This is a genomic window from Cellulomonas sp. Root137 (genome assembly GCF_001426725.1).
Lineage (GTDB): Bacteria > Actinomycetota > Actinomycetes > Actinomycetales > Cellulomonadaceae > Cellulomonas.
In genome coordinates this window covers 1,181,069-1,406,571 of sequence record NZ_LMFG01000001.1, presented here as the reverse complement: position 1 = coordinate 1,406,571, position 225,503 = coordinate 1,181,069, and the positions used below count along the sequence as shown (strand labels likewise).

The 225,503-nt window shown below is 72.6% G+C and carries 210 protein-coding genes, 4 tRNA genes and 2 riboswitches (2 of these 216 running past the window's edge); of the genes, 89 read left to right on the top strand and 125 right to left on the bottom strand.

All coding sequences use genetic code 11. The features are described 5' to 3' along the window. The 7 genes in view from ASD18_RS06730 to ASD18_RS06700 are tightly spaced (at most 7 nt apart) and all read right to left on the bottom strand, a layout consistent with a single transcriptional unit that may run on beyond the window. On the bottom strand, positions 1-71 hold the 5' portion of the coding sequence (locus ASD18_RS06730; RefSeq protein WP_056088432.1) for a cell wall metabolism sensor histidine kinase WalK. 1,708 nt of this gene lie to the left of the window's left edge; only the first 71 of its 1,779 coding nucleotides appear in the window; it begins with the start codon at positions 69-71; its stop codon lies off the left edge, out of view. 7 nt (positions 72-78) lie between these two features. Further along, positions 79-429 carry a response regulator gene (locus ASD18_RS06725; protein WP_056088429.1) on the bottom strand — a complete coding sequence of 117 codons (351 nt, stop codon included), beginning with the start codon at positions 427-429 and terminating at the stop codon, positions 79-81. Beyond that, complete coding sequence (locus ASD18_RS06720) at positions 426-611, bottom strand: hypothetical protein (RefSeq protein WP_056088425.1); 186 nt, start codon at positions 609-611, stop codon at positions 426-428. The genes ASD18_RS06725 and ASD18_RS06720 overlap by 4 nt, the downstream gene beginning before the upstream one ends. Beyond that, a complete protein-coding gene (locus tag ASD18_RS06715) occupies positions 608-2,092 on the bottom strand; it encodes a glycosyltransferase family 2 protein (protein WP_056088421.1) in 1,485 nt (494 codons plus the stop codon). Before ASD18_RS06715 ends, ASD18_RS06720 begins: the two co-directional genes overlap by 4 nt. Beyond that, positions 2,089-2,802, bottom strand: a complete 714-nt coding sequence (locus ASD18_RS06710) for a PHP domain-containing protein (protein WP_056088418.1) — start codon at positions 2,800-2,802, stop codon at positions 2,089-2,091. Before ASD18_RS06710 ends, ASD18_RS06715 begins: the two co-directional genes overlap by 4 nt. Further along, positions 2,799-3,767: an ATP-grasp domain-containing protein gene (locus ASD18_RS06705; RefSeq protein WP_056088414.1), complete on the bottom strand. Its 969-nt coding sequence runs from the start codon at positions 3,765-3,767 to the stop codon at positions 2,799-2,801. The genes ASD18_RS06710 and ASD18_RS06705 overlap by 4 nt, the downstream gene beginning before the upstream one ends. Beyond that, the gene (locus tag ASD18_RS06700) at positions 3,764-4,846 is read right to left on the bottom strand and encodes a response regulator (RefSeq protein ID WP_056088411.1); all 1,083 of its coding nucleotides are present in this window, start codon (positions 4,844-4,846) and stop codon (positions 3,764-3,766) included. Before ASD18_RS06700 ends, ASD18_RS06705 begins: the two co-directional genes overlap by 4 nt. A 148-nt stretch (positions 4,847-4,994) precedes the next feature. On the opposite strand from ASD18_RS06700, the gene ASD18_RS06695 reads away from it, so the two are divergent. Further along, on the top strand, positions 4,995-6,149 hold the full coding sequence (locus tag ASD18_RS06695; RefSeq protein ID WP_056088408.1) for an LLM class flavin-dependent oxidoreductase: 1,155 nt from the start codon (positions 4,995-4,997) through the stop codon (positions 6,147-6,149). Between the two features lie 20 nt (positions 6,150-6,169). Then, entirely contained in the window at positions 6,170-6,790 is a 621-nt protein-coding gene (locus ASD18_RS06690; protein ID WP_056091714.1) for an FMN reductase, read from the top strand. A gap of 51 nt (positions 6,791-6,841) precedes the next feature. On the opposite strand, the gene ASD18_RS06685 is transcribed toward ASD18_RS06690, so the two are convergent. Then, positions 6,842-7,993, bottom strand: coding sequence for a ScyD/ScyE family protein (locus ASD18_RS06685; protein ID WP_056088404.1), 1,152 nt, complete (start codon positions 7,991-7,993; stop codon positions 6,842-6,844). A 234-nt stretch (positions 7,994-8,227) separates the two neighbouring features. Next, positions 8,228-8,503, bottom strand: a complete 276-nt coding sequence (locus ASD18_RS06680) for a hypothetical protein (RefSeq protein ID WP_056088401.1) — start codon at positions 8,501-8,503, stop codon at positions 8,228-8,230. A 187-nt stretch (positions 8,504-8,690) separates the two neighbouring features. On the opposite strand from ASD18_RS06680, the gene ASD18_RS06675 reads away from it, so the two are divergent. Further along, positions 8,691-9,080, top strand: a complete 390-nt coding sequence (locus ASD18_RS06675) for a nitroreductase family deazaflavin-dependent oxidoreductase (RefSeq protein ID WP_056088397.1) — start codon at positions 8,691-8,693, stop codon at positions 9,078-9,080. Positions 9,081-9,113: 33 nt separating this feature from the next. Continuing rightward, positions 9,114-9,494: an iron chaperone gene (locus ASD18_RS06670; RefSeq protein ID WP_056088395.1), complete on the top strand. Its 381-nt coding sequence runs from the start codon at positions 9,114-9,116 to the stop codon at positions 9,492-9,494. 6 nt (positions 9,495-9,500) lie between these two features. On the opposite strand, the gene ASD18_RS06665 is transcribed toward ASD18_RS06670, so the two are convergent. Both ASD18_RS06665 and ASD18_RS06660 read right to left on the bottom strand, forming a co-directional pair. After that, entirely contained in the window at positions 9,501-10,247 is a 747-nt protein-coding gene (locus ASD18_RS06665) for a M15 family metallopeptidase (protein WP_235522279.1), read from the bottom strand. A 97-nt stretch (positions 10,248-10,344) separates the two neighbouring features. Next, positions 10,345-10,626 carry a hypothetical protein gene (locus ASD18_RS06660; protein WP_056088391.1) on the bottom strand — a complete coding sequence of 94 codons (282 nt, stop codon included), beginning with the start codon at positions 10,624-10,626 and terminating at the stop codon, positions 10,345-10,347. Positions 10,627-10,766: 140 nt separating this feature from the next. Here ASD18_RS06660 and ASD18_RS06655 point away from each other — a divergent pair, with 140 nt between their 5' ends. From ASD18_RS06655 to ASD18_RS06645, 3 genes are all read left to right on the top strand, one after another. After that, positions 10,767-12,326 (top strand): HNH endonuclease signature motif containing protein, encoded by a 1,560-nt coding sequence (locus ASD18_RS06655; protein ID WP_056088387.1) that lies wholly within the window; start codon positions 10,767-10,769, stop codon positions 12,324-12,326. A gap of 175 nt (positions 12,327-12,501) precedes the next feature. Next, positions 12,502-12,852: an MmcQ/YjbR family DNA-binding protein gene (locus tag ASD18_RS06650; RefSeq protein ID WP_056088385.1), complete on the top strand. Its 351-nt coding sequence runs from the start codon at positions 12,502-12,504 to the stop codon at positions 12,850-12,852. A 73-nt stretch (positions 12,853-12,925) separates the two neighbouring features. Continuing rightward, positions 12,926-14,203, top strand: coding sequence for an alpha-amylase family glycosyl hydrolase (locus tag ASD18_RS06645; RefSeq protein ID WP_056088381.1), 1,278 nt, complete (start codon positions 12,926-12,928; stop codon positions 14,201-14,203). Between the two features lie 99 nt (positions 14,204-14,302). Here the strand turns inward: ASD18_RS06645 and ASD18_RS06640 are convergent, their stop codons facing one another. Then, positions 14,303-16,345: a glycosyl hydrolase family 28-related protein gene (locus ASD18_RS06640; protein ID WP_082573595.1), complete on the bottom strand. Its 2,043-nt coding sequence runs from the start codon at positions 16,343-16,345 to the stop codon at positions 14,303-14,305. Between the two features lie 238 nt (positions 16,346-16,583). Here ASD18_RS06640 and ASD18_RS06635 point away from each other — a divergent pair, with 238 nt between their 5' ends. Further along, positions 16,584-17,360, top strand: a complete 777-nt coding sequence (locus tag ASD18_RS06635; RefSeq protein ID WP_200938487.1) for an aldo/keto reductase — start codon at positions 16,584-16,586, stop codon at positions 17,358-17,360. Positions 17,361-17,363: 3 nt separating this feature from the next. Here ASD18_RS06635 and ASD18_RS06630 read toward each other — a convergent pair whose 3' ends face one another. Beyond that, the gene (locus tag ASD18_RS06630) at positions 17,364-18,893 is read right to left on the bottom strand and encodes a PQQ-binding-like beta-propeller repeat protein (protein ID WP_082573593.1); all 1,530 of its coding nucleotides are present in this window, start codon (positions 18,891-18,893) and stop codon (positions 17,364-17,366) included. A gap of 81 nt (positions 18,894-18,974) precedes the next feature. Here ASD18_RS06630 and aztD point away from each other — a divergent pair, with 81 nt between their 5' ends. Beyond that, positions 18,975-20,228: a zinc metallochaperone AztD gene (gene aztD / locus ASD18_RS06625; RefSeq protein WP_056088373.1), complete on the top strand. Its 1,254-nt coding sequence runs from the start codon at positions 18,975-18,977 to the stop codon at positions 20,226-20,228. A gap of 46 nt (positions 20,229-20,274) precedes the next feature. Here the strand turns inward: aztD and ASD18_RS06620 are convergent, their stop codons facing one another. The 4 genes from ASD18_RS06620 to ASD18_RS06605 all read right to left on the bottom strand — a co-directional run bounded on the left by ASD18_RS06620 (position 20,275) and on the right by ASD18_RS06605 (position 25,253). After that, positions 20,275-21,735 carry a PQQ-binding-like beta-propeller repeat protein gene (locus ASD18_RS06620; RefSeq protein ID WP_056088368.1) on the bottom strand — a complete coding sequence of 487 codons (1,461 nt, stop codon included), beginning with the start codon at positions 21,733-21,735 and terminating at the stop codon, positions 20,275-20,277. Positions 21,736-21,815: 80 nt separating this feature from the next. Continuing rightward, a complete protein-coding gene (locus tag ASD18_RS06615) occupies positions 21,816-22,355 on the bottom strand; it encodes a hypothetical protein (RefSeq protein WP_056088365.1) in 540 nt (179 codons plus the stop codon). Positions 22,356-22,452: 97 nt separating this feature from the next. Next, positions 22,453-23,508, bottom strand: coding sequence for a matrixin family metalloprotease (locus tag ASD18_RS06610; RefSeq protein ID WP_200938486.1), 1,056 nt, complete (start codon positions 23,506-23,508; stop codon positions 22,453-22,455). Between the two features lie 131 nt (positions 23,509-23,639). Next, positions 23,640-25,253 carry a glycosyl hydrolase family 18 protein gene (locus ASD18_RS06605; protein ID WP_056088358.1) on the bottom strand — a complete coding sequence of 538 codons (1,614 nt, stop codon included), beginning with the start codon at positions 25,251-25,253 and terminating at the stop codon, positions 23,640-23,642. A gap of 575 nt (positions 25,254-25,828) precedes the next feature. On the opposite strand from ASD18_RS06605, the gene ASD18_RS06600 reads away from it, so the two are divergent. Continuing rightward, positions 25,829-26,065 (top strand): hypothetical protein, encoded by a 237-nt coding sequence (locus ASD18_RS06600; protein ID WP_056088353.1) that lies wholly within the window; start codon positions 25,829-25,831, stop codon positions 26,063-26,065. Here the strand turns inward: ASD18_RS06600 and narI are convergent. The 15 genes from narI to ASD18_RS06525 all read right to left on the bottom strand — a co-directional run bounded on the left by narI (position 26,062) and on the right by ASD18_RS06525 (position 46,176). Then, positions 26,062-26,805, bottom strand: a complete 744-nt coding sequence (gene narI / locus ASD18_RS06595; RefSeq protein ID WP_056088350.1) for a respiratory nitrate reductase subunit gamma — start codon at positions 26,803-26,805, stop codon at positions 26,062-26,064. The genes ASD18_RS06600 and narI overlap by 4 nt on opposite strands. A 152-nt stretch (positions 26,806-26,957) precedes the next feature. Then, a complete protein-coding gene (narJ, locus tag ASD18_RS06590; RefSeq protein ID WP_056088347.1) occupies positions 26,958-27,566 on the bottom strand; it encodes a nitrate reductase molybdenum cofactor assembly chaperone in 609 nt (202 codons plus the stop codon). Then, the gene (narH, locus tag ASD18_RS06585) at positions 27,563-29,224 is read right to left on the bottom strand and encodes a nitrate reductase subunit beta (RefSeq protein ID WP_056088344.1); all 1,662 of its coding nucleotides are present in this window, start codon (positions 29,222-29,224) and stop codon (positions 27,563-27,565) included. The genes narJ and narH overlap by 4 nt, the downstream gene beginning before the upstream one ends. Further along, positions 29,224-32,907, bottom strand: coding sequence for a nitrate reductase subunit alpha (locus ASD18_RS06580; protein WP_056088341.1), 3,684 nt, complete (start codon positions 32,905-32,907; stop codon positions 29,224-29,226). The genes narH and ASD18_RS06580 overlap by 1 nt, the downstream gene beginning before the upstream one ends. A 10-nt stretch (positions 32,908-32,917) precedes the next feature. After that, positions 32,918-34,126 carry a nitrate/nitrite transporter gene (locus ASD18_RS06575; RefSeq protein ID WP_056088338.1) on the bottom strand — a complete coding sequence of 403 codons (1,209 nt, stop codon included), beginning with the start codon at positions 34,124-34,126 and terminating at the stop codon, positions 32,918-32,920. A gap of 99 nt (positions 34,127-34,225) precedes the next feature. Further along, complete coding sequence (locus ASD18_RS06570) at positions 34,226-34,963, bottom strand: FHA domain-containing protein (protein ID WP_056088334.1); 738 nt, start codon at positions 34,961-34,963, stop codon at positions 34,226-34,228. After that, positions 34,960-36,237: a VWA domain-containing protein gene (locus ASD18_RS06565; protein ID WP_056088331.1), complete on the bottom strand. Its 1,278-nt coding sequence runs from the start codon at positions 36,235-36,237 to the stop codon at positions 34,960-34,962. The genes ASD18_RS06570 and ASD18_RS06565 overlap by 4 nt, the downstream gene beginning before the upstream one ends. Before the next feature lie 9 nt (positions 36,238-36,246). After that, the gene (locus tag ASD18_RS06560) at positions 36,247-37,305 is read right to left on the bottom strand and encodes a PP2C family serine/threonine-protein phosphatase (protein ID WP_056088328.1); all 1,059 of its coding nucleotides are present in this window, start codon (positions 37,303-37,305) and stop codon (positions 36,247-36,249) included. Next, the gene (locus tag ASD18_RS06555) at positions 37,290-39,587 is read right to left on the bottom strand and encodes a serine/threonine-protein kinase (protein ID WP_056088325.1); all 2,298 of its coding nucleotides are present in this window, start codon (positions 39,585-39,587) and stop codon (positions 37,290-37,292) included. Before ASD18_RS06555 ends, ASD18_RS06560 begins: the two co-directional genes overlap by 16 nt. Beyond that, positions 39,584-40,696, bottom strand: coding sequence for a hypothetical protein (locus tag ASD18_RS06550; RefSeq protein WP_056088322.1), 1,113 nt, complete (start codon positions 40,694-40,696; stop codon positions 39,584-39,586). The genes ASD18_RS06555 and ASD18_RS06550 overlap by 4 nt, the downstream gene beginning before the upstream one ends. Next, a complete protein-coding gene (locus tag ASD18_RS06545) occupies positions 40,693-41,649 on the bottom strand; it encodes a glutamate ABC transporter substrate-binding protein (protein ID WP_056088317.1) in 957 nt (318 codons plus the stop codon). Before ASD18_RS06545 ends, ASD18_RS06550 begins: the two co-directional genes overlap by 4 nt. Continuing rightward, positions 41,646-42,923 carry a hypothetical protein gene (locus ASD18_RS06540; RefSeq protein WP_056088314.1) on the bottom strand — a complete coding sequence of 426 codons (1,278 nt, stop codon included), beginning with the start codon at positions 42,921-42,923 and terminating at the stop codon, positions 41,646-41,648. Before ASD18_RS06540 ends, ASD18_RS06545 begins: the two co-directional genes overlap by 4 nt. Beyond that, on the bottom strand, positions 42,920-44,431 hold the full coding sequence (locus tag ASD18_RS06535) for an AAA family ATPase (RefSeq protein ID WP_082573589.1): 1,512 nt from the start codon (positions 44,429-44,431) through the stop codon (positions 42,920-42,922). The genes ASD18_RS06540 and ASD18_RS06535 overlap by 4 nt, the downstream gene beginning before the upstream one ends. Further along, positions 44,428-44,952, bottom strand: a complete 525-nt coding sequence (locus tag ASD18_RS06530; protein ID WP_056088311.1) for a hypothetical protein — start codon at positions 44,950-44,952, stop codon at positions 44,428-44,430. Before ASD18_RS06530 ends, ASD18_RS06535 begins: the two co-directional genes overlap by 4 nt. A gap of 9 nt (positions 44,953-44,961) precedes the next feature. Beyond that, positions 44,962-46,176 (bottom strand): toxic anion resistance protein, encoded by a 1,215-nt coding sequence (locus ASD18_RS06525; protein WP_056088310.1) that lies wholly within the window; start codon positions 46,174-46,176, stop codon positions 44,962-44,964. A 234-nt stretch (positions 46,177-46,410) separates the two neighbouring features. Here ASD18_RS06525 and ASD18_RS06520 point away from each other — a divergent pair, with 234 nt between their 5' ends. Beyond that, on the top strand, positions 46,411-48,024 hold the full coding sequence (locus tag ASD18_RS06520; RefSeq protein ID WP_056088307.1) for a hypothetical protein: 1,614 nt from the start codon (positions 46,411-46,413) through the stop codon (positions 48,022-48,024). Positions 48,025-48,068: 44 nt separating this feature from the next. Further along, complete coding sequence (locus tag ASD18_RS06515) at positions 48,069-48,482, top strand: SHOCT domain-containing protein (RefSeq protein WP_056088304.1); 414 nt, start codon at positions 48,069-48,071, stop codon at positions 48,480-48,482. Here the strand turns inward: ASD18_RS06515 and ASD18_RS06510 are convergent. Next, positions 48,479-49,102: a TetR/AcrR family transcriptional regulator gene (locus ASD18_RS06510; protein ID WP_056088301.1), complete on the bottom strand. Its 624-nt coding sequence runs from the start codon at positions 49,100-49,102 to the stop codon at positions 48,479-48,481. The two genes, ASD18_RS06515 and ASD18_RS06510, sit on opposite strands and share 4 nt — an antisense overlap. 133 nt (positions 49,103-49,235) lie before the next feature. On the opposite strand from ASD18_RS06510, the gene ASD18_RS06505 reads away from it, so the two are divergent. Further along, a complete protein-coding gene (locus ASD18_RS06505; RefSeq protein ID WP_056088299.1) occupies positions 49,236-50,726 on the top strand; it encodes an MFS transporter in 1,491 nt (496 codons plus the stop codon). A gap of 4 nt (positions 50,727-50,730) precedes the next feature. Here the strand turns inward: ASD18_RS06505 and ASD18_RS06500 are convergent, their stop codons facing one another. The 4 genes from ASD18_RS06500 to ASD18_RS06485 are packed head-to-tail and all read right to left on the bottom strand — an operon-like array spanning position 50,731 to position 54,274. After that, entirely contained in the window at positions 50,731-51,717 is a 987-nt protein-coding gene (locus tag ASD18_RS06500) for an aldo/keto reductase (protein ID WP_056088296.1), read from the bottom strand. Positions 51,718-51,760: 43 nt separating this feature from the next. Then, positions 51,761-53,452, bottom strand: a complete 1,692-nt coding sequence (locus ASD18_RS06495; protein ID WP_056088293.1) for a SulP family inorganic anion transporter — start codon at positions 53,450-53,452, stop codon at positions 51,761-51,763. A 40-nt stretch (positions 53,453-53,492) separates the two neighbouring features. Further along, positions 53,493-53,813, bottom strand: a complete 321-nt coding sequence (locus tag ASD18_RS06490) for a helix-turn-helix transcriptional regulator (RefSeq protein ID WP_056088291.1) — start codon at positions 53,811-53,813, stop codon at positions 53,493-53,495. Then, the gene (locus ASD18_RS06485; protein ID WP_056088289.1) at positions 53,810-54,274 is read right to left on the bottom strand and encodes an SRPBCC family protein; all 465 of its coding nucleotides are present in this window, start codon (positions 54,272-54,274) and stop codon (positions 53,810-53,812) included. The genes ASD18_RS06490 and ASD18_RS06485 overlap by 4 nt, the downstream gene beginning before the upstream one ends. Positions 54,275-54,352: 78 nt before the next feature. Here ASD18_RS06485 and ASD18_RS06480 point away from each other — a divergent pair, with 78 nt between their 5' ends. Then, complete coding sequence (locus ASD18_RS06480; RefSeq protein ID WP_056088284.1) at positions 54,353-54,853, top strand: GNAT family N-acetyltransferase; 501 nt, start codon at positions 54,353-54,355, stop codon at positions 54,851-54,853. 9 nt (positions 54,854-54,862) lie between these two features. Then, positions 54,863-55,681 (top strand): VOC family protein, encoded by an 819-nt coding sequence (locus ASD18_RS06475; protein ID WP_056088281.1) that lies wholly within the window; start codon positions 54,863-54,865, stop codon positions 55,679-55,681. Positions 55,682-55,733: 52 nt separating this feature from the next. Here the strand turns inward: ASD18_RS06475 and ASD18_RS06470 are convergent, their stop codons facing one another. Then, positions 55,734-57,515, bottom strand: a complete 1,782-nt coding sequence (locus ASD18_RS06470; protein WP_056088278.1) for a bifunctional UDP-sugar hydrolase/5'-nucleotidase — start codon at positions 57,513-57,515, stop codon at positions 55,734-55,736. After that, positions 57,502-57,903 carry an HNH endonuclease gene (locus ASD18_RS06465; protein WP_056088274.1) on the bottom strand — a complete coding sequence of 134 codons (402 nt, stop codon included), beginning with the start codon at positions 57,901-57,903 and terminating at the stop codon, positions 57,502-57,504. Before ASD18_RS06465 ends, ASD18_RS06470 begins: the two co-directional genes overlap by 14 nt. A gap of 181 nt (positions 57,904-58,084) precedes the next feature. Between ASD18_RS06465 and ASD18_RS06460 the strand changes: the two genes are divergently transcribed. Further along, complete coding sequence (locus ASD18_RS06460) at positions 58,085-60,478, top strand: carboxypeptidase regulatory-like domain-containing protein (RefSeq protein ID WP_056088271.1); 2,394 nt, start codon at positions 58,085-58,087, stop codon at positions 60,476-60,478. Between the two features lie 48 nt (positions 60,479-60,526). On the opposite strand, the gene ASD18_RS06455 is transcribed toward ASD18_RS06460, so the two are convergent. The 5 genes from ASD18_RS06455 to ASD18_RS21840 form a co-directional block, all read right to left on the bottom strand. Then, on the bottom strand, positions 60,527-61,534 hold the full coding sequence (locus ASD18_RS06455; RefSeq protein WP_056088267.1) for a cyclic nucleotide-binding domain-containing protein: 1,008 nt from the start codon (positions 61,532-61,534) through the stop codon (positions 60,527-60,529). Beyond that, positions 61,531-62,862: an adenylate/guanylate cyclase domain-containing protein gene (locus tag ASD18_RS06450; RefSeq protein WP_056088263.1), complete on the bottom strand. Its 1,332-nt coding sequence runs from the start codon at positions 62,860-62,862 to the stop codon at positions 61,531-61,533. Before ASD18_RS06450 ends, ASD18_RS06455 begins: the two co-directional genes overlap by 4 nt. A gap of 128 nt (positions 62,863-62,990) precedes the next feature. Beyond that, positions 62,991-63,404, bottom strand: a complete 414-nt coding sequence (locus tag ASD18_RS06445; RefSeq protein ID WP_056088258.1) for a DUF2185 domain-containing protein — start codon at positions 63,402-63,404, stop codon at positions 62,991-62,993. A gap of 46 nt (positions 63,405-63,450) precedes the next feature. Continuing rightward, on the bottom strand, positions 63,451-64,026 hold the full coding sequence (locus ASD18_RS06440) for a hypothetical protein (protein WP_156387907.1): 576 nt from the start codon (positions 64,024-64,026) through the stop codon (positions 63,451-63,453). Positions 64,027-64,051: 25 nt separating this feature from the next. Beyond that, positions 64,052-64,438 (bottom strand): HNH/ENDO VII family nuclease, encoded by a 387-nt coding sequence (locus ASD18_RS21840; RefSeq protein WP_369817281.1) that lies wholly within the window; start codon positions 64,436-64,438, stop codon positions 64,052-64,054. Positions 64,439-66,563: 2,125 nt separating this feature from the next. Between ASD18_RS21840 and ASD18_RS06430 the strand changes: the two genes are divergently transcribed. Beyond that, positions 66,564-66,636: transfer RNA gene (locus ASD18_RS06430), tRNA-Lys, on the top strand. 62 nt (positions 66,637-66,698) lie between these two features. Here ASD18_RS06430 and ASD18_RS06425 read toward each other — a convergent pair. Beyond that, positions 66,699-67,898 carry a glycoside hydrolase family 76 protein gene (locus ASD18_RS06425; protein ID WP_056088250.1) on the bottom strand — a complete coding sequence of 400 codons (1,200 nt, stop codon included), beginning with the start codon at positions 67,896-67,898 and terminating at the stop codon, positions 66,699-66,701. Positions 67,899-68,037: 139 nt separating this feature from the next. Here ASD18_RS06425 and ASD18_RS06420 point away from each other — a divergent pair, with 139 nt between their 5' ends. From ASD18_RS06420 to ASD18_RS06410, 3 genes are all read left to right on the top strand, one after another. Beyond that, complete coding sequence (locus tag ASD18_RS06420; RefSeq protein WP_056088247.1) at positions 68,038-69,153, top strand: GntR family transcriptional regulator; 1,116 nt, start codon at positions 68,038-68,040, stop codon at positions 69,151-69,153. 103 nt (positions 69,154-69,256) lie between these two features. After that, complete coding sequence (locus ASD18_RS06415; RefSeq protein ID WP_056088243.1) at positions 69,257-71,965, top strand: S8 family serine peptidase; 2,709 nt, start codon at positions 69,257-69,259, stop codon at positions 71,963-71,965. 212 nt (positions 71,966-72,177) lie between these two features. Beyond that, positions 72,178-72,411: a hypothetical protein gene (locus tag ASD18_RS06410; protein ID WP_056088240.1), complete on the top strand. Its 234-nt coding sequence runs from the start codon at positions 72,178-72,180 to the stop codon at positions 72,409-72,411. Here ASD18_RS06410 and ASD18_RS06405 read toward each other — a convergent pair. After that, positions 72,408-73,307, bottom strand: coding sequence for an SDR family oxidoreductase (locus ASD18_RS06405; protein ID WP_056088237.1), 900 nt, complete (start codon positions 73,305-73,307; stop codon positions 72,408-72,410). The genes ASD18_RS06410 and ASD18_RS06405 overlap by 4 nt on opposite strands. 85 nt (positions 73,308-73,392) lie before the next feature. Here ASD18_RS06405 and ASD18_RS06400 point away from each other — a divergent pair, with 85 nt between their 5' ends. The 10 genes from ASD18_RS06400 (at position 73,393) to ASD18_RS06355 (ending at position 87,025) form a co-directional block, all read left to right on the top strand. Next, positions 73,393-73,956 carry a TetR family transcriptional regulator gene (locus tag ASD18_RS06400; RefSeq protein WP_056088235.1) on the top strand — a complete coding sequence of 188 codons (564 nt, stop codon included), beginning with the start codon at positions 73,393-73,395 and terminating at the stop codon, positions 73,954-73,956. Beyond that, positions 73,953-74,528 carry a GNAT family N-acetyltransferase gene (locus ASD18_RS06395; RefSeq protein ID WP_056088232.1) on the top strand — a complete coding sequence of 192 codons (576 nt, stop codon included), beginning with the start codon at positions 73,953-73,955 and terminating at the stop codon, positions 74,526-74,528. The genes ASD18_RS06400 and ASD18_RS06395 overlap by 4 nt, the downstream gene beginning before the upstream one ends. Positions 74,529-74,535: 7 nt before the next feature. Then, positions 74,536-75,099, top strand: a complete 564-nt coding sequence (locus ASD18_RS06390; protein ID WP_156387906.1) for a YqgE/AlgH family protein — start codon at positions 74,536-74,538, stop codon at positions 75,097-75,099. A gap of 67 nt (positions 75,100-75,166) precedes the next feature. Beyond that, the gene (locus tag ASD18_RS06385; RefSeq protein ID WP_056088226.1) at positions 75,167-76,114 is read left to right on the top strand and encodes a DUF808 domain-containing protein; all 948 of its coding nucleotides are present in this window, start codon (positions 75,167-75,169) and stop codon (positions 76,112-76,114) included. Between the two features lie 145 nt (positions 76,115-76,259). Further along, positions 76,260-80,636: an alpha-L-arabinofuranosidase C-terminal domain-containing protein gene (locus ASD18_RS21305; RefSeq protein ID WP_200938484.1), complete on the top strand. Its 4,377-nt coding sequence runs from the start codon at positions 76,260-76,262 to the stop codon at positions 80,634-80,636. A gap of 218 nt (positions 80,637-80,854) precedes the next feature. Further along, positions 80,855-82,504, top strand: a complete 1,650-nt coding sequence (locus tag ASD18_RS06375) for an ABC transporter substrate-binding protein (protein ID WP_056088223.1) — start codon at positions 80,855-80,857, stop codon at positions 82,502-82,504. A gap of 92 nt (positions 82,505-82,596) precedes the next feature. Further along, positions 82,597-83,697, top strand: a complete 1,101-nt coding sequence (locus ASD18_RS06370; protein WP_056088220.1) for an ABC transporter permease — start codon at positions 82,597-82,599, stop codon at positions 83,695-83,697. A 1-nt stretch (position 83,698) separates the two neighbouring features. Beyond that, complete coding sequence (locus ASD18_RS06365; RefSeq protein ID WP_082573587.1) at positions 83,699-84,808, top strand: ABC transporter permease; 1,110 nt, start codon at positions 83,699-83,701, stop codon at positions 84,806-84,808. Further along, positions 84,805-86,502, top strand: a complete 1,698-nt coding sequence (locus ASD18_RS06360; RefSeq protein ID WP_056088215.1) for an ABC transporter ATP-binding protein — start codon at positions 84,805-84,807, stop codon at positions 86,500-86,502. Before ASD18_RS06365 ends, ASD18_RS06360 begins: the two co-directional genes overlap by 4 nt. A gap of 52 nt (positions 86,503-86,554) precedes the next feature. Continuing rightward, positions 86,555-87,025, top strand: coding sequence for a hypothetical protein (locus ASD18_RS06355; RefSeq protein WP_056088212.1), 471 nt, complete (start codon positions 86,555-86,557; stop codon positions 87,023-87,025). Here the strand turns inward: ASD18_RS06355 and ASD18_RS06350 are convergent. Further along, entirely contained in the window at positions 87,015-88,091 is a 1,077-nt protein-coding gene (locus ASD18_RS06350; RefSeq protein WP_056088209.1) for a hypothetical protein, read from the bottom strand. The genes ASD18_RS06355 and ASD18_RS06350 overlap by 11 nt on opposite strands. A 63-nt stretch (positions 88,092-88,154) precedes the next feature. Between ASD18_RS06350 and ASD18_RS06345 the strand changes: the two genes are divergently transcribed. Further along, positions 88,155-89,015, top strand: coding sequence for a hypothetical protein (locus ASD18_RS06345; protein ID WP_056088206.1), 861 nt, complete (start codon positions 88,155-88,157; stop codon positions 89,013-89,015). Here the strand turns inward: ASD18_RS06345 and ASD18_RS06340 are convergent. From ASD18_RS06340 to ASD18_RS06315, 6 genes are read right to left on the bottom strand one after another with little or no spacing between them, the layout of a single operon-like run. Next, positions 88,996-89,868 (bottom strand): prenyltransferase, encoded by an 873-nt coding sequence (locus ASD18_RS06340; RefSeq protein WP_056088203.1) that lies wholly within the window; start codon positions 89,866-89,868, stop codon positions 88,996-88,998. The two genes, ASD18_RS06345 and ASD18_RS06340, sit on opposite strands and share 20 nt — an antisense overlap. Further along, positions 89,865-90,170, bottom strand: coding sequence for a lycopene cyclase domain-containing protein (locus tag ASD18_RS06335; protein ID WP_056088201.1), 306 nt, complete (start codon positions 90,168-90,170; stop codon positions 89,865-89,867). Before ASD18_RS06335 ends, ASD18_RS06340 begins: the two co-directional genes overlap by 4 nt. Next, positions 90,167-90,520: a lycopene cyclase domain-containing protein gene (locus ASD18_RS06330; RefSeq protein WP_056088198.1), complete on the bottom strand. Its 354-nt coding sequence runs from the start codon at positions 90,518-90,520 to the stop codon at positions 90,167-90,169. The genes ASD18_RS06335 and ASD18_RS06330 overlap by 4 nt, the downstream gene beginning before the upstream one ends. Next, positions 90,517-92,166, bottom strand: a complete 1,650-nt coding sequence (gene crtI, locus ASD18_RS06325) for a phytoene desaturase family protein (RefSeq protein ID WP_056088192.1) — start codon at positions 92,164-92,166, stop codon at positions 90,517-90,519. The genes ASD18_RS06330 and crtI overlap by 4 nt, the downstream gene beginning before the upstream one ends. After that, the gene (locus ASD18_RS06320; RefSeq protein WP_056091702.1) at positions 92,163-93,062 is read right to left on the bottom strand and encodes a squalene/phytoene synthase family protein; all 900 of its coding nucleotides are present in this window, start codon (positions 93,060-93,062) and stop codon (positions 92,163-92,165) included. Before ASD18_RS06320 ends, crtI begins: the two co-directional genes overlap by 4 nt. Positions 93,063-93,077: 15 nt before the next feature. Beyond that, on the bottom strand, positions 93,078-94,205 hold the full coding sequence (locus ASD18_RS06315; protein ID WP_056088189.1) for a polyprenyl synthetase family protein: 1,128 nt from the start codon (positions 94,203-94,205) through the stop codon (positions 93,078-93,080). Positions 94,206-94,412: 207 nt separating this feature from the next. On the opposite strand from ASD18_RS06315, the gene galE reads away from it, so the two are divergent. Further along, complete coding sequence (gene galE / locus ASD18_RS06310) at positions 94,413-95,372, top strand: UDP-glucose 4-epimerase GalE (RefSeq protein ID WP_056091700.1); 960 nt, start codon at positions 94,413-94,415, stop codon at positions 95,370-95,372. A 126-nt stretch (positions 95,373-95,498) separates the two neighbouring features. Here the strand turns inward: galE and ASD18_RS06305 are convergent, their stop codons facing one another. The 3 genes from ASD18_RS06305 to ASD18_RS06295 all read right to left on the bottom strand — a co-directional run bounded on the left by ASD18_RS06305 (position 95,499) and on the right by ASD18_RS06295 (position 97,762). Next, positions 95,499-96,410, bottom strand: coding sequence for an LLM class flavin-dependent oxidoreductase (locus ASD18_RS06305; RefSeq protein ID WP_056088186.1), 912 nt, complete (start codon positions 96,408-96,410; stop codon positions 95,499-95,501). An 82-nt stretch (positions 96,411-96,492) separates the two neighbouring features. Beyond that, positions 96,493-97,404 (bottom strand): cation diffusion facilitator family transporter, encoded by a 912-nt coding sequence (locus tag ASD18_RS06300; protein WP_056088183.1) that lies wholly within the window; start codon positions 97,402-97,404, stop codon positions 96,493-96,495. Positions 97,405-97,408: 4 nt separating this feature from the next. Then, a complete protein-coding gene (locus tag ASD18_RS06295) occupies positions 97,409-97,762 on the bottom strand; it encodes a metallopeptidase family protein (RefSeq protein ID WP_056088181.1) in 354 nt (117 codons plus the stop codon). 125 nt (positions 97,763-97,887) lie between these two features. Here ASD18_RS06295 and ASD18_RS06290 point away from each other — a divergent pair. The 6 genes from ASD18_RS06290 to ASD18_RS06265 all read left to right on the top strand — a co-directional run bounded on the left by ASD18_RS06290 (position 97,888) and on the right by ASD18_RS06265 (position 99,571). Then, a tRNA-Glu gene (locus ASD18_RS06290) sits at positions 97,888-97,960 on the top strand. A 38-nt stretch (positions 97,961-97,998) separates the two neighbouring features. Further along, positions 97,999-98,072: transfer RNA gene (locus ASD18_RS06285), tRNA-Asp, on the top strand. Between the two features lie 56 nt (positions 98,073-98,128). After that, positions 98,129-98,201 (top strand) — tRNA-Phe (locus tag ASD18_RS06280). A gap of 117 nt (positions 98,202-98,318) precedes the next feature. Continuing rightward, a complete protein-coding gene (locus ASD18_RS06275) occupies positions 98,319-98,759 on the top strand; it encodes a phage holin family protein (RefSeq protein ID WP_056088178.1) in 441 nt (146 codons plus the stop codon). Between the two features lie 96 nt (positions 98,760-98,855). After that, positions 98,856-99,266, top strand: a complete 411-nt coding sequence (locus ASD18_RS06270) for a phage holin family protein (protein ID WP_056088176.1) — start codon at positions 98,856-98,858, stop codon at positions 99,264-99,266. Then, positions 99,263-99,571, top strand: coding sequence for a DUF3618 domain-containing protein (locus ASD18_RS06265; protein WP_056088174.1), 309 nt, complete (start codon positions 99,263-99,265; stop codon positions 99,569-99,571). Before ASD18_RS06270 ends, ASD18_RS06265 begins: the two co-directional genes overlap by 4 nt. Positions 99,572-99,702: 131 nt before the next feature. Here ASD18_RS06265 and ASD18_RS06260 read toward each other — a convergent pair whose 3' ends face one another. After that, positions 99,703-99,912: a BldC family transcriptional regulator gene (locus tag ASD18_RS06260; protein WP_056088172.1), complete on the bottom strand. Its 210-nt coding sequence runs from the start codon at positions 99,910-99,912 to the stop codon at positions 99,703-99,705. A gap of 517 nt (positions 99,913-100,429) precedes the next feature. Between ASD18_RS06260 and ASD18_RS06255 the strand changes: the two genes are divergently transcribed. Then, a complete protein-coding gene (locus ASD18_RS06255) occupies positions 100,430-100,642 on the top strand; it encodes a DUF3073 domain-containing protein (RefSeq protein WP_056088169.1) in 213 nt (70 codons plus the stop codon). Positions 100,643-100,733: 91 nt separating this feature from the next. On the opposite strand, the gene purM is transcribed toward ASD18_RS06255, so the two are convergent. Genes purM through ASD18_RS06235 form a run of 4 tightly spaced genes read right to left on the bottom strand, consistent with a single transcriptional unit; the run spans position 100,734 to position 104,216 of the window. Beyond that, complete coding sequence (gene purM, locus ASD18_RS06250) at positions 100,734-101,855, bottom strand: phosphoribosylformylglycinamidine cyclo-ligase (RefSeq protein WP_056088166.1); 1,122 nt, start codon at positions 101,853-101,855, stop codon at positions 100,734-100,736. After that, entirely contained in the window at positions 101,852-103,399 is a 1,548-nt protein-coding gene (gene purF / locus ASD18_RS06245) for an amidophosphoribosyltransferase (protein WP_056088161.1), read from the bottom strand. The genes purM and purF overlap by 4 nt, the downstream gene beginning before the upstream one ends. Before the next feature lie 50 nt (positions 103,400-103,449). After that, positions 103,450-103,824 (bottom strand): hypothetical protein, encoded by a 375-nt coding sequence (locus ASD18_RS06240; RefSeq protein ID WP_056088158.1) that lies wholly within the window; start codon positions 103,822-103,824, stop codon positions 103,450-103,452. A 14-nt stretch (positions 103,825-103,838) separates the two neighbouring features. Next, complete coding sequence (locus tag ASD18_RS06235) at positions 103,839-104,216, bottom strand: sterol carrier family protein (protein ID WP_056088155.1); 378 nt, start codon at positions 104,214-104,216, stop codon at positions 103,839-103,841. Between the two features lie 135 nt (positions 104,217-104,351). Here ASD18_RS06235 and trpS point away from each other — a divergent pair, with 135 nt between their 5' ends. After that, positions 104,352-105,365: a tryptophan--tRNA ligase gene (trpS, locus tag ASD18_RS06230; RefSeq protein WP_235522278.1), complete on the top strand. Its 1,014-nt coding sequence runs from the start codon at positions 104,352-104,354 to the stop codon at positions 105,363-105,365. Positions 105,366-105,372: 7 nt separating this feature from the next. Here the strand turns inward: trpS and ASD18_RS06225 are convergent, their stop codons facing one another. From ASD18_RS06225 to purL, 3 genes are all read right to left on the bottom strand, one after another. Beyond that, positions 105,373-106,743: a glycoside hydrolase family 6 protein gene (locus ASD18_RS06225; RefSeq protein WP_056088148.1), complete on the bottom strand. Its 1,371-nt coding sequence runs from the start codon at positions 106,741-106,743 to the stop codon at positions 105,373-105,375. 183 nt (positions 106,744-106,926) lie between these two features. Continuing rightward, a complete protein-coding gene (rsgA, locus tag ASD18_RS06220) occupies positions 106,927-107,940 on the bottom strand; it encodes a ribosome small subunit-dependent GTPase A (protein WP_235522277.1) in 1,014 nt (337 codons plus the stop codon). 83 nt (positions 107,941-108,023) lie between these two features. Further along, positions 108,024-110,387: a phosphoribosylformylglycinamidine synthase subunit PurL gene (gene purL, locus ASD18_RS06215; RefSeq protein WP_056088141.1), complete on the bottom strand. Its 2,364-nt coding sequence runs from the start codon at positions 110,385-110,387 to the stop codon at positions 108,024-108,026. Positions 110,388-110,616: 229 nt separating this feature from the next. On the opposite strand from purL, the gene ASD18_RS06210 reads away from it, so the two are divergent. The 8 genes from ASD18_RS06210 to ASD18_RS21300 are packed head-to-tail and all read left to right on the top strand — an operon-like array spanning position 110,617 to position 120,372. After that, positions 110,617-111,597 carry a LacI family DNA-binding transcriptional regulator gene (locus ASD18_RS06210; RefSeq protein WP_056088137.1) on the top strand — a complete coding sequence of 327 codons (981 nt, stop codon included), beginning with the start codon at positions 110,617-110,619 and terminating at the stop codon, positions 111,595-111,597. 43 nt (positions 111,598-111,640) lie between these two features. Then, a complete protein-coding gene (locus tag ASD18_RS06205) occupies positions 111,641-112,912 on the top strand; it encodes a sugar ABC transporter substrate-binding protein (RefSeq protein ID WP_056088135.1) in 1,272 nt (423 codons plus the stop codon). Positions 112,913-112,916: 4 nt separating this feature from the next. Beyond that, positions 112,917-113,927, top strand: coding sequence for a carbohydrate ABC transporter permease (locus ASD18_RS06200; protein WP_056088133.1), 1,011 nt, complete (start codon positions 112,917-112,919; stop codon positions 113,925-113,927). Further along, positions 113,924-114,799, top strand: coding sequence for a carbohydrate ABC transporter permease (locus tag ASD18_RS06195; RefSeq protein WP_056088131.1), 876 nt, complete (start codon positions 113,924-113,926; stop codon positions 114,797-114,799). The genes ASD18_RS06200 and ASD18_RS06195 overlap by 4 nt, the downstream gene beginning before the upstream one ends. A 20-nt stretch (positions 114,800-114,819) precedes the next feature. Beyond that, complete coding sequence (locus ASD18_RS06190) at positions 114,820-116,373, top strand: glucoamylase family protein (RefSeq protein ID WP_056088129.1); 1,554 nt, start codon at positions 114,820-114,822, stop codon at positions 116,371-116,373. Further along, the gene (locus ASD18_RS06185) at positions 116,370-118,178 is read left to right on the top strand and encodes a xylan 1,4-beta-xylosidase (RefSeq protein WP_056088128.1); all 1,809 of its coding nucleotides are present in this window, start codon (positions 116,370-116,372) and stop codon (positions 118,176-118,178) included. Before ASD18_RS06190 ends, ASD18_RS06185 begins: the two co-directional genes overlap by 4 nt. Then, positions 118,175-119,653, top strand: coding sequence for an alpha-amylase family glycosyl hydrolase (locus tag ASD18_RS06180; RefSeq protein ID WP_056088125.1), 1,479 nt, complete (start codon positions 118,175-118,177; stop codon positions 119,651-119,653). Before ASD18_RS06185 ends, ASD18_RS06180 begins: the two co-directional genes overlap by 4 nt. Then, on the top strand, positions 119,650-120,372 hold the full coding sequence (locus tag ASD18_RS21300) for a DUF2599 domain-containing protein (RefSeq protein ID WP_200938482.1): 723 nt from the start codon (positions 119,650-119,652) through the stop codon (positions 120,370-120,372). Before ASD18_RS06180 ends, ASD18_RS21300 begins: the two co-directional genes overlap by 4 nt. A gap of 121 nt (positions 120,373-120,493) precedes the next feature. On the opposite strand, the gene ASD18_RS06170 is transcribed toward ASD18_RS21300, so the two are convergent. Beyond that, on the bottom strand, positions 120,494-122,566 hold the full coding sequence (locus ASD18_RS06170) for an acyl-CoA dehydrogenase (protein WP_056088118.1): 2,073 nt from the start codon (positions 122,564-122,566) through the stop codon (positions 120,494-120,496). Next, positions 122,563-123,414 (bottom strand): TetR/AcrR family transcriptional regulator, encoded by an 852-nt coding sequence (locus ASD18_RS06165; protein WP_082573585.1) that lies wholly within the window; start codon positions 123,412-123,414, stop codon positions 122,563-122,565. The genes ASD18_RS06170 and ASD18_RS06165 overlap by 4 nt, the downstream gene beginning before the upstream one ends. A 109-nt stretch (positions 123,415-123,523) precedes the next feature. Between ASD18_RS06165 and ASD18_RS06160 the strand changes: the two genes are divergently transcribed. The 3 genes from ASD18_RS06160 to ASD18_RS06150 are packed head-to-tail and all read left to right on the top strand — an operon-like array spanning position 123,524 to position 127,058. Then, positions 123,524-124,849, top strand: coding sequence for an acetyl-CoA C-acetyltransferase (locus tag ASD18_RS06160; protein ID WP_056091693.1), 1,326 nt, complete (start codon positions 123,524-123,526; stop codon positions 124,847-124,849). 2 nt (positions 124,850-124,851) lie between these two features. Then, on the top strand, positions 124,852-126,195 hold the full coding sequence (locus ASD18_RS06155) for a 3-oxoacyl-ACP reductase (RefSeq protein WP_056088115.1): 1,344 nt from the start codon (positions 124,852-124,854) through the stop codon (positions 126,193-126,195). Next, entirely contained in the window at positions 126,192-127,058 is an 867-nt protein-coding gene (locus tag ASD18_RS06150) for a MaoC/PaaZ C-terminal domain-containing protein (RefSeq protein ID WP_056088112.1), read from the top strand. Before ASD18_RS06155 ends, ASD18_RS06150 begins: the two co-directional genes overlap by 4 nt. Before the next feature lie 39 nt (positions 127,059-127,097). On the opposite strand, the gene ASD18_RS06145 is transcribed toward ASD18_RS06150, so the two are convergent. Further along, positions 127,098-127,739, bottom strand: a complete 642-nt coding sequence (locus ASD18_RS06145; protein ID WP_056088109.1) for a fasciclin domain-containing protein — start codon at positions 127,737-127,739, stop codon at positions 127,098-127,100. 231 nt (positions 127,740-127,970) lie between these two features. Further along, positions 127,971-129,359 (bottom strand): aminotransferase class V-fold PLP-dependent enzyme, encoded by a 1,389-nt coding sequence (locus tag ASD18_RS06140; RefSeq protein WP_056088106.1) that lies wholly within the window; start codon positions 129,357-129,359, stop codon positions 127,971-127,973. A gap of 48 nt (positions 129,360-129,407) precedes the next feature. After that, a riboswitch (SAM riboswitch) is annotated at positions 129,408-129,522 on the bottom strand. Positions 129,523-129,640: 118 nt separating this feature from the next. Then, positions 129,641-129,756: riboswitch (SAM riboswitch) on the top strand. Here ASD18_RS06140 and ASD18_RS06135 point away from each other — a divergent pair. The 3 genes from ASD18_RS06135 to ASD18_RS06125 all read left to right on the top strand — a co-directional run bounded on the left by ASD18_RS06135 (position 129,752) and on the right by ASD18_RS06125 (position 132,050). Next, positions 129,752-130,165 carry a rhodanese-like domain-containing protein gene (locus tag ASD18_RS06135; RefSeq protein ID WP_056088103.1) on the top strand — a complete coding sequence of 138 codons (414 nt, stop codon included), beginning with the start codon at positions 129,752-129,754 and terminating at the stop codon, positions 130,163-130,165. Its footprint overlaps the riboswitch before it by 5 nt. Positions 130,166-130,224: 59 nt before the next feature. Next, positions 130,225-131,421 carry an O-succinylhomoserine sulfhydrylase gene (locus tag ASD18_RS06130; RefSeq protein ID WP_369817280.1) on the top strand — a complete coding sequence of 399 codons (1,197 nt, stop codon included), beginning with the start codon at positions 130,225-130,227 and terminating at the stop codon, positions 131,419-131,421. A gap of 20 nt (positions 131,422-131,441) precedes the next feature. Beyond that, positions 131,442-132,050 (top strand): DUF1345 domain-containing protein, encoded by a 609-nt coding sequence (locus tag ASD18_RS06125; RefSeq protein ID WP_056088100.1) that lies wholly within the window; start codon positions 131,442-131,444, stop codon positions 132,048-132,050. Between the two features lie 4 nt (positions 132,051-132,054). On the opposite strand, the gene ASD18_RS06120 is transcribed toward ASD18_RS06125, so the two are convergent. Further along, positions 132,055-132,537 (bottom strand): pyridoxamine 5'-phosphate oxidase family protein, encoded by a 483-nt coding sequence (locus ASD18_RS06120; protein WP_056088097.1) that lies wholly within the window; start codon positions 132,535-132,537, stop codon positions 132,055-132,057. Between the two features lie 93 nt (positions 132,538-132,630). Here ASD18_RS06120 and ASD18_RS06115 point away from each other — a divergent pair, with 93 nt between their 5' ends. Continuing rightward, positions 132,631-133,011, top strand: coding sequence for a hypothetical protein (locus ASD18_RS06115; protein WP_056088094.1), 381 nt, complete (start codon positions 132,631-132,633; stop codon positions 133,009-133,011). On the opposite strand, the gene ASD18_RS06110 is transcribed toward ASD18_RS06115, so the two are convergent. The 6 genes from ASD18_RS06110 to ASD18_RS06085 all read right to left on the bottom strand — a co-directional run bounded on the left by ASD18_RS06110 (position 132,939) and on the right by ASD18_RS06085 (position 137,503). Then, positions 132,939-133,904, bottom strand: a complete 966-nt coding sequence (locus ASD18_RS06110) for a GNAT family N-acetyltransferase (protein ID WP_056088091.1) — start codon at positions 133,902-133,904, stop codon at positions 132,939-132,941. The genes ASD18_RS06115 and ASD18_RS06110 overlap by 73 nt on opposite strands. 3 nt (positions 133,905-133,907) lie before the next feature. Beyond that, a complete protein-coding gene (gene purQ, locus ASD18_RS06105) occupies positions 133,908-134,603 on the bottom strand; it encodes a phosphoribosylformylglycinamidine synthase subunit PurQ (protein WP_056088087.1) in 696 nt (231 codons plus the stop codon). Then, positions 134,600-134,854, bottom strand: coding sequence for a phosphoribosylformylglycinamidine synthase subunit PurS (purS, locus tag ASD18_RS06100; protein WP_056088082.1), 255 nt, complete (start codon positions 134,852-134,854; stop codon positions 134,600-134,602). The genes purQ and purS overlap by 4 nt, the downstream gene beginning before the upstream one ends. A gap of 80 nt (positions 134,855-134,934) precedes the next feature. Continuing rightward, positions 134,935-136,044, bottom strand: a complete 1,110-nt coding sequence (locus ASD18_RS06095) for a hypothetical protein (RefSeq protein WP_056088077.1) — start codon at positions 136,042-136,044, stop codon at positions 134,935-134,937. Continuing rightward, complete coding sequence (locus ASD18_RS06090; protein ID WP_056088072.1) at positions 136,041-137,162, bottom strand: hypothetical protein; 1,122 nt, start codon at positions 137,160-137,162, stop codon at positions 136,041-136,043. Before ASD18_RS06090 ends, ASD18_RS06095 begins: the two co-directional genes overlap by 4 nt. Continuing rightward, a complete protein-coding gene (locus tag ASD18_RS06085) occupies positions 137,162-137,503 on the bottom strand; it encodes a PadR family transcriptional regulator (RefSeq protein WP_200938480.1) in 342 nt (113 codons plus the stop codon). Before ASD18_RS06085 ends, ASD18_RS06090 begins: the two co-directional genes overlap by 1 nt. 67 nt (positions 137,504-137,570) lie before the next feature. Here ASD18_RS06085 and ASD18_RS06080 point away from each other — a divergent pair, with 67 nt between their 5' ends. After that, positions 137,571-138,536, top strand: coding sequence for a DMT family transporter (locus tag ASD18_RS06080; RefSeq protein ID WP_056088068.1), 966 nt, complete (start codon positions 137,571-137,573; stop codon positions 138,534-138,536). 2 nt (positions 138,537-138,538) lie between these two features. On the opposite strand, the gene ASD18_RS06075 is transcribed toward ASD18_RS06080, so the two are convergent. Both ASD18_RS06075 and ASD18_RS06070 read right to left on the bottom strand, forming a co-directional pair. Continuing rightward, positions 138,539-139,573 carry an alcohol dehydrogenase catalytic domain-containing protein gene (locus ASD18_RS06075; protein WP_056088065.1) on the bottom strand — a complete coding sequence of 345 codons (1,035 nt, stop codon included), beginning with the start codon at positions 139,571-139,573 and terminating at the stop codon, positions 138,539-138,541. Positions 139,574-139,603: 30 nt separating this feature from the next. Then, on the bottom strand, positions 139,604-141,058 hold the full coding sequence (locus tag ASD18_RS06070; protein ID WP_056088062.1) for an amidohydrolase: 1,455 nt from the start codon (positions 141,056-141,058) through the stop codon (positions 139,604-139,606). Here ASD18_RS06070 and ASD18_RS06065 point away from each other — a divergent pair, their 5' ends adjacent. Beyond that, positions 141,059-141,859, top strand: a complete 801-nt coding sequence (locus ASD18_RS06065; protein WP_056091686.1) for a DNA/RNA non-specific endonuclease — start codon at positions 141,059-141,061, stop codon at positions 141,857-141,859. Here ASD18_RS06065 and ASD18_RS06060 read toward each other — a convergent pair. From ASD18_RS06060 to ASD18_RS06020, 9 genes are all read right to left on the bottom strand, one after another. Next, positions 141,856-142,656, bottom strand: a complete 801-nt coding sequence (locus ASD18_RS06060) for an ABC transporter ATP-binding protein (protein WP_082573911.1) — start codon at positions 142,654-142,656, stop codon at positions 141,856-141,858. The genes ASD18_RS06065 and ASD18_RS06060 overlap by 4 nt on opposite strands. After that, entirely contained in the window at positions 142,653-143,681 is a 1,029-nt protein-coding gene (locus ASD18_RS06055; RefSeq protein ID WP_056088056.1) for an iron chelate uptake ABC transporter family permease subunit, read from the bottom strand. The genes ASD18_RS06060 and ASD18_RS06055 overlap by 4 nt, the downstream gene beginning before the upstream one ends. After that, positions 143,678-144,682: an iron ABC transporter permease gene (locus ASD18_RS06050; RefSeq protein ID WP_056088052.1), complete on the bottom strand. Its 1,005-nt coding sequence runs from the start codon at positions 144,680-144,682 to the stop codon at positions 143,678-143,680. Before ASD18_RS06050 ends, ASD18_RS06055 begins: the two co-directional genes overlap by 4 nt. A 19-nt stretch (positions 144,683-144,701) precedes the next feature. Continuing rightward, positions 144,702-145,739: an ABC transporter substrate-binding protein gene (locus ASD18_RS06045; RefSeq protein ID WP_056088049.1), complete on the bottom strand. Its 1,038-nt coding sequence runs from the start codon at positions 145,737-145,739 to the stop codon at positions 144,702-144,704. Between the two features lie 90 nt (positions 145,740-145,829). After that, on the bottom strand, positions 145,830-146,735 hold the full coding sequence (locus ASD18_RS06040; RefSeq protein ID WP_056088046.1) for a phosphoribosylaminoimidazolesuccinocarboxamide synthase: 906 nt from the start codon (positions 146,733-146,735) through the stop codon (positions 145,830-145,832). Between the two features lie 28 nt (positions 146,736-146,763). Beyond that, positions 146,764-147,174 carry a hypothetical protein gene (locus ASD18_RS06035; protein ID WP_056088043.1) on the bottom strand — a complete coding sequence of 137 codons (411 nt, stop codon included), beginning with the start codon at positions 147,172-147,174 and terminating at the stop codon, positions 146,764-146,766. Positions 147,175-147,183: 9 nt separating this feature from the next. Beyond that, positions 147,184-148,488, bottom strand: coding sequence for a phosphoribosylamine--glycine ligase (purD, locus tag ASD18_RS06030; protein ID WP_056088040.1), 1,305 nt, complete (start codon positions 148,486-148,488; stop codon positions 147,184-147,186). A gap of 11 nt (positions 148,489-148,499) precedes the next feature. Then, positions 148,500-150,389: a phosphoenolpyruvate carboxykinase (GTP) gene (locus ASD18_RS06025; protein WP_082573577.1), complete on the bottom strand. Its 1,890-nt coding sequence runs from the start codon at positions 150,387-150,389 to the stop codon at positions 148,500-148,502. 105 nt (positions 150,390-150,494) lie between these two features. Further along, positions 150,495-151,097, bottom strand: coding sequence for a helix-turn-helix domain-containing protein (locus ASD18_RS06020; RefSeq protein WP_056088038.1), 603 nt, complete (start codon positions 151,095-151,097; stop codon positions 150,495-150,497). Positions 151,098-151,172: 75 nt separating this feature from the next. Between ASD18_RS06020 and ASD18_RS06015 the strand changes: the two genes are divergently transcribed. Both ASD18_RS06015 and ASD18_RS06010 read left to right on the top strand, forming a co-directional pair. Continuing rightward, on the top strand, positions 151,173-152,450 hold the full coding sequence (locus tag ASD18_RS06015) for an MFS transporter (RefSeq protein ID WP_056088035.1): 1,278 nt from the start codon (positions 151,173-151,175) through the stop codon (positions 152,448-152,450). An 18-nt stretch (positions 152,451-152,468) separates the two neighbouring features. After that, positions 152,469-153,044 (top strand): GNAT family N-acetyltransferase, encoded by a 576-nt coding sequence (locus ASD18_RS06010; RefSeq protein WP_056088032.1) that lies wholly within the window; start codon positions 152,469-152,471, stop codon positions 153,042-153,044. Here ASD18_RS06010 and ASD18_RS06005 read toward each other — a convergent pair. Together ASD18_RS06005 and ASD18_RS06000 are read right to left on the bottom strand one after the other, a co-directional pair. Further along, positions 153,037-154,323, bottom strand: coding sequence for an adenylosuccinate synthase (locus ASD18_RS06005; protein ID WP_056088027.1), 1,287 nt, complete (start codon positions 154,321-154,323; stop codon positions 153,037-153,039). The two genes, ASD18_RS06010 and ASD18_RS06005, sit on opposite strands and share 8 nt — an antisense overlap. Before the next feature lie 113 nt (positions 154,324-154,436). Beyond that, on the bottom strand, positions 154,437-154,865 hold the full coding sequence (locus ASD18_RS06000) for a DUF3151 domain-containing protein (protein ID WP_056088024.1): 429 nt from the start codon (positions 154,863-154,865) through the stop codon (positions 154,437-154,439). 107 nt (positions 154,866-154,972) lie between these two features. Here ASD18_RS06000 and ASD18_RS05995 point away from each other — a divergent pair, with 107 nt between their 5' ends. Beyond that, on the top strand, positions 154,973-155,344 hold the full coding sequence (locus ASD18_RS05995) for an STAS domain-containing protein (protein WP_056088021.1): 372 nt from the start codon (positions 154,973-154,975) through the stop codon (positions 155,342-155,344). 7 nt (positions 155,345-155,351) lie between these two features. Here ASD18_RS05995 and ASD18_RS05990 read toward each other — a convergent pair whose 3' ends face one another. Continuing rightward, positions 155,352-157,424: a SpoIIE family protein phosphatase gene (locus tag ASD18_RS05990; protein ID WP_369817279.1), complete on the bottom strand. Its 2,073-nt coding sequence runs from the start codon at positions 157,422-157,424 to the stop codon at positions 155,352-155,354. Positions 157,425-157,559: 135 nt separating this feature from the next. On the opposite strand from ASD18_RS05990, the gene ASD18_RS05985 reads away from it, so the two are divergent. Further along, on the top strand, positions 157,560-157,979 hold the full coding sequence (locus tag ASD18_RS05985) for an STAS domain-containing protein (RefSeq protein ID WP_056088016.1): 420 nt from the start codon (positions 157,560-157,562) through the stop codon (positions 157,977-157,979). 44 nt (positions 157,980-158,023) lie between these two features. Here ASD18_RS05985 and fbaA read toward each other — a convergent pair whose 3' ends face one another. The 6 genes from fbaA to ASD18_RS05955 form a co-directional block, all read right to left on the bottom strand. Beyond that, positions 158,024-159,049: a class II fructose-bisphosphate aldolase gene (fbaA, locus tag ASD18_RS05980; RefSeq protein ID WP_056091679.1), complete on the bottom strand. Its 1,026-nt coding sequence runs from the start codon at positions 159,047-159,049 to the stop codon at positions 158,024-158,026. Between the two features lie 81 nt (positions 159,050-159,130). Continuing rightward, positions 159,131-159,757 carry a TrmH family RNA methyltransferase gene (locus ASD18_RS05975; RefSeq protein ID WP_235522274.1) on the bottom strand — a complete coding sequence of 209 codons (627 nt, stop codon included), beginning with the start codon at positions 159,755-159,757 and terminating at the stop codon, positions 159,131-159,133. 22 nt (positions 159,758-159,779) lie between these two features. Further along, complete coding sequence (locus ASD18_RS05970) at positions 159,780-161,315, bottom strand: alpha-N-arabinofuranosidase (protein WP_056088010.1); 1,536 nt, start codon at positions 161,313-161,315, stop codon at positions 159,780-159,782. Continuing rightward, entirely contained in the window at positions 161,315-162,244 is a 930-nt protein-coding gene (locus ASD18_RS05965; RefSeq protein ID WP_082573575.1) for a carbohydrate ABC transporter permease, read from the bottom strand. Before ASD18_RS05965 ends, ASD18_RS05970 begins: the two co-directional genes overlap by 1 nt. Then, positions 162,244-163,191 (bottom strand): carbohydrate ABC transporter permease, encoded by a 948-nt coding sequence (locus tag ASD18_RS05960; RefSeq protein WP_056088009.1) that lies wholly within the window; start codon positions 163,189-163,191, stop codon positions 162,244-162,246. Before ASD18_RS05960 ends, ASD18_RS05965 begins: the two co-directional genes overlap by 1 nt. Before the next feature lie 17 nt (positions 163,192-163,208). Beyond that, positions 163,209-164,576 carry an extracellular solute-binding protein gene (locus tag ASD18_RS05955; RefSeq protein ID WP_082573573.1) on the bottom strand — a complete coding sequence of 456 codons (1,368 nt, stop codon included), beginning with the start codon at positions 164,574-164,576 and terminating at the stop codon, positions 163,209-163,211. 197 nt (positions 164,577-164,773) lie between these two features. Here ASD18_RS05955 and ASD18_RS05950 point away from each other — a divergent pair, with 197 nt between their 5' ends. Both ASD18_RS05950 and ASD18_RS05945 read left to right on the top strand, forming a co-directional pair. After that, entirely contained in the window at positions 164,774-165,505 is a 732-nt protein-coding gene (locus ASD18_RS05950) for a VTT domain-containing protein (protein WP_056088007.1), read from the top strand. 41 nt (positions 165,506-165,546) lie between these two features. Beyond that, positions 165,547-166,287, top strand: a complete 741-nt coding sequence (locus ASD18_RS05945; protein ID WP_056091671.1) for an HAD-IIA family hydrolase — start codon at positions 165,547-165,549, stop codon at positions 166,285-166,287. On the opposite strand, the gene ASD18_RS05940 is transcribed toward ASD18_RS05945, so the two are convergent. The 4 genes from ASD18_RS05940 to ASD18_RS05925 are packed head-to-tail and all read right to left on the bottom strand — an operon-like array spanning position 166,288 to position 168,960. Continuing rightward, positions 166,288-166,857 (bottom strand): LemA family protein, encoded by a 570-nt coding sequence (locus ASD18_RS05940; RefSeq protein WP_056088003.1) that lies wholly within the window; start codon positions 166,855-166,857, stop codon positions 166,288-166,290. A 46-nt stretch (positions 166,858-166,903) separates the two neighbouring features. Beyond that, on the bottom strand, positions 166,904-167,581 hold the full coding sequence (locus ASD18_RS05935; protein WP_162251731.1) for a DUF3137 domain-containing protein: 678 nt from the start codon (positions 167,579-167,581) through the stop codon (positions 166,904-166,906). Between the two features lie 13 nt (positions 167,582-167,594). Beyond that, positions 167,595-168,164: an orotate phosphoribosyltransferase gene (gene pyrE, locus ASD18_RS05930; RefSeq protein WP_056087998.1), complete on the bottom strand. Its 570-nt coding sequence runs from the start codon at positions 168,162-168,164 to the stop codon at positions 167,595-167,597. Positions 168,165-168,174: 10 nt separating this feature from the next. Beyond that, on the bottom strand, positions 168,175-168,960 hold the full coding sequence (locus ASD18_RS05925) for an SDR family oxidoreductase (protein WP_056087995.1): 786 nt from the start codon (positions 168,958-168,960) through the stop codon (positions 168,175-168,177). Between the two features lie 114 nt (positions 168,961-169,074). On the opposite strand from ASD18_RS05925, the gene recQ reads away from it, so the two are divergent. Continuing rightward, positions 169,075-171,090, top strand: a complete 2,016-nt coding sequence (recQ, locus tag ASD18_RS05920; RefSeq protein ID WP_369817250.1) for a DNA helicase RecQ — start codon at positions 169,075-169,077, stop codon at positions 171,088-171,090. Between the two features lie 6 nt (positions 171,091-171,096). On the opposite strand, the gene ASD18_RS05915 is transcribed toward recQ, so the two are convergent. After that, positions 171,097-171,504, bottom strand: coding sequence for a YkvA family protein (locus ASD18_RS05915; protein ID WP_056091664.1), 408 nt, complete (start codon positions 171,502-171,504; stop codon positions 171,097-171,099). 62 nt (positions 171,505-171,566) lie between these two features. Here ASD18_RS05915 and ASD18_RS05910 point away from each other — a divergent pair, with 62 nt between their 5' ends. Further along, the gene (locus ASD18_RS05910; protein WP_156387904.1) at positions 171,567-172,385 is read left to right on the top strand and encodes a hypothetical protein; all 819 of its coding nucleotides are present in this window, start codon (positions 171,567-171,569) and stop codon (positions 172,383-172,385) included. Here ASD18_RS05910 and ASD18_RS05905 read toward each other — a convergent pair whose 3' ends face one another. From ASD18_RS05905 to ASD18_RS05895, 3 genes are all read right to left on the bottom strand, one after another. After that, on the bottom strand, positions 172,386-172,865 hold the full coding sequence (locus ASD18_RS05905) for a nucleoside deaminase (RefSeq protein ID WP_056087990.1): 480 nt from the start codon (positions 172,863-172,865) through the stop codon (positions 172,386-172,388). Next, complete coding sequence (locus ASD18_RS05900; RefSeq protein ID WP_056087989.1) at positions 172,862-173,839, bottom strand: phosphotransferase enzyme family protein; 978 nt, start codon at positions 173,837-173,839, stop codon at positions 172,862-172,864. Before ASD18_RS05900 ends, ASD18_RS05905 begins: the two co-directional genes overlap by 4 nt. Before the next feature lie 110 nt (positions 173,840-173,949). Next, complete coding sequence (locus ASD18_RS05895; RefSeq protein WP_056087988.1) at positions 173,950-175,719, bottom strand: Ig-like domain repeat protein; 1,770 nt, start codon at positions 175,717-175,719, stop codon at positions 173,950-173,952. 190 nt (positions 175,720-175,909) lie between these two features. Here ASD18_RS05895 and ASD18_RS05890 point away from each other — a divergent pair, with 190 nt between their 5' ends. Together ASD18_RS05890 and ASD18_RS05885 are read left to right on the top strand one after the other, a co-directional pair. Beyond that, positions 175,910-176,917, top strand: a complete 1,008-nt coding sequence (locus ASD18_RS05890; RefSeq protein WP_056087985.1) for an NADP-dependent oxidoreductase — start codon at positions 175,910-175,912, stop codon at positions 176,915-176,917. A gap of 189 nt (positions 176,918-177,106) precedes the next feature. Next, positions 177,107-178,183 carry a LacI family DNA-binding transcriptional regulator gene (locus tag ASD18_RS05885; RefSeq protein WP_056087983.1) on the top strand — a complete coding sequence of 359 codons (1,077 nt, stop codon included), beginning with the start codon at positions 177,107-177,109 and terminating at the stop codon, positions 178,181-178,183. A 10-nt stretch (positions 178,184-178,193) separates the two neighbouring features. Here the strand turns inward: ASD18_RS05885 and mgrA are convergent, their stop codons facing one another. Further along, positions 178,194-179,219: an L-glyceraldehyde 3-phosphate reductase gene (gene mgrA, locus ASD18_RS05880; protein ID WP_056087979.1), complete on the bottom strand. Its 1,026-nt coding sequence runs from the start codon at positions 179,217-179,219 to the stop codon at positions 178,194-178,196. Between the two features lie 28 nt (positions 179,220-179,247). Between mgrA and ASD18_RS05875 the strand changes: the two genes are divergently transcribed. Next, entirely contained in the window at positions 179,248-179,709 is a 462-nt protein-coding gene (locus tag ASD18_RS05875) for a tRNA (cytidine(34)-2'-O)-methyltransferase (RefSeq protein ID WP_056087975.1), read from the top strand. Positions 179,710-179,731: 22 nt separating this feature from the next. Here the strand turns inward: ASD18_RS05875 and ASD18_RS05870 are convergent, their stop codons facing one another. Together ASD18_RS05870 and ASD18_RS05865 are read right to left on the bottom strand one after the other, a co-directional pair. Further along, positions 179,732-181,333: a beta-1,3-glucanase family protein gene (locus ASD18_RS05870; RefSeq protein ID WP_056087973.1), complete on the bottom strand. Its 1,602-nt coding sequence runs from the start codon at positions 181,331-181,333 to the stop codon at positions 179,732-179,734. A gap of 151 nt (positions 181,334-181,484) precedes the next feature. After that, positions 181,485-183,590: a multicopper oxidase family protein gene (locus tag ASD18_RS05865; RefSeq protein ID WP_082573569.1), complete on the bottom strand. Its 2,106-nt coding sequence runs from the start codon at positions 183,588-183,590 to the stop codon at positions 181,485-181,487. Positions 183,591-183,754: 164 nt separating this feature from the next. Here ASD18_RS05865 and ASD18_RS05860 point away from each other — a divergent pair, with 164 nt between their 5' ends. From ASD18_RS05860 to ASD18_RS05850, 3 genes are all read left to right on the top strand, one after another. Next, positions 183,755-185,485: a gamma-glutamyltransferase family protein gene (locus tag ASD18_RS05860; RefSeq protein WP_200938577.1), complete on the top strand. Its 1,731-nt coding sequence runs from the start codon at positions 183,755-183,757 to the stop codon at positions 185,483-185,485. 97 nt (positions 185,486-185,582) lie between these two features. Beyond that, positions 185,583-186,452, top strand: a complete 870-nt coding sequence (locus ASD18_RS05855) for an amidohydrolase (RefSeq protein ID WP_056087967.1) — start codon at positions 185,583-185,585, stop codon at positions 186,450-186,452. A 25-nt stretch (positions 186,453-186,477) separates the two neighbouring features. Further along, on the top strand, positions 186,478-187,173 hold the full coding sequence (locus tag ASD18_RS05850; RefSeq protein ID WP_056087963.1) for a FadR/GntR family transcriptional regulator: 696 nt from the start codon (positions 186,478-186,480) through the stop codon (positions 187,171-187,173). On the opposite strand, the gene ASD18_RS05845 is transcribed toward ASD18_RS05850, so the two are convergent. Further along, positions 187,170-187,496: a hypothetical protein gene (locus ASD18_RS05845; RefSeq protein ID WP_056087960.1), complete on the bottom strand. Its 327-nt coding sequence runs from the start codon at positions 187,494-187,496 to the stop codon at positions 187,170-187,172. The two genes, ASD18_RS05850 and ASD18_RS05845, sit on opposite strands and share 4 nt — an antisense overlap. Before the next feature lie 9 nt (positions 187,497-187,505). Then, positions 187,506-188,528 carry a LacI family DNA-binding transcriptional regulator gene (locus ASD18_RS05840; protein WP_056087956.1) on the bottom strand — a complete coding sequence of 341 codons (1,023 nt, stop codon included), beginning with the start codon at positions 188,526-188,528 and terminating at the stop codon, positions 187,506-187,508. A gap of 89 nt (positions 188,529-188,617) precedes the next feature. On the opposite strand from ASD18_RS05840, the gene ASD18_RS05835 reads away from it, so the two are divergent. Then, positions 188,618-190,147: a UxaA family hydrolase gene (locus tag ASD18_RS05835; protein WP_056087952.1), complete on the top strand. Its 1,530-nt coding sequence runs from the start codon at positions 188,618-188,620 to the stop codon at positions 190,145-190,147. Between the two features lie 21 nt (positions 190,148-190,168). On the opposite strand, the gene ASD18_RS05830 is transcribed toward ASD18_RS05835, so the two are convergent. From ASD18_RS05830 to uxaC, 4 genes are all read right to left on the bottom strand, one after another. Continuing rightward, the gene (locus ASD18_RS05830; RefSeq protein WP_056087949.1) at positions 190,169-190,378 is read right to left on the bottom strand and encodes a hypothetical protein; all 210 of its coding nucleotides are present in this window, start codon (positions 190,376-190,378) and stop codon (positions 190,169-190,171) included. A 152-nt stretch (positions 190,379-190,530) separates the two neighbouring features. Then, entirely contained in the window at positions 190,531-191,634 is a 1,104-nt protein-coding gene (locus tag ASD18_RS05825) for a sugar kinase (RefSeq protein ID WP_056087946.1), read from the bottom strand. Between the two features lie 44 nt (positions 191,635-191,678). After that, complete coding sequence (eda, locus tag ASD18_RS05820; protein WP_056087941.1) at positions 191,679-192,308, bottom strand: bifunctional 4-hydroxy-2-oxoglutarate aldolase/2-dehydro-3-deoxy-phosphogluconate aldolase; 630 nt, start codon at positions 192,306-192,308, stop codon at positions 191,679-191,681. Beyond that, positions 192,305-193,792 carry a glucuronate isomerase gene (gene uxaC, locus ASD18_RS05815; protein WP_056087939.1) on the bottom strand — a complete coding sequence of 496 codons (1,488 nt, stop codon included), beginning with the start codon at positions 193,790-193,792 and terminating at the stop codon, positions 192,305-192,307. The genes eda and uxaC overlap by 4 nt, the downstream gene beginning before the upstream one ends. Before the next feature lie 198 nt (positions 193,793-193,990). On the opposite strand from uxaC, the gene ASD18_RS05810 reads away from it, so the two are divergent. The 5 genes from ASD18_RS05810 (at position 193,991) to ASD18_RS05790 (ending at position 199,532) form a co-directional block, all read left to right on the top strand. After that, on the top strand, positions 193,991-195,079 hold the full coding sequence (locus ASD18_RS05810; protein WP_082573567.1) for a LacI family DNA-binding transcriptional regulator: 1,089 nt from the start codon (positions 193,991-193,993) through the stop codon (positions 195,077-195,079). After that, positions 195,076-196,581 carry a mannitol dehydrogenase family protein gene (locus tag ASD18_RS05805; protein WP_056087935.1) on the top strand — a complete coding sequence of 502 codons (1,506 nt, stop codon included), beginning with the start codon at positions 195,076-195,078 and terminating at the stop codon, positions 196,579-196,581. The genes ASD18_RS05810 and ASD18_RS05805 overlap by 4 nt, the downstream gene beginning before the upstream one ends. Positions 196,582-197,070: 489 nt before the next feature. Continuing rightward, a complete protein-coding gene (locus ASD18_RS05800) occupies positions 197,071-198,234 on the top strand; it encodes a Gfo/Idh/MocA family protein (protein WP_056087932.1) in 1,164 nt (387 codons plus the stop codon). Next, on the top strand, positions 198,231-199,103 hold the full coding sequence (locus ASD18_RS05795; protein ID WP_056087931.1) for a sugar phosphate isomerase/epimerase: 873 nt from the start codon (positions 198,231-198,233) through the stop codon (positions 199,101-199,103). Before ASD18_RS05800 ends, ASD18_RS05795 begins: the two co-directional genes overlap by 4 nt. 99 nt (positions 199,104-199,202) lie before the next feature. Next, the gene (locus ASD18_RS05790) at positions 199,203-199,532 is read left to right on the top strand and encodes a hypothetical protein (RefSeq protein WP_056087927.1); all 330 of its coding nucleotides are present in this window, start codon (positions 199,203-199,205) and stop codon (positions 199,530-199,532) included. 24 nt (positions 199,533-199,556) lie between these two features. On the opposite strand, the gene ASD18_RS05785 is transcribed toward ASD18_RS05790, so the two are convergent. The 3 genes from ASD18_RS05785 to ASD18_RS05775 are packed head-to-tail and all read right to left on the bottom strand — an operon-like array spanning position 199,557 to position 203,481. Further along, positions 199,557-200,699, bottom strand: a complete 1,143-nt coding sequence (locus ASD18_RS05785; protein WP_056087925.1) for an SGNH/GDSL hydrolase family protein — start codon at positions 200,697-200,699, stop codon at positions 199,557-199,559. After that, complete coding sequence (locus ASD18_RS05780; RefSeq protein ID WP_056087921.1) at positions 200,699-202,717, bottom strand: FAD-binding protein; 2,019 nt, start codon at positions 202,715-202,717, stop codon at positions 200,699-200,701. The genes ASD18_RS05785 and ASD18_RS05780 overlap by 1 nt, the downstream gene beginning before the upstream one ends. Further along, on the bottom strand, positions 202,717-203,481 hold the full coding sequence (locus ASD18_RS05775; RefSeq protein ID WP_056087919.1) for a 3-ketoacyl-ACP reductase: 765 nt from the start codon (positions 203,479-203,481) through the stop codon (positions 202,717-202,719). The genes ASD18_RS05780 and ASD18_RS05775 overlap by 1 nt, the downstream gene beginning before the upstream one ends. Positions 203,482-203,619: 138 nt before the next feature. On the opposite strand from ASD18_RS05775, the gene ASD18_RS05770 reads away from it, so the two are divergent. Together ASD18_RS05770 and ASD18_RS05765 are read left to right on the top strand one after the other, a co-directional pair. Then, a complete protein-coding gene (locus tag ASD18_RS05770) occupies positions 203,620-203,856 on the top strand; it encodes a hypothetical protein (protein ID WP_056087916.1) in 237 nt (78 codons plus the stop codon). Between the two features lie 67 nt (positions 203,857-203,923). Further along, entirely contained in the window at positions 203,924-204,838 is a 915-nt protein-coding gene (locus ASD18_RS05765) for an AEC family transporter (RefSeq protein WP_056087912.1), read from the top strand. 3 nt (positions 204,839-204,841) lie between these two features. On the opposite strand, the gene ASD18_RS05760 is transcribed toward ASD18_RS05765, so the two are convergent. From ASD18_RS05760 to ASD18_RS05735, 6 genes are all read right to left on the bottom strand, one after another. Beyond that, positions 204,842-205,513, bottom strand: a complete 672-nt coding sequence (locus ASD18_RS05760) for a class II aldolase/adducin family protein (protein ID WP_056087909.1) — start codon at positions 205,511-205,513, stop codon at positions 204,842-204,844. Positions 205,514-205,679: 166 nt separating this feature from the next. Next, positions 205,680-206,453 (bottom strand): SDR family oxidoreductase, encoded by a 774-nt coding sequence (locus ASD18_RS05755; protein WP_056091654.1) that lies wholly within the window; start codon positions 206,451-206,453, stop codon positions 205,680-205,682. A gap of 78 nt (positions 206,454-206,531) precedes the next feature. Next, entirely contained in the window at positions 206,532-207,995 is a 1,464-nt protein-coding gene (locus tag ASD18_RS05750; protein WP_056087906.1) for a rhamnulokinase family protein, read from the bottom strand. Then, complete coding sequence (locus ASD18_RS05745; RefSeq protein WP_056091649.1) at positions 207,992-210,019, bottom strand: bifunctional rhamnulose-1-phosphate aldolase/short-chain dehydrogenase; 2,028 nt, start codon at positions 210,017-210,019, stop codon at positions 207,992-207,994. The genes ASD18_RS05750 and ASD18_RS05745 overlap by 4 nt, the downstream gene beginning before the upstream one ends. Then, positions 210,016-211,170, bottom strand: a complete 1,155-nt coding sequence (gene rhaI, locus ASD18_RS05740; RefSeq protein WP_056087904.1) for an L-rhamnose isomerase — start codon at positions 211,168-211,170, stop codon at positions 210,016-210,018. The genes ASD18_RS05745 and rhaI overlap by 4 nt, the downstream gene beginning before the upstream one ends. Beyond that, entirely contained in the window at positions 211,167-211,532 is a 366-nt protein-coding gene (locus tag ASD18_RS05735) for an L-rhamnose mutarotase (RefSeq protein ID WP_056087901.1), read from the bottom strand. Before ASD18_RS05735 ends, rhaI begins: the two co-directional genes overlap by 4 nt. Positions 211,533-211,848: 316 nt before the next feature. Here ASD18_RS05735 and ASD18_RS05730 point away from each other — a divergent pair, with 316 nt between their 5' ends. The 4 genes from ASD18_RS05730 to ASD18_RS05715 all read left to right on the top strand — a co-directional run bounded on the left by ASD18_RS05730 (position 211,849) and on the right by ASD18_RS05715 (position 217,225). Then, entirely contained in the window at positions 211,849-212,895 is a 1,047-nt protein-coding gene (locus ASD18_RS05730; RefSeq protein WP_056087898.1) for a LacI family DNA-binding transcriptional regulator, read from the top strand. 195 nt (positions 212,896-213,090) lie between these two features. Continuing rightward, the gene (locus tag ASD18_RS05725; RefSeq protein WP_082573565.1) at positions 213,091-214,203 is read left to right on the top strand and encodes a Gfo/Idh/MocA family protein; all 1,113 of its coding nucleotides are present in this window, start codon (positions 213,091-213,093) and stop codon (positions 214,201-214,203) included. Beyond that, a complete protein-coding gene (locus ASD18_RS05720) occupies positions 214,200-215,237 on the top strand; it encodes a hypothetical protein (RefSeq protein ID WP_235522273.1) in 1,038 nt (345 codons plus the stop codon). The genes ASD18_RS05725 and ASD18_RS05720 overlap by 4 nt, the downstream gene beginning before the upstream one ends. After that, a complete protein-coding gene (locus tag ASD18_RS05715) occupies positions 215,234-217,225 on the top strand; it encodes a beta-galactosidase (protein WP_082573563.1) in 1,992 nt (663 codons plus the stop codon). The genes ASD18_RS05720 and ASD18_RS05715 overlap by 4 nt, the downstream gene beginning before the upstream one ends. 24 nt (positions 217,226-217,249) lie before the next feature. On the opposite strand, the gene ASD18_RS05710 is transcribed toward ASD18_RS05715, so the two are convergent. Next, on the bottom strand, positions 217,250-217,615 hold the full coding sequence (locus ASD18_RS05710; RefSeq protein WP_056087895.1) for a DoxX family protein: 366 nt from the start codon (positions 217,613-217,615) through the stop codon (positions 217,250-217,252). 112 nt (positions 217,616-217,727) lie between these two features. Here ASD18_RS05710 and ASD18_RS05705 point away from each other — a divergent pair, with 112 nt between their 5' ends. Next, entirely contained in the window at positions 217,728-218,129 is a 402-nt protein-coding gene (locus ASD18_RS05705) for a helix-turn-helix domain-containing protein (protein ID WP_082573561.1), read from the top strand. Here the strand turns inward: ASD18_RS05705 and ASD18_RS05700 are convergent. After that, positions 218,126-219,229, bottom strand: a complete 1,104-nt coding sequence (locus ASD18_RS05700; protein ID WP_056087893.1) for a DNA glycosylase AlkZ-like family protein — start codon at positions 219,227-219,229, stop codon at positions 218,126-218,128. The genes ASD18_RS05705 and ASD18_RS05700 overlap by 4 nt on opposite strands. 70 nt (positions 219,230-219,299) lie before the next feature. On the opposite strand from ASD18_RS05700, the gene ASD18_RS05695 reads away from it, so the two are divergent. From ASD18_RS05695 to ASD18_RS05680, 4 genes are all read left to right on the top strand, one after another. Further along, positions 219,300-220,235, top strand: a complete 936-nt coding sequence (locus tag ASD18_RS05695) for an ABC transporter ATP-binding protein (RefSeq protein ID WP_056087890.1) — start codon at positions 219,300-219,302, stop codon at positions 220,233-220,235. Further along, positions 220,232-221,446 (top strand): ABC transporter permease, encoded by a 1,215-nt coding sequence (locus ASD18_RS05690; RefSeq protein ID WP_082573557.1) that lies wholly within the window; start codon positions 220,232-220,234, stop codon positions 221,444-221,446. The genes ASD18_RS05695 and ASD18_RS05690 overlap by 4 nt, the downstream gene beginning before the upstream one ends. Before the next feature lie 79 nt (positions 221,447-221,525). Next, positions 221,526-222,170, top strand: coding sequence for an N-acetyltransferase (locus tag ASD18_RS05685; RefSeq protein WP_235522272.1), 645 nt, complete (start codon positions 221,526-221,528; stop codon positions 222,168-222,170). A gap of 11 nt (positions 222,171-222,181) precedes the next feature. After that, positions 222,182-222,592, top strand: a complete 411-nt coding sequence (locus ASD18_RS05680; protein ID WP_056087885.1) for a DUF6157 family protein — start codon at positions 222,182-222,184, stop codon at positions 222,590-222,592. 12 nt (positions 222,593-222,604) lie between these two features. Here ASD18_RS05680 and ASD18_RS20695 read toward each other — a convergent pair whose 3' ends face one another. Continuing rightward, positions 222,605-223,750, bottom strand: a complete 1,146-nt coding sequence (locus ASD18_RS20695; RefSeq protein ID WP_082573555.1) for a YaaC family protein — start codon at positions 223,748-223,750, stop codon at positions 222,605-222,607. 103 nt (positions 223,751-223,853) lie between these two features. On the opposite strand from ASD18_RS20695, the gene ASD18_RS05670 reads away from it, so the two are divergent. Beyond that, the gene (locus ASD18_RS05670; protein WP_056087879.1) at positions 223,854-225,500 is read left to right on the top strand and encodes a bifunctional 3'-5' exonuclease/DNA polymerase; all 1,647 of its coding nucleotides are present in this window, start codon (positions 223,854-223,856) and stop codon (positions 225,498-225,500) included. Here ASD18_RS05670 and ASD18_RS05665 read toward each other — a convergent pair whose 3' ends face one another. Continuing rightward, positions 225,501-225,503, bottom strand: the final stretch of a protein-coding gene (locus ASD18_RS05665; protein ID WP_056087876.1) for a hypothetical protein. The gene runs 510 nt beyond the window's last position; 3 of the gene's 513 nt are visible here — the last part of the coding sequence; its start codon lies beyond the right edge, outside the window — the gene reads right to left on this strand; it ends in the stop codon at positions 225,501-225,503.

The window sequence follows — 225,503 nt, the reverse complement described above, 5'->3', positions numbered from 1 at the left end:
GCGAGGCGCCGCACGAAGCGCGAGCTCGTCGTGAGCAGGTCGGTGCGCTCGGTCGACCAGATCTCGCTCATGCGCCGGTCACGGTTCCGTCCCGAGCGCGCGGGCCAGCGCGGCCTGCACGCCCTCGCCGGTGAACGGCTTGGGCAGCCATGCCTCCACCTGCGGGTAGTCGTCGGGGTCGAGGACCGACGTGATGATCACCGGCAGGCCGGGGCGGCGCGCGTGCAGGACGTCCACCAGCTCCCACCCGCCCATGCCCGGCAGGCGCAGGTCGACGACAGCGACGTCGACCCCGAGGTTGTCCTCGTCGCCCAACGCCTCCTCGGCAGTCTTGACCGCCACGACGTCGTAGCCCAGGCGGCGCAGGTGCCGCTCGATGAGGGCGAGCTCGTCCGGCTCGTCGTCGACCACCAGCACGCGCGCGCTCACAGCACGCCCTCGTGCAGCAGGAGCACGACGACCGTGATCGCGGTGGCCACCAGCGCGACCACCAGCAGCAGCCGGCGCTCCGCGCGCGCGTTCGACCGGATCTCGTCCTCGAGGGCGTCGGGCGACAGCGTCGCCCACCAGCGGGCGTCGTCGCCCGTGGCCGCCCGGTGCGCGCCGGTCATCCCATCACCCGTCCTGTCTTCTCCGTCTTGTCCCACACCGCGGCGGCGCCGCGCCATTGCTTCACGTACGCGTCCAGCGTGATGGCGCAGAGCACCGGGCCGAAGCCCACCACGTAGAGCAGCGGGAGCGCGAGCCACCGCACCGGACGGACGCGCTCGAGGATCCGGATCACCCACGCCAGGAGCATCGCGAGCACCGACCAGGAGTAGAGGGTGAGCGTCCAGACCGCGCGGCCGGTCTCGGTCATCTCGAGCCCGAGAAGTGCCGGGATCCGCTCCTCCCAGAGGTTCGGGAACCAGGCGGCCGTCATGACGACGAGCGCGCCGAGCCCGGGGAACACGATGCCCTGGAACCAGGACCGCCGAGCCGTCTCGCGGTCCAGCAGGAGGGTGGTCACCGTGATGAACACGTAGGCGCTCACCGCCACCCACCAGAAGCCCTGGAACACCGCGGTCGCCGTCACGCTCGCCACGAAGTACAGGCCGACGAGCCCGACCGCGGCCAGCGTCATGGCCACCGGGAGCAGGTAGATGGCGAACCAGATGATCCCGAAGTCGAGGTTGCCCAGGTTGTGGACCCGGGAGGGCCGGAACCAGACGCGGGCGAAGGTGCGGGTGATCTGCACGTTCCCGCGGGCCCAGCGCACCCGCTGCTTCCACAGGGCGGTGACCGTGTCGGGCTCCTCCGCCAGCACCACCGCGGCCGGCTCGAACACCACCCGACGCCCGTTCAGCTGCGTGAGGAACGTGGTGTAGGTGTCCTCGGCCAGCGTCGAGGTGTCCACCTGCCCGCCCACCGCCTCGAGGTTCTCCCGCGAGTGCAGCTGCGCGCCGCCCGCGAGGCAGGCCATCGCGCCCATGACGTTCTGCGCGCGCCGGGCCGCCGCCTGCGCGGTCACGTACTCGTACCCGATGAACCGTGCGACGCTGCCCGGCCGCCCGCTGCCCTCGCGGATGAACGCCGTCACGGCACCGACGTTCTCGTCGGCCAGGTGCCGGGCCATCCGGCGCAGGGAGTCGGGGCGGTAGATCACGTCCGCGTCCATGATGAGCAGCGCCTGCATCCAGTCGTCGTCCAGCGCGTACCGGATGCCGTGGTTGAGCGTGTGGGCCTTGCCCTGACCGCCCTGCTCGCGGCGCAGGTGCACGATGCGGTCGTCGTACTGGGCGGCCTTCGCGCGGACGACGTCGGGGGTGTCGTCGGTGCTCGCGTCGTCGACGACGAACACCTTGAGCCGGTCCGGCGGGTACTGCAGGCTCATGAGCCGGTCCAGGGACGCCGCGAGCACGGCCCCCTCGTTCCACGCGGGGACGATGACGACGACCCGCGGCAGGTGCGGCGCGGAAGCGCGCAGGTGGTTGCGGAACGCGTGCACGGGGACCAGGAGGTACTGGTAGAGCCCGGCGAGCACGGGGATCACGCCGATGCCGACGAACGCGACGAAGACCGCGACGAGCGCGTCCTGCCCGGCACCCGTCATCCCTGCACCCAGCGGTAGACGCCGACGTCCGAGGCGACGTGCGCGTCGGTGGACGCGACCAGCTGGACGCCGGCCGCCCGCCAGCGCTCCGTCGCGCGCGGGCCGGGGCAGTGCCACTTCTCGTTGACCTCGACCGTGGTGCCCGTGGCGACCGCGGCGTCGGCCAGCGCGTCGAGGAGCTCGTCGGGGACGTCGTCCTCGGTGAGGCCGATCTTGGGCAGGATCGAGAACGGGTGCGCCAGCTGCGCACGGCCCACGGAGCGCATGGCGCGGATGGTGGCGGTGACCAGCAACTCGACCACGTCGGCCGGGGCCAGCCCGGCGTCGATCCGCTCCCGGGTGGCTCGGGGGCTCCACGGGCCGTCCGGTCCGGGCACCTGGTGGTCTGCCAGGAGCACCCGGTCCGCGCCGCCCGGCGAGCCCAGCGCGGCGAGCACCTCCGGCGGGGCGTCGACGGCGCCGGACGCGTCGAGGATCTTGGCCTCGACACCGGTCAGCACCGTGAGGCCCTCCAGCCGCGGCAGGGCGCGGACCACCGAGAGGAACTCCGGCACGTACGTCGTCGAGACGCGGACGTGGTCGACCATCCGGATCTCGCGCAGGCGGGCGACCTGCGCCGCCGCCAGGTTCTCCGCAGGCGTGCTGACGGCGTCGTCGGAGAACGTGGAGTGGACGTGGTGGTCGCCGTCGGTGGCAGGACCTGCGCTCATCGTGGCGGCAGGACGTCAGCGATCGGCAGGAAGACGTCCTCGAGGTAGCGCACGTTCGCGATCTCCTGGAAGTCGACGTGGTCCGGCACGGGCCGGCCGAGCACGGCGTCGAGCGTGAGGGACGGCATGTCGACGCCGGCGGCGATGGTCAGCGGCATCGCGCCGGGGAACCGCGGGTTGACCTCGAGCAGGGCCGGGCGGCCCTCGACGTCCCGCTTGAGCTGCACGTTCGCCACCGTGGTCAGGCCGATCGCGCGCGCGACCGCCGACGCGGTCTCGACGAGCTCGTCGTCGTGCACCGTGACCCCCGCGACCGCGACGCCCGAGTCCACCCGCAGGCGGGCGCGCGGCACGGCGGCGATCACGCGACCGTCGAGCCCCGCCAGCACGTCCACCGAGTACTCGTCCCCGGGCAGCAGCTCCTGGACCAGCAGGTCCTCCTCGGCGTCGTGCACCGCGTCGAGCTCCGCCTGCGTGCCGATCAGCCGGATCCCGCGCGAGCCTGCGCCACGGCGGGGCTTGACGATCACCGGGAAGTCCCAGCCGGAGACCGCCTGGGGCGTGCCGATCAGCTCGGTCCGGGGCACCCGGACGGTCCGCGCGCACGCGGCGGCGAGGGCCAGCTTGTCCAGGCAGGTCTCGAGCGTGCGCAGCGACGGGGACGCGAGGATCGTGCCGTCCGCGAGAAGCTCGTCCCGGGCCGCGGCGAGCTTGGGCAGCTCGACGTCCACCGTCGGGAAGAGCACGTCGACGCGCTCGTCGAGACAGAGCTTGCGCACCACGTCCACGAAGTCGGCGGCGCGGCCGGCCGGGACCAGGTGCCGCGACCCGGCGTCGACGAGGTACAGCGCGCTGGCCCACCGGTCCATGTCCGCCGCGATCACCTCGACGTCACCGCGACGCTGCAGCGAGCGGATCACCGCAACGCCCGCGGGTCCCCCTGCACCCGTGACCAGGACCCTCATGCGTGACCTCCGTGCCCGTCGACCTTCTCGGTGGCGGGGGCGGCGGCAACGCCGATCGCCCGCGCCTTGCTGCTCAGCATCGTGGCCGCCCGCACCATCTCCAGCGGCTCGGCGTACTGGCCGCCGCCGAAGCGGGACCAGTACCGCGCGGTGGCCCGGACCAGCTCGGGATCCATGTAGTCGCGGTGGGACTGCGACTCGAACGCCGCCAGCATCTGCAGCTTGGCGTCGAGGAAGCCGTCGACCGGCACGAACCGGGTGGGCCGGAAGTCGATCGTCGACGACGGGCTCTGGAAGCACGCGAGCGACGGGACGCGGCGGGCGGCGACGTCGACGGCCTGCCGGACCGCGCGGTGGTCCTGGTGCCGGTCGTGCTCGCTGTGCGTGTAGACGACCGACGGCTCGGTCTCGGCGATGAGCTCCTCGATCGTGGTGATCAGCCCGCCCGCGGGGTCGAGCCGGGTGTCCTCGAAGTCGTGCAGGTAGAGCCGCGCGCCGATGACGCCGGCTGACGCGAGCGCCTCGTGCCGGCGGGACTGCACGTCACCACCGATGGCGCCGCCGGACAGGGTGAGGATGACGACGGTGTCGCCGGCCGCGCGGTGCGAGGCGAGCGTCGCGCCCACACCGATCTCCACGTCGTCGGGGTGGGCGCCGACCGCCAGGACGACCTCGTTGCTGCCCATCGCCGCGCGCTTGGCACGCCCCTCGACCGCGAGCGCCGTGACCCGGTCGAGGAGGGTCGCGGCGGCCACGGGCTTGACCAGGAACTCGTCCGCGTCCCGCCGCAGCGCCTCGACGGCGTAGTCGACGCTCGCGAACGCGGTCATGACGGCCACCGGGGTGCCCGCCGCGCGGGAGCGCAGCTCGACCAGCAGCTCCAGGCCGCTCATGCCGGGCATCTGGATGTCGGTGAGCACCACGTCGAACTCGTGCGCCGCCACCTCGGCCAGGGCGGACATCGGTTCGTGCACCACGGTCACGGCCATCCCGCCGCGACGCTCCAGCACCGTGCGGACGTACTGCGCGGTGTCCGCGTCGTCCTCGACCACCAGGACCCTGATCTGCTCGTTCGTCACGCCGTGTAGCCCCTCGGTAGCCGACTGCTCCCCCCACGCTATAGACAGGCCCTCCACCCCGCCCCTCGGGGAATAGGACCGAGGACCCCCCTGTTGAGCGGCAAGTACATGCAAACGCATGGAACTCTTCACCAGAGCGAGGCGCGAGATGCAGTTCGGGATCTTCACCGTCGGCGACGTCACCACCGATCCGACCACCGGCCGGACGCCGGACGACACGGAGCGGGTGCGCAACATGCTCACCATCGCCCAGCACGCCGACCAGGCCGGCCTGGACGTCTTCGCGACCGGCGAGCACCACAACCCGCCGTTCGTGCCCTCGTCGCCCACCACGATGCTCGGCTACCTGGCGGGCACGACGAAGAACATCATCCTGTCGACCGCGACGACGCTGATCACCACCAACGACCCGGTCCGCCTGGCCGAGGAGTACGCGATGCTCCAGGTCATCTCCGACGGCCGGATGGACCTCATGATGGGCCGCGGCAACACCGGCCCCGTGTACCCGTGGTTCGGCCAGGACATCCGCCAGGGCATCCCGCTGGCCATCGAGAACTACGCGCTGCTGCGCCGCCTCTGGGAGGAGGAGGTCGTGGACTGGCAGGGCAAGTTCCGCACGCCCCTGCAGGGCTTCACCTCCACGCCGCGCCCGCTCGACGGGGTCCCGCCGTTCGTGTGGCACGGCTCGATCCGGAGCCCCGAGATCGCCGAGCAGGCCGCGTTCTACGGCGACGGCTTCCTGCACAACGCGATCTTCTGGCCGCTCGAGCACGCCGCGCAGATGGTGAAGTTCTACCGCGAGCGCTACGAGCACTACGGGCACGGGCAGGCCGACCAGGCGATCGTCGGGCTCGGCGGGCAGGTGTTCATGAACAAGAACTCGCAGGACGCGGTCAAGGAGTTCCGGCCGTACTTCGACAACGCGCCCGTCTACGGGCACGGTCCGGCGATGGAGGACTTCATGCGCGACACCCCGCTCACCGTGGGGAGCCCGCAGCAGGTCATCGACCGTTACGGGAAGTTCCGCGACCAGGTCGGGCACTACCAGCGCCAGATGTTCCTCATGGACCACGCCGGGCTGCCGCTCAAGACGGTGCTCGAGCAGATCGACATCCTCGCCACGGAGGTCGTCCCGGTGCTCCGCGCCGAGGCCGAGTCCGCGCGTCCCGCGCACGTGCCGGCGAACCCGCCGTCGCACGCGGACCGGGTGGCGGCCGCGCTGGCCGCGGGTACCGTCCATGAGCAGGTCGTCGCGCAGGACACCTACACCGGCCTGCGGGCCGAAGACTCCCTCTCCTCCTGATGCTCGCGAAAGGCACCACGATGAGCGACCGCTCGATCGTCGTCATCTCGGCCGGGCTGTCCCAGCCCTCGTCGACGCGTCTGCTGGCGGACCGCCTCGCCGACGCCACCGTCACCGAGCTCGCCGCCCGCGGCATCACCGCGCACGTCGAGACCGTGGAGCTGCGCGACGTCGCCCACGAGATCGTCAACATGACGCTCTCCGGCTTCGCCTCCGGCGCCCTCAAGGACGTCCTCGAGAAGGTCACCGCGGCAGACGGCGTCATCGCCGTCACGCCGATCTTCTCGGCCTCCTACTCCGGGCTGTTCAAGTCGTTCGTGGACATCCTCGACAAGGACGCCCTCGTCGGGCGGCCCGTGCTCGTGGGCGCGACCGGCGGCACCGGCCGGCACTCGCTGGCCCTGGAGTACGCGCTGCGCCCGCTGTTCGCCTACCTGCGGGCCGACGTCGCCGGCACGGCCGTGTTCGCGGCCACGGACGACTGGGCCGACGGCGGCGGCGACGACGTCAACCCGCTGCCGAACCGCATCCGCCGCGCCGGCCGCGAGCTGGCCGAGATGGTGGCCGACCGCGAGCCCTCCGCGCCCGTGGGGCTGTACGACGCGGTCCCGTCGTTCGAGCAGCTGCTCGGCGGCGCCTGATATGAGCATGACGACGGGCCCGACGCACACGCGTCGGGCCCGTCGTCGTGCTCACTTCACGCGCAGCGACACGATCTTCCCGTCGCCGAACACGTCGGTGGACACGTACAGCTTCCCGTTCGACCACTCGAGCCCGGCCGGCTGGTTCAGCGACACGAGAGGCGTCACCACCCCGCGCTTGGTCACGGACGAGACCTGGTTCACGTACAGCTCCGCGACGTAGACCGTGCCGCCGGAGCCGATGGCCAGGTTGGTCGCGCCGGAGAAGCCGGTGGCGAGCTGCTTCACCGCGCCGGTCCACGGGTTCACCCGGTACACCGATCCGAGCGGGCCGAGGCTGCCGTCCTCGGGGCCGCCGGGCAGCGAGGACACGTAGAGCCAGCCGTCGTGCCCCAGCTCGACGTCCGTCGGCACCGGCTCGAGGTTGTACTCGTGGCCGACGACGCAGTCGGGCAACCCGAGCGCCCCGGCGATCTCCGCGGTCACCTCGACCGGCACCGGGGGCAGGACGGCGACCGTGCTGACGCGCCCGCGGTGGTCCACCTTGAGCAGCGCGTTGGCGCCCGCGTCGGCGACGTACGTCACGCCGGGAAGGCTCAGGGAACCGTAGGCGTGGCTGTCGATCGCGCCCGTGTACGGGGCGAACGGCGGGACGAGGGTTGCGGCGCACGCGGGGTCCAGGTCGGTGAACGCGTACCCCTGGCTGCCGTCCGGGTTGGCCTGCTGCTCGTACGCCAGCAGGTCGGCGACGACGCGGATCTGCCCGTCGTGGCCGCGCCGCTTGAGCACGGAGGAGACGACCTCGAACTGGTCGCCCGCCCGCTCCGCCCAGGTGACCGACCCGAGCAGCGTCGAGACCGCCGCGACGTCGGTGCCGGACGACGGGGAGAGCTCCTGCGGGGCCTCACCCGGACGGATGCTCACGAGCGTGCCGGCGAACGCCTGCCCGACGTAGAGCGTGCCGCGCCGGTCGAGGTCGAACGTGAGCGGGGTCACGAGATGCTCGGCGACGGTCGTCGGCTCTCCCGCGGTCGGTGGCTTCGGGCCGTGCCCGTGGCCGGGATGCCAGCCGCGGGCCAGCTCCTGCGCGGTGGTGCCGTGATGACCGAAGCCGTCCCGGTCGGCGGCGGACGCCGGAAGGCCGGCGACGAGCAGACCGCCCGCGGCGAGCGCGGCGACGGCGATGGACCTGGTCCCCCTCATGCTTCCTCCTCGTCGAGAAAACATCGCCCGCGTCGTCAGCGACCGGCGGAGGTGTCGGTGGATGCGGACGAACCGCCCGAATCGGGCGCCGATCCACTATGAACCCGCTGTGAGTTGGCTGTCCAGGTCGTTCCGTGCACGCCGACGGCGGGGAGCCTCGAGGGGCTCCCCGCCGTCGACGGTCCTGCACCCACTGGCCGGCCGGTCGTGCCTCGGCGCGGGTGGGCGGCGGGTCTACTGCGGGCTGAGGGTGAACGTCGAGCCGGCCTCGGCGGGCTCCACGTCGAGGCGCAGGTCGGCCAGGGTGGCCGAGGCCCCGGGGTCGACGTAGACGCGGGTGGACCCGTCGGTCACCACGTCGTCGCCCGGGACGGGCTCGGGGACCAGGGCCAGCTCGAACCCGCCCGCCTCCTGCTGCGCGATGCGCAGGCCGCCCGTCTCGTCGGGGAGGCCGGCCTGGGTGGTGAGCGTGTGGACGGTGGACAGAGCGCTGTCGGTCAGGGTGAGCACGAAGGCTCTCCTCTCGGTTTGCCGGTGGGACCACCCTCGGGGGCGGCTCGTCGGACGCCTCCACCGTGGTCACGTCCGGTGTGCGGCTGCAACTCGGCGTCCGCTGGGCGAGACCCGAGCCTCCGACGGCGGCCCCAGGTCGCGAGGCCCGTGCGGTCCCCCTACCCTCCGCACTACGGTCGGTGGCATGCCGATCCCGCTCCGGGTCGCGCGGTTCAACCGCCGGGTGACCAACCCCCTGCTGGGGACGATCTCGGACTGGCTGCCGCCGTTCGCGACGCTGCACCACGTGGGCCGCACCAGCGGGCGCCGGTACCGGACCCCCGTGTTCGCGTTCTCGTCACCGCGCGGGGTGGTCATCGCCCTCACGTACGGTCCCGACGTCCAGTGGCTGCGCAACGTCGAGGCCGGCGGTGAGGCGCGCCTGGTCCGGCGGGGCCGCGTCCTGGCGCTGAACCATCCACGCCGGCTGCACGGGCAGGTCGGAGCCCGGCTGGTGCCCGGGGTGATCCGCGCCGGCCTGCGCCTAATGCGGGTCGACGACTTCGTCGAGCTCGCCAGCGACCCGCGCCCGTAAGAGTCGTCCGCAAGAGTCGTCCGAGGAGGAGCCATGCCCCGCGAGGGATACCCCGCCGCCACCGTCGAGGAGTACCTCGACGCGATCCCGCCGGAGCAGGGTGCCGCGCTGCGCGTGGTGCGCGACCGGCTGCTCGCCGTCGTTCCCGACGCCGAGCAGGTGATCTCCTACCAGGTGCCGACCATCCGCTACCGCGGTGCCGGGCTGGTCGCCCTGTCGGTGGCGAAGACCCACTGCAGCCTGCACCTGATGAGCCCGCCCGTGGCGCGGTCCCTCGCCGGCGTGCTGTCGGAGGGGAAGCTGTCCGGGGCGACCCTGCAGTTCGACGCCGGTTCCCCGCTGAGCGCGGAGACCGTCCGGCTGATCGCGGAGCGCCGCATGGCCGAGGTCGACGCGCGGCTCTCACCGGCCTGAGGGTGGTCAGCGGCCCGACGTCGAGAAGTGCTGGTAGTCGATCGGGGACTCCCAGTCGCCGCCCCACAGCCAGCCGACCGACGCGAACGCCCGGACCACCTCGTCCCCGTCGTGGATCACCCCCGGGCTGTCCGGGCGGTCGGCGAACGCGCGGCCCTCGGTGGGCGCCACCGACGACCCCCGGACGTAGGGGTTCTCCACCGGGTTGAGGTCGATCGCCCGGCCGTACGCGTGCTCGGACCACCCCGTGCCGCCGGTGATCGCGCGGCAGTTGAAGGCCGACGTGTTGTCGGCCGCCATCGACTCGTCGTCGCTCGCGCCGAAGTCGTCGACCAGCCGCATCGATCGCACCGGGTAGCCCGCCTCGAAGAGGGCTCCGAACACCGTGACCATGGCCTCGGCCGCGTCCGCGTGCACCACCAGCTCGCCCTGCCGGTCGACGCCGTCGAAGCCGCGGTGCGTGACCGTGACGTACCGGAGGTCCTCCAGGGGCACCGGGCAGCCCGGGCGCCAGGACGGCTCCATCCGGGCGGCCAGCTCGGGGGTGATCAGGGAGATCGCGGACGTGAACGCCGGCGGGAGGGCGACCACCGGATCGTCTGTGGCGCCCGGGGCGCTCGGGGCGGTGACCGGGGTGGGGGTGGTGGTCGGCGTGGCGGTGGGCCTGGGGGCGCGGCTCGCCTCCGACGACGCGCACCCCGACAGCAGCGCGACGACGATCATGATCACCACCGCGCGCACCCCTCGCCCCATGCGGACCAGTGTGGCGCGGGGACACCGCCCGGCGTCGAGACCTCGCCTCACACCCGCTGTCTTCTCCCGCGTCGGGGTGCAGCTCCGCCACCGGCGCTCAGACCACCCCGCGCCGGCTGCCGACGATGCCCGAGGACACGGTCGTGCCCGCCCACAGGTCCGGGTCCGTGCAGCCCTCCGCGCAGTGCATCCCGCAGGTGGGGCACACCCAGAGCGTGTGGTGCCGGTCCACCGTGCACCCGCACGTGACGAACCGCTCCGACGGCCGGCCCGGGCCGCTCGTGGTCCACCGGTGTCCCGCGGGGCAGCCCGGCGGCGGCACCCGCACCCAGCCGCGTGGCGTGCGCTGCCACTTCGACCAGTCGGTCTCGCGAACCATCGAACAAGTGTACGAGTGCCGTGTGATCTCCCACGTGTCCGCCTGTGGCGTTTGCGCAGGTCAGCGGCGAATGTCAGCGGCCGGTCGTACAGTTGTTCTATGCCCGGATCGGGTGAACTCTGCGGCGGGAGGTGGCGGCGATGACGGCGGTGCTCAACGCGGTCGGCCCGTGTGCCCACGGGCCACTCCCTGCCGTTCCGCCCGTCGTCGTGGACTCGTCGGCCGTCGACGGCCTCAGCAGTGACGCGCCGACCGCGCGCACCTCGACCGCGGCTGGGTTCGACCACGGTCCGCTGGTGTGGGCCGACTCGTCGCGTGGTGCGCGGCCGGGCGTGGTGCCTGCGGTCCGGCCCGGTGCTCGGGTGGTCGACCTGGGTTGCGTGGAGAGCTTTCCGTTGCCGGGCGTGGCCGTCGGGGAGCTGGCCTCCCTGCTCGCAGACGTGCCGCTCGCGGACGTCTCGGACACCGCCCTCGTGAACGCGGCGACGGCCTGGCAGCAGGTCATCGCGATGGCGCAGGCCAGCCAGGCGGCCGTGATCCGGGAGATCGAGGTCCGCACGCCCGACGCGTCGGCGCGCGTGCCCGACGAGCTGGCGTGTGCCCTGGTGTGCACCACTCGCGCGGCCCAGGACCTGTTCCTGCGCGCCTGGGGCGCCGGGCAGCACCCCGCCGTCGGCGACGCGTGGGCGTCGGGCGCGATCGAGGCGCGCAAGGTCGACGTGATCCTCGCCGAAGCCGGTCATGCGGCACCCGGCGCGGTGGAGGCGGTCGTCGCCGACGGGCTCGCGCGGGCCGGGGACCTGACCGCCCCGCAGCTGACGCGACATCTGCGCACCGCCGTGATCGCGACCGATCCGGCCACCACCGAGACGCGCCGCGTGGCCGAGCGGGCACGCCGCGGCGTGGAGCTGGTCCTCGCCCCGGACGCGATGGCTCGCCTGATCGCCTACCTGCCCGCCGAGCACGCGACCGCCGCGTTCACCGCGATCGACGCCCTCGCCGGGCACGCCGCCCTGGACGGCGACACCCGCACCGTCGACCAGCGCCGGGCGGACGCGTTCACCGACGTCTTCACCACGATCCTGGACAGGCAGGCCACCCCCGACGGCACCCCGTTGCCCACCCGGCACGGCCGACGCGCCGCGCTGCAGGTCACGGTCGCGGCCAGCACCCTGCTCGGTCTGGACGACCAGCCGGCGCACCTGGGCTCGTACGGGCCGATCCCCGCCCAGGTCGCCCGCGAGCTGGCGCAGGACGCCACCTGGCGGCGCCTGCTCACCGACTCCACCGGGCAGGTCTGCGCCGTGGGCACCGCGACCTACCGGCCCGGCGCCGACCTCACCCGGACCGTGCAGGCCCGGGACGTGACCTGCACCTTCCCCGGCTGCCGGCAACCGGCCACGCGCTGCGAGATCGACCACCGCGTCCCCTACGACCACTCCCGCCCACGCACCGAGCACGGCCACGACCCGCAGACCACGACCGACAACCTGCACGCCCTGTGCAAGCACCACCACCAGGCCAAGACCAAGGGCTGGTGGCGGGTCACCCATGACCGCCGCACCGGGGTCTCCACCTGGACCGACCGCCACGGCCTCACCTACGCCCGCCACCCCGCGCGCATCCTGGTCGCTCCCAGCGCGTTCGAGCACGGACCACCACCCCCACCATCCCGCGACTGGGGCGACCCACCCTTCTGACCTGCACTGAGCCGCTGTCGAGTGTGGAGCCCCGCCGCGTGTGCGTGGATCGATCGCGCCGGTCGATCCAGCCGCACCAGTCGCAAGAGCCGTGCAGCGACGACGCGGTCACCGGCGGCGAGCCGTGGACGACGCCCGTCACGCCGCTGTCGGTGGTCGACGCCAGGATGGGGCGATGGACATCGACGACGCCCGGCGGTCGGCGCTCGCGCTGCCCGAGGTCACCGAGCGCGAGAGCTGGGGGCAGCCCGCCTGGTTCCACCGCAACCTGGTGGGGCGGATGTGGGACGCCGACCGGCTCACGGTCCGGGTGGAGGACGACGGCGAACGGCTCGCCCTGGTGGAGCAGCTGCCGTCGCTGTACTCGACGACCGACCACCACGCCGGCAGCAACCTCGTGCTCATCGCGCTCGATGTCGTCGATGCCGAGACGCTGCAGGCGCACCTCGCCGAGTCGTGGTGGTGGGCCGCGCCGCCCGTGCTCCGCCGTCGCTACCCGCACCTGGGCCCGCCGGACGAGGGCTGAGCCGGGCGCACGGCCTAGGCTCGCCACGAACCCGAACCACGAACCAGGAACCAGACCAGGGACGAGGGAGCAGATGACCGAGCCCGACTGGGTCCGCCACGCGATCTGGTGGCACGTCTACCCGCTGGGCGCCGTCGGCGCGTACCCCGGAGAGCCGCCCGGCCCGGACGAGCACCGGCTCCGCCGACTGGTCTCCTGGCTCGACCACGTGGTTGCCCTCGGCGCGTCCGGCCTCCTGCTCGGCCCCGTGTTCGCCTCGACCACGCACGGCTACGACACCGTCGACCACCTGCGGATCGACCCCCGCCTCGGCGACGACACCGACTTCGACGACCTCGTCGCGGAGGCCCACGGCCGGGGCGTGAAGGTCTTGCTCGACGGGGTGTTCAACCACGTGGGCCGTGACTCCGCGATCGCCCGGCGCTCGGTGGACGCGCTCGAGGGCCGGTCCGACGACGAGGTCTGGCTGTTGCGGGATGCCGAGGGCGCGTTCGTCGGGTTCGAGGGCCACGGCGCCCTGGTCACGCTGGACCACGCGCACCCGAGCGTCGTCGACTACGTGGTCCGCGTGATGAACCACTGGCTGGACCGCGGCGCCGACGGGTGGCGGCTGGATGCGGCCTACGCGGTGCCGACGACCTTCTGGGCGCAGGTCCTCCCCCGGGTGCGCGCCGAGCACCCGGACGCGTGGTTCGTGGCCGAGGTCATCCACGGCGACTACCCCGCGTTCGTGCAGGAGTCGACCGTCGACTCGGTCACCCAGTACGAGCTGTGGAAGGCGATCTGGAGCTCGATCTCCGACCGCAACCTGTGGGAGCTCGCGTGGTCGCTGACGCGGCACGACGAGTTCCTCGAGTCGTTCGCGCCCCAGACGTTCGTCGGCAACCACGACACCACCCGGATCGCCAGCACGATCGAGGACCCGCGCCACCGGGCGCACGCGGTCGTCGTGCTCTGCACGGTCGGCGGGACCCCGACGGTCTACGCGGGCGACGAGCTGGGGTTCACCGGCGTGAAGGAGGAACGGGAGGGCGGCGACGACGCGGTCCGCCCGGAGCTCGCCGTCGACGGACCAGGTCTCGTCGAGGACCCGGTGCTCCGCCTGCACCAGGACCTCCTCGGCCTGCGGCGTCGGCACCCGTGGCTGCACCGCGCCCGCACCACGCAGGTCACGCTCACCAACACGACGTTCGTGTACGAGGTGCGGGACGGGGACGACGCGCTGCTCGTCGCGCTCAACCTGGACGACGAGCCGTTGGCCCGCCCGGTCGGCGAGGTCCTTGCGAGCGACGACGAGACGCGCGGACGGTCCGACGTCGCGCCGCACGGCTGGGCGGTCGTCGCGCCGTAGGTGGTCGACGTGCCGTAGCGCCGGGAAGGGCGGTGCGCCGGTACCCAGCCGGCACACCGCCCTCCCCTCACCGCACCCCCGGCGGTGGCCCTCCCGGGATCACCAGGTCGACGGCGCGGGGGGCACCACCACCGGCGGACGGTCGTCGCACGTGATCGTGTTCGGGAGCTGCCACGAGCCGAACCAGGGACCGGTCGTCCCGCCGCCGTCATTGCCTCCGAGGTCGATCGACGACCACTCGGACCCGGTGGGCGGGAAGTTGAACGACCCGCAGTTGTTGATGCCGACGGCACCGACGTTGCGGGCATCCACGTTCTCGAACGTCGCCGACCCGGCTGCCCGGGCGCTGAGCACCGAGGTGCCGGTGCCGTCCACGCGGATGTCCTTGAAGTGCAGGTTGGTGACCGAGTAGAGGTCCTTCACGGGCCAGTCGGCGACGACCATGATCGCGTTGTAGGTGGTGTCGAGGAAGTGGTCGCCGACCACCTGGATGTCCGCGTCGATGTTCCCCTGGAGCGCGTAGAACCAGATCGCCCCGAGCCCGATGTTCCAGTTGAGCTCGTAGGTGCCGGCGCGGACGGTCGTGTTGTCGGTGATCCAGAGGCTGCCGGTGAACGGCTCCGCGCCGAACCGGGAACCGACCTGGATGCCGCTGCCCTCGCGGATCGGGTCGGCGACGAGGTTGCCGACGAGCGTCGTGTCGTGACCGCCGTAGATCGCGATCCCGTTGGCGAGCGTCGGTGTCTGCACGGTGTTCTGCGCGAACGTGTTGCCGGAGTTCGTCGTGTGCTCGGCCCACATGGCCAGCCCGTCGTCGCCGGTGTTCCGTACGACGTTGTTCACCGCCGAGGAGTTGGTGACACCCGTGTGGAAGTTGAGCCCGTCGGCGATCTGGTCGACGAAGTAGCTGTTCTTCACGACGAGGTTGTCCATGGGGCCGTCCACCCACACGCCGACCTTGGTGTGCTGGATGTAGAGCCCGTCGATGGTCGAGTCGCTCAGGGCGCCACCGATGCCGTTGACCTGGTCGGTGTCGATCCGCTCGCGCACGTCACCGACGATGGCGAACCCGGACAGGTGCACGTTCGACGAGCCGCCGACCGACGCGTCCTTGCCGTAGAACCCGACGCCGGTGTGGACCGAGCCGTCCGGGGCGGGGGTCGACAGGGCGACCTCCTTCCCGCGGATGATCGTGTACCAGCTGCCGGCGCCCTCGATCGTGACGTCGTCCACCACGATGTGCCGGTTCACCTGGTAGGTCCCCGGCGGCACGTACACCGGCAGGTCCTTCTTCTGCGCGAACGCGACGGCCTTGTCGAACGCGTTCGCGGAGTCCTTGCGGCCGGACGGGTCCGCGCCGAAGAGCAGCACGTTCGCCGCCTTGAGCCGGACGTGCGGGAGCCCGACCTGCTCGGAGTCGAGCAGGTCGATGGTGGTCCACGCGGCGTTCGTGCCCTGCGGGGCGGTCAGCCGGACCTTCGCCCCCGCGGGGTAGCTGCGACCGAGCAGCAGGCGCTGCTCGTCGTAGAAGTGCATCGGCCGGAACGGGGTGGTGATCGTCGGGGTCGGGGTGGTCGCCGCGGGCACGCACCCGCACTCGGTGATCCACCAGTCGGGGTGCAGCAGCCCGGCGTTCGGGTCGTTGGTGAACGGGTACTGGTTGTACAGCCACGAGTACTGCGAGGTCAGGGTCATCGTCCGCTTGCCGGAGCCGTTCACCGTGACGTCGAGGGGTGCGGTGATGCCGCCGCCGGTCGCCGAGTCCGGGATCGCGTAGCGGACGGTGAGCGCGTTCGCAGCCTTCGGCAGCGTGAACTCCACGTACTGCCCGGGCAGGAGCTGCACCGCCGAGCGTCCGGACGCCTCCGCGGGCAGCGTGTACGCGGTGCGGTCGGGCCCGATGACGGTGCCGGTGGTGACGGCCTTCTCGGCCTCCTGCTCGAGGAACGGGACGGTCGCACCCCGCCCGCTGACCAGCGCAGGGTCGAGGGCCGCCCGGGTGACGGGCGTGGGCACCGGCGCGGGCGGACGACCGTGGGCCGACGCCGCACCGCCCGTGCCGACGACGACGGCGACGGCCAGCAGGACGGCGAGCACGCGGGGTGCCCGACGACGGCCGGACAAGCTGACTGTGTTCCTCACGGAGCGCCTCCTTGCGCAGCCGGGACGGCGCTGGGGTGACAGGGGGCACCGCGCCGCGTGGACGGACACACCGTACGTTCTGGACAAACAGGTAGACAAGACTGAATCGGATAATGCAAGAACTTACGCACCGAACCGCAAGTTGGCGTCGAGATCGAGCGTCCATGGCCACCGGACCCGGCACGCCGAAGGAGCACCCGACGCGCGCCGCGGGAGGTGCCGGGTGAGACTGGTGCGCATGATCACTGCACCGATCCCCACCCTCACCCTGCCCGGCGGCGAGATCCCAATGGTCGGCCTGGGCACCTGGCAGTCCGAGGGCGGCGAGGCCGAGCGCGCGGTCAGCGCGGCCCTGCAGCTGGGCTACCGGCACATCGACACCGCCACGGGCTACGGCAACGAGGACGAGGTCGGCCGCGCGCTGGCCACGGTCGGCATCGACCGCGACGACGTCTTCGTCACCACCAAGCTGCCCCCCGACCACGCCGGCCGCGCGCGCCGCACGCTCACCGAGTCGCTGGCCGCGCTGGGCACCGACCACCTGGACCTGTGGCTGATCCACTGGCCGCCGAACCGCCAGGCGTCGCCGGAGACGTGGCAGGTGTTCCGGGAGGTCCGCGACGAGGGTCTGGTGCGCTCGATCGGCGTGTCCAACTACTCGATCGCGCAGCTCGACGAGCTCATCGCCGCCACGGGCGAGGCCCCGGCGGTCAACCAGATCCCGTACAGCCCGCGCGACCACGACCCGGACCTGCTGGCGGCCCACCGCGAGCGCGGCATCGTCGTCGAGGGGTACAGCCCGCTGAAGCGGACGAGCCTGGAGGCACCCGCACTCGTCGCCGCCGCGCAGGCGCACGACGTCAGCCCGGCTCAGGTGGTGCTGCGCTGGCACGTCCAGCACGACGTCGTCGTCATCCCGAAGTCGACCCGGCAGGAGCGGATCGCGGCCAACCTGGACATCCTCGGCTTCGAGCTCACGGCCGACGAGATGTCGGCGATCGACGCCCTGCGCTGAGGATCACTCGAGGCGCATGACCTCCTCCGACTCGGGCGACCACCCGAGCAGCAGACCGCGGTGCATCATCACGTCACCGACTCCTTCCGGGTACGGGACGTGCCGCGTCTGCTCCCCCGTGGCGAGGTCGTACCCGGTCATCCCTCCGCGGACTCCATCGGACCCGAGAGCGGCGTCGCCGGACGTGGACGACATCAGCAGGTCCCGGCCGTCGGTGGCCAGCGAGCCGACGGCGGCGACCGGAACCTCTCGCTGCCACACGACCTCCCCGGTCCTCCCGTCGAGGGCGGCGAGGCCGCTCGCGGTCGTGAGGTACACCCGGCCGCGCACCAGCAGCGCGAAGCCCGTGCTCTGGACGTCGGACTCCCAGCGGTGGTCGCCGGTCCGACGGTCCCACCCGTGCACGCGCTCGCGGGACGTGAGCACCAGGCCCGGCACGCTCCCGTCGTCGACGGTGAGGTCCATCGCCCCGCCCTCGAGCACGACGTCGTCGGCCGGGTCGGCGTCGGCGGCGAGCAGCGTGGTCGCCTGGGTCCCGTCGACGCCGTAGTCGAACACGACGAGGTTGCCCGTCGTCGGGTCGACGCCGTACCCGCCGTTGCCCGGTGCGGGGCGCAGGTCGTCGCGGACGGACTCGCCGGTCGACGAGAGCAGTCCGAGGCCACCACCCTCCCCGAGTGAGAAGGCCACGACGTCGCCCGCGCGGAAGATTCCCCAGTAGAGCGAGGCCTCCTCTGCGCCATGCGTGTCCTCGCGTGGTTCCTCGTGCCGCCACCGCTCGTCGCCGGTGCGCAGGTCGTACGCGACGATCTCGATGCGCTGGGCGTCGCGGATCCCGACGAGCACGAGGCCGGGGAGCACGGCGAGCTGCGCGGCGGAGTCGACGGCGCGGTCCGAGATCACGCGCCCGTCCGTCGGGTCGAGGACCACCGCGCGGGTGGTCGTCGCCGGCACCCGCTCGTCGGTCCCGTCGTCGGCGGCATAGCGCGTGAACCCGTCCGTGACCAGGCACACGGCCACGGTCGCCACCTCGTGCGGACGGGCATCGGACTGGCACCCGCCGCCGTACGCGGACTCCCGCGACGCGGCCCGCTCGACGTTCGGCCCCAGGAGCGGGGTGGACCAGACCGTCTCGCCCGTGCGCTGGTCCACGGCCGCGAAGGCCTGCGACCCGTCCTCGGCCACCACCAGGCTCGCCGTCGCGCCGCCCACCGACTCGATCCCCGACCAGAGGCTCGAGACCTCCCCCGGCGGGAGCGCCCGCGCCACCGTCAGCTCGTCCCCGAACGCGGGCACGACCCCCGGGACCTCGGAGAGCCTCGCGATCGCCGCGTTCTCCCGGGCGTCGACCACCCACTGGGTCCCCGCCAGCGACAGCGCGACGGCCACGCCTCCGGCGACGACCCACCGCAGTCCCCGGCGGCCACGCACCGGCGCCTCGGGCTGCTCGGAGCCGGGCTCGAGGCCGGCCTCGATGCCGGGCTCGTCGCCGTCGAGCAGCTCGACCTCCTGCATCCCGCCAGCCCGCGCCATGACCGGGACCCTATCCGGGGGCCGCGCGGCCCGTGGTCGTTCTTGTTGATATTCATTCTCATTCGCTGTTAGCGTCCCCCCATGACCTCCCCTCGATCCCCGCTCCGCGGCCGTGCCCGCCGCCTCGGCCTCGTCCTCCCGCTGACCCTGCTCGCCGCCTGCGCGAGCACCCCGGCCACAGATGCCCCGGCCACGGACCCGGCGTCCGACGCGCAGGAGACCGCGACGCTGCAACCTCGCCTGGTCCTCACCTACGACGGAGGGATCCAGGTCCTCGACGCGACCACGCTCGAGACCCTCGCCGACCTCCCGCTCGACGGCTTCGCCCGGCTCAACGAGGCCGGGGACGGCCGGCACCTGCTCGTCTCGACCGACGGCGGCTTCACCGTCCTCGACGCCGGCGCCTGGGCGGAGGCGCACGGCGACCACGCCCACTACTACGCCGCCGATCCCGTGCTCACGAGCACCGTGTACCCGGCCGAGAAGCCGGGGCACGTGGTGCCGCACGAGGGACGGACCGCCCTCTTCGACGACGGCACCGGCACGGTCACGGTGATCGACTCGGCCCACGTCGCCGACGGCCCGGCCGGCGCCCGGACGCTCTCCACCCCGTCCGCGCACCACGGAGTCGCGGTCGAGCTCGAGGACGGCACGCTCGTGGTCAGCGAGGGCACCGAGGACGTCCGCACCGGGATCCGGGTGCTCGATGCTGCCGGTTCCGAGGTCACCCGGACGGACGAGTGCCCCGGAGTTCACGGTGAGGCGGTCGCCGCCGACGAGGCCGTCGTCGTGGGTTGCGAGGACGGCGTGCTCGTCTACCGCGCAGGCACGATCACGAAGGTGGCCTCGCCCGACGGCTACGGCCGGATCGGCAACCAGGCCGGCACGGAGGTCTCGCCGGTGGTGCTGGGCGACTACAAGACCGACCCCGACGCGGAGCTGGAGCGGCCGACGCGCGTCTCCCTCGTCGACACCGTGACCGGCACGCTCCGCCTCGTCGACCTGCCCGCCAGCTACTCGTTCCGGTCGCTGGGCCGAGGCGCGGACGGAGCCGCCCTGGTCCTCGGCACCGACGGGGCGCTGCACGTCATCGACGCGACCTCGGGAGCGATCGAGCGCTCCGCACCGGTCGTGGAGCCGTGGACCGAGCCCGACGACTGGCAGGAGCCCCGGCCGACCCTGCGCGTGCTCGACGGAATGGCGTACGTGACCGACCCCGCGGAACGTCGGCTGCACGTGGTCGACCCCGTCACGGGTGAGCTCTGGAAGAGCATCGCGCTGACGGTGACCCCGAACGAGCTGGTCGGGGTGGTCGGAGCCACGCACTCCCACTGACCCGTCGGGCAGGTCCTCGGCGGAACCCCGAGGGCCTGCCCGGCGCTCACCCCAGCACCGCCAGGCGCCCGTCGTCTCCCCAGCCCAGGAACAGGTGCCCGAGCGCGACGCTCGACCGCAGGCCGTCCGGGAGCGGGACGCGCCAGACGGTCCGCCCGTCGTCCAGGGCGTAGGCGACCAGCTCGCTGCGAGGGCCGCCGCCGACGGGCTGGTCGGCCGCGACCAGGAGCTCGCCGTCCGTGACCAGGAACCCCGGCACGTTCCCCTCAGCGGTGGCGCCCCGCCAGACCACGTCCCCGGTCCTGCCGTCGAGCGCGACGACCCCGGCCTGCGTGCTCAGGTAGACCCGACCCCGCAGGACCAGCGCGTTCACCGACGCGACGACGTCCGACTTCCAGCGCGCCTCACCGGTGGACCTGTCCCAGCCGCGCACGTTCCCGCCGGACGTGAGCACGAGGTCCGGCACGCTCCCGTCGTCGACCGTGAACGGCAGCACCTCACCCGGCAGCTCGACGTCCGCACGCCCCCGCTCGACCAGCGTGGACCACAGCCCACCCGAGCCGCTGCTGTACAGCAGGACCGCGCGGCCGGCGACGGGGTCGACCGCGTGGTCCGCGTTCCCGGGTCGGCTGGCGCGGAGCACCTGTCCCGAGGGCGAGAGCACCGTGGCGGTCCAGCCGGGGATCGTGACGCCGACAAGCCCGTCGACCGCGAACAGGCGCACCTCGCCGGCGAACGCCCGGCGGTCGGCACCCGGCAGCGGCGGGTCGAACCGCCAGCGCACGTCGCCGGTCCGGATGTCCCGGCCGGTCACCTCGGTCCGGCCGTCCCGAGCGGGCACGCCCACGACCGCGAGCCCCGGCAGGGCCGTCAGGGTGGTCGCCCCGGGTGCGGACACGTCGGCGACCACGCGCCCGTCGGCGGTGTCGAGGAGGACCACGCGGGTGCTCGTCGCGGGCTTGCGGGTCTCGACGCCCTCGTCCCCGTAGTGCACGAACCCGTCGCTCACCAGGCACGCCGCCTGCCGGGGCGTGCCGTCGCCCGCCGGCACGGGCACGCAGGTGCCGGCCGCCGACCGGTCCAGCGACCGCGCCCGGTCCGCGTCGGCCCCGACGAGCGGCGTCGAGAACCGCTGCTGCCCCGTGCGCTGGTCGAGCGCGACGAACGCCTGGGACCCGTCGTCCGCGACGGACAGACCGAGCACCGCGCCGCCGACCTCGATGCCCTGCGTGAGCACCCCGGTCGCCGCGGGGTCCGGCCGCCACAGGACGCCGACGTCCTCGTCGATCGCGCGCACCACGCCTGGCGTCGCCGCCAGCCGGGCCGACGCCGCTCGCTCCCGGCCGTCGAGGACCACCTGCGTCACGACCAGTGCCGCGACGACCGCGCCCGCGACTCCCCCGACCCACCACCAGAGCCGCGCGGGGCGCGCAGGCGGAGCCGGGGCGGGCGCCGACGACTCGGCCGCCTCGTCCAGCTCGACGTGCTGCATCGCACCGCGCGCCATGGCCAGACGCTAACCCCGCCCGGCGGTGGCGGCGCGCGCACGGCTCCGGAGACTCAGAGCGTCGAGCGCGCGCTGCCTGGTCACCAGCGGTGCGCGACGTCCACGACCACGCGTGACCCGCTGCCCGGACCGTCCAGGACGAACACGCGGAACGGCAGCCGTGCCCGGACGCCGAGGCCGAGGCTCGTGTACCCCTCGAAGCTCCCGGCGAACACGACCTGCCGGAACGTGCGGTACCCGGAGACGTCGCGCAGCTCGAGCCGGTTGGCCGGCGAGTAGGTCGGGTTGCCGTTGACGTCGTACGCCGGGTCGTTCACGGTGATCTGCAGGGCGGCGCCGCCACGGGTCGGGATCGGCTCGCCGGAGCCGTCCTGCACCACCTGGGGTACGTAGGACACCGTGTACCCGCCGACATCGCCCGCGACGTCGACCACGAGCCGGTCGTAGCAGCTGTGCCGGCCGGTCCGGACGTTCACCACCGGCGCCTGCGACAGGGACGGCGCCGACTTGGTGAGCGACCCCCACACGAGGCCGCAGTAGGGCGCCGCCGTGGCGGGCGATGCCGGGATCATCAGGAACGTGCTGACCAGCAGCAGGACCGACAGGAATGCACGCCTCATCGCACGACTCCTCCGTCGCGCGGGCCCCCGCGGATGGATGCCCGATCATCCAGTTTACGACCGGCGGACCATGACATAACGGGTGAAACGGTGCCGTTCAGAGCTCGGGGACGCACGCCCCGCCGCCGAGCGCGGCGAGCCCGGTCAGGTCCCCGGAGCCGAGCTCGGCGACTCCCTCCTGCGCCTCGGGGTACATGATCTGCGTCGCGTCCTCGACGTGCTGGAGGCCCACGAGGTGCCCGACCTCGTGCAGCACGATGGACCGGGCGATCGCGTCGCCGCCGGGATGGGTGGCGGACTCCGCGAGCTGCGGGGCGTCGAGCATCACCTGCCCCGTCACGTAGACCTCCGGCCCGTCCGCCAGGCTCACGTGGACGCTCCCGGCCGCGCCGGCCACGAACCCGGCGAGGGTCGCGTCCTCCCGCGGCGAGGACCAGCTGAACAGCACGGGCACCCACCGGTCGCCGTAGCGCTCGAGCTGGTACGGCTCCCTCTGTGGCGACGGGGCCTCCGTCGTCGGGCCGTCGTCGACGAACTGCAGCCCGGTGGCCTGCGAGATCCGGGCGACGGCGTCCGTGATGAGCTGCTGGCCACCCTCCGGCGCGGCGTCCGGCCGCGTCACGTAGTGGATCGGCCGGCACGGGTCGTGCGCGACGGGCGTGGCGCGGTCGCCCTGCAGCGCCACGTAGGCGAACGACGTGCTCGTGCCGGTGACCGGCGGCGGCGTCCCCAGCGGTGCGGTGGCGGCGCCCACGCCGGGTGTCGGCGCGTACGGGTTGCGGGCCGTCGTCGGGGCCGGCTCCGGGGCACCCGCCCAGGCGAGCACCTGCGGCAGACGTCCCGACTGCACGACCCAGGTCCCGCCCAGCAGCGCGGCGAGGACGAGCACGGCGACCACCGTCGACGAGCGCGACGACGACCGGGTGGAGGGAGCCGCCGGGCTGGGTGCGACCGCGCGGGCGCGACGCGTCCCGGCCACCCGGACCCGGCGCCGACCCCCGAACCGCCCGCGTCGGCGGCCCGGTGCGTCGTCCCGGACCACGGGTGGCCCCGCACTGCGGCCGGCAGCCTCGTCGATCACCCACTGCGGCACGCGCCCGGACGGGGAGCGCGGCAGGTCGTCCGGGGCCCCAGGCCCAGCAGGTCCGTTCACCAGCGCCCCTCGCTCACGGGCCCGGGACGGACCCTCGACGTCGTCGGCACGGCGGCACCCTCGGTGGAGGGTGCGCGCGCGGAAGCCCGGCCGCCGGAGGGAGGGTATCCGGCAGCCGGGCTTCGCGTGGGCTACTTCAGCCCGTTGGAGAGCGCGCTGATCAGCTCGCCGTTGGACGTGTCACCCGACAGCTCCCAGAAGAAGGCGCCGCCGAGTCCCTTGCCCTTGGCCCACGACGTCTTGCCGGCCAGCGTGCTGGGCGTGTCGTAGCCCCACCACTCCGAGCCGCACTTGGCGTACGCGGTCCCTCCGACGGTCCCCGTGGCCGGGCACCGGGTCTTGAGCACCTTGTAGTCCTCGATGCCGGCCTCGTACGTGCCGGGTGCCGCGCCGGACGCCGAGCCACCCGGGGCCGTCTGCGTGACGCCCGTCCAGCCGCGGCCGTAGAAGCCGACGCCGAGCAGGATCTTGTTCGCCGGGATGCCCTTGGCGATGAGCTTGTTCACCGCGGCCTCCGTGTTGAAGCCCGCCTGCGGGATGCCCGCGTAGGACGTCAGGGGCGAGTGCGGCGCCGTCGGACCCGTCGGGTTGAACGCCCCGAAGTAGTCGTAGGACATCGGCATGATCCAGTCGAGCTTCTGCGCCCCACCGGCGTAGTCGGCGGCGTCGATCTTGCCGCCGGTGCTGCCGTCGGCCGTGATGGCCGCCGTGATCAGCTTGCCGCTGCCGAACTTGTTGCGCAGCGCGGTGATCACGTTGTTGAAGGCCGCGGGACCGCTGGAGTCGCACGACAGGCCGCACGCGTTCGGGTACTCCCAGTCGATGTCGATGCCGTCGAAGAGACCGGCCCAGCGGGAGTCGTTGAGCAGGTTGTAGCAGGAGTCGGCGAACGCGGTCGGGTTGGCCGCCGCCTGCGTGAAGCCGGACGACCAGGTCCAGCCGCCGAAGGACCAGATGACCTTGAGGCCGGGGTGCATGGCCTTGAGCTTCTTCAGCTGGTTGAAGTTGCCCCGCAGGGGCTGGTCCCACGTGTCGGCGACACCGTCGACCGAGTCGGCCGCCGTGTACGCCTTGTCGTAGGCCGCGTACGAGTCACCGATCGAGCACTGGCCGCCGGTGGTGTTGCCGAACGCGTAGAGGATGTGGGTCAGCTTCGAGGCCGAGCCGCTCGTCTCGATGTTCTTCACGTGGTAATTGCGGCCGTAGACGCCCCACTCGGCGAAGTAGCCGACGAGCTTCTTGCCGCCCGGGGGCGGCGGCGTGGTGGTGGTCGGGGTGGGGGTCGGCGTCGGCGTCGTGGTCGGCGTCGGGGTGGAGGTCGGGGTGCTGGTGGGAGTCCCCCCGGTGCACGCCACGCCGTTGATGCTGCACGTCGCGGGGCTCTTGAACGGCCCGGTCGCCACGTAGCCCCAGGTCAGCGAGGCACCGGGCGCGAGGGTGGGCGACCAGCTCTTGTTCTTCGCGGTGTAGTGGCTGCCGCTGCGCGTGACGTCGGCGTCCCACGAGCTGCTGATGGTGTCCCCGGCGGGGAGGTCGAACTCGATCGTCCACCCGTTCACCACCGTGGTGCCGGAGTTGGTGACCTTGACGTTGACCTGGTGGCCCGTGCCCCAGTCGCCGGCGGAGGTGAACGTGGCGCCGATCGAGCCTGCGGCGAACGCCGGCTGGGAGGCGACCAGCGCGGCGAGCAGCGTGATCACCGCGGCGAGCGCCGTGGTGATCAGGACGGGACGTCGTCGGCCCATCGGTGTCTGGCTGGAGTGTCTGGCGAAAGCCATCGTGCGGTCCCCTGTCCATCGTCGGAGCGTCGAATATGTAAGGAGTGCGTACTAATGGTTCACAAGGACGGTAACCGGGGTCACAGGGTGAAGTCAACGCCTGGCGCCACATCGGTCGAGCGTCACCCGAACGTGCATTTCTTTCCCGATCAACTCCGGAATGCGCTGTCCCCGAGGTCGGCGGGGCGTCGTCCGGAATGCCCGGAACAGCCGGGGAGAGACGCGACATCGTGCCTGCTGGAAACGTGTCACTGCGCTCGCAGCCCGGTCCCCGTCTCGGCGTCGCCAGTGGAGCGCCGGGGTCCCTGGAGTGCCGTCACTCGCCCGGGCGAGAATGCGTCACGTGCATTGTTCGGCGCATTGTTGCCGCTGGTTCCAGGACAATGAATTCCTAGGTGCTACAGCCCGTCGCGCGCGTACCCGGCGCTGATGTCCGTGCCGCAGGTCCACCGACTCCTTCTCCGTGCACGCGCGCGTGTCGCCCCACAGGTGTCGGTGGGTGCGCGCACCATGGAGGTGAGCGAGGACGAAGGAGTCGGGACATGACGCTCGTCGATCAGCACCACCGGGTCGATCCTCAGGTCGAGGCGCGCGTCCGGCGCGAGGTCGCCGGCGCTACCTGGTTCCAGCTCGCCGCGGCCACCAGCCGGGCGCACCACGAGGTCGACGAGGCCCGCCGCGGTCGCGACGACGACGTCCTGCTGCGCGCCGTGGACCGGCACGCCGTGCTCGAGCGCCTGCTGGCCGAGGCGACCGAGCAGCTCCACGCCCCTCGCTAGCGGCGCACCCTGTCGTCCGACGCGTCCCAGCCGGGCCTCGTCGCCCGGCTGCCTGCCCGGTCGGACCGGCCGCGGTAGACCACGTAGGGCCGCCACAGGTAGAAGATCGGGACGCTCAGCACGTGCACCAGCCGGGTGAACGGCCACAGGGCGAACAGCAGCATGGCCACCATCGCGTGTGCCTGGAACCCGAACGGCGCCTCGGCCATCAGCTCCGGCTTCGGCTGGAACAGGAAGATGCCGCGGAACCACTCGGACACACCCGTGCGGTAGTCGTAGTCACCGTTGAGGTTCAGCACCGAGCCCGCGACCGTGTTCCAGACGCCGAGCACGATCACCAGCGCGAGGAACAGGTACATGACCTTGTCCATCTTCGTCGTGGCGCTGAACACGGGGCCGACCGTGCGCCGGCGGTAGATGAGCAGGGTCAGGCCGACGAGCGTGCAGAACCCTGCCACGGCCCCGATCGAGACGGCCATGACGTGATACAGCTCCTCGGAGATGCCGACGGCCGACGTCCAGCTTTCCGGGATGCCCAGCCCCATCACGTGCCCGAAGAACACCGCGAGGATCCCGAAGTGGAACAGCGGGCTCCCCCAGCGCAGCAGCCGGCTCTCGTACAGCTGCGACGAGCGCGTGGTCCAGCCGAACTTGTCGTACCGGTACCGCCACACGTGCCCGCCGACGAAGAACGCCAGGCACACGTACGGGATGACGACCCAGAGCAGGACGGCGCTCATCGCGGCATCTCCAGGTGAAGGTGGACGGAGGGAACGAGGATCTGGCTCATCGCGGCATCCCCGACATCGCCGGGTGCACGGAGGGAACGAGGATCTGGCTCATCGCGGCATCCCCGCCATCGCCGGGTGCACGGAGGGAACGAGGATCTGGCTCATCGCGGCATCCCCGCCATCGCGCCGTAGGGCTCGAGGCCGACCTGCTCACCGGGTGGGCCCTCGGCGGCCAGGCGCGCCACAGCCTCCCGCTCGTCGCCCTTCAGCGGCGGCAGCGTGGAGCAGACCGCGGTGAGCGCCCCGGCCCACGGGGAGCCACGGTCGACCAGTGCGAGCCGCAGCAGCTCGAGTCCGGCCCGGTGCTCGAGCAGCAGCCGCGTCCCGGCCTCCACGTCGGCCGTGGCGCTGAACTCCAGGACGACGCAGAGGTGGTCGGGGAGCTCGTCGGCACTGATCTCCAGGCCCGCCGCACGGAACGCCCGCTTGAACGCGAGCAGCGCCATCCCGCGCTCGCGGGTGTCCCCGTACGCGTAGTACGTCAGGTAGAGGCAGATCTTGCGGCGCAGGTCGAAGGTGTCGACGTACTCGGCGGTCAGCTCCGTGAGCGGGGCCGTGGCGAGGTGGTCGAACAACGGGTCGAAGGCCCGCGTCGGGGAGATCGCGCGCAGGTCGGGCACCTGCGCGACGAGCTCCGCCGTGGGGTACTCCAGCAGCAGCGCGGCGATCCGGTGGGTCAGCGCCCTCGTGCGGGCGTCGTCGCGCCTCATGACGGGTCCTTCCGCTGGGGGAACAGCCCGGGCGGCGGGTTGCCCTTGCCGTCCCAGTTGAGCAGGTTGACGCGTCCGCCCTGTCCCCCGGTCGGCGTGACCTCGTCGGCGGTCTGCCGGTCCTTGAGCGCCCGGAAGTTCTCCACCGCCAGCGGCGTGCCGGCACCGGAGCCCTCGCCGAACGGCCCGGAGCCGCCCATGCCGGGGCCGCCCTCGTAGTCGAGGCTGCACTCGGTCGCGATCTCCTCCAGGCCGTGCGCCGCCTCCGCGTGGGCTGCGGGGATGACGTACCGCTCGTCGTACTTGGCGATGGCCAGCAGCCGGTACATGTCGAGCATCTCCTGCTCGGTCATGCCGACGGCCGCGGGGATCGACGGGTCGGCGTCGCGACCCATCGAGATGTCGCGCATGTACGAACGCATCGCGGCGAGCTTCTTCAGCACCCCGGTCACCGGCACCGTGTCCCCCGCGGTGAACAGCTCGGCCAGGTACTCCACCGGGATCCGGAGCTGGTCGATGGCGGCGAACAGGTTGCCCTTCGACTCGGCGTCCTCGCCGGTCTCGGCGACCGCGTCGACCACCGGCGACAGCGGCGGGATGTACCAGACCATCGGCATCGTGCGGTACTCAGGGTGCAGCGGCAGGGCCACCTTGAACGTGCTGATCAGGGCCCAGATCGGGGAGCGCTGGGCGGCCTCGATCCAGTCGCGCGGGATGCCGGCCCGCTCGGCCTCCCGCACCACCGCGGGGTCGTGCGGGTCGCAGAACACCCCGCGCTGCGCCTCCAGCAGGTCGTGCTCGTCGGTCACCGACGCGGCCGCCAGCACCTTGTCGGCGTCGTAGAGGACCAGGCCGAGGTACCGCAGCCGACCGACGCACGTCTCGGAGCAGACCGTCGGCAGGCCCACCTCGATGCGCGGGAAGCAGAACGTGCACTTCTCGGCCTTGCCGGTGCGGTGGTTGAAGTAGATCTTCTTGTACGGGCAGCCCGTGACGCACTTGCGCCAGCCCTTGCACTGGTCCTGGTCGACGAGCACGATCCCGTCCTCGGCGCGCTTGTAGATGGCGCCCGAGGGGCACGACGCCGCGCACGACGGGTTGAGGCAGTGCTCGCAGATGCGCGGCAGGTAGAACATGAACGTCTGCTCGAACTCGAACTTGATCTTGGTGGACACCCTGGCCAGGATCGGGTCGCCCGCGAGGGTCGCGGCGCTGCCGCCCAGGTCGTCGTCCCAGTTGGCGCTCCACCCGATCTGCATGGGCTCGCCGCTGATCAGCGACCGCGGCCGGGCCACCGGGGTGTGCTCCTGGAGAGGTGCGGTGGTCAGCGTCTCGTAGTCGTACGTCCACGGCTCGTAGTAGTCGTCGAGCGACGGCATCTTGGGGCTGACGAAGATCGTCGCCAGGTTCTTCAGCCGCCCGCCCGCCTTGAGCTTGAGGCGGCCGCGCTTGTTCAGCGTCCACCCGCCCTGCCAGCGCTCCTGGTCCTGGTAGGTCCGCGGGTACCCCTGCCCGGGTCGCGTCTCCACGTTGTTGAACCAGACGTACTCGGTGCCGGCGCGGTTGGTCCACGCCTGCTTGCAGGTCACCGAGCACGTGTGACAGCCGATGCACTTGTCGAGGTTCATCACCATCGACATCTGCGCCATGATCCGCATCAGTACTCCACCTCCTGCGAGCGCCGACGGATGACCGTGACCTCGTCGCGCTGGTTGCCGGTGGGCCCTAGGTAGTTGAACGCGAAGGTCAGCTGGGCGTAGCCGCCGATGAGGTGGCTGGGTTTCATGAGGATGCGGGTCAGCGAGTTGTGGATGCCGCCGCGCTTGCCGGAGGTCTGCGAGCGCGGGACGTCGATGAGCCGGTCCTGCGCGTGGTGCATGTAGACCGTCCCCTCCGGCATGCGGTGGGACACGATGGCGCGGGCGACGACGACGCCGTTGCGGTTGACCGCCTCGATCCAGTCGTTGTCCGTGACCCCGATCTTGTCCGCGTCCTTCTGGCTCATCCAGATGCCCGGACCGCCGCGCGACAGGCTGAGCATCAGGAGGTTGTCCTGGTACTCGGAGTGGATGGACCACTTGTTGTGCGGCGTCAGGTACCGCACCGCGATGCCGAGCTCCCCGCTGGACCCGATCTGCGGCTCCCCGAACAGGGCGGCCATGTTCAGGGGCGGGCGGAAGACCGGCAGGTTCTCGCCCAGCTCGGTCATCCAGTCGTGGTCGAGGAAGAAGTGCTGCCGGCCCGTGAGGGTGTGCCAGGGCTTGAGGCGTTCGACGTTGATGGTGAACGGCGAGTACCGCCGGCCGCCCGACTCGGAGCCGGACCACTCGGGTGACGTGATGACGGGCGTCGGCGCGGCCTGCGTGTCCGCGAACGTCACCTGCTTGCCCTCGTGCTCCGCCGCCAGGTCCGCCAGCTTCCGGCCGGTGCGCTTCTCGAGGGTGTGGAACCCCTCGGTGGCCAGGTGCCCGTTGGTGGTGCCGGACATCGCGAGGATCGCCTCGCACACGTGCACGTCCCGCTGCAGCGACGGCCGTCCGTCGCCCGCACCCCCGCGGACCAGCCCGTTCTTCTTGCCGAGGTACTCGATGGGCTTGGTGAGGTCGAACGTGATGCCCTTGGTCGTCGCGCCGAGCGACGAGGCTAGCGGACCGAGCGCGCCGAGCTTGTCCGCGACCGCGGGGTAGTCCCGCTCCACGACCACCAGCTTCGGCATCGTCACGCCCGGGACCGGGTCGCACTCCCCGGTCTTCCAGTCGCGCACGATGCCCGACGGGGTCGCCATCGCGTCCGGGGTGTCGTGGGTCAGCGGGACCGCGACGACGTCCTGCCGGACGCCGAGGTGCGTCGCCGCGAGCGTGCTGAACGCCTTGGCGATCTCGTGGAACGCGTCGAAGTCGGTGCGGGTCTGCCACGGCGGCGCGATGGCCGGGTTGAACGAGTGCACGAACGGGTGCATGTCCGTGCTGCTCAGGTCGTACTTCTCGTACCAGGTGGCCGCCGGCAGGACGACGTCGCTGAACACGGTGGTCGACGTCATCCGGAAGTCGAGGGTGAGCAGCAGGTCGAGCTTGCCGCGGGGCGCCTCGTCCCTCCAGACCACGTCCCGCGGTCGGTGCGCGGGCGGCGCCTCCTCGGCCCGCAGCGACGAGTCGGTGCCCAGCAGGTGCTCGAGGAAGTACTCGTTGCCCTTGGCGGAGCTGCCCAGCAGGTTGGACCGCCAGATGGTGAGCACGCGCGGGAAGTTCTCGGGGGCGTCGGGATCCTCGCCCGCGAACCGCAGCGAGCCGTCCTGCAGCGCCGCGGGGACGTACTCCGTGGCCGGCTTCCCCGAGGCGGCCACGTCGTCCGCGAGCGTCAGCGGGTTGCGGTCGAACGTCGGGTACGACGGCATCCACCCCAGCCGCGCCGACTGCGCCAGCACGTCCGCGGTGGTCATCCCCGCCCAGAGCCCGCCCGACTTCGACGCCGCGAGCGCGTCCGCGCCGAACTGGTCGTACCGGAACTGGTCGGTGTGCAGGTACCAGTACGCGGTCTGGATCATGTTCCGCGGCGGCCGCGACCAGTCGAGCGCGTTCGCGTACAGGCCGTACCCGGTGATCGGGCGGACCTTCTCCTGGCCGACGTAGTGCGCCCAGCCGCCGCCGTTCACGCCCTGGGTCCCGCACAGTGCGGTGAGCGTGAGGAATGCGCGGTAGATGGTGTCGGCGTGGAACCAGTGATTGGTCCCGGCGCCCATGAGGATCATCGACCGGCCCTTCGACTCCTCCGCGTTGGCGGCGAACTCGCGGCCGATCTTCTCCGCCTTGGCGGCCGGCACCCCGGTGATCTCCTCCTGCCAGGCGGGTGTGCAGGGCGAGCCGGCGTCGTCGTAGCCCGTGGGCCAGGTCCCGGGCAGCCCCGGGCGGCCGACGCCGTACTGCGCGAGCAGCAGGTCGAACACCGTGGTGACCGTGCGGCCGGCCACCTGCCGCGTCGGGACGCCACGCAGGATCGCCCCCGCGGAGCCGTCGACCGCGTCGAACCGGGGCAGGGTCACGGCCGCGGTCCCGGAACCGGAGCCCGCCGCGCTCAGCTGCGGTTCCACGGACGCCAGGTCGAGGTTCCAGCGCCCTTCCCCCTCGGCGCCGAACCGGAACCCGAGCGACCCGTTCGGCACCACGGGCTGCCCGGTCGTCTCGTCGAGCAGGACCGTCTTGAACTGCGCGTTCTCCGACGTCTCCCCCAGGTCCGCGGCGGTGAGGAACTTGCCGGGCACGAACCCGGCTCCGTCAGGGTCAGGGTCAGGGTCGAGCGTGATCAGGAACGGCAGGTCGGTGAACTTCTTCACGTACCCGTCGAAGTACGGCGTGGTCCGCTCGACGAAGAACTCACGCAGGATCACGTGCCCCATGGCCATAGCCAAGGCGCCGTCGGTGCCGGGCGCCGGTGCGAGCCACTCGTCGGCGAACTTCACGTTGTCCGCGTAGTCCGGCGAGACAGCGACGACCTTCTGGCCCCGGTACCGCGCCTCGACCATCCAGTGCGCGTCCGGCGTGCGGGTCACGGGCACGTTCGAGCCCCACATGATCAGGTACCCGGCGTCCCACCAGTCCCCCGACTCGGGCACGTCGGTCTGGTCGCCGAACACCTGCGGCGAGGCCACCGGCAGGTCCGCGTACCAGTCGTAGAACGAGAGCATCGGGGCGCCCAGCAGCGCGTAGAACCGGGCACCGACGCCGTGCGACACCATCGACATCGCCGGGATGGGCGAGAACCCCGCGATCCGGTCCGGGCCGTGCTCCTTGATCGTGTGCACGTGCGCGGCGGCCACCATCTCGACGGCCTCGGCCCACGACGCCCGCACCAGCCCGCCCTTGCCGCGCGCCGCCTTGTACCGCGCGGACCGGACGGGATCGCCGACGACGTCCGCCCACGCCAGCACCGGGTCACCCAGCCGCGCCTTGGCCTCGCGGTACATCTCCAGCAGGAGGCCGCGGACGTACGGGTACCGGACGCGCGTCGGCGAGTAGGTGTACCAGGAGAAGGCGGCCCCGCGCGGGCAGCCCCGCGGCTCGTACTCGGGGCGGTCCGGGCCGGTCGACGGGTAGTCCGTCTGCTGGGCCTCCCACGTGATGATGCCGTCCTTGACGAACACCTTCCACGAGCACGAGCCCGTGCAGTTCACGCCGTGCGTGGACCGGACCACCTTGTCGTGGCTCCAGCGGTCCCGGTAGAACGTGTCCGCGTCGCGCCCGCCGATCTGGTGCAGCGTGCGCAGGTCCGCCGACACCTCGTTCTTGCGCAGGAACCGGCGCGTCTTGAGCAGCGCCTCGACCACACCCTCGTCCAGTCCGGTCATGACTGCTCCTTCAGTGGGTGGCGGTGGCGTCGGCACGTGCGCGAGCGGCCCGTCGCACGGGGCCGGCGGTGAACCAGGCGACGGCGAGCGAACTCACCGCGAGCAGCACGTACCCGAGGCTGTAGTCGCCCACCAGGTCGAAGACGGCCCCCATGACCAACGGCGGGAAGAAGCCGCCGAGGCCACCGGCGGCGCCGACGATGCCCGTCACCGCGCCCACCTTGTCCTGGGGAGCCACCTGCGCGACCAGCGCGAACACCGCCCCGGAGGCCGCCCCGAGCGCGGCGGCGAGGCCGAGGAACGCGATCGTGGCCAGCGGGATCAGGGGCAGCTCGAGCGCGGCGACGAGCGCCAGGACGCCGGTGACGACGAAGGCAGCCAGGAGGACCGGCACCGGACCGACCCGGTCGGAGAGCGTGCCACCGACCGGACGCATGGCCACCGCGAGGACGACGAACCCCGCGGTGCGCGCGGCGGCGTCGGCGGCGGTGAGGTCGTACGCGTTCACCAGGTACGTGGGCAGGTAGACGCTGAACGCGACGAACCCGCCGAAGCCCAGGGCGTACAGCAGGGACAGCTGGCCGGTGGCCGGGATCCGCGCGGTCGCCCACGTGCGGGCCAGGAACGAGCCCGTCGGCACCGGCCGGCCCGGCTTGTCGCGCAGCAGCAGCGCGGAGGCCACCGCGTAGACGGCCAGCACGCACGCCACCAGGATGAACGGCGCCTCCGGACCGTAGGCGTCCGTGATCCGCACGGTGGTGAACGCGGAGATCGCCGTGCCGCCCATGCCGAGCCCGAACAGCCCCAGCGCGGTCCCCCGCCGCTCGGGCGCGAACCACTGGTTCACCGCCGGCACGCCGATCGCGAACGCGGTACCGCCGAGCCCGAGGAAGAAGCCGCCGACGAGCATGGCCGCGTAGGTCTCGGCGACGAACCCGATGAAGAGCACCGGCAAGATAGTCAGCACGGTGACCGTCGGGAACATGCGGCGCGAGCCGAACTTGTCGGTCAGCGCCCCGACGGGGATGCGGCCGAGCGACCCCACGATGACGGGGACGGCGACCAGGACCGACTGCTGCACGCCCGTGAGCCCGAGCGCCTCGCCGTAGGAGTTGCCGAGCGGGCTGATGAGCGCCCAGGCCCAGAAGTTGACCAGGAAGCCGAGCATCGCGATGACGAGCACCCGCACTGCGATGCGTCCGTCGGACTGCTCAGCCATGAGACCCCCCGAGCGTGGTCCGGCGTCGTTGCGCGGACCTGGCGTGCTTCGGAACTTAGCACGCGCGCTCGGAGGAGAACTCGGGACCTTCGGCCCTGGTCAGACCTCGCCGGGGAGCGCCGTGCGGATCACGATGCGCGTCCACGCCCCGAGGTACAGCCGGTCGCCGTCCTCGATCTCCTTGCGCTGGCCGGCGGGGATCGGCGTGGTCGGCAGCGGGTCGCCCGCGCGGCTCACGTAGGTGCCGTTGGCGGACTGCAGGTCCTCCACCCACCAGCGCTGACCGTCGGTGTTGAGCTGGCAGTGCCGGCGGGACACCCCGGAGTCCGTCCCGCAGTCGACCGCGGGGTGGATGTTGCGGGACACGGACGGGCGGCCGACGAGCACGCTGCGCTCGCGCAGGGGCACCAGACCGGGCAGGCCGGCCGACGGCATCGGGTCCTCGGGCTGCTGGGCGGCGTACCAGTCGGGGTCCACCCAGACCTCGGCCACCCAGGACTCGGCGCCGTCGGGGGCGGGCGTCGGGAGGGCTGCGGCCACCGGGTCGGGGTCGGGGTCGGGGTCGGTCGTCACCGGCACGGGTGCGGAGACCGGGGCCGGCGGCGCGACCGGGGCGGGCGCTGTGCCCGTCGTGAAGTCGTAGCCGCAGACCTCGCAGAACAAGGCCAGCGACGAGGCGGGCGCGCCGCAGTGCGGGCAGGTGGTGGCGGTCCCGATCCCCGCCGCGGCCGGCTCGGGAGCCTCCGCCGGGGCCGACGCCTCGATGGGCGCGCCGCAGACGTCGCAGTAGTCGGTGGACGTGGACGTGTGGCCGTTCGGGCAGACGACGGTGCTCACCGGCGGACCCGCGTCGTCTTGGTGGACGCGGTGTCGAGCGCCATCTCGTCGAGCTTGTCGGCGTTGCGCTTGAGGCGCACGGTGCCCTTCTCCTCGTCGTCGATCTCGACCACCCGCCGCAGCCGGGAGGTGGCCTCCTCGTTGCCGGTCTCGGCGGCCAGCTGGACCGCGCGGCCCAGCTTGACGGTCGCCGTGGCCTCGTCGCCGGACGCCTTGGCGGCCAGCCCCTCCTGGATGACGGACGCGAGCTCGGCCTGGCCGGTGTAGTGCGCGACCTCGGGGTTGATGCGCGCGGTGAGCGAGCTGTCGTCGGACCAGCGGGCCTTGACCAGCCCCGACGCCAGCACGTCCCCTCCGACCGCGATCTGCACGCGCGCGGCCAGCTGCTCGGCGCCGACGGGCTTCGACGGCACCCGGATGGCCACGTGGTAGTCGCGGGACTCGTCGCCCCACGCCCCGGTCGGGTACGCCCCCGTGAGCGCGTTCACCTCCGTGCGCCTGGACGTGATGTCCTCCACGGTCGGGGCGACCCGCCGGACGAACAGGACCTGCGCGCCCTGGGGTGCCCAGACGCGCAGCTCGGCGTCCGCCACGCCCTTGGACATCGACTCGTTCACCAGCGCCTTGAAGTCCTCGGCGATGTCCGCCGGGTTCCGGATGAGGTCGACCGTGCCCAGCAGCGCCGTCGCGATCTCGCGCAGCTCGGCCACCTCCCAGCTGGACCCGACGCCGCGCGCGTCGCACTGGAAGTGCCCGGTGACGTCCGCGATCGCCTTGGACAGCTCGGCGCGCGGCTCCGACTCGTTGCGCCCGTCGGTGAGCAGGATCGCGTGCTTCTGCGCCGCCTGCGGGACCATCGCGAAGATCGCGTCCGCCAGCCGCAGCCAGGTGCTCATCGCGGTACCGCCCGAGGGCCGCATGAACGAGATGGCGCGCTTGGCCTCCTCGCGCGCGCCTGGCTCCATCTGCACGATCGCGACCGGGGCGTTCGGGTACGGGAACGCGCGGTTGGCCACGTGGCTGCCGCCGATCACCGCGAACCAGGTGCCGTCGGCGATCTGGTCGACCGCCACCTGCGCCGCGTACTTGGCGGCCTCGATGTTCGGCCCGCTCATGGAGCCGGACGTGTCGATGATGACGATCTCGGCGACGCCTCCGCCGGACGACGCCGCGGTGCCCGCGCCGGTGCTGGTCACGGTGACGATCGCGTGCACGTCCGTGGCACCGTCGGAGAGGAACTCGTTCTGGAACACCTCGGTGCGGAAGTCGGCCACTGTGGCTCCTCAGGCTGCGGGCGGTGCGGACTGGGCCGACACCGTCTCTTCGGTCTGGACAGTATCGAAGGGTGCGGCGACACGGGCCAGCGCGGCGGTGATGTTGTCGTGCCCGCCCTGCTCGTTGGCCCAGCGGACCAGCTCGCCGGAGATCACGTCGGGCGACTGACCGACCTTCTCCGCGGTGCGATGGAGCAGGTCCGCGACGTCGTCGGCCTCGGAGCAGTAGTTCCACAGCCCGTCCGAGCAGACCAGCACCCAGCCGGGCCCCTGCGCGCGGGTGGTCGCGGTCTGCGGGACGACGGTCTCCGCGTCGGGTCCGAGCCAGCGCGTGATGGCGTGCCCCTCGCGGGAGGCCTCCGCGCGTGCCCGCGGGATGCCGCGCGCGATCATCTCGTTCGCGGCCGAGTCGTCCACGCTGATCTGGTGGGCGTCGCCCGCGTCCGGGATCCAGTACGCGCGGGAGTCGCCCAGCCAGGCCGCGACGACGGTGGGACCGTCGACGACGGTCGCGACGAACGTGCACGACGGCGGCTCGGCGCGTCCGGACATGTCCCCGACCGCGAGGGCGATGGCCTTGTCGGCCGCCGCTGCCGCGTCGACGAGAAGAGCGGACCAGGCCCCGACGGACTCGGGGGTCGCGCCGACCAGGACGTCCCGCGCCGCGCGCGCGGCGGCGAGGCTCGCGATGTCGGAGTCCGGGATGTTGGACACCCCGTCGCAGACCACCAGGACGGCGGTGGTGCCGACCACCGCGAGCGCCATCGCGTCCTCGTTGCGGCTCTTGCGCCGACCCTTGTCACAGACCCCGCCGAGGAGCGGGGACGGCAGCTCGGCCCAGTGGTCGCGCTCGCTCACCGCGAGCTCGCCGCAGTGCTCGCAGTAGCCGTCGGCAGCGATCGTGCCGCCGCAGGACCGGCAGACCGGGGTGGTCGGCGCGTCAGGCTCGTCGAGCACGGCGACCGCCACCGGCGCCGGGGCGCCGAGGGCCGTGCCGCAGTGCTCGCAGAACGCCGAGCCGTCGGCGGCGACCGTGCCGCAGCTGGGACAGGTCACCACGTCGTCCACCGGCGGACCTCGTTGGCCCGGTCGACCAGGGCGATCCGCTCGTCCGGCGTCGGGGCCAGGGCGGCGTACTCGCGCAGCGCCCCCTCGAGCGCGTCCCGCAGCTCGGGCTCGTGCGCCGGCACGGAGCCGAGCTGCACGGTCTTCGACGGTCCGTCCTTGAGCACCGCGGCGAGCGCGGACCCGAGCACGTCCACCCGCAGGGCGGCGCGCGCCCGCGGCTCGATGGACACCGACTGCACGCTGGCCAGCGCGTCCGACAGGGCGCGCAGGTCGCCGCTGGACGTCGCCAGCAGCTGGGCGCGCATCATCCGGGCGTCCACGTACGAGCTGCGCGTGGGCGTGACCAGGTCGAGCGCGGCGAGCGCCCCCGGCAGGTCGCCCCGAGCCCGGCGGATGCGGGCCAGCCCGAACGCGGCGGGCGCGGTGTAGTTCGCGTCCGAGCGCGCGCAGATGATGTAGAGCGACTCGGCGATCTCCGGCTCGTTGCTCAGCTCGCACGCGGTGGCCAGCGCCAGCTTGGGCGCCAGCTCCCCCGGCACCTGGCCGTAGACGGCGTTGAACGAGGCACGCGCCGCCACCGGGTCGCCGGTGCTCAGCTGCGCCAGCCCGCCGAGCCACGCCGCGCGCCACTCCCACGGGTCGTCCGTGAGGATCTGGGAGAGCGTCTGGTCGAGCACGTCCTGCCGGCCGGCCTCGATCGCCGCAGTCGCGCGCCGCAGCCGCACCTCGACGGTCTCGTCCGGCGCGTCGGCCAGCGCGACGAGGCGCTGGTCCGCGTTGCTCACGTTGACGCCCGCCAGCCAGCTCGCTGCCGGGTCGCTCGCGTCCACCTTGAGCGCGGGCAGCTGGTCCCAGGCGAGCGCGTGGCCGGCCTCGTCGGACGTCGGCGCCTCGAACAGCACGGAGGCCGCCGAGTGCAGCGCCGGGCTGCCCGGACCACGGTCGGTGGCGACGACCTCGCGGAGCACGCCCAGCACCTGAGCGCGCAGCTCGTCGACCGTGGCGAACCGGTCCGACGGGTCGAGCGCGCACGCCTTGGCCAGGAGCCGGTAGAACGAGTCGTAGGTCTGGAACACCTGCGTGTCCGCGACGGCGGGGAGCGACGCCACGTAGGTGCTCGTGTTGCCGCGGAAGTCGAGCACCAGCGTGGCCAGCGTCCGGCCGATCGTGTAGATGTCGGACGCCACGGACGGTCCCACCTCGGCGACCTCGGGCGCCTGGTAGCCGACCGTGCCGAAGATCGCCGAGTCCAGGTCGTCGATCCGGCGCACACCGCCCAGGTCGATGAGCTTGACCGCGTCGCCCTGCTGGATCACGTTGTCCGGCTTGAAGTCGCAGAACAGCAGGCCCACGTCGTGCAGGTAGGCGAACGCGGGGAGGATCTCGAGCACGAACGCGAGCGCCTGGTCCACCGGCAGCGGGGTGTTGACGCCCCCGGCGGCCTCGCGGCGGTCGTGCAGGATCTGCTTGAGCGACCGGCCGCCGACGAACTCCATGACGGTGTAGCCGGCGCCCTCGTGCATGGCGAAGTTGTAGATCTCGACGATCAGCGGGTGCTCGACCTCGGCCAGGAACTGGCGCTCGGAGATCGCCGCCGCGTACGCGTCCGGGTCCCCCGAGTTCAGCAGGCCCTTGAGCACCACCCACCGGCCCGAGACGTTGCGGTCCCGCGCCAGGTAGATCCAGCCCAGGCCACCGTGCGCCAGGCACCCGACCACCTCGTACTGCCCGCCGACCAGGTCGCCGGGGTTGAGCGCCGGCGTGAAGTCGAACCGGTTGCCGCACTTCGGGCAGAACCCCGCGGTCCGGCCGGGAACCCCCTCGCGCGACCGTCCCACCTCGGCGCCGCAGGCCGGGCAGAACCGCTTGCGCTCGGGCACCTCGGGCACGGCCATGACCGCCTGCAGCGGGTCCTGCACCGGGGCCGGCGGGACGGTCGTGAGCCCGGCGCCCAGGCGCGCGCCGCGCAGCCGGGTCGAGGAGGTGCCGACGCGGCGGGTGGGTCGCGTGCCCCCGGTGGCGGCCGTGCGTGCCGAGCCGAGCGCGGCCGTGGCCAGCCGGCTCGAGCTGGTGCGGCCGGTGCGCGTGGACCGCTCCGCGTCGGGGTCGGTGGCGGCGGCCGCGCGGTCGGGGCTCGCCTGGGCGACCCCCGTGCCGAGCAGCGAGGTCGCTGACGCGGGGGTGCCGGACGCCGGGGCCGTCGCGGTCTGCGGCGACCCGCAGACGTTGCAGTAGCCGTCCTCGTAGGTGCCCGTGCAGCCGGGCTCCGTGCAGGCGATCATCGGGCTCGTCCCTCCTGACCCACCGAGGGCAGGTCGCGGCTGAGGTACTCGTACTGCTCCACGAGGAAGCGGGTCAGGGTGAGGTCGCAGGGCGTCTGGGCGACGACGGCGCGGGCCTCGTCGTACCCCGAGCGGACCGTCGGCGACGCGCTGCGGCCGTTGGCGTCGGCCGCCGCGCGGGCGCCCTCGAGCCGGTAGCGCAGCTCCGCCCGCTCGCGCAGGGGCTTGCTGTAGGCGTCGGCGACCGCGTCGAACGCGCGGCCCACGGCGGCGAGCCGGTCGACAAACGCGTCGAGCTCCGTGCGGGTGTCCGGCACCGCGCCCAGGCGCGACACGTCCGGCACGGCCAGCTTGGGCGGGTGCGCGATCTCGCGGCGGCACCGCTGCGCCAGCTCGTGCAGCGTCGGCTCGCGCTTCTCCAGCGCGGCCATCGTGTCCCGGGCGTCGGCGCGGCCCTTCTCGAGCGTGCGCCGCTGCGACACCTGCACGATGAGGTCCCGCTCGGCCAGGGCCGCACGCGCCTCGAGCTCGGCCAGCGGGCCGGAGATGTCCGCACCTCGGGCCGCCTGCGCGACGAGCTTCCGCTCACGGGTGCGCAGCGTCTCGATCAGCTCGCGGGAGTCGGTGTCCACGCCGGCGAGGTCCTCGCAGCGGACGAGGCCCGCCCGCAGCCCGCGCAGCCGCGACGCCTGGTCGGCGGTGTCCGGGTCGAACGACAGCCGCGCGCGCACCTGGGAGATCATCGCGTCGCACAGGGTCACGGCCTCGACCAGCGACACCAGCGCTGCGCCCAGCCCCGAGTCCAGCCGACCCCAGACCAGCTGCGACATCTTCTCGCGGTCCACCGCGTCCGCCCGGCCCGAGTCCCACACGACCACCAGCTCGTCGGTCCGCGACCGGATCGCCTGCCACATGGTGAGCGCCAGCAGCACGTCGTCGGTGTAGCTCTCGGACGCGGGCGACGCCTGGGCCGCCTGGTCCAGGCGGTTCAGCTCCGTGCGCCGGTGTGCCAGCCACGCCTCGAGCCCGCTGAGGTAGCGGAGCAGCTCCGGTGCGGGGATCGGCTCACCGAGCCGCCCGGGCGCCTCGGGCGCCTCGGGTCCGCTCACCGGCCGTACACCGAGACCGGCGGCGCGGGTGCGGTCCCCAGCGCACCGAGCCAGCGGTCGTAGGAGGCGGCCCAGGTGCCGTCCGCCTTCGCCTGGTCGAGCACGCCGTTGACGTACTGCACGAGGTCCACCTGGTCCGCCGCGACGCCGACGCCGTACGGCTCCGCGCTGAACGCCTCGCCGACCACCTTCGCGTACGGGTCCTGCGCGGCGAAACCGGCGAGGATCGTGTCGTCGCCCGTGATCGCGTCCACCCTGCCCTGCTGGAACAGGACCAGGCAGCCGGTGTGCGTCGGGGCACTCACGGCCTCGACCCCGGGGTACGTCTCCTCGAGCCGCTCCAGGGTGGTGGTGCCCTCCGGGGCGCAGACGCGCTGGTCGCCGAGGCCTTCGAGGTCCTCGATGCTCTGCGCCTCCGAGTCCCGCGTGACCAGCACCTTCTGGCCTGCGGTGAGGTACTCGGCGGAGAACGCGATGGTCTCCCACCGCTCGCAGTTGATGGTGAACGTGCGGGCCACCAGGTCGACCTCGTGGTTCTCCAGCACCTCGAGCCGCTGGGCCGACGTGATCACCCGGAACTGCAGCCGGTTCGGGTCGCCGAAGATCGCGGCCGACACGGCGTGCAGCATGTCGATGTCGAAGCCCTCGATCTGGCCCGACAGCGGGTTGCGCGAGCCCATCAGGAGCGTGTCGGCCGAGACCCCGACCCGCAGCGCGCCGCGGGCACGGATGGCGTCCACGCTCGGCGTGGCGGCGCCGGGTGCCGGGGCGTAGGAGGTCGTCGACTCGATCGCGTCGTCGCAGACCGTCGCGGCCGGGAGGGCGACCGAGGCCGCCGCGCGCTCCTGCTGCGCTGCCGGGGCCGCGGCGGGGGCGCCCGCGCAGCCGGCCAGCAGGGCGACCGAGGCGAGGATCGCTGCGAGACCCAGGCGGGTCGGACGTGTCGTGGTCACCGGTACTCCTCCACTCGGGTCGAGATGCCGCGCCAGGACAGGACCGCCGCCAGCACGCCGGCGACGAGCATCAGCCAGCCGACCAGGACGGACGACCCGCCGGAGCCGGACAGGGCGTCGTGCGTCTGCGCGGCGCTGGACTCCAGGCTGCTGGACGCGGCGGTCGAGAACTGCGCGAACAGGTCGTTGGGGGCGCCGGGCTCCTCGCTGATCGCCAGGGCGACGGCGCCGTCCCAGTCGCCGCCGTCGTCGAGCGCGCGGATCTCCTCGTGCGAGGCGACCCACCGGTTCAGCAACACGACGAGGGTGTCGTCGACGGTCGGCCGGACCAGCAGGTCGCGCGCCTCGTCGGTCTTGGCCACGAACTGCTCCTCGTACACCGCCCCGGAACCGCGCTTGATGAGCGTGAACGACTCCTGCGACTTCGCGTCGTTGGCCAGCGAGTACGCCTGCGACACCGAGACCGTCGCGTCGTAGGGACCACTGCGCGCGTCGCCCGCCTTCGCCGCGGCCGACCCGAGCACCACGGCGCCGCCGATCGTCGCGGCGAGCGCGAGCACCGTGGACCAGAACAGCCCGGCGTTCAGGCGCCGGTGGGTGCGCTTGGCCAGCCACACCTGCACGACGACGAGCACCGCGAGCGCGAGGATGCCGAGGGCCAGCAGCCACGGCACCGAGCCCACCGAGTCGAACGAGGAGTCCACGCGGTCGCTGTTGGCCTGCACCAGGTCGTCCAGGTGCGGCAGCACGTCCGTGCGCAGGACCGCCGACGCCTGGTCGAGGTAGGCGGCACCGACCGGGAAGCCCTGCCGGTTGTTGGCGCGGGCCTGCTCGACCAGGCCGGTGTACGTGGTCAGCCCGGCGGTCGCCTGGCCCAGCAGCTCCGCGTCGGCGCCGTTGGAGCCGGCCAGCTGCGCGAGCCCGTTGGCGGCGGACGCGACGGCCTCGTCGTACCGGGCGCGCTGCTCCGGCGGCTCCAGGCCGCCGACGAGGAACGCGTTGGTGGCGGTCGCGTCGGCCACCACGAGGTCGTTGCGGACGTCCTGGATGCCCACCAGCTGGGTGGTGTCGGCGTCGGCGTCGGACAGCGCCTCGGACTGGGCCAGACCGGCGTTGAGGCCGATCACGCCCACCGCCGCGGCGGCCAGCACGGACACGACACCGGCGACCCGCAGACGCCCGGGAGTGCGGCTCAGCGCACCGCGCAGCCCGGCGCGGTGGACCGGTGGGGCCGCGGCGGAGGGCGCCGCCGGCGGGGCGATGGTCTGCGTCACGCGGACTCCTCGATGTGGGCGTCGGTCTCTGCGGCGGGCTCGTCGGCGGCTGGCATCTCGGCCTCCGGCTCGTGGGCCACCGGTTGGTCGGCCTCCGGCTCGTCGGCCACCGGTTGGTCGGCGGCCGGCTCGTCGGCCACCGGCTCGTCGGCGGCCGGCACCAGGTCCTCCGGGAGGATCAGCCGGAGCTGCTCCACCGTCGGTTGCTCAACGTCCCGCAGCCTCCAGGCGTGCCTGGTGATCGCCTGGTCCAGCACGTTGCGCGCGTACCGGCCGTTGCCGAACCCCTCGTCGCGGATCTGCAGCGACGCCAGCTCCTCGAACCGGTCCAGGCACTCGGGCGTCGGCTCGAAGTCGGCCTTGGCCGCGGCGCGGGCGAAGATCTCGCGCAGCTCGGCGTCGGTGTAGTCGTCGAACTCGACCGTCGTGGAGAACCGGCTCTCCAGGCCCGGGTTGGTGGCCAGGAAGATCGCCATCGGCCCCGGGTACCCGGCGACGATCACCACGAGGTCGTCGCGGTGGTCCTCCATGTCCTTGACCAGGGTGTTCACGGCTTCGGCGCCGTACTGGTCCTCGGCCAGCCCGTAGGCCTCGTCGACGAACAGGACCCCGCCGAGCGCGGTCGCGACGACCTCCGACGTCTTCACGGCCGTCTGCCCGAGGTACCCCGCGACCAGCTCGGAGCGGTCGACCTCGACCAGGTGGCCCTTGGTCAGCAGCCCGAGCGCCCGGTAGATGCCGGCCACCAGCCGCGCGACCGTCGTCTTGCCGGTGCCCGGGTTGCCCAGGAACACCAGGTGACGGGTGAGCGTGGGCGCCGTCAGACCGGCCTCGGTGCGCAGGCGCTCGACCCGCAGGAGCTGGGTCTGCTGCCGGATCTCGGCCTTGACCCGGCGCAGGCCGACGAGCGCGTCGAGCTCGGCGAGCAGCTCCTCGAGGGTCTTGGCGGGCTTCTCCTCGGGGACGTAGGTCGTGCCGGCGACGGGCGTCGGGTGGACGGGGACCAGCCCCGGCTCCCCGGCGCCGGGCTGCGGCGGCAGGGCGAGGGCGGACAGGTCGAACGCCGACGGGTCGACGCGGGGCAGGTCGAACGCGGACGGCAGCTCGGTCGCCACCGGGACCTGCCCGTCCACCGCGGCACGCTGCACCGCGGCGGTGGCCGAGGCGCGTGCGATCACGTCGATCGGAGCGGGTCCGAGGTCGCAGGCCGCGGACACCACGTCGGCCAGCGCGCCGGCGTAGGCGGCGGCATGGGGTGTACCGACGAGCCCGGCGAGCAGGTCGGTCGGGGACGACCGCCAGCGCCGCGCGCTGGAGGCCGCCGCGAAGAAGGCGCCGAAGGTCGCCTCGTGCGCGCCGACCGCGGTGAGCCAGGCGGCGGCCGCCCCCGGGATCGACTCGGCGACGGCGGCGGCGAGGCGCGCGCCCTCGTCACGCGCGGCGGCGCCCTCCAGGCCGGCAGCGGCGCCGACGGTCTCGAGGGAGTCGAGGGCGTCGGTCAGGGTCACGGGCGCTCCACCTGGGGCGTGTCGAGGCCGGCCTCCGGGGCCAGCGCGAGCGAGGTGCCGCCGAACTTCTCGGCGAGGAACAACCCGTGCGCCACGAGCGCGTTGGCGTCCTCGCGGGAGACGGCGTCGGAGATCTTGTCCAGGGTGACGCCCAGCAGGTCCAGCTGGTCGCAGAGCACCATGAGGGAGGTCTTGCCCTTCGACACCACGCGGCGGTCGGCGAAGTCCCGCGGGAGGCGCAGGTAGCCGCCCACGGCCTCGGGCAGGTAGCTCGTGGCGGTCGCGACGACGGTGTGCGCCTGGCGGCTGCCGGCACCGAGCCGGTCCAGGCGCGGCGCCATCTCGTCCACGGTCCGGGTGATCCGCAGCACGCGCGCGGTCACCGCGGCCGGCACCTTGCCCGCGATCTGCTGCTCGACCTGGTGGGCGGACGCGACGATGTCCGCCGTCGTCGGTGCCGGGGGCGCAGCAGGGACCTCGGGCTCCCGACGCCGCCCCCTCAGGCGTGCGAACCAGCTCATCTGCGGCGCCTACGTGCCGAGATCGAGCGAACCGCTGGCGACGTCCGTGGTGTCCGCGCGCTTGACGCGGTCGAGGTAGGTGCGCGCCTTCGTCGTCTCGGTCTCGAGCACGCCGATGGTCGTCGCCATCGAGTCGAGCGCCTTGACCTTGAACGTGTCGATGGAGTCCATGGTCGCGTAGATGTCCGTGAACGCCTGCTGCAGCTGCGGCAGACCGACGGTGGCCTGCGCGGCCTGCTCCTGGATGCCGGCCGACTGCTCCTTGAGCATCTTCGCGGTCGACGCGATCAGCCCGGTCGTCGTGGCGTTCAGCGCGGTGATCTGGTCGAGCACCAGCCGCTGGTTGTTCAGCGCCTGCGCGACGATCACGGCCGTGCGCAGGGCGGCGACCGTGGTGGTCGTGGCGCGGTCGACGCCCTTGATGAGCTCGATGTTGTTCTTGATGATGATGTCGATCGCCAGGTAGCCCTGGATCGAGACGGCCAGCTGGGTCAGCAGGTCCTGGTGCTTCTGCCGCACGTAGAACAGGACGTCCTCGCGCAGCGCCTTGGCCCGTGCGGGATCGGTGGCGTCGAGCTCCGCGATCGCCGTCGACACGCGTGTGTCCAGCGACTCCGCGACGTAGATGTACTGGTGCAGGCGGGCCATCGTGTCCCAGAGGTGCTGCTTCTCCAGGTTGAGCGCCGCGTTGTCCTTGCGCAGCTCGTCCTGGCCGTTGTAGAGCGCGCGGACGATGGCGTCGATCTGCTTCTGCGAGCTCTCGTACCGGCGGAAGTAGTCGGTGAGCGAGTCGCCGAACGGGATGAGCCCGAGCAGCTTCTTGCCGATCGTGGCCTCGCTGGGGTCCAGGCTCTCGACGGTCTTGCGCAGGTCCAGCAGCGACTTGCTCACCTGCGACGTGCCGGAGACACCGCCCTCGCGGAGCTCCTTGACGGGCATCTGGAGCAGACGGTTCGAGGTGTCGGCGGCCGCGCGGATGTCCGCGTCACCCATGAGGCGGATGTCGTCGGCCTTGCTGGCCAGCTCCGGCGAGCCCACCTGGGCCTTCATGAGGCCGTCGACGTAGGAGTTGACCTTGGCGTCGAGGCCCGGGAGCGCGGACTCGGGGATCTGCGGGGCCATCGCGGGCGCCTGCGTGGCCGCCACCGGCGCCATCGGAGCGGGGGCCTCGAGCGCGAAGACGGACTGCGGCGCGGGGGGCTGCAAGGGGGCTGCGTCGGTCATCGTCGTCCTTCATGTCCGGGCGGCGCAGTGGGCCTGATCGCCCGCATCCTCGATGGTCATGGAATGGTCAAGTCGTCCTCCAGCGGACACTAGCACGGGGGTCCTCCACCGGTGCCGGTGCCCGGGCGCCTGACCTCGGATTTCGCCTAGCGGCGAACAGCACGGTCTCTGGCCCTCCCGCGCCACCGCCGCGCATGATCGACGGCACGTACGTCGCCGGTCCGAGGGGGAGCCATGCTGCCGTCCGACATCCGTACCACCACCGTGCACGTCGGTCCGTTCCTCGACGATCTCGGGGAACCCTGGTCCGGCACCATCACCGTGGAGTCGTCGATCGCGCGGGTCTGGGACGCGTCCGCCGCGGTGATCAGCCCGCGACCGGCCGTCGTCGCCCTGGGAGACGACGGCACCGCGGCGATCCCCCTGGCCACCACGGACCAACCGGGATTCAGCGACGGGGCGGGCCGGCCGGTCAGCGGCTGGACCTACACGCTCACGGTCGAGCTCGCGGGGGTGGCACCGGTCCGCCGGACGTTCGACCTGCCGACGAGCACCGGCCCCGACCTCCGCCTCACGCTCGCGCCGGTCGCGCCACCCGTCGCTCGGGGCCTCACGCGTCGCGACGCCCTCCGCGCCGGCGCCGCAGCCCTCGTCGCCGGCTCCGCGGCCACGGCCGCCGCCCAGCCCGCGGCGGCTGGCCCTCACCTGCGCGGCGGCGTCGTCCTCCCCACCGCCAGAACCGTGTTCGACGACGACCTCCAGGTGGGCACCACCGCCAACCCGAGCACCCTCCTGGTGAAGTCGTCACCGGCGGGCGGGACCGCCGGTGGCCCCGGGAGCTACGACTCCACCGGCCGGATCGTCATGGAGACGTACCAGCCGCACTTCGGCTCGTACGGGGAGTCGCTCCGCGTGCAGCTCAAGGACGCCCGCGCGAAGGGCATGCTCACGTACCAGGGGAGCTGGCCCACGCCGCACTACCCCGACGGCGACTACACCTGGCTGCCCACGCACCCCACCACGCCGGTGACGATCGCGTGGATCGGCGCGCACTTCCTCAACAACGACGACCCGGGCTCGCTCGAGAAGAACCTGTGGCACGGGCACATCAACTTCGAGGTCCCCGACGCCAAGGGCGCCCTGCGCACCCGCCTGGAGATCAAGCTCGTCGACCCGGTGACCGGCAAGATCGGCACCGACCGCTCGGCCGTCCGCACGAACATGGCCGACTTCGAGCTCCAGGTGGGCGCGGCGGACGAGCAGCTGCGGATCGTCGGCACCGACTCCCACCCGAAGGACCTGGTGTTCGCCACCGAGGTGGGTGCCAGGCAGCCCCGCTGGATCCTGCGGGCGACCGAGAACGACGCCAACCTCGAGCTCCGCCGCTACCGGGCGGGCAACGCGTACCAGGACGCGCCGCTGGTGGTCGACCGACTGACCGGGCTGGTCGCGGTCGGTGGGGCGGCGGGCACCTCCGCGGGCCTCAAGGTCGCGCAGCGCGGCGGGGTGGGGATCACCGTGACTCCCCTGGCGGCCGGGGGCCAGGGCATGCTGGTCGCCGGGACCGACCCGACCGCCCGGATCGTGCAGGGCGAGGTCACGGGGGACCCCCAGCGCCGGTTCGTCGCCCTCGTCGACGGCACCCTGCAGTGGGGCACCGGCGCGACGGAGCGCGACACGCTCCTGTACCGACGGGGACCGAACCAGCTGGGCACCGACGGGGGCATGTTCCTGCGCAGCAGCACGACCCCGGCGACCGCCACGACCGGCGGGGTGCTGTTCGTCGCCGACGGTGCACTGAAGTTCCGCGGTGCGGCGGGCACGGTGACCACGCTGGCGGCGGCCTGAGAAGATGCGGGTCGGGGCACACCGACAACCAGAGGGACACACACATGTCGACCGAGGACACCGGGTCGCTGGACGACCGCCTGCACCGCCTGGGGATCGCGTACGACGTGCAGCGGATCGTCGCCACCGGGATCGGCATGCTCCCGCTGAGCGAGACCACCAAGGAGTCCCTGACGTCGAGGAGCGCCACCGCGGTGGTGGTCGTCGGGGAGACCGGCGTTGCCCTGGTCAAGGGTGCCGCGGAGGCGGGTCGGGGCGCCGCCACCGCCGCCAAGGACGGCGCCGAGACGTTCCAGCGCACCCGGCACGCGCACGCGTCCCCGTCCGCCGACGCGCCGGCTCCCCCGGTCGAGGACGTCACCACCCGGCTCGAGCGCCTGAGCGCGCTGCACCGCGACGGTCACCTCGACGACGCGGAGTACGCGGCCGCGAAGGCGAAGGTCCTCGCGGGGAGCTAGTCGGCCGCGGGCTGAGGGGCCGAGCCGGTGGCCAGCGGGAGGATGACCGTGTCGATCATCTGCACCACGAAGTCGTCGTCGATCTTCTGCCCGGCGACCATCTTGCGGTAGGCGATCATGGCGGGCGCCACGGCGGCGACCATCTCGAGGTCGATGTCCGGGCGTAGCTCGCCGCGGGCCCGCGCACGCTCGAGCAACCCGCGCATCAGGTCGACCCGGGAGCGCACGAACTGCTCGTGGAAGACGGCCGCGACCTCGGGGTTCTCCTTCACCGCAGACCACAGGCCGGACATCAGCTCGGAGTCGTCCGTGCGCGGCTTGCCGAACCGCACCGAGAGCAGGTCGGAGCGGAGCGAGCCGGTGTCGGGGAGCTGGTCGACCGTCGGCGCGACACCGCGCATGCACACGACCGCGTCGACCGTGAGCTGCACCTTGGACGGCCAGCGGCGGTAGACGGTGGCCTTGCCCGCACCGGCGCGGTCCGCGACGGCGTCCATCGTCATGCCGTCGTAGCCGCGCTCGGCCAGCAGCTCGCGGGTGGCGAGCAGGATCGCGTCGTCCTTCGACTCGTCGCGTCGTCGGCCCGGGCGGCGCGTGATCGTCGTCGACCCGTCCTCCACGGTGCTCCCTCTCTCGGTGCTGCTGATCGGCCCTCAGGGTAGCGCGGAAACAAATCGAGACTGAGGAGTTCCGAAACTCGTCAGTTCCATATTACGCTCGCTCCACCGACCACGACGTCTCAGGAGCATCACCATGTCCACTGTTACCCCCGCACCGGAGAGCCGGCAGCGCTGGCTCGTCCTCGCGACGGTCGCCCTCGCCCAGCTGATGGTCGTGCTCGACGCGACCATCGTGAACATCGCGCTGCCCTCCGCCCAGGCGGACCTCGGGTTCAGCGACAACGACCGCCAGTGGGTGGTCACCGCCTACGCGCTCGCCTTCGGCAGCCTGCTGCTGCTCGGCGGCCGGCTCGCCGACATGTTCGGCCGCCGCCGCATGTTCCTCGTCGGGCTCGTCGGGTTCGCCGTCGCGTCCGCCCTCGGCGGCGCCGCGCAGAGCTTCGAGCTGCTCATCGCCGCCCGCGCCCTGCAGGGCGTGTTCGCCGCGGTGCTCGCACCCGCCGCCCTCTCCGTCCTCACCACCACGTTCACCGTGCCCAAGGAGCGCGCCCGCGCGTTCGGGGTGTTCGGCGCGATCGCCGGCATGGGCGGCGCCATCGGCCTGCTGCTCGGCGGCTACCTCACCGAGAACTTCAACTGGCGCTGGAACCTCTACGTGAACGTGCTCATCGCCGTCGTCGCGTTCGTCGCCGGCAGCGTCCTGCTCTCCCGCACCGACGTCACCCACCGCAGCCGGTTCGACGTGCCCGGCGTCGTCCTGGCGTCCACCGGCCTGTTCGCGCTGGTGTTCGGCTTCTCGCAGGCCGAGCCGCAGGGCTGGGACGCTCCGGTGGTCTGGGGCTCGCTGGCCGCCAGCGTCGTCCTGCTGGTCGCGTTCGTCCGTCGGCAGCGCACCGCCGAGTACCCGCTGCTCCCGCTGGAGATCGTCCTCGACCGCGACCGCGGGGCCGGGTTCCTGGCCATCCTCGTCGCCGGCTCCGGGATGTTCGGTGTGTTCCTCTTCCTCACCTACTACCTGCAGCTGACCCTCGGGTACACCCCCATGCAGACGGGCTCGGCGTTCCTGCCGATGGTCGTCTTCATCATCCTCACGGCGCAGGTCCAGTCGAACATCCTGGTCCCGCGGTTCGGCCCCAAGCTGCTGGTGCCCGTCGGCATGACGGTCGGCGCGCTGGCCATGCTCTGGTTCACGACCCTCGACGCCGAGAGCAGCTACGGCCACGTGGTCGTCGGGCTGATCGCCATGGGCATCGCGATGGGCTCGATCATGCCCGCGTCGTTCCAGATCGCGACGCTCGGCATCTCCCCGCGCCAGGCCGGAGCCGCCTCGGCGATGGTCTCCACCAGTCAGCAGGTCGGCGGGGCGATCGGCACCGCGGTGCTGAACACCCTGGCCGCCACCGCCGCGACCGCCTACCTCGCGGACCACGCGCCCGCCACGCCGCAGGTGATGGCCGACGCAGCCATCCACAGCTTCTCGGTGGCGTACTCGTGGTCCGCCGGGATCTTCCTGCTCGGCGCGGTCCTCACCGCGACCCTGTTCCGCACCCGCGGCGACCGGGCCGCCCGCCTGGCCGACGCGGCACCGGCCGCCGCGCACGGGGAGCCGGTGCTCGCGCACTGACCCCCTACAGGCCGACCATCCCCATGCCGGCGTCGTTGTAGCGGTTGCCGTGCACGCCGATCCGGTCGGCGGCCTGGGTCAGCTCGGCGAGGTCCTCGGTGCTCAGCGCGAGCCGCGCGGCACCGAGGTTCTCGTCGAGCCGGCTCAGGCGGCGCGTACCGGGGATGGGCACGATCCACGGCTTGCGCGCCAGCAGCCACGCGATCGCGACCTGGGCCGGCGTCGCACCGTGGCGCGACGCCACGGCGGTGACCAGGTCGACGAGGGCCTGGTTGGCCTGCCGGTTCTCCTCGGTGAACCGCGGGATCGTCGTGCGGATGTCCTTCTCGGTGAACGTGGTCGTGGTGTCGACGGTGCCGGTGAGGAACCCCTTGCCCAGCGGGCTGAACGGCACGAAGCCGATCCCGAGCTCCTCGAGCACCGGCAGGACCTCGGCCTCGGGGTCCCGCGTCCACAAGGAGTACTCGCTCTGCAGCGCGGTGACCGGCTGCACGGCGTGCGCACGGCGGATCGTTCCCGCACCCGCCTCGGACAGGCCGAAGTGCCGGACCTTGCCCGCGGCAATCAGCTCCTTCACCGCCCCGGCGACCTCCTCGATCGGCACGTCCGGGTCCACGCGGTGCTGGTAGTAGAGGTCGATCACGTCGATGCCGAGGCGCCGGAGCGACGCGTCGGCCACCTCCGCGATGTGCTCGGGCCGGCTGTTGACGCCGACCGACTTCCCGTCCTGGATGTCGAACCCGAACTTGGTGGCGATGACGACCCGGTCCCGGACGGGCGCGAGGGCATCGCCCACCAGCTCCTCGTTGACGAATGGCCCGTACACCTCGGCCGTGTCGAAGAACGTGACGCCGCGGTCGACCGCGCCGCGCAGCACGGCGATCATGTCGTCGCGGTCGCCCGGGTTGGGTCCGTAGCTCTGGCTCATCCCCATGCAGCCGAGGCCGATCGCCGAGACCACCAGGTCGCTTCCGAGTGTGCGTGTGTCCATGCGATCGACCGTACGGCGCAGGTCCCCGACGAGGGAGGCCCTGTCAGTACCCGTTCCGGTGGGCCTCGACCGCGCGGTGCACGCTCCCGTGGAACCGGTCGGCCCCGACGCGGTCGACGACGCCGTCGCGCGCCAGCGTCGCCCGCACCGACGGCTTGACCCGGGCCAGCCGGACGGCCAGCTCCCGGTCGGCGGCGAGGTCGAGCACCTCGTGCAGCACCCCCGCGCCCTGGGCGTCGACGAAGGTGATCGCGCCGCAGTCGATCACGATCGCCGTCAGGCCCGGGACCGCGTCGGCGACCTCGCGCACCCGGTCCTCCAGCGCGTCGGCGGTAGCGAAGAACAGACCGCCGTCGATGCGGAGCACCGCGATCCCTGGCTCCTGCTCGTCGTCCGGGTGCTCGCCGAGCTCACGGAACACCTGCGTCCCCGGCTCGCGCACCATCACCGGCAGGGACGGGCGCGTGGTCACCGAGACCAGCCACAGCAGCGACAGCCCGATCCCGACGAGCACCCCGGCCAGCACGCCGACCACCAGCGTGCTCACCAGCGCCACCATCGCGATCCAGAAGTCGAACCGCTGCACCCGAGCCAGCCTGCGCATGGCGGGCACGTCCATCATCCCCATGACGACGGCCTCGATGATGATCGCCGCGAGCACCGCCGTGGGCAGCCCGGAGAACAGGGGCGCCAGCAGCAGCAGGGTCAGCAGGACCATCGCGCCCGACGTCAGCGACGCGACGGGGGTGCGCGCCCCGGTGCGGTCGTTCAGCGAGCTCGCCGACAGGCTGGTCGACACCGGCATGCCCTGGACGAGTCCGGCGCCCACGTTGGCGGCGCCCTGGGCGAGGGACTCCTGGTCGATGTCGACCCGGTAGCGGTGCCGGGCGGCGAACGTGCGGGCGTCGCCGGCCGTCTGCGAGAACCCGATCATCACCAGCGCGACGGAGGCGAGCGCCACGGTCGCGACGTGGTCGAGCAGCAGAGCCGGGTCGGGCACGACGACCGACGGGAGCCCGCGGGGGACGTCACCGACCAGCGCGACGCCGCGCTCCCCCAGGTCGAGCAGCCAGCTGGCCAGCAGCCCGCCGACCACGAGGACGAGCGCGCCGGGCACGCGCGGGGCGATGCGCCGCAGGCCGAACACCGTCACCAGCGCGACGACGGCGACGAGGAGCGTGGCCGGGTGGGCGTCCCCGAGCGTGCCGAGCCAGGACCAGAGCTCCTGCGGTGGCGTGGAGCCCGAGGCGCTGGTCCCGGTGAGCTTGGGCAGCTCGCCGATGACGACGTCGATCGCCGCCCCGAACAGGAAGCCGGTCACCACCGCCCGCGAGAGGAACTGTGCGATCCACCCCATCTTGAGCACCGCGAGGACCACGAACACGATGCCGGAGACGAGGGTGATCCCCGCGACGAACGAGGCCACGTCGGCGCCCGTGAGCCCGGCGGCGAGCACCGCGCTGGCGGCCACCGCGGCCAGGCCGGAGCTCGGTCCGGTGGAGATCTGCCGGCTGGTGCCGAAGATCGCGTAGAGGATCGCGCCGGCCGCGGCGGCGTACAGGCCGTTCTGGAGCGGGATGCCCGCGATCCCCGCGTACCCGAGGTTCTTGGGCACGATCAGCGCGGCGACCGCGACCCCGGCGGCCACGTCGGGACGGAGCCACCGACGGTCGTAGCTGCGCAGCACGCCGACGATGGGCACGCGCTCGGACCAGCGGCGACGCTTCGCAGCCATGACTGGACCCTAGCGACGGGACCGCCCAGGCGTCAGTCCCTCAGGACGGCTCCTCCGCGATCCGCTTGATCGCCGCGAGCCTGCGGTCCCACTCGGCGCCGATGGCCTCCAGGGCGCGCGCGGTCTCGGACAGTCGCGATCCCAGGGCCTGGTAGCGGATCTCGCGGCCGGCCCGCACGGGGACGACGAGCCCCGCCTCGGCGAGCACCGCGAGGTGCTTGGCGATCGCCTGCCGGGTCACCGGCAGGCGGGTGGCCAGCGCGGAGGCCGACAGGTCGGATCGCCCGAGCTCCTGGAGGATCTGCCACCGGGTGTCGTCGGCGAGAGCCGCGAACACGGGGGCCAGCGTCGCGCTGCTCATGCCGCGCCCTCGAGGAGGGCGACCAGCTCGTCGAGCTCGGCGGTCCAGCCGCCGCGGTTGTTCTCCATCGCGACCAGCGGGTCCCGGCCGAGCAGGTCGAAGCCCGACTCGAGGACGGTCAGCAGGGTGGCGTCCCCGTCGGGAACGAGCGTGAACCGGACCAGCGTGGAGTTGTCCTCGCGCAGCGGCTCTCCCGGCGATCCCCACGTGAAGGCGAACACCACGGGCTCGTCGTACTCCTCGATGCGGACCGGGAACTCGCCGTACCCCTCGAACCCGAACGTGCCCATGCCCCCGACGCGCAGGTCCGGCAGGTCGGCGGTGCTCCCGAACCACTGCGCGACCAGGTCGTCCCGCGTCAGGGCGGCCCACACCCGGTCCGGCGTCGAGCGGATGTGCACGGTGCGCGTCACCTGGTAGCCCTCGGTGTCGATCACGGCCTGCGGGTTGACGGTCGCCATGGGAGGTCCTCTCGGTCGATGCCTGCAACTCAAGGGTTGCACGAGCAACCAGCCGGTTGCAACCGGTAGCGTCGCCACGTGCTCCCGGTCCCCGCCGTCCCCGCCGACGTCGACGCCATCCACGCCCTGCGCCGGTCGCTCGAGGACTGGATGGCCGAGCACGGCACGGTGCAGTGGCCGCAGGGGTCGCTCCCCCGCGAGCGCGTCGCCGCCCAGGTCGAGGCCGGCGAGTGGCACGTGGTCCGCGACGACGAGCTCGGCGTCGTCGGCACCCTCCGGCTCCTGTGGACCGACCCCGACTTCTGGGGCGACGACCGCACCCCCGCCGTCTACGTGCACGGCCTCATGGTCGACCGCCGGGCCGCCGGTCGCGGGCTCGGCGCCGCCCTGCTCGACTGGGCGGCGGCGCAGGGCCGGGACGCCGGCGTCGAGGTGCTCCGGCTCGACTGCCGGACCACCAACCCCGTGCTGCGCGAGTACTACGAGTCGTCCGGGTTCCAGGCCGTCGGGCAGGTGGACTTCGCCGACTTCTCCTGCACCCTGCTCGAGACCTCGCTGCGTGTGGGTGGCAGTGCCTAGGTTGGACATATGACGCAGCAGCAGCGGACCTACCCGCAGGGCGTGACGTCCTGGGTGGACATCGAGCAGCGGGACGTCGACGGAGCACTGGCGTTCTACGGCGCCGTGCTCGGCTGGACGTTCCACCAGGCCAGCCCGCCCGGGGCGCCGCGGTACGTGATCGCGCAGATCGACGGCCTCGACGTCGCCGGCGTCGGCGAGGGCACCGACGAGCCGGGCTGGCACACATACGTGGCGGTCGACGACATCGACGCCGTCCTCGACCGGATCACCTCCGCGGGCGGGGCCGTGACCACCGGACCGACCGTCGCGGGCGAGGGCGGCACCTGGGCCGGCTTCACCGACCCGCAGGGGGTGCCCCTCCGGCTCTGGCAGCCGAAGCGACGGCTCGGCGCGCAGATCGTCAACGCACCCGGCGCCTGGAACTTCAGCGACCTGCGCAGCGACGAGCCGGCCACCTCCTTCTACACGCAGGTGTTCGGGTGGGTGTTCGACGACCTCGGCTTCGGCACGATGATCCGGGTGCCCGGCTACGGCGACCACCTCGCGGCCACCACCGACGCGGACATCCGGGAGCGTCAGGCAGAAGTCTCCGTGCCCCCCGGGTTCGAGGACGCGATCGGCTGGGTAGCCCCCGCCGTCGAGAACGAGGCACCGCACTGGCACGTGACGTTCGCCGTCGCCGACCGCGACCGGACCGCCGCGCTGGCCACCGAGCACGGCGGCGAGGTCCTCGCCAGCGAGGACACACCGTGGGCGCTGACGACGACGATCCGGGACCCCCAGGGCGCGCTGTTCACCGGGAGCCAGTTCACGCCCCCGGAGTGAGCCGGACCTGCCCGGACGCCGTGGCACGTGAGCACGGCGTCCGGGCGGGCGCTCAGTTGACCCGCGTGATCCGGGTCAGGGCCGGCGGGCTGATGCCGGTCGGCTCCGCCGCGGCGAGGTAGGCCTCGAACGCCTGCAGGTCCTCGAGGCCCCCGACGCGGGCGGTGCCGCTGCGCAGGACACCGAACCCGTCACCGCCGTCGGCCAGGAAGTTGTTCACCGTCACCCGGTAGCTCGCGGCCAGGTCGATCGGTGCCCCGCCGATGCTGATGCTCGCCGGGTTGACCGCACCGAGCGCCGGGTCGGTCGCGCAGGTGGCGTTGGCCGCGGAGCCCGCGATCGCGCCGTCCCACGTGTACGAGAACCCGGCGGACGGCAGCAGCACCTTGAAGAACCCCGGGGTCGGGGTCGCAGCCGGCGAGTTCAGGCCGCAGAACTGCTGCTCGAGGAGCAGGTCGATCTGCGCACCCGTGAGAGTCAGGGTCTGCAGGATGTTCCCGAACGGCTGGACGGTGAACGCCTCGCCGAACGTCACCACCCCGTTTCCCTCACCCGCCGCGCTGCCCAGGTACGTGAGCGGCCCGCGCACACCTCCGGGGTTCATGAACGCGACGACGGCGCTGCCCTGGGGGGGCGGTCCGGCGGTCGCGGCCAGCTGGGCGTCGGCGATCACGTCGCCCATGACCTGTTCGAGGTTTGCGTTCGGTGTGTTCGGCAGGTCGGCTGTGATGTGCCCGATCGGCCGGTTGGCGATCGGCGCCGCGACCACGTTGTAGCGCGCGATCAGGTCGACGATCGCCTGGTCCTCCGCGACGTCCCGCGTGACGATCCGGTTGTTGATCGTGAGCCCGGCGACGTCGCGCGTGCGGCGGTCGACCGTCATGTCGATGTCGGTGACGAGCCGGCCGAAGCTGTAGGCGCTCGTCGTGGGGATCCCGTCGATCACGCAGTTGTACGGCTGGTGGGTGTGCCCGCTGACCACCAGGTCCACCTCGGGGTCGAGGTTGGTGACGATGTCGACGATGGGGCCGGAGACGCCCGCGCAGCCGTTGATGTCCAGCGCCGTCGGCGAGCCACCCTCGTGCACGAGGACGACCACCGCCTCCACGCCCTTCTTGCGCAGCTTCGGGATGAGGGCGTTCACCGTGGCCGCCTCGTCGCGGAACTCCAGACCCTGGATCCCGGCGGCGCTCACGATGTTCGGGGTGCCCTCGAGGGTCATCCCGATGAACGCGATCTCGGCTCCGTTGAACTTCTCGATCGAGTACGGCGCGAACAGGGTCTTGCCGGTCGCGGTGTTCACCACGTTGGCGGCGAGGAAGTCGAAGTCCGCGCCCGCGAACGGCGTGCCGTCCTGGCAGCCGTCGGTGGGGTGGCACCCGCCCCGATCCAGCCGGAGCAGCTCGGCCGCACCCTCGTCGAACTCGTGGTTGCCCACGGCGTTCAGGTCGAGCCCGATCGAGTTCATGGCCTCGACCGTCGGCTCGTCGTGGAACAGCGCCGACAGGATCGGGCTCGCACCCACCAGGTCACCGGCGGACACCACGATCGAGTTCCGGTTGGTCGCCTCGAGGCTCTTGATGTGCGTGGCGAGGTAGGCGGCACCGCCGGCGAGCGTGGTCGGGCCGACCCTGCCGCTGCTGCCGGCCGGGGGGAGCAGGTTCCCGTGGAAGTCGTTGAGGGCGAGGATCTGCACCTCGACCTTCGAGCGGTCCTGGATGACCGGTGGCTTCGGCTTGTGCGCCTGAGCGGGAGCCGCTGCGAGTGCGAGCGTGAGGGCGGCGACCGCCGCGGTGGCGACGATGCGCGGCCGACTTGTGCTAGTTCGGGTCATTTTCGGACAGTACTGCTGCGGGACCCGCCGGTCCATGGTCGGCGAACCTCACGGCCAGCTCGGCCTGGATCCGGACGTGCCGCTCGAGGAACGCCCGCTCGTCGAGCCGCTTGCGCCGCAGCCAGCCGGTGACCTCGTCGTTGCACTTGCTCGCGTTGCACGAGCCGCACGCCGGGGCGATGTTGTCGAGCGTGTAGCGGCCACCGCGGGAGATCGGCAGGACGCAGTCGCGCTGCAGCGGGCGGTCGCTCGCCCCGCAGTACGCGCAGCCGCCCCACGCGGCAGTGAGCGCGGCCCACTGCGCCGGGAGGAGGTCGTGCTCGACGGCGGCCATCCGGCGCTGTCGGCGCTTGGCGTACCGCGCCTGGCGGGTGCGGTTGGCCGGCATGCACCCACGGTAGCCAGGCCGGCCGCGTCCCCGGCGCCACCACGCGCGCGCCGGTCGGGCCCGTGGTTGATCGCCTGGGCGGGTGAACGATGACCAAACCGCCACGGAGGGGGTGAAGAAACCGGTAGGTTTCCCCCGCGCCGGGCTGTCATGGGGCGCTCGACAAGCAAGGGGTTCCCGCATGACGTCGTCGTCCCGTCCCTCCGCCCGCCGCCTCGCCGGCCTCCTCACGGCGCTCGCGACGCTGCTGGTCCTCGGCGGGCTCGCCCCGTCGAGCGCGCTCGCCGACGAGCTCACGGGGTACGCGATCTCGGGCACGGTCACGGACGACACCGGTGCACCCGCGGAGGGCATCGCGGTCACGGTCTCCCCGAACGGGCTCGGCGGGCCCGCCACCACGGACGCGGCCGGTCACTACTCCGTGCCGAACCTCCTCCCCGGCTCGTACGCCGTGACGTTCACGCCGCCCGCGGGCAGCGCCCTGCTCGGTGAGACGTACGACGACGCGCCGCAGTGGACCCCGACCAGGGTCACCGTCGGCTCGGCCGACGTCACGGGCATCGACGCCGCGCTCGACCGCGCCGCGACGATCACCGGGCGCACCGTCGACGCGGACGGCAACCCGATCCCGGGCGTCGGGGTGCAGCTGCAGTCGGCCGCCTTCACGTACACCACGGCCACGACCGGCGAGGACGGGACCTTCACCGCCGCCGGCCTGCGCCCCAGCGACTGGCGCATCTCGTTCACCGCGCCGAGCGGCTCCGGGTGGGTCTCCGAGTACTACGACGACGTCCTGACCTGGGAGGCGCAGACCGCCGTCCCCGTCGCCCCCGGCGCCACCGTCACGCTGAACGATGCCGTCCTCGCGCACGGCAACACGATCACCGGCCGGATCCTGGGGCCCGACGGGACTCCACGAGCGGGTGTCGAGGTCTTTGCGGGATCGAACGAGAGCAACGGGGCCGGCGCGACGACGGACGCGGACGGGATCTACACGATCGTCGGGCTCGCCGACGGCGACTACACCGTCTACGCCCAGCCGGACTGGGCCGGCAACCTCCTCGCGGTCGTCTACCCGGGCAGCTGGGACTGGGACGACGCCCAGGACGTGCACGTCTCGGGCGCGGAGACGCGTGCGCTCGGCGACATGACCATGGTGCAGGGCGGCACCATCTCCGGAACCGTGACCGACTCGGACGGCGCCCCGGTCGCGAACGCGAACGTGCGGGCGGCGTCGGGCGACGCCGAGAACGGCGCGACCACGCAGAGCGACGGCTCGTACTCGATCAACCTGCTGCCGCCCGGCAGCTACCGCGTCTCCGCGTCCGGCTACAACCCCGCGATCGTGCGCACGTACTACGCAGCGACGCCCGGCGAGACGCGCGCCAGCCAGGCCACCCCGGTGGTGCTGGCGACCGGCGGGGCCGTGGGCGACATCGCGATCCACGCCTCCACCCGGGGCACCGCGCCCGCGACGATCGTCGCGACCGCGGCGCAGCCGCCCGCCCTGGGCGAGCCGTTCACCATCGACGTCGCGGTGTCCGGAGGCCAGGGCGTCCCGACGGGCTCCGTGTGGGTGGGCAACACCATTGCGACGGAGGTCAACTTCGCCGATGCGGACCTCGACGCGACGGGACACGCCACGCTGACGTTCGAGGCGACCGACCAGGGCTCCTATCCGTGGATCGAGGTCTGGTACGTCGGCGACGCCACCTACGCCGGCGGCACCGTCAACGTCGACTACGTCCCGGGCGGCGCGGCACCGTCGATCACCGCTCTCGCGCCGGCGTCGGGCACGGTCCTCGGCGGTGAGCAGGTGACGGTCACCGGTACCGGCTTCGGGCCGGACAGCACCGTCACGTTCGGCGGGGTCGCAGCGGCCGCCGCGGTCCACGGGCCGGACTCGCTCGTCGCGACCGCCCCGGCGCACGCCGCCGGACCGGTCGACGTGGTGGTCACGACGCAGGGCCAGGCGAGCGCGCCGGTCAGCTACACGTACGAGAAGGTCGCGACGAGCCTCGCGCTCACCGGACCGAGCAGCGCGACCCCCGTCGGCACCGCTGCGGCGTTCACCGCCACGGTCACCGGCTCCGCCGCGACGCCGACCGGGTCGGTCACGTTCGCCGTGGACGGCGGCGCACCCGTCAGCGTCCCGCTCGTCGGTGGGTCAGCGGTGCTCAGCACCTCGACCCTGGCCGTCGGCGCGCACTCCGTCGTCGCGACCTTCGCCGGGGACGACACCTACGGCGCGTCCTCCGCCCAGGTCGCCCACACGGTGAGCGGTTCGGTCGGCACGCTGCCCGTCGTCGAGCGCGCCCTGCCGAACGTCGGGCTGTCGACCGGAGGGACGCTGACGGTGGTCACCGGCAAGAACTTCGTCAAGGGCCGGACGACGGTCTCCTTCGGCACGGTCACGACGAGCAAGGTCACCGTCCTGAGCAGCACCGCGCTGGTGGTCGTCGTGCCCAAGCACGAGGCCGGTGCCGTGCGCGTCTCGGTCACCACCCCGGCCGGCCGCTCGACCACCTCGGCGCGGTTCACGTACGTCGCGCCGCCGGTGCGCGCCGGGCGGTAGCTGACCAGCGGGATCGACGCCGAGCGGGGCGGCGCGTCACCACCACACTCACGTCAGGTGCTCCGCCGCGGGGGGATCGTCCTCGTGGCGGTGCCCCTCGACCAGCTCCTCGAGCGCCGACCGCGGCAGCGCGTTCCCGTCGACGAGAGCGACGGTGATGTCGCTGTGGGCGATCACGGTCGAGGACCGGGCGCCTTCCAGCAGCGCCCGTTCCCCGATCACGGCACCGGGTCCGATCTGGGCGACTCGCACACCGTCGCACTCGACGTCGATCACGCCGTCGAGCAGCAGGGCGACCTGGCTGCCGGCATCACCCTGGCGGAAGAGCGTCGAGCCGGCAGGAAGCTGGCGGACCTGCTTGTGCCCGGACATCACCGTCGAGGACAGTCGTCGCTCCAGCTCGGTCTCAGCCTCGGTCGTCAGGGCGGCGTGCTCGGAACCCGACCACGGGTTCTCCGTGGGGCTCATGGCGTGGAACCAGCTGTCGGCGTCGGCCACGGCGACCTTCTCGACGAGCCGACCGTCGCCGTCGTACACCCAGTGGCGTGGGAATGCGCTGGCGCCGGTGACGCGGTGCTGCGACGTCCCGTCCGCGTGCAGCTCCAGCTCCAGGGTCGTCCACACCAGGGGCGACACCAGCCGGGGCCGTCCCTGGACGCGTCGCAACGCCGGCAGAGCAGCCCGACCGCCGGCCGTCTGCCGCACCACGACCACCGCGCGGTCGTCGCTGATGCTGGTCGTCACCAGGTCTCGTCTGGCGATGGCGGGGAATCGCACGGCGCCACCCAGCACGTTCGTCCTGCCCATCATTCCGCGGCTGTACGGAAGCAGGCGAACGTGGTCGATCCTGCCGGCGGTGACCTCCGCCGCGATGGACAGGTTGTTCAGGAAGCGGAACCTGCCCGCGCGGCGCAGGGCCTCGACGTCCACCAGGAGATCGGGCGGCGGGGCGTCGTAGTGAGTGAGACCGACGTCGAAGGGCAACCGCATCGGCCCGTGCATCAGCTCGGAGGGAAGCCACGACAGCGACGTCACCTGGGCGGTCACCGTGCTCACTGCGGCACCCCGAGTCGGTGAAGTCGCCACCGGCCGGGGAGCCCGCGCAGCGTGCGCGTCCCCGCCGGCTCGACCGGTAGGTGATGGCCCGGGGCCAGCATCAGGGCCGTGTCGGACACGAGGACCTCACCTGCCGCCGCCAGCGCGGCGACCCGAGCGGTGGCGTGCACGGCCTGGCCCGCGACGCCACCGTCGACCAGGCTGACCTCGCCGGCGTGGACGCCCTGGCGCACGGCGACACCATCGGCCTGGCAGCGGTCGCGGATGTCGGCGGCGCACGACATCGCCTGGCTCGCCAGGCGGAAGGTCGCCAGGAACCCGTCGCCGGCGGTGTCGATCTCGCGTCCGCCGTGTCGCGTCAGTGCCTCACGCACCACTCGGCGGTGATCTTCCAGGAGTCGACGCCATGCGTCCTCGCCCACCCGTGCAGCGGTCTCGGTCGACCCGCAGAGGTCCGTGACGAGCATGGCGACCAGCTCGCGACGGGTGCCGCCGCTGACCCGCGTGCCGAGGAGGAAGTCCTCCAGCTCGTCGAGGACAGGTCCGCCGGCCACGATCAGGTCCAGAAAGCTCCCTCCGAGCTCGACGACCCGCGCGTCCTCCAGGTGGTCGGCGAGCCAGTGGACGGCGCGGACGTCGACCAGCGGGACGTCCTTGACGTGCAGCAGCAGGACCGGCACGTGCACGTCTGCCAGGAACGGTCGGGCGTCGGCAGCCAGCATCGAGCGCAAGGACCAGGCGGCTGTGGTCGGCGTCGCCGCCATGCGCTCCCACCGCTGCCATGCGCCGACGACTCGGGCGTCGCGGCCGATCTGGCCCCCGAACATGTCCAGCGTCCGCGCCTCGCCCCAGCCCCCCTCCGTGCTGATGTTCTGCAGCGCCTGGACCGTCTCCGGGATCAGGCCGTACGGGTGGTCCTCGTCACGGATGAACGTCGCGACGAGCTCGTTCCCGACGATCCCGAGCACCCGTTCGGGGTAGAGAGCCGCTGCTGCCAGACAGGCGAGGCCTCCGTCGATCCCGCCGACCAGGACAGCGGTCTCGAACTCGGCGGCGTCCATGACGGCGATGATGTCCGCGGCGCCGGTGGCGACGTCCACGTCCCCCGACACGCGGTCGGAGAGCCCCACCCCGCGTTTGTCGAACACGGCGACCCTGGCGATCGTCGACAGCTGCTCGAGGAAGCCGGCGAGCTCAGGAATCTCCCACATCGCCTCGAGATGTGTGGGGCCGGCGAGCGACACGACCACGTTCCGGTCGCCCACGCCCAGCACCGAGTAGGCCACGTACACGTCGTCGGACTTGGTGAAGCGCGTCTCCGGGCGCACCGTTCCCCCCGGGGCGCGGCGAGCCGCGGCGGGCGCGTCGGTCCCACGAGCATGGTGGCACCGCCCTCAAGGCACAGTCCAGGCCCACGTCCTCGGCCGACGCGCTCGCGACGCGCAGCTCTCGTCCGTCAGCTCCGGGAGGAGGGACGGGGTGTCGCGGCGCCCCAGTCACGCACCGGGTTGCCCGGGACGTAGAGGTCGTCGTCGGTGAGCTCGCGACCGGTCCGGGTGTCCACGACGCTGACCCGTGTCCCGTCGTCGACGATCTGCAGGTCGGAACCGATGGGCAGGTCGTAGATCCCGATCAGGGCCGGCTCGAGGGCGCACACCTGGTTGAACGCGGCGATCTGCAGGTTCCCCGGCGTGGCCAGGTACTGGGCGTCGTCGATGGCGGAGAAGATCCGCCACCCGTTGTCGGCGGGCGCCCTGGACGGCTCGCGCACCATCCACCGCGCCCGGGCACGGCGTTCCAGCACGTTGCGGGAGGCCAGACACGCGCCAGCGTTGGCGATGAACTCCACGTAGGGCAGCCCTTCGGCCATCAGCACACTCCTCGAACTCGGTAGACACGAACGGCGGCGGTCGTGGCTACGAGAGGTCCCGCTCGGACTCCGGCACGAGCAGCCCGTGGTCGGCCACGTACTTCTGGACCATTCCCCACTGGACCGGCGCTACCTCACGGAAGTTCCAGGACGTGCGGTAGGTGGGGCGCTTGAACTGCCCGATCGTGAACAGGTCCAGGTCGTCGCGGGCGAACATGATCGGGAGGTACCCGTGCACCGCGTTGTCCTCGCCCCACTGGGCGGCTTGCTCCATGAGGGTCTGCAGCGGGGTACCCCACCGCTTGTTCACCTCGTTGACGTCGACGCCGCCGGCGAGCAACCGCCGCAGCAGAGCGAGGTCCACCTCCTGGGCGTTGTTCCGGTAGCGGCCGAACAACGTGTGGAGCACGTTGCCGCCGGTGCCCCGGTCGCGCCAGGTCGGGTCCGCACCCTCGTCGAGCAGGAAGTTCGCGATCGCGGCACGGTTCACGGCGTCCTTGTTGGACATCGCGTGCGCGATCAGGGTCTCACCGCCGGAGAACCGGCGGTTGACGTCGCCGGGCTGGTAGTACTCCAGGAACTCCTCGAGGGAGCCGCTCCTCGCTGTCCCCACAAGCGTCATCGTGACCTCCCCTCCCCGTGCTTCATCATGCTTCATCGACGTGCGAACGGTTCCGGCCCGGATGGGCGACCTGATAGTTGTCCGGATCACGGAACTCGGCCAAGAACTGCTCCTGGGTGATCTCGTGCTCCAGGTACCGCCGACGCAGGCTGTGGTACTCCTCCCCCGTGACGTGCCCCATGTCCCACAGCTCGTCGCGAGGCTGTCCGGGCTCCCAGTAGACCCGAACGAGATCATCGTTCGCATCGACGACCTGGACGTAGGTGTCGCCGCTCTCGTCGACGAGCTTGGGCGCCGCGTCCCAGACGGCCTCGACCTGCCCCGGGGCGTAGTCGGGCCGGGAGTTGGCGTACGTCAGCAGGGCGCCCTGCTCGTCGTACCCGAACGAGCCCGGGACGCCCTGGTCGGGCATCGTGCCGGGTGCCGGGAAGCCGGTGCCGGGGCGCTCGGCGACCCAGGCCTGGTGCTCGGGGTCCCACGTCATGTGCCAGCCGCGGGTGCCGTCGGCACGGGTCTCGCCCAACGGTTCACCGGTGCGGTGATCGACCGGCCGACCCTCGCCGTCGACGGGGGCGTCGTCCCACGCGCGCTGCACGTCGGCGTCGGTGTACGGGTGCGGCGCCTCCGTGGCCGGAACCGTGTCGATCGGCGGGTCGTCCGAGCTCCACACCGGACGCGCCGGCAGCTCGCCACCAGCGGGCTCCTCACCGCGTGGACCGGGTGTCTCCCCACCCCCTCCGCCGCCGGGCGTCCCGCCCTCACCGCGGCCACCGCCACCGCTTCCGCCGGACGGGCCGGGATCGCCCCCGCTGCCGTGCGACGAACCGCCGGTGGGTGCGTCGGTGCCGGGCGCGTGCACCGGACCGGCGGGTGGCGCCTGCGGTCCGACGAGGTCGTCGCCTCCTGAGCCGAGGCCGCCGGGGGCGTCGCGGATCGGGGTGCCGTCGGGTCCGACCAGCTCGCGGGCGGGGACCTCCACCGGGTCGCGGGCAGGCGGGACACCGTCGGCCAGGTCGTCCAGAGTGGTCGGCAGGTCGAGGTTCGTCGGCATGTCCGGCACCCGGAGGGCGTCGCCCAGGCCCGCGGTGGCGCCGCGCATGCCTGCCAGCAGGTCGTCCAGCTTGGGCAGCACGAGCCTGCCGCCCTTGAGGGCCAGCGCCACGGGGTCGACGAAGTCTGCGATCCGGGCGCTCTTGGCCAACCAGGACGCGGCCCGCCCGCTCTTGGCGGCCAGCGCGCCGCCCTTGACCACCCCGGCGGCCTGCCCCGCGACCGGGATGAAGAACGTGCCGATGTTGAACAGCGCACCACCGGCGCCGCGGGCTCCGTCGCCCTCGGCGAAGGCGTCGTAGGAGATCAGGCCCTTGCCCATCCCGAGCCAGGAGTCCCCGGCGTTGCCCCAGGACCACTCGCCGTCCGCGTACCCGATCAGGCCACCCATCGCGGTCCACGTGGTCTTCATCGTCTCCCACGACCAGGACCAGTCCTGGATGCCGACCAGCGCGCCGAGGCCCACCAGGGTCCCGCCCAGCCCGTCCACGACCAGCCCGTCCCAGACGAACTCCTTGACGCCGACGGCGGCGGACTTGGGGCAGTGGTCCTTGCGCTCCACGGACGAGCCCCACGCCATCTCGGCGTCGGCGGGGATCGCCGAGACGCCGTACCCGAGGGGGTCGTCCTCGCTGGTGGCGGCGTGCCAGGGGGCGGCGCAGTACAGGGCGCGGATGCCGTTGGCGCAGGTGCGCTCGGCGTCCCAGAGCTTGACCTGGGCGGAGTTGACCCGGTTGACCAGGTCGGTGTTCTCGTCGACCAGGTCCTGGTCGTAGTCCCACTCGGAGTTCGAGGCGATCTTGTCCCGGAACGCGTACGCGTCGCGCCTGACCGCGTCCAGGGAGGCCTTGANGTGTTCTCGTCGACCAGGTCCTGGTCGTAGTCCCACTCGGAGTTCGAGGCGATCTTGTCCCGGAACGCGTACGCGTCGCGCCTGACCGCGTCCAGGGAGGCCTTGATCGGGCGGATCTCCTCGGCGTAGGCCGTGAGCACGGTCGCGACCTGCTGGACGGCGTCGCCGAAGGTGCGGGCGTTGGTCTCCACGGGGTCCATCACGGTGAACAGCTGCCCGGACTCGGGCGCCTCGTAGTGCGCGCCCAGGCCACGCCACGTGCCGACGACCTCCGCACCCGCGTCGCGCACCGACCCGCCACCGGTGCTCAGCGAGTTCGCCGCCGAGATCACGCCGTCAGGATCCAGGTCCGCACCCGGGATCGCGGACGGCTGGATGCCCTTACCCACAGCTGCCCACTGTCGCCCCCTGCTGCTGCCGAAGTCACGATCGTAGGGGTGCAGTCGGGAGGCGCGGGGCGGTTTGCCCACTCCGGGGACGGGGCCGTCCCCCGGCCTACGCACCCGGTCGGACGACAGTGCGCCCGGGTGCGGGCGGGACCCTGGACCTCACCCACCCTGCGAGATGCCGTGTCGTAGGGTCTCTGGCGAAGGTGACGGGGGCATCCGCACGGCCGGTGAACTCCCCCTCCACCGGGCCTCTAGCTCAATTGGCAGAGCAGCGGACTTTTAATCCGCGGGTTGTGGGTTCGATCCCCACGGGGCCCACCGACCCACCTGACCGACGACGGCCGACGCAGCGTGCGTCGGCCGTCGTCGTCGTCCGGTGCTCAGTACAGGGTCGAGGCCAGACCCCGCGGCCACGCGAGCGTGGCGAAGATCTGGACGGCGGCGGACTGGTCGAGCAGCGTGGTGGAGTCGGACTCGTCGAGAACCAGGAACAGGTTGGTCTGCGGGTCGCGGACGTCGTTCCAGAGGGTGTCGGCGTACGCCTGCTGGGCGTCCCGGTAGGTGTGCCCGCCGGTCACCGACTCCAGCAGCATCAGGTTCTTGAAGTAGATCGAGTTGAAGAAGATCGGCTGGTCGGCCAGTCGGGTCCCCTCGGAGTAGAACGCCAGGGACGCCTTCGCGAGCGCCTTGGCCCTGTCCAGGTAGGTGACGTCGCCCGTGGCCTGGTAGAGCAGGGTGTAGGTGCCGATCGGGGTGCCCTGGTTGTACGACCACTGGGTGGTGTCGATGCGGCCGTCGAGCTTGATGTTGTCCCAGTAGAGGCCGTTCGGCGCCAGCAGGGTGTCCTCGGCCCACTCGACGCTGCGCGTGGCCCAGTCGAGGTACATCTCGTCGTGCGTGATCAGGTACAGGCGCGTGGCCAGCTGCGCGCCGGGGAACGTCGAGACCGTGTTGCGGTCCTGGCTCCAGGGGGCCTGCGTCCAGAAGACGCCGCCGGGGGCGGCGTGCGTGGGGTCGGTGTCCCAGCCGGACGCGACGAGCGTGAAGATCTCCTTGGCGCGGTCGAGCGCGGCCCGGTCACCTGTCTGGAGGTACTCCTGCACCTTGGCGAGCGCGACCCACTCGTTGTCGTCGTAGAACATGTCGCCGCCCTGCCCGTAGGGCGCGCGCACGTACGAGTCGTAGCCGGGCAGCCCGGTGCTGCCTCCGGTCTCGTTCCAGTAGCGCTCCTGGCCCACCTTGCGGTCGGCGAGGTCGACCCGGAACTCTCGTCCGGCGCGGCCCGGGAGGCCGGTCAGGTCGAGGGTCGCGATGTGCGCCTGCGAGAACGGCCACTCGAACGAGTACTGCCGGTCCTCGTCCGTCGGCACGGTGCGCTCGAGGTAGAGGCTCGACCCGTCGGCCACGTAGAGGTGCTCCTGCATCGCCTCGTAGGCGGCGATGGCTCGTGCGGCGTTGCGCGGTTGCCCGGGGCTGTTCTCGTGGTCCGGCCCGGCGACCGCCGGCACCGCACCCAGGGTCACGGCCAGCGCGGCCCCCGTGACGAGCGCCGTGGTCTGGATCAGTCGTGTCAGCTTCATTGCTCCCACTCCGTCGTAGCAGATCCTGTTTGAGCATATTCAGACGGTTCTCAATATATCCAGCATCTGGAGGAATACAAGGTGTGCTAGATATCCAGGGACGGCCCGGATGCGAGGCCCGTGAGCACAGGAGCGGGACGTGGACGCGACGCTGTACACGCAGGTGTTCGAGGCCCTGCGCGCGAGGATCGAGTCCGGCGACCTGGAGGTCGGGGCGAAGCTGCCGGCCCAGAACGAGCTCGCCGCCTCGTTCGGCGTCTCGGTCATCACGATCAAGCACGCGCTCGCCCTGCTGCACGACGCCGGCTACATCGAGCGGCGGCCGCGGATCGGGTCGGTGGTGGTGAGCACGGTCCCGACGAGGTCGGGCCGACGGGTCCTGCCGACGATCGGCTGCATCCTCACCAACTTCGACGACAGCTTCGGCACCCGGGTGCTGCACGGGCTGCTCGACGCGAGCATCGGCGTGGCCAACGTCGTCCTGTCGCGGACCGAGGGCCACCACGACCGCGAGCAGCAGCTCATCGCGCAGTACGAGCACCTCGACGGGCTGATCCTGCTGCCGTCGTCGTCGGACTGGATCCCACCCGCGATCCTCCAGCTCGTGCACCAGGAGCATCCGCTGGTCATCCTCGACCGCCTGCTGGTGGGCCTGCCCATCTCGACGGTGTGCTCCGACCACGTGGGCGCCGGCCGGCAGGCGGCCGAGCACCTGTTCGCGCTCGGGCACCGCGACATCGGGCTCGTCACCTCGGCCGGACAGGTCTCGTCGCTCGACGACCGGCACTCCGGCTTCGTCTACGCGCACGCCGCCCGCGGGCACGCGTTCGACCCGCGCCACGAGTTCCGCGACGTCCGCTCGACCGTCCCCCACTCGACGGCCTCGATGGACGACGACGTCGCTGCGCTCAAGGAGTTCGTGAAGGCCACCCCGGAGCTGACGGGGTTCGTCGGTGGTGAGTACTCCGTCAGCCTGCTGCTGCGCCGGGCGTGCCTCGAGCTCGGGATGCGGGTGCCGCAGGACGTCTCGATCGTCTCGCTCGACTCACCCGACAACGCCTACGACGACGCGGCCCAGGTGTTCACCCACGTGTCCCAGGACGAGCCCGGCCTGGGACGCGCAGCCCTGTCCGGGGTGCTCGCCCAGCTCGCCGCGCGGGGCTCGATCGTCAAGTCGGTCCTGCCGACGACCCTCGTGGTCGGGGAGACCACGCAGGAGGTCACACCCGGGGTGAAAACGACCGCGGACCGTTGACCCGAACGGGTGAACAGGCGGAGTGTCCTTTTTGTCCCGTTTCGGGCGGCGGGGGCGCTCTCGACGACGAGAGCCACGCCCGAGGCCGGGCCAAGGGGGAACCATGAGCATCTTTCCGCGGCGGCTGGTGCACGGCACCGGCACGCCCATGGAGCTGGACGACACCCGGCTCCTGATCGCGACGAAGGACCGCATCGACCCGGACGACCTGGCCGCGCAGCTCAAGCAGGCTCGCGTCGTCCTCGAGGACGCCGGTGACGAGCCGGACGCCCGCCGCTTCGAGCGGATCAACCACACCGACAACCGGTTCTGGGTCCGCTCGGCCGATCGCGAGCCGCTCGACGAAGGGCGGATCGCGCTGCTGCGGGAGGTCCTGGGCGCCCTGCTGGCGTGGATCGGCCCGGTGTACCGGCTCGGCGGCGCGCAGTCTCGGTCGATCGGGCGCAGCGCCCTGGTGGCGCCGCTGCCCCACGTGGTGCTGGTGCGGTTCCGGCGCGGGCTCGAGGGTCCGGTGGGGCGCACGATGACGTCGGCCGCCCGCGGCCTGAAGGTCACCGAGGACCGCGAACGCTCGAAGTACCTGAACGGGCTGCGCTACTTCGTGATCGACGACCCGGCGCAGGTCAACGCCTACCAGCTGCGGGACCTGCTGCTCGAGAGCCAGCGGGAGCAGGTCGCGGACGTGCGCCTGGAGACCATGCCGATGGTGGTCCCCACGGCGGTCATCCCGAACGACACCCTGTGGGCGCAGCAGTGGGACATGGTCCAGATCGAGGCACCCGCCGGGTGGGACATCTCGACGGGGGCGGCGTCCGTCGTCGTCTGCGTGCTCGACGAGGGGTGTGACCTCACGCATCCCGACCTGGTGTTCGCGGGGACGGGGATCAACCTCGGGACCATGTCCGGGGACGGCTCGCCCACGGGGTCGCACGGGACTGCGTGCGCCGGCATCGTCGCCGCGACGTTCAACAACTCGGCAGGCGTGGCGGGCGTGGCGGGGACCGCGCAGATCCTGCCCGTCGCGTTCGTGACGTGGAGCGACGCCGAGATCGCCGCCGGGATCAGCTGGGCCACCACCAACGGGGCCGACGTCATCAGCATGAGCTTCGGGGGGTACGGGGTCGACCCGCTGATCGTCGACCCGTCGATCGTGGCGGCTGACGCCGCGGGCCTCGTGATGGCCGCCGCGACGCACAACTACAACAGCGGCTCCATCACGTACCCGGCGACGCACCCTCTGGTGATCGGGGTCGGAGCCTCGGACCAGGTGGACGACCGCAAGTCGCCGGCCAGCCCGGACGGCGAGACCTGGGGGTCGAACTTCGGCCCGGAGATCTCGGTGGTCGCGCCCGGGGTGCTGGTGCCCACGACGGACCGGCAGGGCGCCGACGGCTACAACGTGGACGGCTCGGGCGGCGTCTGGGCCGGGGTGAACTACCCCAGCTTCGGCGACGCGGCGGGTGACTACGTGACCGTGTTCGACGGGACGTCCGCTGCGACCCCGCACGTCGCCGGCCTCGCTGCGCTGCTGCTCAGCGAGTACCCGGGCGTCACCAACGCGGAGGTGCGCCGGATCATCGAGCGCACGGCCGACAAGACGGGCACGACGGCGTACGCCGAGACCGCCGGCTACGACAGCGGCACGTGGAACCAGAACATGGGCTACGGCCGGATCAACGTCCGCAAGGCCCTGGACCTCGCCGACCTCATGATCCGCGACTGGCCCGGCGACACCGGGACAGAGCCGTCAGCGCCCAGCGGCGGCAACTTCTGGAACTTCGCGGACGTCGTGGTGCGGATCTTCGACGACGACGTCTTCGTCCCCAGCGACCCGCTGCAGTCGCAGAACCTGGAGATCGGCCAGACGAACTACCTGTACGTCCGGGTGCGCAACGTCGGACCGCGCGAGGCCCGCAACGTCACGGTCGACGCCCGGCTGACCCCGTTCGTCGGCACCCAGTTCGTCTACCCGACGGACTGGACGGCGGTGGACGGCACCCACCTGGCACCGACCCCGATGACCGCGACCTTCGCGACGATCCCGGCCGGCGGCGAGGAGATCGCCAAGTTCTCGATCTCCGCGGCACAGGTGGGGATCCTGCACTCGAACGCCTGGCACCCGTGCGTGGTCGTCTCGGTGAACGCCGACAACGACTACGCGTTCGCGTCGGCCGCCTTCGTCTCGAACCCGGTGGTCACGCGGATCGGCAACCTGGCCCAGAGGAACCTGTCGCTGATCAACGTGCTGGCGGACACCGCGGCGGCGTTCCCGTTCCTGGCCGGGAACGCGCTCAACACCGACCGCTTCCTCGAGCTGGTGATCAACCGGTCGGCCCTCCCGAGGGCGGCGTCGCTCCTGCTGGCCCTCGACCGCGGCAACGACTACTTCCCCGACGTCGACGTGGACGCCCATGTCCCGGACGGCGGCGGGGGCGGCGGTCACGACGGGTGCGGCGGCGGCCTGGTGTTCCTGGACCGCACGCGGGTGCGGACCCGGTTCGGCTGCTGCGAGGGGGTGCTCACCCTCGAGAGGGGCTCGCGCTTCGACTGCGGCGACAAGCGTCGGGTGCGGGACGTCTCGGTGAAGGGCGGCGACGTGGTCGTGCGCGACGGCCAGCGGTACGCGCTGATCACGGACGACATCGCGGTGGTCCGGCTCGAGAAGGCGGCCGGACAGCTGCTCCCGCTCGTGCTCGAGGCACGGCTGCCCGGCGGGGTCGAGGCCGGTCGGCAGCTGGAGGTGTCGGTGGCGCAGCGCGACGAGTCCCGCCAGGTGGTCGGCGGAGCGTCGGTGCTGTTCCTCACGGCCTGAACCGAGGACGGGCCCGCGACCTGCGTCGGCGCAGGTCGCGGGCCCGTCTCGCGCGCCGGTATCTCAGCCCGCGGTCCCGACCCTCACCAGTGCGGCAGTTCACCGCTGGGCGAACAGCCGATCCGGAATGGTGGCCGGGGGGCGACCGTTCGGATGAGCAGCACCCGCGGAGCCCGCGCTCCGCCCCCTGCACCGAGACGAGGTACCTGGACATGAGCACCACCACGATCGACCACACCGTCACCGCCGCCGAGCTCACCCGGCAGGACCGGTGCGACCGGTGCGGGGCCCAGGCCTACGTCAAGGCGACCCTGCCGACGGCCGACGGCATGGACCTGCTCTTCTGCGGCCACCACTTCCGGGCGCACGAGCTCAAGCTGGTCGCGGCCGGCGCGACGATCCACGACGAGCGCCACCGCATCGACGAGCAGCTCTCGGAGCGCTAGACGGGGTCGGTGTAGAACCCCGCGTCGAGGTCGGCGAGCAGCGTGGGGCGCGTCGGTGCCCAGCCCAGCAGCTCACGGGTGAGGCCGCTGGACGCCGGGATGTCGAGCGCGAAGAACCGGCCGATCCAGCCGAAGTGGCCGTCGACGTCGCGCGCCGCGATCGACTGGGTCGGTAGGCCGAGACCTCGGCCGAGCGCCTCGGCGATCTCCCGCGTCGGGACGCCCTCCTCGGCGACCGCGTGCACCACGCTGCCGGCGGGTGCACCCTCCAGCGCGAGCCGCACCACGTGCGCGGCGTCGAGCCGGTGCACCGCCGGCCAGCGGGCGGACCCGTCCCCGACGTAGCCGGACACGCCGGTGCTGCGGGCGACTCCGGCCAGGGTGGCGACGAACCCGTGGTCACCCTGACCGTGCACGGTGGGCGCGAAGCGCACGCTGACCGACCGGACCCCGCGGTCGGCGTGCTCGAGCGCGAGGTTCTCGGCGCCGCCGCGCATGCTGTCCGGCCCGTGGCTCGGGTTGGGGTCGCGCTCGGTCACCGCCCGGCCGGGCGTGAGGCCCGCGACGCCGGACGCCAGCAGGAACGGGCGGTCCGACCCCTCCAAGGTGCTGAGGAACGTCTCGACGACCGCGCGCTCGGTGCGCCACGCGCCGGGCATGTCGGAGAAGTCGTGCTTGAAGCCGAGGTGGATCACGGCGTCGGCTGCCCGGGCGCCTGCGCGGAGGCTGTCGAGGTCGTCGAGGCTCCCCCGGTGCACGGACGCGCCGGCGGCCGAGACCGCGGCCGCCGACTCCTCCGAGCGGGCGAGACCGGTGACCTGGTGCCCCGCCGCGAGGAGCTCCGCGGTGACCGCGGAGCCGATCCAGCCGGACGCACCGGTGACGAACACGTGCATGGGGAGCTCCCTCGAACTGATGTCAGCAACTGTCATCACGACAGTACGCCTCATGTCAGTCGCTGTCATCACTAGACTTGTCGTCATGGGTCGATGGGAGCCGGACGCACGCGGTCGCTTGGCACGCGTCGCTCTGGAGCTGTACACCGAGCGCGGCTTCGAGCAGACGACCGCCGAGGACATCGCCGAGCGCGCCGGCGTCACCGAGCGCACCTTCTTCCGGCACTTCGCGGACAAGCGCGAGGTCCTGTTCGACGGCTCCGCCGCGCTGCAGACTCACCTGGTCGACGCCATCGCGTCCGCACCGGCCGGGCTGCCGCCGATCGAGGTCGTCGGCCGGGCGTTCGCCGGCGCAGGGGCGCTGCTCGAGGAGCGGCGGGACTTCGCCCGGCGCCGGGCCGCGGTCATCGCCGCCACCCCGGCGCTCCAGGAGCGGGAGCTGCTGAAGCTCGCGACCATGGCCGCGGCGGCGGCCGAGGCCCTGCGCGCCCGTGGCGTCGCGGACCCCGCCGCCGGGCTGGCGGCGCAGGTGGGCGTGGCGGCGTTCACCACCGGGTTCGAGCTCTGGGTCGCCGACGCCTCGCCGGACGGCCTCGCCGCGACCATCGAGGGGGCGCTCGCCGACCTCCGGGCCGTGACCGCGCCATGACCGTCGAGGTGCTCCCCGCGCTCGGGCGCTACGACGACTTCTTCGAGGTGGTCGGCGTCAAGAAGCCGGGCGGCGCAGGGTGCTGGTGCATGGCGTACCGGGACAGCCGGGTGCCCAACGAGGAGCGCGCGCAGTACATGCGCGACGAGTGCGCGCAGGAACCCGGACCCGGCGTGCTCGCCTATGTGGACGGCGAGGCCGCGGGGTGGTGCTCGGTCGCGCCACGGAGCACCTACCGACGACTCATGCGCTCGCGGACCATCCCGTTCGTCGACGACCGCGACGCGTGGAGCATCGTGTGCTTCGTGGTCCGGCCGGCGTTCCGGCGCCGCGGGCTCATGCACGAGCTGCTCGAGGGGGCGGTCGCGCACGCCCGGGCCTCCGGCGCGGAGGTCGTCGAGGGCTACCCGATCGCGATCGACGGCGGCGACCGCGTGGACCTCATCTCGGGGTATGTGGGCACCCGCCGGCTGTTCGAGGCCGCGGGGTTCACGCAGGCGGCCGAGACGACCGGGCACAGCGGCGGCCGACCCCGTGTGATCATGCGCCGGGAGCTCCGTGACCGGGGATGATGGGCTGATGCCAGACGACACGGCGCTGCGCGGCCGGCTGCTCGTCGCCACCCCGAGCCTGCGCGAACCGACCTTCCACCGGACCGTGATCCTGCTGCTCGACCACGGCGAGGCCGGTGCGGTGGGCGTCGTGCTCAACCGCCCGTCGACGCTGGACGTCGCCGCGGTGCTGCCCGAGTGGCACGCCCACGTGAGCGACCCGCCGAGGCTGTTCCACGGAGGCCCCGTCGGACTGGACACCGCCATGGGGGTCGTCACCATCCCGTACGGCTCGGACCCGTCCTCCGAGGTCGACCGCATGACGGGACTCTTCGGCCTGGTCGACCTGGATGCCGCCCCGGAGTCGGTGGCCCCGCACGTCGGCGGGGTCCGCGTGTTCGCGGGGTACGCCGGGTGGGGCGACGGCCAGCTCGAGGCGGAGCTGGCCGAGCGCTCCTGGTTCGTGGTCGACGCGGTCCCCGACGACCTGCTCACCCCGCAACCGACCGCGCTGTGGCGGCGCGTGCTGCGACGCCAGGGCGGTGACCTGGCGATCGTCTCGACCTTCGCCGAGGACGCCAGCCTCAACTGAGACCGGACGGCCGATCCGGGCCGCCTGTGCCAGGATCGCCCGAGCGCACGACGACGAGGGAGAACTGATGGCAGGCGGTCTGGCGGCTCTTCTCGACGACATCGCCGCCCTGGCGAAGCTCGCCGCGGCCTCGGTCGACGACGTCGGCGCGGCGGCCGGCCGGGCGAGCGCCAAGGCTGCGGGCGTCGTCATCGACGACACCGCCGTGACGCCCCGCTACGTGCACGGGTTCACGCCGGACCGCGAGCTCCCCATCGTGCGCCGGATCGCCGTCGGATCCCTGCGCAACAAGCTGCTGTTCATCCTCCCGGCCGCCCTGCTGCTCAGCCAGTTCCTGCCGTGGCTGCTCACCCCGATCCTCATGGTCGGCGGCACGTACCTCGCCTACGAGGGTGCGGAGAAGATCTGGGAGCTGGTCAGCGGGCACGCCAAGGAGCACACGACCACGCCGGTGGCGGCCCAGGGCGAGGGCACCGAGAAGTCGATGGTCAGCGGCGCGATCCGCACGGACTTCATCCTGTCGGCCGAGATCATGGTGATCGCCCTCAACGAGGTGGCCGACGAGCCGTTCGTCTCCCGCGCGATCATCCTGGCCGTCGTCGCGCTCGCGATCACCGCGCTGGTCTACGGCGTGGTCGCGCTCATCGTGAAGATGGACGACATCGGGCTGCACCTCGCGCAACGGCGCAACGGCGCGGCGGCCGCGGTCGGGCGCGGGCTCGTCCGGGCGATGCCGAAGGTGCTCTCCGTCCTGTCCACCGTCGGCATCGTGGCGATGCTCTGGGTCGGTGGGCACATCCTCCTCGCGGGCGTGGACGACCTGGGCTGGCACGCCCCCATCGACCTCCTGCACCACCTCGAGGAGGCCGTGCACGGCATCCCGGGCGTCGGCGGGCTGCTCGCGTGGCTGATCGACACCCTGGGCTCCGCGCTGGTCGGTCTGGTGGTCGGCGCCGTCGTCGTCGCGATCATGCACGTGATCCCGAAGCGCCGGAAGGCCGAGCCCGCGCACTGACCGGTTGGTAATCGTTGTAGAGGGTCTTGCCGCAATCCTCCCGATCGCCCTATGGTCGTCGCATTCACCGGGATGTTAGCGCTCACATCGGGCGCGACGGAGTCCCGGGCGAGGCGCACGACGATGTGCGCGCAGGGAGGCAGCCATGCCCGTCGCACTGTCGCGACCGAGCAGCAACACCCGTCCGCACCGCCGTCTGGGGCTACGAGCCGCCCTCGCCGTCGCCCTCGTCGTGCCGCTGGGCGCCACCGTCGTGGCACCCGCGAGCGCCGCGCCACCCGTCCCCGACGGCGCGTGGACCGACACCTTCGACTCGGCGACGCTCAACGCGCGCTGGACCGCCGTGAACGACGAGCCGACGGCGCGGTCGCTGACCGCGAACCCCGGCGCTCTGACGGTGACCGCGCTGCCCGGCGACACCTGGCAGGGCAACAACTCCGCCCGCAACGTGATGACGATCGACATCCCGGACGGCGACTTCTCGATCTCCGTGGACGTGCAGGCGCCCGTCACCACGACGTTCCAGGGCGCCGGGCTCATCGCGTACCAGGACCTGGACAACTACGTACGCTCCGGCCTGACGTTCGTCGGCGGGATCACGCCGTCGGGGATCGCGATCGAGAACGACATCGAGACCGCGGCCATCTTCGCCGCCGACCACTTCGAGGACCGCCCCGGATCGACGGGCGAGACCCTCCGGCTGACCCGCACGGGCGACACCGTGACCACCGCGCGCTGGGACGAGCCGACGACCGCGTGGGTCGACGTGAGCTCCGTCGACGTCACGTTCCCGATCGAGCACGTGGGCCTGTACGCCCTCGGCGCGCAGGACGGCACCACCTTCCCCGCGGTGTTCGACGACGTCACCCTGGTGGCCTCCCCCGGCGAGGACGTGGTGCCCGACGGACCGTTCACGCTGCGGGCACCCGGGACCGCGCCCCACCTGACCACCGGCGCCGACGACGCGATCGTCGTGGTCCAGCAGCGCCCCGGCGACACCCTGGTGCTTGACGCCACCGCGGTCTCCGGCGGTGTGACCCTCGCGGCCGGGGACCGGGCCGTCACCGTGCTCGCCGACGGGCGTCTGGCCCTGGGCGACGCCCCGACCACGCTGCTGCTCACCGAGGCGGGCGGCGGCAGGCTGCACCTCACGACCGCGGACCGATCCCAGGCCGTGGGGATCGTCGACGGCGCCCTCGTCCTGGGCAGCGTCGACGACGCCGCCGGGTTCGTCCTCGAGCCGTTCGCGGTCGCCGAGGGCACGACGATCGCGATCGACGGCGACGGGACCGACGCCGAGATCTCCGACCGGCTGTACGGGATCTTCTACGAGGACATCAACTACGCGGCCGACGGCGGCCTGTACGCCGAGCTGGTGCGCAACCGGTCGTTCGAGTTCAACGCGTCGGACAACGCGAGCTTCACCGGCCTGACCGCCTGGGACGTGCTCGACCGCAGCGGCGCCGGGACCACGGTCTCGGTGGTCGACGACGACGGCCGGCTCAACGCGACCAACCGCAACCGGGCCGTGCTGGTCGCTGCCGCGGCGGGCGACGGCATCCGCAACGCGAGCTACAACGCGGGCGTCGCCGTGCGCGACGGAGAGTCCTACGACGCGAGCGTCTGGGTGCGCACCACCACCCCGCAGACGCTGACCCTGGCGGTCGAGGACGGCACGCAGACGATCGCGGCCGGGACCGTCGACGTGGACGGCTCCGACACGTGGAGGAAGTACGAGGTCACGCTCACCGCGAGCGCCACCACCGACGCGGGACGGTTCGTCGTCCTCGCCGGCACGGCCTCGACGCTCCACCTCGACCAGGTGTCGCTCTTCCCGCAGGACACCTGGGTCGGACCGGTGAACGGCACGTCCGTGCTGCGCAAGGACCTCGCGGAGAAGATCGCCGCGCTCGACCCCTCCTTCCTGCGCTTCCCCGGCGGCTGCGTCACCAACGTCGGCACGTTCCGCACCTACGAGGAGTCCGGGTACACCGACCGGCGCCGCACGTACCAGTGGAAGGAGACGATCGGGCCCGTCGAGGAGCGGGCCACGAACTGGAACTTCTGGGGCTACAACCAGTCCTACGGCATCGGCTACCTGGAGTACATGGAGCTGGCCGAGGACCTCGGGGCCATCCCTCTGCCCGTGCTGTCGGTCGGCGCCAACGGCTGCGGGAGCACGATCCCCGAGATGACCGACCCGACGCAGATCGCCCGCTGGGTGCAGGACACGCTCGACCTCATCGAGTTCGCGACAGGCGACGTGTCGACCACCTGGGGCGCCCAGCGTGCCGCTCTCGGTCACCCCGAGCCGTTCGAGCTGCCGTACATCGGGCTCGGCAACGAGGAGAACACCACCACGTTCGAGGCCAACTTCCCGGCGTTCCGGGACGCGATCGCGGCCGCCTACCCGGACGTCAAGATCATCTCCAACTCGGGTCCGGACGACACCGGCGCCCGGTTCGACACCCTGTGGGACTTCGCCCGTGAGCAGGACGTGGACCTGGTCGACGAGCACTACTACAACGACCCGAGCTGGTTCCTGACCAACACGGAGCGCTACGACTCCTACGACCGCGAGGGTCCGCACGTGTTCCTCGGCGAGTACGCCTCGCGCGGGAACACCTGGTGGAACGGCCTGTCCGAGGCCGCGTACATGACGGGTCTGGAGCGCAACGGCGACCTGGTGGAGCTCGCGTCCTACGCGCCGCTGCTGGCCAACGAGTCGTACGTGCAGTGGTCGCCGGACGCCATCTGGTTCGACAACGACGAGTCCTGGGCCAGCGCCAACTACTGGGTCCAGCACCTGTTCTCGAACAACGTGGGCGACCAGGTGGTGCCCAGCACGCTGACCACCCCGTCGGTCGATCCGCAGCCGCTGGACGGCGGAGTGTTCTTGTCCACCTGGAACACATCGGCGGCCTACGACAACGTGCGCGTCTCCGAGAACGACGGCGGCGCCGTGCTGTTCGAGGACACGTTCGCCGACGCCTCCGCGTGGACCCCGCAGACCGGCTCGTGGTCGGTGGTGGGCGGCGAGTACGTGCAGGCGAGCACGACGACGACCGACGCCCGCAGCATCCCCACCGGCGCCTACGAGCAGGACTGGAGCGACTACACGCTCGAGCTCGACGCCCGCAAGACCGCGGGGGCCGAGGGCTTCCTCGTCGGGTTCGCCGCGGGCGGGCCGAGCGACTACTTCTGGTGGAACCTGGGCGGCTGGAACAACACCCGCCAGGCGCTGCAGAAGGCCGACGGCGGTGGCGCCGGCGAGGTGAAGGCGGTCGAGGGCCACAGCATCGCGACCGACCAGACGTACCGGGTCAAGGTCGTGGTCTCCGGCCGGCACATCGAGCTGTACCTCGACGGGGTGCTGCAGATGTCCTACGACGACCCCGCCCCCGCGGCGGACGTCTTCCAGGTGGTCACCCGCGACGAGGACAGCGGCGACATCGTCGCCAAGGTCGTCAACGTCTCGGCGGTCACCCAGCGCACGCAGGTCGAGGTCTCCGACGCGGAGATCGCCCCGACCGGCTCGGTCACGGAGATCGTCGCGCCGCCGGGCGCGACCAACACCAAGACCGCACCCGGCACGGTCGAACCGGTCACGCGCGAGCTCGACGGGCTCTCGTCGTCGTTCACGTACGACCTGCCGCCGTACTCGGTCACGTTCCTGACCCTGCACACGGTGCCGGCGGACACGACCGCGCCGACGGTCGACTCGCTCCTCGTCACCCCCGATCCCGTGGGCGACTGGCGCGCGGCCCCGGCGACGGTCGTCGCCACCGCGTCCGACGACCGTGCGGGCGTCTCGCTCGAGATGTCGGTCGACGCCGGACCGTGGACGCAGACCAGTTCCGTGCAGGTCGACGGCCACGGCGAGCACACGGTCGCCGTCCGTGCGACCGATGCGGCCGGCAACGTCTCCACGGTCCGGTCGGTGACGTTCGCGCTCGACGCGATCGCCCCGACGTCGTCGGCGAGCGTGGACGCCCAGCGGCGGGTCACGCTCACGGGCGCCGACGAAGGCGCCGGGGTGGACCGGGTCGAGTACCGGATCGGCACCGGTGCCTGGACGACTTACGCCGGCCCCGTGCAGGTCGGCGCCGAGGCCACGGTCGTCGAGCACCGGGCGGTCGACCGCGTCGGGAACGTCGGCGCGACGACCAGCACGCAGGTGCCCGTCGCGAACGCCGTCCGGTCGACCACCTCGGTCTCGATCGAGCCCCGACCGGTCCGTCGCTCGTCGCAGGCCGTCGTGACCGCCTCGGTCCGGGCCGCCACGGGCGCGGCCCCGACGGGTGACGTGACCACGACGGTGCGCGGCGTGCGGCTGCGCGGCGACGGACCGGTCGTCGCGCAGGTCACCGGGGCTCTGACGCCCGGTGGGCAGCGTGCCTCCACCGCCACCCTGCGGCTGCCCCGGCTGCCCGTCGGGCTGTACGTGGTCGACACCCGGTACGCCGGGTCGCCCACCGTCCAGGCCTCGTCCGACCGGAGGCTGCTGATCGTCCTTCCGTGACGTCGCGGATCGAGCGGGGCGCGTGCGCGGGGGACCGCGCAGGCGCCCCGCGTCGTCGTGTCACCCGAGCCGATCGTGACCATCCCGAGATGTGGATGTTACCTACCGGTAAGACCCTCGTTATGCCGGACACATCGGTGTGCTACCCATAGCCCACTGAGAACCCAGCCGGCGGGTGCGCCCCTGCGCGCCCGCGGCTCTGACAGAAGAGGTAGCGCATGACCTCCCTCGCACCATCACGCCGCCGCGTCCTCGCGGCGACCGCCGGTCTCGCGGCGACCGCCCTCGTGCTCACCGCCTGCTCGGGCAGCGACGACGACGGCGGAGCCGACGGCGGGAGCACCTCCGCCGGGGGTGCGCTGACCATCGGCACCACCGACAAGGTCACCACGCTCGACCCCGCGGGCTCGTACGACAACGGCTCGTTCGCCGTGCAGAACCAGGTGTTCCCGTTCCTCATGAACACCCCGTACGGCAGCCCGGACGTCGAGCCGGACATCGCCATCTCGGCGGAGTTCACGGCCCCGACCGAGTACACGGTCGTGCTCAAGCCGGACCTGAAGTGGGCCAACGGCCACGACCTGACCGCCTCGGACGTCAAGTTCACGTTCGACCGCCAGGTGGCGATCGCCGACGAGAACGGCCCGTCCTCGCTGCTCTACAACCTGGAGAGCACGGAGGCGGTCGACGACACCACGGTGGTCTTCCACCTGAAGTCGGAGAACGACCAGATCTTCCCGCAGATCCTGTCGAGCCCCGCCGGCCCGATCGTCGACGAGGAGGTCTTCGCGGCCGACGCGCTGACGCCGGACAACGAGATCGTCGACGGCAACGCGTTCGCCGGCCAGTACACGATCACCAGCTACTCGTTCAACGAGCTGATCTCGTACGAGGCGTACGCGGACTACATGGGCGTGCTGCCCGCGGCGAAGACCGCCGAGGTCAACGTCAAGTACTACGCGGACTCGTCGAACCTCAAGCTGGACATCCAGGAGGGCAACATCGACGTGGCGTTCCGGAGCCTCTCGGCGACGGACATCGAGGACCTGTCGACCAACGACAACGTCAAGGTCGTCGACGGCCCCGGCGGGGAGATCCGCTACATCACGTTCAACTTCGACACGCAGCCGTTCGGCGCCAAGACGCCCGAGGCCGACCCGGCCAAGGCCCTCGCGGTCCGCCAGGCGGTCGCCCACCTGATCGACCGGGCGCCGCTGTCGGAGCAGGTCTACAAGGGCACGTACACGCCTCTGTACTCCTACGTCCCGGACGGCCTCACCGGTGCCACCGAGTCGCTGAAGGGTCTGTACGGCGACGGGGACGGCGGCCCCGACGCCGACGCCGCCACGGCCGCGCTCGAGGCCGCCGGCGTCACCACGCCGGTCACGCTCAGCCTGCAGTACTCGAACGACCACTACGGCCCGTCGTCGGCCGACGAGTACGCCCTGATCAAGGAGCAGCTGGAGAAGGACGGCCTCTTCACGGTCGACCTGCAGACCACCGAGTGGGTCCAGTACGCCAAGGACCGCACCGCCGACGTCTACCCCGCGTACCAGCTCGGCTGGTTCCCGGACTACTCGGACGCCGACAACTACCTCACGCCGTTCTTCCTCACGGAGAACTTCCTGAGCAACCACTACGCCAACCAGGAGGTCAACGACATGATCCTGGAGCAGGCGACGACGGAAGACGCCGACGCCCGCACCGCGCTCATCGAGGGCATCCAGGACGCCGTCGCGCAGGACCTGTCCACCGTCCCGTATCTTCAGGGCGCCCAGGTGGCGGTCGTGGGTACGGACGTGACCGGCACCGAGGACACGCTCGACGCGTCCTTCAAGTTCCGCTACGGCGCGCTCGCCACGAGCTGACCGCAGCAGCACCGCATGCCGACGGTCCCGCCTCCGAGCAGACTCGGGGGCGGGGCCGTCCGGCTCGTCCGACCGCAACAGGCAAGGAACCCATGACCTCCCTCACCACCGACGCCCCCTCGGGCGTCGCGCCGGCGCCGGACGCGCGGGCGCCTCAGCGCAGGCGACCGGGCGGCAAGCTCGGCAGCTACCTGCTGGTCCGGTTCCTGTTGATCTTCCCCACGATCTTCATCCTGGTGACCACCGTCTTCGTCCTCATGCGGGCGACGGGCGACCCGATCACCGCCTCCCTGGGTGGCCGCCTCACCGCGGACCAGCTGGCCGAGCGCATCGAGGCGGCCGGCTACGACCGGCCGATCTTCGTGCAGTACCTCGAGTACCTGGGCCGGGTGTTCCGCGGCGACTTCGGCAGCTCCATCTCCGACAACCGCCCGGTCACGGAGATCGTCCTCACGTACGGCGCCGCGACTCTCGAGCTGGCGTTCTACGCGATGCTCGTCGCGCTCGTGGTTGGCATCCCGCTGGGCCGCATCGCCGCCGCCCGCCGCGACAAGGGCGTGGACGCCTCGCTGCGCATCTCCGGGATCCTCGCCTACGCGACGCCCGTGTTCTTCGCCGGCATCCTGCTCAAGCTCGTCTTCTCGGTCTGGCTCGGCTGGCTCCCGGTCGCGGGCCGCGCGTCCACGGACACGCAGATCGAGCTCCAGCGCAACGGCGCGGGCACGGGCATCTACCTCATCGACGCGATCAGCACCGGCAGCCCGGAGGCCGTCCTCGACGTGCTGGAGCACGCGATCCTGCCGGCCCTCGCGCTCGGCCTGCTGACCGGCGGCATCTTCCTGCGGCTCGTCCGCACCAACGTCATCGGCACCCTCAACACCGGCTACGTGGAGGCGGCGCGCTCGCGCGGCGTCAACGAGCGCCGGCTGCTGCGCCAGCACGCCTGGCGCCCAGCGCTGGTGCCGATCATCACCGTCATCGGCCTGCAGGTGGCGTTGCTGCTCAGCGGCGCCGTGCTGACCGAGAAGACCTTCGAGTGGAAGGGCCTCGGCTTCCAGCTGGTCCAGTACCTGCTCGCGCGCGACTTCGTGGCCGTCCAGGGCATCGTCGTGCTGCTCGCCGTGGTGGTGGCGCTGACGAACTTCGTCGTCGATGTCATCGCCGCCCTCGTCGACCCCAGGATCAGGTACTGACATGGCCGATCTCATCCCCGAAACCGGCCTCGTCGTCGCCCACGCGACCCCGCCGACGCCCGAGCACACCTCGCTCTGGAAGCGGCTGCCGGTCGTGCACCAGGTCCGCACCAGCGTCGGCCTCCAGCGCACCATGCTGCTCGTCGGCATCGTGCTGACCCTGGTCTTCCTGTTCGTCGCCGCCTTCGCGCCGCTGCTGGCGCCCTACGGCTACGCGCAGCTGAGCTCCGGCGACGTGAACTTCGGCGCCCAGCAGCCACCGTCCGCCGAGCACTGGCTCGGCACCACCGTCGGCGGCTACGACGTGCTGTCGCGCACCATCTGGGGCGCCCGTCCGGCGTTCCTGGTGATCGTCGCCGCCGTCGTGCTCTCGATCTTCATCGGCGTCGTCGTCGGCCTCGTGTCGGGGTACTTCGGCGGCTGGGTCGACCGGGTCCTCGTGGTCATCGCCGACGCGCTCTTCGCGTTCCCGTCCCTGCTGCTCGCCATCGTCGTCGCCATCGTCATCAGCGGCGGGCAGTCGTCGATGTGGGGTGGCGTCATGGCCGCCGCCATCTCGCTCAGCGTCGTGATGATCCCCCAGTACTTCCGGGTGGTCCGCGCCGAGGTGGTCCGGGTCAAGGCCGAGGCGTTCGTCGAGTCGGCCCGGGTGATCGGCTCGGGCCCCGTGCGGATCATGGGCCGCCACGTCCTGCGCAACTCGACGCGGACGCTCCCGCTGATCCTCACGCTCAACTGCTCCGAGGCGGTCCTCACGCTCGCCGGTCTCGGGTTCCTCGGGTTCGGCATCGAGCCGACGAAGGCCGGCGACTGGGGCTACGACCTGTCGCGGTCGCTCTCCGACGTGACGAGCGGCATCTGGTGGACCGCGGTGCCGCCCGGCCTCGCGATCGTGCTCACCGTGCTCGGCGCCACGCTGGTCGGCGAGTCGCTCAACGACCTCGCGGACCCGCGCCTGCGCACCCGCCGCGCGGCGAAGGCCGCGGCCCTGAGCCCGGTCACCGCCGTGCCGGGCGGGGTCGCCACCGACCGCGTCCCCGGCGTCGAGAGCATCGACGAGCTCGAGGGACCGTCCGACCTGTTCGACGACGACGAAGGACTCCGCTCATGACCAACGTCGTCGACATCACCGACCTGCGGGTCTCGTTCGCCACCGACTCGGGCACCGTCCGCGCGGTCGAGGGCGTCACGCTGCAGGTCGCCTCGGGCGAGGTGCTCGCGATCGTGGGCGAGTCCGGCTCGGGCAAGACCGTGACCGCCCGCACGATCCTCGGCCTGCTGCCGGAGACCGCCCTGACCAGCGGCGCCGTGCTGCTCACCCGCAAGGACGGGTCGGCCACCCACGACATCGTCACGCTGCGCGGGAACGACCTGCGGGACGTGCGGGGGCGGGACGCCGCGATGGTGTTCCAGGAGCCGTCGACCGCCCTCAACCCGGTGTTCCCCGTGGGCTGGCAGATCGCGGAGGGCCTCCGGGCGCACCGCAAGCTGTCGGACAAGGACGCCCGCGCGCAGGCCATCGACGTGCTGCGCCTCGTCGGCATCCCCGACCCGGAGCACCGTGTCGACCACTACCCGCACCAGTTCTCGGGCGGCCAGAAGCAGCGCATCGTCATCGCGCAGGCCCTGGTGCTCGACCCCGGCCTGATCATCGCGGACGAGCCGACCACCGCCCTCGACGTCACCGTGCAGGCGGAGATCCTCGACCTGCTGCGCCGGCTCCCCCACGAGTTCGGCTCGGCGATCGTCCTGATCACGCACAACATGGGCGTCGTCGCGGACCTCGCCGACCGCGTCGCCGTCATGTATAACGGCGAGATCGTCGAGCAGGCGGACGTCCACACCCTGTTCTCCGCACCCCAGCACCCGTACACCCGACGCCTGCTCGACGCGGTGCCGCGGGTCGGCGGCCGTCGGCTGCGCGACCGCGTGCGGGTGGGCGACGAGCTTGAGGCCATGGTGGTCGACGACTCGGCGACGCCCGTGGTCGAGGCGAAGGACCTGCGCATCGTGTACCCCGGTCGGCTGCGGCAGCCCGACTTCACCGCGGTCGACGGCGTCGACCTGGTCATCCGTCCCGGCGAGGTGCTCGGCCTGGTCGGGGAGTCGGGGAGCGGCAAGACGACCATCGGGCGCGCGATCGCCGGCCTCACCCCGATCAGTGACGGGTCCCTGAGGGTGCACGGCGTCGAGATGCTCCGCGTCAAGGAGAAGACGTTCCGCCCGGTCCGCAAGCGCATCGGGTTCGTCTTCCAGGACCCGGCGACGAGCTTCAACCCGCTGCTGACGATCGCGCAGTGCGTCGCCGAGCCGATGGTGGTGCACGGTCTGGCGCCGAACCCGCAGGAGGCGCGGCCGAAGGTCGACGAGCTGATGGAGGCCGTGCAGCTGCCGAAGGCCTTCGGCGACCGGTTCCCGCACGAGCTCTCCGGTGGTCAGCGCCAGCGCGCCAGCCTGGCCCGCGCGCTCATCCTGGGTCCGGAGCTGCTCATCGCCGACGAGCCGACCAGTGCGCTCGACGTGTCCGTGCAGGCCCGGGTGCTCGACCTGTTCGCCCGCCTGCAGGCCGAGCTGGGCTTCGCGTGCCTGTTCATCAGCCACGACCTGGCCGTCGTCGACCTGCTGGCCCACCGCATCGCGGTCCTGCACCGTGGCGTGCTGGTCGAGGAGGGCACGGGCGACGAGGTGCTCGGAGCGCCGAAGCACCCGTACACCCAGCGCCTGCTGGCCTCGCTCCCCGTGCCGGACCCGGTCGAGCAGGCCGCCCGCCGCGAGACGTGGAGGAACCTGCGCGCGCACGGGTGAACGTCGGACCGGATCACCTCCGGGTGGGCCGGTCCCCTCCTAGCGTGACCAGATGTCCCCCGCCGACCGGCCCGTCCGCGCGCGCCTCGTGCGCGTGCTGAGCGTGCTGGCGGTGCTGGCGACGGTCCCGCTGTGGGCTCCTCCGGACCACGTGACCACCGCGGACGGCGTGTTCATGGTCGCCATGGCACCGCCGCAGGGCGTCGCGACCGTCCGGCTGGTCTCGCTCGTGCTCGTCGTGGTTCTCGCCCTCGCGACCCTCGTGGTGGGCCGGAGGGCCGGCGCGGTCGCGGTCCGCCGCCTCGCCGTGCTGTTCGTCGTGCCGGCGGTCACCCTCAGCTGGGTGTCCTGGCGGACGGAGGGCGGAGGCAGCTACACGGTCGCGCTGGTCGGCTCGCTGGGTCAGGACCCGCCCCACGCGTTCGAGTCGCCCTGGCTGCCCGTGGCCGTGGCGCAGGCGGCGCTCGTCGTCCTCCTGTGGGCGCTCGCGGTCCTCGGCCTCGTCGCGCGGTTCAGGCGCTGAGCGGCTGCGCGCACGCCTCGCGGCGGGCCGTGTAGCGGTCGTACAGAGTGACGACGAGGGCGACCACGTACGCGAACAGCAGCACGTCGCCCACGGACACCTGGCGGGGCTGCCCGGTGGCGAACGCCGCGAACACCAGCATGGCGACCACGCTGATGACCGTGTTGACCACCACCTCGATCCCGAGCGCCGCCCGCCGCCGACGCAGCGCCAGCGCCGCGTGCACCAGCACCGTCCCCGTGACCACGAGCGCGACCACCGAGAGCCGCCCCTCCACCAACGGGTACGACTCGAACAGGACCATCGTGACCAGGCCCGCCAGCACGACCTTCTCGACGAGATGGCCCACACCCGTCGGCGCGACCCCGACCGGACCCCTCGGGACCCAGCCCACGCGTGCGGCGATGACGTCGGCGTCCAGCGTGAACGGCCAGTCCGCTGGCGGCAGCCCCCGGGCCACGCGTCGGCCGACGACGACCAGCACCACCGCCAGGACCGCCAGGACGCCCCACACCCACGGGTGCTCGGTGACCAGCTCCCCGAACTCGTCCGTGAAGTCCAGCTGCGCGACGTGGATCCACCACTCCTGCGGCAGCTTGATCACCACCCAGATGAGCCCGGCCGTCCACAGGAGGGCGGACCTGCTCAGCCGGGCGGCGTCCCAGCGCGTGCGGACCACCTCGAGGGCGATCACGAAGTACTCGAACGTGTTGGGGAAGACCATGAGCAGCCAGCGCGCGTCGGTGAGCTCGAAGAGGAGCACCCCCACCAGCCGGTAGTACCAGAGGAACGCCGCCAGCCCGACCGCGAACGGGTTGCGCCAGTTCCGCAGCACCGACAGGTAGGCGATCGTCAGGTAGTAGATGTCGAGCGCCTTGTCGTACGACTGGTAGTTGTCGAGCGGGAAGTCCGTGAACGCGGCGAAGATGGACTTGTCGACGCCGTCGATGACCAGCGCGGCGAGGATGGCCGGCAGCGGGAACCGCGGGATGAACAGCGGCACCACCAGGCGCAGGCCGACTACCAGCACGAACACCGTCCAGTCGAGACTGCTCGCGCTCGCCATGCTGCGGACTGTAGCGACCCGGAACCGCCCCGCGACGATCCCGTCCGCCCCTAGCCTGACGCCATGCGGAACACGCTCGTCGTCGCCGGTGCGCTGGTCGCCGTCGCGCTGTGCGTGCCCGTCGCGCTGGGCTCGGAGCGCACCGGCGCGCAGGTCGTCGGGGTCGCGGCGGTCGTGGCCCTGGCGGTACTCGTGTCGGTGCGACACGCGAGTGCGGCACGCCTCGCCGGATGGTTCGCGGTCCCCGCTCTCGTGCTGGGATGGTCCTGGTGGCGGCAGACGTCGTGGTTCGTGTACTCCGTCGTCGCCGGGACGAGCGTCGGGCCGGACCTCTCTGCCGCACCTGCGGTCGAGCTCTCCGGAGATCCGGGGCTGTCCGTCCCGCTCGCCCTTCCGGCGCTCGTCGGGGTGCTGTGGCTCCTCGCCACCGTGGGGCTGCTCACGGTGACCCGCCGGCCGGGCCCCTCGGCGACCCGCACGCTGGCCGTGGTCGCGGCCGTGCTCACCGTCCCGCTGTGGATCGCCCCCGCCGCTCGCATGACCACCACCGGAGCCGCGATCAGCAGCCTGGCCGTCCCCCGCGAGGTCGCCGCCGCACAGCTGTGCTCGCTGGTGCTCGTCCTCGTGGTCGGTGCAGCCGTCGTAGCCACGCCGGAGCCCCGGCCCGCTCGCGCCGCGACCTACGCCCTCCCCGCCCTGGGCCTCACCTGGACCTCGGTGCAGGGCGCCCTCGCGTACGGCTATGCGGGCTTCGGCGCGACCGGTGCACCCAGCCTCGGCGACGCTCTCCCGTGGGTCGTCGTCACGGTGGCGCAGGCGCTCCTCGTCGGAGTCCTCTGGGTGGTCACCGCCCTCGGCGCGCGCGTGCTGTTCACGCGCTACCGGCCACCCGATGTCGTGCCGGTCAGCCCGTCCGGGCGATGACGATCAGCAGCATGGTGACCAGGAACCCGGTGACCAGGTTGAGCCAGAGGAACCGCCGCCAGCCGGTGTTGGCGCGTTCGCAGTCCTCGTCGCGCACCGACCAGAACTGCGCCGTGCTGATCGCGTACGGGATGGGCAGCACCGCAGCGAGCGTGCCCGGCCAGGGGACCACCAGCAGCACGGCGGCCGCCAGCACGTAGAGCACCGTCGCGGCGACGACCGTCGGGTGCGCCCCCAGAGCGGTGGCCACCGACGCGATCCCGCCCTCGCGGTCCGCCCGCACGTCCTGCACCGCCCCGAACGCGTGCGATGCCATGCCCCACAGGACGAACGCGACGAGCACCGGCCAGATCGTGGGCGCGCCCAGGTCCGCGTCCACGAGGACCAGCGCGTAGAGCAGCGGGCCGACGAAGTGCATCGCGGACGTCAGCGAGTCCAGGACCGGCCGCTCCTTGAACCGGAGCACCGGCGCGGAGTACGCGACGACGAGGAACAGGACGAGCGCGAGCGTGAGATTGGCGGCCAGGTCACCGACCACCAGCAGGTACACGACGAACGGCAGGGTCGCGACGACGCACGCCCACAGGATCCGGCGGTGCACCTCCCGCGCCCGGGCCGGCTCCACGAGGCCGCCCTCGATCCCGCCCTTGCGGGGGTTGCGCAGGTCCGAGGCGTAGTCGAACACGTCGTTGATCCCGTACATCAGCAGGTTGTACGGCCCGAGGAAGAACAGGGTGCCGATGACGAACGTCGCGTCGATCCGCCCGCCCGTGGCCAGCAGGTAGCCCGCGGCGAACGGGTAGGCGGTGTTGATCCAGGAGAACGGCCGGGACGCCGCGAGGACCTCCCTCACGCGGGGTCCTGCCGGGTCTTCCGCCGTCCGAGCGCCACCCAGAGCACCGGCATGCCGACGCCCGCGGCGATCGCGTACGCGAAGTCCTCCAGGGGAGCGCCCCAGATGTACCGGCCGAGGATCTTGTCGGGGTCGAACACGTAGAGGCCGACGTCGATCATGATCGTGTCGAAGACGGCGGTGAGCACGCACAGGTGCAGCACGGTCCAGACGATCGGCATGCCGCGCATCCCGCGCAGCACCCGCCAGGAGACGGCACCGAGCACCGCGAGCACGAGGACGTTCAGCACGATGTTCGTCATGGCGCCTCACCCTCGTCGAGCACCCGGCGCCCGGCCTCGCGCTGCGCGGCGCTCTGGTCGAACCAGCGCCACGCGAGCAGGGCCGTGTAGCAGAGCAGCGCCAGGAAGAACGCCTCCTCCACCGGCAGCTCGGGGGCAAGCAGCAGCCCGGTCATGTGCGGCGAGTCCCCGCGCGCGAAGATGCCGAGCACCAGCCCGAGGCCGTCCCACAGCAGGAACCCGACGACGCCGATGCCGACGGTCAGCGCCGCGCGCCGGGCGTCCGCCCAGAACGCGAGCCGGAACCGGCGGTCCAGCAGGGCGAGCCCGCCGAGGGAGAGCAGCAGGGCGCCGAGGTACGCGAACCTCATCCGACCGACTCGCTCCAGACCCCGCGGGGCCGCGCCGCGGCCAGGTAGCCCGGACGCAGCGGAGCGGGCAGCGGGTGCGACGAGGTCTCGCCCAGCATCCGCTTGACCACCAGCTCGGCGCTGATCAGGCACATCGGCAGTCCCACACCCGGGATCGTGCCACCTCCGACGTGCAGCACGTTCGGGACGCGCGAGGACACGTCGCCCGGCCGGAACATCGCGCTCTGCCGCAGGGTGTGCTCCATGCCGAGGGCACTCCCGCGCCAGGCGGAGAAGTCACGGGCGAAGTCGGCGGGGCCGACCACCCGACGGGTCACCACGCGGTCGCGCAGCCCGGGGATCCCCGCCCAGTCGCCCACCTGGTCGAGGAACCGGTCGGCGTACCGCTCGATGTCGTCGCGGTCCCCCGCGCCGAGCGACGGGTCGGCAGGGAACGGGACCAGCACGAACAGGTTCTCGTGGCCGGGCGGCGCTGCGGTCGGGTCGCTCGCGGTGGTTCGCGAGACGTACATCGACGCCGCCTCGGGCACCCGCAGGCCGTCCGCCGGGGTGGCGCGGCCGGTGCCGAGGATGTCCTCGAAGTTGCCCGGCCAGTCGCGCGTGAAGAACAGCGAGTGGTGGGCCAGCTCCGGCAGCTCCCCGCGCACGCCGGCCATGATCAGCAGCGCCGAGATGCCCGGACCGCGGTCCTCCCACCAGGGCGCCGGCAGGTCGCGGTACGTGCCCAGCAGGGTGGTCTCGGTGTGGTGCCGGTCCGCGGCGGACACGACGACGTCGGCCGGGATCACCGAGCCGTCCGTCAGCCGGACCCCGCGGGCCGACCCGGACCTGCGCGGGTGCGCCAGCGAGGGACGGGCGTCCTCGATCTCGATCGAGGCCACATCGGCCTCGGTGCGGATGTCGACGCCCTCCTTGCGGGCGATCCGCTCGAGCGCCTCGATCACCGTGTACATCCCGCCGCGCGGGAAACGTACGCCGTCGACCAGGTCGAGATGGCTCATCAGCGAGTACAGCGCGGGGACGCGGTACGGCGACGAGCCGAGGAACACCGCGTGGTACCCGAGCACCTGCCGGAGCACCGGATCGGTCACGGTCGACGCGACCTTGTCCGCGAGGGTGCCGGTGAGCAGGCCGGCCAGCGTGCCGGACTGCCGGACGATCTCGGCGGTGAGCAGCCGGTCCGGGCGCGCGAACGTGGTGTAGAGGAACGAGTCGAGCGCAGTCCGGTACGCCTGCGTCGAGGCCTCCGTGTACCGCCGGATCGCCTCGCCGGCGCCGGGCTCTCTCGCCTCGAACGTCGCCCAGTTGGCCTCCGGGTCGCCGACCACGTCGAACGGCTCCGCAGGTCCGCCGTCGACCGGCTCCGGGAACAGCCGGTACGCCGGGTCCAGCCGCTCGAGGTCGACGTGGTCCTCGATCCGCTCGCCCAGGAGCGCGAACGCGTGCTCGAACACCTCGGGCATGAAGTACCAGGACGGCCCGGTGTCGAACCGGAACCCGTCGATCGACACCGTGCCGGTGCGGCCGCCGAGCCGGTCGTGGCGTTCCAGCAGGGTCACCAGGGCGCCCCCGCGGGCGAGCAGCGCGGCGGTGGTCAGGCCGGCGATGCCGCCGCCGATGACGACGACCCGCCCGGGTCCGCTCACGCGCCGACCTCGCGACCGGAGCGCGCCTCCGCCAGCACGGACTCGCCGATGACGAGCAGCTTGACCGGGGTGGGCAGGCGCACCCGCCCGGTCAGCAGAGACTCCGGGGGCCGCGTCGCGATCTCGTCGACCAGGCGCTGGTACAGGGCCAGCGTCGCGCCCACCGCGTAGCGGGCCCGTCGCGGCAGGGTCGGCACCGCCGCCCGGGCGACGGCCACGTCCGCGGAGATCTCCGCCAGGATCGCGTCCAGCTGTGCCTGGTCGAGCTGCCCCGGCGTCGTGCCGGGGAAGTACGTCCGGCCCAGCTCCTCGGTGTCGTCCCCGAGGTCGCGCAGGAAGTTGATCTTCTGGAACGCCGCCCCCAGCGCCCGCGCCCCGGCCACCTGCGTCTCGTCGGGCTCGCGCACGGGTTCGTCGGGACGCCGGTCCTCGTTGAGGAACGCCCGCACGCACATCAGGCCGACCACCTCGGCCGACCCGTAGACGTACGCCTCGAAGCTGGCCCGGTCGTGCTCGTGCACCGTGAGGTCCGCCCGCATCGAGGCGAAGAACGGCCGCGTCTCCGCGGCGGTGATCCCCACGCGCCGGGCCGTCCGCGCGAACGCGTGAACGATCAGGTTGGTGGAGTACCCCGTGCGCAGGGCACGCGCGGTCTGCTCCTCCAGCTCGTCCAGCTCGGCGCCCGCGTCGTCGCCGCGGTAGGTGTCCACCACCTCGTCGGCCAGCCGGACCAGCGCGTACACCGCGCGGATGTCCTGCTGCGCGCGGCGCCCGAGCAGACGGGTGCCCAGCCCGAACGACGTCGAGTACGCGGCCAGCACACCGGCGCTCGTGCGCGCGGCCGTGGCGTCGTACAGCCGGAGCGCCCGGTCACGGGCCGATCGCACGTCCGACATCCGCTCCCCCAGCACTCAGTGACCCCGTCCGACCAGATCGTCGACGACGCCCACAAGGTAGCCCCCCAGCGGCTCGGGCAGGCTGCCCGCCGCCAGCGACCGCGCGTGCAGACCGGTGCGCCGGGTCAGCTCCCGCACCGCGTCCAGCGCTCCGCTGGACACCATGACGTCCCGCACGGCCGCGGCCCCCGGCTCGTCCAGGTCCGGCCGGCCCACGTGCGTGTCGAGCACCGCGCACCCGGTCGCGTCGGTCATCGCGTACGCCCGCCGCAGCAGCTCGGTGCGCTTGCCCTCGCGCAGGTCCGACAGCACGGACTTGCCGGTGACCGCCGGGTCGCCGAACACGCCGAGCTCGTCGTCGGTCAGCTGGAACGCGACCCCGAGGGCCGAGCCGACCCCGTCGAGCTGCGCGATCCGCTCGTCGTCCGCCCCGGCCAGGATCGCGCCGACGACCAGCGGCAGGCTGCCCGAGTACGCGGCGGTCTTCAGCTCCGCCACCGCGAGCGCGTCCACGTCCCGCGGCGAGGAGAGCGACGCGGTCACGTCGAGCAGCTCCCCGACCACCGTGGTCTCGATGCCCTCCGCCAGCAGGCCGACCACCCGGAGCAGTGCCGAGCGGTCCGCCGGCGCGCTCACCACCAGCGAGAACGCCGAGGCGATCGCCAGGTCGCCGGCCAGCAGCCCGGCCGCGAGCACCTGGTCGTCGACCCCCCGGTCGTCCAGGCCGCTGGTCGCCAGGCGCGCGCGTGCGGCGCCCGCGACGTTGGGGCGTCCCCGCCGCACCTCGTCGTGGTCGAGCAGGTCGTCGTGCACGAGCATCGCGGTGTGCAGGACCTCGATCGCGGCGGCCACCGGCGCGATCGCCGCCCGGTCCGTGCCACCGAGCCCGAGGTACGCGGCGACCGCCAGCCGTGGGCGCATCAGCTTGCCGCCGATGACACCCGCGAGGTCGGTCCACAGGCGCGCGGCCACCTCGGACCGGCCGGCCGCGACACGGATGCGCGCCTCGACGAAGTCCTGCAGGACGGTCGCCGTCACGGCCATCGCCCCCTCGACCGCCTCCGCGAGGTCGGCGGCGTCCGCCGTGCGGGCGGGCGCCCGGTGCACGACCACGCCCGGTGCAGCCGTTGACTTCCCGACCATCCCGCGTCTCCTGTCCCTGCTGCTGGAACCGACCCGCGCCACCTGCGGAGGAGATCCTCAGCGTACTGAGGATGCTCCGACCCGCCACCGCGCGCGGCTGTCGACCCTCTTCGGCCCGAGCCCCCTCCACGGATGCACCTGGCGCAGCATTTCTTCGCGGCACGGACGCGTCCGCTGCGCGCCGCCGTCGTCGGTACGCTCGGGTGCATGACATGGCTGGTCACCGGGGGTGCCGGGTACATCGGGTCGCACGTGGTGCGGGCGTTCGGGCAGGTCGGGCTGGACACGGTGGTCCTGGACGACCTCTCCAGCGGGCACCGGGCATTCGTCCCCGAGGGCGTGCCGCTGGTGGAAGGGTCGATCCTCGACACCGACCTCGTGGCGGACACGATCTCCCAGCACGCGGTCGTGGGCGTCGTGCACCTGGCGGGGTTCAAGTACGCGGGTGTGTCCGTCGACCGTCCGCTGCACACGTACGACCAGAACGTCACCGGCACCGCCCACCTGCTGGAGGCCATGGCCTCGCAGGGCGTCGACGCGATCGTGTTCTCGTCGTCGGCCGCCGTGTACGGCACCCCGGACGTGGACCTGGTCACCGAGGCCACCCCGACCACCCCCGAGTCGCCCTACGGCGAGTCCAAGCTCATCGGCGAGTGGCTGCTGCGCGACCAGGGCCGGGCCGCCGGTCTGCGGCACACGTCGCTGCGGTACTTCAACGTCGTCGGCTCCGCCACGCCGGACCTCTACGACACCAGCCCGCACAACCTCTTCCCGCTGGTGCTGGACGCCCTGGTGGAGGGCCGCACCCCGCGGATCAACGGCACCGACTACGCGACGCCGGACGGCACCTGCGTCCGCGACTACATCCACGTCGCGGACCTGGCCGACTCCCACGTCGCCGCCGCGCAGGTGCTCGCCGGCGGCGGCACCCTGGAGCCCGTCTACAACCTGGGCTCCGGCGACGGCGTCTCGGTGCGGCAGATCATGACCGCGATGGCCGAGGGCACCGGTATCCCGTTCGAGCCCGAGACCGCCCCGCGCCGACCGGGCGACCCGGCCCGCATCGTGGCGTCCGGCGAGCTGGCGGCCCGCGACCTCGGCTGGCAGATGCGCCACACCCTGCTGGACATGGTCACCAGCGCCTGGGAAGCCCGCCAGGCCCACTAGCCATCCCCACAACGTCCGAGCACGTGAGCGCTTTGGCAGCCAGATGCTCGGACGTTGCGCTCTGCGGCGCACAGCGTCCGAGCTAGTGAGCGCTATGGCAGCCAGATGCTCGGACGTGGCGCCTGCCTAGAGCGCCTGCAGCCTCGGGAGCTGGTCGACCAGGGCCTCCAGGACCGACTCGTCGCCGGCGTAGATCCCCTCCTCGCGCGGCCAGTGGATCACCACGTCGCTGAACCCCAGCGCCGCCGCACGCTCGATGCCCTCGGTCACCACGTCCAGCGAGGTCATCGAGAAGATCGGCGCCCCGTCCAGGCTGAGGTACCGGCGCAGCGGGGGCGCTCCGGCGGGCCGGTGCTCCGCCTCGATCGCCTCCACCTGCTCGAGCATCGTCGCCAGCCCCGTCCACCACTGCTCCTGCGCGGCGGTCGCCTCGGTGGGGACGTCCTCGGTCGCGTACGCGGGACCGTAGGTGGCCCACCCCTGCCCGTACCGCGCGGCCAGCGTCATCGTCCGGGGTCCGTTGGCGGCGACGACGAACGGCGTGCGCGGCTGTGCGATCGTGCCGGGGATCATCCGCGCCTCGTCGGCCCGGTAGAACACGCCCTGGTGCGAGGTCACCGGCTGGGTCAGCAGCGAGTCGAGCAGCCCGACGAACTCCTCGAACCGCCGCGTCCGCTCGCCGCGCGTCGGCGGGTCGCCGGTGACGGAGGCGTCGAACCCCTCACCGCCCGCCCCCAGGCCGAGCAGGAACCGACCGCTGCTGACGTCGTCGAGTCCCATGACGTCCTTGGCGAACGGGACGGGGTGCCGGAAGTTCGGCGACGCCACCCAGGTGCCCAGCCCGATCCGCTCGGTGACGGCGGCGGCCGCGGCCAGCAGCGGCACGGTGGCGAACCACGGCTGGTCGACGAGCGTGCGCCAGGCCAGGTGGTCGTACGTCCACGCGTGGTCGAAGCCCCACTCCTCGGCCAGCTCCCACTTCCGGCGAGCCGACGCCCACCGCTCCTGCGGCAGCAGCACGATCCCCACAGCAACCATGCGCCGACCCTATGGTCCCGCCCGCCCCACGTCCGCACGCGTGCGCCTGGGAGCCCGCCGGAGTGCGGACGCACGGCGAGGGTCAGGCGTGCGCGTGGTGCTCGCGGCCCGTGGTGGACGGCGGTTCCAGCTGGAACGTGCAGTGGTCGACGTCGAAGTGGCCGGCCAGGCAGTGCCGCAGGTCGTCGAGCACGCGGCCGGCCTCGCCCCGGGACAGGAGGTCGTCGGGCACCTCGACGTGTGCCGAGAGCACCGGCACGCCGGACGTGATGGTCCACGCGTGCAGGTCGTGCACGCCGAGCACGCCCGGGACGCCGCAGATGTGCGACCGGATCGCGTCCAGGTCCACCCCGCGGGGCGTGGCCTCGAGCAGCACGGTCCCCACCTCGCGCAGCAGGCCGACGGCGCGCGGCACGATCATCAGGCCGATCAGCACGGAGACGATGCCGTCGGCCCGCAGGAACCCGGTGGCCAGCACGACCACCGCCGCGACGACCACGGCCGCGGATCCCAGCAGGTCCCCCAGCACCTCGAGGTAGGCGCCGCGGACCGTGAGCGACTCCTCCTGCCCGCGGCGCAGCAGGGCCAGGCCGACCCCGTTGGCGGCGAGACCGACGACGGCCACGGCGAGCATGAGCCCGGCCTCGACCTCGCCGGGCGTCAGGATCCGCGCGATACCGCCGACGATCACCCCGACCCCGACGGCCGCGATGACCAGCCCGTTGATCAGCGCCGCGAGGATCTCCGCGCGCTGCCAGCCGAACGTGCGCGCGGCCGTGGCGGGCCGGGCGGCGAGCGCGGTGGCGCCGAGCGCGAGACCCACCCCGGCGGCGTCGGTGAGCATGTGCCCGGCGTCGGCGATCAGGGCGAACGACCCGGAGACGAGCCCGCCGACCACCTCGACCACCAGCACGACGAGCGTGAGGACCAGCACGGCCAGGAGCCGCCCCCGGTGCGCCTGTGCCGCCGTCCCGTGCCCGTGGTCGTGTCCCACTGGGTCAGTCCCAGCCCAGCTCGTGCAGGCGGTCGTCGTCGATGCCGAAGTGGTGGGCGATCTCGTGCACGACGGTGACGGCGACCTCCTCGACCACGTCCGCGCGGTCGTCGCAGATGGCCAGGGTGGGGAGCCGGAAGATGGTGATCCGGTCGGGCAGCGACCCGGCGGCCCAGAACTCGCCGCGCTCGGTCAGCGGGGTCCCCTCGTACAGGCCGAGCAGCTCGACCTCGCCCTCGGGAGCCTCGTCCTCCACCAGCACGACGACGTTGTCCATCATGGCCGCCAGCTCGTCGGGGATCTCGTCGAGCGCGTCGCGGACCGCGTCCTCGAACTCGGCGAGCGTCATGTCGACCATGGGCACCATCCTGCCTGGTCGGCGCCACGTGACGGGGGCCACCGGCAACCGCTTTGGAGTTACGGCCGATCACCCCGTATGCTCATCACCGGTCATCCGGCGCCTCGACGTCAGGGGTTGGACAAGCCCCCATCGTCTAGCGGCCTAGGACCCCGCCCTTTCACGGCGGTAGCACGGGTTCGAATCCCGTTGGGGGTACGAGCAGGATCAGCAGTACAGGCCTTGCAGCAGTTCAAGGCCCCGTAGCGCAGTTGGTTAGCGCGCCGCCCTGTCACGGCGGAGGTCGCGGGTTCAAGTCCCGTCGGGGTCGCTCGATACGCCCGGTCAGCAGTTCTGTGATGAGCAGAGACCGGGCCGCGTCGTTTTGGCCACTTAGCTCAGTTGGTAGAGCGTTCGACTGAAAATCGAAAGGTCGGCAGTTCGACCCTGCCAGTGGCCACATCAGGAGCCCCGCCCGGATCACCCGGAGCGGGGCTTCGTCGTGAGCGCGGCAACTCTGCCACCAGGCGTTCTGCTCCTACGCTGGGGCCACCGCACGCCGTACGAGGAGGACCTCATGGCCAGCACCCCTGGCGCCGATCGACCGCGCAGCTTCTTCGACCGCTTCTCCGAGCCCTTGGCGGACCGGGCGCGCGAGAAGTTCGCGCAGGTCGAGGACCACGTGCGCGAGAGCATCCAGGTGGAGATCGACGCGGTCACCCGCAGCGTCCGCGCCCGTGCGATCGAGGTCCGTCCCGCGGCCGTGGGGTTCGCCGTCGCCACCCTGCTGGCCTTCTTCGGGCTCGCCCTGCTGATCACCGCCGCGGTGCTCGGCCTCGCGCACGCGGTCGACGCCTGGCTCGCCGCGCTGCTCGTCGGTCTGGCCCTGCTGCTCATCGGCACGGGCGTCGCGGCCTGGGCGAAGCGCCGGCTGCCCCCGGGCCCGGCCGTCTCTGTCGTCCGCCTGCACGAGCCGGCACACCCCGCCGAGGAGCAGGTTCACCCCTGGGCGGACTGAGTTTCCCTGGTTGATCAGGGCCCTTCCTCTCGCGTGGCGGTTCGCCGACCACCAGACTGGGTGCTCAACGGATGTGCAGACGAGAGGCCGTGCCCCATGACCACCCAGTCGGGACCGCCGGGCGACGAGAAGTCGCTCGGCCAGTTGGTGTCCGAGATCAGCGAGCAGGCCGCGCGACTCGTGCGCGCGGAGATCGACCTCGCCAAGGCCGAGCTCACCGGGCGCGCGCAGCAGCTCGGGATCGGCGCCGCGCTCGTCGCCGTGGGCGGGGTGCTCGCCCTGTACCTGCTCGGCGCCGGGATCGCGCTGGCGATCATCGTCCTGAACCTCTGGGTCGACCTCTGGCTGGCCGCGCTCATCGTGTGCGTCCTGCTGCTGATCGTGATCGCCGTGCTGGTCCTCATCGGGATCAACCGCATCAAGGCCGGGTCACCCCCCACCCCGGCCAAGGCGATCGAGGGCGTCCACGAGGACATCGCGACGCTGAAGGCAGGGTTCTCCGCATGACCGACGAGTCGAAGCCCAAGGACGCACCCAAGCCGTTCACCACCCCCGAGATGGAGGCGCTGGAGGCCGAGCTCGCGCTCACGCGCGCGCAGCTGGCGTCGAACGTCGACGAGCTCGTGGCTCGGCTCGACCCCCGCGCTCAGGCGGGCCGTGCGGTGGAGTCAGGGCGTCAGCTGTGGAGCGACGCCAAGAACAGCGACGCCGACCCGGCGGCGCGCAAGAAGGCCTTCGCGATCCTCGGCGGCGCCGCGGCCGGCGCTGCGGCCCTGCTGGCACTCGTCATCGCGGGGCGCCGCAGGGGCTGACGTACGACGACGGCGAGGGCGCCACGTCGCGACCTCGCCGTCGTCGTCATGCCTGGCGCGCGCCGCCGCGGGCGCGCAACGGCCGAGGGCACGTCGAGCAGGGTCGACGACCTCGGCCGAGTGAGTGTGGTTCAGCCGTCGGAGAGGCGCTGCTGCGGAACCCCGTTGAGCAGGTCCCTCACCTCGGACTCGCGGTAACGGCGGTGGCCGCCCAGCGTGCGGATCGAGGACAGCTTCCCGGCCTTCGCCCAGCGGGTGACGGTCTTGGGATCGACCCGAAACAGTGTCGCGACCTCGGAGGGCGTGAGCAGGGCTTCTGAGTCTGCGGCGTGTGCGTTCATCTGCTGCCTCCTGGCAAGCGTGCGGCCTGCGGCGTCGACGTCGTCGATGCCCGGGCCAGTTCAGGTGCGGGTGATGCGGTCCTGCGGGTGTGAAACGTTCTCGATCTGGCAAGGGTACGGGCCGAAGCCCCCAAACCTGACATCGCCCCACTAGCATGAACGAAAGCCGCAGATAGCGCGTTCCCGGACACGGTCCAGTAACGAACCTTCACGCCGCTCTCATACACTTCTCATACTTCGCGACTCTCGAGCCGTGGCACCACCCTAAACCCGACCATTCGGTCATACACGCCGGGACGCGCTGGACCGTCCACGGGGCGCTGGACGCCAGTCCGGCTCACCCCGGCCGGCCCGCCTCGGCGTCGCCGGCGGGGACGTGACACGCATCGCGCCAGGCGAGTGGTCGGAATACCGAACGAGCATGTACCGTTGCCCCACGAAGAGACGATTCAGCACCCCGGGGCCGCACGTGTCAGCACGGAGCCGCCCCGCATCCACGTAAGAGGGGGTCGATGCCATGGGGCGCGGCCGTCAGAAGGCTAAGCAGACGAAGGTGGCCCGGGAGCTGAAGTACTTCAGCCCGGATACCAACTACCGAGCTCTCGAGCAGGAGCTCACGTCGCACGGCCACAACGATGTCGTCACCGACAACCGCCCTCGCGCGGCTGTGGAGACGGACACTGACGACGACAGCGACGACTACCGACGCTGGTCGGACGACGATCGCTGATTGTTCTCGCCACCTGCGCTGAGGCGTAGGCACGCACACGCGCTCGCACCATCCCTCGGGGTGGTGCGAGCGCGTGTGCGCACGCGTGCGATCAGACCCGGTACGCGCCGGTGAGCTGGACGGCTCCCCCGTGGACACCCTTGGTGCCCGCGACGAACCCCGGGGCGCCCACCACGTCGGTGCTCGGGTCGGCGTGCCGCACGGTGCCCAGCTCCCACGCGGGCAGGCCCAGCTCGGCCGCGTGCGCGAGCACCCCGGCCACGGAGTCGGCGGCCACGATCGCCACCATGCCCACGCCCAGGTTGAGCGTGCCCTCGAGGTCGGTCCACGGCACCTGACCCAAGCGTTGCACCAGGGAGAACACCGGCGGCAGCGTCCAGCCGCCGCGGTCGATGTCCGCCACCAGGCCCTGCGGCAGCACGCGCGCGACGTTCGACGCGAGCCCACCGCCGGTCACGTGGCTGTACGCGTGCAGCCCGTCGACGCCGGCCCGCTCCACCAGCGCCAGGCAGTCGCTCGCGTAGACGCGGGTGGGCTCCAGGAGCTCCTCGCCGAGCGTGCGGCCCAGCTCGTCCACGTGGCGGTCCAGCGCCCAGCCGGCCACCGACACCACCTTGCGGACCAGCGAGTACCCGTTGGAGTGCAGCCCGCTCGAACCGAGCGCCAGCAGCACGTCACCGGCGCGCACCCGCTCGGGGCCCAGCAGCCGGTCGGCCTCGACCACGCCGGTCGCGGCACCGGCCACGTCGTACTCGTCGGGACCCAGCAGGCCCGGGTGCTCGGCGGTCTCGCCGCCCACGAGGGCGGTCCCGGCGACCGAACAGGCTGCCGCGATGCCGCGCACGATGCCGGCGATGCGCTCGGGCACCACCCGGCCGCACGCGATGTAGTCGGTCATGAACAGCGGCGTGGCGCCGACCACGACGATGTCGTCGACGACCATGCCCACCAGGTCGAACCCGATGGTGTCGTGGATGTCGAGGGCCTGCGCGATGGCGACCTTGGTGCCGACCCCGTCGGTCGAGGTGGCCAGCAGCGGCTTGCGGTAGGTGAGCAGGGCGCTGGCGTCGTACAGACCGGCGAAGCCGCCGACTCCCCCGAGCACCTGCGGCCCGTGCGTGGCGCGGACGGCGTCCTTCATCAGCTCGACGGCCTTGTCGCCGGCCTCCGTGTCGACACCAGCGGCCGCGTACGTGACCTGCGGGCCGCTCACGGGTGGTCCAGCGCGCTCGCGCCACCGGCGCTCGGCACGATCGACAGGAGCCCGTCCTCCGGGGCACCGAGCGGCAGCTCGCTCTGCTCGAGCAGGAACTTGCCGATGCGGTCCGCCGGCGGAAGCTCGATCGGGTACTGGCCGGTGAAGCACGCGGCGCACAGCTGCGACGCGGGCTGCTCGGTGGCGGCGATCATGCCCTCCGGGGAGATGTAGCCGAGCGAGTCGGCGCCGAGCGACGCGGCGATCTCGTCGACCCCCAGGCCGTTGGCGATGAGCTCGGCGCGGGACGCGAAGTCGATGCCGTAGAAGCACGGCCACTTGACCGGCGGGGAGCTGATCCGCACGTGCACCTCGGCGGCGCCGGCCTCGCGGAGCATCCGGATGAGGGCGCGCTGGGTGTTGCCGCGGACGATCGAGTCGTCGACGACCACCAGGCGCTTGCCGCGGATGACTTCCTTGAGCGGGTTGAGCTTGAGCCGGATGCCCAGCTGGCGCAGCGTCTGCGACGGCTGGATGAACGTGCGCCCGACGTACGCGTTCTTGGTGAGCCCCTGGCCGAACGTGATACCGGACTCGGCCGCGTAGCCGACCGCGGCGGGCGTGCCGGACTCGGGCACCGGGATGACCAGGTCCGCCTCGACGGGGTGCTCGATGGCGAGGCGCCGGCCCATCGCGACGCGGGCGGCGTGCACCGAGCGGCCGGCGATCGAGGTGTCCGGGCGTGCCAGGTACACGTACTCGAACACGCACCCGGCGCGGTCGACCTTGGCGAACCGGCTGCTGCGCAGGCCGTCGGCGTCGATGGCGATGAACTCGCCGGGCTCGATCTCGCGGACGAACGACGCGCCGACGATGTCGAGGGCGGGCGTCTCGCTGGCCACGACCCAGCCACGCTCCAGGCGGCCGAGCACCAGCGGCCGGACGCCCTGCGGGTCACGTGCGGCGTAGAGGGTGTGCTCGTCCATGAAGACGAGGCTGAACGCGCCGCGCAGGCGCGGGAGCACCTCGAGCGCGGTGGCCTCGAGGGTGTGGTCCGGGTCCCCCGCCAGGAGCGCGGTGATCAGCGCGGTGTCGGTCGTGTTGCCCCGGGCGAGCTCGCCGCGGCGCTGGCTGCCGTAGCGCTCGGCCACGAGGTCCACCAGCTCGGCGGTGTTGGTGAGGTTGCCGTTGTGGCCGAGGGCCACGGTGCCGGCGGCCGTGGGGCCGAGCGTCGGCTGCGCGTTCTCCCAGGTGCTGCCACCGGTGGTCGAGTAGCGCGCGTGCCCGATGGCGATGTGCCCCTGCAGGGCGTTCAGCGCGGTCTCGTCGAAGACCTGGGAGACCAGGCCCATGTCCTTGTAGACGAGCAGCTGCTGGCCGTTGGAGGTGGCGATGCCCGCCGACTCCTGGCCGCGGTGCTGCAGCGCGTACAGGCCGAAGTAGGTGAGCTTGGAGACCTCCTCACCGGGGGCCCACACACCGAAGACGCCACAAGCGTCCTGGGGGCCTTTTTCGTTGGGGAGGAGGTCGTGGTTCAGACGTCCGTCTGCGCGGGGGGCCACGTTCCTATGGTCGCACACGCCTCGGGGCGCGCACGGAACGTGCCCAGCTGTCAGACGTCGGCGGAGTGCGCCCGGCGGACGCTGCGCCGGTCCGCCAGGACGGCGAGCGCGCCGCCGACGAACCCGCCGAGCACCGCGCCGCCGACGGCCATGACCGTGCGCACGGCACCCTCGCCGTCGAGGAACGAGATGAAGCCGGACCCGTCAGCCACCCACGGCACGTCGGGCCGGACGATCGCGACCAGGATCAGGGCGGCCACGATGCCGACGAGGGCGCCGGCGGTGATGAACGCGCCGTACTTCGGGGCGTGGCGCACGACCGCCGGCTCGGCCACCGCGGCCAGCTCCTCCTCCGAGGGGATCGGCACGCCGCGCGCGTCGAGAACAGGCTCGGGGGTCGGGTCGGGCTGGGGGTCGTCAGGCACCCCGCGATCTTAGGTCAGCGGGTCCGGGCTGCCTGCAGCGGGAGCCACTCGCGCAGGTCCGCGCGCTCCCCCGAGGCGCGGATCCTGCCCTGCGCCACCGCGGAATCCCAGGTCAGCGCGCCGGTGACCAGCTCGAGCCAGGTCTGCGCGTCGGTCTCCACCACGTTCGGCGGGGTCCCTCGCGTGTGCCGCGGCCCCTCCACCGCCTGCACCGCGCCGTCCGGGGGCACCCGCACCTCGACCGCGTTGCCCGGGGCCACCTCGGCCAGCTCCTCGAGCGTGAACCGCACCGCCGTGCGCCGTGCGGGCGTCGGGACGGCGGCCGGGTCCGCGCGCCAGACCGCGAGCGCGGCGCGGCCGTCGGCGGGGTCGGTGCGGCGGCGGGGAGGCATGAGGCGATTGTGCCTCCGCTACGCTGCTGCCATGTCCTCGACGACCTGGCGCTGGCTGCACTAGACGCAGCCCGCGGTCGTCCTGCCCCCGAGCTGCTCACGCGGCGTCGGGGGCATCGCTGTCTCCGGGGGCACGTGCGCAGCTCCGTCCCTCGAAGGAGTCCTGCCATGGCCCAGCAACGCATGCTCACCGGCGAGCGCCCCACCGGCCCGCTGCACCTCGGCCACCTGTTCGGCACGGTCGCCAACCGGGTGCGCCTGCAGCAGTCCGGCGTCGAGACCCTGCTGGTGCTCGCCGACTACCAGGTGATCACCGACCGGGAGGCGCCGGGCGACATCGCGGGCAACGTGCGCGAGATCGTCCTCGACTACCTCGCCGCCGGGATCGACCCCGACGCGGCGACGATCTTCACGCACAGCGCGGTGCCCGCCCTGCACCAGCTGATGCTCCCGTTCCTCTCGCTCGTCAGCGCGGCGGAGCTGGAGCGGAACCCGACCGTGAAGCAGGAGCTCGCCGACTCCGGCAGGTCGCTGTCCGGGCTGCTGCTCACCTACCCGGTGCACCAGGCGGCGGACATCCTGTTCTGCCACGCGACGGTGGTGCCGGTGGGCAGGGACCAGCTGCCGCACCTGGAGATCACCCGGACGATCGCGCGCCGGTTCACCGCCCGGTACGGACCCTGCTTCACGGAGCCCGAGGCCCTGCTGTCCGAGGCGCCGACCGTGCTGGGCACCGACGGCCGCAAGATGAGCAAGAGCCGCGGGAACGCCATCGAGCTGCGGGCGACCGCCGACGAGACGGTCCGCGCGATCCGGTCGGCGAAGACCGACACCGACCGGCACATCACCTACGACCCGTCGTCGCGACCCGAGGTGGCCAACCTGCTCCTGCTGGCATCACTGTGCACGGGGGTCCCGCCGGAGGCGATCGCCGACGAGGTGGGGAGCCGCGGCGCCGGACACCTCAAGGCGCTGGTCGCGGACGCGCTCGTCGACCACCTGGCTCCGCTGCGCGCTCGTCGGGCCCTGTTCGCCGCCGAGCCGGGGCTGGTGGCCGACATCCTCGCGCAGGGCAACGCCCACGCGAACGAGCTCGCGGACGCCACGATCCGTGACGTCCGCGAGCTCATGGGGATGGTCTACGCCTGACTGCTGATCACCACTTCGCGTTGCGGGCCAGCTCCAGGGCGATGTCCTGGAACCAGGCGCCGGCCGACGGGCCGCCGTTGCAGGTGCCGTCGGACTCGCCGGGCAGCTTGACCCAGAGCAGGGCGTCGAGGCCAGAGCCGTCGTTGACCAGGGTCGGCTTCTCGCCGAGCGCCCGGCCGCGCGGGTTGCACCACTCGCCGTTGGAGCCGTTGCCGTTGCGCGAGGTGTCGATGACGAACTTCTTGCCGCCCAGCTGCTGCGAGATCTGCTGGCCGTACGTCTTCGACGCCGCGGTGGTCTGGTAGTTCGACGTGTTGAGCGCGAAGCCGACCGCGTACTCGAAGCCCACCTGGTTGAGGCGGCTCACGGCCGTGCTCACGGGCAGCCACGACGAGTGGCCGGCGTCGATGTAGACGCGGGCGCCCTTGAGGGTCAGCGACTTGGCGGCGTACTTGAGGAAGCCGATCCGGTCGCCCTGGCCGGCGCAGTCGCCCAGCTGGGCGAGGGCGTCGGGCTCGAGGACCACGTACGGGTTGCCCTGGATGCCGGACGCGACCGTGTCGATCCACGCGGCGTAGGCGCTCTCGGCGACCCCACCGCCGGAGTACGAGCCGCAGTCGCGGCCGGGGATGGCGTACACGACGAGCATCGGCGTCTTGCCGGCGGCCACCGCGCGGGCGGTGTAGTCGGCGACCTCAGCCTTGGCGTGCGCCGGGTCGGCCCAGTTGCCCACCCAGTAGGCCTGGGGCGTGAGGGCGATCTTCGCCAGCAGCGTCTTGTCGGTGCCGCTCGCCGACTGCCAGGCGCGGTAGCCCTGCGTGGTCGGGTCGACGTAGAAGCCGCTGGTCGGCTGCGGGTTCGTCGGGGTCGGAGTCGGCGTGGGGGTCGGCGTGGGCGTCACGGTCACCGTCGGGGTCGGGGTGGGTGTGGGGGTCGTCGTCGGGGTGGGGGTGGTCGTCGGCGTCGTGCCGGTGCACAGGGTGCCGTTGACGGTGAACGTCCCGGGGACCGGGTTCGAGCCGCTCCAGGAGCCGTTGAAGCCGAAGCTCGTCCTGGCGCCCGTGGCCAGCGAGCCGTTGTACGGGAGGCTCGCGACGGACACCGCGGAGCCGCTGGTGCTCGCCGTGCCGTTCCACAGCTGCGTGATCTTCTGGCCGGCCGCGAACGTCCAGCCCACGGTCCAGGAGCTCACCGGGTCGCCCAGGTTGGTGACGGACACGTCGGCGCCGAAGCCCCCGGCCCACTGGTTGGTGACCCGGTACTCGACCTTGCAGCCGGTGGCGGCCTGCGCGGCGGTGGCGGCGGTGACGGCGGTCAGGCCGGCGACCGCGACGGCCGCGGCGGCGAGCAGCGCGGTGGCGGTTCTGCGGGTGGGCATGGATCTCCTCGGGACGACAGCTCGGGCCAGCTCGGGTCGGGGCGGGCTCCCGTCCTCGTCGACGACGCCGCACCCGGTCCCGACGAGGAAACCTGACGCCGCGACCCTCTGGCGAGCGCTCGGCCGGTTCCGAAACGATTAGGTACCGGAACGGGCTCGTCGATGCGCTTCCGCGTCCGCGCGTCAGCCCCGCGGTCGACCCGGCCCGCGCATCCCCCGCTGGTACTCCTTGGTGATCTTCTTCCAGCGGTCCCGCTCCTCGGCGCGCAGCCGGACGTCCGAACGGCGCGCCTGGTAGGCGGCCTCCTTGGCCAGCCGCCGCCAGCTGTCGAGCCTGCGCTCCGCCAGCTCGCCGCTGTCCAGGGCCGCCTGGATCGCGCAGCCCGGCTCCCCCGCGTGGTGGCAGTCGGCGAACCGGCACGCCGCAGCCAGCTCCGCGACGTCCGCGAACGTGGTGTCCAGCGCGGCGGCGTCCGCGACCACACCGACCCCGCGGATGCCGGGGGTGTCGATGAGCATCGCGCCACCGGCCAGCGGGACCAGCTCGCGGTGGGTGGTGGTGTGCCGGCCGCGCCCGTCGGCCCGACGCCCGCCCGTCTCCATCACGTCGTGGCCGGCCAGCGCGTTGACCAGCGTCGACTTGCCCGCTCCGGACGGGCCGACGGCGACCAGCGTGGCGCCCGGCACCAGGAGCGCGCGGAGGGCGTCGAGCCCCTGGTCGGTGGGGACGCTGACCGTGTGCACGTCGACCGCGAGGGCCACCGCGGCGACCTCGGCGGCCATGCCGTCGGGGTCGGGGACCAGGTCGGCCTTGGTGAGCACGACGACGGGGGTGGCGCCCGATCGCCACGCCAGGGTCAGCAGCCGCTCGATGCGGCCGAGCTGAGGGTCCGGGTCGAGGTGCTCCACGACGAGCACGATGTCGATGTTCGCCGCGAGCGCCTGCACGCGGGACGTGGCACCGGCGGTGTCCCGGACCAGCGCGGTCGTGCGGGGCTGCAACGCGGTGCCGGTCTCGTCCACGCGCAGCCAGTCGCCGACCGTCGGGGCGAGCCGGTCCCCGTCGTCCGTGGCGACCAGGCCGTCCCGGTCCAGCGTCACGCGCCGGGGCTCGTGGGCGCCGTCCAGACCGTCCGCGGGCAGCACGAGGACCGCGCCCTTGTCGGCACGGACCACGCGGAAGAGATCAGCTGGCACGCCTCGACGGTAGGAGCGCCACGGCTCCCGGATCCACGGAAATACTGGTCGAGAACACCCTCAGGGGCGTCCTCCAGGTGGGTTCAGCCGAACCAGTGCGGCAGCGTCGCCTCGTGGGCCTCGCGGGCCTCCGCCAGGGGCAGGGTGAACAGGCCCTGGACCTCGACGGCCGGGCCGTGGACGTGGTCGGACTCGTCCACGGGGGTGCCGGCGCCCGGGGAGCAGGACTCCGCCGTCTCGCCCAGCCGCAGGGTGGGGACGCCGCGCGCGGTGCAGAGGTCGACCAGGCGGACCTCCTCCGAGCGCGGGACCGCGACGAGCACGCGGGCCGTCGACTCGGAGAACAGGGCCTCGAAGGGAGTGACGCCGTCGCGCTCGCAGATCGGGTCGAGCGACACCTGCACGCCGACGCCGAACCGCAGGCTCGACTCGATGAGCGCCTGGATCAGGCCACCCTCCGACAGGTCGTGGGCGGCGTCCACCAGGTCGTCGCGGCTGGCGTGCGTGAGGACCGCGGCGAGCCGGCGCTCGGCGTCCAGGTCCACCGCGGGCGGCAGTCCGCCGAGGTGGCCGTGCACGACGTCGGCCCAGGCGGAGCCGTCGAGCTCGGCACGCGTGGTGCCGAGCAGGTAGACGGCCTGGCCGGGGGCGGTCCAGCCGGACGGGGTGGCGTCGGCGACGTCGTCGAGCACGCCGAGGACGCCGACCACCGGGGTCGGGTGGATGGCCGAGTCGATCAGGCCGGGCTCGCCGGTGCCGTTGTAGAGCGACACGTTGCCGCCGGTGACCGGGACCTCCAGCACCTGGCACGCGTCGGCCAGGCCGCGGATGGCCTCGACCAGCTGCCACATGGAGTCGGGGTGCTCGGGGCTGCCGAAGTTGAGGCAGTCGGTCACGGCCAGCGGGCGGGCGCCCGTCGTCGCGACGTTCCGGTAGGCCTCCGCGAGGGCCAGCTGCGCGCCCGTGTACGGGTCGAGCTTGGCGTACCGGCCGTTGGCGTCGGTGGCCAGCGCGACGCCGAGCCCGGTGGACTCGTCGACGCGGATCACGCCGGAGTCGTCGGGCTGCGCGAGCGCGGTGTTGCCCTGCACGAAGCGGTCGTACTGGTTGGTCACCCACGCCTTGGACGCCAGGTTGGGGCTGCCCAGCAGCTGGAGCGCGGTCGCGCGGATCTCGGCGTTCGTGGCCGGCCGCGCGAGGGCCGCCGTCGTGTCGGCGTTCAGCCCGTCCTGCCAGGCCGGCCGCGCGTACGGCCGGTCGTACACCGGGCCGTCGTGCGCGACGGAGCGCGGCTCGACGTCGACGATGCGCTCGCCGTGGTGGTCGATGGTGAGCCGGCCCGTGCCGGTGACCTCGCCGATCACGGCCGTCTCGACGTCCCACCTGCTCGTGATGGCCAGGAACTCGTCGAGCTGGTCGGGCCGGACGACGGCCATCATCCGCTCCTGCGACTCCGACATGAGGATCTCGCCGGCGGTCAGGGACGGGTCGCGCAGCAGCACGTTCTCCAGGTCCACGTGCATGCCGCCGTCGCCGTTCGAGGCCAGCTCGCTGGTCGCGCACGAGATGCCGGCCGCGCCCAGGTCCTGGATGCCCTCGACCACGCGCGCGGCGTAGAGCTCGAGGCAGCACTCGATGAGCACCTTCTCCATGAACGGGTCGCCCACCTGCACCGACGGGCGCTTGGACGGCTTGGTGTCGTCGAACGTCTCGCTGGCCAGGATCGACGCGCCCCCGATGCCGTCGCCACCCGTGCGCGCACCGAACAGGACGATCTTGTTGCCGGTCCCGGACGCGTTGGCCAGGTGGATGTCCTCGTGCCGCAGGACGCCGAGGCACAGGGCGTTGACCAGCGGGTTGCCCTGGTAGGACGCGTCGAACACCAGCTCGCCGCCGATGTTGGGCAGCCCGAGCGAGTTGCCGTAGCCGCCGACGCCGGCCACCACGCCGTGCACCACGCGGGCCGTGTCGGGGTGGTCGACGGCGCCGAACCGCAGCTGGTCCATGACCGCGACCGGGCGCGCGCCCATCGAGATGATGTCGCGCACGATCCCGCCGACGCCCGTGGCCGCGCCCTGGTAGGGCTCCACGTAGGACGGGTGGTTGTGCGACTCGACCTTGAACGTGACCGCCCAGCCGTCACCGATGTCGACGACGCCCGCGTTCTCGCCGATGCCGACGAGCAGGTGCTCCTTCATGGCCGGGGTGGTCTTGTCGCCGAACTGGCGCAGGTGGTTCTTGCTCGACTTGTACGAGCAGTGCTCCGACCACATCACCGAGTACATGGCCAGCTCGGCGGCCGTGGGGCGGCGCCCGAGGATGTCCCGGATCCGCTGGTACTCGTCCGGCTTCAGGCCCAGCTCCGCGAACGGCTGCTCCTGGTCGGGGGTCGCGGCGGCGACGTCGACGGTGTCGGTCTGGGGGGCGCGCGCAGGTGCGGTGGTCATCGATTCCCTCGGTGGAGACCCGTGGCTCGGCGCCGCGCGTGCCCGGTGGCGCGAACAGGCCCAGCCGACGTCGGCAGACGCGCACAGGATACCGGCGCGCGTCGACGGTCGGACCCGGCGTCCGCGAGCGCGGCCGCCTGGGCGATCCGTCCGAGTTGCGAACCTCGTCCTGCCGTGTGACCGTCATCACATGAAAGCGCTTCCTACGGACGCAGGGGCGGGGACGCCCGTGACGATCTACGACGTCGCCGCGCGTGCCGGCGTCGGGATCGCGACCGTCTCCCGTGCCCTGCGGGGGTCGGCGCCCGTCGCCGACGCGACCCGGGCGAAGGTGCTCGCCGCCGTGGAGGAGCTCGGGTTCCGCCCCAGCCACGCCGGCACCTCGCTCGCCGCCCGCACGCACGCCGCCAACGGCATCGTCTTCCCGGACCTGTCCGGCCCGTACTACGCCGAGGTGCTGCTCGGGTACGAGGAGACCGCCTCGCGGCTCGGCCGCAGCGTCCTCGTCCTGGCCACCCACGGCCGGGACGACCCCGTGTCGTCCGTGCGCGACCTCGCCCTGCGCGTCGACGGGCTCGTCCTGCTCGGCCGCACCGTCCCCGACCACGTGATCGAGGAGCTCACCGCGTTCGGGCTCCCCGTCGTCGTCGTGGCCCGGCCCGAGGTCGGCGCCGCCGACTCCGTCCGCGCGGACGGGCTCAGCGCCGCACGCGCCCTCGGCGAGCACCTCGCCGGGCACGGGGTCCGCCGGGTCGCGTTCCTCGGGGCGCCGGAGGAGTCCCCCGACGTCGCCGAGCGGTGGCGCGGGGTCCGCGAAGGCCTCGGCAAGCACGGCATCGAGCCCACCGTGACCCCCTGCCTGTTCGACGAGGCGTCGGGCACGCGCGTCGCGGCGTGGCTGCTCGCAGGCGAGGAGCGTCCCGACGCCCTGGTCTGCGCCAACGACGAGATCGCCCTCGGAGCGATCCTCGCGGCGGAGGAGGTCGGCCTCCGGGTCGGCGTCGACGTCGCCATCACCGGCTGGGACGACGTCATGGCCGCGCGCCACGCCCGCCCCGCCCTCACCACCGTCCGCCAACCGATGCGCACGCTCGGGGCACTCGCCGCCGAGGTGCTGGACCAGCGCATCACAGGACACCGCACGACGCCGCGGCACGAGTCGCTCGCCACCGACCTGGTGGTCCGCGACAGCTGTGGCACGCACCCCTGACACGACCCCACGAGGGGCTGTCCAGGTTCGAGGAGGAACCATCATGAGGAGATCCACGCGCGTCAGCGTCGCCGCGCTGGCCGTCACGGCGTTCGCCCTGACCGCCTGCGGCCGGAGCGACACCCCAGCGGACGACGCCACCGCCGAGGCGGTCGCCACCGGGGACGTCAGCGGCACGGTCACCGTCTGGGCGATGGGCACGGAGGGCGAGGCCCTCGGCGAGTTCGCCAAGGCGTTCACCGAGGAGAACCCGGACGTCACGATCGACGTCACGGCCATCCCCTGGGACGCGGCCCACGACAAGATCGCGACGGCCATCGCGGCCGACGAGGTGCCCGACGTCTCGATGATCGGCACCACGTGGATGGGTGAGTTCGCCACCAGCGGCGGGCTGGACCCGACCCCGCCCGACCTCATCGACGAGTCGACGTTCTTCCCCGGCGCCTGGGGCTCCACCGAGGTGGGCGGCACGTCCTACGCGGTCCCGTGGTACGTCGAGACCCGGGTGCTCTACGTCGACACCGCGCTGGCGGAGCAGGCCGGCGTCTCGCCCACCCCCGCGACGTGGGAAGACCTGATGGCGACGTCCAAGGGCATGCAGTCGGCCGGCGCCCAGTGGGGCATCTCGCTGCAGGCCGGTCAGACGGGCGCGTGGCAGACCTTCCTGCCGTTCGCGTGGCAGGCGGGCGCGGAGATCATGAACGAGGAGCAGACCGAGTTCACGTTCGACAGCCCCGAGTTCGTCAAGGCGCTCACCTACTACCAGTCGTTCTTCACCGACGGTGTCGCCCCCAAGGAGCTCCCTGAGGGCACGCTCGAACCCGACTTCGTCGCCGGCAAGATCGGCGCGTTCCAGTCCGGGCCGTGGCACATCGGGATCCTCAACGACACCGGCGGCGAGGGGTTCGTCGACAGCGTGACGCTCGCGCCGCTCCCGTCCGACGAGAAGCCGGCGTCGTTCATCGGCGGCAGCAACCTCGCCGTGTTCAAGAGCTCGGAGAACCGCGACGCCGCCTGGAAGTTCGTCCAGTGGCTCAGCCAGCCCGAGATCCAGGCGCAGTGGTACGCCACGACGAGCGACCTTCCCTCCGTGCAGTCCGCGTGGGACGAGGGCGACCTCGCCGACGACGCCGCGCTGGCCGTGTTCGGGGAGCAGATGACGACCGCCCAGGCGCCTCCGTCGATCCCGACGTGGGAGCAGATCGCGAACGTCATCGACACCGAGCTGGAGAAGGTCTGCAAGACAGGCATGGACCCGCAGGAGGCTGCCACGTCCATCCAGCAGCAGGCCGAGTCGATCGGCACGGGGCTCTGACCCCATGTCCACGACCCTGACCTCCGGGTCGGGCGTGCGGAACCCGGGGGCGGCCGACCAGGCCGCCCCCCGGCTCCGGCGCTCCTCCCCGATGCACCGTCGGCGCAGCATCGCCGCGTGGGGCATGGCGGCACCGTTCGTGCTGTTCTTCCTCGTGTTCACCGCGTGGCCGGTGGTGTCGTCGCTCTTCATGAGCGTCACCGACCTCAAGAGCCGCGACCTGCAGAACCCGTTCGCGGTGAACCTCGTCGGGTTCGAGAACTTCTCCACGGTGCTGACCGACCCGCTCTTCCAGAAGGCCGCGCTCAACACGCTCTACTTCGTCGTCGTCGGGGTGCCGCTGACGATCCTGCTCGCCCTGGCCATCGCGCTCGCCCTGAACACCGGCATCACCAAGCTGTCTGGGTTCTTCCGCGTCGGCTACTACCTGCCGGTGGTCACCTCGATCGTGGCCGTGGCCGTGGTGTGGCGGTTCCTGCTGCAGCCGGAGAACGGGCTGATCAACGAGGTGCTCGGCTGGTTCGGCATCCAGGGTCCCGACTGGCTCGGCAGCACCACCTGGGCCATGCCCTCGCTCATCGCGATGTCGGTGTGGCGCTCGCTGGGCACGCTCGTCGTGATCTTCCTGGCTGGGCTCCAGTCGGTGCCCAAGGCCCTGCACGAGGCCAGCGCGCTCGACGGCGCCAACGCCTGGCAGCGGCTGCGCAACATCACCCTGCCGACGCTGCGCCCGACCATGCTGTTCGCCGGCGTGATCACCGGCATCGGCTTCCTCCAGTTCTTCGAGGAGCCGTTCGTGATGACCCAGGGCGGGCCGCTGAACAGCACGCTGTCGGTGGCCTACCTGATCTACAACACCTTCGGGTTCGGCAACTACGGCGTCGCCGCGGCCATGAGCTACGTGCTGTTCGCCGCGGTCGTCCTGCTGACCGTCATCCAGTTCAAGGTGCTGGGCGAGCGGGACGACGCCACCGGGCGGCGCCGCTGGTTCCGCCGGACCGGGGGTGCGAAGTGACCACCACCGCCAGTACCACCAAGCCCCGCGGGACCGAGGGCTCGCACCTCGGAGAGCCGCAGGCGCGGCCGTGGATCTACGCCGTGCTGGGCGTCGGGCTCGTGCTCGTCGTGACCCCGTTCATCTGGATGCTGCTCGGGTCGTTCAAGTCCGAGGGCGAGCTGCGCGCCAACCCGCCCACGTGGTGGCCGCAGGCACCGACGCTGGACAACTTCCGTGAGCTGTTCACGCGCCTCGACTTCGTCCAGTTCTTCACCAACTCGATCGTCGTCGCCCTCGCGGTGACGCTCGGCAACCTGCTGTTCTGCTCGATGCTCGGGTACGCGTTCGCCAAGATCGACTTCTGGGGGCGCACCTGGCTGTTCCGGCTGGTGCTGGCCACGCTGATGATCCCCGGGATGGTGACGCTGGTCCCGCTGTTCGTGCTGGTCAGCAACCTGGGCATGGTCAACACCTACTTCGGGCTGATCCTGCCGTTCCTGGCCGGGCCGTTCGGGGTGTTCCTCATGCGGCAGTTCATGCAGGGGATCCCCGACGAGCTCGTCGACGCCGCCCGCGTGGACGGCGCCGGGGAGCTCCGGATCTTCTGGCGCGTGGTCATGCCGCTGTGCAAGCCCGCGCTCGCCACGCTCGCGATCCTCACGTTCCTGGGCTCGTGGAACAACTTCCTGTGGCCCTTGGTGGTCGCCAGCACCGAGGACATGTACACGCTGCCGGTCGCGCTCGCGCTCTACAGCGTCGGGCAGAACGCCACCCAGTACGGCCTGCTGCTGGCGGGCTCCGTGGTGGTCGTCGTCCCCGTGCTCGTCGTGTTCCTCGCGCTCCAGCGCCACTTCGTCCAAGGGCTGGCCACCACCGGCCTCAAGACCTGACCTCCGAGAAGGGCTCACTGATGAGACTCCGACCTCTCGCGGCCGCAGCAGCGGCTGCCGCACTCCTGCTCACCGGTGCCACGACCGCCTCCGCCGGCGGACGCCACCACGACGACGACCTCGGCCTGACCCGCCACGACCGCGCGGACCTGCACCGGTGGGGTGTCGACACGTGGGCCTCGTTCGTCGCCATGACGGACGAGACCACGGGCCTGCCCGCCGACAACATCGACGCGTCGCTCGACCCCGCGACGCGCTCCGGCTACACCTCGCCGACGAACATCGGTGCGTACCTGTGGTCGACCGTCTCGGCCGAGGAGCTCGGGATCATCGGCAAGCGCGAGGCCCGCGAGCGCATGAAGCAGACCCTCGCGACGATCGCGACGATGGAGCGCCACGAGCCGAGCGGCATGTTCTACAACTGGTACGACGAGGCCACCGGCGCCAAGCTCACCCAGTTTCCGAACGGCGAGACGATCTACCCGTTCCTGTCGAGCGTGGACAACGGGTGGTTCGCGGCCGCGCTCATGGTGATCGCCACCGCCGAGCCGTCGCTGCGGCGGCAGGCCAACGCGCTGCTGGAGCCGATGAACTTCGCGGCGTTCTACGACGCGAACCAGTTCGGCGGCACCAAGCCCGGCCTCATGCGCGGTGGCTTCTGGGCTGCCCCGCCTCCCCAGGAGACCGACCCGGGGACGGTCGCCGGGTCGCCGGTGTTCTTCACCAAGAACCACTACGACATCACCAACTCCGAGCCGCGGATCGCCAGTTACATCGGCATCGCCCGCGGTCAGATCCCGCCCGCGCACTACTTCGCGACCGCCCGCACGTTCCCGGCCAGCTGCGACTGGGCCTGGCTGGAGCAGCGCCCGGTCGGCGTGACCCGCACGTACGAGGGCATCGAGGTGTTCGAGGGGGCCTTCACCTACCGCGGCATGCACATCGTGCCGACGTGGGGCGGCGACATGTTCGAGGAGCTCATGCCCGACCTGTTCGTGCCGGAGTCCGAGTGGGCCCCGAAGAGCTGGGGCGTCAACCACCCGCTCGCGGTGCGCGCGCACATCGAGCACGGCCTGATCGAGGCCGGCTACGGCTACTGGGGCTTCTCCCCCGCCAGCGACCCGTTCGCCAACTACGACGTCTACGGGGTCGACGCGATCGGGATGAACCCCGAGGGCTACCCGTCCGACGCGGAGAAGACCAACGTCGACGCCGGCTACGACGGCTGCCGCCCGGCGACCAACCCGACGCCGACCTTCGGTGACGGCGTCGTCACCCCGCACGCGTCGTTCCTCGCCCTGCCGTACGCGCCCCGCGAGGCCGTCGACAACCTGCGCAAGATCGAGACGGTCCTCGGCGCGTACGGGGACGGCGGGTTCTACGACGCGGTCGCGGTGCGCACCAACACGCAGGCGAAGCGCTACCTCTCGCTCGACCAGGGCATGGTCCTGGGCGCGCTGGGCAACGTGCTCGGCGGCGGCATCCTGCACGACTCCTTCGGCACCCGGCAGGTGGAGAAGGTCCTGCGTCCGCTCATCGGCCAGGAGGAGTTCGGCGCGGGGGTCGTCAAGTGACCGACGCGCGCGCGGACTGGGAGGACCGGATCGGTCGGCGCTCCGACACCGCGGCGGCCGGGGCGATCCCCGTCCTGGCCTCGCCGGCCGGGCTGTACGCGGCGCCCGGCGTCGGCCAGGTGTCCCTGCACTGGGAGCCGGTGCAGGGCGCGGTCGGCTACCAGGTGATCCGGGACGGCGTCCCGCTGGACCACCACGGCGGCGACGTCCTCGCGGTGCCGCACGGGCCCTACGCGGACACGACGGGCGAGCCCGGCGTCCCGCACAGGTACACCGTGGCCACCGTGACCGACGTCGACGTGACAGGCCCCGGGGGCGACGAGGTGGTCGCCGCGTCGCTGCCTGTCGGTGACCCCGCCGTGGTGGAGGTGCTCGTCGACCTCGACACCGTGGTCCGGGAGCTGCCCCGGCCCTGGCGGCCGATGATCGGCTCGGAGCACCTCAGCCTGCTGCTCAGCGAGGAGTCGGTGGGCGGGCAGAGCATCGCGGCCGACCTGACGAGCGCGCTGCGCGCGGCGCACGACGAGCTGGGGGTCGCGACCGTCCGGGCGCACGCGATCCTGTGCGACGACCTCGGCGTGTACCGCGAGGTGGATGGCCGGCCAGTGCACGACTTCACCGGCATCGACGCCACCTACGACGCGCTGCTGGCCCTGGGCCTGCGGCCGGTGGTCGAGCTGTCGTACATGCCTCGCGACCTGGCCTCGAACCCGGACGTGACCGTGTTCGGGTACGGCGCGATCGTGTCCCCGCCCAAGGACTGGGACCGCTGGGGCGCGCTGATCACCGACCTCGTGGGTCACCTGATCCAGCGCTACGGGCTGGACGAGGTACGCGACCGGTGGTCGTTCGAGGTGTGGAACGAGCCGAACCTGGAGGTGTTCTGGTCGGGCACGCGCGAGGAGTTCTGGCGGCTGTACGACGTGACCGTGAACGCCGTGCGCGCGGTCGACGACCGGCTCGTGGTCGGGGGGCCGTCGACGGCGGCGGCGGGCTGGGTGGACGGGCTGCTCGAGCACGTCGCCGGGTCCGGCGCTCCCGTCGACTTCGTCTCGACGCACACCTACGGGAACGCGCCGCTGGACCTGCGGGCCACGCTCGCGCGGCACGGGCGCGAGGACGCCGAGATCTGGTGGACCGAGTGGGGCGTGAGCCCGACGCACTTCGGCAACGCGAACGACGGGGTGTTCTCCGCGGCGTTCCTCGCGCGCGGGATGCGCTCCGCGGCCGGCCGGATCGAGGCCCTGTCCTACTGGGTGGTGTCCGACCAGTTCGAGGAGCTGGGCCGCCCGCCGCGGCTGCTGCACGGCGGGTTCGGGCTGCGCACGGTCGGCGAGCTGCGCAAGCCGCGCTGGTGGGCCCTGTGGCTGCTGGAGCAGCTGGGGTCCGACGAGGTCGCGGCGACCCTGACCGGGGACGGCGCGGACAGCCTGGTCGAGGCGTGGGCGTCGCGTGACGGCGACGACGACGTCAGCCGGGTCGCCGTCGCGCTCTGGAACGGCACCCTCGACCAGGGCAAGGTCGACGGGTCGGCCGCGCTGGACCGGACCGTGCACCTGGTGCTGGACGGGCTCCCGCCGGGGTCGTGGACCGTGCGGGAGTCGCGGATCGACGCGGACCACTCGAACATCGCGGCCGTGTGGTCGTCGCTGTCCGAGGGAGCCGACTGGCCGACCGACGACCAGTGGGCCACGCTGCGGGCGGCCGACCGGCTGGCCGTGACCGAGCGGCCACTGGACGGCTCCTCGATCGACGTCCACCTGCCCAACCCGGCGATCGTCCTGGTCGAGCTGGTTCGCGTGTGAGCTCGTGGTGGCGCAGCGCCGTGGTCTACCAGGTGTACGTGCGCTCGTTCCTGGACGGCGACGGCGATGGCGTCGGTGACCTGGCGGGTCTGACCGCCGGGCTCGACGCCGTCGCCCGCCTGGGTGTCGACGGCCTCTGGCTCACGCCGGTCTACCGGTCCCCGCAGGCGGACCACGGGTACGACGTGGCGGACCACCGCGACATCGACCCGCTGTTCGGGGACCTGGCCGCGTTCGACGCCGTCGTCACGGCCGCGCACGACCGTGGCCTTCGGGTGGTGATGGACCTGGTGCCCAACCACGTGTCCGACCAGCACCCGTGGTTCGTCGCAGCGCGGGGGGGCGGTCCGGAGCGGGCGCTGTTCCACGTCCGGTCGCAGCCGAACGGCTGGCGCTCGATGTTCGGCGGCTCCGCGTGGTCGGCGCTGCCCGACGGCGACTGGTACCTGCACCTCTTCGCGCCCGAGCAGCCCGACCTCAACTGGGCGCACCCGACCGTGCAGGAGGACTTCGCGGCGACGCTCCGGTTCTGGCTGGCCCGCGGCGTCGACGGCTTCCGCGTGGACGTCGCCGGCGGGCTGGCCAAGGAGCCGTCGTACGCGGAGGTGCGTCGCGGCGAGGACCACCCGCACTGGGACCGGGCCGAGGTGCACGAGATCTACCGCTCCTGGCGGCGCGTGCTCGGCCCCGACGTCCTCGCGGTCGCGGAGGCGTGGGGGCCGCCCGAGCGCACCGCCGCGTTCGCCCGCGCCGACGAGCTGGGCCAAGCCTTCGCGTTCGACATCCTGCGCACCCCGTGGTCCGCGGCGGCGCTGCGTCGGACCGTCGACGCGCAGCTGGCCGCCCATCGCGCCGTCGGCGCCCTGCCCGCCTGGGTGCTCGGCAACCACGACATCGCGCGCGCCGCCACGCGCCTCGGACCGGAGCGTGCGCTGGCACTGCACCTGTTCCTGCTCGCGCTGCCCGGCGCGTTCTTCCTCTACGCCGGCGACGAGCTGGGCATGCCCGACGCGGACGTGCCGCCGGAGCGGTGGCAGGACCCGCAGTCGCTGCGGTCCGGCGGCCGGCTGCCCAACCGCGACGGTGCCCGCATCCCGCTGCCCTGGACCTCGGGCCGGAACCTCGGGTTCACCACGGGCGACCCGTGGCTGCCGGTCCCGGCCGAGTGGTCCGTCTACGCCCGTGACCGGCAGGAGGCCGACCCGAGCTCGACCTGGTCGGTGCTGCACCGGGCGCTGTCGGCACGACCGGCCCTCTGGACGACCGAGGACCTGACCTGGGAGGACGCCCGTCCCGGGGTGCTGGTCGGACGGCGTGGCGGCGCGCGGGTGGTGCTCAACGCGTCGTCCCGGCCCTGGCGGCTCCCGGACGGTGCCGCGGTGGTCGTCCGGAGCTCCCCCCGCGCAGACCCGACCGTCGTCACCCCGTCGGAGTGCGCCTGGCTGACCGACGGGCCGGTACGTTTCCGAGGATGAGGACGCGAGGTGCGACGGCGGCGGTGCTGCTCGCCGTCATGCTCGCGGCCTGCACCCCGAGCCGCGCCGAGCCCCCGGCGCTGCCGTCACCCACCGCATCCCCCACCCCGACGGCCACGACGGACCCGACCGATCCCGACGTGCTCCGCGCGACCGGCACCCCCGTCGCCTCCGGGGCGGTGGCCCTCACCGTGGTCCCGCCCGGCACGGACGTCCGGACCGACGACGACGGGTCCGCCCACGTGACCGCCCCGGGCGAGGCGCTCGTCGTCGCGCCCGTCGGGATGACGCTGACGGCGCTCGCCGACGGCTCGGCCGTCGTCAGGGACGCCGGCGGGGTGTTCGTCGGCGGACTCGTCACCGAGCCGCGGGGTGCGGGCCTCAGCCAGGTCGGTCCCGAGGTGCTCCGGCTCGACACCGGCTCCGCCGGCCTCTGGTTCACCACCGCAGTCGTGCTCGGCGCCGTCTGGGGTGAGGCCGAGGGCGGGCGCTCGCTCGCGGTCACCCCCAGCGCGTGGGCGCGAGCCGGCAGCCAGGCGGCGCAGGAGGGCCTGTGGGCGCAGGTGGTCGCCCTGGCACCGGACGCCGACAGCCCGGGCATGCAGGCGCAGCTGGAGTGCCACGAGCTGGGCGCTCCCGACAAGGCCACCTGGAACCTTGAGCCGTGGCGCCCGGAGGTCGGGCTGGTCGAGATGATCACCGCCCGCTGCAACCCCTGAGCTCCGCCTGACACACGCCCGGCCCGGCTCCCGCGTGATGCGCAGGGAGACGGGCCGGGCTGCCGTCGCCTCGGGGGGTGGAGGCGTCGGGTGGGCGCGCCGGGTCGGCGCGCGGTCGGGGTCAGCGCTTGTGCTTCTCCGGGACCGGGGCGTCGCCGGACGCGCGCTGCGCCCGGTAGTAGGCCCGCGCCTCGTCCTGCCGGGCCTGCTCGGCGCCCGACGCGATCGGGGCGCGCAGGTGTGCCTGCTCGTAGCCGAACGCGTCGACCAGGGACTGCGCGTGCGGGCGCAGCCGGGCCAGCAGCCGGTCGATGTAGGACGTGACCGTCCGGGCGCGGCCCGCGGAGAGCCGGCCGTTCAGCAGGTACCAGGTGAGGTGGCGCTCGATGAGCGTGAGCCCGAACAGGTCGCGCACCCAGGTGAGGATCTGGCGGGTCCCCGGGTCGGTGACCCGCTCGAGCGCGGCGGTGAACGACTCCCACTGGACCAGCTCGGCGTGCGCGCGGGCGGCCTCGACGAGCTCGTGCTGGTGCGCGTTGAACAGGGCCGCGGCCGTCGCGGGGTCCGCCTTCTGGGCCGGGCGCAGCGCCTGGGCGATCTCCGCGACCATCGTCTCGACACGGTCCACCAGCAGCTCGCGCTGGGTGGCCGTCTCACGGAGCTGGCCGGCCGACCGGCGCGGGTCGCCGACGTCGGCAATCGTCTGCACGGCCCGGTGCAGGGGTGTGCGGTACCGGGCGGCGTCGGACGCGCGCTCGGCCACCATGCGGGCGACCTTGGTGGCGTCCAGGTGCTTGAAGCTCTTGGAGTAGTCGGTGAGCAGACGCTTGCCGACGAGCTGCAGCAGGACCGTGTTGTCGCCCTCGAACGTCGCGTAGACGTCCAGGTCGGCCCGCAGGCTGGTCAGCCGGTTCTCGGCCAGGAACCCGGCGCCGCCGCACGCCTCGCGCGCCACCTGGAGGGTGTTCAGCGCGTGCCAGGTCGACGCCGGCTTGAGCGCGGCGGCCAGGGTCTCCAGGTCCTCGCGCGTCTCCGGGGTGTCGTTGCGGCCCGAGAACACGTCGTCGAACGCGGCGAGCAGGTCCTCGTGCGCGAACCCGGCGGCGTACGTCTCCGCGAGCAGCGGGAGGAGGCGGCGCTGGTGCTCCGCGTAGTCGAGGATCACGACCTCCTCGGTGGGCGACGCCGCGTTGAACTGGCGGCGCTGGTTGCCGTACGTGATCGCGATGGTCAGGCCGAGGCGGGCGCCCGTGACCGCGGCACCGTCGAGCGAGACGCGGCCCTGCACGAGCGTGCCGAGCATGGTGAAGAACCGGCGGCCGGGGCTCGCGATCGGCGACGAGTAGGTCCCGTCCTCGGCGACGTCGCCGTACCGGTTGAGCAGGTTGGTGCGCGGGATGCGGACCTGGTCGAACCAGAGCCGGCCGTTGTCGATGCCGTTGAGGCCGCCCTTGAGCCCGTCGTCCTCGCCGCCGACGCCGGGCAGGAACTCCATCGTCTCCGGGTCGCGCAGCGGGACGTAGAAGGCGTGCACCCCGTGGTCGACACCCGCGGTGACCAGGCGGGCGAAGACGGTCGCCGCCGTGCCGTGCAGGGCGGCGTTGCCCAGGTAGTCCTTCCACGCCGCGCGGAACGGCGTGTGGATGACGAACTCCTGCGTGGCCGGGTCGTACGTCGCGGTCGTGCCGATGGCGGCGACGTCCGAGCCGTGGCCCGTCTCCGTCATCGCGAAGGCGCCCGGGACCGCGAGCGAGAGCGAGTCGGCCAGGAACTCGTCGTGGTTCCGCTCGGTGCCCAGGTGGTAGATCGCGGAGGCGAACAGTCCCCACTGCACCCCCGACTTGATCTGCAGCGACGGGTCCGCGTGCGTCAGCTCCTCGAACCGCGCCAGGAAGCCGCCGTGGTCCTCGGCGCCCCCGAACCGCTCCGGGAACGAGCGGTGCACGTCGCCCTCGGCGACCAGCAGGCGCAGCTGGCCGATGACCCGCTCGCGGTGCTCGGCCAGCGTCAGGCCCTCGATCCGGTGGAACCGCTCGTCGGCCATGAGGTTGCGCGCCGCGAGTCGCAGCTCGGGGTAGTGCCCCAGCAGGACCTTGCTCAGGTGCGCGATGTCGACGTTGCGGACGTCCGCGTCGAGGCGCGGGTCGCCGGAGCCGGGAGCGTCGACGGTCGGGCGCGGGGTGGTGGTGGTCATCGGGACTCCTCCGGGACGTGCGTGTGGTCGGGGGACGTGCGGTTGCGGTCACGGGCGAGCAGCCCGACGGGTCCGGCCCAGAGCCACGCGGCGACCTGGGCGGTGATCTCCTCGCGGTCCGGGCTGGCGGGCTCGTCGCGGTGGGCCAGCCACCACTCGCCGGAGCCGCGGACGAAGCCGACGGCGCCGGCGGCCCAGGACTCGGCGAGCGCGACGCGGGCGGCGAGAGCCGAGTCGTCCTCCTGGGAGGCCTCGGGCCTCCGAGCCGTCCTCCGACCCTCGTGCTCCTCAGTGAGCCCCCGCGCGAACGGGGCGGCGACCAGCGCGGTCACCGAGTCGAGGAAGTGGCCGAGCGGCCCCCCGGACTCGACGGAGCCGTTGCGGGTGACGAACGCGTACACGTTCGGCGACGACTCGATCATCTCGAGGTACACCGCGACCATCGCGCGCAGGCCGTCGCGGGGGGTCGGCGCGATCCGCAGGACGCCCTCGAGCGCCCCCTGGATCTGGAGCACGACGGCCTCGGCGACGGCGATCTGCAGGCCGGTCTTGTCGGCGAAGTACCGGTAGACGATCGACTTGGAGGTGCCCGCCGCGGCGGCGATCTCCTCCATCGACACGTCCGGTCCCTTGTGGTGGACGGTCCGGCGGGCGATGCGGACGAGCTCCGCGCGGCGTGCCTCGCGGTGGTCGGCCCAGCGGGTCGAGCGGCCGTCGGCGGCAAAGGCGTCGTCCGGCGGTCGGCGGGTCGCAGGGGGAGTCGGCAAGGCCGGTCGCGCACGACCGGCCTCGGAGTTCAGCAGCGTGAGGGCCGTCGCCTTCGACGGGCCCGGTGTGACAGGGCTCACGAGACCGAAGGTATCAGGTACTGTGGGTTTCGGACACCACGTCATCATCCTCGAGCGCCTCGCGCTCGGTCCCCCCGCCCTCAGCGACGATGCGAGAGGAACGCGCCTCATGGCCCGCCCCACCCCCACCCCGAGCGTCCGCAAGGCCTACGTGCTCGGCGGCAACCGGATCCCCTTCGCCCGCGCCGGCGGACCGTACGTCCGCGCCAGCAACCAGGACATGCTCACCGCCGCGATCGACGGGCTGGTCGCCCGGTACGGCCTGCAGGGCGAGCGCATCGGTGAGGTCGCCGCGGGCGCCGTGCTCAAGCACAGCAAGGACTTCAACCTCACCCGCGAGTCCGTCCTCGGCTCGGCCCTCTCCGCCGAGACCCCCGCGTACGACGTCCAGCAGGCCTGCGCGACCGGCCTCGAGACCGTCGTCTCCCTGAGCAACAAGATCCGCCTCGGCCAGCTCGAGTCCGCGATCGCCGGCGGCGTCGACTCCACGTCGGACGCCCCCATCGCCGTCAGCAACCGGCTGCGGCGCGCGCTGCTCGACCTGTCGCGCGCGCGCTCCGTCGGGCAGAAGCTCGCGGCCGTCGCGAAGATCCGCCCGAAGGACCTCGCGCCGTCGGCGCCGAACACCGGCGAGCCGCGCACGCACCTGTCGATGGGCGAGCACCAGGCCCTGACCACCGCGCAGTGGGGCATCACGCAGGAGGCGCAGGACGAGGTCGCGCTGGCCAGCCACCAGAGGCTCGCCGCGGCCTACGACTCCGGGTTCTTCGACGACCTGGTCACCCCGTTCCGCGGCCTCACGCGCGACGCCAACCTGCGCGCCGACTCCTCCCTGGAGAAGCTGGCGAAGCTCAAGCCCGCGTTCGGCCTCGGGCTGGACACGCCCGCGACGATGACGGCCGGCAACTCGACGCCGCTGTCCGACGGCGCCTCGGCGGTGCTGCTCGGCTCCCAGGAGTGGGCGGACGCGCACGACCTGGTCCCGCTCGCCTCGCTGGTCGACGCCGAGGCCGGTGCGGTCGACTTCGTGCACGGCGACGACGGCCTGCTGATGGCCCCCGCGTTCGCGGTGCCGCGGCTGCTCGCCCGCAACGGGCTGACCCTCGCCGACTTCGACTACATCGAGATCCACGAGGCCTTCGCGGCCACCGTGCTGACGACGCTGGCCGCGTGGGAGTCCGAGGAGTTCGGGCGGACCCGTCTCGGGCTCGAGGGCGCGTTCGGGTCCGTGGACCGCGCCAGGCTCAACGTGCACGGCTCGTCGCTGGCAGCAGGGCACCCGTTCGCCGCGACCGGGGGGCGGATCATCGCGACCATCAGCAAGGAGCTGCACCGCCGGAAGGTGGCGTCCGGCTCGGACACGCCCGTGCGTGCGCTCGTGTCCATCTGCGCAGCCGGCGGGCTGGGCCTCACCGCGATCCTCGAGGCGGCCTGACCATGACGGACACCTACCTGAACCTGCTCAACAGCGGGTTCACCAAGAAGCTCGCGAAGCAGCTGGGCCTCCCCCAGCCGGCACCCCTGAAGCGCTACACGCCCGGGCAGCCGCTGGCCGAGGGGGCCGTGCTGGTGCTCGGCCGGGGCTCGGAGTCGGACGCGCTCTCCGGTCTGCTGTCCACCGACTGGAACCTCGACGTGCACCGCCACGCGACGCCCGGCACCCGGTACTCCGCGGTCGTCCTGGCCCTCACGGAGCTGACCCACCCGGACCAGCTCTCGGAGCCCGTGCTCGAGATCGGCACGGTCCTGAAGTCGCTGCCCCGCGGCGGTCGGGTCGTCACGGTCTCGCGAGCAGCGGTCGCCGACGACGCCCCCGCGGTCGCCGCGGCCCGGCAGGGCGTCGACGGGCTGCTGCGGTCGCTGGCGAAGGAGCTGCGCGGCGGGGCCACAGGGAACGGGGTCGTGCTCGCGAACGACGTGCCGGTCACCGCGCCGTCGGTCGTCGGCGCCCTGCGCTTCTTCCTCTCGACGAAGTCGGCGTTCGTCGACGGGCAGCTGCTCACCGTCGACTCCGCCGCCGGTTCGCAGCCCGACGACTGGGACACGCCGCTGGCCGGCCGCGTCGCCGTGGTCACCGGAGCCGCGCGCGGCATCGGCGCCTCGATCGCCGACACCCTCGCGCGCGACGGCGCCACCGTGATCGCGGTCGACGTGCCCGCCGCGGGCGAGCAGCTGGTGGACGTCGCCAACCGGGTGCGTGGCACCGCGCTGCAGCTCGACGTCACCGCCGACGACGCCGGTGCGCGCATCCTCGAGCACGCGCTGCAGCGGCACGGGCGGCTGGACATCGTCGTGCACAACGCCGGGATCACGCGCGACAAGCTGCTGGCCAACATGACGCCGGAGAAGTGGGACTCGGTCCTGGCCGTGAACATCGCGTCGCAGCTGCGGATCAACGAGGCCCTGCTGACGTCCGGCGACTTCACGGACGACCCGCGCATCGTGTCGCTGGCGTCCACGTCGGGGATCGCCGGCAACCGCGGCCAGACCAACTACGCGGCCTCCAAGGGCGGCGTCATCGGCATGGTCCGGGCCACCGCGCCGCTGCTCGAGGCGTTCGGCGGCACCGCCAACGCGGTCGCCCCCGGGTTCATCGAGACCGAGATGACCGCGCGCATCCCCGCCGTCACCCGGCAGGTGGCCCGTCGCCTCAACTCGCTGCAGCAGGGCGGGCAGCCGGTGGACGTCGCCGAGACGGTCGCGTTCCTGTCCTCCCCCGCGGCCGGCGGGATCCTGGGCCGCGTGCTGCGCGTGTGCGGGCAGAACATGGTGGGCCAGTGACGACGACCGTCGTCCTGCCGTCCGTCCCGGCGCTGGGCGGGCTCTTCGCCCGCGGCGCGGGGCTGTCGTTGCAGCGTCGCGTCCGCTCCGGTCCGACGACGCTGCCGGACGTCGCGTACGTCGTCCGCGGGGTGCGTGCTGACGCTTCGCATCTCACGGCGTACCAGCACCTGCTCGGCGAGCCCGGGAGCGATCGGCTGCCCGCCGGCTTCGTGCACGTGCTGGCGTTCCCCGTGGCGACCGCGCTCATGGTCCGGTCCGACTTCCCCCTGGCGCTCGTCGGCCTGGTGCACGTGGCCAACCGCGTGTCGCAGCTGCGGCCGGTCCTGCTCACCGACGTCCTCGACGTGCGGGCGACCGCCACCGACCTGCGGGCTCACCGGTCCGGCACGCAGGTGGACCTGGTGACCGAGGTGTCCGTCGACGGCACGCTCGCATGGCGCGGGGTGTCCACCTACCTGGCGCGCGGGGTGTTCCTCGCAGGGTCGGTCGAGGAGACGTCCGATCCCTTCGTCCCGCCGACCCCGACCGGACGCTGGACGCTCGCTGGCGACACGGGCCGCCGGTACGCCGCCGTCTCGGGCGACCGCAACCCGATCCACCTGACCGCGCTCACGGCGAAGGCGTTCGGGTTCCCGCGGGCCATCGCGCACGGCATGTACACCGCGTCCCGGGCGCTGGCCGACGTCGGTGCCGCGCGCGGGGACGCGTTCGACTGGTCGGTCGAGTTCGTCAAGCCGGTGCTGCTGCCCGGGACGGTCACCGTGCGCATCGCCCACGACGGCGACGGCTTCGCGTTCGCCGGCTGGGACGCCCGCTCCGGCAAGCCGCACCTGACGGGCTCGGTCACCCCGCTGTCCTGACGGGCCGGGTCGTCGTCGACCCGGCCCGCCAGGGGCTTCTCAGAGGTCGGCCGGCCGCAGGACGAACGTGATCGCGTGCGCGATCTGCACGTTCCCCGCGTTCAGGTCGAGCTTGCCGCGGATCAGGAATGGGTTGACGTCGTTGCGGTCCTGGTCGCGCAGCTGGACCACTCCCCAGCGCTTCGAGAGCACGTCGACGGTGAACGTGCCGCCCTGCGCCGTGGTGAGGACGGCGTTGTCGCTGGCCAGCGCGGTGCCCGAGTCGATCGTCGCGCCCGCGACCACGTGGTACAGCAGCACCTGCTCGATCGCGTCGATGCCGACCGCACCCGCGAGCGCGGTGAGCACCTTCTCCTCGGTGCCGTACCAGCGGTGGGTCAGGTCCTTGGCCAGCAGCTGGAACGCGCGGTCCGTGGGGACGAACGCGGTGAGCGGGACGGTGCCGTCGGCCAGCACGGCGACGGGGCTGGTCGGCTTGGCGGCGAGCACCGCACCGACGGCCTGGTCGAGGATGTCGAAGTCGTACCAGTTGCGGTCGAAGGTGTCCCCGTCCGAGGCGAGCAGGGCGGCCAGGCTCGACGTCCCGGTGGGCGCGGCGCTCGCGGCGGGCGCCAGGGCGACCCCGGCTCCGGCGACCAGGCCGGCGGCGACGAGGGTGGAGAGCGTGCGACGGATCCTCATGGTGGCTCCTACGGACGACGGTCGCGGCCGACGCCCAGCGCCGCACCGCGCGGGCACCCGGAGGGCGCCCTGTGTCCTCTTCGTCCGTTCCCCCGCGCCCGGATGCACCCGCGGCCCGTCAGGCCCCCGAGCGCGACTTCGGCAGGTGCAGTCGACTTCGGCAGCTGGAACTTCCGAGCTCGACGCGAACTGCCGAAGTGAGCGCTGGGTAGCCCGCCGGGGCGGGACGGGTCAGTCGTCCAGGGCCGGTCCGCACGCCGCGGCGGCCGTCGCCGCGAGGTGGTCCAGGCCGTGGACCGCGAGCAGCGGGCGGGTGTCGTCGACCACGGCCCAGCAGCCGTCGACCACCTCGTAGCGGACGGCCGGACCCGTGGCGAGGTACTCCGTCAGGGCGGTGACCAGACGATCGACCGCCTCGCTGGTGGTGCCGACGCCGACCGACGCGCGGATGGCGCCGTTCGACGCGCCCAGGTGGGCCAGCAGCGGGTGCGCGCAGAAGCGGCCGTCGCGGACCCCGATCCCGTGCTCCGCGGCGAGGTACGCGGCGACCAGGCCCGGGTCGTGGTCCGGCACGGTGAACGTGAGGACGCCGACCGGTGCCGCGGAGTCCGGCCAGATGCGCGCGATCTCGACGCCGTCGATGGCCGACAGCCCCTCGACCAGGCGCTCGCGCAGCGCCTCCTCGTGCGCGGCGAGCGCCCCGGCCGGCAGGGCCGCGAGCTGGTCGCAGGCCTCCGCGAGCGCGATCGCGCCGAGCACGTTGGGCGACCCGGCCTCGTGCCGCGCCGGCGCCGGCTGCCAGACCGTCCGATCGGCCCGCACGTCGCGCACCGCACCTCCCCCTGCGAGGTACGGCGTACCCGTGTCGAGCCAGTCGCGGCGGCCGACGAGCGCCCCCGCACCGAACGGCGCGTACGTCTTGTGCCCGGAGAACGCCACGTAGTCGGCGTCGGTGTCGGCCAGCGAGAAGCCGCGGTGCGGGACCAGCTGAGCACCGTCGACGGCCACGCGGGCGCCCTCGGCGTGGGCGAGCGCGACGACCTGGTCGATCGGCAGCGCCTCCCCCGTCACGTTCGACGCACCCGTGATCGTGACCAGCGCGTACGGCTGGCGGGCGAGCTCGTCGCGCAGCGCGTCGAGGGTCCCGGCGACGGTCGACGCGATCGGCAGGATGGTGGTCCGGTTGCCGTGCCGCTCGGAGGACTGCACCCAGGGCAGCAGGTTGGCGTGGTGCTCGACGTCCAGCACCAGCACGCGGCCCCCCGGCGGGACGACCCCGGCCAGCAGGTTGAGCGAGTCGGTCGTGTTGCGCGTGATGATCGCGACGTCGTCGGGACGGGCGTCCACGAACCGCGCGATGGTCTGGCGCGCGGACTCGTACAGCGCGGTGGACACCTGGGACAGGTACCCGGCGCCGCGGTGCACGGACGCGTACAGCGGCAGCACCTCGGTGACGCGCGCCGCGACGGCCTCGAGCGCCGGGGCGCTGGCCGCGTAGTCGAGGTTGGCGTAGACGCGGTGCGTGCCGTCCACGAGCGGGACGGTGGTGGTGCCGCCGACCACGGGGAGCAGGGCGCTCACCTCGGTCGCACACGAGAGGCGCTCGGCGGTGACAGTCATGGTGGGTCCTCCGACACGTTCCGGGGGAACACCCGTCGAGAAGGTGGAACCCCGCGCTTGCCGAGCCCCGGACGGGACGCGGCCAGGTCGTCACCCGGGGCACCCCACCGCGGAGGAGGGTTGCCGGCCAGCGAGCCGGGGCTTGACGCTGGCGCTCATGACCTGCAACGAGGGTCCCGGCACCTCCCGGTGGCTGTCAACGCGCCGCCGACTTCGTCTCGCCCACCGGGACGCCTTGTCCACCACTTGGAAGGAGGGCGCCGCCGCGCGTAGCATCACGGCCACCATCCAGAGCGGCTGAGAGATCTGGCTCGACGACGCCGCAGCAACCCGCGGGCACCGTGTGCCCGGCCGAGGGTGCTACCGCCAGGACCGATGAGACGAGGACCTCGATGAGCTACGCCGGCGACCTGACCCCCCAGCAGGCCTGGGACCTGTTGACGTCCGACGAGAGCGCGGTGCTCGTCGACGTCCGCACCGACGCCGAGTGGCGCTACGTGGGCATCCCCGACTCGGCCCCGATCGACGGCCGGGCCGCGCTGGTCGAGTGGGTGTCGTACCCGTCCGGGCGCCCGAACCCGCAGTTCCTCAAGCAGCTGGCCGACGCCGGCGTCGCGGCGGGACGGCCCGTCGTGTTCCTGTGCCGCTCGGGCGTGCGCTCCGTCGCCGCCGCGCAGGCCGCCACCGCCGCCGGGCTGGGCCCGGCCTACAACGTGCTCGAGGGCTTCGAGGGCGACGTCGGTACCGACGGCCACCGCGGCCACTCCGGCTGGCGCGCGGCAGGGCTCCCCTGGCGGCAGGCGTGAGCGACCGGCGCGTCCCCGGGCCTGCCGACTGGGACGACCGCCGCACCCCGCGCACCGACCTGCGCCCGGACACGCTCGCCGTCCGCGGCGGCCTGGTGCGGTCGCAGTTCAACGAGACGTCCGAGGCGCTGTTCCTCACGCAGGGCTACGTCTACTCCGCCGCCGCCGAGGCCGAGGCCGCGTTCGCCGGAGAGGCCGACCGCTTCCTGTACTCCCGCTACGGCAACCCGACCGTGTCCACCTTCGAGGAGCGCCTGCGCCTGCTCGAGGGCGCCGAGGCCGCGTTCGCCACGGCGTCGGGCATGTCGGCGGTGTTCACGTCGATCGCCGCGATCGTGCAGTCGGGGTCGCGCATCGTCTCCGCGCGCGCGCTGTTCGGGTCCACCGTCGTGATCTTCGAGGAGATCCTGGCCAAGTGGGGCGTGCGCACCGACTACGTCGACGGCCACGAGCTGTCGCAGTGGGAGGAGGCGCTCTCCACCCCGGCGGACGTGGTGTTCTTCGAGACGCCGTCCAACCCGATGCAGGACCTGGTCGACATCGCCGCGGTCAGCCGGCTCGCGCACGCCGCGGGCGCCACGGTGATCGTCGACAACGTGTTCGCCACCCCCGTGCTGTCGCGGCCGCTGGAGCTGGGCGCGGACGTCATCGTGTACTCCGCGACCAAGCACATCGACGGTCAGGGGCGCGTGCTCGGCGGGGCGATCCTGGGCACCGACCAGTACATCCACGGTCCGGTCCAGACCCTCATCCGGAACACCGGGCCGTCGCTGTCGGCGTTCAACGCGTGGGTGCTGCTCAAAGGGCTGGAGACGCTGTCGCTGCGCGTGCGGCACCAGACGGCGTCGGCCCTGCAGGTCGCGACCTGGCTCGAGCAGCAGCCGGGAGTCTCGCTGGTCCGCTACCCGTACCTGCCGTCGCACCCGCAGCACGAGCTCGCCCTCGCGCAGCAGTCGGGCGGCGGGACCGTCGTGACGTTCAACCTCGCGGTGCCCGACGGGTCGACGCCGGACGTCACCAAGAAGGTCACGTTCGGCGTGCTCGACGCGCTGCGGATCGTGGACATCTCGAACAACCTCGGCGACGCCAAGTCGATGGTCACGCACCCCGCGACGACGACGCACCGCAAGCTCGGACCCGAGGGACGTGCCGCGGTGGGGATCGCCGAGTCGACCATCCGGCTCTCCGTGGGCCTCGAGGACCCCGCCGACCTGATCGACGACCTCACCCAGGCGCTGGGCACCCTCGACGACTGACGCTGCGCCACACTGACGGCATGAGCGCGTCGTCGTCGCTGGTCAGGCTGCTCGTCGGGGTGGTCGCCGGCCTCGTGGTCGGCACGGTGATCGGCTGGACGTCGGTCGCGTCGGTGCTCGCCGCGTGGGCGACAGTCGCCGCGGTGTTCGTCGTCTGGACCTGGGGCGTCGTCGGTCCCATGGGTCCCGACGACACCGCGTCGCACGCGACGCGGGAGGAGCCCACCCGGTTCGGCGCGCACGTCGTGGTGGTCGCCGCGGCGCTCGTGACCCTGGTCGGGGTCGTGCTCGTGCTCGTCGACAAGGAGATCGGCCAGCTGCTGCCGACCGTCGCCGTGCTGACCAGCGTGCTCGCGTCGTGGGCAGCCATCCACACGGTCTTCGCCCTGCGGTACGCGCGGATGTACCTCACCGACGGCGCCCGCGGGATCGACTTCCACATGACCGAGCCGCCGCGGTACACCGACTTCGCGTACGTCGCGGTGACCGTGGGGATGAGCTTCGCGATCTCCGACACCGACCTCGGGTCGTCGGCCATGCGCCGCACCGCGCTGGTCCACGCGCTGCTCAGCTACCTGTTCGGCACCGTGATCATCGCGCTGCTGGTCAACCTCGTCGCGTCGATGTGACGGCTCAGAGCCGGACCGTCTCGTTCTCGCCGCCGTCGTAGCGCTCGCCGGTCAGCTTGGCCTTGACCAGGCTGAACGCGGTGGTCAGCCGGCCACCCTTGGCGTGCCAGTACTCGGCGGTCTCCCCGTGCACCACGACGAGGACCAGGCCGGGGGTCTCGGGTCCGTCGGGGAACCACGCCTCCGCCGTCGCGCCCCACAGCTCCCGGTTCTTGGCGACGTCGCGGACCACCTCCGCGGGACCGGAGAACGAGACCCACGCGGTCGCGTCCGCGAACGCCGCGTTCGCCGGGCTGCCCGCCTCGATCTCGTGCACCTTGTGGCTGTCGGCGTCGGCGAAGAACCAGAGGTCGCCGTCGAAGTCCACGTCCTGCACGCCCATCGGACGGCTCACCAGCGAGCCGTCGGCGGCGACCGTGGTGAGCATCGCGATCTTCGCGTCCTTGATCAGTGCGGCCACCGTGGCCCGCTCGTCGTCCTGCGTCATCGGTCCTCCTCGCCCTGCGCGCGCTCGCGGGGCTGCTGACCGCGGCGGCCCGGCCACCGTAGGCATGTCGGAGGGATGCTGCATGCTCGGGGGATGACGGAGGAGTCCGACTACGAGGCGATCGCCGACGACCTGGTGGCCCGCGGCGCCACCCGCGCGCAGATGATGGGCCGCCCCATCCTCAAGGTCGGGTCGACCATGTTCGCCGCGCACATCGGCGACGACCGGCTCGCGGTGAAGCTCGGGCGCGACAGTCCGGAGCACGCGGAAGCACTGGCACTGCCCGGTGCGACCGTGTGGTCCCCGGGCGACAGCGGGCGGCTGTTCTACGACTGGGTGGCGCTGCCGGCCTCGGCGGAGGACGAGTGGATGCGGTTCGCCGAGATCGCGCGGGTGCGCGCTCAGACGTCCTTGGCCATCCAGAGCGACAAGAAGTCGCCGTCGTACGGGAAGAAGGGGACGACCGGGCGGTAGCCGGCGGACAGGTAGAGCGTGACGGCCTCGGGCTGGCGGATGCCGGTCTGGAGCACGACGCTGGTCAGGCCGTGCGTGCGGGCGTCGTCCTCGATGGCCGTGAGCAGCGCGCGGGCGGCACCGGCCCCGCGAGCGTCGTCGTCGACCCAGACCTTCTTGAGCTCCCCCGAGCCGGCCGGGTAGCCCTCCCGGGCCGCGCGCAAGGTCGCGCAGCCGACAGGCCGACCGTCGAGCCAGGCGATCACCGTGGACAGCGCGCCGACGCCCTGCTGCGGGTCGTCGACCTCGAAGCCGCCCGGCACGCTCGCGGGGATCTCCGGGTAGCGGACCTCGATGTCGCGCCACATCGCGAGCCGCAGCGAGGTGGCCACGGGGTCGGTCCACTCGGCGTGGGTGAGGGTGACCGTCGGGCGCTCGCCGGTGCGCGGCTCCCGGGGTGGTGTGGGCCCGAGGTCCTTGGCGAAGCAGCGCGACTCGGACTCCTCCGCGTACTCGCCGAAGTTCGGGATCGAGCGGTAGCCCTCGCTCAGGTACAGCCCGATGGCCGACGCCTGCAGCACGCCGGTCTCCAGGACGAGCCGGTGGAAGCCCCGCTCCTGCGCGACGGCCTCGAGCTCGCGCAGCACCGACCGCGACAGCCCCCGCCCGCGGTGCGCCGGGTCGACGAACATGCGCTTCAGCTCGCCGACCCCGTCACCGCGCTCACTGATCGCGCCGCACGCGACCGCCTCCCCGTCGACGCGGACCAGGAGCATCGCGACGATGCTCTCCCCGGTCATCTCGTGGCCGATGTCCTCCTCGCCGTACAGGGCGAGCAGCTCGGCCTGCTGTGCGGTGCGCAGCCGGAGCGCGTCGGGGTCGTCCCAGTCGACGAGCGCGATGCTGGTGGTCAACGCTCAGCCGACGAGGGCGGTGAGGACCGACGTGAAGAACCGCAGCCCGTCCGTGCCCGTGCGGGGGCCCTTCGCGCCGTCGGGTCCGAAGCCCGGCTCGACCGCGTGCTCGGGGTGCGGCATGAGGCCGACGACGTTGCCCGCCGCGTTCGAGATGCCCGCGATGCCACGACGCGAGCCATTCGGGTTCCAGCCCTGGTAGCGGAACACGACGCGGCCCTCGCCCTCGAGCTCGTCGAGGGTGTACTCGTCGGCGACGTACTGGCCGTCCTGGTTCTTCAGCGGGATCGTGATGTGCTCGCCCGCGGTGTAGTCGCGGGTCCAGGCGGTGTCGACGTTGTCGACCGACAGGACCTGCTCGCGGCACACGAAGTGCAGGTGGTCGTTCTTGATCATCGAGCCGGGCAGCAGGTGCGCCTCGGTGAGCACCTGGAAGCCGTTGCAGATGCCCAGCACCGGCAGGCCCTTGTTCGCCGCGTCGACGATCTCGCCCATGACCGGCGCGAACCGGCTGATGGCGCCGGCCCGCAGGTAGTCGCCATAGGAGAAGCCGCCGGGCAGGACCACGGCGTCGACCCCGTGCAGGTCGGCGTCGCCGTGCCACAGGCTCACGGGCTCGGCACCGGCGAGGCGGACCGCGCGGGCGGCGTCGCGGTCGTCGAGCGTGCCGGGGAAGGTGACGACGCCGACGCGCGTCATGCCTGGGTGTCCTCGTAGACCGCGACCACGTCCTCGATGACGGGGTTGGACAGCACGTGCTCGCCGGCCTCGCGGGCGGCCGCGAGGATCTCGTCGGTCACCGGCCCGTCGACCTCGAGCTCGAACCGCTTGCCCTGACGCACGGACGCGAACTGACCGAACCCGAGCCGCGGCAGGGCGCCGGCGACGGCCTTGCCCTGCGGGTCGAGGATCTCGGGCTTCGGCATGACATCGACGACGACTCGTCCCACGAAAGGGCTCCAGGTGTTCGCGCGGCGGTGGGGGGTCGCGGCGATTCTAGCGAGTGCGCGGAGGCGTGCTGCGCGGCTGCTCAGTCCGTGGCCAGGAGCGCCGGGACGAGGCCCTCCTGGTAGGTGTCGACTCGCGGGAGGCCGCCCGTGGACACGATGCTCCACACGTCCACGAAGGCCAGGTCGTCGGGCCCAGTCCGCGCGACGCGCCACGTGACCATCAGCGCCGGGAGGGCGAACAACGCCGCGACGGCCACCGCGACGGAGAAGAACAGGTCCGCCCGGCCGGTCCCCTCGATCCACGCGATGCCGACGGCACCGGCGGTCAGGAGGAGGATCATCGCCCGGTGCCGCGAGGTCGGCGCGACCAGCCACCTCGAGTGCTGCACCGGGCGCAGCGGGACGAGCCGACGCAGCATCGCCCGCGCGCGCAGCGCAGCCAGGCCGCCCAGGGCGACGGCCGAGACGAGCGCGACTGTCAGCGGTCCAGGAACGCCGTCGCGGCCCGCACTGACCGTCTCGACGCACGAGTGGCCGCACGAGACGGCGCCGAGCGCGGAGGGCGCCGCCAGGCAGGCCGCCAGCGCGGCGAGCCCCGCGGTCGCGAGGCCGACGGTCAGCAGCCCGGCGGTGCCGCGGGCCGTCAGTCGGTCCCGCAGGACCCAGCCGAAGAGCAACGTCTCGGTCGTCAGCTCCTCACCCGCCTCGGGCACCAGGTGCTTGCGTCCGCGTGCGCGCCTCACGCGTGAGCCGCGCCCGAGGATCCCCATGGACATCGCGAAGAGCGCTGGCAGGGCGCTGCCGGAAGGCGCGTGCGGACGGTCGCCGGTAGCGAGCGGGATGAGCACGGAGACGACGACCACCACGAGGGCCACGCTGAGCACCACCACGGCCGGGCTCCCCTCCGCCTCGATGTCGTCGCGCACCCACCCGCGGTACGGGGCCGGGACGCGCCGGTCCATCAGCCGGTACGCCAGCACGTGCCGCAGCGGAGGGCGGGTGCGCAGCCGCGTCGCCCACCCCGCGCGGACCAGGCCGACGACGGTCCCGGCGCTCAGGCGGGTCGCGTCGGGCCCCGCGAGGTCCGCGAGCAGCGCGGTGACCTCGTCGGCCCGCTCCCGGCGCCAGCGACGCGGGTACGCGCGCAGCCAGCGGTGGACGGAGCGCTCGAAGCGGGGGTCGATGGTCATCGGGTCTCCAGGACCAGGGCGGGGACGAGCTCGGAGTCGGGGCGGTCGACCGCGACCGGGCGGCCGGTCCAGGCGACGCGCCACAGGTCGACGAAGGCGGCGTCGGGGGTCGCCCGGGCCCGGCTCCTGACAACGACGGCCGACGGGAGGAGCAGCAGGCACAGCGGCCCGGCGACGGCCGAGACCGCGAAGACCCACGCCCCCGTCGCCTCCGCCAGCGCCGCCGCGACGACGAGCACGACCCACAGCGCGACACCCACGCGGGCCTGCGGTCGGAGCCCGAGGAGGTGGCGGGCGGGCTGCTCCGGCCGGACGGGCAGCCGACGGTCGAGGCGCCGTGCGACGACCGTGGCAGCCAGGAGCACCCCCATGACCGTGGCGACGGCCAGGAGCGCGGCGACGCCGGGAGCGAAGTCCCGCGCCGCGACCGTCGAGCCGACCTCGAAGCACGGACCGGAGGCGGGGAGGTCGCACGGCAGGCTGTCGAGCACCAGGCGGGCGGGCGCAACGAGCGCCGCAGCTGACCAGACCGCCGCACCGACCGCGAGCAGGAGCACCAGCACGCTGGATCCGGTCATGGCGGCGATGCGGGCCCGCGACGTCGACACCCAGACGAACGCCCCCACCGTGCGCGACTCACCCCAGCCGGGACGGGCGTGGTGCTGGAGCCTCCGGCGTGCGGCGCCCTCGGGCCTGACGCACAGCAGGGTGGCTGTGCCCGCGAGCGCGACCGCGATCCACGTCACGACGATCTCGTCGCGCAGATCGGAGGTCAGGGCCACATAGAGCGGCATGGCGAACATCCACGCGCGGCCCAGCAGGTTGCGCCGCAGGTGCCCAGGCGAGGTCATGTCGCGCCGCACCCAGTCGCGGTACCGCTCCGGCACGCGGAGGTCGAGCATCCGGTACGGCAGGTACACCCAGAGCGGCGGGGTCTGGCGCCAGCGCGTCGCGAGCCCGCCGCGCAGCAGTCCGAGGGCGGTCCGGGCGTCGAGGCGTCGGGCGCCGTCGTCGGCGAGGTCGACCAGGACGGCGGTGACCTCGTCGGCACGCTCCGCGCGCCAGCTCGGCGGGTAGGCCCGCAGCCAGAAGGCCGCGGACCGTTCGAGGCTGCGCATCACGTCGTCCCGAGGGCGGGTCGCGGTCGGGCCGCCAGGACGCGCCGGGCGAGGGACGCCAGGTCGGTCAGGCGTGCGGTCTCCGCAGCCAGCGCCGCGTAGCCGTCGGGGGTCAGGCGGTAGTAGCGGCGCAGCCGGCCGTCGACGACGACCTCGCCCGAGGCCTCCGCGTGACCCGCGGCGACCAGGCGGTCGAGGATGCCGTAGAGCGTGCCGGCGCTCAGGCGGACCTTGTCGTCCGAGAGCACCTTGACCGCCTGCACGATGCCGTACCCGTGGCGCGGCTCCTCGGCCAGCGAGAGCAGGACGAGGTACGCCTGCTCGCTCATCCGGAACGCCATGGCGGATATATATCGCGCGACGACCTATAGGCGCAAGAGTGTCAGTGGCGCACGGCATGATGCCCGCATGACCTCTCCGGCCCCCTCGACCCGCGGCTGGATCGGCCCCTACCTGGTGCTCGCGGTGCTGTGGGGCTGCAGCTTCCTGTTCATCGCCACGGCGTTGCAGACGTTCGCGCCCACGCAGGTGGCGTTCGGTCGCATCATCATCGGGTTCGTCGCGCTGGCGGTGATCCTGCTGGTCAGGCGCGAGCGCGTGCGGATCGGGCGGGGTCTGCTGGGCGACTTCGTCATCGTCGGCGCGGTGATGACGGCGATCCCGTTCGTGCTCTTCGCGCTCGCGGAGCAGCGGGTGACCTCGGTGCTCGCCGGCCTGGTGAACGCGACGACCCCGCTGTTCACCGCGGTGTTCGTGGCGCTCCTGCTGCCGTCGGAGCGGCCGGACCGGGTGCAGGTCGGCGGACTGGTCCTGGGCTTCGGCGGCATCGCGGTGCTGCTGGGCGTCTGGAACTCGGGCGCGATCGACCTGGTCGGCGGCGTGATGCTCCTGGGCGCCACGTTCTGCTACGGCATCGGCAACGCGTGGAGCCGGCGCCGGCTGACCACCACCGGCCTGTCGAACGTCGCGCTTCCGGCCATCCAGCTGGCCGTCGGCGCGGTGCTGATCCTCCCGTTCGCGGTCTCCACCCCGCTGACCGGCCCGCTCGCTCCGGCACCCGCGCTGGCGCTGCTCGCCCTGGGGCTCGGCGGCACCGGGCTGGCCTACGTCCTGTTCTGGCGCGTGCTGGCGATCGCCGGCGCCACGGTCACGGCGAGCGTCACCTACGTGATCCCGCTGGTCTCGACGACCCTCGGCGTGCTCGTCCTGCACGAGGGGCTGCACTGGTACGAGCCGGTCGGCGGCGCGGTCGTGCTGGCCGGCGTCGGGCTGACGCAGTGGGGGGCCGCGCGGCGCCGGTCGGCGGACGCGGCGCGCGCGGAGCGAGCCCCGGCGGGGTCGGACGAGGAGACCCGGAGCTCGGTCCGGAGCTGAGGTCAGGGCACGACGACCGTCATTCCCGGCCCGCTCGTCCCCTGCCCCAGGGCGGCGAGCGCGGCGGGCGCCTCCTCGAGCCCGATCGTGCGCCCGACCAGCCGGGACGGGTCCAGCTCCCCCGACGCGATCCGCGCCAGCATCGCCGGGTACTCGTGCGCGGCCATCCCGTGGCTGCCGTAGACCTCGAGCTCCCACCCGATCACCCGGCCCATCGGCAGCGGCGGGGCGGTGTCGGCGCCGAGCAGCAGCCCGACCTGGACGTGCCGACCGCGCCGACGCAGCGACAGGATCGAGGCCTCGGCCGTCGCGCGACCGCCCAGGGCGTCGAGCGAGACCGCGGCACCTCCGCCGGTCACGTCGTGCACCTGGGCGGCGACGTCACCGGACCCGTCGAGCACCACGGACGCTCCCATCGCCAGCGCCGCCTCCCGCGCGGAGGCGGACACGTCGACCGCCACCACCCGCGCGCCGGCGGCGACGGACACCATGACGGCCGACAGCCCTACGCCGCCGCACCCGTGCACCGCGACCCAGTCGCCGGCCGCGACCCGACCGTGCACGGTGACCGCCCGGTAGGCGGTCGCGAACCGGCAGCCGAGCCCTGCCGCGGTGACCGGTGACATGCCGGCGGGAAGTCGGACCAGGTTGACGTCGGCGTGGTGGATCGCGACGAGCTCGGCGAACGACCCGTCGTCGGTGAACCCCGGCTGCCGCTGGCGCTCGCAGACCTGCTGCTCGCCGGCCAGGCACGCCGCGCAGGTGCCGCAGGCGCACACGAACGGCACGGTGACCTGGTCACCGACCACCCAGGAGCGGACCTGCGGGCCGACTGCGCTGACCACGCCGGCCAACTCGTGCCCGGGCACGTGCGGCAGCGAGATGTCGTCGTCGTGCCCCTGCCAGCCGTGCCAGTCCGACCGGCAGACGCCGGTCGCGGTGACGCGCAGGACGACACCGTCGTCGGGGCAGCCGGGCGGCGGGACCTCCTGGACGGTGGGCAGGACGCCGAACTCGGAGATCACCACGGCACGCATGGCCTCATCCTCGCCGACCCGACCCGACCGTCAGAACCCGCGGTGCGTCCAGTCCCCCGCGACGAGCGTGCCGGCGACCGGCATCCCCCGCAGCGGAGCGGTCAGGGGGTCTGCGTCGAGCACGACGAGGTCCGCGGGCGCCCCGACGACCGGCGCCAGCCCGAGACCGTCGACCGAGGACTCCAGCGCCACCCGGCGGTCGAGCGCCTGCTCGGGGTGCCACGGCTCGCGGCCGTCGCGGGACCGGGTGACGGCCGCGTCCAGGGCGATCCACGGGTCCAGGGGTGCCACGGGCGCGTCGGAGCCGAGGGCCAGCCGCACGCCCGCCCGGTGCAGAGCGCCGAACGCGAACGCCCGGTCGGTGCGCCCGGCCCAGTGGTGGTCGGCGACGTCCCGGTCGTCCATCGCGTGCTCGGGCTGCACGCTCGCCACCACCCCGAGCTCCGCGAACCGCTGCACGTCGGCCCAGGACACCAGCTGCGCGTGCTCGATCGAACCGACCGCACCGGAGGAGGCGAAGGCGTCGAGCGCGAGCGCATTGGCGGCGTCGCCGATCGCGTGGATGGCGCAGCGCAGGCCGTGCCGGGTCGCGTGTGCCATGAGTGGGGCCAGCCGGGACGGCGGGACGGCGAGCACGCCACGGGCGTTCGGGCCGGTCAGGCCCGGGTACGGGTCGTGGCAGTAGGCGGTGCGCGTGTTGAGAGAGCCGTCGGTGATCACCTTGAGAGGACCTTGCTCGACGAGCCCGCCGACGGGGTCGCCGGTGTGCAGGTCCTCGCGGACCACGCGGTCGAGGTACTCCTCCCACACGCCCGCCCGCACGCGCAGCCGACCGGGCCGGGCAGCGGCGCGACGACGCCAGACGGCGAGGTTGTCGGCGATCTCCAGGTCGACCACGCCGACGACCCCGCGTGCGGCCGCAGCGGCCGTCGCGTCGTCAACCAGCGCGTCCGCGACGTCGTCGGACACGTGGTCGACGACGCCCTGCAGCGGCAGCCACTCGTGCTCGCGCAGCAGGCCGGTCGGGTGGTGCTCGACGCCGAGGAACCTCAGGCCCGCCGTCGAGGCCCACGCACAGTGCAGGTCGCCGGAGACCAGCACCACCGGCACGTGACCGACGGCCGCGTCGAGCAGAGCGGCCGTCGGTTCGTCGGGCCACAGCCCGTCGCGGAAGCCGAAGCCGACGAGCGCGGTACCGGGCAGCGGGCGGGGCGCGCCCGAGACGAGCGCCACGGCGTGCGCGGCCGACGTGGCCCCGGAGACGTCCAGCCGGCGGCGGGCGAGCGCCCACTGGGTCAGGTGCACGTGCGCGTCCCAGAGCCCGGGGATCAGCCAGCGGCCGTCGAGCTGCACGGTGGGCGCGTGCACGGAGAGCGACGGCCCGACGGACGCGACCCGACCGCCGCGCAGGAGCACGTCGACGGGTGCGTCATGGTCGACCAGCCGCGCGGAGCGCAGGAGCAGGTCAGTCGGTACGGTCCCCATGTGAGCACCGTAGAGGCGGGATACGACCCGACGTTCCTCGGTCCGCGGGTGCCCCTCCCGGTGCCGGCCCAGACCGTCCGCACGCTGCCGTCGACGCACTTCACCGTGCTGCTCGACCCCGAGCGCCGGCTCGCGGCAGCGACGGCGGTGAACATCGACGGCGCCCAGCTGCTGGATCTCGAGCGCGGCGACGACTGGCACCTGGACCCCCGGGTGCCCGCCGACGAGCAGGCGGGACCCGAGCTGTACGCGCGCAACGACCTCGACCGCGGGCACCTGGTCCGCCGGCGGGACCCGGTGTGGGGCGACCTCGTCACGGCGCGCCGGGCCAACCTCGACACGTTCGCCTACCCGAACGCCGCGCCGCAGGCCTCCGCGTTCAACCAGGGCGAGCTGCTCTGGGTGGGCCTGGAGGACCACGTCCTGGAGTACGCGCGGACGAACGACAGCCGGCTCTCCGTCTTCACGGGACCCGTCCTCGCCGACGACGACCCGGTCTACCGCGGCGTCGGGATCCCGCGGCTGTTCTGGAAGGTCGCCGCCTGGGCGGGGCCCGACCTCCGCGCCACCGCGTTCGTCCTCGACCAGACCCCGTTCGTCACGAGCCTGCGGGCGGCCGCCGACGAGGTCCCGCCGCTCGGGCCGTTCCGCACGTTCCAGGTCCCGGTCGCGGACGTCGAGGACCTCACCGGGCTCGACCTCGGGCCGCTCACCGGCGCCGACGTGCTCGCACCCGTCGGCGCACGCGGCGACCGCGAGCGCTGGGTGCCGCTGGACACGCTGGAGGAGATCCGCCTCTAGTGGCGGACGTGCGCGTCCCGGCGGGCCGGCACCACCATCGGCGTCCCGGTCTCCGGGTCGGGCACCACGCGGCACGCCAGCCCGAACACCTCACGCACCAGCGGCTCCGTGACCACGTCCGCGGGTGGGCCCTCGGCGACGACCGCGCCCTCCTTCATGGCGATCAGGTGAGTCGCGTACCGGGCGGCCTGGTTGAGGTCGTGCAGCACGGCGACGAGCGTCCGGCCCTCCTCGTGCAGCCGCGCGCACAGGTCCATGACCTCGAACTGGTGGGAGATGTCGAGGAACGTCGTCGGCTCGTCCAGGAGCAGCAGGTCGGTCTGCTGCGCGAGCGCCATGGCCAGCCACACCCGCTGACGCTGGCCGCCGGACAGCTCGGCGACGAACCGGTCCCGCAGGTCGGCGACCTCGGTGGCGTCGAGGGCGTCGGCGACTGCACGGGCGTCGGCCGCCGACCACTGCCGCAGCAGGCCCTGGTGCGGGTACCGGCCGCGGGCCACCAGGTCGCCGACGGTGATCGACTCGGGCGCGATGGGGTTCTGCGGCAGGAGGGCAAGCCGGCGGGCGACGTCCTTGCTCTTCAGCGACGAGATCGGTACGCCGTCCAGCAGCACGTGACCGGCACGTGGCTTGAGCGTCCGACCGAGCGCGCGCAGCAGGGTCGACTTGCCGCACCCGTTGGGGCCGATGATGACCGTGAACGACGACCGGGGGATCCGCACGGACAGGTTCGTGGCGACGACCAGCTGGTCGTACGCGAGCGTCAGGTCGGAAGCCTCCAGCGGTGGACCGTTCACGCGGGACTCCTCCTCCACTCGCGGACCAGCAGGAACGCGAGGTACACGCCGCCGAGCGCGGCGGTGACGACCCCGACGGGATACACGACGCCCGGCACGGCGTACTGGGCGACGAGGTCGGCGACGACCAGCACCGCGGCCCCGCAGCACGCGGCGGCGACCATACCCGGTCCGGTCGACCGGGTCAGCCGCCGGGCGATCTGCGGGGCGGTCAGCGCGACGAACGCGATCGGCCCGCTCACGGTCACCGCCGCGGCCGTCAGGAGCACGCCGACCACCACCGCCCACGTGCGCACCCGGTCCGCCTGCACCCCGACCGCGACCGCCACCTCGTCACCCATCTCGACCAGCTGCATCGGCCGGGTGAGCACGAGCGCCGCGGGCAGCAGGACCACCAGCGCGCCGACGATGAGGATCACGTCCGACCAGGACCGGGACGCGAGGCTGCCGTTGAGGTACGCGGCGAGCACCTGCGCGTCCTCGCGGGTGGCCCGGGCGAGCGCCAGCTGCACGAACGCCAGCGACATGGCCCCGACCGCGATGCCGACGACCACCATCCGCAGCGGTGCGCGGAACCCCGCACCCGAGCCGAGGTAGACCGCGCCGATCGCGACCCCCGCCCCGATGAGCGCCCCGACGGGCACCGGCAGCGCGCCCGGCCACACGAGCCCTGCGGCCGCGGCACCCGCAGCCGCGCCGGCGCCGAGCCCGATGATGTCGGGGCTGCCCAGCGGGTTGCGCGTGACGGACTGGAACATCGCCCCGGAGACCGCGAACGCCGCCCCGGCCGCGGCGCCGACGAGCAACCGCGGCAGGCGGTTGGTCCAGAGCACCCACTCCTGCGTGCGAGAGCCGTGGCCGGCGACGACCGACGGCAGCTCCGCGAGCGGGATGCCGAGCTGACCGGCCGCCAGGGTGACCAGGGCGGTGACCAGCACGAGCACGAGCGCGGCCACGCAGACGACGACCGGGCGACGGTGCCAGCGGACGGTGACGGCGGGCCCGAGGGTCAGGACGGCGGTCACAGCCCGACCCTCCCTCGGCGCACGGCCGCGATGAGGAACGGCGCCCCGACGAACGCGGTCACCGCGCCGACCGGCAGCTCGCCGGGCCGCGCCAGCACCCGACCGAGGACGTCGGCGGCGAGCAGCAGCACCGGGCCGAGCAGCAGGCAGTACGGCAGGAGCCAGCGGTGGTCCGAGCCGGTGAACCCCCGGACGACGTGCGGGACGGCGAGCCCGACGAACGCGATCGGCCCGACCGCGGCGACCGCCGCGGCACACAGGACCGTGGCGCCCGCGGCCCCGAGCAGGCGGGTGCGTCCGGCACGCAGCCCGAGGGAGGTCGCCGCCTCGTCGCCGAGCGCGAGCGCGTTCAGCGGACGGGCGAGCAGCAGGCACAGGACGAGTCCCCCCACCACGAAGGGCAGCACGGCGCCGACCGTGGACGGCGGCCGCCCGGCGAGGGACCCGACCACCCAGAACCGGTACGTGTCGAACACCTCGGGGTTGGCGAGCGTGATCCCCTCGACGACGGCCACCAGCACGGCGGACACCGCAGCGCCCGCCAGCACGAGCCGGACGGGCGTCGCACGGCGTCCGCCGGTGCCGATCAGGTAGACGGCGAACGCCGCGAACAGCGCCCCGGGCACCGCGGCCCAGACCGACCGGCCGGCGGCGCCGCCGAGCACCGCGGCCGTGATCACCAGTGACGCCGACGCGCCCGCGTTGACACCGAGCAGGCCCGGGTCGCCCAGCGGGTTGCGCGTGAGGCCCTGGATCACCACGCCCGCGACGGCCAGCGCGGCCCCGACGAGCAGACCGAGCTGCGTGCGCGGGATCCGGGAGGCGACGACGGTGGAGACGAACGAGTCGTCGGGAGTGCGCCACGCCGACCACACGTCGCCGAGCGGTACCGGCTTGGCCCCGACGGCGATGCTCAGGCCCACCACCGGGCCGGCCGGCCGGCGCGGCGGTCGGGAGTGCCGGGGTGGCCGGTGCGGGGCTCGCGCGACGGTGGTGCTCATGGGTGCACGGTACGGAGGGTCAGGCCTGCGCCTTCTCCGCACCCGCGGTGATGAGCGGCAGGTACTCGTCGAGCGCCCACGGCACGCTCAGCGGCGTGGCCACCGAGACGGCCATGCCCAGCTTCGTGTCGAGCATCGGCACGTAGGCGCCGGACGCGAACGCGGGGATCTGCGCCCAGAGCGGCTGCGCCTCGGTCGACGCCTGCTCCTCCGCGCTGTTGAACCACGTGAACAGCAGGTCCGCGTCGTTCAGCTGGTCGGCGTTCTCGAGCCCGAGGGTCGCGACGAACGTGCCGGGCGACGAGGTCAGCGTCGAGACGGACGGCGCCAGCTCGAGGCCGAGACCGGTGAGGAGCTCGACGCGCGGGTCACCGGGCAGGTAGACCGACAGGGCGCCGGGCTGGTCCCCGCCGTACACGTAGGCGAACGTCTTCCCGGCGAGCTCGGGGTTGTCGGCGGCGGCCTCGTCGATCGCGGCCTGGCGCTCGTCCAGCAGCGGCTGCGCCTTCTCCGGCACGCCCAGCGCGTCGGCGGCGATGGTCACCTGGTCCTCGAGCGAGGTCTGCCACGGCTCGCCGGGGTACGCGACCACCGGCACCAGCGCGGACAGCTGGTCGAACGTCGCCTGGTCGAGTCCCGACTGCGGGGCCAGCACCAGGTCGGGCTCGAGCGCGACGACCGCGTCGATGTCGAGCTCGGGGTACATCGCGATGGTCGTCGGCAGCTCGTCGCCGGACGCCTCGACGGCCTGCCGGAACCACGGCTGGTAGCCCTCGGCGTCGCCGCCCCAGGTGTCCGACTCGATCCCGACCGGCGTGGTGCCCAGCGAGAACGCGATGTCCGCGGCACCCCAGCCGAGCGTCACCACGCGCTCCGGCTTCGCGGCGATCTCCGCTGTGCCGAGCGCCGAGTCGATCGACACGGGGAAGAGCGCGTCGGACGTGGGCTCGGCGGAGGTGTCGCCGGAGGCGTCGTCGGACGCCCCGCCGCACGCCGCGAGGGTGAGGGCGACGGCCGTCGCGGTGGCCACCAGGGCCGAGAGGCGCGCGATGCGCACGGTGGTGCTCCCATCGGATCGAGGTCGAGCTAATGAGGCAAGCCTAACCTCATAGATCCGTGCCGATCCGCGACGAGCGTGTCGGGAACCTCACACCGACAGGGACGTCCCCGTCAGCCGCTCGTACGCCTCGAGGTACCGGTCGCGGGTGCGCTCGACCACGTCCGCGGGCAGCGGCGGCGGCGCGGCGTCCGATTCGCGGTCCCACCCCGACGCGGCCGACGTGAGCCAGTCGCGGACGAACTGCTTGTCGAAGCTGGCCTGCGCGCGGCCGGGGTGCCACAGGTCGGCGGGCCAGAACCGCGACGAGTCGGGCGTGAGCACCTCGTCGCCGAGCGTGATCGCGCCGGTCGTGGGGTCGGTGCCGAACTCGAGCTTGGTGTCGGCCAGGATCACGCCGTGCTCGCGCGCGATCGCCTCGGCGCGCCCGTAGACCGCAAGGGTGAGCGACCGGAGCGCCTCGGCCGCGTCGGCGCCGACCTGCTCCACCACGGCCTCGAACGGCACGTTCTCGTCGTGCTCCCCCAGCTCCGCCTTCGTCGCGGGCGTGAAGATCGGCTGCGGCAGCCGCGAGCCGTCCACCAGCCCCTCGGGCAGCGCGATGCCGGTCACCGACCGCGACACCCGGTACTCCGCCAGACCCGAGCCGGTGAGGTACCCGCGCGCGACGCACTCCACGGGGAACATCTCCAGGCGTCGGCACACCATCGCGCGGCCGGCGACCGCCTCGGGCACGTCGGTCGACACCACGTGGTTGGGCACCAGGTCGGCGAGCTGCTCGAACCACCACAGGCTCAGCTGCGTCAGGACGATGCCCTTGCCGGGGATCCCCGGGCTGAGCACGTGGTCGAACGCGGACACCCGGTCGCTCGCGACCACCAGCACCACGTCCCCGAGCGCCGCCGTCAGCGCGGACCCGTCGGGCACGTAGAGGTCCCGGACCTTGCCGGAGTAGGTGTGGGTCCAGCCGGGCAGGTCCGGGGTCGTCGCAGTCACGGGCCCTAGTGTGCAGGTCCGCGCGCCGTCAGACGAGATCGTCTCCGCCCTCGAGCCCGTCGGGGATGGGCAGCCCGACCAGCCGCACCAGCCGCTCCACGGTCTCCTCGACGAACGTGTCCTCGGGCTCGTCCACGTGCTCGGCGGCCAGGAGCCGTCGGACGTGCTTGGCCTCGACGTCGACCGCCCCGACCAGCAGCGCCCACTCGGCGAAGGCCTCCGCCTCCGCCCCGAGGTCCAACGGGTCGCTCTCCGCCGGGTCGTCGAAGTAGTCCCGCGGCTGGAAGCCCAGGTAGAACCGGCCGAGCCCGTCCGGCGCGGGCCGGTAGTCGACCGTCGCGATGTCCCCGTCCTGGACCGTGATGCTCAGGCTCGGTGTCACCGAGGCGTCCCCGCCCCACTCGCCGCCGCCGTACACGAACTTCTCGGTGCTGCCCATCCCGCGAACCTAGACCAGCGGGGCGCCTGCCACCGCGGCCGCGATGTCCGAGCGGTGGTGCGAGAACGGCAGCTCGATCCGCTCGACGCCGGCGTAGGCCGCGGCGCGCGCGGCAGCCAGGTCTCGGCCGACGCCGACGACGGAGAGCACGCGACCCCCCGCGGCGACCAGGTGCGAGCCGTCGATCGCGTCGTCGTCGTCGCCGGGGGCGTTGAGCTGCAGGGCGGTGCCCGCGTGCAGGACGTGCACCCCGGGCAGTGCCTCGGCGGCCTCGATCCCGGTGATCGGGTCGCCCGTGCGGACGGTGCCCGGGTACCCGCCGGACGCGATCACCACGGTCACGGCCGCGTCGTCGCGCCACCGCAGCGGGGGCAGCGCACCGAGCGTGCCGGTCGCGCTGGCGAGCAGCACACCCGCGAGCGGCGTCTCCAGCCGGGCCAGGACGACCTGCGTCTCGGGGTCCCCGAACCGGGCGTTGAACTCCACGACCTTCAGGCCCGTCGAGGTGAGCGCCAGGCCCACGTACAGGACGCCGGAGAACGGTGTCCCGCGCCGGGCCATCTCGGCGACCGTCGGGCGCGCGACGCGCTCGACCACCTCGTCGACCAGGTCCGCGGGCGCCCACGGCAGCGGCGAGTACGCGCCCATGCCGCCGGTGTTGGGCCCCTCGTCGCCGTCGTGCGCGCGCTTGAAGTCCTGGGCGGGCACCAGCGGCACCACGTCAGCGCCGTCCGACAGGACGAAGAGCGAGATCTCCGGGCCGTCCAGGTAGTCCTCGACGACGATCCGGCCGCCGGGCTTGGCCAGGCACGCGGCCGCGTGCGCCAGCGCCTCGGCGCGGTCGTCGGTGACGACGACACCCTTGCCCGCCGCCAGCCCGTCGTCCTTGACCACGTACGGGGCACCGAAGGCGTCGAGGCCCGCGGCGGCCTCCTCGATCGTGGTCGCGACGCGCGGCTCGGCAGTGGGCACCCCGGCGGCGGCCATGACCTCCTTGGCGAACGCCTTGGACCCCTCGAGCTGCGCACCGGCCGCGGACGGACCGAACACGGGGATCCCGACCGCCCGTACGGAGTCCGCGACGCCCGCCACGAGCGGCGCCTCGGGTCCGACGACGACGAGGTCCGCGCTCAGCGACGTCGCGAGCGCCGCGACCGCGGCACCGTCCAGCTGGTCCACCGCGTGCAGCGTGGCGAGCGTCCCGATGCCGGGGTTCCCCGGGGCCGCGTGCAGCGCGGTCACCGCCGGGTCGACGGAGAGCGCGCGGACGAGGGCGTGCTCACGGGCACCGGTGCCGACGACGAGGATCTTCACGTGCCGGGAGCCTACCCGGCGGCCTCCGCGGACCGCAGGCGCGCCCGGAGACCGTCGAGCTCGTCGAGCATCGCCACCGGGAGCCGGCCGCCGAACTGCGCGAAGAACTCCTCGGTCAGGTCGCACTCCGCGAGCCACGCCACCGGGTCGACCTCGAGCAGCTGCTCCAGCGCACCGTCCGGCAGGTCCAGCCCGTCCAGGTCCAGCTCACCCTCCCCGGGCAGGATGCCGATCGGCGAGTCGGCCCCCTCCACCGACCCGTCGAGCCGCTCCAGCGCCCAGGCCAGCACCCGCGCGTTCTGACCGAACCCGGGCCACAGGTAGGACCCGTCCGCGCCCTTGCGGAACCAGTTGACGCCGAAGATCGCCGGCAGCGGGATCCCGCGGGCCGAGAGCTGCGCACCGAGCCGGAGCCAGTGCCCCCAGTGGTCGGCCATGTTGTAGCCGCAGAACGGGAGCATGGCGAAGGGGTCGCGACGCAGCGTCCCGACGGGGCCCTCGGCGGCGGCGGTCTGCTCGGACGCGATCGTCGCGCCCAGGAACACCCCGTGCGACCAGTCCCGCGCCTGCGCGACCAGCGGCACGTTCGTGGCCCGCCGTCCGCCGAACCAGATCGCGTCGACTGGCACGCCCTCGGGCGAGTCCCAGGAGTCCGCGATGGTCGGGCACTGGTCGGCGGCGACCGTGAACCGGCTGTTCGGGTGGGCGGCCGGCTCGTCGGACGCCGGGGTCCAGTCGCGGCCCCGCCAGTCGGTGAGGTGGTCGGGCGGGGTGTCGGTCAGGCCCTCCCACCAGACGTCGCCCTCGTCGGTGAGGGCGACGTTGGTGAAGATCACGTCGTGCGTCAGGGTCGCGATGGCGGCTGGGTTGGTGCGCACGCCCGTGCCGGGGGCGACGCCGAAGAAGCCGGCCTCGGGGTTGATCGCGCGCAGCCGACCGTCCGTGCCGGGTCCGCCGGGTCGCAGCCACGCGATGTCGTCGCCGATGGTCTCGACCGTCCAGCCCGGGATCGTCGGCTGGAGCATCGCCAGGTTCGTCTTGCCGCAGGCCGACGGGAACGCGGCGGCGACGTGCGACACCCGGCCGGTCGGCGACGTCACGCGCAGGACGAGCATGTGCTCGGCGAGCCAGCCCTCGTCGCGTGCCATGACGGACGCGATGCGCAGGGCGAAGCACTTCTTGCCCAGGAGCGCATTCCCGCCGTAGCCGGACCCGAACGACCAGATCTCGCGGGTCTCGGGGAAGTGGGCGATGTACTTCGTCGGGCTGCACGGCCACGGGACGTCGTCCTCGTGCGGCCCGAGGGGCGCACCGACCGAGTGCACCGCGGGGACGAAGCCGCCGTCGGTCCCCAGCAGCTCCAGCACCGGGGTGCCCACCCGCGTCATGATCCGCATGCTCACCACGACGTACGGCGAGTCGGTCACCTGGACGCCCAGCTGTGAGATCGGCCCGCCCAGCGGACCCATCGAGAACGGGACGACGTACATGGTCCGTCCGCGCATCGACCCGGCGAACACCCCGGCCAGCTCGGCACGCATGACGTGCGGCTCGCGCCAGTGGTTCGTCGGGCCGGCGTCGTCCGGGTCCTCCGAGCAGATGAACGTGCGGTCCTCGACGCGGGCGACGTCGGACGGGTCGGAGCGCGCCAGGTAGGAGCCGGGCCGCAGCTCCTCGTTCAGCCGGATCAGCGTGCCCGCCTCGACCATGTCCTCGACCAGCGCCGACGCCTGCGCGGCGGACCCGTCCACCCAGACGACCTCGTCGGGCTCGGTGAGCGCCGCGACCGCGCCGACCCACGACTGCAGCGCGCTGTGCCGCTGCCCTCCCGGCGCAGCGGGAACACGGACGGGCGTCAGGTCGAACGGGTACTCGAACGGATGCGGCTCGACGAGCGTCATGACGACCTCCGTGAAGGGACCAGGTCCTTCCACGGTGGACCTCTCCGCGCGCGGATTCCATCACCCACGGCCCGGAACAACCGCGGTTCTTACGATCTGCACAACTCAGGGGCGCGAATCGTCCTCGCGGGGCAGCGGCAGGGCGTCGAAGTAGATCCGCACGCGCCGGCGGCCCTCGACGTCGCCCGCCGCCTTGCGCTCCTTGGCGCTCTTGACCACGTCGTCGATGATCTCCTGCACCGCGACGACGACGTCCTGCAGCTCCTCGAGGGTGAGGTCCGCGGTCGTCCGGTCGTTGAGCGCCGCCTCCTCCCACTCCGGGGTGTCGCCCGTGAGCATCCACCGGCTCAGCACCTGCGCGCGCTCGGCGACGACCCCCTGCAGCAGCGCGTTGGCCGCCTCGGCGGTCCGGGGGTCGCGCAGCATGTCCCGCCCGTCGACGCTGTACCCGACCGCGCGCCACCACCGGTCGCGCCCCCGCTCGTGCGCCGGGTCGTCCTCGACGAAGCCGTGCTTCTCCAGCTGGCGCAGGTGGTAGCTGGTCTGGCCGCTGCTCTCCCCGAGGCGGCGGCCGAGCTGGCTGGCGGTCGCCGACCCGTGCTCGGACAGGTAGTCGTACATCGCCATCCGCAGCGGGTGCGCCAACGCCTTGAGCTCCTCCGGCCCGATGGCACGGGCTCGGAACGGGAGGGGCTTGCTCTCGCTCATTCGCAGAGATACCTTTGCAGAGTTGTCTTTGCAGAGAATTCTCTTCGATCCTACCGTCCCATCGCAGGAGTCCCCATGAGCGAGCAGGTCGCCACGCGCGAGCCCCTCGGCCGCCGGTTCACCGCCCACCTGACCGCGACCGGTCTGGCGAACCTGGGCGACGGCATCGTGCAGACCGGCGTGCCCCTGTACGCCCTCACGCTCACGCGCTCCCCCAGCCAGATCGCACTGCTCACCGCGGCGGCCTGGCTCCCCTGGCTCGTGCTCGGGCTGGCCGCCGGCGTGGTCGTCGACCGCCGCGACCGCAAGTACACCCAGGTGGTCGGCCTGGCCGCCCGCGCCCCGCTCCTCGGGGTGGCCGTGTGGCTGGTGGCCACCGGGCACATGACGATCGCCGCGCTCGCCGTGATCGTGCTGCTCTACGGCGTGACCGACGTGTTCGTCGACCTCGCCGGGTCCGCGCTGGTCCCCGACATCGTGCCGCGGTCCCGGCTGGAGGCCGCGAACGGGCGCACGCTGGCCGCCCAGCAGGTCATGTCCACGTTCGTCGGCGGCCCGATCGCGGGCGGGATGCTCGCGCTCGGCGCGGGCTGGGTGTTCGGCGTCCCCGCCGGGCTCGGTGTGCTCGCCCTGCTGCTCATCGCCACCCGGATCCCCGGGACGTACAAGCACGCTGCGACCGAGAAGCGCTCCGCGCTCGCCGAGGTGCGCGAGGGTGTCGGGTTCCTGGTCCGGCACCCCGTGCTCCGGCCGCTCCTGGTGGCCGGCAGCGTGATGAACATGGCCAGCACCGGCTACTTCGCCGTGTTCGTGCTCTGGATGGTGGGCCCCGGCTCGCGCGTCGGGCTCGAGCCCGCGCACTACCCGCTGGTGATCGCCGTGCTCGCGGTCGGCGCGGTGCTCGGCTCGTTCGCCGCCGAGCCGCTGGGCCGGCGCATCCCCGAGGTCCGGCTGCTGCTGGGCTGCTGGACCATCGACGCCCTGCTCATGCTGGTCCCGGTGCTCGTGCCCGCGGTGCCCGCCATCGCGGTCTCCCTGTTCTTCCTCGGTTTCCTCAACACCAACGGCAACGTGATCTCGCAGTCGATGCGCCAGCGGATGGTCGCGCCGGGCATGCTCGGCCGGGTGGGCGGCGCCAGCCGGACGCTCGGGTACGGGCTCATGCCGCTCGGCGCGCTGCTCGGCGGGCTGGTGGCCGAGCAGTGGGGACTGCCCGCGGTGTTCCTCGGCGCGACCGTCGTCTGCGTCGCGGCGGTCGGCTACCCGATCGCGGTGGTCCGCCAGCGCATGGTCGCCGAGCTCCAGCTTCCCGCGCCGGAACCGAGGACAGAACCCCTGCCGGCAGCCGTCTGAGGCCGCGATACTGACCGCGTGCCCCGGCTGACCCCTCCCGCGATCACCCCCGGAACCGTCTCAGGGTCGGTGCAGCCGGTCCTGCACGCCGAGGGCCTGCACCTGCGGCCGTGGCGCGCGCGGGACGCCGACGCGGTGGTGGCCGCCTACGCCGACCCCGGGATCCGGCGGTGGCACGACCGGTCCATGGACCACCACGAGGCGGCCGCATGGGTGGCCTCCTGGGCGGACCGGTGGCGCGCCGAGACGGGGGCCGGCTGGGCGATCGCGACCACCGACGCGGTGCTCGGCCAGATCAGCCTGCGGTCCTTCGACCACGGCGACGGTCGCTCGGACATCTCGTACTGGGTGCTCCCGGCCGCTCGCGGGCGCGGGGTCGCGACGACCGCCCTGGCCACCCTGAGCACCTGGGCGTTCGGCGCGCTCGGGCTGCACCGGATCGAGGTCGACCACTCGGTCGACAACCCGGCGTCCTGCCTCGTCGCCACCCGCGCCGGGTTCCGCCTGGAGGGGACCAAGCGCGGCGACGCCCTGCACGCGGACGGCTGGCACGACATGCACCTGCACGCCCGCGTCGCGGGGGACGTCAGCTGAGCAGCTCGTGCCGGACGATCGTGGCCTCGCGGCCGGGGCCGACGCCGACGGACGAGATGCGGGCGCCTGAGATCTCCTCGAGGTGCAGCAGGTAGCGCTGCGCCGCGGCGGGCAGGTCGTCGAACTCGCGGGCCCCCGAGATGTCCTCGGTCCAGCCGTCGAGGTACTCGTAGATCGGCTTGGCGTGGTGGAAGTCGGACTGGTCGTACGGCATCTCGTCGAACCGGCGCCCCTGCACGTCGTACGCCACGGCGACGGGGATCTTGTCCCGGCCGGTGAGCACGTCGAGCTTGGTGACCACGAGGTCGGTGAGCCCGTTGACCCGGCTGGCGTAGCGGACCACGACGGCGTCGTACCAGCCGGTGCGGCGCGGTCGGCCGGTGGTGGTGCCGAACTCCCCACCGGTCTGCCGCAGCCACTCGCCGTCGTCGTCGAGCAGCTCGGTGGGGAACGGGCCCTCGCCCACGCGGGTGGTGTACGCCTTGGCGACGGCGACGACCCGGTCGATCCTCGTCGGACCCACGCCGGAGCCCGTGCACGCGCCGCCGGCCGTGGCCGACGAGGACGTGACGAACGGGTAGGTGCCGTGGTCGACGTCGAGCATGGTGGCCTGACCGGCCTCGAAGACCAGCGTCTTGCCCTCGTCGAGAGCGGTGTTGAGCAGCAGAGGGGTGTCCGCGACCATCGGGTGCAGCCGGTCGGCGTGGCGCAGCAGGTCCTCGACGGTCTCGTCGACCGTGATGGCCCGACGGTTGTAGACCTTGACCAGCAGGTGGTTCTTCTGGTCGAGGGCGCCCTCGACCTTCTCCCGCAGGATCTTCTCGTCGAACAGGTCCTGCATCCGGATGCCGACGCGGTTGATCTTGTCGGAGTACGCCGGGCCGATGCCGCGACCGGTGGTGCCGATGCGGCGCTTGCCCAGGAACCGCTCGGTGACCTTGTCGAGGGTGCGGTTGTACGGCGCGATGACGTGGGCGGCCGACGAGACCTTGAGGGCGGAGGTGTCCACGCCGCGGGCCTCGAGGGCGTCGATCTCCTCGAAGAGCACCTCGATGTCGACGACCACGCCGTTCCCGATCACCGGGACGACGCCGGGCGAGAGGATGCCCGACGGCAGCAGGTGCAGGGCGTACTTCTCGCCACCGATCACGACCGTGTGACCCGCGTTGTTCCCGCCGTTGAACTTCACGACGTAGTCGGTCCGCGAGCCGAGCTGGTCGGTTGCCTTCCCCTTGCCCTCGTCGCCCCACTGAGCTCCGAGCACCACGACGGCCGGCATCTAGATCACCACTCCCCCTGCCTACGGTGCGGACCCGTGTACGGGGGCCGGGCACCGGGCGGCAGTGACCCAGTACCTCCGAGAGGGTACCGGACCGTCAAGAAATGGTCATGTCAGCGCAGGTTCGCGACCTCGTCCACCGACGTCCCGCTGTCCGCGAGGAACGTCTCGCAGCGCTCGGCCTCCTCCGACTCCCCGATCGCCTCCGCGGCCTCCGCGAGGGCGAGCAGGGCGCGCAGGAACCCCTCGTTGGGTGCGTGGTCGGCGGGGATCGGACCGCGACCGTGCCAGCCCGCGCGGCGCAGGGCGTCCAGCCCGCGGTGGTAGCCGGTGCGCGCGTAGGCGTACGCCGCGACCGGGTCGCCCTCGTCGGCGAGCGCCCCCTCGGCCAGGAGCGCCCACAGGAGCGACGACGCCGGAGCGGCGGGGACGGCCTCGCGCGGCGTCGACCCGCTGCTCAGCGCCGCACGGGCGTCCGCGTCGGGGCCGTCGGCGGGCAGCAGCGTCGGGGCGGGACCGTCCAGCAGGTTCTCGTGGCTCATGCGCACAGTGTCCCCCACCGTGTGCGCGGGCGGAGGGGCACGGTTACAGTCGTCTGGCCGACCTGGACTGCTGTTCGGCTCGCATCTCGCAACCCGACAGGGCACACATGATCGAGATCTCCACGTCCGCGACGACGACCACCTTGGCGATCGCCGGCGACCTCGACCTGGCCGAGCGCGACCAGTTCCCGGAGATCGCCGCGCGTGTCGTGGGCCTGCGCCGCCAGCTCCTGGTCATCGACATGTGCCAGGTCACGTTCATGGACTCCACCGGGGCGGCGTTCCTCATCTCGCTGGCCGACGCCGGCCGCAAGCGCGGGGGCGCGACCGTCCTGCGCGGCGCGGACCCGCGGGACCTGTTCGTCATCGAGATCTGCGGCGCGCTCGAGCTGTTCCGGATCGACGCCGAGCACCACTGCGAGTCCGGCGTCAGCGAGTCCGGGTTCCGCCACCCCGACGGCGCACCGACCCCGGCCTGACCCCGGCCTACCGCGGGACGGACGGCAGCGACCCCGGTCGCACCTTCGCCCACACCAGCTTGCCCCCGCGGGACTGCCGCCAGCCCCAGTCGGCCAGCCGCTCGACGATCTGCATGCCGAACCCGCCCACGCGCCCGGGGTGCCCGTCCGTGGTGACCGGCGGGGCGGGGTTCCCGTCCTCCACCTCGATGCGCAGGCCGTCGCCCGTGTCGTAGAGCTGCAGCGAGACGTGCCCGAACCCGTGCAGCACCGCGTTGGCGACGAGCTCGGACACGACAAGCTCGGCGTTGGCGGAGTCCTCGATCCCCCACGCGTGGCAGGTGCGCACCACCGCGTGCCGGGCGCGACCGATGGACGCGGCCTCGCTGGGCAGCGACCAGCGCCGCCTCCGAGGGCTGCGTGCCCGGGCGGAGGTGTCCAGCGGCGACGGCACCCGCACGACCACGACGGCGACGTCGTCCTCGCGGTGGTCCGCGAGCCGGGACAGCAGCTCCTCGCCGACCCCGGCCGCGTCACGCGCGGTGACCGCCGCGGCGACGGCGGTCAGGGCCGCGAGCCCCTCGCGCAGGCCGCGGTCGCGCCGCTCGATGAGCCCGTCCGTGTAGTAGACGATGACGTCGCCCGGGTCGAGGTCCACGGACTCCGTGGTCCGGGGCGTGCCGCCGAACCCGATCAGGGGCCCGCCCGACGCGTCCAGCTGCGTGACCGTGCCGCCCCGCACGTGCAGCGCCGGCAGGTGGCCCGCGCGTGAGTACTCCAGCCGCCAGGTGTCGTCGGTGCGCGCCAGCGTGGACAGGACGAGGCCCGCAGGGCGGGGCACCCGCATGCCCGCCACCAGCTGGTCGACGCGCTCCAGCACGGGACCGGGGGTCGTGAGGTCGAACATGTAGGAGCGCACCACCGAGCGCAGCTGACCCATCGCGGCGGCGGCCTCCACGTCGTGCCCGACCACGTCGCCGATCACGACGCCGACCACGTCGGGGCTGACCTGCAGCACGTCGTACCAGTCCCCGCCCACCTGCGCGTTCTCGGAGTTGGGCGCGTAGTAGGTCCACACGTCGAGCCCGTCGACCTCGGCCTGCTCCGGCAGCATGGCGCGCTGCAGCGTCTCGGCCAGCCGGTGCTCGCGGTCGTAGAGCCGCGCGTTGTCGATGACCATGCCGACCCGGCGCGCGGTGAGCTCGAGCACGGTGCGCACGGACGGCTCCAGGTCGCGCAGCCCGCCGCCCTCGTGCGGGTGCACCGCGAGCACGCCCAGCACGCGCCGGCGGCCCGTCAGCGGGAACACCGCCACACGGTGCTCGGCGGGGCGCGCGGCGTCCCCGAGGACGAGACCGGCCTGGTGGACCAGCCACGCCGACGCGCTGCCGGAGCCGTAGGTGCCGTCGAGCTCGAGCTCGACGGGCCGGTCCAGCTCCCCGTCGAGAAGCCCCTGCACGAGGTCGGGGCCGGCGTCGCGGGCCGGCGGGACCTCGCCGTGCCGGGAGCCCTTGCCGGTCGGCGCGTGCGGCACGTCGATCCCGTCGGCCACCCGCAGGCCGCCGTCGTTGAGGTAGAACGCGGCCCAGCCGACCACCGACCGACGCAGCACCGCCGCGATCTCCCGCAGGGCGTGCGGGTCGTCGACGTCCATGAGCAGGTCCGACACCTGCGCGATCAGCCCGAGGCTGCGCCGCTCGCGCCGCTCGGCCTCGACCAGCGCGGCCTGCTCCGCGTCGTGGGAGAGCTGCTCGGTCAGGTCCTGGAGCGCGGCGACCCAGTGGGAGAGGGCACCACCGTCGGACTCCGGCACGGGCGACAGGGTCACGCGGCACGCGAAGGGGGACCCGTCGGCCCGGCGCAGGGTGAGCGTCTGGACGACCGTCTCCTGCGCGTGGACGGCTCGCCGCAGCCGCTCGACGTCGGCCGACGGGAGCGCGTTGTCGCGCAGCACGTCCGCGTGCCGCCGCCGCGCCTCGTCGAGGCCGTACCCTGTGACCCTCTCGAAGGCGTCGTTCACCCAGACGACGGGCAGTCCCGACTCGGTCGCATCCAACAGGGCGATCGGGACGGAAGTTGCTCTGAGGGCACGATCGCGCACGCCGACGAGAGCATGATCGGACAAGGGGGCAGCGTGGGAGTTGACCGCTACCACCTCCGATCGTCTAGCGTGCCGAACAGGCAGGTCGTCGAGAAGCCGGCGCCGCCCTGGCCGGATGTCAGCGAAAGGAGCACCGTGCGCGACGGTAACAGCACCATCCCCGACGGGCCTGCGGACGCCTCGAACGCCGAGCCCGGCTCCGGGATCGTCGGCGAGCCCGGCGCGGTCCACGTCATCGTCGGCACCGACGCCACCCGGATCGTGCTCTCAGGAGAGGTCGACGCCGACCTCGGCGCAGAGCTGCAGGAGGCGACCGCGGAGGCCGAGCAGGTGGGCCTGCCCATCGAGGTCGACGCCCACCACGTCACGTTCATGGACTCGTCGGGCGTCGCGTTCCTCGCGCGCCTCTCCATCCGGTCCAAGCACCGGGTCAGGCTGCTGCGGGTGCCGCCGACCGTGCGGTTCCTGCTCGAGGTCACCCGGATCGGGGAGCTGCTCGACGTCGTCGAGGGCGACGAGTCGCAGTTCCAGCCGGTCGGCGACGGCCAGGGCTAGACACACGAAAGGCCCCCCGAGGGGGGCCTTTCGCATGCTGGTCGTCAGGCGCCGAGCGTGTGCCCCGCCGAGCGGAGCTGCTGAGCGGCCTCGACGAGGCGCTGGGCCATGCCGGCCTCGGCGAGCTTGCCCCAGGCGCGCGGGTCGTAGGCCTTCTTGTTGCCCACCTCGCCGTCGACCTTGAGCACGCCGTCGTAGTTGCGGAAGAAGTGGTCCGCCACCGGACGGCTGAACGCGTACTGCGTGTCCGTGTCGATGTTCATCTTGATGACGCCGTTGTCGACGGCCTCGGAGATCTCGGCCTCGGTGGAGCCGGACCCGCCGTGGAAGACGAGGTCGAACGGGTTCTCCTTGCCGATGGCCTCGCCGACGGCCTTCTGGATGTCCGCGAGGATCGACGGACGCAGCTTGACCGCACCGGGCTTGTAGACGCCGTGCACGTTGCCGAACGTGAGGGCCGTCAGGTAGCGGCCCTTCTCGCCCGAGCCGAGCGCCTTGACCGTGGCCAGGCCGTCCTCGACGGTCGTGTACAGCTTGTCGTTGATCTCGGCCGTGTGGCCGTCCTCCTCGCCACCGACGACGCCGACCTCGATCTCGAGGATCGTGCGGGCGGCGACGGAGAGCTCCAGGAGCTCCTCGGCGATGATCAGGTTCTCGTCGAGCGGCACGGACGAGCCGTCCCACATGTGCGACTGGAACGTGGGGAGCTTGCCGGCCTTGACCTGCTCGATCTCGAGCGCCAGCAGCGGGCGCACCCAGGAGTCGAGGTTCTGCTTGGCGCAGTGGTCGGTGTGCAGGGCGACGGTGATCGGGTAGCCCTTGGCCACCTCGGCCGCGTACGCCGCGAGCGCGAGCGAGCCGGCGACGCGGTCCTTGACGGTCGCGCCGGACGCGTACTCGGCGCCGCCGACGGAGACCTGGATGATGCCGTCGGACTCCGCCTCGGCGAAGCCCTGCAGGGCGGCGGTGACGCTCTGGGACGACGTGACGTTCACGGCCGGGTAGGCGAACTTGCCCGCCCGGGCCCGGTCGATCATCTCGGCGTACACCTCGGGGGTGGCGATGGCCATCTGCAGCATCTCCTGCGCGTAGTGGGGAGGGGTTATCGCAACGATTCTGGCACGCCCACCGGGTCGTGCGGCCGGGACGTTCTACCCCTGGACGGGAGGACCTGCGTGCTGCGCGATCCAGGCGTGCATCGCGATCGCGGCGGCCGCGCCCGCGTTGATCGACCGCGTCGAGCCGAACTGCGCGATGTGCAGGACGTCGACCGCGGCCTCGCGCGCGGCGTCGGACAACCCGACCGACTCCTGGCCGAACAGCAGCACGCACGCGCGCGGCAGCGGGTAGCCCTCGAGCGCCACGGAGCCGGGCAGGTTGTCGACGCCGAGCACCGGCAGACCGCTCTCCGCGGCCCAGGCCAGCAGGTCCGCCACCGACGGGTGGTGCCGGACGTGCTGGTAGCGGTCGGTGACCATGGCGCCGCGGCGGTTCCACCGGCGGTTGCCGACGATGTGCACCTCGGCGGCCAGGAACGCGTTGGCCGTCCGGACGACGGAGCCGATGTTGAGGTCGTGCGCCCAGTTCTCGATGGCCACGTGGAACGGGTGCCGGCGGGTGTCCAGGTCGGCGACGATCGCCTCGAGCGTCCAGTACCGGTAGCGGTCGACGACGTTGCGGCGGTCCCCCTCGGCCAGAAGCTCGGGGTCGTAGCGCTCGTCCGACGGCCACTCGCCCTGCCACGGGCCGACACCGACCTGCTCGCGCTCCTCGTCCACGGGCGCCACGGTAACGGGGCGGTCAGGCGAGCGTGACCTCCAGCTCGACGACCGCCCAGGACAGCGGCGGCAGCCGCAGGCTCACGGTCCCGTCCTCGGCTCGCACGCTGTCGAGCGGCACGAGGCCGACCCGATCCTGTGCGTCCTGTGCGTTGGTGGTGTGCCGGTCGCCGCCGGCCGGCACGGTGAGCACCTCGGCGCGTGTCACCTGCCCCGCCGCCCAGCCGCGCAGGTCGACGGCCACCTCGGCGTCCTCGTCGAGACCCCGGTGCGCCAGGAAGAGCGCGACGCGGCCGTGCTCCTCGTCCCACGTGGCCGACACGTCGACCAGGTCCACCGCGTCGAACTTCGCGGTGTCGTACCGGTCGGACGTCACCGCGGTCCGCAGCACGACCCCGCGGGCGAGCGCCGCCGTCCGGGCGAACGGCCAGAAGATCGACTGCCGCCACGCGGGTCCGCCCTCCTCCGAGCGGATGGGCGCGATGACGTTGACCAGCTGCGCCTGGTTGGCGATCTTCACGCGGTCGCCGTGCCGCAGCAGCGAGTTGAGGAAGGTGCCGACGACGACGGCGTCGGTAACCGAGTACTCGTCCTCGATGATCCGCGGGTGCTCGCGCCAGCTCCCCGCCTTCTCGATCACGTGCGGCTGGTCCTCGGTGTCCTTGCCGGTGGCGTACCAGACGTTCCACTCGTCGAAGGAGAGGTCGATGTGCTTCGTGTGCTTGCCGCGCGCGCGGACGGCGTCGGCGGTGGCCACGACCGACTCGATGAAGTAGTCCATGTCCACCGCGCTGGCCAGGAAGCTGGCGTGGTCGCCGTCGTGCTCCTGGTAGTAGGCGTGCAGCGAGACGTAGTCCACCTCGTCGTAGGCGTGCCCGAGGACCGTCTGCTCCCACGCACCGAACGTCGGCATGCCCGAGTTCGACGAGCCGCAGGCCACCAGCTCGATCCGCGGGTCCACCAGCCGCATGGCCTTCGCGGCCTCCTGCGCCAGCCGGCCGTACTCGTCGGCGGTCTTGGCGCCCATCTGCCACGGGCCGTCCATCTCGTTGCCCAGGCACCACAAGCGGATGTCGAACGGCTCCTCGTGCCCGTTCGTGCGGCGCCGGTCGGACAGCTCGGTGCCGCCGGGGTGGTTGGCGTACTCGACCAGCGCGCGCGCCTCCTCGACCCCGCGGGTGCCCAGGTTCACGGCCTCCATGACCTCGACCCCGGCGATGCGCGACCAGTCGACGAACTCGTGCAGCCCGAACGCGTTGGTCTCGACCGTGTGCCAGGCGCCGTCCAGCCGCCGCGGCCGGTCAGGACCGACCCCGTCCTCCCAGGCGTACCCCGAGACGAAGTTGCCCCCGGGGTACCGGATCACGGTCGCGCCGAGCTCCTTGACCAGGTCGAGGACGTCCCGGCGGAACCCGTGCTCGTCGGCCGCGGGGTGCCCCGGCTCGTAGATGCCGGTGTAGACGCACCGGCCCATGTGCTCGACGAACGACCCGAAGATCCGCGGGGGAACCGGTCCGACGACGAAGTCGCGATCGAGCGTGACGCGTGCGCGGGTCATCACTGCCCGCCGAACCCGGTGGTGGCGAACCCCTTGATGATCTGGCGCTGGAAGAACAGGAACACCACGACCAGCGGCAGGGCAGCGAGCACGGCCGAGGCCATGACCTGCGCGTACTGCAGGCCGTAGGCGCTCTTCACGGTCTGCAGCCCGACGGGCAGCGTCATCAGCGACGAGTCGCTGGTGGCGATGAACGGCCACAGGAAGTTGTTCCACGCCGCGATGAACACGAAGATCGAGACGGCGGCCAGGATCGGCCGCGACAGGGGCAGGACGATCGACCAGAACACCCGCAGGCGCCCGGCGCCGTCGATGCGTGCCGCGTCCTCGAGCTCGACCGGGATCTGGTCGAAGAACTTCTTCAGGATGAACACCATGGCCGGGTGGACCGTCTGCGGCAGGATCACGGCCCAGTACGTGTCCACGAGGTTGAGCGTGAGCATCTCGTAGAACAGCGGGACGATGAGCACCTGCGGCGGGATGATGATCGACGCGATGATCCCCCAGAACAGCCAGCGCCGACCCGTGAAGTCGAGCCGGGAGAACGCGTAGGCGGCCAGCGCGGTCACCGCGAGCGTGATGACCGTGATCGCCGTCGCGGTGATCAGGCTGTTCCACGTCCAGAGCGGGATGTTGCCCTCGCGCAGCACGTTCGCGTACGCCTCGGTGGTGAACCCGTCCGGCGGCAGCCACGACACGGGCGTCGCCGCCGCGGACGTCTCGGTCTTGAACGAGGTGGCGACCGCCCAGAGGAAGGGCAGCAGCCAGAACACCGCGAGCACGATCAGCGCGACGATCGCGCCGATGCGTCCGGGGCTGGCGAACCGCTCGCCGATGCGCAGGCCCGCCTTGTCGGCGAACCGGCCACGCTGCTTGTGCACCGGCCCCGGGGCGGCGGCGTTGGGCTGGGGAGCGACGGTCGTGGTCATCAGACACCCCTCCGGGTCGTCAGCCGCATCTGGCCGATCGAGATGATGACGATGATCGCGAAGAAGATGTACGCGATCGCCGAGGCGTACCCGAACCGGTAGCCGGTGAAGCCCACCTCGAAGACGTACTGGACGACCGGACGCGTCACGCCGCCGGGTCCGCCCTGGGTCATGATGTAGATCTGGTCGAAGACCTTCAGCGAGGCCAGGATCTGCAGGATCACGATGAGCACCGTCGTCGGGCCCAGCTGCGGGACGGTGATCGACCGCAGCTGGCGCCACCGGCCCGCGCCGTCCAGCGCGGAGGCCTCGTACTGCTGCTCCGGGATGTTCTGCAGCGCGGTCAGGTACAGCAGGAAGTTGAACCCGACCGTCCACCACAGGGTCATGAGGACGACCGCGAGCATCGCCCACTGCGGGTCCTGCAGCCAGGCGATCTGCTCGACGCCCACCGCCCCGAGCAGGTAGTTCACGAGGCCGAGCTGCGGGTTGTACATCCAGATCCAGAACTGCGCGGCGACGGTGGACGCCAGCAGGAACGGCATGAAGAACGAGAGCCGCCACAGCCATTGCCCCGGCAGCCCCTGGTGCACCAGCAGCGCCAGGATCAGCGCCACGATCACGAGCGGGACCGTGGAGAGCACCGTGAACCACAGCGTGTTCAGCAGCGAGCGCCACATGATCGGGTCCGCGAGGGCCTCGGCGTAGTTGTCGAACCCGATCAGCTCGCCGCCGGCACCCGTGATGCTCTCGCCGGTGAAGCTCAGGTAGAAGCCGTGGACCAGCGGCCAGATCAGGAACATCACGAAGACGACCACGAACGGGGCGACGAACGCCCAGCCGATGCGGTTGTCGCGGGCACGTCGTTCGCGCTCGCCGCGCCGGACCTCGTCGGGTGACGTGGTGCGAGGCGGGGCGCCGGTGACGTCGACGGCTGCAGAGGACACGTTCCGACTCCTTCGGGTCACACCGGGTTCGGCTTGGCCAGCTGGACGTTCACGCGGCGGACGAAGGCGGCGAAGCCGTCGGCCGGGTCAGCCCCGTCCAGGTAGACGCCCTGCACGGTCTCGAGGAAGTAGTTCTGGAAGTCGCTGCCCGACCCCGTGAACCACGCCTCCGGGTCGTAGTTGAGGATCTCCGCCGCGGCCGCGTAGTGCGCCTGCGGCTGGAGCGCCTGGTACTCCGCGCTCTGGACGACGGGTTGGAACCCGGGGATGTGCCCGGCCTCGGCCCACCCGAGCGAGTTCTGCAGCAGGTCGGCGACGAACTGGTAGCTCGCCCGCCGCTGCTCCGGGTCGGGGCTCGACTGGTGCGGCAGCGTGAACGCGTGCGAGTCGGCGTACGCCGCCGGGGTGCCGAACAGGGTCGGGATGGGCTGGGCGTCGATCGGCAGGCCCGAGTTCTTGGCGGTCGGCAGCTCCCACACGCCGGTGAAGAACAGCCCGCTCTCGCCGGACATGAACTCCGAGACGGCCGTGCCGTAGTCGCCGCTCGGCGTGCAGATGGTGCCGTCGAGCAGCTGCTGGATGAACTCGAGCGACTCCACCGCGGCGTCCTCGTCCACCACGGCCGTCTTGCCGGACAGGTCGAACTCGGCGTCGTGCTGCTTGTACAGCGTGTAGAACAGCCGCCACATCTGGGCGCCGTCGCCCAGGTACCCGTACGACAGGCCGTGCTTGCCGGTCACCGCCTGCATCGCGCGGGCGACCTCGAGGAACTGGTCCGGGCTCTCGATCGGCGCCAGCTGCCCGTCGGGCCCCAGGACGTCCGCCTGCTCGGCGATGTCGAGGTTGTACATCATGACGAACGGGTGCGAGTCGAGGGCGATCGAGAACTGCTGGCCGTCGAGCCCGCCCTTGGCCCAGACGCGCTCCAGGAAGTCGGACTCCTGCACCCCGAACTCCGCCAGCAGGTCCAGGTCCCACGGGTCGAGCAGGCCACCGGGCGCGTACCCGGCCACGCGCGACGCGTGCATGATCGCCACGTCGGGCGACCGTCCTCCGACGCTCGCCATGGCCAGCTTGGTGTAGTACGGCGCGCCCCAGGCCAGCACGGTCTGCGTGGCCTCGTACCCGTGGTCGAGCGCGTTCACCTTGTCGACGAGGCCGGCCATGTTGATGCCGTCGCCTCCGCTGAGCAGGTGCCAGTAGGCGAGCTGGCTGAGGCCGCTCGCGGAGGCCGTCGGTGCGCAGCCGGCGAGCGCCGACGCGGCGGCCACGCCCCCGACGGCGGCCAACGAGCCCATCAGCATCTGACGGCGGGTGAGCCCCGGACCGGGCGGCGGGGGTACGTCGGCGGCCGTGCGCAGCCGCGAGAAGTGGTGCGGTGCCATGCCCTCACTCCTTCGTGAGACACGCCTGACGTCATCGTCGGTGTGCAGGCCCGGCAGCGTCACCGTGCCCGATTCGCATCGTTACATCGTTGCAACAGGGCAGCAACAGGAGGCGCCCACGCCCGGGGACTGGCGACTCACACGGTCCGCACATCCCGCCCACCGGCTGCCCACGGACGGCGCCGTAGGCTGGGCGCATGCTGATGACGACCGCACTGGCCGCCGGACCGGTCATGGCCCTCGGGCCTGACTTCCTCAACGCCGACCACCTGATCGAGTCGTTCGGGGCGGCTGCGCTCATCGGCATCGCCGTCGTCATCTTCATCGAGACCGGCCTGCTGTTCCCGATCCTGCCGGGTGACTCGCTGCTGTTCACCGCCGGCGCCCTCGTGGCCCAGGACACGCTGGACATCAACATCTGGGTGCTCTGCCTGGTCCTGTTCCTGGCCGCGTTCCTGGGTGACCAGACCGGCTACCTCATCGGTCGCACGGTGGGCCCGAAGGTGTTCAACAAGCCGGACTCGCGGTTCTTCAAGAAGAAGTACATCGACCAGACCTACGCCTACTTCGACAAGTACGGCGGCCGCACGATCATCGTCGCCCGGTTCGTGCCCATCGTGCGCACGTACGCACCGGTCGCCGCGGGCGTCGGCGGGATGCGCTACCGCTTCTTCGTCACGTACAACGTGGTCGGTGCGCTGCTGTGGGCCGTCGGCGTGACCCTGCTCGGGTACTGGCTCGGCAACTTCACGTTCATCAAGGAGAACATCGAGGCGCTGCTCATCGTGGTGGTGCTCATCTCGGTGATCCCGATCGGCATCGAGCTCCTGCGCGCCCGTCGCAAGGGGGCCCAGCCCGAGGAGCGCGACGCGCGGTACGACGAGCAGGCCGAGCGCGAGGCCGTCGAGCGCAAGGCGTTCGACGCGTGACCCACCACGGCCCGCGGGAGATCCGCTCCTGGCTGTCCGACATGGACGGCGTCCTCGTGCACGAGGGCACCGCGCTGCCCGGCGCCGCGGAGTTCATCAAGGCCCTGCGCGAGGGCGAGCGCCCGTTCCTCATCCTCACGAACAACTCGATCTTCACCACGCGTGACCTGCGCGCGCGGCTGTCCGCGTCCGGGATCGACGTGCCCGAGGAGGCCATCTGGACCTCCGCCCTGGCCACCGCGCAGTTCCTCACCGACCAGATGCCCGGCGGCTCGGCGTACGTCATCGGCGAGGCGGGGCTGACCACCGCGCTGTACGAGGCCGGCTACACGCTGACCGCCGCGAAGCCCGACTTCGTGGTCCTGGGCGAGACCCGCACGTACTCCTTCGAGGCGATCACGCAGGCGATCCGGCTCATCCAGGGCGGCGCGCGGTTCATCGCCACCAACCCCGACGTCACCGGCCCGTCCGCGGACGGCGACCTGCCGGCCACGGGCGCGGTCGCCGCCATGATCAGCGCGGCGACCGGTCGGCAGCCCTACTTCGTCGGCAAGCCCAACCCGATGATGATCCGCTCGGCGCTCAACCGGATCGACGCCCACTCGGAGACCACCGTGATGGTGGGCGACCGGATGGACACCGACGTCGTCGCGGGGATCGAGGCCGGGCTGCGCACGTTCCTGGTCCTGTCCGGGTCCACCCGGCTGGCCGACGTGGAGAGCTTCCCGTTCCGGCCGACCGAGATCCTCGACTCGGTGCAGGACCTGATCGAGCGGGTCTGACTAGAAGCTGACCTCGGGCGCCGCGCGCACGCTGGGCTCGTCGACCTCGAAGTACTCGGCCCGCACGAAGTGGAACATGTTCGCGATGACGTTCGGCGGGAACGACTCGACCTTGGTGTTCAGCTCCCGCACGTTCGCGTTGTAGAACCGGCGGCCCGCGGCGATGCGGTCCTCGGTGTTGGTGAGCTCGAGCTGCAGCTGCTGGAAGTTCTCGCTGGCGCGCAGCACCGGGTAGGCCTCGGCCACCGCGAACAGCCGTCCGAGGGCCTGCGTCAGCTGGTTCTCCTGCGCGGCCTGCTCGGCCGGGCCGGCGCCCGGGCTGGCGGCGGCGGCGCGGGCACGCGCGACCTCGTCGAACACGCCGCGCTCGTGGGCCGCGTAGCCCTTGACCGACTCGACCAGGTTCGGGATGAGGTCGTGGCGACGGTGCAGCTCGACGTCGATCTGCCGCCAGGCCTCCTGCACCAGGTTCCGCAGCCGGACGAAGCCGTTGTACGTGGTGACAGCCCAGATGAGGGCGATCACGACGATCACGGCGATGACGATCAGGACGATGACACCGGTGCTCACAGCAGGCCTCTCGGAGGTCGGGCGGGTCAGGCGATCGTAGCGTCGGCTAGAGGGTCGGCGCGGGCGCCGGGTCGTACCCGTGGTCGAGCCAGACGTGCCGTGGGATCGCACGCACGACCGCCGCGAGGAGCTGCAACCGGGAGCTCAGCCGGTCGAGGTCCGTGGTGCCGAAGCTCCAGGACAGGATCCAGGTGCCCTCGATCCGCCAGGCGTTGCCGAGCGCGTCCCCCCGCAGCAGCCGCTCCATGAGCCGGGGGTGCAGGATCGCGTGCCCCACCCGTGCGTCGGAGGCCGCGACGCGGTACGCCTGGTTGAACGCCTCGGACTCGAACTGCAGGTCGCGGGCGCCCACCAGCTTGGCCAGCTTGGCACCGAGCCCCTCGGGCGTGACCTCGACGGTCGGCAGGTAGGCAGGCAGGGCGAGGGCGACGATGTGCGCGTGGTGCGTCGACCGGCTCTTCCCGCTGCCGGTGGTCCAGGCGTAGGTGAAGGACATCGCGGCCCGCGAGTCGAACGTGCCGCGCAGGACCTCGGTCGCGGCGCGGTTGCTGCCGACGCCGAAGGGCTGGTCCCGCGACAGGTCGATCAGGGACCGGTCGAACTCCTCGTAGGTCCAGCCGATGGCCGCCGCCCACTCGCGGAACCGCGCGTGCCGCTTGCGCTGCAACCACATGCCGACCACGAGGGCGGCGACGAAGCCCGCCCCGACGAGCAGGAAGAGCATGGCCTCCACGTCGTCAGGCCAGGCCGAGGTCGGCCAGGCTGAACAGGTAGTGGTACGGCACGCCGAGCGCCTCGATCTTGGCCTGCGCCCCGGTCGCGCGGTCGACGATCACGGCGACGCCCAGCACCTCGGCGCCGGCCTCGCGCGCGGCCTCGACGGCGGCGATGGGCGATCCGCCCGTGGTCGACGTGTCCTCCAGGACGACGACCTTGCGGCCCGCGATGTCCGGTCCCTCGATGCGGCGCTGCATCCCGTGCGCCTTCGTCTCCTTGCGGACGACGAACGCGTCCAGGTCCTGCCCCCGCGACGCGGCGGCGTGCAGGAGCGAGGTCGTGACGGGGTCGGCGCCGAGCGTCAGGCCGCCGACGGCGTCGATCTCCGCCGTGCCCAGCCCGACCTCCTCGAGCCGGTCGAGCATCAGGTGACCGATCAGCGGGGCAGCCCGGTGGTGCAGCGTGACGCGGCGCAGGTCGACGTAGTAGTCGGCCTCACGACCGGACGACAGCGTGACCTTCCCGTGCACGACCGCGAGGGTCTTGATGAGCTCGAGCAGCTGCTCGCGAGGGGTCGGGGAGAGAGTCACGGCGGTCAGGCTACTCGGCGGGCGCGTCCTGGCCCTGGAACGACCGGCGGTAGCGACCGAACGCGCGGACGGCCGACCGGGGGGCGATGCGCGCGGCCGCCGAGAGCGTCCGGTAGCGCAGGCTCGGCGTCGACAGGACGGCACCTCGACGGACGTCGGCCAGGCCGGTGGCCACCACGTCCTCCGCGTTCAGCCAGGCGACCTCCGGGTACGCGGTCATGTCGATCTCGCCGCGCGCGTGGAACTCGGTGTGCACGAACCCGGGGTTCAGGGAGGTGGCCGTGACGCCGGTGCCGCGGAGCTCGACCGCGAGGCTCTCCGTGAACACCCGCACCCAGGCCTTGTGCGCGGAGTACGTGCCGGAGGTGAGCAGGGCGGCGACGGAGGCGACGTTGAGGATGGCCCCGCGGCCGCGCTCGACCATGGCGCCCGCCGCAGCGTGGGACAGGACCATGACGGCCGTGACCATGACCGCGAGCGCCGACTCCTCGTCGGCCAGGTCGCCCGTGACGAACCGCTGGTTGAGCCCGAGGCCGGCGTTGTTCACCAGCAGCCCGATCGGTCGCTCGGTGGCGCGCAGCCGGTCGGCCACCCGCTCGACGTCGGCGCGGACGGACAGGTCGGCCACGAGGACCTCGGCGCGGATGCCCGCGGCGGCCTCGAGCTGGGCGGCGAGGCGCGTCAGGCGCTCCTCGTTGCGGGCGACCAGGACGACGTCGTGCTTGGCCGTGGCCAGCTGCCAGGCGAACTCCAGGCCCAGCCCTGCCGACGCCCCGGTGATGAGTGCGGTTGCCATGGGCCCACCCTACGGAGGCGGTCAGGCCTCGCGCGCGTTCCGAAGGTCCCGGCCCCGTCCGGCCCTGTGGACGGCGCGACCGGGACCGTCAGGGGCGGCACGTAGGGTGTGCGCGTGACTGACGGGTGGGGTGGCGACGTGCCGGACTGGCCTCTCGACGAGGAGCCGCCGTTCGACCCGTTCTACGACGCCGCCCCGCCGGAGCACGAGCCCGCCGCCCCGCCGTCGCGCGGTGGCCGTGCGGCTCCTCCCCCGCGTCCGGACATCCCCCGCGAGGTCGCCCAGGTGCTCGAGCCCGAGGCCGCGCTGGCCGCCGCGGCCGAGGTGCTGCGCAGCGTCTGGGGGTACGACGCCTTCCGCGGTGAGCAGGCCGAGATCATCGACACGGTCGTCCGCGGCGGCGACGCGCTGGTGCTCATGCCGACCGGTGGCGGCAAGTCCCTCTGCTACCAGGTGCCGGCGCTGGTCCGCGAGGGCACCGGTGTCGTCGTGTCGCCGCTGATCGCCCTGATGCAGGACCAGGTCGACGCCCTGTCCGCCCTCGGGGTGCGCGCCGGGTTCCTCAACTCGACGCAGCAGTCGTTCGAGCGTCGGAAGGTCGAGGACGCCTACCTCGCCGGCGAGCTCGACCTGTTGTACCTGGCGCCCGAGCGTCTGCGCGTGCGGGAGACCATCGAGCTGCTGGACCGCGGCACGGTCGCCCTGTTCGCCATCGACGAGGCGCACTGCGTGTCCCAGTGGGGGCACGACTTCCGGCCCGACTACCTGCAGCTGTCGATGCTGCACGAGCGCTGGCCTGAGGTCCCCCGGATCGCCCTGACCGCCACGGCCACCGAGCAGACCCACGCGGAGATCGCGCAGCGGCTGCAGCTGGGGGACGCCAAGCACTTCGTCGCCAGCTTCGACCGGCCCAACATCCAGTACCGGATCGCGCCCAAGGACAAGCCGCGGGACCAGCTGCTGAACCTGCTGCGCACCGAGCACGAGGGCGATGCGGGCATCGTCTACTGCCTGTCGCGGAACTCGGTCGAGCAGACCGCGCAGTTCCTGGTGGACCACGGCGTGCCGGCGCTGCCGTACCACGCAGGACTCGACCGGCAGGTGCGCGCGCGGAACCAGAGCAGGTTCCTGCGCGAGGACGGGATCGTGATGGTCGCGACCATCGCGTTCGGGATGGGCATCGACAAGCCCGACGTGCGGTTCGTCGCGCACTTGGACCTGCCGAAGTCCGTCGAGGGCTACTACCAGGAGACCGGCCGCGCCGGGCGGGACGGGCTGCCGTCGACCGCGTGGCTGGCGTACGGGCTGGCGGACGTGGTGCAGCAGCGGCGCATGATCGACACGTCCGAGGGCGACGCCGCCCACAAGCGCAGGCTCACCGCGCACCTGGACGCGATGCTCGCGCTCTGCGAGACCGTGTCGTGCCGGCGCGTCCAGCTGCTCAACTACTTCGGTCAGCCGTCGCAGCCGTGCGGCAACTGCGACACGTGCCTGACCCCGCCCGAGTCGTGGGACGGGACGGTGGCTGCCCAGAAGCTGCTGTCGACCGTCGTCCGGCTGGAGCAGCGGGGGCAGCGGTACGGCGTCGGGCACCTGGTCGACATCCTGCGCGGCAAGGTGACCCCGCGCGTGACACAGCTCGGCCACCAGGACCTGTCGACGTTCGGCGTCGGGCAGGACCTGTCCGACGGGGAGTGGCGCGGGGTGGTCCGGCAGCTGCTCGCGATGGAGCTGCTGGGGGTCGACACCGACGGGTACGGCACGCTGCGGCTGGCGCCGGACAGTGCGGACGTGCTGCGCGGCGCGCGCGAGGTGCGGCTGCGGCGCGAGACCGAGAAGGTCGTCCGCACGCGGGGCACGCGCGGTGCCCGGGCGACGGCAGCGGCGGACCTGTCGGACGACGCCCTCGAGCTCTTCGAGGTCCTGCGGGCGTGGCGGGCGGGCGTCGCCAAGGAGCAGGGCGTGCCCGCCTACGTGGTGTTCCACGACGCGACGCTGCGCGAGGTGGTCACGCAGAAGCCGACCTCGCTGGAGGCTCTCGGCGGGATCAGCGGGATCGGCGCGGCGAAGCTGGAGCGGCACGGACCGGGACTGCTGGCGGCGCTGGCCGGCGTGGGCGAACCCGCCTGACCGGCCTCAGTCGAGCATCCCGGCGAGCCGCCGCAGCGCGGCCAGACCGTCCGGGGTGCCCGGCCAGTGACGCACGACCGCATCAGGTCCGGCATGGCGCACCACGGACCGGAGCACCAGCGCGATGACGATCGCGTCGTCCGCGTACCCGATGACCGGGATGACGTCGGGCACCAGGTCGATGGGCATCGCGAGATAGCCCAGGAGCAGCCACAACCGGACGCGCACCCCGCGGGGCAGCGCCGCGTCGCCGGCGAGCCGGCGCAGCAGCCGGATCACGTCGGGCAGCAGGCGCAGCAGGTCCCGCAGGCGGAGCTCGTCGGGTCGCGTGGCCCAGAGCACGACGACGAGGGCCGACCAGAGCAGGAGCACGCCGCCGACGACGCCCACCACCGTCCAGGCCCAGCCCGGCATCGCCACCCCGTTCGTCGATCGCCAGCGTACGAGCACGTATCTGCTGGACACGTCCTGCTTGGATGCCAGACATGTTCCGGTACGAGCGTGACCCGCGGGTGGGCGACTGGCTGCGCCCGCGGCTGGGGCCGTTCGGGGCGGCGGTGGGATCCCTGGTGCCCCGCGGGTTCGCGGCGTACGCGCGCGTCCTGCACCCGATGTACGACGCCGACGACGTCCCGGTGACGTGGTCCGCGGTCGCGGCGGCGACCGGTCGCGTGGTGCATCCCACCGCCCAGTCGTGGCGGGTGGCGAGGCGGCCTGACCTGCATGCTCCCCAGGCCCGGCCGCTCGGACAGCGGGTCGCCGAGCCCGGTGAGTGGACCGGCGGCGAGCCCGCGGAGGGATCGCTGGGGGCCACGGAGCTCCGAACCCTGGCGGAGGTGCTCGGCCGGCACACCGTCGGTGACCTGGTGGTGGCGTTCTGGGAGGGCACCAGCTGGGAGGGCGGCATGCAGCTCGTCGCGTGGATCGGCGAGCCCCCCGCGCTGGGTCCCGCTCCCCCGGACCTGGCGCCCGAGGTTCTGCACGGTCCGAAGCTCGAGCTCCCGCACCGCGCGTACGTGCTGTTCCGTGCCCGGCCGAGCGACCTGGAGGCTCTGGCCGACGGTCGCGCGCGGGCGGACGTCGACCCGTTCCGGCCCGGGTGGCGCACACCGAACCTGCTCTGGCCCGACGACCGCAGCTGGTGCCTGGCGACCGAGGTCGACCTCGACTCGACGGTCGTCGGCGGGAGCCGGGAGCTGGTCGACGACCTGCTCGCGGCGTCGGACCTGGAGGTCGTCGAGGTGACCGAGACCGACTCGCTCGGCTGGCTCGACGACACCGTCAACGTGCCCTGATCAGACGCCGAACCTCCGGCGCTGAAGCTCACGGACCTCGTCGGCGAGCTCGGGGACCGGGCCCTCGACCGGGATGCCTGGCGCGACCACGGTGATCGGGAGCGCCGCGACCGGAGCAGCGGGGACGCCCCACTCCGCGAGCCAGGCGCCGGTCTGCGCCGACGACGTCGCGTAGACGATCCGGCCCAGGCCGACCCAGGCGTGGGCCGCCGCACACATCGGGCAGTGCTCGCCGGACGTGTAGACCGTCGACGCGGCGCGCTCCTCGGGCGTCAGGTGGTTCGCCGACCAGCGGGCGATCTCGAGCTCCGGGTGCCGGGTCTCGTCGCCGTCCTTGACGCGGTTGCGGTCCTCGAACCTGACCCGCCCGGCGGCGTCGACCAGCACGGAGCCGTAGGGCTCGTCGCCGTCGTCGAGCGCCTCGCGGGCGAGGTCCACGGCCCGACGCAGGTGGGTGAGATCGGCCTCGGTGAGCGTCATCGGCCCACCGTCGCGGCCAGGACTCGCGCGCGCAACCCTCGCCGGTGCGCGACGAGCGAGGCGCGCAGGTCCCTCGACCACGCCGGCTCGTCGGCCACGGTGTCGTCGCCGACGTGGGCGATGGCGACCAGCAGGCGGACCGCGACGGCGGCGCTGTGGAGCTCGAGCGCGGACTCCTCGTCGTCCCCGAGGGGCCGCACACCTCGGTAGCCCGTCAGGAACGCCGCGAGGAGGGCGGGCTGCTCGACGTGCCCGGGCGAGTCACCGACCAGGTCGCGGACCGCGGCGGCGATGTCCTCGACGAACGGGCCGGTCCGTGCCTCGTCGGCGTCGAACGCCGTCGGGACGCCGTCGCTCCAGCGCATGTTGTCCAGCTCGAAGTCGCCGTGCAACGTGCCCCGGGGGTGGCCGGCCCGGTCGACCTCCGCCAGGACGGCGCGTGCGGCCTGCTGCACGGCGGGGTCACGCTCGAGGGCGTCGAGGTCGACCGGCGGCGGCTCGTCGTCGGCACCCAGCGGCGGGGCGTCCCGGTGCAGGTGAGCCAGCGCGGCACCCCAGGACTCCGCAAGCCGAGGGGTCAGGTCCTCGAGCTCACGCTCCACGCCGGGAGCCGCAGGCACGGCGGTGGCGTGCACGTCTCCCAGCAGGGTCGGGACCGTCTCGACGAGCCGGCCGGCACGAGAAGGCACGGGCGCGACGGTCCCGCCGCCCGCAGCGGCCCACGCTGACAGGAGGCGCGCTGGGCCCTCCAGGTGGCGGACCGTCCGGAGCGACGCCGGGACGAACCGGAGGTACATCACGCCGCGCGGGTCGACGTCGGGCGGCACGACGAAGACGTGGGTCGCGCTGGACCGTTTCCACCGAGCCGCACCGGGGGCGATCCCCCACGCGGCCGCGACCGTGTCGGCCACCGGGCTGCGCCAGTCCGCGTCGACGGTGGCGTCGATGCGCGCGATCTCGGAGAGAGGAAGCACCCGGGCATCCTCGCGTCGACCGCCCGCGCGGGTCACGGTGATTCCCCGCGCGCAGTGGCGCGCAGCACACGTCGCGGATCCTGGTCACCCGCGACGGTGCTCGGGCGCGCTCATCGAGCGACCACGAACCCGGCGACCTCCGCGGCGACGTGGACCGTCCCTCCCGTCGCCATGTCCGAGTACAGGGTCACGGTCGCCGGGCCGGCGTCCGGAAGGGCGACCACGACGAGGTTGGGGATGTCGCGCCCCGGGATGTAGTTCACGGTCGAGATCTCAGGGACGGCTCCCGACCCGCTCGGGTAGACCCGCAGGTTGCCGAGCCCGCTCGGCCCGATCGCGGTGACGTTGAGGACCACCGACGTCGACCCGACGGGCACCAGCGCGGCCGGCACCTCGACGGTGTACGCCTTCCTCGCCTGGAGCGGACCAGAGACGGCGCCGACGTGCCCGGCTCCGCTCCTCGTGTCGAGGACGCGCGTCGGGCCCGTGCCCTGGAGCACGCTCCCGGCGGTGACGTAGCCGGCGACGTCGAGGATCACGTGCGCGGTGGACCCGCCCGTGTCGGAGAGGAACGAGATCTGGCCCGACGAGGACAACGGCACGATCGCCAGGTTCGCCTTGTCCTTGCCCGGCGCGTAGTTGACGACCGAAGCGTTCGGGACCGGCTGGCCGGCGGGGAAGACCCGCAGGTTCCCGGCCCCGCTGACGCCCGTGACGGTCGCGTTGACGATCACCGCCGCGGCGTCGGCCGGGACCCCGGCGTGGCCACCCACCTGCACCGTCTGGACCGTCCCCGGAGGGACGGGCCCGGACGTGCGGGTGTCGAGGAGCCGGACGGGGCTCTGCAGCTCGACACCCGAGCCGGGCATGACGAACCCCGTGACATCGAGCATCACGGTGGCGTGCGCGCCCACGACGCGGTAGCAGAGCGAGCCGTTCTCGGGCAGTGCGACGAAGGCGGTGTTCGCGACGTCGCGGCCGGGCTCGAAGTTCACCGTCGAGGAGGTGGGCACGGGGTAACCACCGGCAGAGGGGTACACCTGGACATACCCCAGCCCGGTCGCGCCCGCCGTGGTGACGTTGACGATCACTCCGGACGCCCCGCCGGGGACCCCGGCCGTCGGCGGGATCGGCATGCAGTTCTCCAAGGAGCTTCCCGGCATCCCCTCGTGGAACCGCGCCGGCGCGATCGCGACCACGCCGTCACTCGAGTCGACCACCCGCACGGAGACGGGGGTCGAGCTGCCTGCCGGGGTCGTCACCACCAGCGGGACTAGGCCGGGGGCATGAGCGGGTGCGTCGAACTGGACGACGTAGTCGTTGGCCGTCACATTGGCGGCCGGAACCCCGTCGAACGTGACGGTCGAGGTGCCGCGGACGTGCGAGCCGTACAGCTGGACGCGCTGACCGCCCGACCCGATGACCGCGGGCCGCACCTCGTTGATGACGGGGGCCACGCGTTCGATCACCGACACGTAAGCCCACCCCAGGGCCGGCCAAGAGCCGTTGTCCGAGTAGACCGCCCAGACGGTGTACGGGCCCACAGCGAGGTCGTCCAGCTCGATCGTCGCGACGCCGTCCACCATCGGGACCGGGATCTGGTCGCTGTCTCCGCCGAGGTCGAACAGGACGTCGCCGGTCGGCACGGCGCCTGGGGCGTCCTCAGCCGAGACGGTCGCGGTGGCCACCACCGGTTCACCCACGAGCACAGCCTCCGCGGCGACCGTCACGGTGATCGTCCAGTCCGGCGCCGCGGCCTCCGCGACGGTCGCGCCCGCCGTGCCGGTGACGGCAGCCATCGCGACGACGGCGGCGAACGCCAGCACCCGTTGCAGCGTCGGACGTCGGGTGGTCCCGAGGCGGGACGGCGCTGAGCGCATCGGTGCTCCTTCGAGAGGTCGCGCCCACGGCAGCGTGACGACGCCGACCCTAGGGCACCTCAGCTCCCGTCGTGGGGCTTTCGCCCACCCGACCGCGGGACACGACTGGGGACGCTCAGGGCGCGACCACGAACCCCGTGACGTCCGCCGCGACGTGGCCTGAGTCGGGCATCGGGAGCAGACTCGGCGGATGCCCACCAGCACGCAGGTCCAGCTCGTCCGACGGCCGCAGGGGTGGCCGGTGCCCGAGGACTTCCGCACCGTCACGGTCGACCTCCCGGATCTCGGGACGGACCAGGTCCGCGTCGCCAACGAGTTCCTCTCGGTGGACCCGTACATGCGGGGTCGGATGAACGACGCCGAGTCGTACGTCGCGCCGTTCGCCCTGGAGGCGACGATGACCGGCGGCGCGGTCGGCCGGGTCGTGGAGTCGACGTCGGCGGACGTGCCCGTCGGGGCCGCCGTCACGCACGACCTCGGGTGGCGCGACGTCGCGCAGGGGGACGCCGCGCAGTTCCGGGTGGTCGACGACGGCGTGCCGCTCTCCGCGTACCTCGGGGTGCTCGGCATGACCGCGTTCACCGCGCACGTCGGCCTGCTCCAGATCGCGCGGATGCAGCCCGGCGAGGTGGTGTTCGTGTCCGGGGCGGCCGGTGCGGTCGGGTCGATGGTGGGTCAGATCGCGAGGCTCAAGGGCGCCGCACGGGTGATCGGCTCCGCCGGGTCGCCGGAGAAGGTCGCGCTGGTGCAGGAGCGGTACGGGTTCGACGCCGCCTTCGACTACAGGGACGGGCACGTGTTCCGGCAGCTCCGGGCTGCCGCGCCCGACGGGATCGACGTGTACTTCGACAACGTCGGCGGCGTGCACCTGGAGGCGGCGATCGGCGCCCTGCGCCGTGACGGGCGGGTGGCGGTGTGCGGCGCCATCTCCGGGTACAACGACGAGCACCCGCAGCCGGGTCCGCGGAACATGGCGCGGATCATCCAGCAGGGGCTGACCCTGCGCGGGTTCACCGTCCCGTTCCACACGCAGCACTACCCCGCGTTCGTCGCGGACATGCGCGAGTGGTTCACGACGGGGAAGATCGCGTACGACGAGACCGTGGTCGACGGCCTGGACCACGCGGTCGACGCGTTCCTGGCGATGATGCGGGGCGAGACGACCGGCAAGACGCTCGTGCGGGTGGAGCACCGGTAGCGCACGAAAGTATCGAGCCCGCTGCCGACACCTGTCAGATTGGGCTGCCGGACGCATGGATCGTTGTCGACACCCCGGCACACGACTCCCGTCCCAGAGCGGGTGAGTTCCGGTCGTACACCTGGGCGACACCCGTCGTCGGTGTTACGTTCGGCCCGATAGTTGCGACGAGCAGACCGGACCTCCCTGATGACGACCACCAGCGCGGACAACGCCGCCGCCGACCACGACGACGTCGCCACCGCCCCCGACCTCCCCGGGACCGCGGCCACGATCGCCCTCATCGCGGCCGAGGCGGGCGTGTCCATCCCCACGGTGTCGAAGGTGCTGAACGGCCGGACGGACGTCGCCGCCGTCACGCGTGCCCGGGTCGAGGAGGTCATCGACCGCCACCAGTACCGCCGCCGCCGGGCACGCTCGCAGACGGGCCCGGGACTCCTCGACCTCGTCTTCCACGAGCTCGACGCCGGCTGGGCCGTGCAGATCATCAAGGGCGTCGAGTCGGTGGCGGGACCGGCGCGGATGGGCGTCGTGCTCTCCGAGCTGGGCGGAGCGCACCGGCCCCGGCAGGAGTGGCTCGACGACGTCCTCGCCCGCCGGCCACGCGGCGTCATCCTCGTCCTGTCCGACCTGGACCCCGCTCAGCGACGTCAGCTGGAGACGCGGTCGATCCCGTTCGTCGTCGTCGACACCGCCGGTGAGCAGCCCGCAGGCGTCCCCACCGTCGGGTCCGCCAACTGGGCGGGCGGCCTCGCCGCGACCCGGCACCTGCTCGGGCTCGGGCACCGGCGGGTCGCGGTCATCTCCGGACCGGTCGACGTCCTGTGCAGCCGCGCCCGGATCGACGGGTACCGCACCGCCCTCGACGAGGCCGGCATCACCGTCGACCCGTCCCTGGTCCGGTACGGCGACTTCTTCGTCGGCGGCGGCTACACGCACGGGATGGACCTGCTCGACCGGCCGGACCGCCCGACCGCGATCTTCGCCGGCTCCGACTTCCAGGCGCTCGGCGTCATGCGCGCGGCACGCGAGCTGGGCCTGCGCGTGCCCGAGGACCTGTCGATCGTCGGCTACGACGACCTGCCGCTCACGGAGTGGATCGGCCCCCCGCTGACGACCATCCACCAGCCGCTCCAGGAGATGGCCGCCACCGCCACGCGGATGGTGCTGGCCATGGCGCGCGGCGAGGCGCCGAGCAACCCGCGCATCGACCTGGCCACCGAGCTGGTGGTCCGCGAGAGCACCGCGCCCCCGGCCACCGTCTGAGCGGCGGCGGTCAGCGGCCGGTGCCGTCGACCGCGTGGGGCTCGATCGCGGCGATCTCGTCCGGGGTCAGCGCCGGGGCGCTCAGCGCCTTGACGTTGTCCTCGAGCTGGGCGACCGAGCTGGCGCCGACGAGTGCCGAGGTGATCCGGTCGTCGCGCAGCACCCAGGACAGGGCCAGCTGCGCGAGCGACTGCCCGCGACCGGCGGCGATCTCGTTCAGCGCCCGCGCGCGGGACAGGTAGGTCTCGGACAGCGCGGTCGGCTTGAGGAAGTGGCCGACGGCCGCGCGGGAGTCCTTCGGGACCTCGCCCGACAGGTAGCGACCGGTGAGCAGGCCCTGCGCCAGCGGGGAGAACACGATCGCGCCGATCCCCAGGTCCCCGACGACGTCGAGCAGGCTCTCGGTCTGACCCTCGGCCACGTTCTCCACGTGCCGGTTGAACATCGAGTAGCTGGGCTGGTGGATGAGCAGCGGGGTGCCCAGGTCGGCCAGCACCTGCTGCGCGGTCCGGGTCTGCGCCGGGGAGTAGTTCGAGATGCCCGCGTACAGGGCCTTCCCGCTGGTCACCGCGGTGTGCAGGGCGCCCATCGTCTCCTCGATCGGCACCGACGGGTCGGGGCGGTGGGAGTAGAAGATGTCGACGTAGTCCACGCCGATTCGCGCCAGGGACTGGTCCAGCGAGGACAGCAGGTACTTGCGCGAGCCGCCGTCGCCGTACGGCCCGGGCCACATGTCGTAGCCGGCCTTGGAGGAGATGACCAGCTCGTCGCGGTACGGGCGCAGGTCGGAGGCCAGGATCCGGCCGAAGTTCTCCTCGGCCGACCCGTACGGCGGGCCGTAGTTGTTGGCCAGGTCGATGTGCGTGATGCCCAGGTCGAACGCCCGCCGAAGGACCGCCCGCTGGGTGTCCAGCGGGGTGGTGTCCCCGAAGTTGTGCCACAGGCCCAACGACAGCGCGGGCAGGTCCAGCCCGCTGCGGCCGGTACGGCGGTAGGTCATCGAGTCGTAGCGGGCGTCGTCGGCAGCGAAGGGCATGAGACAACGCTATCCGTAGGATCGCCCCGTGCTGCACGTCGCGTTCTTCGAGCCCCGCATCCCCGGCAACACCGGCAGCGCCATCCGGCTCGCCGCCGGCACGGGCTCCACGTTGCACCTGGTGGAGCCCCTCGGGTTCGACCTGTCGGAGGCCAAGCTGCGCCGGGCCGGGCTGGACTACCACGACCTCGCGCACGTGGTGGTGCACGAGGACCTCGAGGCCCTGCTGGCGGCGGTGCCGGGGCGGGTGTTCGCGTTCACCACCCACGCCACCCAGCATCACACCGACCTCGCCTACCGCGCGGACGACGTGCTCCTGTTCGGTCCGGAGCCGACGGGGCTGCCGGAGTCCGTCCTCGATCACCCCCGGATCACCGCTCAGGTGCGGATCCCGATGCTCCCCGGTCGACGGTCGATGAACCTCTCGAACGCCGCAGCTGTCGCCACGTACGAGGCGTGGCGACAGCTGGGCTTCGAGGGCGGGGTCTAGCGGGCGGTCCTAGCCGGCCGTCCTAGCCCAGCTTCCACTTCTGGGCGTTGGCGCCGTTGCAGTCCCAGATGTGGACCTGGGTGCCGGGGGTGGTCGAGTGGCCGGGGTTGTCGAGGCAGCGGTTGGACTGCGGGTTGTAGTAGCCGCCGTTCTGCGGGATCCAGACCTGCGCGCCCGTGCCGTTGCAGTCCCAGAGCTGCACCTTGGTGCCGTTGGCGGTGCCGCCGCCGGCGACGTCGAGGCACTTGCCCTGGACGCGCAGCGTGGTGCCCGCCTGCACGAAGGTCCACTTCTGGGCGACCGTGCCGTTGCAGCCCCAGATCTGGATCTTGTTCCCGCTGGCGGTGTTCTGCGCGCTGTTGTCCAGGCACATGCCGTTGGCGTTGACGAGCGCGCTGCCGCTGCCGGTGGGCGGCGGGTTCGTCGTCCCCCCGCCGGTGAACGGCTGGATGATCAGGCCGGCCGCGGACGGCGAACCGTCGTGCACCAGGGACTCGAAGGCGCCGACGTCGTCGAACGCGAACGCGTACGCCTTGCCGTCGGCCATGTTGGCGTGCACGATCCGCGCGTACTGGTTGGTGGGGCTGCTCTTGTAGAACGCGGAAGCGTCGGTGCTCGGCTGCGTGTCGACCGTGCCGAGCGTGCCGCGGTTGAGGGCGGCGCACAGGGTGCGGGCGATGGGGCCGACGACCTGGTCGTTCGGGGCGTGCAGGGCGCCGTCGCAGCCCCAGACGTCCGCGCTGCTGGGCCGGGCGAAGGACGCCACCTGCTGGCCCGAGCCGTTGGTGAACGTCATCGTGGTGCCCGACGTGCGGCCGACGTACCTGAGGTTCGGCTGGTCACCGAACGGCACGACGGTCAGCGTCTTGCCCGTGTACGCACCCCATGCGGAGGCGATGTACGGGTCGAGGTAGGTGGTGCTCAGCAGGCCCGCGCCCGCCGCCTTCCCCGGGGCGAGCACCCGCAGGACCGTGCCGTCGGCGCGCTTCACCACCGTGTTCGCCCAGCCGGGCTGCGCGGCGATCTGGTTGATGGTGTTGGTCCGTCCGTTGGCGACGAGGTCGCCGGTCCGCCGGGTGCCGGACGCGCCGGTGACCGTCACGGCGTGCGGCAGGGCGAACATGTCCACCTGCGAGCTGTTCAGCCAGATGCCGGCGTCGTTGTAGGTGAACTCGCTCCAGTCGAACAGGATGTTGTGGTTGGCGTCGCCGCTGGCCCACGGTGCCGGCTGCACCAGCCCGTCGGGCGTGAGGAAGAACTTCAGCTTCTCGCCGAGGGAGAAGTAGACGCGGCCGGAGATGCCGCGCGGCACCTGGATGGTGGTGCTGCCGCCGTTGCCGGGTCCGGTGATCGCGACGTCCGGGGCGGGCGACGGCGGGTTGGAGCCCGCGGGCCACGCGGTGAACGTGCCGCCCGCGTTCACGTAGCCGAGGCGGCCGGTGGTCAGGTTGGTGCCGAGCACGTACACGTAGACGGCCTCGCCGCGCCCGCTCGAGTTGGTGATCGTCAGCGGCAGCCGGTCGGGGCCCACCGCCTGCGCTCCTGTTGCGGCTCCGACGACCGCCGTCGTCACCGCGACCGCGAGCGCACCGAGCGCCCCGATCAACCTCTTGCTGGTCCTCATCGACCTGCTCCTCACCTCGTGCACGACGACGCGAGGAGGGAGACCCCGCGCCAGTGTTGACACGTGTCAACCCAGTCGCAGGACCCTATGACCGTGGGGAGTGGGTCCGCAAGGGGCATTCCCCCCGAACCACGCGCACCCCCCGAATCGCTCAGCCTGCGGTGTGGCCGGCGGCGGGCTCGCCCGGCTGGGGCGGGCCGACGCGCATCGGGCGCATCATCTCGTTGTCCTCGTGCTCGACGATGTGGCAGTGCCAGACGAACTGGCCCGGCTGGCCGAACCGCATCCGGATCCGCAGCACCTCCCCGGGGTAGGCGATCACCGTGTCCTTCCACCCCCGCTCGTTGGGTTCCGGCTGCCGGGTGCCGCCGGCGGGCAGGACGGTCCGCGCCTCCTCGTCGATGACGACCGGCCCGCGCTCGACGACCTGGAAATGGACGTCGTGGACGTGGATGGGGTGCGCGTCGGCCGTGGTGTTGTAGATCTCCCAGAGCTCGGTCGTCCCCACGGCCGGCGCCTCGGTCACGGCCTCGCTCCATGCCGCGGTCGACCAGTGCCCCGCCGCGTCGACGGTGCCGAGCATCGCGGCGACGGGGGGCGGGTCCTCCGCCAGCTCGGGGGCCATCGACATCTCCTCCACCAGCGCCACGCGCCGGGCGACCGTCGGGACCAGCGCTGCCACCGCGGGCAGCACGAGGAACTCCGGCGGTGTCGTCGTGTCGGGCGAGGTCGCCGCCACCACGCGCAGCTGCAGGATCTGGCCGGTGGTGTCCGGGTCTGCCACGTCGAAGTCCTCGTCGGGCTCGCCGCCGCCGAACGGCTCGTCCGGCCCGACGTTCCGCAGCACCCACGAGCCGGTGGGCACGCCGGTGAGGTCCACGACGACGTCAGCGCGCTCGGCTGGAGCCAGCAGGAGGCGGCCGCCCAGGGTGTCGGTGACGTGGACCGGAGCGGCGAGGAACCCGCCCTCGGTGCCGATCTGCCAGACGTCGGCGCCCGGGATCGCGTTGAAGTCGAGGAGGAGGAAGCGCGAGTTGCACCCGTTGAGCAGCCGGAGACGGTAACGGCGCTGCTCGACGTCGAGGTACGGCCAGGTGTGGCCGTTGACCATGATCGCGTTGCCGAAGAACTCCGGGTTCCAGATCGGAGGGACGTCACCCTCGGGCACGTAGGGCCCCACCGTCCCGTCGAAGTACGCGCGGGTGTCGGGGTAGAACAGCGCGCCGTCGGTGGTGAACGTGCGGTCCTGGATCGCCAGGGGGATCTCCCGATAGGCGAGCGGCCCGGGATCGGTGGCTCGCGGTGCCGGCCCGGGCAGGACGGCACGGGTGCCGGTCCGGGCGTCGAGCACCGCGCCGTCGCCCTCGGGGCCGCCGCGCACGATGTACAAGCCTGCCGGGCCCGCGTAGACGTTGACGCGCGTCATGCCGAGGGTGTGGTCGTGGAACCAGAGCGTCGAGGCCCGGTGGTCGTTGGGGTACTGGACCGTGGCCGAGCCGGGGCTCCACTCGAGACCGAACCGGGCGGCCGCCTTGGCACGGAAGAACTCGTACCAGGTGCCGTGCGTCGCGTGGTCGGCCGGGAGGTCCACCGCGTTCGGGACGTACCACGCCTCGGGATAGCCGTCGCTCTCGTCGCCCACGCCCACCGCGCCGTGCAGGTGCGTCGTGATCGGGACCGGCCCCAGATACGGGCCGGGCACCTCCGAGAACGACGGTCGGCTGTCGCGGCCCATCGCACCGCCCGGCGGATTCGCCCAGTGCAGCGTCGGGTCCACGGGGAGCAGGTGCGGCAGGTAGCCCCCGGCGTCGTCGGTCAGCTCGTTGACCCAGCGGACACGGACGGGCCGGCGCCAGTCCGCCTCGATGGTCAGGCTCGGTGAGTGGTGCAGCAGCACGGCGTTGCGGGCCGCAGCCGCCGTCGGCCCGTACGCCCAGACCGTCGTGGCGGGCAACGGGGCCGGCAGCACCTGCTGGACGACCTGACGGACCGAGACCTCGTAGACGTCGGCGTTCTTGCCGCCGCGCAGGACGGCCGTCCCGGCACGCGGCATGACGGGCGGCACCAGGAGCGGTGTCAGGTACTTCGGCACCGACAGGGGGTCGAGGAGCGCCGCGGAGTCGTCCGCGGCGGCCTCGATCGCGAACGGCCTGCCCCCGGCCGACGTGACGAAGTAGAGCCCCAGTCCCGCCCCGGCGGCCTTGAGGACGGTCCGTCGCGTGACGACCAGGGCGGGAAGGCGAGCGTCGGTGCTCATGGGGGGCTCCTCGGGTCTTTCCTGTCAGACCAGGGAAGACCGGCTGGACGCGGGCGCAGTAGGTCCGAAAGTCCCGGAATCGGGACGTTTCGGACGTTCCCGGGACCGTGGGGCAGGATCGACGGGTGTTCACCACGCGCCCCGAGCTCACCGGTTCCTTCGGCATGGTCGCCTCGACGCACTGGCTGGCGTCGGCCGTCGGGATGCGGATGCTCGAGGCCGGCGGGAACGCGTTCGACGCGGCCGTGGCCGCCGGGTTCACGCTCTCCGTGGTCGAGCCGCACCTGAACGGGCCCGGCGGCGACGCCCCGATCCTCGGGTACCGCGCCTCCGACGGGCACACGTTCGTCGTCTGCGGGCAGGGCACCGCACCCGCCGCCGCGACGATCGAGACGTACCGCGACCTCGGCCTCGACCTCGTGCCCGGCACCGGGCACCTGGCCGCCGTGGTCCCCGGCGCGTTCGGGGCGTGGCTCGACCTCCTCGCGCGGTACGGCACCCTCCCCCTGGCCGACGTCCTCGCACCGGCCATCGGCTACGCCCGCGACGGCTACCCGCTGGTCCGCGCTGCGACCCGCACCATCGCGACCGTCGCCGACATGTTCACCGAGCACTGGCCCACGTCCGCGGCGGTCTACCTGCCGGACGGCCAGGTCCCCGCCGCGGGCGCCGGGTTCAGCAACCCTGCGCTGGCGGACACCTTCGAGCGGCTGCTCGCGGCCGGCGGCACCACCCGCGAGGCGCAGATCGAGTCCGCGCGGCGGGCGTTCTACGAGGGCTTCGTCGCCGAGGCCGTCGACGCCTTCCAGTCCGGCGTCGCGGTCCAGGACTCCTCGGGCCGACGCCACACCGGCCTGCTCCGCGCCTCCGACCTGGCGTCCTGGCGCGCCACCGAGGAGCCGACGACGTCCCTCCGCTTCGCCGGACGGACGGTCCACAAGACCGGCGCCTGGGGGCAGGGGCCGGTGCTCCTGCAGCAGCTGGCCATGCTCGAGGCGCTCGACGTGGGCTCGCTGGTGCGGTCCCACGACACGCTCGAGCTGGTGCACGCGGTCGTCGAGGTGGCCAAGCTCGCGTTCGCCGACCGCGAGGCCTGGTACGGCGACACCCCCGACGTCCCGCTCGAGACCCTCCTGTCCCCGGAGTACGCGGCGGCACGCGCTCGGCTCGTGGGCCGCGAGGCAGCCGAGGGGCTGCTGCCCGGGTCACCCGACGGTCGCGTGCCGCGCGTCGCCGCGAGCCTGTGGAGCTCCCGCGCGGGATCTGCCCCCGGCATCGGGGAGCCCACCGTCTCCCCCGTCGGGCTCAGCCCCGGCGACACCTGCCACGTGGACGTCGTCGACCGCTGGGGCAACCGGGTCTCCGCGACCCCGTCGGGCGGCTGGCTGCAGTCCAGTCCGGTCGTGCCCGGACTCGGGTTCGCGCTGCCGACGCGTGCGCAGATGTTCTGGCTGGAGCCGGGACTGCCCAACAGCCTGGCTCCGGGCAAGCGGCCGCGGACCACCCTCAGTCCCGGCCTGGTGCTCGACGACGACGGTGCCGGGATCGCGTTCGGCACGCCCGGCGGGGACCAGCAGGACCAGTGGACCGTGCCGTTCCTGCTGCGGCACCTTCTCGGCGGCGAGGACCTGCAGGCCGCGATCGACGCCCCCATGTGGCACTCGTCGCACGTGCCGAGCTCGTTCTACCCGCGCTCCCGCACGCCGCAGGGGCTGGTCGCGGAGTCGCGGCTCGGCACCGACGTCCTCGACGCCCTCGCCGGCCGCGGGCACGCGGTGGAGACGGTCGGACCGTGGGAGCTCGGGCGGCTGAGCGCCGCCGGCGTCCGGACGGACGGCCTGCTCGTCGCCGCGGCGAACCCCCGAGGGATGCAGGGCTACGCGGTGGGACGGTGACGCAAGTCCTCCGATGAATTGACCCGTCGATGAGGGTTCGATGAGGGATGCCCTCACGACCGGGACCAGAGATCGGACCACTGCTAGCGTCGCCCGCATGCCCAATGTCGTGGATGCCCACCTTCAGGTGTGGAACCCGGACGCGGTGCACTACCCCTGGATGACCGCGGAGAACGCGGCCGTGCACCGCCCGTTCCGCGTCCCGGACATCGAGGACCAGCTCGCCGACGAGGGCGTGTCGTGGGTGGTCCTGGTGCAGGCCGCCGACAACCGGGCGGACTCGGAGCTCATGCTCTTCCAGGCCCTGTCGTCGCCGCGGGTCGCCGGCGTCGTGGCGTGGGTCCCGCTCGATGCCCCCGACGACGCGGCCGCGCAGCTGGACAAGTGGCGCCGCGAGCCGATCGTGGGCATCGGCCACCGTGGTCATGACGAGCACGATCCCGACTGGCTCCTCGACTCCGCCGTCGACGAGAGCCTCACGCTCCTGACCGAGCGTCGGCTCACCCTGGACCTCACCGCGCACACCCCGGCGGCGCTCGCGCACGTCGCGGCGCTGGCGGAGAACCACCCGAAGCTGACGATCGTGCTGGACCACCTCGGCGCTCCCCCGCTCGCGGCCCTGCGCGCCGGGGCGCGGGACGGCTGGACGCGCTGGTCGGCCCTGCTCGGCGCGGTCGCGCAGCAGCCGAACGTCGTCGCCAAGCTGTCCGGCCTGACCACCGCGGCAGGGGCGGGCTGGACCCCCGACCACCTCCGGCCGGCGGTCGACCGTGCGCTCGAGGTGTTCGGCCCCGACCGGCTGATGCTCGGCAGCGACTGGCCGTACGCACTGCTCGAGGGCGACTCGTACGCGCACGTGTGGCACGGGCTGCGGTCGACGGTCGACCAGCTGACCGACGACGACCGGGCGGCGGTGCTCGGTGGCACCGCCACGCACGTCTACGGGCTCCCGTTCGACTCGTACTGACCGCGCGGGCGCTAGGTTCGCTCACGTGTCACGATCCGACGACGTCGTCGACGGGGTCAAGCAGATGATCCTCGACGGACGACTCCAGGCAGGCGAGCGGCTCCCCGCGGAGAAGGAGCTCGCCGCGACCCTCGGCGTCTCCCGCGGGTCGCTGCGGGAGGGCGTCCGCGCGCTGGGCACGCTCGGCATCCTCGACTCCCGGCACGGCGACGGCACCTACGTGACGACGCTGGACCCCGCGCTGCTGCTGGCCCCGGTCGGGTTCATCGCGGACCTGCAGGACGACGCCTCCGCGTTCCACGCCGTCCGGCGGCTCCTGGAGACCGAGGCGGCCGGGCTCGCCGCCCTGCACATCGACGACGACGGGCTCGCCCGCCTGCGCGTCGCGCTCGACGAGACGGCCCGCGCCCTCGTGCAGGTCCCGCTCGACCACGAGCGACTCGTCGACGCCGACCTGGCGTTCCACGAGGAGGTGGCGCGCGCGTCCGGCAACCCGGTGCTCGCCGCGCTCATCGAGGGGCTGGCCGGTCGGGCCTCACGGACGCGGCTCTGGCGCGGGCTCAGCGACGTGGGCGCCGAGGACCGCACCTTCGTCGAGCACGAGGCGATCCTGGCGGCCGTGGCGGCACGCGATCCCGATCGCGCACGGTTGCGGATGGCCACGCACCTGCTCGGGCTCGAGGACTCGGCCACCGGCGCGCGGGCGCCCTGGGACGACTAGCTCGACAGCTCCACGCGCCGACCCTCGCCGAGCTCCTGCTGGTCCTCGTCGGTCACCACGGCGAACGCCCCGTCAGGCAGCCCGGGCATGTTCGCCACGTCCGCCGCGACGGCCAGCAGGTCGGCCTCGGACTCGCCCGTGATGAAGAAGACGTACTCGTCGCCGAGCTCCTCGCCGTCGTCGTACACCTCGTAGCGGCCGTCCTCCTCGCCGACGCCCAAGGTCTCCTCGACGTCGTCGATCCACGGGAACTCGTACTCCCCAGGCGCGACGTCGGGGCTGGGTGTCAGCGGGACGTGGATCTCGACGATCGGCTGCGTCATCGCGGCAGGCTAGCGCCCGGGCGTCGAGTCGCGCAGGACGACCTCGGTGGGGACGTGCGTCAGGCGTGGCTCGTCGGACGCGTCCGCGAGCGCGAGCTCGGTGGCGGCGATGCCCACGTCGACCAGCGGGATGCGCACGGTGGTCAGCGCCGGGACGACGTCGCGCAGGGTCGAGATGTCGTCGAAGCCCGCGAGCGCGATGTCGTCCGGGACACGGATCCCGGCCTCGCGCGCGGCGGCCAGGGCGCCGAGCGCCATGACGTCGTTGACCGCGAACACCAGCTCCGGCAGCTCGCCGGCGCGCAGCAGCGTGCGCATGGCGTCCTCACCGCCCTCGTGCGTGAACGCGCTGGTGATCACCGCGTCGTCGGGGACCGGGTTGCCCAGCTCGGCGAGCGCGCCGCGGAAGGACTCGCTGCGCTCGCGCGCGGTCAGGTGGTCGGAGGGACCGGCCAGCACCGCGAACCGTCGGTAGCCGCGGGCGTGCAGGGCCTTGGCCAGGTCGCCGGCGCCCTGCGCGTTGTCCACGACCACGCTGTCGACGCCGAGGATCGGCTGACCGATCAGGGCGACGGAGCCACCCACCGCGCGGTAGTCGGCGAGCGCCGCGCGGAGCTCGTCGTTGGTGGCCTCGTCGTCCAGGCGACCGCCCGCGATGACGATCGCGCGGGCGCGCTGGCGCTTGAGCAGGTCCACCAGACCGCTCTCCCGGCTGGGGTCGTGCTGGGTGCTCGCGAGGGTCACCTGGAGGCCCGCACGGTCGGCGGCGCGGGTGACGCCGGCGGCGATCGAGGAGAAGTACGGGTCGGCGATGTCGTGCACGACGAGGCCGAGGGAGGTCGTCCGGCCGCGGGCCATCGCCTGCGCGTTGGCGTCCGGGGTGTAGCGCAGCTGGGCCGCCGCGGCGAGCACGCGGTCGCGCAGGTCGGCACGGACGGTGCGGTTGGCGCTGCCGTTGATCGCGCGGGAGGCGGTGGCGAGCGAGACGCCGGCCTCGCGTGCGACGTCGCTGAGGGTCACGGATGCGGCCATGTCAGGAGGGTAGGCGCTTGCCGCTGATGCGCGGCACGTTCGGGGCGGGCTCGCCGGTGGATTGCTCCGGAAAGCGGTATCCTGACCGGGTGACGACGACGCTCGCCTTGGCCGACGCCGTCCTGGTGCTGCGCCCCGACGACGACGTCGGCGTCGCCACGCGGGACCTGCAGTCCGGGACCGTGCTCGGGTCGGTCGTCGTCACCCAGAGCGTTCCGCGCGGGCACAAGCTCGCCGTCCGCGCGGTGCCGCGGGGCGCTCCGGTGCACAAGTACGGGCAGTCGATCGGCCGCGCCACCCGCGACATCGCCGTGGGCGACCACGTGCACTCGCACAACCTGGGCATGGACGACGACGAGCGCGCCTACGAGTTCGGCACCGCGCGGGTGACCCTGCCTGTTCCCGAGGGGCCGGAGCGCACCTTCGACGGGTACCTGCGCAGCGACGGCCGCTGGGGCACCCGCAACTACGTCGGCATCGTCACGTCCGTGAACTGCTCCGCGTCGACCGCCCGGCTGATTGCCGACCAGTTCCGCGGCCGGGTCCTCGACGCGTTCCCGCACGTCGACGGGGTCGTCGCGCTCACCCACGACACCGGCTGCGGCTTGGTCCCCACCAGCGAGGGTGCCCAGATCACGCGGCGGACCCTGCGCGGGTACGCCGACCACCCGAACATCGCCGGGCTGCTGGTCCTCGGCCTCGGCTGCGAGATGCTCCCCGCGCAGTCGCTGCTGGACGGGCTCGACCTGCCCGCCGACAAGCCCGTGACCACCCTCGTCATCCAGGAGACCGGCGGCATCCGCGCCACGGTCCGCGCCGGCGTGGCGGCCATCGAGGCGATGCTCCCGGACATCGACGCCCTGCGCAGGACCCCCGCGCCCGTGTCCGAGCTGGTCCTCGGCCTCAACTGCGGCGGGTCCGACGGGTACTCCGGCATCACCGCCAACCCCGCGCTGGGTCACGCGTCCGACCTGCTGGTCGCCCGCGGCGGCACGTCGATCCTCGCCGAGACGCCCGAGGTGTTCGGCGCCGAGCACCTCCTGCTGCGCCGGGCCGTGTCCCGTCCTGTGGGGCAGAAGCTGCTCGACCGGCTCGACTGGTGGAAGGGCTACACGGCGGCCGGCGGCGGCACCATGGACAACAATCCGTCGCCCGGCAACAAGGCGGGCGGGCTGACCACGATCCTCGAGAAGTCGCTCGGCGCCGTGGCCAAGGGCGGCACCGCCGAGCTGGTCGAGGTCTACGAGTACGCCGAGAAGGTGACCGCCCGCGGGTTCACGTTCATGGACACCCCCGGGTACGACCCCGTCTCCGTCACGGGCCTCGTCGCCGGCGGCGCCACGGTCGTCGTGTTCACCACCGGCCGCGGGTCCGTGCTCGGCTGCAAGCCGACGCCGTCCATCAAGGTCGCGACGAACACCGCGACCTACCTGCGGATGACCGAGGACATGGACCTCAACGCCGGGCGGATCGTCGACGGCACCGCGACCGTCACGTCCGTCGGCGAGGAGCTGTTCGAGCTGATCATCGACGTCGCGTCCGGGCGGCAGACCGTGTCCGAGGAGCTCGACCTGGGCTCGGACGAGTTCGTGCCGTGGCAGCTCGGCGCGGTGACCTGACCCGCCACGGTCGATCCGCGGTCAGTCGTCGAGCCACCGCAGGACGGTCTGACCGAACGCGCCCACCAGCGCGAGCCGCGAGGTCGTGCCGCACGCGCGGCACACCACCGAGTGGTTGACCCACGGCATGCCGTCGACCTGCTCGGTCCCGGACACGTCGAGGGTGGTCGCCCGGCACGCCGGGCAGAACAGGCGACCCTCGGGGTCCAGCTCGAGTGACGCTCCAGGCATCGCTGACGGCAACATCGAGTGGCTCACGGCGGGGACCTCCGGGTGGTGCAGACGGTGCGGGTGCAGGCTCAGTGCACCACGCCTGAGGTGGGCGCCGCCTGTCGGACACGGACCGGTCGGTGCCCGTCGTCCGTGTGAGGCCCGCGCACGGCTCAGCGGTCGACGCGCGCGCCCCCGCCGCCGGCGAGCTTGAGCACCTCGGCCTTGCTCACCATGGTCGTGTCGCCCGGTGTCGTCATGGCCAGGGCCCCGTGCGCGGCCCCGTACTCGACGGCCGTCTGCAGGTCCTCTCCGGCGAGCAGGCCGTAGGCCAGCCCGGACGCGAACGAGTCTCCGCCGCCGACCCGGTCGAGGATCTCCAGCCGCTCCCGGTGCGTCGCGCTGACCAGCCCGGTGCCCTTCGACCAGGCGATCGCGCCCCAGTCGTTGACCGTCGCGGAGTGCACCGTGCGCAGCGTCGTCGCGATGACCTGGAAGTTCGGGTACGCCTCGGCCACACGGTCGATCATCGCCGCGAACGAGCCGAGCTCGAGGGAGGACAGGTTCTCGTCGACGCCCTCGACCTCGAAGCCGAGCGAGGCGGTGAAGTCCTCCTCGTTCCCGATCATCACGTCGATCTGCGGCGCGATGGTCCGGTTGACCTCCTGCGCGCGGGCCTGGCCACCGACCGCCTTCCAGAGGCTCGGCCGGTAGTTGAGGTCGTAGCTGACGATCGTCCCGTGCTTGCGGGCGATGGTCACGGCCTCGATCACCGTCTCGGCCGCGCTGTCGGACAGTGCCGCGAAGATGCCGCCGGTGTGGAACCAGCGGACCCCGAGCTCACCGAACAGGTGCTCCCAGTCGACGTCCCCGGGCGCCAGCTGCGCTGCCGCGGTGTGTCCGCGGTCGCTGACCCCGACCGCCCCGCGCACACCGAAGCCGCGCTCGGTGAAGTTGAGCCCGTTGCGCACGGCCCGACCGACCCCGTCGTACGGGAGCCAGCGCACGAACGACGTGTCCACACCGCCCGTGAGGATGCAGTCCTCGACCAGCCGGCCGACCTCGTTGTCCGCGAGCGCGGTGACGATCGCGGTCCGCAGGCCGAACGCGCGCCGCAGGCCGCGGGCCACGTTGTACTCGCCGCCGCCCTCCCACACGCGGAACGAGCGAGCGGTCCGGATGCGCCCCTCACCGGGGTCGAGGCGGAGCATGACCTCGCCGAGGGACACGGCGTCGTAGCGCGTCTCGGCCGCGGGGCGGATGACCAGGTCGGACATGGGTGACGCTCCTTCGGGGGCGCTCGAGGCAGGGGTGAGCGAGCTCAGGGGTGGGCGACCAGGCTGACGGCCTCGGCGGTGAGGTCGCGGACGGCGTCGAGGTCCCCGGCACGGATGAGGTCGCGGGGAACCATCCAGGACCCGCCGACCGCGCGGACGGACGGCAGCGCGAGGTACTCGGCGAGGTTGGCCGGGCCGATGCCGCCGGTCGGGACGAAGCCGACGTCGCCGAACGGTGCGGCGAGGGCGGCCACCGCCTTGGCTCCGCCGGACGTGCCGGCGGGGAAGAACTTCACGGTGGTCAGGCCGAGCTCGAGCGCGGCCTGCACCTCGGTGGCCGTGACCGCGCCGGGCAGCGCGAGGATGCCGTGCTCCTGGCAGCGCTCGACGACCGCGCGGCTGGTGCCGGGCGAGACGACGTAGGACGCCCCGGCGGCCACCGCCGCGTCGACCTGCTGAGGCGTCAGCACGGTGCCGGCGCCGACCAGGACGTCCCCACGCGCGGCGATCGCGCGGATCGCGTCCGCCGCGGCGGCCGTCCGGAAGGTGACCTCGGCGACGGGGAGCCCCCCGTCGACCAGGGCCTGGGCCAGGGCGTCCGCGTGAGCCGCGTCGTCGATGACCACGACGGGGACCAGGCGGTGCGCCGCGAGGCTCTGCAGGATGTCGCTCACTTGTGCTCCTTCGCACCGTGCTCGGGCCCGCTGCTGGTGAGCGGGAAAGCGTTTGCCGAACTCGGAGGAGCATACGCTCCGCGCGGGATCCGGTAGGCGAGGTCGACGGCGGTGTCGACCGCCTCGTCGAGGTCGAGCCGGTGCTCCGCGACCAGTCGCGCGAGGAACCCGGCGTCGATCCGGCGGGCCAGGTCGTGCCGCGCCGGGATCGAGCAGAACGCGCGGGTGTCGTCGACGAATCCCGTGGTGTTGGCAAACCCGGCGGTGTCCGTCACGGCCTCGCGGAACCGTCGCATGCCGTCCGGGGTGTCCAGGAACCACCACGGAGCGCCCAGCCGCACGGCTGGGTAGACGCCGGCGATCGGGGCGAGCTCGCGGCTGAACGTGTCCTCGTCGACCGTGAAGAGCACGAGCCGCAGGCCGGGGTGGTGGCCGAACGCCTCCAGCACCGGGCGCAGGCCGCGCACGTACTCGGTCGGCACCGGGATGTCGTAGCCGACGTCGGGTCCGCGCAGGTCGGCGACCGCCCGGTCGTGGTCGCGCAGGACGCCCGGGTGCAACTGCATGACCAGCCCGTCCTCGGCGGACATGCGCGCCATCTCGAAGAGCATGTGCCCGGAGAACGCCTGGGCGTCGTCGGCGCTGACCTGCCCCCGCAGAGCCGCGGCGACGATCCGCTCCGCGGCGGCCTCGCTCAGCGGCGTGGTGTCGGCGGACAGGTGGCCGTGGTCCGTCGCCCGGGCACCCGCGGCGACGAACGCCCGCCGGCGCTCCTCGAGCGCGCGCACCAGGTCGCGGTACCCGCCGATGCTCACGCCCGAGCGCTCCTCGAGCAGCGCGACGTCCGCGCGCCAGCCGGGGCGGTCGACGTGGAGCAGGGCGTCGGGCCGGAACGTGGGCACGATCCGGTCGCCCCAACCCCGGTCCGCCAGCTGGGCGTGATCCGCGAGCGTCGCGGTCGCCGCGTCGGTGGTCGCCAGGATCTCGATGCCGAACTCGTCGAAGAGCGCCAGGGGCCGGAAGGCCGGCTTCTCCAGGCGCTCGGAGAGCAGGTCGTACAGGCGGTCGGCGGAGTCGGCGGACGGACGCTCGTCGAGCCCGAACACCTCGACCAGCACGTGCTCGAGCCAGTAGCGCGTGGGCGTCCCGCGGAACAGCGGCCAGTGGGTGGCGAACGTGCGCCAGACCTCGCGTGGGTCCGCGGTGACTCCCGGCCGGTCCCGGCGGGGGACCCCGAGAGCGTCGTGCGGCACGCCCTGGGACACCAGCATGCGCACCAGGTAGTGGTCGGGCGTGACCAGGAGGGAGGCCGGGTCCGCGAACGGCTCGTCCCGCGCCAGCACGCCCGCGTCGACGTGCCCGTGCATCGAGACGATGGGGAGGGAGGCGGTGGCCGCCAGGATCTCCCGGGCGATCGGGCGCACGGACGGGTCGCTGGGCAACGCCCGGTCAGGGTGCAACGACCACCCGGTCTCGCTCACCATCGACTCCTCCTCTGCCCGTCCCACCGCGGCGCGCGATGACGCGTGGTGCAAACGCATTCATCGCAGCAAACCAGGTGATCGCGCCGACCACAAGCCCTGTCCCTCCGCGGTCCCGCATCTCGGGACGACGGTTGCCAGCGGGCGACGAACCGTGCTGAAATCGCATTCATCTCATCCGGGGTCGAGCGAGGAGGGCACGTGGTGGTCACGCTGCGCGACGTCGCGCGCGCCGCCGGAGTCTCGCCGGCCACGGCGTCCCGGGCGCTCAGTGCACCCGACCTGGTGGCGCCCGCGCGGCGCGAGCACGTCCAGCAGGTCGCGCGTGAGCTGGGCTACCGGCCCAACCGCGCCGCCCGGGAGCTGATCACCGGCCGGACCGGCAACCTGTGCCTCGTGGTGCCGGACCTGGAGAACCCGTTCTTCGCGGCGGTCGCCAAGGGCGTCCAGGCGCGTGCCCGCGCGCTCGGCTTCGCGCTCCTCGTCGCTGACGCCGAGGAGGACCCCCGCCTCGAGGCGGAGCTGGTCGGGCACCTCGGCGCCCAGGTGGACGGGGTCGTCCTGTGCTCCCCGCGCATGTCGGACCTCGAGCTCGACCGGCTGTCCCACGACGTCCTCGACGACGACGTCCCGCTGCTCCTCGTCAACCGCATGCACGGCGGCTACCCGTCCGTGGTGATCGACAACGCCGACGGCGTCCGCCAGGCCGTCCGGCACCTGCACGCCCTCGGCCACCGCCGCATCGGGTACGCCGGCGGTCCGGTCGGCTCGTGGTCCGACTCCCAGCGCCGGCACGGCCTCGAGCACGCGTCGCACGGTCTGCGCAGCGTCGAGGTCACCGACCTCGGCCACTTCCCTCCCCTGTTCGGCGGCGGTGTCGCGGCAGGTGACCTGGTGGCGGCCAGCGGGGTCACCGCGGTGCTGGCCCACAACGACCTCCTGGCGCTCGGCATCCTCAGCAGGCTCCGCGCGCGCGGGGTCCGGGTGCCCGAGGACGTCTCGGTGGTGGGGTACGACGACATCCCGGCGGCGACGCTCGTCTCGCCGACGCTCACCACGGTCACCGTCCCGCTGGCCCGCCTCGGCCGCGCGGCCGTGGACCTGCTGGTCGAGGTCGGTCAGGTGCCGACCGCGACGGAGTCGGCGCTGGCGACTGCGCTGAGCTCGGCGGGTGCCGGAAGGGATCCCGGCGCTGCGGGGACGCCGCCGTCGGTCCTCATCGGGGTCGAGCTGGTGGTCCGCGCGTCGACCGGGGTGGCGAACGCGCAGACGTCCGAGGTCGGCGAATGACACCGAGCCGGCTCTCGCGAGCGACGCTCTCGGGCGTCGACGCCACACGGTCGGGTGTGCGACTGCCCGCGGTGGACCCGTCCGAGGTCACCGTCGGACTGGTGCACCTCGGCCTCGGGGCGTTCCACCGAGCACACCAGGCGGTCTTCACCGAGGACGCCGCAGCGGCGGCAGGCGAGAACGGCTGGGGCATCCTCGGCGTCACCCAGCGCAGTGCGCGGGTGGTCGAGCAGCTCGCACCGCAGGACGGTCTCTACGGCGTGCTGACCAAGGGCACGGACGAGACCTCGCTGCGCCTCGTCGGGTCGCTGCGCGACGTGGCATTCCCGGGCACCGACACCGCGCGGGTCCTGGCGACGATGGCGGCGCCGACCACGCACGTCGTCACGCTCACGGTGACCGAGAAGGGCTACCGCCGCGCGGCGGACGGCGGCCCGGACCTGACGGATCCCGACCTGTCGGCCGACCTGGACGCCCTCGCCGCCGACCTGCGCGGCCGGCCGGCGGACGAGCCCGCGCGCTCGCCGATCGGACTGCTCCTGCGGGGGCTCGCCCAGCGGGCACGAGCCGACGCCGGTCCGCTCACGGTCGTCTGCTGCGACAACCTCGCCGACAACGGCGCCGTGCTGGCCGCGCTCGTCGGCGCCACCCTCGACGCGATGCCCGACGGCCGGCGGCTGCGCGAGTGGATCGACACGTCGGTCCGGTTCCCGGGGACGATGGTCGACCGGATCGTGCCGGCCACGACGGATGCCCACCGCGCGGAGGCAGCCGCGCTCCTCGGGCTCACCGACGCAGGGCTGGTGGTGGGCGAGCCCTTCACGCAGTGGGTCGTCGAGGACGACTTCGCCGGACCGCGGCCCGCGTGGGAGCTCGCCGGGGCGACCCTGACGCCCGCCGTGGCGCCGTACGAGCGCGCCAAGCTGCGTGTCCTGAACGCCAGCCACTCGACGCTCGCCTACCTGGGTGCGCTGCGCGGGTACGCGACGATCGCCCAGGCGGTGGCCGACCCGGACCTGGCCGCCGCGGTGCGGGCGCTGGTCGACGAGGACGTGCTGCCCACCCTCGTCGCGCCGGACGGCATGGAGCTGACGGGGTACCGCGACGACGTGCTCGCGCGGTTCGCCAACCCGAACACCGGTCACACCACGGTGCAGGTGGCGATGGACGGGTCGCAGAAGCTCTCGCCGCGGCTGCTCGGCACGGTCCGCGACCGGCTCGCCCAGGGAGCAGTTCCCACGGCCGCCGCCCGGACCGTCGCCGCGTGGATCGCCTACGTGCGCGCGACGACCCAGGGTGAGCTCGTGGTCGACGGTCACCGGGTGCCGCTCGACGACCCGATGGCGGCCACCCTCGCGGACGCGACTGCGGGGCCGCTCGACTCGCTGGCCGACCGGATGCTCGACGTGCGGGCGGTGTTCGGGGACGACCTGGCCGACTCGGCCGCCTTCCGGTCCGCCGTGCGAGCGGCCGTCGCGAGCCTGGTCACCTCGCGGGTCTGACGACCACGTCGGCGCGCGGACAGCGCGCGGTGGGTCCGCCTCGCGGGTCTGAGGACTGCGTCGGCGCGCGGACAGTCCGCCGCGCGGGTCCGAGGTCTGCGTCTGCGCGCGGACAGGCCGCAGCGCGGGTCTGAGGACTGCGTCTGCGCGGCGGGTCCGCCGTGCGGTCGAGTCGGGCACCGAGGCCCCCGCACGACAGCACACCCGAGCGCCGGCGGTCCGAGCAGTGGCTCGCGTGAAGACTTCGTCGCACCCAGCGGAACGAAGTCTTCACGCGACCGTGTCGCAGGAGCAGGAGCAGGACCAGGAGCAGGAGCAGGACCAGGAGCAGGAACAGGAGCCAGTGCCGGCGCCGGTCCCGTGCGAGCCGCGGGCGTCCACGCGCCATTCCTGAGCTCGAGCCTTGACGCGCCCGCAGCGGCATGCGCTACAGTGGAAAGCGCATTCCCACTCCGACCGACACCGCGGTCCAGAACACTCGGAGCACTCATGACGACCCGCACCCTGCGCATCGGGATGAACGGCATCACCGGCCGGATGGGCTACCGCCAGCACCTCGTCCGGTCGATCCTGTCGATCCGCGACCAGGGCGGCGTCACGCTCGAGGACGGCACGCGCGTGCAGGTGGAGCCGATCCTGGTCGGCCGCAACGCCGACAAGGTGCGCGAGCTGGCGGAGCTGCACGGGGTCGAGCACTGGACCACCGACGCCGACTCGGTCATCAACGACCCGACCGTCGACATCTACTTCGACGCCCAGGTGACCAGCCGCCGCTACAGCGCGCTCACGGCCGCCATGAAGGCCGGCAAGCACATCTTCACGGAGAAGCCGACGGCCGAGACGCTGGCCGAGGCGATCGACCTCGCCCGGCTGTGCGAGAGCACGGGAGTCACGGCGGGTGTGGTGCACGACAAGCTGTACCTGCCGGGCCTGGTCAAGCTGCGCCGGCTGGTGGACGAGGGCTTCTTCGGCCGGATCCTGTCGCTGCGTGGCGAGTTCGGCTACTGGGTGTTCGAGGGCGACGGCCAGGAGGCCCAGCGGCCCAGCTGGAACTACCGCAAGGAGGACGGCGGCGGCATCGTCGTCGACATGTTCTGCCACTGGAACTACGTGCTCGAGGGCATCCTCGGCACGGTCAAGACCGTGAACGCGCAGACCGCGACGCACATCCCGACGCGCTGGGACGAGCAGGGCAAGGCCTACGACGCCACCGCCGACGACGCCGCGTACGGGATCTTCGAGATCGAGACCCCCGGCGGCGACCCCGTCGTCGCGCAGATCAACTCGTCCTGGGCCGTCCGCGTGTACCGCGACGAGCTCGTCGAGTTCCAGATCGACGGCACGCACGGCTCCGCGGTCGCGGGGCTGAACAAGTGCGTGGCCCAGCAGCGCGCGCACACCCCGAAGCCCGTGTGGAACCCGGACCTGCCGGTCACCGAGTCGTTCCGTGACCAGTGGCTCGAGGTGCCCGCCAACGGCGACCTCGACAACGGCTTCAAGCTGCAGTGGGAGGAGTTCCTGCGCGACGTCGTCGCCGGGCGCACCCACCGGTTCGACCTGCTGTCGGCCGCCCGCGGCGTGCAGCTGGCCGAGCTGGGGCTGCAGTCGTCGGCGGAGGGCCGGCGTCTCGACGTCCCGACCATCGCGCTGTGAGCCTCGACCGGCTGTCGCTGAACACCGCGACGACCAAGCGCTGGACCCTGCAGGAGGCGGTCGACGGAGCCGTCCGAGGCGGGCTTCCGGCGATCGGCGTCTGGCGCGACCGCGTGCAGGAGGCCGGTGTCACGGAGGCCGCGAAGATCGTCGCCGACGCCGGCCTGCGCGTCTCGTCCCTGTGCCGTGGCGGGTTCCTCACCGCGGAGGACGAGGGCGACGCCACGGCAGCGCTCGACGACAACCGCCGCGCGATCGTCGAGGCCGCCACGCTCGGCACGCGCGAGCTGATCATGGTCGTCGGCGGGCTGCCCGCCGCGACCGCACCGGGCGGCCCTGCACGACCCGGCACCACGGGCCGCGACCTCGTCGGCGCCCGGCAGCGGGTCGCGGACCGGATCGGCGAGCTCGCCCCATTCGCGGCCGGGCACGGTGTCCGGCTCGTGCTGGAGCCGCTGCACCCGATCTTCGCCGCCGACCGGGCGGTCATCTCGACGCTCGGCCAGGCGCTCGACCTGGCGGAGCCGTTCCCGGCGGACGTCGTCGGCGTCGTCGTCGACACGTACCACGTCTGGTGGGACCCGGACCTGCAGCGCCAGATCGCCCGGGCCGGAGCCCAGAAGCGCATCGCGAGCTACCAGGTGTGCGACTGGATCCTGCCCCTGGCGGCCGACGCGCTGCTGTCCCGCGGGCACGTCGGCGACGGGTACATCGACTTCGCGACGATCACGCGCTGGGTGGCCGAGACCGGCTACACCGGCGACGTCGAGGTGGAGATCTTCAACCAGGCCATCTGGGACGCCCCGGGTGACGAGACGGTCCGGACGCTCGCCGAGCGCTACGAGCGGCTCGTCCTGCCACACCTCTGATCGGCCGGGCCGCCCGCTCCCGGATTCGGGCAACTCACGGACGCGGACTGGCCACAGCCGACCCTGCTGGCCACAGGCAACTAGTGGCATCCTCTGATCGTGGATGACGACCAGGCCCTGCCAGACGGGGTCGACTCGGAGGTCTGGTTCGAGTGCGCTCATCACCCGGGCCGCCGGGACTACCTCGTCAGCGAACCGTGGCAGACCTTCCCCGGACGGATGCAGGCGTGGTGCGGGGCGCGGAACGTGTGGTTCCGCGTATCGAAGAGCAGCCTGCCGAGGCACCTCCCGCTTCCCACGCGGTACTGGGTCCAGGGGTTTCTGGTGGGGAGCGTTCCTCGTCAGCCCGACGCCGAAGAGCACAGTGCCGCCATGATCGAGTGGCGAGAACAGGCACACCACTTCGTCGCGACGGGCGAGTGGCAATAGCAGCCGCGCGTCCCGGCCCGCTCGTCAGGTCGGAAGTCCGCTGAGCACCGCGGCGAACCGCTTCCCGATCAGGCGGTGCGCCTCCGCGTCCGGGTGCATCTGGTCGCGCATCGGCAGGTCGTCCCAGTCGGACCAGCCGTAGAGGGTCGTGCCGTCGACGTAGGTCAGCGCGCTGTCCCCGCGGGCCTCGACGACCGCACGGAGCACGGACCGGATGACCGTCAGGGTCAGCTTGCCGTCGGCGACCTCCGAGGGCTGCCCGGTGGTGCGGAACACGGACGGGTCGGCTGGGTCGAGGGACGTCGGCCCCGGGGTGGTCTCGACCAGCGGGCACAGGAGCGGCGAGACGAGGACCAGCGGCGTGGCCGGGTGTCCGTCGCGGACGGTGTCGAGGAAGCCGTGCACCGCGGGGGCGAAACCTCGCAGGTGGATCGCGTCGTGGTTCACCACGTTGATGCCGAGCTTGAGGGTGATGACGTCGGCGGGCTGGTCGCGGATCGCGCGGGCCACGAAGGGGTCGAGCACCGCGTTCCCGGAGAACCCGAGGTTGACCAGGTCGAGCCCGGCTGCCCGGGCGGCGACCATCGGCCAGGCGCCGAGGGCCGAGGGTGCACCGGCACCGTGGCTGATCGACGAGCCGTGGTGCACCCAGCGCGGTGCGTGCACGGGGGTCGGCGCGGACACCGGTGCGTCGGTGGTGAGCGCGACGAGCCGGGTGGTCTCCCCCGGCGGCAGCCAGATCTCGACGTCCCGCTCGACCGTGCCGTCGCCCCCGAGCGCGAGCTCCACGACCCCGGCGGGACCGGGACGCTCGGCGGTCGTCCCGGCGAGGGGCTCGAGCAGGAACACACCGGCCGCGGATGCCACCGCGGACGACTGCGGTACCACGACCCCGTCGACGAGGACGTCGTACGGCTGGGGTTCCGCGGGCGGTGCCGGGTCGACGGCGACGCGGAGCACCTGGACGTCGAGCCGCACCGAGCGCGCGGCGGTCCGCAGCCGCAACCGGACGCCGGAGGGCTGCGACTCGACCATGGCCATGAACTCGTCGGGGAGCTGCGGTCGCGTCCAGGCGGGAAGCCGGTGCGGCAGCAACCCGGACGGGGTCTCCTCCACCCACGACGCCCCGCGGATCTCGACCCGAGGGTCCGGCAGGGCGATGCGCATCAGAAGACGTTCCCGTGCTCGCGGAACTCGCGCCAGACGTTCTCGAAGAAGTCGTCGTCCTCCGGGATCGGCCGGCGCGGCCGCCACCGGAAGACGGGCTCGCCGGCGGGGTCGTCGGGCGAACGCGGGACCACGGGGACGAACCCGTCGGCCGGGACCCACGACGTCTCCTGCACCTCGTCGTCCAGCGCGCCGCCGTCCAGCGTGAACCTGAAGACGTCAGGTAGCTCGGTGAGGCCGTGCGGGATCGCACCATCGGGGTCGGTGTAGAGGACCGACCCGCGCGACCGGCCGCCGTGCGCGACGTAGTCGGCCATGGCGGAGAGGTACACGTACGCGCTGGTGAGGATGTCGCGGACGAGGAACGTGCGGTTGATCGAGCGGCGCGACGAGGCGTCGGCGGAGACGGTGGCCTCGTACGACGAGAGCCACGCGTGCACCTGGACGAGCGCCTCCTGGATCGACTCCGCGGAGCGCACCGGGCCGGCCTTGGCGCTCATGAGCACCTGGACCTCGCGCAGCAGGTCGCCGGTGTTGTCGGGGGTCCCCGAGGCTGCGCGCTGCGAGGCGGCGGCGACCAACGAGGTCGCGGCGTCGAGCACAGTCGACGCTGCCCCGTCGAACGGCGCCGGATCGGCGGGACGTCGCGCCGCGATGAACTGCGCCGCCCGCGTCGCCCCCACCTGCCCGCTGTTCAGTGCCGCGCCGCCGGGCCGGTAGACCCCGTGCGCGCCGCCGGCCTCGCCGACCGGGAAGAACCCCGCGATGTTCGACTGCCACCACGCGTCGACCACGAGCCCGCCGTTGTTGTGCTGGGCGCACACGTCGACCTCGAGCATCGTCGTCTCGAGGTCCACGTACGGGTTCTTGCCCAGGTAGAACTGGTACGCGGGCTCGTTCATCCGCCGCAGCCGCTCGATGGGCGTGCCGAACAGGACGCCCGCCCGGTCGAGGTACTCGTACGCCTCGGGGCTGAGCACGGACGGGTCGAAGGACTCCTGGACGGGGTTCCGACGGAAGTCGAGGAACACCCGCCGCCCGCGCAGCACGGTCTCGCGGTAGACCAGCAGGTCGACCAGGGACGAGCCGTCGAGCGCCTTCCGGATGTCGAACGGCCACTGGTACCCCTTGAGGAACACCAGGGACATCAGCTGCCCGTACGAGGGGATGGCCTCGGTCAGGAACTCGCGCGGGTCCTCGCCAGAGGCGTCCGTCGAGATGAACGTCGGGATGACCTGCATGTACGTGCCCGACACGTTCCAGCGCGGGTGCGTCGAGGCCAGGCCGAACTGCCACTCGGTGAGGTTCTTGCCGTGCACGCCCGCGCGGTACGCCGCCCCGGACGCCCCCCACTGGCCGTTCGGGAACACGCGCGTCGCGTACATCCCGGCCGGACCGCCCGTCGCGTAGACGAGGTTGGTGCACCGGAACAGCAGGAACGGGGACTCGGCGCCGTCGTGCGGCACGTCGGTGCGCAGGACCAGCAGCCCCGCGACGGCGCCGTCCTGCACGATGACGTCGACCACCCGGCACTCGTCGTAGATGCGGGTGCCGTTGCGGTGGACCTTCTTCTCCAGCTGCTCGACCATCGACCGGCTGGTGTACGGCCCGACGGACGTGGCGCGCCGACGAGGATCGTGGTCGGTCTTGTAGCCGATGAACTCGCCGTACCGGTTCTGCGGGAACGGGACGCCCAGGTCGCACAGGCGCAGGAACCCGCGGGCGCTCAGGGCGGCCTCGGCCAGCGCGTTGTCGCCGTCCATCGCGCCGCCGGCGTACAGCGTCTCGGCCATCTCCCGCACGGAGTCCCCGTCGCCACCGGAGAGCGTGAGCTTGTAGTAGGTCTGCTTGTCGGAGCCCGCATTGCGCGACGAGCCGGCGTTGACCTTGTCGGCGACCATGACGACGTCGGTCTGACCGAGCTCCCACAGGCGGTCGGCCGCGCAGAACCCGGCGGAGCCGGTGCCGACGACCACGGTGTTGACGGTGACGACGGGGACGCCGTGCAGGGTCTCCATCAGAGCACCGGGATGTGCATGCCACCGTCGACGTGGAACACCTCGCCGGTGGAGTACGGGGTCTGCCCGGAGGCCAGGATCGACACCGCGCCGGCGACGTCGGACGGCCGTCCCCACCGGTTGATGGGCGCCAGCCCGTCGGCGATGAGCGCGTCGTACTTCTCGGTCACACCCGCGGTCATGTCGGTCGCGATGACGCCCGGGCGGACCTCGTAGACGACGATCCCCTCGGGGGCCAGGCGGACCGCGAAGAGCTGGGTGGCCATCGCGACGCCGGCCTTGGAGACGCAGTACTCGCCGCGGTTGGTGGAGACGGCGGTCGCGGAGATGCTCGACACGTTGACGACCGTGGCCCGCGGGCGATCCTCGTGCGACGCACCGAGCGCGATGACCTTGTTGGCGAAGGTCTGCGTCAGGAAGTACGGCCCGCGCAGGTTGATGCCGAGCACGCGGTCGAAGCTCTCGGCGCCGGCCTCGAGCAGGTCCGCCCGCACGCTGGGAGCGACGCCGGCGTTGTTCACCAGCAGGTCGAGGCGACCCCAGGCCACGACGGCGTCGTCGACGAACCGGGCGTGGTCGTCGAGGTCGGCCACCGAGCCGCGCACGTAGCGGACCCGGCCGGGCGCGTCGAGCGACTCGAGCAGCTCGGTCGGCTCCTCGCGGGTGGCCAGGATCGACACCGCGAACCCGTCGGCGAGCAGCCGCTGCGTGATGCCGAGGCCGATGCCCCGATTCCCCCCGGTGACCAGTGCGACTGCCGGCATCGTTGCCTTCCCTCGTGTGCGGGACGCGCGCGTGACCTGCGCGTCGGACTCGATCGTGCCACGGGGGCACCCATCAGGGCAAGCGCTTTCCGCGCCGAACCGGGCCCGCCACCTGGAGGTCAGCGCTACCGTGCCGCCATGTTCGGTGCCAACGTCCTCGTCATCGTGGCCTTCTACATCGGGATCCCGATCCTCGTTGCCTACGTCCTGTACGTGCTGATCCGCACCGCGGTGCGCGACGGCATCCTCGCTGCGCAGGACCGGACCGCCGCGGCGCTCGCGGAGGAGTCCCGGAGGACGTCGTGGAGCAGGACGTCGGACGCGCTGGCCCGGGACGACCGCGCGGAGGCCGGTCCGCCGGACCAGCACCCGTGAGCGGACCGGCCTAGCCTCGGACGATGCCCCGGGAGACGCCGAGCGCCGGCACGTCGGTGGCGCCCTGATGGGTGCCGTCGTCACCGCACTCGGCACCATGGGTGTCGTCGTCGCGCTCGGCTGGCTGCTCGCCCGGCGCCGGGTGCTCGGGGAGCGGGCGGCCCCGGTTCTCGCCCGCGTGGTGTTCACCGTCGCGACGCCCGCGCTGCTGGTCACCACGGTGGCGCACGCCGACCTGCATCTTCTGCTCTCGCGGACCGCGGTCGTCACCTGGACGTCCACGGCGGTGATCGCCCTCGTCGCGATCCTGGTCCTGCGCCTGGCATGGCGTCGGCCGGCGGCGGACGTCACGGTCGGCACGCTGGCGTCGTCGTACGTGAACGCCGGCAACGTCGGGCTGCCGCTGGCGGTGTACCTGCTCGACGACGCGGTCGCGGTGGTCCCGACCCTCCTGTTCCAGCTGCTCGTCCTGGCGCCGGTCGCGTTCGCGGTGCTCGACTCGCGCTCGGGACCCCTGCAGGGGCAGGCCGTGGTGCGCCGCACCCTGAGCAACCCGATCATCGTCGGCACGCTCGTCGGCCTGGTCCTGGCCGCCCTGCCGTGGGACCTGCCCGAGGTGGTCTACGAGCCGTTCCGCCTGGTCGGTGCCGCCGCAGCGCCGCTCGCGCTGCTGACCTTCGGCATGTCGCTCGCCGTCCCGCGCACCGTGGACTCGGCAGCCCCCCGCCGGGACCTCGCGCTCGCCGTCGGCCTGCGGGCGGTGGCGCACCCGCTGCTCGCGTGGGCGCTCGGCAGCGCGCTCGGCCTGCCCGCGCACGCGCTGCTCGCCGTCGTCGCGATGGCGTCGCTGCCGACCGCGCAGAACGTCCTCGTCTACGCGATGCAGTACCGGCACGGCGAGGCGCTCGCGCGCGACGCCGGGCTGATCACCACGATCCTGTGCGTGCCCGTGCTCCTGGTGGTCGCGGGCACGCTCGGCTGACCGTCAGGGCAGGCGCGCGCCCTCGGGGATCTCGATCCGGTCGTAGGCGAGCACGTTCGGGACGCCGGAGAGGCTCGCGTGGTGGAGCACCTCGGCGTTCTCCTCGACCGCGACGGCCACCTTGAACGCGAGCTTGAGCGAGACGCCCACCGCGAGCAGGCCGTGGTTGGCCCAGACGACCGCGTTGACGTCGTCGCCCATCAGCTCGGCGCTGCGCCGGCCGAAGTCCGCGTTGGTGGAGAACTCGAACGGCATGACCGGGATGGTGCCCTTGGCGTACAGGACCATGTTGAGGAGCACCGGGTCGATCTGCTGGCCGAGGACGCCGAGCACGTTCACGAACGTCGACTCGGTGTGCACGATCGCGCGGGCGTCGGGGCGGCGGCGGTAGTGGGCGAGGTGGACGGGCAGCTCGGTCGACGGGAGCAGGTCGCCCTCGAGCACGGTGCCGTCCATGGCGACGACGAGCATGTCCTCGGGCGACATCGCGTCGTAGCGGACGTCGGACGGGGTGATGACGACGGCCTCGGTGCCGTCGTCGGCGGTGATCCGCACGCTGATGTTGCCCTGCGTGTTGAAGTTCAGTCCGCAGCGGACCGACTCGCGGCAGTAGTAGAGGATCTCCTCTCGCAGCTGCAGGCTCGCGAGCGACCGGACTGACGTGTCGATGCTCATGGCACCCTCTCCATCGATCGATTGAATCCTTTCATCAGGATTCCGCGCAGAGTCACCCGCAGCGAGGGACCTTGGTCCCCGGGTTCGCCCGGGGAGCCGCAGCACGATGGCGAGGTCGACGCGCGGGCTCGTCCGCAGCGGTCCCGCGCGCCGGCACTCCAACGGCTCACCAGGTGCTGTCGCCCCGGATCACCACGTCCGAGCCGCCGTCCACGAAGACGAGCTGCCCGCACAGGTGGGTGTTCTCCTCGCTGACCAGCCACGCGTGCAAGCGCGCCGGCACCTCGGGCTGCATGTACCCGTGCAGCGGCATCGGCACCACGTCGGCCATCGCCGCGCGCTGCTCCTCGGTCGCGATCATCTCGGCCGTCATCGGGGTCTCGACGATCCCGGGGCCGATCCCGTTCAGCGGGATGCCCGCACCGGCCCACTCGGCCGTCGCGGCGTGCCGACGCATCCAGCGGCAGAGCGCCACCTTGGTCGACGAGTAGATGAGCTGGCCGAGGTCGGCGTCGACCAGCTCCTGCGCGCGCGCCATCGCCTTGGTCTCGTCGCCCGCCAGAGCGGCCTCGACCAGGAGGTCGTCGTGCGGCATGAGGCTCGCCATGGAGCTGGTGAGGGAGGCGCGCGGCGCGTCGGAGCCGAGCAGCAGCGGTCGCAGCCCGTCGAGGGTGGCCACGGCGCCGAAGAAGTTCACGGCGACGGTCGCCGCGACGGGGAGCGCCAGGCCGGCGTTCGCGATGACGGCGTCCACGGTGCCGCCGCTGAGCTCTCGGACCTGCTCGACCATGGCCGCGCGGCCCGCCGTGGTGGACAGGTCCGCGACGACCTCCGCGTCGTGGACGTCCACGCCGATGACTCGATCACCGCGGTCACGCAGGATCTCTGCGGTCGCGAGCCCGATGCCCGATGCCGATCCGGTGACGACGACGGTGCGCATGATGACCACTCCTCGGGACTGGGCCCGACGCCGTCGAGGGGCCTCGTCCCCACGCTAGGAAGATGCGCTCGTGCGCGGCTACGGACCTTCGACCCTGCGCTCGGCGGCGGCCCACTGACGGTCGGTCGGCCCCCCGGTGGCACCCGGCTCGTAGCGCCGCAGATCCAGTCCCCGGGCGCCCACCGCGCGCAGGTCCGCGAGGCTCCCGGACAGCACGCCGGCCGCCCGCGCCTGCACCAGGACGTTGCCCAGCGCGGCACCCTCGACCGGTCCGGCGACCACAGGCAGCCCGGTCGCGTCCGCGGTCAGCTGGCAGAGAAGCTCGTTGCGGACTCCCCCGCCGACCACGTGCACCACCTCGATGGAATGCCCCGCGAGGTCCGCCGCCTGCCGGACCGCCCGACGGTACGCCAGCGCGAGCGAGTCGAGGATGCAGCGGACCGTCTCGGCCTGCGACTGCGGGGGCGTCTGACCCGTCCGGGCGGCCTCCGCGGCGATCCGGGAGGGCATGTCGCCGGGCGGGAGGAACGCGGGTCCGTCGATGTCGACCACCGTGGTCAGCGCCGGGACGCGGGCGGCGGCCGCGAGCAGGTCCGGGAGGTCGGCGGGCAGACCGGCCTCGTTCCAGGTGCGGATCGACTCCTGGAGGACCCAGAGGCCCATCACGTTGCGCAGGTACCGGACCGTGCCGTCGACGCCGGCCTCGTTGGTGAAGTTCGCCGCGCGGCTCTCCTCGGTGAGCACCGGCTGGTCCAGCTCCAGGCCGACCAGGGACCAGGTGCCGCAGGAGATGTACGCGAAGTCCGTGCCGGTGGCCGGGACCGCGACCACAGCCGACGCGGTGTCGTGCGAGCCGACGGTCCACACGGGGACCGACCCGAGCAGCCCGACGTCCTCGCGCACGTGCCCGAGCAGCACCCCGGCGTCGCGCAGCGGCGGGAGCAGGCTCTCCGCGATGCCGAGGGTCGCCGCGACGTCGAGGGCCCACTCCCGGGTGGTCGCGTCGAGCAGCCCGGTGGTCGACGCGTTGGTCACCTCGGCGACCCGCACGCCGGTCAGCCAGTAGCCGAGCAGGTCCGGGATCAGCAGCATCCCGCGGGCCGACGCGAGCGCCGCCGTGCCCTGCGCGGCGACCAGCTGGAACACCGTGTTGAACGGCTGCACCTGCAGGCCCGTGCGGGCGTAGAGCTCGGGAGCGGGGATCGTCGCGAAGACCTTCTCGGGCACCCCGTCGGTCCGCGCGTCCCGGTAGTGGAACGGTGCGCCGAGCAGCTGCCCGTCCCCGTCCAGCAACCCGTAGTCGACCGCCCAGGAGTCGATGCCGACACCGTCCAGCGCGCCGACCTCCCGGGTGGCCGCGCGCAGCCCGTCGAGGATCCCCCGGTACAGCCCGAGCACGTCCCAGTGCAGCGAGCCGCCCACCCGGACCGGCCCGTTGGGGAACCGGTTGACCTCGTGCAGCGCGACGCGGTCGTCGACCACGGACCCGACGATGACCCGCCCGGAGGAGGCGCCGAGGTCGACGGCCGCGTACGCGCTCATCGGAGGAAGGCTGCGGCCACGCCGGAGTCGACCGGTACGTGCAGGCCGGTGGTCTGCACCAGGTCGGGGCCGGTCAGGGCGAACACCGCCGCGGCCACGTGCTCGGGCAGGACCTCGCGCTTGAGCAGGGTCCGCTGGGCGTAGTACGCGCCCAGCTCGGACTCCGGGACGCCGTAGGTGGCGGCGCGCTGGGCGCCCCACCCGCCGGCGAAGATCCCCGACCCGCGCACGACGCCGTCGGGGTTGACCCCGTTGACCCGGATCCCGTGCCCGCCCAGCTCGGCCGCGAGCAGCCGGACCTGGTGGGCCTGGTCGGCCTTGGTCGCGGAGTAGGCGATGTTGTTCGGGCCGGCGAACAGGGAGTTCTTCGAGGCGATGTAGACGATGTCGCCGCCCATGTCCTGGGCGATCATCGCGCGGGCCGCCTCGCGGGCGACCAGGAACGAGCCGCGCGCCATCACGTCGTGCTGCAGGTCCCAGTCCCTGGCGGTGGTCTCCAGCAGCGGCTTGGAGATCGACAGCCCGGCGTTGTTCACCACCAGGTCGATGCCCCCGAACGCCAGCGACGTCTCGGCGATCAGCCGGGCGATGTCCTCCTCGGAGGTCACGTCCGCCTTGACCGCGATCGCCACGTCCGGTCCGCCCAGGCTGTCCGCCACCTCCTGGGCGCCTTCGAGGTTGAGGTCGGCGATCACCACGCACGCACCCTCGGCGGCGAGCCGCTCGGCGATCGCCCGCCCGATGCCCGACCCCGCGCCCGTGACCAGGGCGACCCGGGTGGCCAGCGGCTTGGGCTTCGGCATCCGCGCGAGCTTGGCCTCCTCCAGCGCCCAGTACTCGATGCGGAACTTCTCGGCCTCGTCGATCGGGACGTAGGTGGAGATGGCCTCGGCGCCGCGCATCACGTTGATCGCGTTGACGTAGAACTCCCCCGCCACCCGCGCGGTCTGCTTGTCCTTGCCGAACGAGAACATCCCCACCCCCGGCACCAGCACGATCGCCGGGTCGGCGCCGCGGATCGCCGGGCTGTCCGGGGTGGCGTGCCGGTCGTAGTAGGCCTGGTAGTCCGCCCGGTAGGTCGCGTGCAGCTCCTTGAGCCGGCCCACGACCTCCTCCAGAGGCGCGTCCGACGGCAGGTCCACGACCAGGGGCTTGACCTTGGTGCGCAGGAAGTGGTCCGGGCACGACGTGCCCAGCTCCGCCAGGCGCGACAGGGCGGCGCGGGACACGAAGTCCAGGACCACCTCGGAGTCCGTGTAGTGGCCGACCTGCGGCTTGTCCGTCGAGGCCAGCCCCCGGATCACCGGGGCCAGCGCCGCCGCACGGGCGCGACGCTCGTCGTCGGGAAGCGGGCTCTGCACCACCTCACCGAACGGGTGCGGACCCGTCTGCGACACGATGAACTCCTCCGCGGTCCGCACGATCTGCAGCGACCGCTCCTCCGCCTCCTCCGACGTGTCGCCCCAGGCCGTGATGCCGTGGCCGCCCAGGATGCAGCCGATCGCCTGCGGGTTCGCGTCCTTGATCGCCGCGATGTCCAGCCCCAGCTGGAACCCCGGCCGACGCCACGGCACCCACACCACCGAGTCGCCGAACACCTGTCGGGTCAGCGCTTCCCCGTCGGCGGCCGTCGCGAACGCGATGCCCGAGTCCGGGTGCAGGTGGTCCACGTGCGCCGCGCCGACCAGCGCGTGCATCGCCGTGTCGATCGACGGCGCCGCACCCCCCTTGCCGTGCAGGCAGTAGTCGAACGCGGCGACCATCTCGTCCTCGCGCTCCACCCCCGGGTACACGTCCACCAGCGCACGCAGCCGGTCCAGGCGCAGCACCGCCAGGTTCTTCTCCGTCAGCGTGCCCAGGTCACCACCCGACCCCTTGACCCAGAGCAGCTCCACGTCGTCCCCGGTGACCGGGTCCGTCGCGGTGCCCTTCGCCGAGGTGTTGCCACCCGCGTAGTTCGTCGTGCGCGGGTCCGCCCCCAACCGGTTCGACCGTGCGACCAGCTCCTGTGCCACCGTGCTCATGCGCCCCACCCCGCCTGGTTGCCGCCGACGCGCTCGGCGATGATCGTCTCCGCATAGCCCGAGGCCTTGTACGCCCGGATCGGGTCGGGGTCGAGCCCCTGCGACTCGCGCAGCTCCGCGAGCAGCGGCCGCACGTCGGTGTTGTACGCGTCCATCACCAGCGCGTTCGCGCCCAGCACGTCACCCGCGAGCTGGGCCTCCAGCAGCGCCGCAGCGTCGACCAGCAGCGCCTTCGCCGTGGCCTCCTGCACGTTCATGACCGAGCGGATCTGCCCGGGGATCTTCGGCTCGATGTTGTGGCACTGGTCGAGCATGAAGTTGACCCCCGAGTCCGGCGCGAGCGCTCCGGACTGGACGATCTCGTGCATGATCCGGAACAGCTGGAACGGGTCCGCGGAGCCGACCATGAGGTCGTCGTCGGCGTAGAACCGCGAGTTGAAGTCGAACGCACCGAGCCGCCCGGCACGCAGCAGCTGGGCGACGATGAACTCGATGTTGGTGCCCGGCGCGTGGTGCCCGGTGTCCAGCACCACGAACGCGCGGTCGCCCAGCGCCAGGCAGTGCAGCAAGGACGTGCCCCAGTCGGGGATGTCCATCGCGTAGAACGCGGGCTCGAAGAACTTGTACTCGAGGATCAGCCGGTGGTTCGGGTCCAGGGCCGCGTAGATCTCGGCCAGCGAGTCGGCGAGCCGGTCCTGGCGGGCGCGCAGCGAGTCCTGGCCGGGGTAGTTCAGCCCGTCCGGCAGCCAGATCTTCAGGTCGGTGGAGCCCGTGGCGCGCATGACGTCGACGCACTGCAGGTGGTGCGCGATCGCCTTCTTGCGCACGTCCGCCGACGGGTGCGTCAGCGAGCCCAGCATGTAGTCGTCGTCCTGGAACAGGTTCGAGTTGATCGCCCCGATGGACACCCCGAGCCCGGCGGCGTGCGCGGCCAGGTCGTCGTAGTCGTCGACCAGGTCCCACGGGATGTGCAGGCTCACCCGCGGCGCCACTCCCGTGTACGCGTGCACCTGGGCGGCGTCGGCGATCTTCTCGTAGGGGTCGCGCGGCACTCCCTGCTGCGCGAACACCTTGAACCGGGTGCCCGAGTTCCCGAACGCCCACGAAGGAAGCTCGATCGTCTGCTGGGCCAGGGCATCGGTGATGGTCATGCGGGGAGCTCCTGTGGGTGGGTGGGGAGGCCGGCTGCACGCAGCTGGTCCTCCAGGTGGAACACCTCGTCGAGGACGTGGAAGCCCTCGTCGGGGCTGCCGTCGGCGACGAAGAACTCGCTCATCTCGGCCTGCCAGCGCGGGTTGACCGCCGTTCGGGTCATGGCCTCCTGGGCGGCGGCGTAGTCGTCGGTCTCGAGGTAGCCGACGAGCAGACCGTCCGGGGCGAGGAACAACGAGTAGTCACGCCAGCCGGTGTCGCGCAGCGCCTCGAGCATCTCGGGCCACACGGCGGCGTGCCGGGACCGGTACTCGTCCAGCCGGTCCGGCCGGACGCGGGAGATGAAGCACACGCGGGTCATGCGGCCGCCTTCCTCGAATCGCCTTTGAAACGATTCACGCACTCTATGTAAGCGTTTACCAGTGTGTCAAGAGACGCGTCGCGTGCGAACCCGGTGTGCCGGCGTCGCCGAGCTTGCGACCCCGCCCGAGGGCGCGATTCCCGCACGGCCTCTCCCTTGAGGTCGGTGAATCGATTCAGTACGCTGCACCGTACGCGCGCGGCTCCCGGCACACAAGAGTCGTGACGTCATCGTGATGCAGCGAGGCACCACGACGGCCCTGATCGGGGCAACTAGCATCGGGCCGCACGCTCGGTGCTCGAGGGAGGGACGGTCGATGTCGACGACGACACGGGGACGCGCTGACCGCCGACCCTCCATCACGGACGTCGCCAAGCGGGCGGGCGTGTCGGTCGGCACCGTCTCCAACGTGCTCAACCGCCCCGACCAGGTCAGCGACACCACGCGCGACCGCGTCCTGGTGGCCATCGAGGAGCTGCAGTTCGTCCGCAACGCCTCGGCCCGGCAGCTGCGTGCAGGGACCATCCAGACGGTCGGCGCCATCGTGCTCGACATCGCGAACCCGTTCTTCACCGAGGTGGCCCGCGGGGTCGAGGACCGGCTGGCCGCCGACGAGTACACCCTCATGCTCTCGTCCTCCGACGAGGACCCCGAGCGCGAGGCCCGGTACCTGCGGCTGTTCGAGGAGCATGGCGTGCAGGGCGTCATGGTCACGCCGTCGGCCGGCTCGCTGGACACCCTGCTTGCTCTGCGCGACCGCGGGATCGACGTGGTTCTGCTGGACACCACGTCCCCGGTCGACGACATCTCGTCGGTGGCCGTCGACGACGTCCGCGGCGGCGCGCTGGCCATCGAGCACCTGGTCGGCCTCAGGCACACGCGCATCGCGTTCATCAACGGGCCGCTCACCATCAAGCAGTGCCACGACCGCCGCGACGGGGTGCTCTCCGCGCTCGCCGGCGCCGGCCTCGACCCCGCCGACGCGCTGGTCGAGATCACCATCGGCTCTCTCAACGCCGACGGCGGCGAGGCCGGCATCAACCAGCTGTTCGCGCTCCCCGGCGACCGCCCCACCGCCCTGTTCTGCGTCAACGACCTCACCGCCCTGGGCGCCCTGCGCGCGCTGCGGGCCCACGGCGTGGCCATCCCCGCCGAGATGGCGGTGGTCGGGTACGACGACGTCGTGTTCGCGTCGATGCTCACGGTGCCGCTGACGTCCGTCCGCCAGCCGACCCACCAGCTCGGCTGGACCGCCGCGGACCTGCTCCTGCGCCAGCGGTCGGAGGGCGCGTCGTTCCAGCACCAGCGCGTCCAGTTCCAGCCGGAGCTGGTGGTCCGCGGCTCGTCGGACCCGTCGGCCTGAGACCCGCGCCCGGCCGCGGCACTCTCCCTCATGCCGAGTTCGTGAGTTTCCGTCGAGTTCGGGCGTTGCTACTGCCGAACTCGAGGGGAACTCACGAACTCACCCGTCCCGTCGCCGTCCAGCAGGACGGGGGCAGATGGACGGATCGGCAGGCAAGCGCTTACCGTGGCAGCCTCACCGTGCAAGGGAGCAGACGTGACGGAGTTGTCGCAGGGCGTGCTGAAGGTCGCCATCGTCGGGACGGGGGCGATCGCGCACGCGCACGCGTCGGTGCTCGCCGCTGACCCGCAGGTCGCGATCGTCGCGGTCGCGGACCCCAACCCCGCCGTGCGGGACGGGTTCGCCGGGCAGTTCGGCGTCACCGGCCGGTACGACAGCCTCGACGACCTGCTCGCTGCCGAGACGGTGGACGTCGTGCACCTGTGCACCCCGCCCGGCCTGCACAAGGACCAGGCGATCGCCGCCCTGCGCGCGGGCGCCCACGTGGTCTGCGAGAAGCCGCCGGTCCTCTCTCTGGCGGACCTGGACGCGGTGCTCGAGGTCGCTCAGGAGGTCGGGCGCGAGTACGCGGTGGTGTTCCAGCAGCGCACCGGCACCGCGGTCGGTCACGTGCAGAAGCTGCTGGCGGACGGCACGCTCGGGCGGCCGCTCGTCGGCGTCTGCCACACGCTCTGGTACCGCAAGCAGGAGGACTACTACGCGGTGCCGTGGCGCGGGAAGTGGGCCACCGAGGGCGGCGGACCGCTGCTGGGGCTGGGCATCCACCAGCTCGACCTGCTCGGGTTCCTGCTGGGCGAGTGGGCCGAGGTCGACGCCCGCGCGTTCCGGCTGGACCGCGACCTGGAGACCGAGGACACGTCGACCGCGGTGATCCGGTTCGCCAACGGCGCGATCGTGTCGGTGCTGACCACCGCGCTCGCTCCCCGGCAGACCAGCTACGTGCGGGTGGACACGACGCTCGGCACGGTCGAGGTCGAGCACCTGTACGGGCACGACGCCCGCGCGTGGCGGCTCACCCCCGCACCCGAGCGGACCGGCGGCGAGCCGGCGGAGGCGCCCTCGTCGTGGACCCTGCCCGGCGACGACGAGCCCTCCGGCCACACCCCGCTGCTCCGTGCGGTCTACGCGGCGCTGCGCGCGGGCGAGCCGCTGCCGCCGGTCGCCGCGGAGCCGCACCGGTCGCTCGAGCTGGTCACCGCGATCTACGCCTCGGCCTCCCTGGGCCGCCCGGTCACCAAGGCCGACCTGGCCCCCGGCAGCGAGCTCCGCAACGGCTTCCTGCACGGCGTCGAAGACCTCCGCCCATGACCTCCACCCCCGCGACGTCCGAGCATCTGGTCGCCGGAGCGGCCGCTTCCTCGGACGCAGTCGCTGGTGAGACCGCAGCGTCCGAGCCGGCGGTCGCCAGGGCAGCCACATCCTCGGACGTCCGTACCGCTCCCGATCCCCTGTTCACCGACCCCCTCGGCGCGCCCACCGATCCCACCGTCGTCGAGGGACCGGACGGGACCTGGTGGTTGTTCGCGACACAGCGGCGGGTCGACGACGACGGACCCGGTGTCAGCTGGGTGCACGGCACGGACATCGCGGTCGCGACGAGCACGGACGGCGGGCTGGCCTGGACGCACCGCGGGGTCGTCGACGGGCTGGACCCCGGAGAAGGCCGCAACACCCTGTGGGCCCCCGAGGTCGTGTTCGCCGAGGGCCGGTTCCACATGTTCGTCACCTACCTCAGCGGCGTGCCGGACCGCTGGCCGGGGCACGAGCGGCACATCCTGCACCACGTGTCCGACGACCTGGTGGCCTGGGAGTACCGCGGGGTCGTGCCGCTGAGCTCGGACTACGTCATCGACGCGTGCGTGGCACCGACCCCGACCGGCTACCGGATGTGGTTCAAGGACGAGGCCGCGGGATCGACCACCTGGTGCGCTGACTCCGACGACCTGCAGACGTGGGGCCCGTCACGGCCGGTCATCGAGGGCCGACCGCACGAGGGACCGAACGTGTTCACGCTCGGCGGGTGGCACTGGATGATCGTCGACGAGTGGCGCGGCCAGGCCGTGTACCGGTCCGACGACCTGGCACGCTGGACCCCCGACGGGCACCTCCTGGTCGACCCGCGCGGGCACCATGCCGACGTCGTCACCACCGACGACGAGGCCTGGATCTTCTACTTCACGCACGACGTCTCACCGTTCGGGGAGACCGGCGCCGGCGAGGACCCGGCGACACGGCGGGCCGTCGTGCGCGTCGCGGTAGCCCGCGTCGTCGACGGCCACCTGGTGTGCGACCCGGACGAACCCGTCCAGCTAGACCTCCGACGAGCAACGAGGACCCGATGATCCAGTACGGCGGCGACTACAACCCCGAGCAGTGGCCGCTGGCCACCCGCATCGAGGACGTGGAGCTCATGCAACAGGCCGGCGTCACGCTGGTCAGCGTCGGCATCTTCAGCTGGGCCCAGCTGGAGCCGCGCGAGGGCGAGTTCGACTTCGGCTGGTTGGACGACATCCTCGACCGGCTTACCGCTGCGGGCATCAAGGTCACGCTGGCGACCGCCACGGCGAGCCCTCCCCCGTGGCTCACCCGCAAGCACCCGGAGTTCCTGCCCGTGCTGGCAGACGGCACGGTGCTGCACCCGGGCGGCCGGCAGGCGTACCGGGTGTCCTCGGCGGCGTACCGCGAGTACGTGCTGCGCATGACCCGGACGATGGCGGAGCGCTACGGCACGCACCCCGCGCTCGCCCTGTGGCACGTGGACAACGAGCTGGGCTGCCACGTCCCGCACGACTTCTCCGACGACGCGGCGGCCGCGTTCCGGCGCTGGCTCGCCGACCGCTACGGCACCGTCGAGGCCCTGAACGCGGCGTGGGGGACGGCCTTCTGGTCGCAGCGGTACGACTCCTTCGACGAGGTGCTGCCCCCGCGCAGCGCCCCGACGTACCCGAACCCCACGCAGCAGCTGGACTTCGCGCGGTTCAGCTCCGACGAGCTGCTGGTGCACTACCGCGCGATGCGGGACGTGCTGCGCGAGATCACGCCGGACATCCCGACGACCACCAACCTCATGCTCTCCACCGGCACCAAGTGGATGGACTACTTCTCCTGGGCGGACGACCTCGACGTCATCGCCAACGACCACTACACGCGTGCCCACGACCCGGAGGCGCACGTCGAGCTGGCGTTCAGCGCCGACCTCACGCGCGGGGTCGCCGGCGGCGACCCGTGGATGCTCATGGAGCACTCGACCAGCGCGGTGAACTGGCAGCCGCGCAACCGCACCAAGCGTCCGGGCGAGATGCTGCGTCACTCGTTGGCGCACGTGGCCCGCGGCGCCGACGCGGTGATGTTCTTCCAGTGGCGCCAGTCCGCCGCGGGCGCGGAGAAGTTCCACTCGGCGATGCTGCCGCACGGGGGCACCGACACCGACGTGTGGCGGAACACGGTCACGCTCGGGTCGGCGCTGAAGGCGCTGAGCGAGGTCGAGGGCAGCCGGGTCCGGGCGCAGGCCGCGATCGTCTTCGACTACCCGGCGTGGTGGGGCACCGAGCTGGACAGCCACCCGTCGGCCGCCGTCACCTACCCGGACCGGGTGCTCGCGCACTACCGCGCGCTGTGGCAGCGGAACATCACGGTGGACATCGTGCGGCCGTCGGCGGACCTGTCGGGGTACGCGCTCGTCGTCGTCCCGACGCTCTACCTGGTCACCGACGCCGACGCGGCCAACATCGCGAAGGCTGCGGCCGACGGTGCGTCCGTGCTGGTCACGTACTTCTCGGGCATCGCCGACGAGAACGACCACATCCGGCTGGGCGGCTACCCGGGCGCGTTCCGGGAGCTGCTGGGGGTGCGGAGCGAGGAGTTCTGGGCCCTGCAGGACGGCGAGACCCTCACGCTCGACGACGGGACGCGAGCCGACGTGTGGTCCGAGCAGACGCACCTGTCGCCGGGGACGGAAGCGGTCCGCACCTTCGCCGACGGCGACCTGGCGGGCTGGCCGGCTCTGACGCGCCGGCCGGTCGGCTCCGGCGCCGCCTGGTACCTGGCCACCCGGCTCGACGCCGACGGTCTGCAGGGGGTCACCGACGCCCTGATCGCCGAGGCGGGGCTGTCCCCCGAGCTGGACGGCGTGGAGGCGGTCCGCCGGGTCGCCGACGACGGCCGCTCGTGGCTGTTCGTCCTCAACCACACGGGCGACGAGGTCACGGTGCCGGCGTCGGGCCACGAGCTGCTGCGCGACGAGACGGTGGCGGGCGGGTCGCTCGTCGTCGCGCCGGGCGGCGTCGCCCGAGAACGGCACGAGGACGTGACGTTCTCGCGGGGGACCTGACGTTCGCGCCGCGGCAGACGCGGCTCAGTAGCCCGCGAACCGGCCGACTGCCACGAAGGCCGCCAGCAGGAGCAGCGCGATGTTGGCCGGCAGCACCTGCGGCTCGTGGCGCCGGACGTGGGTGCGGATGGCCAGCGCCTGGACGACCGCCAGGCCGGTCGCGGCGATCGGCGTGAGGATCGGGGCGATCCCGGTGGCCTGCGGCAGGATCAGCCCGAGCGCGCCCAGGATCTCCACGACGCCGATGAACCGGACCGTGCCGGCCGAGAAGTCCTCGACCCAGGGCAGGTTCTTCTGGAGCCTCTCCTTCGGCTGCGTGGCCTTCAGCAGACCGGCCCCCAGGTAGGCGACTGCGAGCAGACCGGCGACGATCCAGAGGGCGAGGTTCATGCGGGCGTCTCCACGGGGTGGTTGGTTACTCCTTGTGCCTGACCACATCGTGGGGAACAGTGGAGGCACGCACAAGAAGGCACAGAGATGTGCCTGTGGAGGAACGGCTGACATGCACCTGCCCGTGACGTACGACGACGACGGCATCCCCCGCGTCAGCTGCGGCGCGGACGCGGTCGGCTCACAGGTGCGCGGCCTGCTCGACCGCATCGGCGACAAGTGGAGCCTGCTGGTCCTCGGGATGCTCCAGGGCGGACCGCAGCGGTTCACCACCCTGCTGCGCGGCATCGACGGCATCTCGCAACGGATGCTCACCCTCACGCTCCGGCACCTGGAGCGCGACGGGCTGGTGCACCGCGAGGTGTTCCCGGTGGTGCCGCCGAAGGTCGAGTACGAGCTCACCCCGCTGGGCCACACGCTGCTGCGTCCGGTGCTGGAGCTCGTCGCGTGGAGCCAGGAGAACGCCGACGAGATCGACCGGAACCGCGCGGCCTACGACGCGTCGAGGGGCTAGGACCGCACCACGTCCAGCTCCAGCTCCAGCCAGTGCGCCAGGTCCTCGATCTCCGCGTCGACCGCGGCGCGCGCGTCGGGCGACCACGGGTCGTCCTCGTGCACCGCGTGGACCCGCAGCACCCCGGCCTTCACGTCCGCCGCCACGTCGAGCTTGCCCACCAGCCGGTCGCCGACCAGGACCGGGAGCGCGAAGTAGCCCCAGCGCCGCGCGGCCACCGGCTTGTACATCTCGAGGATGTAGTCGAACTCGAAGACGTCGGTCATGCGCTTGCGGTCGTACAGGAGCAGGTCGAGGGGCGAGAGCAGCGCCGCGCGCCCCTCGAACGGCACGTCCAGCTGCGCGGGGTCGACGCGCCACTCGCCGCGGACGCCCTCGATGACCGCGGGCTCCCCCGCGTCCCGGACGTCGAGCGGCTCGACCGGCTGCTCGGGCCCCTTCGGCCTCGCGATGCCGAGCGCCGCAAGCCTGCGCTCGTCGCGGATCCGGTACGCCTCCTCCAGCGGCACCGGCGGGTCCGGCGGGTAGACGCGCTCGGCCAGGTCCCAGAGCCGGTCGCGGCCGGTGCCGCCGGCGGGTGCGACGTCGCCCATCTGCACCATGAGGCCGAGCAGCATGGTGACGTTGCGGTTGTTGTTCCAGCCGGACGAGCGCCACGGCCGCACGCACGTGTCGGGGAGCTCGCTGATCGGCAGCGGACCGTCGGCGCGCAGCAGCTCCAGGATGTCCTGCCGGCACGCCTCGTTGTCCGCGACCCATTGCCGGTTGCCCCGCTGCCAGTCCTTCACGCGGGTGCCGGTCCCGGGCCAGACGGCCATCTCCGCCCGGTACAGCGCCAGGTCCTCCGCCACCCGCAGCATGCCGCGGAACTCGATGATCGTCTGCTCGTCGAGCGCGTCCGCCAGCTCCCGCGGGTCGTACGCCGAGCCCAGCCGGCTCCAGAGCACCAGGTCCGCGCTCGGGGCGATCGCGCTGGTCGGGTTGAGCTGGAGGAACGACAGGGCGCGCACGGTCTCGTGCACGTCCGTGGGCCGGGCAGCGGTCAGGCGCTGTGCGCGCACGGCGATCCGGCGGGCGTCGGCACGAGAGAGGTGGTGCACCTTCCGCAGACTAGGTCCGGCCACCGACAGGGTGTCGCGCCGCGTCGGTGGTCTCTGTTTGGATCGACTCATGTCCGCACTGGTGATGGAGTCCCTGAACAAGTCCTACGGCGACCTCCGCGCACTGCGCGACCTGTCCATGGAGGTGCGTGCGGGCGAGATCGTCGGGTTCGTCGGCTCCAACGGCGCCGGCAAGTCGACGGCGATGCGGATCGTGCTGGGCGTGCTGGCGGCCGACTCCGGCGAGGTGCGCTGGGACGGCAAGCCGGTCGACCTGGCCGTGCGGCGGCGCATCGGGTACATGCCCGAGGAGCGCGGCCTGTACCCGCGCATGAAGGTGAGCGACCAGCTGGTCTACCTCGCGCGGCTGCACGGGCTGTCGACGGCGTCGGCCAAGGCCGCGATGGAGCAGTGGACCGAGGTGCTCGGCATCGCGGAGCGCCGCGGGGACGAGATCCTCAAGCTCTCGCTGGGCAACCAGCAGCGGGTGCAGCTGGCCGCCGCGCTGGTGCACTCCCCCGACATCCTGGTGCTCGACGAGCCGTTCTCCGGCCTCGACCCCGTGGCGGTCGACGTGATGAGCGGGGTGCTGCGGGACCAGGCCGCGGCCGGCGTGCCGGTGCTGTTCTCGTCGCACCAGCTCGAGCTGGTCGAGTCCCTGTGCGACCGCGTCGGGATCATCAAGACCGGGTCGCTGGTGGCCTTCGGCGGGATCGAGGAGCTGCGTCGGACCGACGACCGGCGATGGGTGGTGGACGGGCCACCGGCGGGGTCGTGGATCTCCGCGGTGCCGTCGGCCCGCCTGGTGTCGACGGACGCGACGCGGTCGGTGGTCGAGGTGCGGGGACAGGCCGACGACGGCGTCGACCAGCAGATCCTGCGGGCGGCGCTCGCGGCCGGGTCGGTGCACGAGTTCAGCCTGCTGCGCCCCTCCCTGACCGAGCTGTACCGGCACGTGGTCAGCACGGACTCCGCTACGGTCGAGCGCGAGACGGTGTCCGCATGAGCGCCCGTCCGACCCTCGTCGAGATCTCCGACGGCGCCGCCGTCCGCCTGGTCGCCGGACGGGAGATCAGCACGCGGTTCCGCTCCAAGGCGTTCATCTGGACGACCGTCGCGCTCGTCGCCGCCGTGGTGCTCGGCGGCGTCCTGCTCAACCTCGTCAGCTCGCAGTCCGACCCCACCCAGCACGTCGGCGTCCTGCCCGAGACGGCGGCGGTGTCCGAGCAGCTGGTGGCCACCGGCACGGTGACCGGGACGACGATCGAGACGCAGGAGGTGGCGTCCGCCGACGCGGGTGAGGAGCTGCTCAAGGACGGCACGATCGATGCCCTCGTCACCTCCACGGACCCCTTGACCGTGGTGGTGCACACGAAGCTGCCCGACATGCTCGCGCCCGTGTTCGCGTCGCTGGCGCAGCAGGAGGCGCTGTCGTCGGCGGTCACCGACCTGGGCGGCGACCCGGGCGAGGTCGGTCGCGAGATCGCCCAGGCGACGCCGGACATCACCGCGCTGGAGCCCGAGCCCGAGCAGGACGGCGCCCAGATCGTCGCCGGCTTCGTCGCCGGGATCCTGCTGTTCATCTCCCTCATGACCGCGGGCCAGCTGGTGGCGCAGGGGGTCGTGGAGGAGAAGGCGTCGCGCGTCGTCGAGCTGCTGCTGGCCACCGTGCGCCCGTGGCAGCTGATGGCCGGCAAGGTGCTGGGCATCGGGGTCATCGGGCTCATCCAGGTGGTGCTCGTCGTCGGCGCAGGCTCCGGGACCGCGCTGGCCCTCGGACTCGTGGACACCAGCTCGATCAACCTGGGCGTGACCGCGCTGTGGGTGGTGATCTGGTTCGTCATCGGCTTCACCATGTACGCGCTCGCGCTCGGTGCCCTGGCCGCGCTGGTGTCGCGGCAGGAGGACGTCGGCTCGGTGACCGCGCCGGTGCTGACCCTGATGATGATCCCGTACATCATCGGCGTGAGCATCGCCCCCTGGGACCCGACGAACCCCCTGGTCGTGTGGCTGTCCTACGTCCCGTTCTGCTCGCCCCTGCTCATGCCGATGCGGATCGCCCTCGGCGAGGTCGACGCGTGGGAGGTCGCGCTGGCCCTGGGGCTGTCGCTCGCCGTGATCCCTGTGCTCGTCTGGCTGTCCGGGCGGATCTACTCCCGCGCGGTCCTGCGCAGCGGCGGACGGATCAAGCTCAAGGACGCACTGACAGGGTCGTAAGCGTTTGCGCAGGTCACGCGATCTGTCCATCCCCCGATCGGGTTGCATCTGGACGCATGTCCCGTAGAGGATGCGCGACATGCCCGGAACCCCGCCTGATGTCGTCGAGCCGCTGCACCCGTCCGGCATCGCCGAGGCTGCGACGGTGCTGGCCGCGGCCCTCGCCGACGACCCCGGCTTCGTGCACCTGTTCCCCGTCCGCCGCCGCCGCGAGCGCGAGCTGCGGGCGCTCTACCGGATGACCCTGTCCGACTCCGTGCGGCACGGGCACGCGTTCGTGACCAGGCTCGACGGTGCCGTCACCGGCGCGATCGCGCTCTACCCGCCGGGGTCGTACCCGATGACGCCCGCCCGCTGGTGGCGACAGGCGCTCCGGATCGCGAGGATCGCCGTCAACACGCGCGAGCACAGCGTGGGGATCATCAAGTTCGGCGACGTCACCTCTGCCGGGGTGCCCTGCGACGCCTGGTACGTCGAGGCGCTCGGCGTCCGGCCCGACCTGCAGCGCGCCGGCCGCGGCAAGCGGCTGATGGCCACCGTGTTCGACCTCATCGACTCCGCGTCCGGGCCGTCCTACCTGGAGACCACCAAGCCCGACAACGTCGGCTACTACACCGCGCTCGGGTACTCGTCGGTGCGGACGCGGGTGCCGCTCTCGTCGGCGTCATCGGAGGGACCCTGGATCTTCCCCATGAGCCGCACCGCTGTCAGTCCCGCGGTCTAGCGTCCGGCCGCATGGAGAACGTCGACTACACGTCCACCTTCATCACGGTCGCGCCCGATACCGCTGCCGTCGCGGGTGTCGAGCCCGTGGGCTCCACCGTCGCCGCCACGACCTTCTCGCTCATCGCGTCCGCGCCGTACGCGCTGCGGTCGTCCGACGTGATCTTCCGGGTGTGGGCGGGCCGGCACGGCGTCTCGGCTGACTCCCTTGACGAGTGGGCTTCCTTCTATGCGACGCCTCGCGCGTGCCTGCGGTCCAGCGACCTGGGGAAGCGGTACGGGTGGGGGATCCATGCCGACGCCGACGGGCGGCTGGCGGTGTACGCGGTGGGGTCGTCCGAGTACGCGGCGTTGGCCGCGGGGACGGCGCCGGACGGGTCGGCCGTGACCGTGAAAGCGGCGATGCGAGACTCGCGGCGGTGACCGAATCGATACCTACGTTCGAAACCCACTCGGCTCGAACGCGACGGTCCGATCCGAAATGCCGGAGAGCGCGCCGGAAAGGAGGTAGAGCGGAACCTCCCGCGAGAACGAATCCATTAGCCACGCCTGCGCGCCCTGGCGGTACGGGTCCAGCGCGGATGGCTTGTACCTAACGAGAGACGACAGGTAGAACATCGCCGCGTACCTGGCCAAACTAACTGGTAGCGTGTACGAGTCAGATTTCTTCAAACTATGACACAACTGAAAGTCGGCGGCCTGAGCGACGGGGTCGGATGCGTGAGGCCCAAGGGAGTCCTTTACGTGGCTCATCGCCTGGTAGAAAGCGCTGTTGAAGTCTACCGACCCGCCGTATGGAAAGGTCCGCTTTGATTGGAGGATTCGCAGATTCATCGGGATGGATCGCGAACTGATCGCAAAATAGCGACGCCAATCCGGCAGGTCAGCAATGGGGACCTCGTGGAAATGGCGTGCAAGCGCCCTCGCGAGTGGCTCACGGCTTCCCATTCTTCCGTCGAGCAGAGCGAGGATGACCCAGGCCATCCCCCCGTCACTCGCCACAGTGTGATAGCTCGGAATCGTCTGTGGTCGCGATCGGCCAAACTCCTCCATCTCGAGCCCAATTTCTGGAATGATGGAAAGTAGATTAAGGACAGGTAATCGCGTACCTCGCGGGATCGTAGACCCTGTTCTGGCTTCGACCAACCTACTGAACACGCCATCTTGAACGGTGAGGTGGTCGCCGCGGATGGAGTCGCTCCCCGACGGATTGTAGGAAAGGCCGTGATTAATCTTCGCACCAGAAATGACGTTGATCGGCAAGCGAAGAAGTTCAGCTTTCGCTAGATTTAGGAAAGCGTAGTAATAAGGCAGTGCCGCTGCGGACCCACTGATCAAAGCACCTGCTCGCCAATAGGTTAATCCTTGCCTCACGAAGTTGTGGAGGTCCCGATACCTGGCGTTCTTTTCCGCAAGAGTGCCAGCGAACAGCGCTCGACCCTTTTGCGGGATATCGGCGTATTGCTGTAGCAGAAGCCAAAGCGTCTTGTCGCTTGCCACCTCAGTCAGCAAGTGGTGGCCGCTCGCGAGGGATGGCACAGCGCAGATCCAGTGGTCGACGCGACGGGTACTGACGGTCATAGCGCGAGGCTATCCCTGGCGCCTCAGGCTCTAGGTGGGTTCGGACTGGTGGCACTGCCTGCGGCCGCTCCCGCGATGTCGCACCCGGCTGCGACGATGAGCCGTGTCCTTGCTGCTGCTCTTCGATGACCCGTCGCGACCCGGCGTCGTCGAGCTGCAGTCGCTGACCGACGACGGGCTGCCGAAGGACTCCGTCTCGGTGGCCGCCGACGACCTCGCCTCGGCGGTCCGTGAGCGCGAAGCCGACCGGCCGCGGTGGGTCTGGGACGACACCGCGCGCCGCTACCCGTCGCTGCTGGCCGCCGGTGTCCGCGTCGAGCGGTGCCACGACCTGCGGCTCTGCCACGCGATCCTGCGCCGGAGCGTCTACTCGCAGTCGTCGGCACTGGCCGGAGCGGCGGCGGGGCCGTGGGACGGGCCCCGCGAACCGCCGCCCGTCGAGGGGAGCCTGTTCGACGACGTCGGACCCACGGTGGTCGCCGACCCGCTCGAGGAGCTGCAGCGCCAGCTCGCCGCCGTCGCGGGTGCCGACGAGCCGGGCCGCCTGCGCCTGCTGCTCGCCGCCGAGTCGACGGGCGCGCTCATCGCCGCCGAGATGCAGCACGACGGGATGCCGTGGAGCGTCGAGACGCACGACGCTCTCCTCACGGAGCTCCTCGGCCCGCGGCCGCGCAGTGGTCGGCCCGCCAAGCTCGAGGCCCTGGCCGACGAGGTCCGCACCGCGCTCGGGCAGCCGTCGCTGAACCTCGACTCCCAGCCGGATCTGCTGCGCGGGCTGCGGGCGGCCGGCTGCGACGTCGAGTCCACGCGCACGTGGGAGATCAAGGCGCTCGAGCACCCGGTGCGTGACCCGCTGCTCGCCTACAAGAAGCTGTCGCGCCTGCTCAGTGCCAACGGGTGGGCGTGGATGGAGGCGTGGGTCCACGACGGCCGGTTCCGGCCCGACTACGTGCCGGGCGGGGTGGTGACCGGGCGGTGGGCGACGAGTGGCGGCGGCGCGCTGCAGCTGCCCGCGAGCATCCGCGCGGCCGTGCGGGCCGATCCCGGCTGGAAGCTCGTCGTCGCCGACGCCGCGCAGCTGGAACCGCGCGTGCTGGCGGCGATGTCCGGCGACAACGCCATGGCCGCGGCCGGCAGGAAGGCCGACCTGTACCAGGGCGTCGTCGACGCCGGCATCGTCGAGACCCGCTCCGAGGCCAAATACGCGATGCTCGGCGCGATCTACGGCGCCACCACCGGCCCGTCCGCGGTCCTCATGCCGCGCCTCACCCGCGCGTACCCGCACGCGGTCGCCCTGGTGGAGGCCGGCGCCCGCGCCGGGGAGCGTGGCGCCGTCGTGTCCACCTGGCTCGGCCGCACCTCTCCCCGTCCCGACGCTGCCTGGCAGGCCGAGCACGCCGCAGCTTCGGCGGAGGGGGCGGGGGCCGACGACGTCCGCGCCGCGCGCCGACGCGGCCGCGACTGGGGGCGGTTCACACGCAACTTCATCGTGCAGGGCACCGCCGCCGAGTGGGCGCTGTGCTGGATGGCCTCGTTGCGCCGACGCCTGCTCGAGCTGGAGGGCCGGCCGCACCTGGTGTTCTTCCTGCACGACGAGGTCATGGTGCACGCGCCGGCCGAGGTGGCCGACGAGGTCGCGCTGGCCATGCGGTCGTCCGCCGTCGAAGCGGGGCGGCTGCTGTTCGGCTCCACGCCCGTCGACTTCGCGCTGAACGTGGCGGTGGTGGACAGCTACGACGAGGCGAAGTAGCTA

What these genes read in the sequence shown, in the direction of transcription:
- ASD18_RS06720 (WP_056088425.1), bottom strand. Translation starts at nt 611, where the DNA reads ATGACCGGCGCGCACCGGGCGGCCACGGGCGACGACGCCCGCTGGTGG.
- ASD18_RS06715 (WP_056088421.1), bottom strand. Translation starts at nt 2,092, where the DNA reads ATGACGGGTGCCGGGCAGGACGCGCTCGTCGCGGTCTTCGTCGCGTTC.
- ASD18_RS06710 (WP_056088418.1), bottom strand. Translation starts at nt 2,802, where the DNA reads ATGAGCGCAGGTCCTGCCACCGACGGCGACCACCACGTCCACTCCACG.
- ASD18_RS06705 (WP_056088414.1), bottom strand. Translation starts at nt 3,767, where the DNA reads ATGAGGGTCCTGGTCACGGGTGCAGGGGGACCCGCGGGCGTTGCGGTG.
- ASD18_RS06695 (WP_056088408.1), top strand. Translation starts at nt 4,995, where the DNA reads ATGCAGTTCGGGATCTTCACCGTCGGCGACGTCACCACCGATCCGACC.
- ASD18_RS06690 (WP_056091714.1), top strand. Translation starts at nt 6,170, where the DNA reads ATGAGCGACCGCTCGATCGTCGTCATCTCGGCCGGGCTGTCCCAGCCC.
- ASD18_RS06685 (WP_056088404.1), bottom strand. Translation starts at nt 7,993, where the DNA reads ATGAGGGGGACCAGGTCCATCGCCGTCGCCGCGCTCGCCGCGGGCGGT.
- ASD18_RS06675 (WP_056088397.1), top strand. Translation starts at nt 8,691, where the DNA reads ATGCCGATCCCGCTCCGGGTCGCGCGGTTCAACCGCCGGGTGACCAAC.
- ASD18_RS06670 (WP_056088395.1), top strand. Translation starts at nt 9,114, where the DNA reads ATGCCCCGCGAGGGATACCCCGCCGCCACCGTCGAGGAGTACCTCGAC.
- ASD18_RS06665 (WP_235522279.1), bottom strand. Translation starts at nt 10,247, where the DNA reads ATGGGGCGAGGGGTGCGCGCGGTGGTGATCATGATCGTCGTCGCGCTG.
- ASD18_RS06660 (WP_056088391.1), bottom strand. Translation starts at nt 10,626, where the DNA reads ATGGTTCGCGAGACCGACTGGTCGAAGTGGCAGCGCACGCCACGCGGC.
- ASD18_RS06655 (WP_056088387.1), top strand. Translation starts at nt 10,767, where the DNA reads ATGACGGCGGTGCTCAACGCGGTCGGCCCGTGTGCCCACGGGCCACTC.
- ASD18_RS06650 (WP_056088385.1), top strand. Translation starts at nt 12,502, where the DNA reads ATGGACATCGACGACGCCCGGCGGTCGGCGCTCGCGCTGCCCGAGGTC.
- ASD18_RS06645 (WP_056088381.1), top strand. Translation starts at nt 12,926, where the DNA reads ATGACCGAGCCCGACTGGGTCCGCCACGCGATCTGGTGGCACGTCTAC.
- ASD18_RS06635 (WP_200938487.1), top strand. Translation starts at nt 16,584, where the DNA reads ATGATCACTGCACCGATCCCCACCCTCACCCTGCCCGGCGGCGAGATC.
- ASD18_RS06630 (WP_082573593.1), bottom strand. Translation starts at nt 18,893, where the DNA reads ATGGCGCGGGCTGGCGGGATGCAGGAGGTCGAGCTGCTCGACGGCGAC.
- aztD (WP_056088373.1), top strand. Translation starts at nt 18,975, where the DNA reads ATGACCTCCCCTCGATCCCCGCTCCGCGGCCGTGCCCGCCGCCTCGGC.
- ASD18_RS06620 (WP_056088368.1), bottom strand. Translation starts at nt 21,735, where the DNA reads ATGGCGCGCGGTGCGATGCAGCACGTCGAGCTGGACGAGGCGGCCGAG.
- ASD18_RS06615 (WP_056088365.1), bottom strand. Translation starts at nt 22,355, where the DNA reads ATGAGGCGTGCATTCCTGTCGGTCCTGCTGCTGGTCAGCACGTTCCTG.
- ASD18_RS06605 (WP_056088358.1), bottom strand. Translation starts at nt 25,253, where the DNA reads ATGGGCCGACGACGTCCCGTCCTGATCACCACGGCGCTCGCCGCGGTG.
- ASD18_RS06600 (WP_056088353.1), top strand. Translation starts at nt 25,829, where the DNA reads ATGACGCTCGTCGATCAGCACCACCGGGTCGATCCTCAGGTCGAGGCG.
- narI (WP_056088350.1), bottom strand. Translation starts at nt 26,805, where the DNA reads ATGAGCGCCGTCCTGCTCTGGGTCGTCATCCCGTACGTGTGCCTGGCG.
- narJ (WP_056088347.1), bottom strand. Translation starts at nt 27,566, where the DNA reads ATGAGGCGCGACGACGCCCGCACGAGGGCGCTGACCCACCGGATCGCC.
- narH (WP_056088344.1), bottom strand. Translation starts at nt 29,224, where the DNA reads ATGCGGATCATGGCGCAGATGTCGATGGTGATGAACCTCGACAAGTGC.
- ASD18_RS06580 (WP_056088341.1), bottom strand. Translation starts at nt 32,907, where the DNA reads ATGACCGGACTGGACGAGGGTGTGGTCGAGGCGCTGCTCAAGACGCGC.
- ASD18_RS06575 (WP_056088338.1), bottom strand. Translation starts at nt 34,126, where the DNA reads ATGGCTGAGCAGTCCGACGGACGCATCGCAGTGCGGGTGCTCGTCATC.
- ASD18_RS06555 (WP_056088325.1), bottom strand. Translation starts at nt 39,587, where the DNA reads ATGATCGCCTGCACGGAGCCCGGCTGCACGGGCACCTACGAGGACGGC.
- ASD18_RS06530 (WP_056088311.1), bottom strand. Translation starts at nt 44,952, where the DNA reads ATGAGCTGGTTCGCACGCCTGAGGGGGCGGCGTCGGGAGCCCGAGGTC.
- ASD18_RS06525 (WP_056088310.1), bottom strand. Translation starts at nt 46,176, where the DNA reads ATGACCGACGCAGCCCCCTTGCAGCCCCCCGCGCCGCAGTCCGTCTTC.
- ASD18_RS06520 (WP_056088307.1), top strand. Translation starts at nt 46,411, where the DNA reads ATGCTGCCGTCCGACATCCGTACCACCACCGTGCACGTCGGTCCGTTC.
- ASD18_RS06515 (WP_056088304.1), top strand. Translation starts at nt 48,069, where the DNA reads ATGTCGACCGAGGACACCGGGTCGCTGGACGACCGCCTGCACCGCCTG.
- ASD18_RS06505 (WP_056088299.1), top strand. Translation starts at nt 49,236, where the DNA reads ATGTCCACTGTTACCCCCGCACCGGAGAGCCGGCAGCGCTGGCTCGTC.
- ASD18_RS06500 (WP_056088296.1), bottom strand. Translation starts at nt 51,717, where the DNA reads ATGGACACACGCACACTCGGAAGCGACCTGGTGGTCTCGGCGATCGGC.
- ASD18_RS06495 (WP_056088293.1), bottom strand. Translation starts at nt 53,452, where the DNA reads ATGGCTGCGAAGCGTCGCCGCTGGTCCGAGCGCGTGCCCATCGTCGGC.
- ASD18_RS06490 (WP_056088291.1), bottom strand. Translation starts at nt 53,813, where the DNA reads ATGAGCAGCGCGACGCTGGCCCCCGTGTTCGCGGCTCTCGCCGACGAC.
- ASD18_RS06485 (WP_056088289.1), bottom strand. Translation starts at nt 54,274, where the DNA reads ATGGCGACCGTCAACCCGCAGGCCGTGATCGACACCGAGGGCTACCAG.
- ASD18_RS06475 (WP_056088281.1), top strand. Translation starts at nt 54,863, where the DNA reads ATGACGCAGCAGCAGCGGACCTACCCGCAGGGCGTGACGTCCTGGGTG.
- ASD18_RS06470 (WP_056088278.1), bottom strand. Translation starts at nt 57,515, where the DNA reads ATGACCCGAACTAGCACAAGTCGGCCGCGCATCGTCGCCACCGCGGCG.
- ASD18_RS06465 (WP_056088274.1), bottom strand. Translation starts at nt 57,903, where the DNA reads ATGCCGGCCAACCGCACCCGCCAGGCGCGGTACGCCAAGCGCCGACAG.
- ASD18_RS06460 (WP_056088271.1), top strand. Translation starts at nt 58,085, where the DNA reads ATGACGTCGTCGTCCCGTCCCTCCGCCCGCCGCCTCGCCGGCCTCCTC.
- ASD18_RS06445 (WP_056088258.1), bottom strand. Translation starts at nt 63,404, where the DNA reads ATGGCCGAAGGGCTGCCCTACGTGGAGTTCATCGCCAACGCTGGCGCG.
- ASD18_RS06440 (WP_156387907.1), bottom strand. Translation starts at nt 64,026, where the DNA reads ATGACGCTTGTGGGGACAGCGAGGAGCGGCTCCCTCGAGGAGTTCCTG.
- ASD18_RS21840 (WP_369817281.1), bottom strand. Translation starts at nt 64,438, where the DNA reads ATGCCCGACCAGGGCGTCCCGGGCTCGTTCGGGTACGACGAGCAGGGC.
- ASD18_RS06425 (WP_056088250.1), bottom strand. Translation starts at nt 67,898, where the DNA reads ATGAAGCTGACACGACTGATCCAGACCACGGCGCTCGTCACGGGGGCC.
- ASD18_RS06415 (WP_056088243.1), top strand. Translation starts at nt 69,257, where the DNA reads ATGAGCATCTTTCCGCGGCGGCTGGTGCACGGCACCGGCACGCCCATG.
- ASD18_RS06410 (WP_056088240.1), top strand. Translation starts at nt 72,178, where the DNA reads ATGAGCACCACCACGATCGACCACACCGTCACCGCCGCCGAGCTCACC.
- ASD18_RS06405 (WP_056088237.1), bottom strand. Translation starts at nt 73,307, where the DNA reads ATGCACGTGTTCGTCACCGGTGCGTCCGGCTGGATCGGCTCCGCGGTC.
- ASD18_RS06400 (WP_056088235.1), top strand. Translation starts at nt 73,393, where the DNA reads ATGGGTCGATGGGAGCCGGACGCACGCGGTCGCTTGGCACGCGTCGCT.
- ASD18_RS06395 (WP_056088232.1), top strand. Translation starts at nt 73,953, where the DNA reads ATGACCGTCGAGGTGCTCCCCGCGCTCGGGCGCTACGACGACTTCTTC.
- ASD18_RS06390 (WP_156387906.1), top strand. Translation starts at nt 74,536, where the DNA reads ATGCCAGACGACACGGCGCTGCGCGGCCGGCTGCTCGTCGCCACCCCG.
- ASD18_RS06385 (WP_056088226.1), top strand. Translation starts at nt 75,167, where the DNA reads ATGGCAGGCGGTCTGGCGGCTCTTCTCGACGACATCGCCGCCCTGGCG.
- ASD18_RS21305 (WP_200938484.1), top strand. Translation starts at nt 76,260, where the DNA reads ATGCCCGTCGCACTGTCGCGACCGAGCAGCAACACCCGTCCGCACCGC.
- ASD18_RS06375 (WP_056088223.1), top strand. Translation starts at nt 80,855, where the DNA reads ATGACCTCCCTCGCACCATCACGCCGCCGCGTCCTCGCGGCGACCGCC.
- ASD18_RS06370 (WP_056088220.1), top strand. Translation starts at nt 82,597, where the DNA reads ATGACCTCCCTCACCACCGACGCCCCCTCGGGCGTCGCGCCGGCGCCG.
- ASD18_RS06365 (WP_082573587.1), top strand. Translation starts at nt 83,699, where the DNA reads ATGGCCGATCTCATCCCCGAAACCGGCCTCGTCGTCGCCCACGCGACC.
- ASD18_RS06360 (WP_056088215.1), top strand. Translation starts at nt 84,805, where the DNA reads ATGACCAACGTCGTCGACATCACCGACCTGCGGGTCTCGTTCGCCACC.
- ASD18_RS06355 (WP_056088212.1), top strand. Translation starts at nt 86,555, where the DNA reads ATGTCCCCCGCCGACCGGCCCGTCCGCGCGCGCCTCGTGCGCGTGCTG.
- ASD18_RS06350 (WP_056088209.1), bottom strand. Translation starts at nt 88,091, where the DNA reads ATGGCGAGCGCGAGCAGTCTCGACTGGACGGTGTTCGTGCTGGTAGTC.
- ASD18_RS06345 (WP_056088206.1), top strand. Translation starts at nt 88,155, where the DNA reads ATGCGGAACACGCTCGTCGTCGCCGGTGCGCTGGTCGCCGTCGCGCTG.
- ASD18_RS06335 (WP_056088201.1), bottom strand. Translation starts at nt 90,170, where the DNA reads ATGACGAACATCGTGCTGAACGTCCTCGTGCTCGCGGTGCTCGGTGCC.
- ASD18_RS06330 (WP_056088198.1), bottom strand. Translation starts at nt 90,520, where the DNA reads ATGAGGTTCGCGTACCTCGGCGCCCTGCTGCTCTCCCTCGGCGGGCTC.
- ASD18_RS06320 (WP_056091702.1), bottom strand. Translation starts at nt 93,062, where the DNA reads ATGTCGGACGTGCGATCGGCCCGTGACCGGGCGCTCCGGCTGTACGAC.
- ASD18_RS06315 (WP_056088189.1), bottom strand. Translation starts at nt 94,205, where the DNA reads ATGGTCGGGAAGTCAACGGCTGCACCGGGCGTGGTCGTGCACCGGGCG.
- galE (WP_056091700.1), top strand. Translation starts at nt 94,413, where the DNA reads ATGACATGGCTGGTCACCGGGGGTGCCGGGTACATCGGGTCGCACGTG.
- ASD18_RS06305 (WP_056088186.1), bottom strand. Translation starts at nt 96,410, where the DNA reads ATGGTTGCTGTGGGGATCGTGCTGCTGCCGCAGGAGCGGTGGGCGTCG.
- ASD18_RS06295 (WP_056088181.1), bottom strand. Translation starts at nt 97,762, where the DNA reads ATGGTCGACATGACGCTCGCCGAGTTCGAGGACGCGGTCCGCGACGCG.
- ASD18_RS06275 (WP_056088178.1), top strand. Translation starts at nt 98,319, where the DNA reads ATGGCCAGCACCCCTGGCGCCGATCGACCGCGCAGCTTCTTCGACCGC.
- ASD18_RS06270 (WP_056088176.1), top strand. Translation starts at nt 98,856, where the DNA reads ATGACCACCCAGTCGGGACCGCCGGGCGACGAGAAGTCGCTCGGCCAG.
- ASD18_RS06265 (WP_056088174.1), top strand. Translation starts at nt 99,263, where the DNA reads ATGACCGACGAGTCGAAGCCCAAGGACGCACCCAAGCCGTTCACCACC.
- ASD18_RS06260 (WP_056088172.1), bottom strand. Translation starts at nt 99,912, where the DNA reads ATGAACGCACACGCCGCAGACTCAGAAGCCCTGCTCACGCCCTCCGAG.
- ASD18_RS06255 (WP_056088169.1), top strand. Translation starts at nt 100,430, where the DNA reads ATGGGGCGCGGCCGTCAGAAGGCTAAGCAGACGAAGGTGGCCCGGGAG.
- ASD18_RS06235 (WP_056088155.1), bottom strand. Translation starts at nt 104,216, where the DNA reads ATGCCTCCCCGCCGCCGCACCGACCCCGCCGACGGCCGCGCCGCGCTC.
- ASD18_RS06225 (WP_056088148.1), bottom strand. Translation starts at nt 106,743, where the DNA reads ATGCCCACCCGCAGAACCGCCACCGCGCTGCTCGCCGCCGCGGCCGTC.
- purL (WP_056088141.1), bottom strand. Translation starts at nt 110,387, where the DNA reads ATGACCACCGCACCTGCGCGCGCCCCCCAGACCGACACCGTCGACGTC.
- ASD18_RS06205 (WP_056088135.1), top strand. Translation starts at nt 111,641, where the DNA reads ATGAGGAGATCCACGCGCGTCAGCGTCGCCGCGCTGGCCGTCACGGCG.
- ASD18_RS06200 (WP_056088133.1), top strand. Translation starts at nt 112,917, where the DNA reads ATGTCCACGACCCTGACCTCCGGGTCGGGCGTGCGGAACCCGGGGGCG.
- ASD18_RS06190 (WP_056088129.1), top strand. Translation starts at nt 114,820, where the DNA reads ATGAGACTCCGACCTCTCGCGGCCGCAGCAGCGGCTGCCGCACTCCTG.
- ASD18_RS21300 (WP_200938482.1), top strand. Translation starts at nt 119,650, where the DNA reads ATGAGGACGCGAGGTGCGACGGCGGCGGTGCTGCTCGCCGTCATGCTC.
- ASD18_RS06170 (WP_056088118.1), bottom strand. Translation starts at nt 122,566, where the DNA reads ATGACCACCACCACCCCGCGCCCGACCGTCGACGCTCCCGGCTCCGGC.
- ASD18_RS06160 (WP_056091693.1), top strand. Translation starts at nt 123,524, where the DNA reads ATGGCCCGCCCCACCCCCACCCCGAGCGTCCGCAAGGCCTACGTGCTC.
- ASD18_RS06155 (WP_056088115.1), top strand. Translation starts at nt 124,852, where the DNA reads ATGACGGACACCTACCTGAACCTGCTCAACAGCGGGTTCACCAAGAAG.
- ASD18_RS06145 (WP_056088109.1), bottom strand. Translation starts at nt 127,739, where the DNA reads ATGAGGATCCGTCGCACGCTCTCCACCCTCGTCGCCGCCGGCCTGGTC.
- ASD18_RS06140 (WP_056088106.1), bottom strand. Translation starts at nt 129,359, where the DNA reads ATGACTGTCACCGCCGAGCGCCTCTCGTGTGCGACCGAGGTGAGCGCC.
- ASD18_RS06135 (WP_056088103.1), top strand. Translation starts at nt 129,752, where the DNA reads ATGAGCTACGCCGGCGACCTGACCCCCCAGCAGGCCTGGGACCTGTTG.
- ASD18_RS06125 (WP_056088100.1), top strand. Translation starts at nt 131,442, where the DNA reads ATGAGCGCGTCGTCGTCGCTGGTCAGGCTGCTCGTCGGGGTGGTCGCC.
- ASD18_RS06120 (WP_056088097.1), bottom strand. Translation starts at nt 132,537, where the DNA reads ATGACGCAGGACGACGAGCGGGCCACGGTGGCCGCACTGATCAAGGAC.
- ASD18_RS06115 (WP_056088094.1), top strand. Translation starts at nt 132,631, where the DNA reads ATGACGGAGGAGTCCGACTACGAGGCGATCGCCGACGACCTGGTGGCC.
- purQ (WP_056088087.1), bottom strand. Translation starts at nt 134,603, where the DNA reads ATGACGCGCGTCGGCGTCGTCACCTTCCCCGGCACGCTCGACGACCGC.
- ASD18_RS06095 (WP_056088077.1), bottom strand. Translation starts at nt 136,044, where the DNA reads ATGACCATCGACCCCCGCTTCGAGCGCTCCGTCCACCGCTGGCTGCGC.
- ASD18_RS06090 (WP_056088072.1), bottom strand. Translation starts at nt 137,162, where the DNA reads ATGCGCAGCCTCGAACGGTCCGCGGCCTTCTGGCTGCGGGCCTACCCG.
- ASD18_RS06085 (WP_200938480.1), bottom strand. Translation starts at nt 137,503, where the DNA reads ATGGCGTTCCGGATGAGCGAGCAGGCGTACCTCGTCCTGCTCTCGCTG.
- ASD18_RS06080 (WP_056088068.1), top strand. Translation starts at nt 137,571, where the DNA reads ATGACCTCTCCGGCCCCCTCGACCCGCGGCTGGATCGGCCCCTACCTG.
- ASD18_RS06075 (WP_056088065.1), bottom strand. Translation starts at nt 139,573, where the DNA reads ATGCGTGCCGTGGTGATCTCCGAGTTCGGCGTCCTGCCCACCGTCCAG.
- ASD18_RS06070 (WP_056088062.1), bottom strand. Translation starts at nt 141,058, where the DNA reads ATGGGGACCGTACCGACTGACCTGCTCCTGCGCTCCGCGCGGCTGGTC.
- ASD18_RS06050 (WP_056088052.1), bottom strand. Translation starts at nt 144,682, where the DNA reads ATGAGCACCACCGTCGCGCGAGCCCCGCACCGGCCACCCCGGCACTCC.
- ASD18_RS06035 (WP_056088043.1), bottom strand. Translation starts at nt 147,174, where the DNA reads ATGGGCAGCACCGAGAAGTTCGTGTACGGCGGCGGCGAGTGGGGCGGG.
- ASD18_RS06025 (WP_082573577.1), bottom strand. Translation starts at nt 150,389, where the DNA reads ATGACGCTCGTCGAGCCGCATCCGTTCGAGTACCCGTTCGACCTGACG.
- ASD18_RS06020 (WP_056088038.1), bottom strand. Translation starts at nt 151,097, where the DNA reads ATGAGCGAGAGCAAGCCCCTCCCGTTCCGAGCCCGTGCCATCGGGCCG.
- ASD18_RS06015 (WP_056088035.1), top strand. Translation starts at nt 151,173, where the DNA reads ATGAGCGAGCAGGTCGCCACGCGCGAGCCCCTCGGCCGCCGGTTCACC.
- ASD18_RS06005 (WP_056088027.1), bottom strand. Translation starts at nt 154,323, where the DNA reads ATGCCGGCCGTCGTGGTGCTCGGAGCTCAGTGGGGCGACGAGGGCAAG.
- ASD18_RS06000 (WP_056088024.1), bottom strand. Translation starts at nt 154,865, where the DNA reads ATGAGCCACGAGAACCTGCTGGACGGTCCCGCCCCGACGCTGCTGCCC.
- ASD18_RS05995 (WP_056088021.1), top strand. Translation starts at nt 154,973, where the DNA reads ATGATCGAGATCTCCACGTCCGCGACGACGACCACCTTGGCGATCGCC.
- fbaA (WP_056091679.1), bottom strand. Translation starts at nt 159,049, where the DNA reads ATGGCCATCGCCACCCCCGAGGTGTACGCCGAGATGATCGACCGGGCC.
- ASD18_RS05970 (WP_056088010.1), bottom strand. Translation starts at nt 161,315, where the DNA reads ATGACCCGCGCACGCGTCACGCTCGATCGCGACTTCGTCGTCGGACCG.
- ASD18_RS05965 (WP_082573575.1), bottom strand. Translation starts at nt 162,244, where the DNA reads ATGACCACGACCGTCGCTCCCCAGCCCAACGCCGCCGCCCCGGGGCCG.
- ASD18_RS05955 (WP_082573573.1), bottom strand. Translation starts at nt 164,576, where the DNA reads ATGGCACCGCACCACTTCTCGCGGCTGCGCACGGCCGCCGACGTACCC.
- ASD18_RS05950 (WP_056088007.1), top strand. Translation starts at nt 164,774, where the DNA reads ATGCTGATGACGACCGCACTGGCCGCCGGACCGGTCATGGCCCTCGGG.
- ASD18_RS05945 (WP_056091671.1), top strand. Translation starts at nt 165,547, where the DNA reads ATGGACGGCGTCCTCGTGCACGAGGGCACCGCGCTGCCCGGCGCCGCG.
- ASD18_RS05935 (WP_162251731.1), bottom strand. Translation starts at nt 167,581, where the DNA reads ATGCTCTTCCTGCTCGTCGGGGCGGGCTTCGTCGCCGCCCTCGTGGTC.
- ASD18_RS05925 (WP_056087995.1), bottom strand. Translation starts at nt 168,960, where the DNA reads ATGGCAACCGCACTCATCACCGGGGCGTCGGCAGGGCTGGGCCTGGAG.
- ASD18_RS05915 (WP_056091664.1), bottom strand. Translation starts at nt 171,504, where the DNA reads ATGCCGGGCTGGGCCTGGACGGTGGTGGGCGTCGTCGGCGGCGTGCTC.
- ASD18_RS05910 (WP_156387904.1), top strand. Translation starts at nt 171,567, where the DNA reads ATGCCAGACATGTTCCGGTACGAGCGTGACCCGCGGGTGGGCGACTGG.
- ASD18_RS05905 (WP_056087990.1), bottom strand. Translation starts at nt 172,865, where the DNA reads ATGACGCTCACCGAGGCCGATCTCACCCACCTGCGTCGGGCCGTGGAC.
- ASD18_RS05895 (WP_056087988.1), bottom strand. Translation starts at nt 175,719, where the DNA reads ATGCGCTCAGCGCCGTCCCGCCTCGGGACCACCCGACGTCCGACGCTG.
- ASD18_RS05890 (WP_056087985.1), top strand. Translation starts at nt 175,910, where the DNA reads ATGCCCACCAGCACGCAGGTCCAGCTCGTCCGACGGCCGCAGGGGTGG.
- ASD18_RS05885 (WP_056087983.1), top strand. Translation starts at nt 177,107, where the DNA reads ATGACGACCACCAGCGCGGACAACGCCGCCGCCGACCACGACGACGTC.
- mgrA (WP_056087979.1), bottom strand. Translation starts at nt 179,219, where the DNA reads ATGCCCTTCGCTGCCGACGACGCCCGCTACGACTCGATGACCTACCGC.
- ASD18_RS05870 (WP_056087973.1), bottom strand. Translation starts at nt 181,333, where the DNA reads ATGAGGACCAGCAAGAGGTTGATCGGGGCGCTCGGTGCGCTCGCGGTC.
- ASD18_RS05865 (WP_082573569.1), bottom strand. Translation starts at nt 183,590, where the DNA reads ATGAGCACCGACGCTCGCCTTCCCGCCCTGGTCGTCACGCGACGGACC.
- ASD18_RS05860 (WP_200938577.1), top strand. Translation starts at nt 183,755, where the DNA reads ATGGTCGCCTCGACGCACTGGCTGGCGTCGGCCGTCGGGATGCGGATG.
- ASD18_RS05855 (WP_056087967.1), top strand. Translation starts at nt 185,583, where the DNA reads ATGCCCAATGTCGTGGATGCCCACCTTCAGGTGTGGAACCCGGACGCG.
- ASD18_RS05845 (WP_056087960.1), bottom strand. Translation starts at nt 187,496, where the DNA reads ATGACGCAGCCGATCGTCGAGATCCACGTCCCGCTGACACCCAGCCCC.
- ASD18_RS05840 (WP_056087956.1), bottom strand. Translation starts at nt 188,528, where the DNA reads ATGGCCGCATCCGTGACCCTCAGCGACGTCGCACGCGAGGCCGGCGTC.
- ASD18_RS05830 (WP_056087949.1), bottom strand. Translation starts at nt 190,378, where the DNA reads ATGCCTGGAGCGTCACTCGAGCTGGACCCCGAGGGTCGCCTGTTCTGC.
- ASD18_RS05825 (WP_056087946.1), bottom strand. Translation starts at nt 191,634, where the DNA reads ATGTCCGACCTGGTCATCCGCCCCGCGGCCGAGACGCGCTACGACGCC.
- uxaC (WP_056087939.1), bottom strand. Translation starts at nt 193,792, where the DNA reads ATGGTGAGCGAGACCGGGTGGTCGTTGCACCCTGACCGGGCGTTGCCC.
- ASD18_RS05805 (WP_056087935.1), top strand. Translation starts at nt 195,076, where the DNA reads ATGACACCGAGCCGGCTCTCGCGAGCGACGCTCTCGGGCGTCGACGCC.
- ASD18_RS05800 (WP_056087932.1), top strand. Translation starts at nt 197,071, where the DNA reads ATGACGACCCGCACCCTGCGCATCGGGATGAACGGCATCACCGGCCGG.
- ASD18_RS05785 (WP_056087925.1), bottom strand. Translation starts at nt 200,699, where the DNA reads ATGCGCATCGCCCTGCCGGACCCTCGGGTCGAGATCCGCGGGGCGTCG.
- ASD18_RS05780 (WP_056087921.1), bottom strand. Translation starts at nt 202,717, where the DNA reads ATGGAGACCCTGCACGGCGTCCCCGTCGTCACCGTCAACACCGTGGTC.
- ASD18_RS05775 (WP_056087919.1), bottom strand. Translation starts at nt 203,481, where the DNA reads ATGCCGGCAGTCGCACTGGTCACCGGGGGGAATCGGGGCATCGGCCTC.
- ASD18_RS05770 (WP_056087916.1), top strand. Translation starts at nt 203,620, where the DNA reads ATGTTCGGTGCCAACGTCCTCGTCATCGTGGCCTTCTACATCGGGATC.
- ASD18_RS05765 (WP_056087912.1), top strand. Translation starts at nt 203,924, where the DNA reads ATGGGTGCCGTCGTCACCGCACTCGGCACCATGGGTGTCGTCGTCGCG.
- ASD18_RS05760 (WP_056087909.1), bottom strand. Translation starts at nt 205,513, where the DNA reads ATGAGCATCGACACGTCAGTCCGGTCGCTCGCGAGCCTGCAGCTGCGA.
- ASD18_RS05755 (WP_056091654.1), bottom strand. Translation starts at nt 206,453, where the DNA reads ATGCGCACCGTCGTCGTCACCGGATCGGCATCGGGCATCGGGCTCGCG.
- ASD18_RS05750 (WP_056087906.1), bottom strand. Translation starts at nt 207,995, where the DNA reads ATGAGCGCGTACGCGGCCGTCGACCTCGGCGCCTCCTCCGGGCGGGTC.
- ASD18_RS05745 (WP_056091649.1), bottom strand. Translation starts at nt 210,019, where the DNA reads ATGAGCACGGTGGCACAGGAGCTGGTCGCACGGTCGAACCGGTTGGGG.
- rhaI (WP_056087904.1), bottom strand. Translation starts at nt 211,170, where the DNA reads ATGACCATCACCGATGCCCTGGCCCAGCAGACGATCGAGCTTCCTTCG.
- ASD18_RS05735 (WP_056087901.1), bottom strand. Translation starts at nt 211,532, where the DNA reads ATGACCCGCGTGTGCTTCATCTCCCGCGTCCGGCCGGACCGGCTGGAC.
- ASD18_RS05730 (WP_056087898.1), top strand. Translation starts at nt 211,849, where the DNA reads ATGTCGACGACGACACGGGGACGCGCTGACCGCCGACCCTCCATCACG.
- ASD18_RS05720 (WP_235522273.1), top strand. Translation starts at nt 214,200, where the DNA reads ATGACCTCCACCCCCGCGACGTCCGAGCATCTGGTCGCCGGAGCGGCC.
- ASD18_RS05715 (WP_082573563.1), top strand. Translation starts at nt 215,234, where the DNA reads ATGATCCAGTACGGCGGCGACTACAACCCCGAGCAGTGGCCGCTGGCC.
- ASD18_RS05710 (WP_056087895.1), bottom strand. Translation starts at nt 217,615, where the DNA reads ATGAACCTCGCCCTCTGGATCGTCGCCGGTCTGCTCGCAGTCGCCTAC.
- ASD18_RS05705 (WP_082573561.1), top strand. Translation starts at nt 217,728, where the DNA reads ATGCACCTGCCCGTGACGTACGACGACGACGGCATCCCCCGCGTCAGC.
- ASD18_RS05695 (WP_056087890.1), top strand. Translation starts at nt 219,300, where the DNA reads ATGTCCGCACTGGTGATGGAGTCCCTGAACAAGTCCTACGGCGACCTC.
- ASD18_RS05690 (WP_082573557.1), top strand. Translation starts at nt 220,232, where the DNA reads ATGAGCGCCCGTCCGACCCTCGTCGAGATCTCCGACGGCGCCGCCGTC.
- ASD18_RS05685 (WP_235522272.1), top strand. Translation starts at nt 221,526, where the DNA reads ATGCCCGGAACCCCGCCTGATGTCGTCGAGCCGCTGCACCCGTCCGGC.
- ASD18_RS05680 (WP_056087885.1), top strand. Translation starts at nt 222,182, where the DNA reads ATGGAGAACGTCGACTACACGTCCACCTTCATCACGGTCGCGCCCGAT.
- ASD18_RS20695 (WP_082573555.1), bottom strand. Translation starts at nt 223,750, where the DNA reads ATGACCGTCAGTACCCGTCGCGTCGACCACTGGATCTGCGCTGTGCCA.